At 72.6% G+C, this 229,155-nt stretch carries 192 protein-coding genes and 2 pseudogenes (2 of these 194 cut by a window edge); 99 read left to right on the top strand and 95 right to left on the bottom strand.

Features of this window, described 5'->3' with window-relative positions:
- A protein-coding gene (locus WMF33_RS28905; protein ID WP_437331650.1) for a B12-binding domain-containing radical SAM protein crosses the window boundary here: on the top strand, positions 1–1,314 show its 3' portion. 135 nt of this gene lie to the left of the window's left edge; only the last 1,314 of its 1,449 coding nucleotides appear in the window; its start codon lies beyond the left edge, outside the window; its stop codon occupies positions 1,312–1,314.
- On the opposite strand, the gene WMF33_RS28900 is transcribed toward WMF33_RS28905, so the two are convergent.
- The gene (locus WMF33_RS28900; protein ID WP_437331649.1) at positions 1,303–2,700 is read right to left on the bottom strand and encodes an amidase; all 1,398 of its coding nucleotides are present in this window, start codon (positions 2,698–2,700) and stop codon (positions 1,303–1,305) included. The genes WMF33_RS28905 and WMF33_RS28900 overlap by 12 nt on opposite strands.
- A 52-nt stretch (positions 2,701–2,752) precedes the next feature.
- Here WMF33_RS28900 and WMF33_RS28895 point away from each other — a divergent pair, with 52 nt between their 5' ends.
- The 5 genes from WMF33_RS28895 to WMF33_RS28875 all read left to right on the top strand — a co-directional run bounded on the left by WMF33_RS28895 (position 2,753) and on the right by WMF33_RS28875 (position 7,967).
- The gene (locus tag WMF33_RS28895) at positions 2,753–4,159 is read left to right on the top strand and encodes a hypothetical protein (RefSeq protein ID WP_437331648.1); all 1,407 of its coding nucleotides are present in this window, start codon (positions 2,753–2,755) and stop codon (positions 4,157–4,159) included.
- Positions 4,160–4,392: 233 nt separating this feature from the next.
- Positions 4,393–5,598: a serine hydrolase domain-containing protein gene (locus WMF33_RS28890; RefSeq protein ID WP_437331647.1), complete on the top strand. Its 1,206-nt coding sequence runs from the start codon at positions 4,393–4,395 to the stop codon at positions 5,596–5,598.
- A gap of 262 nt (positions 5,599–5,860) precedes the next feature.
- A complete protein-coding gene (locus WMF33_RS28885; RefSeq protein WP_437331646.1) occupies positions 5,861–6,331 on the top strand; it encodes a hypothetical protein in 471 nt (156 codons plus the stop codon).
- A gap of 104 nt (positions 6,332–6,435) precedes the next feature.
- Positions 6,436–6,987, top strand: coding sequence for a hypothetical protein (locus WMF33_RS28880; protein WP_437331645.1), 552 nt, complete (start codon positions 6,436–6,438; stop codon positions 6,985–6,987).
- Positions 6,984–7,967, top strand: a complete 984-nt coding sequence (locus tag WMF33_RS28875; protein ID WP_437331644.1) for an HTTM domain-containing protein — start codon at positions 6,984–6,986, stop codon at positions 7,965–7,967. Before WMF33_RS28880 ends, WMF33_RS28875 begins: the two co-directional genes overlap by 4 nt.
- A gap of 57 nt (positions 7,968–8,024) precedes the next feature.
- Here WMF33_RS28875 and WMF33_RS28870 read toward each other — a convergent pair whose 3' ends face one another.
- The 7 genes from WMF33_RS28870 to WMF33_RS28840 form a co-directional block, all read right to left on the bottom strand.
- Entirely contained in the window at positions 8,025–9,566 is a 1,542-nt protein-coding gene (locus WMF33_RS28870; RefSeq protein WP_437331643.1) for a cellulose binding domain-containing protein, read from the bottom strand.
- Positions 9,567–9,862: 296 nt separating this feature from the next.
- Positions 9,863–10,327, bottom strand: coding sequence for a cupin domain-containing protein (locus tag WMF33_RS28865; RefSeq protein ID WP_437331642.1), 465 nt, complete (start codon positions 10,325–10,327; stop codon positions 9,863–9,865).
- A gap of 79 nt (positions 10,328–10,406) precedes the next feature.
- The gene (gap, locus tag WMF33_RS28860; RefSeq protein ID WP_437331641.1) at positions 10,407–11,423 is read right to left on the bottom strand and encodes a type I glyceraldehyde-3-phosphate dehydrogenase; all 1,017 of its coding nucleotides are present in this window, start codon (positions 11,421–11,423) and stop codon (positions 10,407–10,409) included.
- On the bottom strand, positions 11,420–11,632 hold the full coding sequence (locus tag WMF33_RS28855; protein WP_437331640.1) for a hypothetical protein: 213 nt from the start codon (positions 11,630–11,632) through the stop codon (positions 11,420–11,422). Before WMF33_RS28855 ends, gap begins: the two co-directional genes overlap by 4 nt.
- A 26-nt stretch (positions 11,633–11,658) precedes the next feature.
- On the bottom strand, positions 11,659–12,516 hold the full coding sequence (locus WMF33_RS28850) for a class I SAM-dependent methyltransferase (RefSeq protein WP_437331639.1): 858 nt from the start codon (positions 12,514–12,516) through the stop codon (positions 11,659–11,661).
- A gap of 14 nt (positions 12,517–12,530) precedes the next feature.
- Positions 12,531–12,884 carry a VOC family protein gene (locus tag WMF33_RS28845; protein WP_437331638.1) on the bottom strand — a complete coding sequence of 118 codons (354 nt, stop codon included), beginning with the start codon at positions 12,882–12,884 and terminating at the stop codon, positions 12,531–12,533.
- Positions 12,874–13,068 carry a ribbon-helix-helix protein, CopG family gene (locus WMF33_RS28840; RefSeq protein ID WP_437331637.1) on the bottom strand — a complete coding sequence of 65 codons (195 nt, stop codon included), beginning with the start codon at positions 13,066–13,068 and terminating at the stop codon, positions 12,874–12,876. The genes WMF33_RS28845 and WMF33_RS28840 overlap by 11 nt, the downstream gene beginning before the upstream one ends.
- A 110-nt stretch (positions 13,069–13,178) precedes the next feature.
- Here WMF33_RS28840 and WMF33_RS28835 point away from each other — a divergent pair, with 110 nt between their 5' ends.
- From WMF33_RS28835 to WMF33_RS28815, 5 genes are all read left to right on the top strand, one after another.
- Complete coding sequence (locus tag WMF33_RS28835) at positions 13,179–13,472, top strand: hypothetical protein (RefSeq protein ID WP_437331636.1); 294 nt, start codon at positions 13,179–13,181, stop codon at positions 13,470–13,472.
- A 212-nt stretch (positions 13,473–13,684) separates the two neighbouring features.
- Positions 13,685–15,202, top strand: a complete 1,518-nt coding sequence (locus WMF33_RS28830; RefSeq protein WP_437331635.1) for a dockerin — start codon at positions 13,685–13,687, stop codon at positions 15,200–15,202.
- A 249-nt stretch (positions 15,203–15,451) separates the two neighbouring features.
- Positions 15,452–16,027, top strand: a complete 576-nt coding sequence (locus tag WMF33_RS28825) for a TetR/AcrR family transcriptional regulator (RefSeq protein WP_437331634.1) — start codon at positions 15,452–15,454, stop codon at positions 16,025–16,027.
- 23 nt (positions 16,028–16,050) lie between these two features.
- The gene (locus tag WMF33_RS28820) at positions 16,051–17,106 is read left to right on the top strand and encodes an MBL fold metallo-hydrolase (protein WP_437331633.1); all 1,056 of its coding nucleotides are present in this window, start codon (positions 16,051–16,053) and stop codon (positions 17,104–17,106) included.
- A gap of 108 nt (positions 17,107–17,214) precedes the next feature.
- Positions 17,215–18,741 (top strand): dipeptidase, encoded by a 1,527-nt coding sequence (locus tag WMF33_RS28815; protein ID WP_437331632.1) that lies wholly within the window; start codon positions 17,215–17,217, stop codon positions 18,739–18,741.
- Positions 18,742–18,925: 184 nt separating this feature from the next.
- Here the strand turns inward: WMF33_RS28815 and WMF33_RS28810 are convergent, their stop codons facing one another.
- Complete coding sequence (locus WMF33_RS28810) at positions 18,926–19,315, bottom strand: hypothetical protein (RefSeq protein WP_437331631.1); 390 nt, start codon at positions 19,313–19,315, stop codon at positions 18,926–18,928.
- 384 nt (positions 19,316–19,699) lie between these two features.
- On the opposite strand from WMF33_RS28810, the gene WMF33_RS28805 reads away from it, so the two are divergent.
- The 4 genes from WMF33_RS28805 (at position 19,700) to WMF33_RS28790 (ending at position 23,061) form a co-directional block, all read left to right on the top strand.
- Positions 19,700–20,182 carry a DUF1348 family protein gene (locus tag WMF33_RS28805; protein WP_437331630.1) on the top strand — a complete coding sequence of 161 codons (483 nt, stop codon included), beginning with the start codon at positions 19,700–19,702 and terminating at the stop codon, positions 20,180–20,182.
- Between the two features lie 12 nt (positions 20,183–20,194).
- Entirely contained in the window at positions 20,195–20,866 is a 672-nt protein-coding gene (locus WMF33_RS28800) for a class I SAM-dependent methyltransferase (protein WP_437331629.1), read from the top strand.
- Positions 20,867–21,052: 186 nt separating this feature from the next.
- Positions 21,053–21,625 (top strand): glutathione S-transferase family protein, encoded by a 573-nt coding sequence (locus tag WMF33_RS28795; protein ID WP_437331628.1) that lies wholly within the window; start codon positions 21,053–21,055, stop codon positions 21,623–21,625.
- A 440-nt stretch (positions 21,626–22,065) separates the two neighbouring features.
- Positions 22,066–23,061: an SGNH/GDSL hydrolase family protein gene (locus tag WMF33_RS28790; RefSeq protein ID WP_437331627.1), complete on the top strand. Its 996-nt coding sequence runs from the start codon at positions 22,066–22,068 to the stop codon at positions 23,059–23,061.
- A gap of 324 nt (positions 23,062–23,385) precedes the next feature.
- On the opposite strand, the pseudogene WMF33_RS28785 reads toward WMF33_RS28790, so the two are convergent.
- Together WMF33_RS28785 and WMF33_RS28780 are read right to left on the bottom strand one after the other, a co-directional pair.
- A pseudogene (locus WMF33_RS28785) lies at positions 23,386–23,559 on the bottom strand (transposase domain-containing protein); the annotation flags it as partial.
- A gap of 699 nt (positions 23,560–24,258) precedes the next feature.
- The gene (locus WMF33_RS28780; protein ID WP_437331626.1) at positions 24,259–25,479 is read right to left on the bottom strand and encodes an acyl-CoA dehydrogenase family protein; all 1,221 of its coding nucleotides are present in this window, start codon (positions 25,477–25,479) and stop codon (positions 24,259–24,261) included.
- A 290-nt stretch (positions 25,480–25,769) separates the two neighbouring features.
- Between WMF33_RS28780 and WMF33_RS28775 the strand changes: the two genes are divergently transcribed.
- From WMF33_RS28775 to WMF33_RS28765, 3 genes are all read left to right on the top strand, one after another.
- On the top strand, positions 25,770–26,348 hold the full coding sequence (locus WMF33_RS28775) for a TetR/AcrR family transcriptional regulator (protein ID WP_437331625.1): 579 nt from the start codon (positions 25,770–25,772) through the stop codon (positions 26,346–26,348).
- 27 nt (positions 26,349–26,375) lie between these two features.
- Entirely contained in the window at positions 26,376–27,233 is an 858-nt protein-coding gene (locus tag WMF33_RS28770) for a phosphatase PAP2 family protein (protein WP_437331624.1), read from the top strand.
- A 326-nt stretch (positions 27,234–27,559) separates the two neighbouring features.
- A complete protein-coding gene (locus WMF33_RS28765; protein WP_437331623.1) occupies positions 27,560–28,054 on the top strand; it encodes a hypothetical protein in 495 nt (164 codons plus the stop codon).
- Positions 28,055–28,182: 128 nt separating this feature from the next.
- Here WMF33_RS28765 and ribA read toward each other — a convergent pair whose 3' ends face one another.
- The 3 genes from ribA to WMF33_RS28750 form a co-directional block, all read right to left on the bottom strand.
- The gene (gene ribA / locus WMF33_RS28760; protein ID WP_437331622.1) at positions 28,183–28,941 is read right to left on the bottom strand and encodes a GTP cyclohydrolase II; all 759 of its coding nucleotides are present in this window, start codon (positions 28,939–28,941) and stop codon (positions 28,183–28,185) included.
- A gap of 289 nt (positions 28,942–29,230) precedes the next feature.
- Positions 29,231–30,679: an FAD-dependent oxidoreductase gene (locus tag WMF33_RS28755; RefSeq protein ID WP_437331621.1), complete on the bottom strand. Its 1,449-nt coding sequence runs from the start codon at positions 30,677–30,679 to the stop codon at positions 29,231–29,233.
- A gap of 706 nt (positions 30,680–31,385) precedes the next feature.
- A complete protein-coding gene (locus tag WMF33_RS28750) occupies positions 31,386–33,326 on the bottom strand; it encodes a type VI secretion system contractile sheath domain-containing protein (RefSeq protein WP_437331620.1) in 1,941 nt (646 codons plus the stop codon).
- A 56-nt stretch (positions 33,327–33,382) separates the two neighbouring features.
- Between WMF33_RS28750 and WMF33_RS28745 the strand changes: the two genes are divergently transcribed.
- The 5 genes from WMF33_RS28745 (at position 33,383) to WMF33_RS28725 (ending at position 39,184) form a co-directional block, all read left to right on the top strand.
- On the top strand, positions 33,383–34,780 hold the full coding sequence (locus WMF33_RS28745; protein WP_020737690.1) for a homoserine dehydrogenase: 1,398 nt from the start codon (positions 33,383–33,385) through the stop codon (positions 34,778–34,780).
- Positions 34,777–35,709 (top strand): glutamate racemase, encoded by a 933-nt coding sequence (gene murI, locus WMF33_RS28740; protein ID WP_437331619.1) that lies wholly within the window; start codon positions 34,777–34,779, stop codon positions 35,707–35,709. The genes WMF33_RS28745 and murI overlap by 4 nt, the downstream gene beginning before the upstream one ends.
- A 52-nt stretch (positions 35,710–35,761) precedes the next feature.
- Positions 35,762–36,946 (top strand): chorismate synthase, encoded by a 1,185-nt coding sequence (gene aroC / locus WMF33_RS28735; RefSeq protein WP_020737688.1) that lies wholly within the window; start codon positions 35,762–35,764, stop codon positions 36,944–36,946.
- 5 nt (positions 36,947–36,951) lie between these two features.
- Positions 36,952–38,562, top strand: coding sequence for a 3-dehydroquinate synthase (gene aroB, locus WMF33_RS28730; RefSeq protein ID WP_437331618.1), 1,611 nt, complete (start codon positions 36,952–36,954; stop codon positions 38,560–38,562).
- A gap of 268 nt (positions 38,563–38,830) precedes the next feature.
- On the top strand, positions 38,831–39,184 hold the full coding sequence (locus WMF33_RS28725) for a response regulator transcription factor (RefSeq protein WP_020737686.1): 354 nt from the start codon (positions 38,831–38,833) through the stop codon (positions 39,182–39,184).
- Between the two features lie 561 nt (positions 39,185–39,745).
- Here the strand turns inward: WMF33_RS28725 and WMF33_RS28720 are convergent.
- Together WMF33_RS28720 and WMF33_RS28715 are read right to left on the bottom strand one after the other, a co-directional pair.
- The gene (locus WMF33_RS28720; RefSeq protein WP_061621432.1) at positions 39,746–40,492 is read right to left on the bottom strand and encodes a TenA family transcriptional regulator; all 747 of its coding nucleotides are present in this window, start codon (positions 40,490–40,492) and stop codon (positions 39,746–39,748) included.
- A 304-nt stretch (positions 40,493–40,796) separates the two neighbouring features.
- Positions 40,797–41,402 carry a hypothetical protein gene (locus tag WMF33_RS28715; RefSeq protein ID WP_437331617.1) on the bottom strand — a complete coding sequence of 202 codons (606 nt, stop codon included), beginning with the start codon at positions 41,400–41,402 and terminating at the stop codon, positions 40,797–40,799.
- 549 nt (positions 41,403–41,951) lie between these two features.
- Here WMF33_RS28715 and WMF33_RS28710 point away from each other — a divergent pair.
- Entirely contained in the window at positions 41,952–42,728 is a 777-nt protein-coding gene (locus WMF33_RS28710) for a chlorite dismutase family protein (protein WP_437331616.1), read from the top strand.
- A 77-nt stretch (positions 42,729–42,805) separates the two neighbouring features.
- Here the strand turns inward: WMF33_RS28710 and WMF33_RS28705 are convergent, their stop codons facing one another.
- The 5 genes from WMF33_RS28705 to WMF33_RS28685 all read right to left on the bottom strand — a co-directional run bounded on the left by WMF33_RS28705 (position 42,806) and on the right by WMF33_RS28685 (position 50,475).
- Positions 42,806–44,581: a phospho-sugar mutase gene (locus WMF33_RS28705; protein ID WP_437331615.1), complete on the bottom strand. Its 1,776-nt coding sequence runs from the start codon at positions 44,579–44,581 to the stop codon at positions 42,806–42,808.
- 136 nt (positions 44,582–44,717) lie between these two features.
- Entirely contained in the window at positions 44,718–46,118 is a 1,401-nt protein-coding gene (locus WMF33_RS28700) for an acetyl-CoA carboxylase biotin carboxylase subunit (protein WP_437331614.1), read from the bottom strand.
- A gap of 113 nt (positions 46,119–46,231) precedes the next feature.
- On the bottom strand, positions 46,232–47,401 hold the full coding sequence (gene rlmN / locus WMF33_RS28695) for a 23S rRNA (adenine(2503)-C(2))-methyltransferase RlmN (protein ID WP_437331613.1): 1,170 nt from the start codon (positions 47,399–47,401) through the stop codon (positions 46,232–46,234).
- A gap of 94 nt (positions 47,402–47,495) precedes the next feature.
- The gene (locus tag WMF33_RS28690) at positions 47,496–48,644 is read right to left on the bottom strand and encodes a CgeB family protein (RefSeq protein ID WP_437331612.1); all 1,149 of its coding nucleotides are present in this window, start codon (positions 48,642–48,644) and stop codon (positions 47,496–47,498) included.
- Between the two features lie 940 nt (positions 48,645–49,584).
- A complete protein-coding gene (locus WMF33_RS28685) occupies positions 49,585–50,475 on the bottom strand; it encodes a serine/threonine-protein kinase (protein WP_437331611.1) in 891 nt (296 codons plus the stop codon).
- A gap of 386 nt (positions 50,476–50,861) precedes the next feature.
- On the opposite strand from WMF33_RS28685, the gene WMF33_RS28680 reads away from it, so the two are divergent.
- Both WMF33_RS28680 and WMF33_RS28675 read left to right on the top strand, forming a co-directional pair.
- A complete protein-coding gene (locus WMF33_RS28680; protein ID WP_437331610.1) occupies positions 50,862–51,005 on the top strand; it encodes a hypothetical protein in 144 nt (47 codons plus the stop codon).
- Between the two features lie 45 nt (positions 51,006–51,050).
- A complete protein-coding gene (locus WMF33_RS28675; RefSeq protein ID WP_437331609.1) occupies positions 51,051–54,914 on the top strand; it encodes a serine/threonine-protein kinase in 3,864 nt (1,287 codons plus the stop codon).
- Between the two features lie 302 nt (positions 54,915–55,216).
- Here the strand turns inward: WMF33_RS28675 and WMF33_RS28670 are convergent, their stop codons facing one another.
- Positions 55,217–55,498 carry a pyrimidine/purine nucleoside phosphorylase gene (locus WMF33_RS28670; protein WP_061625631.1) on the bottom strand — a complete coding sequence of 94 codons (282 nt, stop codon included), beginning with the start codon at positions 55,496–55,498 and terminating at the stop codon, positions 55,217–55,219.
- A 695-nt stretch (positions 55,499–56,193) separates the two neighbouring features.
- Here WMF33_RS28670 and WMF33_RS28665 point away from each other — a divergent pair.
- Complete coding sequence (locus WMF33_RS28665; protein WP_437331608.1) at positions 56,194–56,586, top strand: hypothetical protein; 393 nt, start codon at positions 56,194–56,196, stop codon at positions 56,584–56,586.
- A gap of 116 nt (positions 56,587–56,702) precedes the next feature.
- Here the strand turns inward: WMF33_RS28665 and WMF33_RS28660 are convergent, their stop codons facing one another.
- A complete protein-coding gene (locus tag WMF33_RS28660; protein WP_437331607.1) occupies positions 56,703–58,745 on the bottom strand; it encodes a membrane dipeptidase in 2,043 nt (680 codons plus the stop codon).
- A 149-nt stretch (positions 58,746–58,894) separates the two neighbouring features.
- Complete coding sequence (locus WMF33_RS28655) at positions 58,895–60,202, bottom strand: sensor histidine kinase (protein WP_437331606.1); 1,308 nt, start codon at positions 60,200–60,202, stop codon at positions 58,895–58,897.
- Positions 60,203–60,248: 46 nt separating this feature from the next.
- Between WMF33_RS28655 and WMF33_RS28650 the strand changes: the two genes are divergently transcribed.
- Positions 60,249–60,794, top strand: coding sequence for a response regulator (locus WMF33_RS28650; RefSeq protein WP_063823800.1), 546 nt, complete (start codon positions 60,249–60,251; stop codon positions 60,792–60,794).
- A 108-nt stretch (positions 60,795–60,902) separates the two neighbouring features.
- Here WMF33_RS28650 and WMF33_RS28645 read toward each other — a convergent pair whose 3' ends face one another.
- Positions 60,903–61,757 (bottom strand): hypothetical protein, encoded by an 855-nt coding sequence (locus WMF33_RS28645; RefSeq protein WP_437331605.1) that lies wholly within the window; start codon positions 61,755–61,757, stop codon positions 60,903–60,905.
- Between the two features lie 743 nt (positions 61,758–62,500).
- On the opposite strand from WMF33_RS28645, the gene eutB reads away from it, so the two are divergent.
- Positions 62,501–64,747 carry an ethanolamine ammonia-lyase subunit EutB gene (eutB, locus tag WMF33_RS28640; RefSeq protein WP_437331604.1) on the top strand — a complete coding sequence of 749 codons (2,247 nt, stop codon included), beginning with the start codon at positions 62,501–62,503 and terminating at the stop codon, positions 64,745–64,747.
- Between the two features lie 198 nt (positions 64,748–64,945).
- Positions 64,946–66,646 (top strand): tannase/feruloyl esterase family alpha/beta hydrolase, encoded by a 1,701-nt coding sequence (locus WMF33_RS28635; RefSeq protein ID WP_437331603.1) that lies wholly within the window; start codon positions 64,946–64,948, stop codon positions 66,644–66,646.
- Between the two features lie 50 nt (positions 66,647–66,696).
- Here WMF33_RS28635 and WMF33_RS28630 read toward each other — a convergent pair whose 3' ends face one another.
- The 3 genes from WMF33_RS28630 to WMF33_RS28620 all read right to left on the bottom strand — a co-directional run bounded on the left by WMF33_RS28630 (position 66,697) and on the right by WMF33_RS28620 (position 70,156).
- Positions 66,697–67,950 carry a cytochrome P450 gene (locus WMF33_RS28630; protein WP_437331602.1) on the bottom strand — a complete coding sequence of 418 codons (1,254 nt, stop codon included), beginning with the start codon at positions 67,948–67,950 and terminating at the stop codon, positions 66,697–66,699.
- Between the two features lie 87 nt (positions 67,951–68,037).
- The gene (locus tag WMF33_RS28625) at positions 68,038–69,381 is read right to left on the bottom strand and encodes a sensor histidine kinase (RefSeq protein ID WP_437331601.1); all 1,344 of its coding nucleotides are present in this window, start codon (positions 69,379–69,381) and stop codon (positions 68,038–68,040) included.
- Positions 69,382–69,433: 52 nt separating this feature from the next.
- Positions 69,434–70,156, bottom strand: coding sequence for a response regulator transcription factor (locus WMF33_RS28620; RefSeq protein WP_437331600.1), 723 nt, complete (start codon positions 70,154–70,156; stop codon positions 69,434–69,436).
- Positions 70,157–70,272: 116 nt separating this feature from the next.
- Here WMF33_RS28620 and WMF33_RS28615 point away from each other — a divergent pair, with 116 nt between their 5' ends.
- From WMF33_RS28615 to WMF33_RS28600, 4 genes are read left to right on the top strand one after another with little or no spacing between them, the layout of a single operon-like run.
- Positions 70,273–71,778, top strand: a complete 1,506-nt coding sequence (locus WMF33_RS28615; protein ID WP_437331599.1) for a TolC family protein — start codon at positions 70,273–70,275, stop codon at positions 71,776–71,778.
- On the top strand, positions 71,775–73,022 hold the full coding sequence (locus WMF33_RS28610) for an efflux RND transporter periplasmic adaptor subunit (RefSeq protein ID WP_437331598.1): 1,248 nt from the start codon (positions 71,775–71,777) through the stop codon (positions 73,020–73,022). Before WMF33_RS28615 ends, WMF33_RS28610 begins: the two co-directional genes overlap by 4 nt.
- Position 73,023: 1 nt before the next feature.
- Complete coding sequence (locus tag WMF33_RS28605; protein ID WP_437331597.1) at positions 73,024–73,755, top strand: ABC transporter ATP-binding protein; 732 nt, start codon at positions 73,024–73,026, stop codon at positions 73,753–73,755.
- Positions 73,749–74,951: an ABC transporter permease gene (locus WMF33_RS28600; protein WP_437331596.1), complete on the top strand. Its 1,203-nt coding sequence runs from the start codon at positions 73,749–73,751 to the stop codon at positions 74,949–74,951. The genes WMF33_RS28605 and WMF33_RS28600 overlap by 7 nt, the downstream gene beginning before the upstream one ends.
- 63 nt (positions 74,952–75,014) lie before the next feature.
- Here the strand turns inward: WMF33_RS28600 and WMF33_RS28595 are convergent, their stop codons facing one another.
- The 3 genes from WMF33_RS28595 to WMF33_RS28585 form a co-directional block, all read right to left on the bottom strand.
- Complete coding sequence (locus WMF33_RS28595; protein WP_437331595.1) at positions 75,015–75,569, bottom strand: dihydrofolate reductase family protein; 555 nt, start codon at positions 75,567–75,569, stop codon at positions 75,015–75,017.
- Positions 75,570–75,701: 132 nt separating this feature from the next.
- Positions 75,702–76,502 carry a helix-turn-helix domain-containing protein gene (locus tag WMF33_RS28590; RefSeq protein ID WP_437331594.1) on the bottom strand — a complete coding sequence of 267 codons (801 nt, stop codon included), beginning with the start codon at positions 76,500–76,502 and terminating at the stop codon, positions 75,702–75,704.
- 63 nt (positions 76,503–76,565) lie between these two features.
- Complete coding sequence (locus tag WMF33_RS28585; RefSeq protein ID WP_437331593.1) at positions 76,566–77,582, bottom strand: aldo/keto reductase; 1,017 nt, start codon at positions 77,580–77,582, stop codon at positions 76,566–76,568.
- 3 nt (positions 77,583–77,585) lie between these two features.
- On the opposite strand from WMF33_RS28585, the gene WMF33_RS28580 reads away from it, so the two are divergent.
- The 6 genes from WMF33_RS28580 (at position 77,586) to WMF33_RS28555 (ending at position 84,738) form a co-directional block, all read left to right on the top strand.
- Positions 77,586–79,073 carry a leucine-rich repeat domain-containing protein gene (locus WMF33_RS28580; protein ID WP_437331592.1) on the top strand — a complete coding sequence of 496 codons (1,488 nt, stop codon included), beginning with the start codon at positions 77,586–77,588 and terminating at the stop codon, positions 79,071–79,073.
- A 242-nt stretch (positions 79,074–79,315) separates the two neighbouring features.
- Positions 79,316–79,798 (top strand): hypothetical protein, encoded by a 483-nt coding sequence (locus WMF33_RS28575; RefSeq protein WP_437331591.1) that lies wholly within the window; start codon positions 79,316–79,318, stop codon positions 79,796–79,798.
- A 50-nt stretch (positions 79,799–79,848) separates the two neighbouring features.
- The gene (locus WMF33_RS28570) at positions 79,849–80,559 is read left to right on the top strand and encodes a zf-TFIIB domain-containing protein (RefSeq protein WP_437331590.1); all 711 of its coding nucleotides are present in this window, start codon (positions 79,849–79,851) and stop codon (positions 80,557–80,559) included.
- Positions 80,560–80,885: 326 nt separating this feature from the next.
- Entirely contained in the window at positions 80,886–82,457 is a 1,572-nt protein-coding gene (locus tag WMF33_RS28565) for a glycoside hydrolase family 26 protein (protein ID WP_437331589.1), read from the top strand.
- Positions 82,458–82,505: 48 nt separating this feature from the next.
- Positions 82,506–83,654, top strand: coding sequence for an STAS domain-containing protein (locus WMF33_RS28560; RefSeq protein ID WP_437331588.1), 1,149 nt, complete (start codon positions 82,506–82,508; stop codon positions 83,652–83,654).
- Between the two features lie 34 nt (positions 83,655–83,688).
- Positions 83,689–84,738, top strand: a complete 1,050-nt coding sequence (locus WMF33_RS28555) for an iron-containing alcohol dehydrogenase family protein (protein WP_437331587.1) — start codon at positions 83,689–83,691, stop codon at positions 84,736–84,738.
- A gap of 13 nt (positions 84,739–84,751) precedes the next feature.
- Here WMF33_RS28555 and WMF33_RS28550 read toward each other — a convergent pair whose 3' ends face one another.
- Genes WMF33_RS28550 through WMF33_RS28540 form a run of 3 tightly spaced genes read right to left on the bottom strand, consistent with a single transcriptional unit; the run spans position 84,752 to position 87,404 of the window.
- The gene (locus WMF33_RS28550; protein WP_437331586.1) at positions 84,752–85,570 is read right to left on the bottom strand and encodes an ABC transporter ATP-binding protein; all 819 of its coding nucleotides are present in this window, start codon (positions 85,568–85,570) and stop codon (positions 84,752–84,754) included.
- Between the two features lie 2 nt (positions 85,571–85,572).
- The gene (locus WMF33_RS28545) at positions 85,573–86,367 is read right to left on the bottom strand and encodes an ABC transporter permease subunit (protein WP_437331585.1); all 795 of its coding nucleotides are present in this window, start codon (positions 86,365–86,367) and stop codon (positions 85,573–85,575) included.
- Positions 86,364–87,404 (bottom strand): sulfonate ABC transporter substrate-binding protein, encoded by a 1,041-nt coding sequence (locus WMF33_RS28540; RefSeq protein WP_437331584.1) that lies wholly within the window; start codon positions 87,402–87,404, stop codon positions 86,364–86,366. The genes WMF33_RS28545 and WMF33_RS28540 overlap by 4 nt, the downstream gene beginning before the upstream one ends.
- Before the next feature lie 342 nt (positions 87,405–87,746).
- Here WMF33_RS28540 and WMF33_RS28535 point away from each other — a divergent pair, with 342 nt between their 5' ends.
- From WMF33_RS28535 to WMF33_RS28525, 3 genes are all read left to right on the top strand, one after another.
- Positions 87,747–88,454 carry an SDR family NAD(P)-dependent oxidoreductase gene (locus WMF33_RS28535; protein WP_437331583.1) on the top strand — a complete coding sequence of 236 codons (708 nt, stop codon included), beginning with the start codon at positions 87,747–87,749 and terminating at the stop codon, positions 88,452–88,454.
- Between the two features lie 345 nt (positions 88,455–88,799).
- Positions 88,800–89,327 (top strand): hypothetical protein, encoded by a 528-nt coding sequence (locus WMF33_RS28530; protein WP_437339529.1) that lies wholly within the window; start codon positions 88,800–88,802, stop codon positions 89,325–89,327.
- Positions 89,328–89,667: 340 nt separating this feature from the next.
- Positions 89,668–90,930 (top strand): pectate lyase family protein, encoded by a 1,263-nt coding sequence (locus WMF33_RS28525; protein WP_437331582.1) that lies wholly within the window; start codon positions 89,668–89,670, stop codon positions 90,928–90,930.
- Between the two features lie 133 nt (positions 90,931–91,063).
- Here WMF33_RS28525 and WMF33_RS28520 read toward each other — a convergent pair whose 3' ends face one another.
- The gene (locus WMF33_RS28520) at positions 91,064–92,101 is read right to left on the bottom strand and encodes an NAD-dependent epimerase/dehydratase family protein (RefSeq protein ID WP_437331581.1); all 1,038 of its coding nucleotides are present in this window, start codon (positions 92,099–92,101) and stop codon (positions 91,064–91,066) included.
- Positions 92,098–94,218 carry a glycoside hydrolase family 52 protein gene (locus WMF33_RS28515; RefSeq protein WP_437331580.1) on the bottom strand — a complete coding sequence of 707 codons (2,121 nt, stop codon included), beginning with the start codon at positions 94,216–94,218 and terminating at the stop codon, positions 92,098–92,100. The genes WMF33_RS28520 and WMF33_RS28515 overlap by 4 nt, the downstream gene beginning before the upstream one ends.
- Before the next feature lie 629 nt (positions 94,219–94,847).
- On the opposite strand from WMF33_RS28515, the gene WMF33_RS28510 reads away from it, so the two are divergent.
- Positions 94,848–95,384 carry an FHA domain-containing protein gene (locus tag WMF33_RS28510; protein WP_437331579.1) on the top strand — a complete coding sequence of 179 codons (537 nt, stop codon included), beginning with the start codon at positions 94,848–94,850 and terminating at the stop codon, positions 95,382–95,384.
- Positions 95,385–95,440: 56 nt separating this feature from the next.
- Here WMF33_RS28510 and WMF33_RS28505 read toward each other — a convergent pair whose 3' ends face one another.
- A complete protein-coding gene (locus WMF33_RS28505) occupies positions 95,441–96,481 on the bottom strand; it encodes a hypothetical protein (RefSeq protein WP_437331578.1) in 1,041 nt (346 codons plus the stop codon).
- A 306-nt stretch (positions 96,482–96,787) separates the two neighbouring features.
- On the opposite strand from WMF33_RS28505, the gene WMF33_RS28500 reads away from it, so the two are divergent.
- Together WMF33_RS28500 and WMF33_RS28495 are read left to right on the top strand one after the other, a co-directional pair.
- Entirely contained in the window at positions 96,788–97,855 is a 1,068-nt protein-coding gene (locus WMF33_RS28500; protein ID WP_437331577.1) for a hypothetical protein, read from the top strand.
- Positions 97,855–99,318 carry a hypothetical protein gene (locus tag WMF33_RS28495; protein ID WP_437331576.1) on the top strand — a complete coding sequence of 488 codons (1,464 nt, stop codon included), beginning with the start codon at positions 97,855–97,857 and terminating at the stop codon, positions 99,316–99,318. Before WMF33_RS28500 ends, WMF33_RS28495 begins: the two co-directional genes overlap by 1 nt.
- Here the strand turns inward: WMF33_RS28495 and WMF33_RS28490 are convergent.
- Positions 99,279–100,859: a ferritin-like domain-containing protein gene (locus WMF33_RS28490; protein ID WP_437331575.1), complete on the bottom strand. Its 1,581-nt coding sequence runs from the start codon at positions 100,857–100,859 to the stop codon at positions 99,279–99,281. The genes WMF33_RS28495 and WMF33_RS28490 overlap by 40 nt on opposite strands.
- A 101-nt stretch (positions 100,860–100,960) precedes the next feature.
- Here WMF33_RS28490 and WMF33_RS28485 point away from each other — a divergent pair, with 101 nt between their 5' ends.
- Positions 100,961–102,259, top strand: coding sequence for a flavin-dependent oxidoreductase (locus WMF33_RS28485; RefSeq protein ID WP_437331574.1), 1,299 nt, complete (start codon positions 100,961–100,963; stop codon positions 102,257–102,259).
- A gap of 544 nt (positions 102,260–102,803) precedes the next feature.
- A complete protein-coding gene (locus WMF33_RS28480; protein ID WP_437339528.1) occupies positions 102,804–103,721 on the top strand; it encodes a transposase in 918 nt (305 codons plus the stop codon).
- Positions 103,722–103,813: 92 nt separating this feature from the next.
- Here the strand turns inward: WMF33_RS28480 and WMF33_RS28475 are convergent, their stop codons facing one another.
- Positions 103,814–104,935 carry a hypothetical protein gene (locus WMF33_RS28475; protein ID WP_437331573.1) on the bottom strand — a complete coding sequence of 374 codons (1,122 nt, stop codon included), beginning with the start codon at positions 104,933–104,935 and terminating at the stop codon, positions 103,814–103,816.
- A 284-nt stretch (positions 104,936–105,219) separates the two neighbouring features.
- Between WMF33_RS28475 and mazG the strand changes: the two genes are divergently transcribed.
- Entirely contained in the window at positions 105,220–106,074 is an 855-nt protein-coding gene (gene mazG, locus WMF33_RS28470; RefSeq protein WP_437331572.1) for a nucleoside triphosphate pyrophosphohydrolase, read from the top strand.
- A 332-nt stretch (positions 106,075–106,406) separates the two neighbouring features.
- Here mazG and WMF33_RS28465 read toward each other — a convergent pair whose 3' ends face one another.
- Together WMF33_RS28465 and WMF33_RS28460 are read right to left on the bottom strand one after the other, a co-directional pair.
- On the bottom strand, positions 106,407–106,997 hold the full coding sequence (locus WMF33_RS28465) for a hypothetical protein (RefSeq protein WP_437331571.1): 591 nt from the start codon (positions 106,995–106,997) through the stop codon (positions 106,407–106,409).
- A 17-nt stretch (positions 106,998–107,014) separates the two neighbouring features.
- Positions 107,015–107,602: an RNA polymerase sigma factor gene (locus WMF33_RS28460; protein ID WP_061626908.1), complete on the bottom strand. Its 588-nt coding sequence runs from the start codon at positions 107,600–107,602 to the stop codon at positions 107,015–107,017.
- A 291-nt stretch (positions 107,603–107,893) separates the two neighbouring features.
- On the opposite strand from WMF33_RS28460, the gene WMF33_RS28455 reads away from it, so the two are divergent.
- From WMF33_RS28455 to WMF33_RS28440, 4 genes are all read left to right on the top strand, one after another.
- Positions 107,894–109,543, top strand: a complete 1,650-nt coding sequence (locus WMF33_RS28455) for a SulP family inorganic anion transporter (RefSeq protein ID WP_437331570.1) — start codon at positions 107,894–107,896, stop codon at positions 109,541–109,543.
- Between the two features lie 76 nt (positions 109,544–109,619).
- Positions 109,620–112,694 carry a YbcC family protein gene (locus tag WMF33_RS28450; protein ID WP_437331569.1) on the top strand — a complete coding sequence of 1,025 codons (3,075 nt, stop codon included), beginning with the start codon at positions 109,620–109,622 and terminating at the stop codon, positions 112,692–112,694.
- Positions 112,684–114,123: a proton-conducting transporter transmembrane domain-containing protein gene (locus tag WMF33_RS28445; RefSeq protein WP_437331568.1), complete on the top strand. Its 1,440-nt coding sequence runs from the start codon at positions 112,684–112,686 to the stop codon at positions 114,121–114,123. Before WMF33_RS28450 ends, WMF33_RS28445 begins: the two co-directional genes overlap by 11 nt.
- The gene (locus WMF33_RS28440) at positions 114,120–115,712 is read left to right on the top strand and encodes a complex I subunit 4 family protein (RefSeq protein ID WP_437331567.1); all 1,593 of its coding nucleotides are present in this window, start codon (positions 114,120–114,122) and stop codon (positions 115,710–115,712) included. The genes WMF33_RS28445 and WMF33_RS28440 overlap by 4 nt, the downstream gene beginning before the upstream one ends.
- Here WMF33_RS28440 and cysK read toward each other — a convergent pair.
- Both cysK and WMF33_RS28430 read right to left on the bottom strand, forming a co-directional pair.
- Positions 115,700–116,590, bottom strand: coding sequence for a cysteine synthase A (gene cysK / locus WMF33_RS28435; protein WP_437339527.1), 891 nt, complete (start codon positions 116,588–116,590; stop codon positions 115,700–115,702). The two genes, WMF33_RS28440 and cysK, sit on opposite strands and share 13 nt — an antisense overlap.
- Positions 116,591–116,795: 205 nt before the next feature.
- On the bottom strand, positions 116,796–117,656 hold the full coding sequence (locus WMF33_RS28430; protein ID WP_437331566.1) for an endonuclease/exonuclease/phosphatase family protein: 861 nt from the start codon (positions 117,654–117,656) through the stop codon (positions 116,796–116,798).
- Between the two features lie 232 nt (positions 117,657–117,888).
- Between WMF33_RS28430 and WMF33_RS28425 the strand changes: the two genes are divergently transcribed.
- The 3 genes from WMF33_RS28425 to WMF33_RS28415 all read left to right on the top strand — a co-directional run bounded on the left by WMF33_RS28425 (position 117,889) and on the right by WMF33_RS28415 (position 120,578).
- A complete protein-coding gene (locus tag WMF33_RS28425) occupies positions 117,889–118,200 on the top strand; it encodes a hypothetical protein (protein WP_061629256.1) in 312 nt (103 codons plus the stop codon).
- A 159-nt stretch (positions 118,201–118,359) separates the two neighbouring features.
- Entirely contained in the window at positions 118,360–119,358 is a 999-nt protein-coding gene (locus tag WMF33_RS28420; protein ID WP_437331565.1) for an SDR family NAD(P)-dependent oxidoreductase, read from the top strand.
- A 74-nt stretch (positions 119,359–119,432) separates the two neighbouring features.
- Entirely contained in the window at positions 119,433–120,578 is a 1,146-nt protein-coding gene (locus WMF33_RS28415; protein ID WP_437331564.1) for a DegT/DnrJ/EryC1/StrS family aminotransferase, read from the top strand.
- On the opposite strand, the gene WMF33_RS28410 is transcribed toward WMF33_RS28415, so the two are convergent.
- Positions 120,567–121,277, bottom strand: coding sequence for a nucleotidyltransferase family protein (locus WMF33_RS28410; RefSeq protein ID WP_044986240.1), 711 nt, complete (start codon positions 121,275–121,277; stop codon positions 120,567–120,569). The genes WMF33_RS28415 and WMF33_RS28410 overlap by 12 nt on opposite strands.
- Before the next feature lie 187 nt (positions 121,278–121,464).
- Here WMF33_RS28410 and WMF33_RS28405 point away from each other — a divergent pair, with 187 nt between their 5' ends.
- Positions 121,465–121,821, top strand: coding sequence for a hypothetical protein (locus WMF33_RS28405; protein WP_437331563.1), 357 nt, complete (start codon positions 121,465–121,467; stop codon positions 121,819–121,821).
- An 87-nt stretch (positions 121,822–121,908) separates the two neighbouring features.
- Complete coding sequence (locus WMF33_RS28400; protein ID WP_437331562.1) at positions 121,909–122,202, top strand: hypothetical protein; 294 nt, start codon at positions 121,909–121,911, stop codon at positions 122,200–122,202.
- Between the two features lie 28 nt (positions 122,203–122,230).
- Here the strand turns inward: WMF33_RS28400 and WMF33_RS28395 are convergent, their stop codons facing one another.
- Positions 122,231–122,965 (bottom strand): tetratricopeptide repeat protein, encoded by a 735-nt coding sequence (locus WMF33_RS28395; RefSeq protein ID WP_437331561.1) that lies wholly within the window; start codon positions 122,963–122,965, stop codon positions 122,231–122,233.
- A 136-nt stretch (positions 122,966–123,101) separates the two neighbouring features.
- Here WMF33_RS28395 and WMF33_RS28390 point away from each other — a divergent pair, with 136 nt between their 5' ends.
- From WMF33_RS28390 to WMF33_RS28380, 3 genes are all read left to right on the top strand, one after another.
- Complete coding sequence (locus WMF33_RS28390) at positions 123,102–123,518, top strand: tellurite resistance TerB family protein (protein WP_437331560.1); 417 nt, start codon at positions 123,102–123,104, stop codon at positions 123,516–123,518.
- A 120-nt stretch (positions 123,519–123,638) separates the two neighbouring features.
- Positions 123,639–124,496: a serine/threonine protein kinase gene (locus WMF33_RS28385; protein ID WP_437331559.1), complete on the top strand. Its 858-nt coding sequence runs from the start codon at positions 123,639–123,641 to the stop codon at positions 124,494–124,496.
- A 48-nt stretch (positions 124,497–124,544) separates the two neighbouring features.
- The gene (locus tag WMF33_RS28380) at positions 124,545–125,660 is read left to right on the top strand and encodes a pyridoxal-phosphate-dependent aminotransferase family protein (RefSeq protein ID WP_437331558.1); all 1,116 of its coding nucleotides are present in this window, start codon (positions 124,545–124,547) and stop codon (positions 125,658–125,660) included.
- Between the two features lie 85 nt (positions 125,661–125,745).
- On the opposite strand, the gene WMF33_RS28375 is transcribed toward WMF33_RS28380, so the two are convergent.
- The gene (locus WMF33_RS28375) at positions 125,746–126,372 is read right to left on the bottom strand and encodes an FKBP-type peptidyl-prolyl cis-trans isomerase (protein ID WP_437331557.1); all 627 of its coding nucleotides are present in this window, start codon (positions 126,370–126,372) and stop codon (positions 125,746–125,748) included.
- 121 nt (positions 126,373–126,493) lie between these two features.
- On the opposite strand from WMF33_RS28375, the gene WMF33_RS28370 reads away from it, so the two are divergent.
- From WMF33_RS28370 to WMF33_RS28330, 9 genes are all read left to right on the top strand, one after another.
- A complete protein-coding gene (locus WMF33_RS28370; RefSeq protein ID WP_437331556.1) occupies positions 126,494–128,362 on the top strand; it encodes a hypothetical protein in 1,869 nt (622 codons plus the stop codon).
- 15 nt (positions 128,363–128,377) lie between these two features.
- Positions 128,378–129,280 (top strand): matrixin family metalloprotease, encoded by a 903-nt coding sequence (locus WMF33_RS28365; RefSeq protein ID WP_437331555.1) that lies wholly within the window; start codon positions 128,378–128,380, stop codon positions 129,278–129,280.
- A gap of 156 nt (positions 129,281–129,436) precedes the next feature.
- Positions 129,437–130,759 carry a hypothetical protein gene (locus WMF33_RS28360; protein ID WP_437331554.1) on the top strand — a complete coding sequence of 441 codons (1,323 nt, stop codon included), beginning with the start codon at positions 129,437–129,439 and terminating at the stop codon, positions 130,757–130,759.
- A gap of 83 nt (positions 130,760–130,842) precedes the next feature.
- Complete coding sequence (locus WMF33_RS28355; RefSeq protein ID WP_437331553.1) at positions 130,843–131,184, top strand: YciI family protein; 342 nt, start codon at positions 130,843–130,845, stop codon at positions 131,182–131,184.
- Complete coding sequence (locus WMF33_RS28350; protein ID WP_437331552.1) at positions 131,184–132,440, top strand: RNA polymerase sigma factor; 1,257 nt, start codon at positions 131,184–131,186, stop codon at positions 132,438–132,440. The genes WMF33_RS28355 and WMF33_RS28350 overlap by 1 nt, the downstream gene beginning before the upstream one ends.
- A gap of 297 nt (positions 132,441–132,737) precedes the next feature.
- Positions 132,738–133,229, top strand: coding sequence for a hypothetical protein (locus tag WMF33_RS28345; RefSeq protein ID WP_437331551.1), 492 nt, complete (start codon positions 132,738–132,740; stop codon positions 133,227–133,229).
- A gap of 4 nt (positions 133,230–133,233) precedes the next feature.
- Positions 133,234–134,508: a radical SAM protein gene (locus tag WMF33_RS28340; RefSeq protein ID WP_437331550.1), complete on the top strand. Its 1,275-nt coding sequence runs from the start codon at positions 133,234–133,236 to the stop codon at positions 134,506–134,508.
- Between the two features lie 378 nt (positions 134,509–134,886).
- Positions 134,887–135,519 carry a TetR/AcrR family transcriptional regulator gene (locus tag WMF33_RS28335; protein WP_437331549.1) on the top strand — a complete coding sequence of 211 codons (633 nt, stop codon included), beginning with the start codon at positions 134,887–134,889 and terminating at the stop codon, positions 135,517–135,519.
- Positions 135,516–136,439 (top strand): alpha/beta fold hydrolase, encoded by a 924-nt coding sequence (locus tag WMF33_RS28330; protein ID WP_437331548.1) that lies wholly within the window; start codon positions 135,516–135,518, stop codon positions 136,437–136,439. Before WMF33_RS28335 ends, WMF33_RS28330 begins: the two co-directional genes overlap by 4 nt.
- 96 nt (positions 136,440–136,535) lie before the next feature.
- Here WMF33_RS28330 and WMF33_RS28325 read toward each other — a convergent pair whose 3' ends face one another.
- The 3 genes from WMF33_RS28325 to WMF33_RS28315 all read right to left on the bottom strand — a co-directional run bounded on the left by WMF33_RS28325 (position 136,536) and on the right by WMF33_RS28315 (position 139,223).
- Positions 136,536–137,465 carry an aldo/keto reductase gene (locus WMF33_RS28325; RefSeq protein ID WP_437331547.1) on the bottom strand — a complete coding sequence of 310 codons (930 nt, stop codon included), beginning with the start codon at positions 137,463–137,465 and terminating at the stop codon, positions 136,536–136,538.
- A gap of 65 nt (positions 137,466–137,530) precedes the next feature.
- Positions 137,531–138,364 (bottom strand): ABC transporter permease, encoded by an 834-nt coding sequence (locus WMF33_RS28320; protein ID WP_061625845.1) that lies wholly within the window; start codon positions 138,362–138,364, stop codon positions 137,531–137,533.
- Positions 138,357–139,223, bottom strand: coding sequence for an ABC transporter ATP-binding protein (locus WMF33_RS28315; RefSeq protein WP_061625846.1), 867 nt, complete (start codon positions 139,221–139,223; stop codon positions 138,357–138,359). The genes WMF33_RS28320 and WMF33_RS28315 overlap by 8 nt, the downstream gene beginning before the upstream one ends.
- Before the next feature lie 564 nt (positions 139,224–139,787).
- Here WMF33_RS28315 and WMF33_RS28310 point away from each other — a divergent pair.
- On the top strand, positions 139,788–140,996 hold the full coding sequence (locus WMF33_RS28310; protein WP_437331546.1) for a PAS domain-containing protein: 1,209 nt from the start codon (positions 139,788–139,790) through the stop codon (positions 140,994–140,996).
- A 137-nt stretch (positions 140,997–141,133) separates the two neighbouring features.
- Here the strand turns inward: WMF33_RS28310 and WMF33_RS28305 are convergent, their stop codons facing one another.
- Entirely contained in the window at positions 141,134–142,054 is a 921-nt protein-coding gene (locus WMF33_RS28305) for a LysR substrate-binding domain-containing protein (protein WP_437331545.1), read from the bottom strand.
- Positions 142,055–142,196: 142 nt separating this feature from the next.
- Between WMF33_RS28305 and WMF33_RS28300 the strand changes: the two genes are divergently transcribed.
- Positions 142,197–142,934, top strand: coding sequence for a cysteine hydrolase family protein (locus WMF33_RS28300; RefSeq protein WP_061625849.1), 738 nt, complete (start codon positions 142,197–142,199; stop codon positions 142,932–142,934).
- A 28-nt stretch (positions 142,935–142,962) separates the two neighbouring features.
- Here the strand turns inward: WMF33_RS28300 and WMF33_RS28295 are convergent, their stop codons facing one another.
- The 5 genes from WMF33_RS28295 to WMF33_RS28275 form a co-directional block, all read right to left on the bottom strand.
- Positions 142,963–143,199, bottom strand: coding sequence for a hypothetical protein (locus WMF33_RS28295; protein ID WP_437331544.1), 237 nt, complete (start codon positions 143,197–143,199; stop codon positions 142,963–142,965).
- Positions 143,200–143,246: 47 nt separating this feature from the next.
- On the bottom strand, positions 143,247–143,498 hold the full coding sequence (locus WMF33_RS28290; RefSeq protein WP_437331543.1) for a hypothetical protein: 252 nt from the start codon (positions 143,496–143,498) through the stop codon (positions 143,247–143,249).
- Positions 143,499–143,768: 270 nt separating this feature from the next.
- Positions 143,769–145,814, bottom strand: a complete 2,046-nt coding sequence (locus WMF33_RS28285; RefSeq protein WP_437331542.1) for an OPT family oligopeptide transporter — start codon at positions 145,812–145,814, stop codon at positions 143,769–143,771.
- 152 nt (positions 145,815–145,966) lie between these two features.
- Positions 145,967–146,626 carry a hypothetical protein gene (locus tag WMF33_RS28280; RefSeq protein ID WP_437331541.1) on the bottom strand — a complete coding sequence of 220 codons (660 nt, stop codon included), beginning with the start codon at positions 146,624–146,626 and terminating at the stop codon, positions 145,967–145,969.
- Between the two features lie 200 nt (positions 146,627–146,826).
- Positions 146,827–147,249 (bottom strand): hypothetical protein, encoded by a 423-nt coding sequence (locus WMF33_RS28275; RefSeq protein WP_437331540.1) that lies wholly within the window; start codon positions 147,247–147,249, stop codon positions 146,827–146,829.
- 181 nt (positions 147,250–147,430) lie between these two features.
- Between WMF33_RS28275 and WMF33_RS28270 the strand changes: the two genes are divergently transcribed.
- Positions 147,431–148,903, top strand: a complete 1,473-nt coding sequence (locus WMF33_RS28270; protein ID WP_437331539.1) for a thioredoxin family protein — start codon at positions 147,431–147,433, stop codon at positions 148,901–148,903.
- A gap of 75 nt (positions 148,904–148,978) precedes the next feature.
- Here the strand turns inward: WMF33_RS28270 and WMF33_RS28265 are convergent, their stop codons facing one another.
- From WMF33_RS28265 to WMF33_RS28235, 7 genes are all read right to left on the bottom strand, one after another.
- A complete protein-coding gene (locus WMF33_RS28265) occupies positions 148,979–149,497 on the bottom strand; it encodes a hypothetical protein (RefSeq protein ID WP_437331538.1) in 519 nt (172 codons plus the stop codon).
- Positions 149,498–149,593: 96 nt separating this feature from the next.
- Positions 149,594–150,388 (bottom strand): hypothetical protein, encoded by a 795-nt coding sequence (locus tag WMF33_RS28260; RefSeq protein WP_437331537.1) that lies wholly within the window; start codon positions 150,386–150,388, stop codon positions 149,594–149,596.
- Positions 150,389–150,406: 18 nt separating this feature from the next.
- Positions 150,407–151,438 carry an SDR family NAD(P)-dependent oxidoreductase gene (locus WMF33_RS28255; protein WP_437331536.1) on the bottom strand — a complete coding sequence of 344 codons (1,032 nt, stop codon included), beginning with the start codon at positions 151,436–151,438 and terminating at the stop codon, positions 150,407–150,409.
- Entirely contained in the window at positions 151,435–151,968 is a 534-nt protein-coding gene (locus WMF33_RS28250) for a TetR/AcrR family transcriptional regulator (RefSeq protein WP_061625054.1), read from the bottom strand. The genes WMF33_RS28255 and WMF33_RS28250 overlap by 4 nt, the downstream gene beginning before the upstream one ends.
- A gap of 223 nt (positions 151,969–152,191) precedes the next feature.
- Positions 152,192–153,343: a hypothetical protein gene (locus WMF33_RS28245; RefSeq protein ID WP_437331535.1), complete on the bottom strand. Its 1,152-nt coding sequence runs from the start codon at positions 153,341–153,343 to the stop codon at positions 152,192–152,194.
- A gap of 296 nt (positions 153,344–153,639) precedes the next feature.
- Positions 153,640–154,485, bottom strand: a complete 846-nt coding sequence (locus WMF33_RS28240; RefSeq protein WP_437331534.1) for an aldo/keto reductase — start codon at positions 154,483–154,485, stop codon at positions 153,640–153,642.
- Between the two features lie 238 nt (positions 154,486–154,723).
- Positions 154,724–155,656, bottom strand: a complete 933-nt coding sequence (locus WMF33_RS28235) for a PP2C family protein-serine/threonine phosphatase (RefSeq protein WP_437331533.1) — start codon at positions 155,654–155,656, stop codon at positions 154,724–154,726.
- A gap of 185 nt (positions 155,657–155,841) precedes the next feature.
- Between WMF33_RS28235 and WMF33_RS28230 the strand changes: the two genes are divergently transcribed.
- The 4 genes and pseudogenes from WMF33_RS28230 (at position 155,842) to WMF33_RS28215 (ending at position 160,176) form a co-directional block, all read left to right on the top strand.
- Entirely contained in the window at positions 155,842–156,735 is an 894-nt protein-coding gene (locus WMF33_RS28230; protein ID WP_437331532.1) for a phosphotransferase family protein, read from the top strand.
- A gap of 237 nt (positions 156,736–156,972) precedes the next feature.
- Positions 156,973–158,802 (top strand): protein kinase domain-containing protein, encoded by a 1,830-nt coding sequence (locus WMF33_RS28225; protein WP_437331531.1) that lies wholly within the window; start codon positions 156,973–156,975, stop codon positions 158,800–158,802.
- A 60-nt stretch (positions 158,803–158,862) separates the two neighbouring features.
- A pseudogene (locus WMF33_RS28220) lies at positions 158,863–159,717 on the top strand (sigma 54-interacting transcriptional regulator); the annotation flags it as partial.
- A 168-nt stretch (positions 159,718–159,885) separates the two neighbouring features.
- Positions 159,886–160,176, top strand: coding sequence for a helix-turn-helix domain-containing protein (locus tag WMF33_RS28215; RefSeq protein WP_437339526.1), 291 nt, complete (start codon positions 159,886–159,888; stop codon positions 160,174–160,176).
- Here WMF33_RS28215 and WMF33_RS28210 read toward each other — a convergent pair.
- The 7 genes from WMF33_RS28210 to WMF33_RS28180 form a co-directional block, all read right to left on the bottom strand.
- On the bottom strand, positions 160,133–160,543 hold the full coding sequence (locus tag WMF33_RS28210; RefSeq protein WP_437331530.1) for a hypothetical protein: 411 nt from the start codon (positions 160,541–160,543) through the stop codon (positions 160,133–160,135). The two genes, WMF33_RS28215 and WMF33_RS28210, sit on opposite strands and share 44 nt — an antisense overlap.
- A gap of 1,164 nt (positions 160,544–161,707) precedes the next feature.
- Positions 161,708–162,325: a glutathione S-transferase family protein gene (locus WMF33_RS28205; RefSeq protein WP_437331529.1), complete on the bottom strand. Its 618-nt coding sequence runs from the start codon at positions 162,323–162,325 to the stop codon at positions 161,708–161,710.
- 129 nt (positions 162,326–162,454) lie between these two features.
- Complete coding sequence (locus tag WMF33_RS28200; protein ID WP_437331528.1) at positions 162,455–163,219, bottom strand: YkgJ family cysteine cluster protein; 765 nt, start codon at positions 163,217–163,219, stop codon at positions 162,455–162,457.
- Between the two features lie 7 nt (positions 163,220–163,226).
- Positions 163,227–163,910, bottom strand: coding sequence for a uracil-DNA glycosylase (gene ung, locus WMF33_RS28195; RefSeq protein WP_437331527.1), 684 nt, complete (start codon positions 163,908–163,910; stop codon positions 163,227–163,229).
- Positions 163,911–163,917: 7 nt separating this feature from the next.
- Positions 163,918–164,550 carry an endonuclease III gene (nth, locus tag WMF33_RS28190; protein WP_061626106.1) on the bottom strand — a complete coding sequence of 211 codons (633 nt, stop codon included), beginning with the start codon at positions 164,548–164,550 and terminating at the stop codon, positions 163,918–163,920.
- A 38-nt stretch (positions 164,551–164,588) separates the two neighbouring features.
- Positions 164,589–165,725 (bottom strand): penicillin-binding transpeptidase domain-containing protein, encoded by a 1,137-nt coding sequence (locus tag WMF33_RS28185; protein WP_437331526.1) that lies wholly within the window; start codon positions 165,723–165,725, stop codon positions 164,589–164,591.
- Between the two features lie 58 nt (positions 165,726–165,783).
- Positions 165,784–166,647, bottom strand: a complete 864-nt coding sequence (locus tag WMF33_RS28180; RefSeq protein ID WP_437331525.1) for an SDR family oxidoreductase — start codon at positions 166,645–166,647, stop codon at positions 165,784–165,786.
- A gap of 144 nt (positions 166,648–166,791) precedes the next feature.
- Here WMF33_RS28180 and WMF33_RS28175 point away from each other — a divergent pair, with 144 nt between their 5' ends.
- Positions 166,792–167,628 carry a helix-turn-helix domain-containing protein gene (locus tag WMF33_RS28175; RefSeq protein ID WP_437331524.1) on the top strand — a complete coding sequence of 279 codons (837 nt, stop codon included), beginning with the start codon at positions 166,792–166,794 and terminating at the stop codon, positions 167,626–167,628.
- A gap of 182 nt (positions 167,629–167,810) precedes the next feature.
- Here the strand turns inward: WMF33_RS28175 and WMF33_RS28170 are convergent, their stop codons facing one another.
- The gene (locus WMF33_RS28170) at positions 167,811–168,107 is read right to left on the bottom strand and encodes a hypothetical protein (RefSeq protein WP_437331523.1); all 297 of its coding nucleotides are present in this window, start codon (positions 168,105–168,107) and stop codon (positions 167,811–167,813) included.
- Between the two features lie 360 nt (positions 168,108–168,467).
- Here WMF33_RS28170 and WMF33_RS28165 point away from each other — a divergent pair, with 360 nt between their 5' ends.
- Positions 168,468–170,801, top strand: coding sequence for an SdrD B-like domain-containing protein (locus WMF33_RS28165; RefSeq protein WP_437331522.1), 2,334 nt, complete (start codon positions 168,468–168,470; stop codon positions 170,799–170,801).
- 106 nt (positions 170,802–170,907) lie between these two features.
- Here WMF33_RS28165 and WMF33_RS28160 read toward each other — a convergent pair whose 3' ends face one another.
- The gene (locus WMF33_RS28160; RefSeq protein ID WP_437331521.1) at positions 170,908–171,444 is read right to left on the bottom strand and encodes an ester cyclase; all 537 of its coding nucleotides are present in this window, start codon (positions 171,442–171,444) and stop codon (positions 170,908–170,910) included.
- 542 nt (positions 171,445–171,986) lie between these two features.
- Here WMF33_RS28160 and WMF33_RS28155 point away from each other — a divergent pair.
- Entirely contained in the window at positions 171,987–172,697 is a 711-nt protein-coding gene (locus tag WMF33_RS28155) for a hypothetical protein (RefSeq protein ID WP_437331520.1), read from the top strand.
- 36 nt (positions 172,698–172,733) lie between these two features.
- Here the strand turns inward: WMF33_RS28155 and WMF33_RS28150 are convergent, their stop codons facing one another.
- Both WMF33_RS28150 and WMF33_RS28145 read right to left on the bottom strand, forming a co-directional pair.
- A complete protein-coding gene (locus WMF33_RS28150) occupies positions 172,734–173,267 on the bottom strand; it encodes an EF-hand domain-containing protein (protein ID WP_437331519.1) in 534 nt (177 codons plus the stop codon).
- Positions 173,268–173,374: 107 nt separating this feature from the next.
- On the bottom strand, positions 173,375–174,337 hold the full coding sequence (locus WMF33_RS28145) for an AraC family transcriptional regulator (protein ID WP_437331518.1): 963 nt from the start codon (positions 174,335–174,337) through the stop codon (positions 173,375–173,377).
- A gap of 240 nt (positions 174,338–174,577) precedes the next feature.
- On the opposite strand from WMF33_RS28145, the gene WMF33_RS28140 reads away from it, so the two are divergent.
- On the top strand, positions 174,578–175,312 hold the full coding sequence (locus WMF33_RS28140) for an SDR family oxidoreductase (RefSeq protein WP_061622260.1): 735 nt from the start codon (positions 174,578–174,580) through the stop codon (positions 175,310–175,312).
- A 10-nt stretch (positions 175,313–175,322) separates the two neighbouring features.
- Here the strand turns inward: WMF33_RS28140 and WMF33_RS28135 are convergent, their stop codons facing one another.
- The 3 genes from WMF33_RS28135 to WMF33_RS28125 are packed head-to-tail and all read right to left on the bottom strand — an operon-like array spanning position 175,323 to position 178,519.
- Complete coding sequence (locus WMF33_RS28135; RefSeq protein WP_437331517.1) at positions 175,323–175,916, bottom strand: hypothetical protein; 594 nt, start codon at positions 175,914–175,916, stop codon at positions 175,323–175,325.
- Between the two features lie 9 nt (positions 175,917–175,925).
- Positions 175,926–178,061 (bottom strand): molybdopterin cofactor-binding domain-containing protein, encoded by a 2,136-nt coding sequence (locus WMF33_RS28130; protein WP_437331516.1) that lies wholly within the window; start codon positions 178,059–178,061, stop codon positions 175,926–175,928.
- Entirely contained in the window at positions 178,058–178,519 is a 462-nt protein-coding gene (locus WMF33_RS28125; RefSeq protein WP_437339525.1) for a (2Fe-2S)-binding protein, read from the bottom strand. Before WMF33_RS28125 ends, WMF33_RS28130 begins: the two co-directional genes overlap by 4 nt.
- A gap of 205 nt (positions 178,520–178,724) precedes the next feature.
- On the opposite strand from WMF33_RS28125, the gene WMF33_RS28120 reads away from it, so the two are divergent.
- The 3 genes from WMF33_RS28120 to WMF33_RS28110 all read left to right on the top strand — a co-directional run bounded on the left by WMF33_RS28120 (position 178,725) and on the right by WMF33_RS28110 (position 181,996).
- A complete protein-coding gene (locus WMF33_RS28120) occupies positions 178,725–180,395 on the top strand; it encodes an NTP transferase domain-containing protein (protein WP_437331515.1) in 1,671 nt (556 codons plus the stop codon).
- Between the two features lie 111 nt (positions 180,396–180,506).
- The gene (locus tag WMF33_RS28115; protein WP_437331514.1) at positions 180,507–181,490 is read left to right on the top strand and encodes an aldo/keto reductase; all 984 of its coding nucleotides are present in this window, start codon (positions 180,507–180,509) and stop codon (positions 181,488–181,490) included.
- Positions 181,487–181,996: a MerR family transcriptional regulator gene (locus WMF33_RS28110; RefSeq protein WP_437331513.1), complete on the top strand. Its 510-nt coding sequence runs from the start codon at positions 181,487–181,489 to the stop codon at positions 181,994–181,996. The genes WMF33_RS28115 and WMF33_RS28110 overlap by 4 nt, the downstream gene beginning before the upstream one ends.
- A 65-nt stretch (positions 181,997–182,061) precedes the next feature.
- On the opposite strand, the gene WMF33_RS28105 is transcribed toward WMF33_RS28110, so the two are convergent.
- A complete protein-coding gene (locus tag WMF33_RS28105) occupies positions 182,062–182,805 on the bottom strand; it encodes a hypothetical protein (protein ID WP_437331512.1) in 744 nt (247 codons plus the stop codon).
- Between the two features lie 170 nt (positions 182,806–182,975).
- Between WMF33_RS28105 and WMF33_RS28100 the strand changes: the two genes are divergently transcribed.
- Positions 182,976–183,455, top strand: coding sequence for a hypothetical protein (locus WMF33_RS28100; RefSeq protein ID WP_061628431.1), 480 nt, complete (start codon positions 182,976–182,978; stop codon positions 183,453–183,455).
- Between the two features lie 54 nt (positions 183,456–183,509).
- Here WMF33_RS28100 and WMF33_RS28095 read toward each other — a convergent pair whose 3' ends face one another.
- The gene (locus WMF33_RS28095) at positions 183,510–184,826 is read right to left on the bottom strand and encodes a glycosyltransferase (RefSeq protein ID WP_437331511.1); all 1,317 of its coding nucleotides are present in this window, start codon (positions 184,824–184,826) and stop codon (positions 183,510–183,512) included.
- Between the two features lie 146 nt (positions 184,827–184,972).
- Positions 184,973–185,659, bottom strand: a complete 687-nt coding sequence (locus WMF33_RS28090) for a polysaccharide deacetylase family protein (protein WP_437331510.1) — start codon at positions 185,657–185,659, stop codon at positions 184,973–184,975.
- A 211-nt stretch (positions 185,660–185,870) separates the two neighbouring features.
- Between WMF33_RS28090 and WMF33_RS28085 the strand changes: the two genes are divergently transcribed.
- A complete protein-coding gene (locus tag WMF33_RS28085) occupies positions 185,871–186,755 on the top strand; it encodes a DUF2391 family protein (RefSeq protein WP_437331509.1) in 885 nt (294 codons plus the stop codon).
- Positions 186,752–187,195, top strand: a complete 444-nt coding sequence (locus WMF33_RS28080; RefSeq protein ID WP_061628427.1) for a hypothetical protein — start codon at positions 186,752–186,754, stop codon at positions 187,193–187,195. The genes WMF33_RS28085 and WMF33_RS28080 overlap by 4 nt, the downstream gene beginning before the upstream one ends.
- A gap of 54 nt (positions 187,196–187,249) precedes the next feature.
- On the opposite strand, the gene WMF33_RS28075 is transcribed toward WMF33_RS28080, so the two are convergent.
- From WMF33_RS28075 to WMF33_RS28045, 7 genes are all read right to left on the bottom strand, one after another.
- Positions 187,250–188,578, bottom strand: a complete 1,329-nt coding sequence (locus tag WMF33_RS28075) for a vWA domain-containing protein (RefSeq protein WP_437331508.1) — start codon at positions 188,576–188,578, stop codon at positions 187,250–187,252.
- Positions 188,575–189,933: an AAA family ATPase gene (locus tag WMF33_RS28070; RefSeq protein WP_061628425.1), complete on the bottom strand. Its 1,359-nt coding sequence runs from the start codon at positions 189,931–189,933 to the stop codon at positions 188,575–188,577. The genes WMF33_RS28075 and WMF33_RS28070 overlap by 4 nt, the downstream gene beginning before the upstream one ends.
- Positions 189,934–190,120: 187 nt before the next feature.
- A complete protein-coding gene (locus tag WMF33_RS28065; RefSeq protein ID WP_437331507.1) occupies positions 190,121–190,708 on the bottom strand; it encodes a hypothetical protein in 588 nt (195 codons plus the stop codon).
- A gap of 263 nt (positions 190,709–190,971) precedes the next feature.
- Positions 190,972–191,973: a hypothetical protein gene (locus WMF33_RS28060; RefSeq protein ID WP_437331506.1), complete on the bottom strand. Its 1,002-nt coding sequence runs from the start codon at positions 191,971–191,973 to the stop codon at positions 190,972–190,974.
- A gap of 154 nt (positions 191,974–192,127) precedes the next feature.
- The gene (locus WMF33_RS28055) at positions 192,128–193,174 is read right to left on the bottom strand and encodes a hypothetical protein (protein WP_061628422.1); all 1,047 of its coding nucleotides are present in this window, start codon (positions 193,172–193,174) and stop codon (positions 192,128–192,130) included.
- 475 nt (positions 193,175–193,649) lie between these two features.
- Positions 193,650–194,360, bottom strand: a complete 711-nt coding sequence (locus WMF33_RS28050) for a hypothetical protein (protein ID WP_437331505.1) — start codon at positions 194,358–194,360, stop codon at positions 193,650–193,652.
- The gene (locus WMF33_RS28045) at positions 194,357–195,571 is read right to left on the bottom strand and encodes an epoxide hydrolase family protein (protein ID WP_437331504.1); all 1,215 of its coding nucleotides are present in this window, start codon (positions 195,569–195,571) and stop codon (positions 194,357–194,359) included. The genes WMF33_RS28050 and WMF33_RS28045 overlap by 4 nt, the downstream gene beginning before the upstream one ends.
- Before the next feature lie 1,122 nt (positions 195,572–196,693).
- Here WMF33_RS28045 and WMF33_RS28040 point away from each other — a divergent pair.
- Positions 196,694–198,805, top strand: coding sequence for a TonB-dependent receptor plug domain-containing protein (locus tag WMF33_RS28040; RefSeq protein ID WP_437331503.1), 2,112 nt, complete (start codon positions 196,694–196,696; stop codon positions 198,803–198,805).
- A 97-nt stretch (positions 198,806–198,902) separates the two neighbouring features.
- Here the strand turns inward: WMF33_RS28040 and WMF33_RS28035 are convergent, their stop codons facing one another.
- The 3 genes from WMF33_RS28035 to WMF33_RS28025 all read right to left on the bottom strand — a co-directional run bounded on the left by WMF33_RS28035 (position 198,903) and on the right by WMF33_RS28025 (position 204,949).
- Entirely contained in the window at positions 198,903–199,535 is a 633-nt protein-coding gene (locus WMF33_RS28035) for an NUDIX hydrolase (protein ID WP_437331502.1), read from the bottom strand.
- Positions 199,536–199,698: 163 nt separating this feature from the next.
- Complete coding sequence (locus WMF33_RS28030; protein ID WP_437331501.1) at positions 199,699–201,390, bottom strand: carboxylesterase/lipase family protein; 1,692 nt, start codon at positions 201,388–201,390, stop codon at positions 199,699–199,701.
- A gap of 178 nt (positions 201,391–201,568) precedes the next feature.
- Entirely contained in the window at positions 201,569–204,949 is a 3,381-nt protein-coding gene (locus WMF33_RS28025) for a GAF domain-containing protein (RefSeq protein WP_437331500.1), read from the bottom strand.
- Between the two features lie 411 nt (positions 204,950–205,360).
- On the opposite strand from WMF33_RS28025, the gene WMF33_RS28020 reads away from it, so the two are divergent.
- The 6 genes from WMF33_RS28020 (at position 205,361) to WMF33_RS27995 (ending at position 212,443) form a co-directional block, all read left to right on the top strand.
- Positions 205,361–205,768 (top strand): hypothetical protein, encoded by a 408-nt coding sequence (locus WMF33_RS28020; RefSeq protein ID WP_437331499.1) that lies wholly within the window; start codon positions 205,361–205,363, stop codon positions 205,766–205,768.
- A 757-nt stretch (positions 205,769–206,525) separates the two neighbouring features.
- Positions 206,526–207,851 carry a glycosyltransferase gene (locus WMF33_RS28015; protein ID WP_437331498.1) on the top strand — a complete coding sequence of 442 codons (1,326 nt, stop codon included), beginning with the start codon at positions 206,526–206,528 and terminating at the stop codon, positions 207,849–207,851.
- Between the two features lie 65 nt (positions 207,852–207,916).
- Entirely contained in the window at positions 207,917–209,047 is a 1,131-nt protein-coding gene (locus WMF33_RS28010) for a polysaccharide deacetylase family protein (protein WP_437331497.1), read from the top strand.
- A gap of 2 nt (positions 209,048–209,049) precedes the next feature.
- Complete coding sequence (locus WMF33_RS28005) at positions 209,050–210,285, top strand: carboxylate--amine ligase (RefSeq protein WP_437331496.1); 1,236 nt, start codon at positions 209,050–209,052, stop codon at positions 210,283–210,285.
- Entirely contained in the window at positions 210,251–211,033 is a 783-nt protein-coding gene (locus WMF33_RS28000) for a metallophosphoesterase family protein (RefSeq protein ID WP_437331495.1), read from the top strand. Before WMF33_RS28005 ends, WMF33_RS28000 begins: the two co-directional genes overlap by 35 nt.
- A 96-nt stretch (positions 211,034–211,129) precedes the next feature.
- On the top strand, positions 211,130–212,443 hold the full coding sequence (locus WMF33_RS27995; RefSeq protein WP_437331494.1) for a GNAT family N-acetyltransferase: 1,314 nt from the start codon (positions 211,130–211,132) through the stop codon (positions 212,441–212,443).
- A gap of 76 nt (positions 212,444–212,519) precedes the next feature.
- On the opposite strand, the gene manA is transcribed toward WMF33_RS27995, so the two are convergent.
- Both manA and WMF33_RS27985 read right to left on the bottom strand, forming a co-directional pair.
- Positions 212,520–213,719: a mannose-6-phosphate isomerase, class I gene (manA, locus tag WMF33_RS27990; RefSeq protein WP_437331493.1), complete on the bottom strand. Its 1,200-nt coding sequence runs from the start codon at positions 213,717–213,719 to the stop codon at positions 212,520–212,522.
- A 45-nt stretch (positions 213,720–213,764) separates the two neighbouring features.
- On the bottom strand, positions 213,765–214,748 hold the full coding sequence (locus WMF33_RS27985; RefSeq protein ID WP_437331492.1) for a PAS domain-containing protein: 984 nt from the start codon (positions 214,746–214,748) through the stop codon (positions 213,765–213,767).
- A 272-nt stretch (positions 214,749–215,020) separates the two neighbouring features.
- Between WMF33_RS27985 and WMF33_RS27980 the strand changes: the two genes are divergently transcribed.
- Positions 215,021–215,863, top strand: coding sequence for an MmcQ/YjbR family DNA-binding protein (locus WMF33_RS27980; RefSeq protein ID WP_437331491.1), 843 nt, complete (start codon positions 215,021–215,023; stop codon positions 215,861–215,863).
- A gap of 111 nt (positions 215,864–215,974) precedes the next feature.
- On the opposite strand, the gene WMF33_RS27975 is transcribed toward WMF33_RS27980, so the two are convergent.
- Together WMF33_RS27975 and WMF33_RS27970 are read right to left on the bottom strand one after the other, a co-directional pair.
- Positions 215,975–216,847 (bottom strand): Stp1/IreP family PP2C-type Ser/Thr phosphatase, encoded by an 873-nt coding sequence (locus tag WMF33_RS27975; RefSeq protein WP_437331490.1) that lies wholly within the window; start codon positions 216,845–216,847, stop codon positions 215,975–215,977.
- Between the two features lie 18 nt (positions 216,848–216,865).
- Entirely contained in the window at positions 216,866–222,043 is a 5,178-nt protein-coding gene (locus WMF33_RS27970) for a pentapeptide repeat-containing protein (RefSeq protein WP_437331489.1), read from the bottom strand.
- Positions 222,044–222,528: 485 nt separating this feature from the next.
- Between WMF33_RS27970 and WMF33_RS27965 the strand changes: the two genes are divergently transcribed.
- The 4 genes from WMF33_RS27965 (at position 222,529) to WMF33_RS27950 (ending at position 226,581) form a co-directional block, all read left to right on the top strand.
- A complete protein-coding gene (locus tag WMF33_RS27965; protein ID WP_437331488.1) occupies positions 222,529–223,650 on the top strand; it encodes an endonuclease/exonuclease/phosphatase family protein in 1,122 nt (373 codons plus the stop codon).
- 73 nt (positions 223,651–223,723) lie between these two features.
- The gene (locus tag WMF33_RS27960; protein ID WP_437331487.1) at positions 223,724–224,608 is read left to right on the top strand and encodes an AraC family transcriptional regulator; all 885 of its coding nucleotides are present in this window, start codon (positions 223,724–223,726) and stop codon (positions 224,606–224,608) included.
- 54 nt (positions 224,609–224,662) lie between these two features.
- Entirely contained in the window at positions 224,663–225,529 is an 867-nt protein-coding gene (locus WMF33_RS27955) for an alpha/beta hydrolase family protein (RefSeq protein ID WP_437331486.1), read from the top strand.
- Positions 225,530–225,729: 200 nt separating this feature from the next.
- A complete protein-coding gene (locus tag WMF33_RS27950) occupies positions 225,730–226,581 on the top strand; it encodes a DUF1554 domain-containing protein (RefSeq protein ID WP_437331485.1) in 852 nt (283 codons plus the stop codon).
- Positions 226,582–226,608: 27 nt separating this feature from the next.
- Here the strand turns inward: WMF33_RS27950 and WMF33_RS27945 are convergent, their stop codons facing one another.
- Entirely contained in the window at positions 226,609–227,853 is a 1,245-nt protein-coding gene (locus tag WMF33_RS27945; RefSeq protein WP_437331484.1) for a PAS domain S-box protein, read from the bottom strand.
- 363 nt (positions 227,854–228,216) lie between these two features.
- A protein-coding gene (locus tag WMF33_RS27940) for an extracellular catalytic domain type 1 short-chain-length polyhydroxyalkanoate depolymerase (RefSeq protein ID WP_437331483.1) crosses the window boundary here: on the bottom strand, positions 228,217–229,155 show its 3' portion. Its footprint extends 411 nt past the window's final position; the window shows 939 of its 1,350 coding nt (coding positions 412–1,350); its start codon lies off the right edge, out of view — the gene reads right to left on this strand; the stop codon is at positions 228,217–228,219.

The following is a 229,155-nucleotide window of genomic DNA, read 5'->3' as shown; positions in this document are numbered from 1 at the left end:
CAGGTGCGCCCCGTCCCCGTCGACGCCGCGCCGGACGTCGTCGCGCTCTCGTTCTTCTCCGGCTTCGCGCGCCGCGCCTACGCGCTCGCCGACCGCTACCGCGCCCTCGGCGTGCGCGTCGTCGCCGGCGGGCCGCACGTCTCGTACTGGATCGAAGAGGCGCTCCAGCACGTCGACGTGGTGGTCACCGGGGAGGCCGAGACGGTCTGGCCCGCCGTCCTGCGCGACCTCGAGCGAGGCACGCAGCGCCGCGTCTATCACGGCGAACCGGCCTCGCTCGCCGGGCTGCCGACCCCTCGCTACGATCTGCTCGAAGGCCGCTTCCTCGTCCCCCGCGTGCTCCAGGCGACGCGCGGCTGCCCGTTCACCTGCAGCTTCTGCACGGTGCCCGACCTCAACCCCGGCTTCCGCGTGCGCCCCGTCGACGAGGTGATCCGCGACATCGCCACCACGCATTTCCCCCGCTTCTGGCAGGAGAAGGTCGCCTGGTTCTGGGACGACAACCTCCTCGTCCAGCGCCGCTGGGCCAAGGAGCTCCTGCGCGAGCTCGCCGGGCTCGATCGCTGGTGGCTCACGCAGGCGTCCATCGATATCGTCAAGGACCGGGGGCTCCTCGACGCGATGGAGCGGTCCGGCTGCATCGGCATCTTCCTCGGCATCGAGAGCCTCGACGAGGCCGATCTGAAGAGCGTCGACAAGCGCCAGAACCGCGCGCGCGAGTACCGCGAGGCGATCCGCAAGCTGCACGATCGCGGGATCTGCGTGATGGCGGGCTTCATCTCGGGCTTCGACGATCAGACGCCGGAGGTCATCGCCTCCACGGCCGATCGGCTGAACGAGATCGGCGTCGACGTCCCGTTCCTGAGCATCCTCACGCCGTTCCGGGGCACGCCGCTGTACGACGAGCACCGGCGAGACGGGCGGATCCTCGAAGAGCGCGACTGGCCCCATTACAGCGGCTACGGGGTCGCCTTCCGGCCGGCGCGCATGTCGCCCGAGCAGCTCCTCGCCGCCCACCGTCAGATGTGGAATCGCGCCTTCAGCCCCGCGGCGGTGGTCGAGCGGCTCGCGCGCGGCGCGCGGTCGCTGAGCCGCGGCGGGATGATGCTGTCGGCGGCGATGAACGCCTTTTACGGCCTGAAGCAGGTCACCGGCAACGAGCCGGCGGCGCCGCCGCTCGAGCCCCGAGGGACGATCCGGCACCCCGCGCCCGGGGACGCCCCGGCCCGGCTCGCGCGCCTCGGCCCGAAGCGGGCGGAGGCCGCCGTCGTTTCCCCGAGAGGGGCACGCGACGCCGCCGCCTCACCGGAGTGAGAGCAGCGGCGGCGCCCGGAGCGGGACGCTGGCGCCCTCGAAGGCGCGCGCGGCGCGCAGCACGAGCGCCTCCTCGAAGTGGCGCCCGACGATCTGGAGCCCGAGCGGCAGGCCGGCGCCGGTCACGCCCATGGGCACGCTGATGGCCGGCTGGCGCGTCAGGCTGAAGGGGCCGGCGAAGGACGCGGGGGGCGGGCCGCCGCCCTCGATGAGCGGAGCCGCCCCGGCCGAGGTGGGCGTCACGAGCAGGTCGAAGCGGCGGTGGAGCGCGGCCATGACCAGGGCCAGCTCCGCGCGGCGCCGCTCGGCCTCGAGGTACGCCACCGCGCCGAGCGCCTCCCCCTCGGCGGCCGCGCTCCGCACCGCGGGATCGAGCAGCGCGCGCTGCTCCGGTCCGAGCTCCCGCACGGTGTGCGCGGCGCGGGCGGCGAACAGCGTCCGCAGCACGCCCCCCGCGTCCGCGAGCGGCGGATCCACCTCCTCCACCTCGGCGCCGAGCTCCTCCAGGGTCGCCGCCGCCGCGGCGAAGCGGGCCCGCGTCTCGCCGGCCGGCTCGATGGCGCCGAGCGTGGCGCTCACGCCGATGCGCACGCCCCGCAGCGCCCCCGCGATGGGCGCGCCGTCGAGCGCGTCCGCCGCGTCCCCGGGCGCCGGCGGGGCCCGGAACGGGTCGCGGTCGTCGGGGCCGGAGAGGACCGCGAGGAGCAGCGCCGCGTCGCCGACCGCGCGCGCGATCGGCCCCACGTGCGGGGGCACGCCCACCACGCTCGCCGGGTGGGCCGGCACGCGGCCGAAGGTCGGCTTGAGCCCCACCACCCCGGAGAACGCGCTGGGGACGCGGATCGAGCCGCCGCCGTCGGTCCCCACCGCGATCGGGCCGAACCCCGCCGCCACCGCGGTGACGGCCCCGGCGCTGCTGCCCCCCGGCGTGTGCCGGGGATCCCACGCGTTGCGGGTGATCCCGGTCAGCGGGCTGTCGCCGGAGCCCTTCAGGCCGAACTCCGAGGTCGTCGTCTTCCCGAAGAGCACCGCGCCGTGCTCCCGCAGGCGCGCGACCGCGGGCGCGTCCTCGGTCCAGGGGCCGCTCGCGTCCACCGTGCGCGAGCCGCGCCGGGTCGGCCAGCCGGCCGTGAGCAAGAGGTCCTTCACCGAGACGGGCACCCCGTCGAGCCGCCCCGCCGGCGCGCCGCGGACCCACCGCGCTTCCGACGCGCGCGCGGCGTCGAGGGCGCGCTCCCCGTCGACCAGCACGAACGCGTTGAGCGGCGCGCCGTGGCGCTCCACATGGGCGAGGACGGCCCGCATCACCTCGACCGGCGAGGCGCTCCGGGCGCGGTAGAGGGCGAGGAGCTCGAGGGCGGTCGCTTGCACCAGCGAAGAGGTCATGGTGTTTCCACGATAGCGGACATGTCGTCCGCTGGGGTAGAAGGCGCAGGTCATGGGGACCGAGGGATCCGAGCCGGTGTGCACGGACGCGGCCGTCGCCGAGGCGCTCGCCGCGCAGCGCCTCGAGCGCGACGCCGAAGGCAGCCTCGACGCCGCGCTCGCCCTGGCGGCCACGCTGCACGCGCCGGGGCAGCGCGAGCGCTACCGACTTCTGCTGGAGCGCGCGATCGCGCAGGCGGATCGCGCGCTGGCCGCCGCCGAGCAGGAGCGCGCCGCGCTCGAGGGGCAGGAGCTCGCCGCTGGAAGAGAGCGGACCCTCGCGACGGGGATGGGCGCCCGTTCGACGCTGGCGAGGGCCCACGCGGCGCGCGCCGAAGACGCGCTCCACGGCGCGGGCCAGCTCTCGCTGAGCGCGCAGCGCGCGCCGACGCGCGAGGCGTGCGACGACGGCTGGCGGCGCGTGGAGGCGATCGTGATCGGCGCGGAGGCCGCCGCCCGCGCGGCCGCGGCCTTCGCCGCGGAGCTCGAGGCCGGCGCGCCTCGCTCGAAAGCCGCCCGCGCGGCGCGCGCGGCGCGCGCGGCCGCGCACAGGGCCGAGGTCGCCGCCCGCGCGGCGCGCACGATCGTCGAGGAGCGAAACCACGCGTACACGTTCCACACGGACAACGGCTTCTCGTTCGGCGAGGGGTGGCACGTCGCCGCGGCCGCCGTCCTCGCGGGCGCGACCGTTCAAATCGAGCCAGGCAAGGCCGGAACGCCGCAAGCCGAGGCGTTTCTCCGCGATGCGGGCCTGAGCGATCACCTGCAGGCGTACCGCTCGCGCCCGCGCGCGATGAAGCAGACGACGGAGATCGTCGCGCGCGCCTTCGACGCCGATCCGTCCTCCGCCCAGCGGAGGCTCCGCGCGGCGTTCCTCGGGGACGCGCCGATCCCGGAGGCGGTGGCTGGCTGGGTCGATCGCAGGCTCGCGGACGCGCGGGCCGGAGCGCCGTGCCGGAAGAAGGTGCTGCTCTGGATCCGCGAGTGCGTCCACCACCCGCACCGAAACACGACGCTCGCCGAGCTGCTGGAGCTGACGGACCTGGCTCGGCGCGCGGGGCTCGTGCCCGTGTTGACCGGCGACGCCCTTCGCGACGGGCGGATCCCCGAGGGCGCGGTCGACATGACCCTCTTCTGGAAGGACCCCATCTTTCGGCAGCTCGACATGCGCCGGGCGCAGCTGCAGTTCTTCGAGCACCTGAAGCGGACGCACGGCCTCGTCGGCCAGGTCGGCGTCACGACCGCGGGCATGGATGGCCCCGCGCTCATGGGGATCCCCACGATGTACCTCACCGATACGCCGAACGTGCGCATGCGGGCGTGGGTCGGCGCGGTGCCTGGATACGAGGAGGTCGTGCGCGAGAGCGGCTATCTCGAGCGCGTCCGCCGTGGGCTGTCCGAATGGGCCGCAGCGCCGTAGGCCGCCCTGATCTCGAGCCCTGAGGTGGCGCGGCCCACCGCGGCGAAGCCGCTCGCGTCTGGCTTTGCTGTGATCGTGTCGGGGGGAGCACCGCTATTGCTCGCGCGGGTTGACACGCTCGGACGACTTGCGCCTTGATGCGCGCCCTCCGCAGGCCGCCCTGAGGCGCTCTCGGCGGCGGCGCGGCGGAGCGCAGCAGTGAGCTTCTTTTAGGAATCGTGGAGATCGGATCGATGAGCCGTGTTCTTCGGCGGACCGCTTGGTTCGCCTGCGCTGGGGTCGTTCTGCTCGCCGGGTGCGGCGGCTCCTCGCCCGCGCCGCTGCCGGTAGAGGCCAGCTTGAACGGTGAGGGCGGCGGGAGCGATGGAATCGAGAGCGGCGACGCAGGGACCGGGGGCGCGGGCGGCGGGACGAGCGTCGATTGCGACGCGCTCTCGGCCGAGCTCCAGGCCGCGCTCGACGCGGCCGTGGAGGACCAGCGGCTCCCCGGCGCGGCCGCCGCCGTGAGCCTCGGGGCGTGCAGCTGGCGCGGCGCCTCCGGGGTGGCCGACGCAGAGGCGGAGATCCCCCTGCGGCCCGATGATCTCTTCCGGGTAGGAAGCATCACCAAGACCTTCATGGCGACCCTGGCGCTGATGCTGCGCGCCGAAGGCCGCCTGTCGCTCGACGATGCCGTCTCCGAGCACGTGGAGGGCGTCCCCGGCGGCGACCAGATCTCCGTCCGGCAGGTCCTGAACCACACGAGCGGGCTCTACGATTTCACGCAGAGCGACGCGTTCTGGTCCGCGGCCCTCTCCGACCCGGAGCGCGCGTGGGCGCCCCGGGAGCTCATCGAGATCGCCGCGTCGCAGCCGCCGTATTTCGAGCCTGGGGAGGGCTTCGCTTACTCCAACACGAACTACATCATCGCTGGTCTGATCCTCGAAGCCGCGTCGGGAGAGCCCGTCGGCGAGCTGCTCCGCGCCCGGATCCTGGAGCCGGCTGGGCTCGCGCGCACCTACCTCGACGGCGCCGAGGCGGCCCTGCCGGGCCTCGTGCACGGCTACGGGGTCGACCGGGGAAAGCTCGTCGACACGACCTCCGCGGCGGATCCGTCGGCGGCCGGCGCGGCGGGCGCCCTGGTCTCGACGACCGACGACCTCACGCGCTTCTACCGCAAGGTGCTCGGCGGCGAGCTGCTCGGCCCAGCCGAGCTCGCGGAGATGACCACCTGGGTGGACGCGAGGCTCGGCGAGGTCACCGGGTACGGGCTCGGGCTCTCCCGCCGTGAATCCCGGCTCGGCGCCCAGGTCGGGCATGACGGCGGTATCTGGGGCTTCACGTCCTCGTCCTATTACGCGATCGACAGCGACGCTTCGATCACCGTGCTCGTCAACCTCGAGGTCGGCGACGCGGGCAGGATCGTCGACGATCTGGCGGATGTCCTGATCATGCCCTGAGCCGGGCGGGGCGCGGTCGCCGCGCGCCCGACACCCGCGATCGTGCACGCCGGAGCCGCGAGCCCCGGGCGCCGACGGCCGTTTGCACACTCGCGCCTCCGTCGGCCGGCGCGCCCTGCGCGGAGGCGGGGCTCTCGGGAGTCGACGCCGCGGCGCGGGGCGCCAGTGATACGCCGCGAACGGGCCTCACGCTTGCATCACGACGGACGCAGCCTGGATGGGGGATGCCCATCAAGCGGCTCGCATTGCAAAGGAGTCCATGATGAAGCTGGTGAAAGCGCTTGGTGCGCTGGCCCTGTCCGGCGTCGCCCTCGGCACGACGCAGCTCGCTGCGGCGGAGACCTCGACACCGATCCAGGATCTCGTGATCGTCGAGGAGACGGCGAGCCCGGATCTCGACGCCTCCCGGATCGTGGCCCCGTATGGCTACCGTCCGTACGGCGTTTACGGTTACCGGCCGTATGGCGGTTTCGGCTACCGACCGTATGGTGTCTACGGCTACCGTCCGTATGGCGGTTTCGGCTACCGTCCGTACGGCGGTTTCGGCTACCGGCCGTATGGCGCTTACGGCTACCGTCCGTACGGCGGTTTCGGCTACCGGCCATACGGCTACCGGCCGGGTTTCCGGCCGTACGGCTGGTATCGGCCGTGGCGCTCGCTCTCCTCGGAGGCCGAGTCGGCTCCGGGAGGGGATATTCCCACGCCTGCGGTGAGCCTCCCCGACGATCGCTGATGGCGCGCTGCTCGCAGGGCCGAGGCGCCGAGGCGCTGCCTCCGCGCCTCGGTGCCGCGCGGCTGCACAGGGCCTGCGGGCGCGCGGCGTCGGGAGGGATCCTCATGGGTGGAAGAGCACGGAGTCGCGGGCGCACCGTCCTGATCGCGGCCGCCGCCGCAGTGCACCTCGGGTGCGTCGTCCTCGGGGCGCTCCACGTCGATCTGCAGAGGGCGGGGCGGCTCGGCGGGGTGATCGCCTATCATGGCGCGCTCTCCGGCGCCGACAGCGGCTACAACTTCTTCGCTCCCGCGGTCAGCGCGCTGCCCTGGGCCAGGTTCCAGGTCACCGACGCGAGCGGCGCGGCCCGCGCCGAGGTGCTGGAGTCCGGAGCCAACCACGAGGCGGATCTCCGCGTCAGGAGCATCCTCTCGCTGTTCTTGCAGGCGCAGGACGAGGCGCTGCGGCGGTCGCTCGTCGCCTCGTGGGCAGGCAAGATGTTCGCGAGGCACCCGGGCGCCACGAGCGTGGTCGTCCGGCTGGAGATCTGCGATTTGCCCCCGATGCAGGAGTACCGCGAGGGCCGCCGGCCCGCGTGGAACCTCCTCTATCGGGCGAAGCTGGTCCAGCAGTCCAGGGGGCCGGCCGCCCGGCAGAACAGCGGCGGTGAGCCGTGATCGGGCCGATCGGGATCTCCTGCAGAGCGGGGCTCTCCCGCGTCGCCTCGCGCGTCGAGCGCTTCGCGCTCGCGCCTGCGTCCGCGGAGCCCCTCGCGGCGCTCCGCATCGGTCTCGCGACCGTGCTCCTCGTCCAGGCGGCGCTCGTCGCGCCCGCGCTCTTCGAGCTCTACGGTCCAGCAGGCATCCTCCAGGGCCCGCTGCGGGAGGCCTTCGCCCAGATCGAGCTGCCGGGGATCGGCTGGCTGGCCGAGCGGCTCGGCCCGCTCGGGATCGGCGAGACATCGCTCCTCGCATGCGTCGGAGCCGTGTACGTGCTCTCCCTCGCCTCGCTGCTCTGCGGGTTCCGGACGAGGACCTCTGCCCTGCTCGCGTGGATCACCCACAGGATGCTGATGGTGACGGCGGACGCGACCGTTTACGGCGCGGATCTCTTCGCCAACATCTTTCTCTTCTATCTCGTCTGGATCCCGTCGGGCGCCGCGCTGTCCGTCGATCGGTGGCTGCGCGGGCCGAGCCGCGCGGCCGCCGAGCCGACGCCGGCCGCGCGGCTCGGGCTGCGCGTCGTCCAAGTGCACCTCTGCATCGCGTACCTGGCCAGCGGGCTGGAAAAGGCGTCGGGCCCGTCGTGGTGGAACGGCGAGGCGATCTGGCGCTCGGTCATGCTCCCGGAGTACCGCCAGCTCGATTTCTCCTGGTTGGCCTGGCACCCGTGGATCGCGCAGGCCGCGGGGTGGGCGGTGCTCGCCGTGGAGATCGGGTACGCATTCCTCATCTGGCCGCGGCTCACCCGGCGCGCCGTCATCGTGGCCACGGCTTTCCTGCACCTCGGGATCGCGGCGTTCATGGGGCTCGGCGTGTTCGGCGCCATCATGCCGGTGTTCACCCTCGCGGCCTTCGGCGTGCCGGCGGACCCCCGCGCCCCGTCGCCGTCGCGCGCGGCGCCGCTGCCGGACCTGCCGCGCGCGGCGGGCGGATGAGCGCGCTGGCCGCGCCCCGTCGCCGTCGCGCGCGGCCAGCGGTCGCTCTCCCTCCCGCTACGGCGACAGGGTGAGCGAGCCCTCGTCGAGCGCGATCTCGTAGTAGCCGTGATCGTTCCACTGGAGCGTGCGGCCCCCCTGCTTGAGCGTCCCGCCGCTCACCTTGACGCGCAGGTACTTGCCCGGCGGGAAGTGGGCCGGCAGCGTCCACCGCCACGTCCTGTCGCTGCCCGACGTGGTGGGCGTGACCGAGGAGAGCATCTTCTGGCCGCGCCAGTAGGCGCCGACGTTCACCACGCTGTCGATCCACACGTCGCCGAGCGCCTTGGTGTGCTGGACGTGATCGAGGAACGCCCGGAGCTGGACGGGCTGATAGGCGCCGTCGCTGCCGCCGGTGAAGCCGTGCACCAGGACGGTGCGCCACTTGTTGGCGGACCGCGCGCTCGTGACCTGATCGTCGAACATCTGCGTGGAGGCGCCGGTCGGGGGGATGTAGCAGGGCAGATTGAACGGATCGGTCGAGTCGTTCGGGCCGATGAGCGCGTTGGCCACGCCGCGATTGATGAGGAAGCGCGACCGAGCGATGTTCCCGTACACCGACGAGCCGTTCGGGGCCGCCATCGTCCACACCTTGACGCCGAACTTGCTCTCGATGAACTGCGTGGCCGCGTCCGTGTCGGCGCCGCTGTCGTTGCTCGAGTGGCTCTTCGTGTGGTTGCCGAGCTCGTGCCCGTCCGCCACGGCCCGCTGCCACACCGGGTTGTTCGATTCGCTCTTGCCGGTCTGGAGATAGAAGGTGAACGGCACGTCGAGCGCGTTCAGCTGGTCGTAGTTCTGGATCTGGCTCGAGTTCGAGTCGTCGAAGGTGTACGAGACGGCGCCCTGGAAGCCCGCCCAGTTGAGCACGACCAGGTTCCCGGGCGAGCCGGTCGGCTTCGGCACGCCGCCGCCCGGCGGGACCGGGAGCCCGGAGCTCCCGCCCGTGCTCCCGCCACCGCCGCCTGCGCCGCCACCGCCGCCTGCGCCGCCGCTGCCCCCCGCGCCGCCGGAGCCCCCTGCGCCGCCCGCGCCGCCGCTGCCGCCCGCGCCAGAGCTGGCCGAGGAGCTGCTGCTCGAAGCGCTGCTGCTGCTGCTGCTGGAGCTCGCCGAGGTCGAGCCGCCGGTCCCGCTGCCGGTGACGGACACGAGCGACGGCCTGCCGGTGCCGTTCGCGCAGAAGCCCCAGCTCGTCGTCGCTCCCGGGCCCAGCGTGCCGTTGTAGGTCTCGTTCGAGGCGACGAGCTGCCCGCCCGACGACGTCGTGCGCGCGCCCCACGCGTTGCTCACCGTGGAGCCGTTGAGCGCGACGGTCATGCCCCAGGCGGTGGTGGTCGTCCGGGTCGTGTTGCTGGTCGTGTTCTTGAGGGTCACGTTCGCGCAGTACCCCGTCGACCACTGCGACTGGAGCGCGAGGTCCGCCTCGAGCACTGAGTCCGCGCTGCTGAGATCGCCCTCCAGCGATTCCATCTCGTCGCCCTCGCCGTAGGGGTCCCCGACGCACGCGAAGAGGAAGCAGGCGAGCGAGACCGAACCGTAGCCCAGCAAGCTGGTAAGACGCATAAATTTCTCCTTGGAGCGGCCAGGTGAGCCGCAAGGTAATCGGCAAAGATGCTCAAGTAAGAATCTTACGTCAGCGTTTTACGCGCGGAGCGGGTAGCCCCGCGCATTGGGGAGTATGCCCGGTAAACGGGTCTTTGATCACGATCTACGATGGTTGGAGATATCCATGTATTCAGGACGCGCACCGAGGCTGCGATCGTCGCTGGGTGTGAGCGTGACGCGGTGTCGCCGGCAGCGACGACCCAGGCGCGCGGGCCCCGTCTCCACGCCGCTCATGATCCGAGCCTCGCGCTGTGTCAGCGCACCCTCTTGCCGACATGGGGCGTCCCATCCTTGCGGACGTAGCCGTCGGGCAGAGCTCGCAGGTCGATGTCGGGGTACTCGGCCACATCGCCGGGGACGCTCGAGCCGATCTCCAGCAGCACGGCCTCGCGATCCGAGCGGTTCTGGAGGTGGTGTCCGTCGGGATCTCCCGCGCGGAACCCGGCGCAGTCGCCCGCGCGCAGCACCTCTTCGCCCCCGTCCGTGACCAGCACCACCTCGCCTTCCAGCACCATGACGAACTCGTCTTCTGAATGGTGCCAGTGACGCTGGCTCGACCACTGGCCGGGAGGCAGGCGAAGCAGGTTGACGCCGAACTGCGTCAGCCCCGCCGCCTTGCCGAGCCGCCACCGCGCCCGCTCGCGGCACGGGGCGTCGTACGGCGCCGGATATGCGGTGCCAAGGCGCGTCGGGGCCTGAGAAATGTCGATCTTCTTCATCGGGAGTAGCCTCCTTGTGGACCGGATTGGCGCGAAGCTTACCGAGGAAGAGCGATCGTCGCTACCGCCGAGGCGCTCTTCAGAGCTTCGCCGCCACGAGCTGGGCGAGCTCTACCATCCGGTTGGAGAAGCCCCACTCGTTGTCGTACCAGGCGAACACCTTCGCGAAGCGATCCCCCATCACCTGCGTCAGCGTCGCGTCGAAGATCGACGAGCGAGGATCGCCCAGGTAGTCGCTGGAGACGAGCGGCTCTTCGGTGTAGCCGAGGATGCCGCGCAGCGGACCCTCGCTGGCGCGCCTCATGGCCGCATGGATCGCGTCCTTCGTGAGCGGCCGGGTGCTCTCGAACGTGAGATCCACGACGGAGACGTCCATCGTGGGCACCCGCATCGACAGCCCGTCGAACCTGCCGGCGAGCGCCGGCAGGCACTCGCTGAGCGCCTTGGCGGCGCCGGACGAGGTGGGCACGATGTTCTGCGCGGCGGCGCGGGCGCGGCGCAAGTCGCCCTTGCGGTGCGGCACGTCCAGCAGGGCCTGATCGTTGGTGTAGGAGTGCGTGGTCGTCATCAGCCCGCGCTCGAGGCCGAAGGCGTCCAGCAGCACCTTGGCCACGGGGGCGAGGCAGTTGGTGGTGCAGGAGCCGCACGACAGGATGGTGTGCGCCGAGCCGTCGTACTCCTCGGTGTTGACGCCGAGCACGATCGTCGCGTCGTGGCCCTTGGCGGGGGCGCCGATGATCACCTTGCGCGCGCCGGCCGCGAGGTGCGCGGCCGCCTTGTCGCGATCGGTGAACACGCCGGTGCACTCGAGCACGATGTCCACGCCGAGCTCGCGCCACGGGAGCTTGGCCGGATCCTTCTCGGCGAGCACGCGGACGGGGCGCTCGTCGATCAGCAATCGCCCCTCGGCGGCGACGGCGCGCCGCTCGGCGCGGCCGTGCACCGTGTCGTAGTTGTAGAGGTGAGCCAGCGTCTCGGGGCTCGCCATGTCGTTGAGCGCCACGAGCTCGATGTCTGGAGCGCCGCGCTGCGACAGGGCGCGCACGATGCAGCGCCCGATGCGCCCAAAGCCGTTGATCGCGATTGTCTTGCTCATTGGCGAGCCTTCCTTCGTGGTTGGGGGCGGGAGGGCCGCCCCGGGCGAGGCTCGTCGCCGCGCGCCGCCTCGTCGGGGGCGGGAGGGGCGCCGAACGCCGCGAACAGCTTGTAGGTAATGCGATCGAAGTCATCAAGATCGCGCTCGTCCAGCGCGGAGACCACCTGCGCCGCGAAGCGGCCGCGCGCGTCCACGACGCGCCGGCGCATGCGCTCCCCCGCGGCCGTCGGCGGCGCTACGTCGTCGCGACGAGCAGCTCTTCGCCGTTCACGGGCCGGAGGCCGTCGGCCCTCCCGGCGAAGTAGCGCTGGGCCAGGCTGGCCGCCGAGACGTGCCGCGCGTCCTTGAAGCCGGCGTCGCGCGCGAGCGCCAGGATCTCGGGCGGCGTGAAGAAGCTGAGGAAGGGCGTGCCGGCCGCTCGCGCTCCCTTGTGCGCCCACTCGGTGGCGGGGCGCACCTCGGGCTCGACGAGCTCGAGGGGCAGCATGAACGTCAGGGCCAGCGTGGAGCCCGGCGCGAGCCCGGCGACCTGGCGCAGCGAGGCGAGGTTCGCGTCCCTGGTGAGGTACATGCTGACGCCCGCGGACGCCACGACCGCCGGCTCGGTCGCGTCGAAGCCCGCGCTCGCGAGCTGCTCCCAGAGGGAGGCGCCCGCCTCGAAGTCGACCGGCACGAGCCGCAGCCAGTCCGGGACGCCGAAGCCGAGCTCGACGAGGCGCTGCCGCTTCCAGGCCTGAGGGCCGGGCCGGTCGACCTCGAAGACCCGGAGGCGAGAGGCGATGTCCGGCCGGCGCTGGGCGAACGTGTCCAGACCGGCGCCGAGGATGACGTACTGGCGGACGCCGCGGCCCGCCTGCTCCACGACGAGGTCCTCGATGAAGCGAGCGCGGGCCACGATGGAGGCCCGGAAGCGGCTCGTGGCTCCTGGGTTCATGTCCGGACGCTGGCGCCAGCCGTCGTCCGGGTCGGCCAGCTTCAGGCCAACCTCGTCGTCGAGGACGTGCGGCGGCGCGTCGATCTGGACGTGCATGGCGCGCCACAGGGCCACGCGCACCGCCGTTGCATCTGCTCCCGTCATCGGCTTTTCAGGCATGATGTTCCTCTCGTCTACTTTGCCGCCGCGAGCGGCGCTTGCACGCTGAGCGGACGACCGTCGGGGTCGGCGAGCAGCATCTCGAGCGCGCGCCAATGCTGCGGCTCGAACGGGCGAAGGACGGCGCCGGCGCTCGGCGGCGAGAACCGCGCGGGGTCGGCCACGGCGACCACCGGCAGGACCTGCAGCGCACGGTCGCGCGGCCGCTCCGCGACGAAGATGTAGGGACCGCCGCGGGGGTGGCGCAGGCGGCCCGAGTGGTGATCGGTCTCGAAATCGAGCTCGTAGCCGAGGCCCCGCCAGAACGCGACCGTCTTGCCCCAGTTGTGGGTCTCGATGAGCAGGCCCTCGATGCCCTCAGTCTCCATGCTTCCTCCGCTTGCGTCGCTGCTCGTCGAGGTAGGCGCGCAGCGCGGCGGCCACGATCGCCGAGAGCGACTGCTCGGTGTCGACCGCGTGGTGCTTGACCTCGCGAATCAGCTCGATCGGCAGATACACGTTGAACTGCTTCACGTCGTCCGCCATGTGCAGACCGTTATAGGATGCTAGCATGCTAACGTCAAGGCCATCCGGGGGCGCGACGCGAATGCGGCGACGTCTCGCGCCGTCGCGTCACGCCGAATCGGGCCGGCCCCGCGTCCCCTTGAAGGGCCGGTCCCCGCGTGCGATCCTCGCGCGGCCACGAGGGCGACGCCGGAGCGACGGCGGAGGCGATCCTGGGCTCGTACGGGCCGCCGCCTCGGTCGTTCTGGGTAACGGCGCCGTTCCTGGTGCTGCTCCAGCGGCGCGGGGCGAGCGGGCCCTGCCTGGCGGCATGGGTCGAGAGCACGGCCTGGATGGAGGTGCTCGGCCCGGTGCCGCCGCCGCCGCCGGGGTGGGGACCGCCCGCGGGGTTCGGGCCGCCCGGGTTCGGGCCGTCGCCGGGGTTCGGGCCGCCGCCGTCCGGCGCGGCGTGAGAGCGCTTGACAGACTGAACCGGTTTTGTTCTCCTGCGCTCCTACAACGCACCACGGCCCGCGCCCAACGCCGCGGCCCCGGACAGCCGTGCCCGACGCCAGCGCGGATCGCCTCCACACCACCGCTGGGCGCCTCGATCGCGGAGACCGGTGATCCACCCTCCCGGACGCGGGACCGCGCGGACCAGCTCGTGGGCGACAAGGAGCCATTTATGCGAAAACCTTTGTTCTTGGGCCTTGGCGCATCAGGTATCCTCGCCCTTCTCCTGATGGGGCTCGGGTGCGATTCATCGAGCGGGTCCTCCTCCGGCACGGGGGGCGACGGCGGCTCCGGCGGCCAGAGCGCGACGAGCAGCGGGAGCGGCGCCGGCGGCGCCAGCGCCTCGACCGGCTCCGGCGGCGCGGCGGACGGCGGGGGCGGCGCGGGCACCGGGGGCGACGCGGCGGGCACCGGCGGCTCGGGCGGCGGCGCGACGCCGGCGCCGGCCTGGGACTGGACCGGCATCGTCGGCACGGGACAGAGCCTGTCGGTCGGCGCGGAGGCGAACCCGCCCCTCGGGACGCGGCAGCGCTTCGGCAACCTCAAGCTGTCCCTCGGGAACGCGGGCGTGCCCCCGTTCGATCCGGAGAGCAGCGCCCTCTCCCTGGTGCCGCTCGTCGAGCCCATCCGCCCGTTCGCGACGACGTACCCGAGCGCCTACCCGAAGAACCTCTACGGCGAGACGCCGCACACGGCGATGGCCGATCAGATCTCGTCGCTGGCGAAGGCCGCGATGATCGGCGACCACGTCACGGTGCACACGGTCGTCGGCGAGAGCGGGCAGCCGATGAGCGTCCTCCGGAAGGGCGCCGCCGAGGTGGTCAGCGGCGACACGACCATGGGCCGCGCCTACGCGGCGACGCTGTTCGAGGCCGAGGCGATCGCGAAGCTCGCCAGCAAGGCCGGCAAGACGTTCGGCGTCGGCGCCATCATCATCACGCACGGCGAGTCCGACGCCGGCAGCCCGACCTACGAGGACGATCTGGTCAAGCTGTGGTCCGACTACAACCAGGATATCCCGCCGCTCACCGGGCAGACGCGGAGCATCCCGATGCTCGTATCCCAGCAGCACTCGGTGCACCTCGAGGTGGGCTCGCGGTCGACGTCGACCCTGGCGCAGTGGCATGTGGGCGTGAGCCACCCGGGAGACATCCTCTGCTCGGGTCCGAAGTACCAGTATCCGTACGCGAACGATCACATTCACCTCAACGCGAACGGGTACCAGCAGCTCGGCGAGAAATACGGCCAGGTCTACTTCGAGAAGGTCGTCCTCGGGAAGGACTGGCAGCCGCTCCAGCCGACGCGGGTCGAGCGCAACGGCAACGTCGTCACCGTGCACTTCCACGTCCCGGTGCCGCCCCTCGTGTGGGACACGGCGCTGCCGTCTCCCCACCAGACGGCGCTCACCGAGTGGGCGCAAGGCCGCGGCTTCGAGCTCTGGAGCGGCAACACCCGGATCGAGATCACCGGCGTCGAGATCGACGGCGATTCGGTCGAGATCACGGCGCGGAACCTCCCCGCTTCCGGCGTGATGGTCGGCTACGCGGCGACGACCGACGGCGAAGCGAACGCGATGCCGGGCGGCACGACGCGCTGGGGTCAGCTGCGCGACTCGGACCCGTTCGTCGGCTCGGTCACGGGCAAGGCCCAGCCGAACTACAGCGTCGCGTTCGAGATGAGCGTTCCCTGAAGGTCGAGATCAACGTCCCCTGAAGACGCGCGGCGCCGCGCCGAGGCGAGCCGCTCCGAAGCCGATCCTGTCCACGGCGGCCCGCGCGCTGGTCGTCGCGGCGGGCCCTGGCTTCGGCGGAGCGGCTCGCCTGGCCATCGCGGGCGCAGGCAGGGCAGGGGACGGCGCGAGCGACGCGGCCGGGCGCGGGGCGCGCGTCGGCGATCGGGCGCGCTTGACAAGACAGACCTGTCTGTCTTAATCATGGGCGTGAGCGACGCCCGGAGCCACATCCTCGAGGTCGCGGAGCGCCTCTTTTACGCGGAGGGCTACCGCGCCGTCGGCGTCGATCGCTTGATCGCCGAGGCGGGCGTCGCCAAGGCCACCTTTTATCGCCACTTCCGGACCAAGGACGAGCTGCTCGTGGCGGTGCTCGACGCCCGCGACGCGCGCTTCCGCGCGTGGCTGGCCGGGCGCGTCGAGGCCCTCGCGAGCGACCCGCTGGATCGGCCGCTCGCGGTCTTCGACGCGCTCTCCGAGCGGTTCGCCGCGAACGACTTCCGCGGGTGCGCGTTCCTCAACACGATGGTCGAGGTCGCGAGCCGGAGCCACCCCGCCCACGAGGCGTCGCAGCGCCATAAGCAGCGTCTCATCGACTATCTCGAGGGGCTCCTGCGCGAGGCCGGCGTGCCGGACGCCGCCGCGCTGGCGCCGCAGCTCCTGCTTCTGATCGACGGCGCGACGGTCACCGCCGTCCGCGAGGGGGGACCGGGCGCGGCCGCGCGCGCGCGTTCCCTCGCCGAGGTGCTCCTCGCCACCGCGCGGCCAGGGAGGCGACGACGATGAACCAGATCCCGAGTGTCCCGATCATGTCGGTTCGGCATGCCGAGCAGCCCTCGATCCCTCGCCGCGCCGGCGCGGAGCCCCGCACCGGCCAGCGGTCGGCGCGCCCCCCGCGGACGCCGCCGGCGCGCGGGGCCGCCCTCGCCGCGCCGCTGCTCGCGCTCTCGCTGACCGCGTGCGCGCCGGCGAACCGCGCCGACGCCAGCGCCCCGCCGGCCGCCGCATCGGCCGGCGCCGGGCCGGCCGACGGCCCGGCGGCCGCCGCCGATGCCTCGAGCGGGCGCCTCCAGTGGCGCGGCGGTCCGACGGCGATCCTCGAGCGCGACGGGCTCCGGCTCCTCACCGATCCCGTCCTCGGGCCGCGCGGGCCTGTCGCGTTCGTCCTCCCGAAGCACCCGTCGACCGGCGTCGAGAACGCGCCGGTCGCCCGCTACACGGATCCTCCCGCCGAGCCGCTCGGGCGACTCGACGTCATCCTCCTCAGCCACAACCACGCCGACCACTTCGACGCGGTCGCGAGAGAGACCCTCCCGAAGGACGTCACCTTCGTCCTCCCGCCCGACGCGGCCGACGCCGCGCGCGCCGCGGGGTTCACCAGGCTGACGCCGCTCGACTGGGACGGCGAGACGGTCATTCCGACCCGCGCCGGCCGCCTCCGGATCCTCGCCGTCCCGGCGAACCATTCCCACGATGCGGCGCTCGACGCGACGCTCGGAAAGGGCAATGGGTATGTGCTGCGCTGGGAGGGCGCGACGCCTTATTCGATCTACTGGACCGGCGATTCGGTCTTCACCGAGCCCATGCGCGCGGTGGCGGCCCGGTTCGCGCCCATCGACCTATGGCTGCCGCACCTCGGCGCGGTCGGCGTCGACGGCGCGCGCGGCCTCCGCACGATGGACGCCGAGGAGGCCGTCGCCGCCGCGGCGCTCCTCCGCCCGCGCCACGTGATCCCGATCCACCACACCACCTTTGCCCATTACCGCGAGCCGGTCACGGCGTTCGTTCAGCGCGCCGCGACGAAGCGCCTGCCCGCGCACATCCACGTTCCGACCGACGGCGCGTGGATGCCCCTCCCGCGCTGATCCGGCTTCGGCGCGCCCGCGGCGCCGCATCGCGGCACGCCGGGCGGCGAGCGGGCTCTGCCGCTGGCGCCGTCCGTGCGACGCGCGTGCGCATGATACGATGAGGCCGTGCGCACGTTGTCTCGCCTCGCGCTCCTCGCCGCCGCGGCGCTCGCGGCCTGTGCTCCTCCTGCGCCGCCGGCGATGCCCCTGTCCGACGCCCCCGCCGCCGAGGAGCCCGCGTCCGGGGCCGCGGCGGCGCCCGGCGCCGCGGAGAGCCCCGCGGTCCCGGAGAGCCCGGAGCAGAGGGCGGCGCGCCTGCGCGCGGCGGCGATCCTCGTCGACGGCCACAACGGGATCCCGTCTCCGTTCGTCGGCGGCGCGTTCGATGTCACCAACCTGAGCCGCGAGGCCGCGCGCGCCGATCTCGAAAGGCTCAAGGCGGCCGGCGTCGCCGGCGAGCTCTTTCCGATCCACGTCGGCGCGCTCTCGGGGCAGCAGGCCGGCCTGCGCGGCGGCGCCGCGCGCCGCGCGCTCGATCTCATCGACGGGATCCACCGGCAGATTGAGCGCCACGGCGCCGATCTGGTGCTCGCCAGGAGCGCTCGGGACGTGCGGCGCGCGAAGCGCGAGGGCCGGGTCGCCGCGCTCATGGGCATCGAGGGGGGACACGCCATCGAGAACTCCCTGTCTGCGCTGCGCTCGTTTCATCGCCTCGGCGTCCGCTACATGGCCCTCACGCACCTCAGCACGAACGACTGGGCGGACTCCGCGGGCGGCGCCATCGAGCCCGCGATCGCGCGCCACCGCGGCCTCTCGCCCTTCGGCGAGGAGGTGGTGCGCGAGATGCAGCGGATTGGCATGCTCGTCGACGTCTCGCACGCGTCCGAGGCCACGTTCCGGGCCGCCCTGCGCGTGGCGAAGGCGCCGATCATCGCTACTTCCTCGGTCCGCGCAGAGGCCCACCACCGCCGCCGCCTCGGCGACGACCTGCTGCGCGCGCTCGCGACGAACGGCGGTGTCGCCATGGTGGACTTCTGGGCTCTCTTCCTCGACGAGGCGTATGCGGAGCAGGCAGGGCGGTTTCTGCAGAAGCACGGGGCGCGCCTCAAGGAGCTGAGCGAGCGCGCCCCGGGCGACGCGGCGAGCGCCCGCGGCGAGATCGAGAAGCTCAGGGCCCAGGAAGCGCCGATCCAGCTGCCGTCGAGCGCGCGGATCGCCGACCACATCGACGATCTGGTGAAGATCGCCGGGATCGACCACGTGGCGCTCGGCTCGGATTTCGACGTCGATGGCGCGCTCCCGGGCGGGCTCGCCGGCATCGACGGGCGCTCGACGATGACGCTGGAGCTCGTCCGACGGGGCTATTCGGACGAGGACATCCTCAAGCTCCTGGGCGGCAACTTCCTGCGGATCTTCGAGCAGGCCGAGGCCTACGCGGCCTCGACCGAGACCTCGCTCTCCGGCGACGGCAGCACGCGGCAGCTCACCGCGGCGGAGCTGCCGGCGCCGGAGCCGGCGGCCGTGGTGGATCCGAGGCCGCTCTTGCCGCCTCCTGGCCCGCCGCCCCCGGCGCCCGCCGTGGGCCCGAAGGCCGCGAAGCCCCCGAGCCCGCCGGCCCCCCCAGGAGGCATGGACCTCATCATGGCGCGTTGAGCGCCTTCAGGGCCCGTGCCGCTGCCGATCGAGCCAGTTGTCGGGCCAGGGAGCCGGGATAGATTTCAACGCAAAGGCGCAAAGGCGCAAAACAACAATGTTATTTTTTTGCGTCTTTGCGGTCTTGGCGCCTTTGCGTTGAAATCTCTCTCCTCGCGCGGGGCAGGATCTCTGACCCGCGGTATCAGGAGGCGCTCTGCTTCCCTCGCGCTCCAGAGCTGCTCGGCTCGTGCCGGGCGGTGGCCTCCGTCTCGAGGCGATGCAGGCGCTGCTCCTCGGCGCGGAGATCCGCGCGCATCGCGGCGACGTTCCTCGGGAGCTGGTCGAGCGGGGCCGGGACCTGATCGTCGGGGCCGAGCCGGCGCAGCCGCTCCTCGGTCTCGTCGAGGTAGGCGCCGGCTCGCCGGTGCGCCGCGCGCGCGGCGGCGAGGAACTGAAAGCGCCACGAGGACGAGGACGCGGCGCGCTGGGCGCTGCCGAGCCACGCCTTCATCGCCGTGAGCTGGGCCGCGCCCCCGCGGATCGCCGCGAAGATCGCGTCGAGGTAGTCGGCGCCCGGCGGATCGGAGCTCACGGCCTCGCGCCCCGGGCGCGAGGGCCCGCCGCCAGTGCCGCGCCGCTCGGGCCGGCCACCTCCGGAGGAGCGGGCTCGCTGCGGCCGCGAGGCCGGCGGCCCGCGCCGAGGTCGTGTCGCCGAGGTGCATTCGGGAGGGTCATCGTTCCATCGAGCGTGCGGGCGCCTCCAGGCGCAGAGCAACTCTAACGAGTTCTCCTCGACCGCGCGAGCGTCAAGCCCCGCCGCGGCTCCCAGGGCCCGCGCCGGGCCCGCGGCGACGATTCCCCGGGGGCAGCGAGCCCGAGCGGCGGCCGCGCGTGTGGGCTGGAGGAGGAGAGCGGGAGAGCCCCCGAGCACGAAAAGGGGTTGCCCGGGACGGGAGATTCGACGAAGGTTTGCGCCGTGAGCCAGGATCCCGCCGCGTCGCGTCCACCGTTGCCGCCCTTCACCGCCGAGACCGCCGCCCGGAAAGCGCGGCTGGCCGAGGACGCCTGGAACAGCCGGGAGCCCGCGCGCGTGGCCCTGGCGTACACCGTCGATAGCCGCTGGCGGAACCGGGCCGAGTTCTTCCAGGGCAGGGAGGCGATCGAGGCGTTCCTGCACCGCAAGTGGCAGCGGGAGCTGGACTATCGCCTGATCAAGGAGGTCTGGGCGTTCACGGGCGACCGGATCGCGGTGCGCTTCGCCTACGAATGGCACGACGACAGCGGCACTTGGTACCGGTCCCATGGCAACGAGCAATGGGAGTTCGACGCACATGGGTTGATGCGGCGGCGCGAGGCGAGCATCAATGACGTGCGCATCGCGGCGGAGGACCGGAAGTTCCACTGGCCGCTCGGGCGCCGTCCGGACGATCATCCGGGGCTGACCGAGCTCGGGTTGTAAGGAGGGCCGCCGATGTCCACCTCTCCGAACAAGCCCGAGATCGCCACGGCCTACGATCGCTGGTCCGCGACGTACGACAACGACCCCAACCGGACCCGCGAGCTCTCGGCTGCCGTCCTCCGGGAGCGGGGCCTGGCGCTCGCCGGCCGCGACGTGATCGAGATCGGCTGCGGCACGGGGCTCAACACGCAGTGGCTCGCCGAGCGCGCCGGGAGCGTCCTCGCGCTGGATTTCTCCGAAGGGATGCTGCGGCAGGCGAGGGCGCGCGTGGGCTCCCCGCGCGTCCGGTTCGCGCAGCACGACATCCGCTCTCCCTGGCCGGCCGCTTCCGGCTCGTCCGACGTGGTGATTGCCATGCTCGTGCTGGAGCACATCGAGCATGTCGACGCGATCTTCGCCGAGGCCGCGCGCGCCCTGCGGCCTGGCGGCGAGCTCTTCCTGTGCGAGCTGCACCCCACGCGGCAGATGCGCGGAGGTCAGGCCAACTTCTTCAACCGGGAGACGGGCGAGCCCGAGCGCGTGCCCGCGTTCCTGCACGACGTCTCCGAGTACGTGAATGCGGGCCTGTCGTCCGGGTACGAGCTCGTCCACCTGGGCGAGTGGCGCGACGCAGAGGCCGCCAGGAACGACCCGCCTCGGCTCCTGTCCGTTCACCTCCGGCTCCGGGCAACCTCTCCGTCCTGAGCGAACTCAACCCCGCGGGCTCGCGCGCACTGCATTGCGAGCTCGCGTCGGGGTGTGCCATGCGAAGCGAGGAAGAGCGCGAACCGCTGGCGGTGTGATCTAAAACACCGTCGCTGAGCGCTGGAATGCGTCCTGAGGTTCTGGCATGCTCGGCGTGTTTCATCAGACCACTCGAGGGAGATTGCGATGAAGCTCTATTACAACCCGCGGAGCCGCGCGGCGATCACCAGGTGGATGCTGGACGAGTGCGGCGCCAGGTACGACCTCGTGCCCATCGACTTCGAGAAGCGGGAGCACAAGGCGCCGGAGTTTTTGAAGATCAACCCGGCTGGCAAGCTGCCTGCGCTGGTGGACGGCGACGCCAAGCTCTTCGAGAACGCGGCGATCTGTCTGTATCTGGCGGACAAGTTCCCGGAGGCCCGGCTGGCGCCCCCCATCGGCTCGCCGCAGCGGGGGCGTTATCTGTCGCTGATGGTCTACTCGACCTCGCAGCTCGAGCCGGCGATGGGCGATCTTCTGATGAAGGTCGAGACGACGCCGCAGCGGGGGTGGACGAATTTCGAGACGGCCATGGACGTCGTCGAGGGCGAGCTCGGGGACGGTCCGTACCTGTTCGGCGACTGGTTCACCGCGGCCGACGTGATGATCGGCTCGATGTTCATCTGGAAGCGCCTGTGGGGCGGGCCGCCGGGTCGGCCCAAGCTGGAGGCCTACGTGGACCGCTTGATGGCGCGTCCGCACATGAAGATCTTCAAGTAGACCGCTCGCCCGTCGCCGTCCTCGCGGCCGCCGCCCTCGCAGCGCGGCGCCTCACGCCCTGCCGACGGACCCGGATGCCTTCGGTATGGTGCACACGGACGCGCACTTCGGGAACGTGCTCGAGGACGGCGACGCGCTCACGCTGATCGATTTCGACGGCTGCGCGGATGAGTGGTTCGGCCCGCGCCGAGTCGTGGGCCGACGCCGCCCCGCGCCCAACATCGTGGACCCCGGCGAGAGCCGCAAGGGGCCGTGCCCATGGCGATGGTCGGGTGGTTACGGTGTAACCGCCGTTCGCGCTCGGGCGCCGCGTGGCCGCGAAGAGCGCCGCCGTCCAGACGCACTTCCCCTCGCGATGAAATCGTTCAACGATGACGGAAATTTCGATAAGCTACGCCTCACAATCGCGGTGGAGCACGCGATCGTGCTATGTGCAGCACATGCTCGTACACCGACTAAAATTCTCTTCTTCCGCCGTCCTCGCGTGTGTGGTGCTGCTCGTCGCAGCGTGCAGTGAGGGCGCCGACTCGCAGGGCACGACGACGGGCGGAACCGCGAGCACGGCCAGCTCCGGGACCATGAGCGGCAGCGGGACAGCGGCGGGTGGCGGCGGCTCGGGCGGCTCGCCCGGCAGTTCCGCCTCGAGCGCGACCAGCGGGGGCGCCGGCGGAGCGGGCTCGGGTGGCATGGGCGGCGGATCCGACGGTGGCGGAGGTACCGCGGGCGACGGAGGTGCCGCAGGGGGCAGCGCTGGCGAGGGCGGCGGCCCGGCATTCCAGCCCTGCCCGGCGAGCGGCCCCTGTAAGATCATGCCCTTCGGCGATTCAATCACGCAGGGTTTCAACGTCGCCGGCGGCTACCGCGCCCCGCTGTTCCACCTCGCGCTCGAAGCGAACCGCGACATCACCTTCGTCGGTTCCGCCAATGATTACAGCGTGCCCATGGTGGACGGAGTGACGTTCCCGAGGAACCACGAGGGGCACGGCGGCTGGACGATCGAGGGCAACAACGGCATCGCGAAGCTCGTGGGCACCAGCATTCCGAATTACCAGCCCAACATCATTACGTTGATGATCGGAACGAACGACATCAACGGTAACATCAACATTGCGGACGCACCGAATCGCCTGGGCAAGCTGCTCGACTCGATTTTCATGCATGATCCGAACATCCTCGTGGTGCTCGCGCAGATCGTGCCGTCGAGAACGGACGGCACGAACAACGCCATCAAGGCCTACAACGCGGCCATGCCCGACCTGGTTTCGACGCGCGTCAGCAAGGGGCAGCACATCGTGCTGGTGGACATGTACACAGCGTTCACCGACGACACGAACTACAAGCAGTCCCTCCTCGCCGACAATCTCCACCCGAACCAGGCAGGGTATAACCGCATGGCCGATGTTTGGTTCCAGGCGTTGAGCCCGTACCTCCGCTGAAATCGAAAGGCGAACGCCACCAACGCTCGATCAGATTCGCGGCGCACGCCGTTCGAGCCGAAATTGAGGAGCTCGCGGCGTAACCCCGGCTATTGGTTCGCCCCGGCGCAATCACCTCGCCTGGTATCGAAAACGAATGGCACCACGACGCGGCGTAAGCGCCCGGCCATCGCCATGGGCACGGCCCCTTGCGGCGCTCGCCGGGGTCGACGATGCTGGGCGCGGGGCGGCGTCGGCCCACGACCCGGCGCGGGCGCGCGTGGACTTGCAAGGGAGCCCGGCGAGGCGGCATCCGCCCGCGTCGCCGGCCGAAGCTCGCGTTGTTCAGGTCGCGTCGGCGTCGCCGGCGCTCGGAGCAGGACGCGACGATCTCGCCAATGCGTCGGGCAGCAACTCGTCCAGCCGGTCGCGCGGCCAGCCCGCCTGCAGCTTGCCGATGACGTCTGTCGCCCACGCGAGCGGGTTGCCTCCGTGCATCCGACACGGGCCGAAGATCGTAGCGCGAGAGGCGCGCGGCGGCGAGCGCCTGGCAAGTTGTGAGCGCGGACGCCGCCGGCGGAGCGCAGCCGGCGAGGAGCAGGGCAAGCAGAAGTGTGGCACCCATGGGATGAGAACGACTGGTGGCGACAGCCAACATGATGTCGAAATCTACCTGTACCGGGTAGGAAGCGAACGTCTGACCGGCTGAGCTCCCCGCCCCCGTGGCGCTCGCGCGCGAGGCCAGCCTGCGCCCGGCCGCCCCTCCGGTGCCACCGGCAGCCCGAGCAGCCGACCGATGGCCTCGTGAACGATCCGGGCCGCCACCTCATCCTCGAGGGCGACGGCGCGGCATAGGGTGCTAGCGAGCGAGGCGACCACCGCAGCCCGACGCGACGGATCGGTCACGGCGAGCTCCCCAAGCCCGGGGCTTGGCCGCTGGGCCCGGGTTGGGTCCACGCCCACCGAACGGGTGCGATCAGTCGCCACGCTCTCCCGAGATCCCCGCGGAAGCGACGGATCGCTACGGTTCGCCCCCGCGAAAGAGTCCCGCCAGGGATCTGCCTCGCGAGCGGAGAGGAATTTCAACGCAAAGACGCCAAGAGCGCAAAGATGCAAAATTAAGTAACATCTTTTTCTGCGCCTTTGCGCCTTTGCGCCTTTGCGCCTTTGCGTTGAACTCTCTCTCCGGCTCCCTGGCCGGCCTCCTGGTGGGCGGATCTAGCCGCCCTGTCGCTCCCGCTCCCCGCCCGCCGCCTCCCGCGGGGCCAGCAGCGGGTGCAGCTCGGCGATCCCGAGCCGCGCGCGCCCCGCGAACTCGTACGCGTCGTCGGTCGCGGCGATGTGCTGCGTCGCCGCGTGCATGTCGCGGAAGCAGCGCTGCAGCGGGCTCGCCGCGTACAGCGCGCTCCCGCCGCCAGCGCGGTAGGCGAAGCCCGCGACCTCCGCGGCGACCTCGGTCACGTACGTCTGGACGAGCCGGATCTCCGCCCAGTCCTCGATCGCGAGCCCCTCGCCCGCGCGCGCCCGGTCCCACATCCGCCCGAGCGCGTCGAACGCATACGCGCGCGCCGCGGCGAGCTTCGCCTCCGCGCGCCCGAGGTCCATGTGGAAGGCCGCGTGGCTGCCCAGCGCGAGCTGCGGCCACGCCTTGATGCGCCGCGGGGCCACCGCGGCGATCTCGTCGAGCGCGCGCCGCCCGACGCCGAGCGCGAAGCCGACGTGGCCGGCCGCGAGCAGGGCGAGGAGGGGGATCGCGTACAGCGCGCCGCCGCGCCGCCGCGGGGCGCCCGGGAAGGCGCACGTCAGCGCCTCGGGCACGAACGCGCCCTCGATCCGGTAATGGTCGCTCCCGGTGCCGCGCAAGCCGGCGACGTCCCACGTGTCCTCGATCGCCACCTGCTCGATCGGGACCGCGAGGCTGAGCATCTCGGGCGGCCCCGCCGGCGGCGCCCCGCCTTCCGGCGGCACGATCGCGCTGGTGAACACCCAGCGCGCGTGCCGCACGCCGCTGCCGAACGCCCAGCGCCCCTCGAGGACGTACCCCCCGGAGACCCGCCGCGCGAGCCCGCTCGGGACCTGCAGCCCCGCGAAGGTGGGGAACGGCCCCGCGAACACCTGCCGCGCCCCCTCGTCGGGCAAGCTACCCCCGGCGAGGGCGGCGAGCAGCGCGCTGATCATCAGAGACCACCCCGCCGACGTGTCCGCGCGCGCCATCGCCTCGAAGACCTCCAGCTGCGTCAGCGGATCGCTCTCCGCGCCGCCGACCGCGCGCGGCGCCGCCGCCGCGAAGAGGCCGCTCGACCGCAGCGCGTCGACGACCGCGGGCGCGAGCGTGCGCAGCCGCTCGGACGCCTCGGCGTGGGCGACGGCGACGCCGCGGACGCGCTCCACGGCAGCGAGGAGGCGTTCGCGTTCGGGGGATCGACGGGGCTCGGACATACGGGGGCTCCTTTCCTGGACGGGGTGCGATGGACGGGACGTGCCGCGCGCCGGCCCCTCCGGGCCGCCCGCGCGCCCGATGATGACAATGACAACATCCGGAAAGTTTCCGCCGTCTACATTTTCTTCGGGGCCGCCTCGCGGGCCCTCCGGGGCCGGCCTTCGTGGTATCGTGCCCCTGCGCTGTGGCTCCCCCCGCAAGGCGCCGCCGTCCGCGCGCGCGCACCCCCCCTGCACCTGCGTCGCGCTCCGTCGAGCGGCCCTACCACCACGGCGCCCTCCGGCGCGCGGTGCTGGAGGAGGCGCTCGCGCTGATCGAGGAGCAGGGGAACGCGCGCTTCACGCTGCGCGAGGTCGCGCGGCGGATCGGCGTCTCGCACGCCGCGCCGTACCGCCACTTCGCGGACAAGCGCGCCCTGATGACGGAGCTCGCCGTGCAGGCGAGCACGGAGCTCGCCGCGCAGATCTCGGCCGCCCTCGAGCAGGCCGGGGGCGCGCTCCGGGCGCGCTTCCTGGCCGCCGGCTATGCCTATGTCCGCTTCGCGCTGGAGCACCCGGCGCCCTTCCACGTGATGTACTCCAGCGAGGTGGACGCCGAGGACCCGCGGGTCGCGGCGGCCACGTCGCGGAGCCTCGGCCTGCTCCTCGGGTTCATCGAGGAGGCGCAGCGCGCCGGGGCGTTCCCGCAGGGCGATCCGATGGCGCTGGCGGTCCCGATCTGGGCGATGCACCACGGCCTCGCGACCCTCGCGGCGTCGGGGGCGCTGTCCAAGGCCGGTCCGGCGGAGCTCCGGCGCGTGGTCGACGACGCCCACGCGCGCCTGCTCGACGGGTTGCTGCTCGCCGCGCCGGGGCCGTCGCGCGCCTGACCCGGCCGGGGTACGCTCCCGCCCCTCGTGCGCACCGCCGCGATCGCTCTGCCCGCCCTCCTCGTCGCCCTGTCACCCGCCGCCGCTGCTGCCGAGCCGCCTCCCGAGCTCGCGTACCGGCCGGAGGTCGATCTGCCCATCGCCGTCGTCGGCGGCGCCGCGTGGGTCGCCTCCGAGCTCGCGAAGAAGGGCCTCGCCCCCGATCCGTGCCGCTGGTGCGCGGCGAACGCGCTCGACACGTCGGTCCGCGACGCGCTGGTGTGGAGGGGCAACCCGAACACCGCCCATGACCTCAGCAATGTGGCGGTCCTCGCCGTCGCGCCCGCCGCCGCGCTGGGCCTCACCGCGCTCGCCGCGTGGTACGACGGGCGGTCCGAGAACACCGCCGCCGACCTCGTGATCGTCACCGAAGCGACGGTGGTCGCGATGAACCTGAACCAGGTCACGAAGTACATCGTCGGCCGCGAGCGGCCCTATTCCCATTTCGACAACCCGGATGTGCTCCGCCCCGGTGAGGGCCTCTCGGGCCCCCTCCCGAACGACGACAATCTCTCGTTCTTCTCCGGCCACGCCACGGCCACGTTCGCCCTCGCCGCCGCGAGCGGCACCGTGGCGTCGATGCGCGGCTATCGCGCGGCGCCGTGGGTCTGGGCGAACGGAATGGCGATCGCCGCGCTCTCCGGCTACCTGCGCATCGCCGGCGACCGCCATTATTTCTCCGACGTGCTCACGGGCGCCGTGTTCGGCTCCGCCGCCGGCGTGCTGATTCCGGTTCTGTTTCACGGGCCGCGCCGAGGCGTTGCCGGCCCTGACACGCACGGTTTCCGCCTCTCGCTCGCACCCGCGAGAGGCGGCGTCGGCGCGGGCGTCGCTGGCACGTTTTGAGCACGTCTCGGGCACGTTTGGGTCACGTTTTGAGCCAGAGGAGCTCAATGGGCCGATCGACGCCATCGACAAGGGATCGCGCTGCTCGCCGACATCGATGTAAGCACAGTTGACAATCCCAACTTCAATTTTACACTACGCCCGTCAGCCATGGATGCTGGCGCTCGAGCCGGAGTTGCTGGAGCGCGAACCGAACACGTCGACCACGTCGTGCCGCCACCGCGGCATCGACGACGGCGAGCTGCGGCCGGGAATGGGCATGCGCGATCGAGCGCGCCCGTGTCCGCGGAGATCCGCCAGCTCGGCCCATGAAGGAGTCCGGCGACATGCACGTCGTTCACCATTCGTCACGCCATCGATGGATCGCGGGAGGCCTCGCCGCCGCGTTCCCCGTCCTCCTCGCAGGCTGCAGCGAGCAAGCGCTCGGAGCGCCCGTGCCGGGCGACGAGCCGTCGCCCCGGGCCGCCGCGCCCGGGCAGCTGGTCCCGAGGGGCGCGGGCCAGCGCGGGGCCGCGCCTCGGCCGGCAACGCCGCGAGCGGCCCTGCTGGAGCGCGACGAGCTGCTCCGGGAGGCCGGGCGGCTCGCCGAGGTCAGGGCGGCGCTCGCGCGGTCGCCGGAGGCGCCGCTCGCCCTGCTCGACGAGCACCGGGCCGAGTTCCCGGACGGCCGGCTCGCGGCGGAGCGGGAGCTCGTCGCGATCGACGCGCTGCTGCGCAGCGGGCGCTCGGGCGGCGCGCGCGCCCGCGCCGAGGCGTTCCTCGCGCAGTTCCCGTCGAGCCCCCACGCGGGGCGGGTGCGCCGCCTGATCGACGCGCCCTGACACGATCGCGGGGCGCCGCGCGGCGCCCCGCGATCCCTGGCCCCGCGGCGCCCCGCGAGGCCCGATCGACACCCACGACGGCCAGCGGTCCCAAACGAGGCTCGGCCCGGGCCCTCGCCCGCGGGCGCTCAGCTCGCGGGCGTCGGCTCGGAGTCGGGCGGCGACATCCCGTCGACCACCACCGGATCGCTCTGCTCGGTCAGGTGCGCCTTGCCCCACATGTCGATGAAATGGCCCGACCGCTTCGCCTTGGTCTCCAGATAAAAGCGGTTGTGATCGTTCGGCGGGATCACGTGCGGGATGCGCCCGGCCACGGACACCCCGTATTGCTTGAGCTGCTGGACCTTGTTCGGGTTGTTCGTGATGAGCTCGACCGATCTCACGTTCAGGCTGTGCAGCATGTGCGCCGCGACGGCGTAGTCGCGCTCGTCGTCGCGGAAGCCGAGGGCCAGGTTCGCCTCGACCGTGTCGAGCCCCTGGTCCTGCAGCGCATACGCGCGGATCTTGTTGATGAGCCCGATGCCGCGGCCCTCCTGGCGCAGATAGAGCAGGATGCCCCGATCCATGCTCTTGATCTTCTTCAGCCCTTCGAGGAGCTGATCGCGGCAGTCGCAGCGCAGCGAGCCCATGACGTCGCCGGTGAGGCACTCGGAGTGCAGCCGTGTCGGCACGTTCGAGGCGCCGACGACGTCGCCGTGCACCATCGCGATGTGCTCCTTGGCGTCGCGGTTGTTCCAGAAGGCGACGATGCGGAAATGCCCGGCGCGCGTCGGCAGCTCGGCGACGCCCACGACCCGCACGCAGACGTTCGCCTGGCCATACCCATCGCAGTCGTGCTCTCGATCGCGGGTGACGAGCTCCAGCAGCGGATTCATCGGTTCGGTCATGTCCTGCCTCCGCGAGGGGCCGCCTCGCGCGCCGAGCGGTGATGGGGTAAAGGCGCGCAACTCTTACCAGAACTCGCCGGGCAGGCAACGCCTCGCGGCCGCGCGGGGCCGTGGGGCGGCGCTCGTTCAGAGGTGCTGCGGGGGTCGGGTGTCGCGTTCCGGCGCCGCGAGAGGCTCGCTCGCGCCTGGCGGCGCCGGCCCTCACGCCGGTCGCCTGGCGGCGCCGGCCTTCACGCCGGTGGAGGCTCCCGCCGCCACGCCGCCCGGGCCGGGCGGCGGCCGGGGCCGCTCAGGCGCCGGCGGGCTGCCGGTGGGCCGGGGCGGCCGCGGCCACCGCGGGCGCGGAGGCCGACCTCCCCGCGCGCAGCACGCGCAGGAGCAGGCCCGGATCCAGGAGCGCCTCGGGCCCGTCGAGCATGTGCATCGCCCGCACGAACCGCACGTAGACCTCGCGATCGACCTGCGCCGCGCGGTGCAGCATGCCGGTGTACCAGCGCAGGATCGGCTGGAGCAGCGGCCGCCGGCCCTCGGTCTCGGGGTAGGCGAGGTCCTCGCCGGTGGACATCTGCCACGGCAGATCGACCGCCTTCGCCGCGGCCGCGTGGTAGCGGCGCGCGAGCCCCGCGATCGCGCCCGGGCCCGCGCGGCCGCGCTGCTCCGCGAGCGCGGCGTCGAGCGCGAGCGCCTGGAGGCAGGCCGACGTCATCCCCTGCCCATAAACGGGGTTGAAGCTCGCGAGCGCGTCGCCCAGCACGGCGAACCCCTCGGGCATCCGCGCCATGCGCTCGTAATGCCGCCGGAGGTGCGCCGGGAATTTGTACGTGGCGACGTCGGTCAGCGGCTCGGCCGTGAGCAGCGCCCGGTAAACCGCGTCGTTCGGCAGGCCCCGCGCGAACTCCAGGAAGCCGTCGGGATCGGCGGGCGGGTGATCGCCGAACAGGCCCGCGAGCACCACGATCCAGCGCCCGCCCTCGACCGGCGCGATGCAGCCGAAGCGCCGGCTGTCGGACGGCGAGCCGAGGACGTACAGCGACGTCCACGGGAGCTCGGCCGGATCCCGCGGCCGGTACTGCCGGCCGGCGTAGCCCACCCGGACCTGGATGGTCGACTCGTCGGGCCGCCCGTAGCCGAGCGCCTCGAGCCACGCCGGCGCGCGCGAGCCGCGGCCGCTGGCGTCCACCACGAGGTCCGCCGGCAGCTCCTCGACGCCGCCCGGCGCGCCGCGCCGCCGGACCACGACGCCGGTGATCCGGGAGCGATCGGGGGAGGCCGAGAGCTCGACCACCTCGCGCTCGTCAAGGCGCCGCACCCCGGGCAGCGCGAAGGTGCGGCGGCGCACGTGCGCCTCGAGCAGCGGCCGGGTCATGCTCACCGTCAGCACGCCGGTCTCGAAGCGCGGCTTCCACGCGCCGAGGTGGTGCCAGGCGAGGCCGACCCCGAAGTCGTACGCGACGGCCCCGTCCCGGATCAGGTCCTCGGTGAAGCCGGGGAAGAGGTCGTTCAGGATGCGCTCTCCCCGGGCGAGCAGGCCGTGGAGGTGGCGGGCCTGCGGCGCGCCCTTGCGGGCCTCGCGGAGGTCGTCGGGGATGCCGTCGCGCTCGATGACGTCCACCTCGTCGAAATGGTCGGCGAGCACGCGGGCTGCGACCAGGCCCGCGATGCTCCCACCGATCACCACGGCCCTGCGGCCGGCGAACGGGTGATTGGAGCGGGTATTCTGCTGGGTGCGAGGCTTCATGCGCCGCGGTGATTGCAATCCGCGGGCCGTTCGCGACGAAGGCAGGGCGGACGCAACCCCCGCCCGCCGGCGCGTCGATCGGCGCGCGCCGCGCGAGCTGGGCAGTTCCCGCGCAACCGCGCGCCGCCGCGTCACCGAGCGACTGAGCAGCGGAGCGACTGCGCGCCGCCGCGTCACCGAGCGGCTGAGCAACGGAGCGACCGCGCCGCCGGGCGAATGCGCAACACCGCAATCCGATGCGCTCCGTCGAGACGAGAGGGGCGAGGATTCCGTGCGCTTCGTCGTCACCGGAGGAGAAGCTCCGGCCGACCGCCTCGGAGAGATCGCGCCGAGGGAGCGCCGCCGGACGGCGGGTGGCAATCCCGCGGTGCGTGTGAGTGCGCCGCGCAGGGTTCGTTCTTTGAAGCTCCTCCGAGGCGGATTGCGCGCCCTCGGGGTCTCCCCGGGCTCATCCGCAGCACGACAGGCATGCTCCGCCCGAGGAGCTCTCGCCTCGCGGCGACAGGGGCAGATTCTCCGCCGGGAGCCGCGGAGTCGTCCTTCGACGAGTTACTTCTTGCGACAGCCGCACTCGGCCGCAGGCGCCTGCGGGGCCGGCGGCCGCTGGCACGTCATCAAGAAGGTGCTCAGGACGGAGATGAGGATCGCGACGCGGAGCCGCATGCGGCGATCCTTCACCTACCCGCCGGGCGGCGTCAATCCTGCCTCAGCCGAGCGGCATCTCGAGCGACACCTCGTCGAGCCCGACGCCGAGGAAGCGGCGCGGGCGCACCGTCACCGAGACCTCGGCCCCGCCCTGGCCGCGGCCGGCCTTCACCGCGAGCTCGATGCTCGCCGGCGGGGCGTTCTCGAACAGCGTCCACAGCGCCCCCTCGACGACCGGCTGGACCTCGGCGGGGTCGCTGTCCGCGGGCAGCTTCGCGGCGAGCGCGCGCAGGAATTGCACCACGCGCGCGACGAACAGCTGGTCGACGAGCGAGACGCGATCGAGGCGCGCCTCGGGCTCGGCCGTGGAGCCGTCGTACGTGCGCTTCTCCGGAGGGACATAGGCCGTCGGCGCGGTGAGGACGTACACCGCGTCGCTGTTCGGGGCCGACGCGAGCAGGAGCACGCCGCTCTTCGAGAGATCGCGCTGGGTGTCCGTCGACACGAACGCCTCGGTCGGGATCGCGACGCCCTCGTCGCCCTCGTACGCGCCCTTCACCTCGTGCACCGGCAGGTCCCCGAGCACCCCGCCGCCCTTCGCGCCCGCGATGCGGCACGGCCACGCCGTCTCGCGGAAGCTCGCCGCGATCAGCGCGCCGACGGCGTACGCCGGCGAGATCCAGACGCGGCCGCCCTCGTCGCCCGGCTGCTCGACGATCGCCGCCTCCCGGATGCGCGAGGTCGACTTGTCGTAGGGCATGCGGCCGAGCACGCGGTTCATGGCGATCGCGACCCACCGCATGCTCGGCCGCGCCGCGGCTGCGCGCCACGGCGCCCGGTGCGGCGCGCCGAACAGCGCGGCCTTGTTGTCGAGCCGCTCGACGCCGCCGAGGCCCTCGACCCCGAGCAGCCGCGGGTCGCCGTTCACCACGGCGGGGAGCGCGTGCGCCTCGGCGACGCGCGCGATCTCCTCGAGGCGCGCGAGCGCGGCGGCGCTGCCGTCGATCGCGACGTCCACGATCGCGACCGACGCCGGCGGCTCGGTGCTCGCCGTCTGCGCGAGCACCCGCGCGAGCGCGCTGGCCGCCTCGTCCGGCCGCGCGCTGACGACCTCGACCCGGACGCCCTCCGCCGCCTTCACGCGGTCCACGAGCAGGCTCAGCCCCCGCCACGCCTCCTCGAGGCGCCGCACCTCCGGGTGCTGCAGGATCGCGCCGAGCTGCGCGCCGATCGCGCGCTCGAGCTGCGCGATCGCCTCGGCGGGGCGCGCGGGCTGCCCCGCGCGCGGGCGGGCGCTCGCCGCCACGGTCGCGATGAGCTCCGCGAACCGCCCCCCCTCCGCGGGCCTCGGGTCGGGGCCGCCCGGCGCCGCTCCCGCGGGCGCCGCGCCGGCGTCCCCGCCGCCGCCGCCGAGGTCGACCATCGAGAGCAGCGCGTCCACGTCGGAGGCCGGCGCGGGCGCCGGCGCGGCGGGCCGCTCCGCCGCGGGCGCCGCGGGGCGGCCCGGCGGCGCGCCCGCGCCCGCGGCCGGGAGCAGGCCGAGGATGTCGCGCACGAGCGGGGAGCCGCCCCAGAGCCGATCGAGCTCGGCGCGCGCCTGCTCGAGCGTGGCCGAGCCGTCGCGCAGCCGATCGAGGACGCGCCGGCCGTCGAGGAGCGAGCGCAGGAGCGGCACCTCGGCGCAGAGCGCGTCGGGCCGGAAGCTCTTCAGGCCGGTGGGCGACAGGTCGACGCGCGCCGGCCGGCCGCCCGCGAGCACGCTCGGCACCTCGATCGCGATCCGCGGCCGGAGCGCCGCGAAGAGGTTGTCGAACTTGCCCGCGTCGACGCGGGCCGCGCCCGCGGGCGGGCTCGCCCCGGCGTTGTGCGGATCGCGCGGGGTGAGATCGGCGACCACGAGCACGCGCAGCGGGAGCAGCGGCCCCCGCTCCACGGCGCCCCCGTCCTCGCCCACGTGGAACCTGAACTCGTCGCCAAGAACGCCCTTGATCGTTTCCGCCATGGCCCTCGCAGCATAGGCGTCACCTCTCGGCGCGAGAAGCGCTAAGCTCCGCGCGCATGAAGACGGAAGGCGGCTCGCCCTTGAACTTGAACCCTGAACCCCACGCCGCCAGCGATCGCAGGCGCCTGCGCGGCGGCGCGCCGATCCAGATCGGCCTCCTCGGCTGCGGGACGGTCGGCGGCGGCGTCCTCCGCCTCCTCGCCGAGAACTCCGGCTACCTGGCGGAGCGCGCTGGCGTGCCCCTCGTGGTGAAGCGCGTGGTCGTGCGCGACCTCGAGAAGGAGCGCGTCTCGGCCCTGGATCGCGGCTTGCTCTCCACGAACCCCGCGGAGGTGGTCGACGACCCCTCGATCGACCTCGTCGTCGAGGTGATGGGCGGCGAGACGCCCGCGCGCGAGCTCATCGAGCGCGCCATCGATCGCGGCAAGGGCGTGGTCACCGCGAACAAGCTCCTGCTCGCCGCCCACGGCCCCGCGCTCCTCGCGCGGGCCGCGGCGCGCCAGGTCGACCTCGCGTTCGAGGGCGCGGTCGGCGGCGGCATCCCGATCATCCGCACGCTCCGGGACGCGTTCGCGAGCGACTGGGTCGAGCGCGTCACCGCGATCGTGAACGGCACCTGCAACTACATCCTCACGCGCATGCGCGACACCGGCGCGTCGTTCGACGCCGCGCTGCGCGAGGCGCAGGACCTCGGCTACGCCGAGAAGCCCGATCCGTCGCTCGACGTCGACGGCCACGACGCCGCGCACAAGCTGATCGTGCTGGCGATGCTCGCCTTCGGGGCGCAGGTCGACGCCGCCCAGGTGCACACGTCCGGGATCCGCACCATCGAGGAGGCCGACCACCTCTACGCCGACCGGTTCGGCTACACGATCAAGCACCTCGCGATCGGCCGCGACCTCGGCGACGCCATCGAGCTGCGCGTGCACCCGACGCTGATCCCGAAGCAGAGCGTGCTCGCCAACGTCTCCGGCGTGCTCAACGCCGTGCTCCTCGAGGGGCGCGCCGTCGGCCCGTCGCTCGTCTACGGCCGCGGCGCCGGCGATCTGCCGACCGCGGTCAGCGTCGTCTCCGACGTCCTCGACGTCGCGCGCTCGATCGCCTCGGGCGTCGCCGGCATGCAGGGCCGCGGCATGTCGATCAAGCCCCGCCGGGTCCGCCCGCTCAGCGAGATCGTCTCGCGGTACTACCTGCGCTTCGCGGTCGAGGACCGCCCGGGCGTCATGGGGCGGATCGCCGGCGCGCTCGGCGACGCCGGCGTCAGCATCGAGCAGATCGTGCAGCAGGGGCCGACCAAGCGGAGCTCGGGCGCGGCGGCGCGCGAGCCCGCGGTCGACGTGGTGCTCATCACGCACGACGCGCAGGAGGGGCTGGTGCGGAGCGCGCTCGACGCCGTCGCGCGCGAGGAGTTCCTCCGCGAGCCGGTGCACCTCTTCCGCATCGAGGAGCCGTGACGTCCCACCGCGACGCGCCGCTCGGCGTGTTCGACTCGGGCCTCGGCGGCCTCACGGTCGTGCGCGCGCTCCGCGAGCGGTGCCCCGCGGAGGACATCGTCTACCTCGGCGACACGGCGCGCGTCCCGTACGGCACCCGGTCCCCCGAGACGGTGGTCCGCTACGCGCTCGGCTGCGCGCGCGTGCTCATCGCGCGCGGCGTCAAGGCGATCGTCGTCGCGTGCAACACGGTGAGCGCCGTCGCGATCGACATGCTCCGGGTCGAGCTCGATCTGCCCGTCCTCGGGGTCATCCTGCCCGGCGCGCGCGCCGCGGTCGCCGCCTCGCGCGGCGCCACGATCGGCGTGCTCGGGACGGCCGGGACGATCGCGTCGGGCGCCTACCCCCGCGCCGTGGCGTCGCTCAGCACCCGCACCGAGGTCGCCGGCCAGGCGGCCCCGCTGCTCGTCTCGCTGGCGGAGGAGGGCTGGGTCGAGGGCGAGGTCCCGCGGCTCGTCGCGCGGCGCTACCTGGAGCCGCTCATCGGCGCGGGCGCCCGCTCGGTCGTGCTCGGGTGCACGCACTTCCCGCTCCTCCGCGCGGCGATCGAGGCCGAGGCGGCGTCGCTGGCCGGCGGCCCCCTCCCGATCGTGGACAGCGCGTCCGCGACGGCGGAGGACGTGGCGTCGTTCCTCGTCGAGCGGGGGCTCGCCACGTCCCGGACCGCGCCGGGCGGTCTCGGGCTGCTCGTCACCGATCTGCCGAAGAGCTTCGCCGCGGTGGCGAGCCGGTTCCTGGGCGAGCCGGTCGTCGCGGACGGCGCCGGCCGGTCTCCCGCCGCCCCCGCTGCCGTCCCCGCGGCCCTCTCCGCTGCTGCCCCCGGAGCAGAAAAGGGCGGCGCGGGGCGTTCCGCCACCCAGGGCGTCGACGTGGAGCAGATCGACCTGTAATACGCAGCAAGCTTGGCCCGGGGTCCCGGGCGCAGAGGAGGTTTTCCACACGATGACGCAGCTCAGGTGGCTTTCGGCCGGCGAGTCGCACGGGCCGGAGCTCGTGGCGACCGTCGAGGGTATTCCGGCGGGCATGCCGCTCCTCGCGGAGGACATCGACGAGGATCTGGCGCGGCGGCAGCGCGGCTACGGGCGCGGCGGGCGGATGAAGATCGAGACCGATCGCGTCCGCCTCGTCGCCGGCGTGCGCGGCGGCGAGACGCTCGGCGGCCCCATCGCCATGGTGATCGAGAACCGCGATCACGCGAGCTGGGCGGGGCGGATGGGCCCGGAGCCGTTCCCCGAGCCGCCCGAGGCGCTGACCCGCCCGCGGCCGGGCCACGCGGACCTCGCCGGCGGCCTGAAGTACGCCCGGAAGGATCTGCGGGACGTGCTCGAGCGGGCGAGCGCGCGCGAGACCGCGGCGCGGGTCGCGGTGGGCGGCGTCTGCCGCAAGCTCCTCCGGTCGGTCGGCGTCGAGGTGTTCGCCCACGTCCTCTCGATCGGCGCCGTGCGGTCGACGATCTCCGCGGCCTCGGGCGCCGGCGATCTCCCGCTCGCCGAGCTCCGCGAGCGCGCCCGCGCCTCGGACCTCGCGTGCGTCGACGCCGAGGCGGCGCAGGCGATGCGCGACGCCATCCGCGAGGCCGCGCACCGCGGCGACACGCTCGGCGGCGTCTTCGAGGTGATCGCCACCGGCCTGCCGCCCGGGCTCGGCAGCCACGTGCAGTGGGACCGCAAGCTCGACGGCCGGCTCGCGCAGGCGCTGATGAGCATCCAGGCGATCAAGGGCGTCGAGATCGGCATCGGCTTCGAGGCCGCGCGCATCTCGGGCTCCGAGGTGCACGACCCGATCGCGTACGACCAGGGGGCGCACGCGTTCACCCGCCCGTCGAACCGCGCGGGCGGCCTCGAGGGCGGCATCACGAACGGCATGCCGCTCATCTGCCGCGCCGCCATGAAGCCGATCGCCACGCTGAAGCGCGCGCTCCCCTCGGTCGACGTGCGCACCAAGGAGCAGTTCGACGCCGCCTTCGAGCGGAGCGACGTCTGCGCCGTCGCGGCCGCCTCGGTCGTCGGCGAGGCGATGGTGGCGATCACGCTCGCCGCCGCCCTGCTCGAGAAATTCGGCAGCGACAGCCTCACCGAGCTCTCGCGCAACGTCGACACCTACCTCCAGCAGGTCCGCTCGTACTGAACGCCATGGCACTCCCCCCCGACGCTCCTCCGCTCCTGCTCACCGGCTTCATGGGGACGGGCAAGTCCACCGTGGGCCGCATCGTCGCCGCGCGCGCGGGCCTCCCGTTCATCGACCTCGACGACGCCATCGCGGCCGAGGCCGGCGAGGGCGTCCCGTCGCTCTTCGCCACCCGCGGGGAGGCCGGCTTCCGCGCGCTCGAGGCGGCGACCCTGCGCCGGCTCCTCGCCACGCGCGGCCCGCGCGTCATCGCCCTCGGCGGCGGCGCGCTGGTCGACCCCGCGCTCCGCCTCGAGGCGCTCGAGCGCGGCTGCGTCGTCGCGCTCAGCGCGACCCCGCGCACGATCGCCGCGCGCACGCCGAGCGGCGGCCGCCCGCTGCTCGACGGCGCGCCGGATCGCGAGGCGCGCATCCGCGAGCTCCTCGCCGCGCGCGCCTCCGTCTACGCCGAGGCCCACGCGCGCGTCGTGACGGACGGCGTCTCCCCGGCGGACGTCGCCGCGCGCGTCCTCCGCGCCTACGCGGATCGCCCGCTCTTCGTGCCGCTCGGCGACAAGAGCTACGCGGTGCGCATCGCCGCCGACGGGGCGGCGTCCGCGGCCGACGCCGTCGCCGCGCTCTCGCCGTCGTCGGTCTTCGTCGTCACGGACGAGAACGTGAGCCGCCTCTGGGGCGCGCCGCTGCTCGACGCGCTCGCGGCGCACGCGAAGCCGGCCGCGGCGGTCACCGTGCTCACGCCCGGCGAGGAGCACAAGCGGCTCGCGGCCGTCGAGGCGGCGCTCACCGCGATGCTCGACGCGGGCGCCGATCGCGACGCGGTGGTGCTCGCGCACGGCGGGGGCGTGGTGACCGACATCGGCGGCTTCACCGCGTCCACGCTCCTGCGCGGCGTCCGCTGGGTCGCGGCGCCGACCACGCTCCTCTCGATGGTCGACGCCTCGGTCGGCGGCAAGACCGGGGTCGACCTCGGCCCCGCGAAGAACGCCGTCGGCACCTTCCACCAGCCGTCCGCGGTCGTCGCGAGCCCGGCGGCGCTCGCGACCGAGACCGACCGCGCCTTCCGGAGCGGGCTCGCCGAGGTGGTGAAGTCGGCCTGCATCGCCGATCCGGAGCTGCACGCGCTGCTCGAGCGCGAGGCCGACCGCGTCCTCGCGCGCGACCCCGGCCTGCTCGCCGAGCTCATCCGCCGCTCGATCGCCGTGAAGGCGGCCATCGTCGCCCGCGACGAGCGCGAGTCGGGCGACCGCGCCCTCCTGAACTTCGGCCACACGCTCGGGCACGCGCTCGAGGCGGAGGGCGGGTTCGTCCGGCTGGCGCACGGCGAGGCGGTGTCGCTTGGCATGGTGGCGATGCTCCGCGTCGGCTGCTCGCTCGGCGTGACCGACCGCGCGGCGGCCGACCGGGTGGTCCGCCTGCTCGCCCGGCTCGGGCTGCCCACGCGGCTCGAGGACGAGCCGGTCTCCGCCTCCCTGCGCTTCCTGTCGCTCGACAAGAAGCGCCGCGGCTCGTCGGTCCGGACGGTGCTGATGCGCGACATCGGCAGCACGTTCGTGGAGCCGATGCCGCTCGACCGCCTCTCGTCGCTCCTCGAGCGCGCGGCGGCCGGCGCGGCCTGACCCGGGTTGCTTCGCGGCGGGCTCGACGAGAGCGCTGCCGGCGGCGCTCGCGGCGCCGCGCGGTGCGCCCGGGACTGCCCAGCTCCGGGCCGGGCGGTGCGGCGCCGCGCGCCCGCGTCGCCGCGCGCCGCGGGGGTTGCGCTGACGATGAAGAAAATCGCTCAGCGTTGAATCTCCTCGAAAAAAATCCCGGCACACGGCCCCCGTCGTCCGCTTCGCGCTATCTTTCCCGGCGCCAATGGTGCCCTCGACGAAAAAGAGAGTCTTGGTGGTGGAGGACGAGGAGGACACGGCGACGATGATCGCCCGGTTCCTCAGCGACGAGTTCGACACCGTGATCGCGACGAACGGGGTCGACGGTCTCGCGCTGGCCCAGCAGGAGCCGCTGCCGGATCTGGTGATCGTCGACATCATGATGCCGAAGCTCGACGGGGTGAGCATGACGAAGCGGCTCCGCGAGAACGATTCGATGCGCCGGGTGCCGGTCATCTTCCTGACGGCCAAGTCGGATCCGATGGACGTCATCGCCGGCATCCAGGCCGGCGCGCGCCACTACATCACGAAGCCCTTCGTGCTCGACGACCTCAAGAAGAAGGTCCGCAAAGCCGTCTACGGCCGCTAGAGCGGGGCTCACCCGCTGCGGATACGGGCCCATCTCGACGTTTTCGGTGCTCGGCGTACAGGAGTACGCCTGTGCGCCGAAAACGCCGAGCTGGGCCCGTCTCCTGTGCGGGTGAGCCCCGCTCTGGGGGCCAAGGAGCCGGGGGGAGGGGAGGGGAGACGGCGGGGCGCGTGCGGGAGCGCGGGGGCGCGGGGGCGCGGGGGCGCGGGGGCGCGGGGGCGCGGGGGAGGGCGCTCCAGCGGCGGGCGAGTGTAAAGACGCGAGAAGAATGGTGAAGAAGATCGCTTGGGGCTTTCGGCGTCTGGGACGTTTCTCGGGGTGAGCCGAGCGGTATCTGCTGAGGCGCGGAGCGCCGTGAACCAGGGATCTCGACGGTTTCCGTGGCCGTTACACAGCTGGATGCGTCGGCGAATACCTTGTTTCCTGATGGGTTGTCAGGAGAATTCTTATCCCTGTCACCGCAGGTCGGGCGCCGGTGCAGGGCGCTGGCGAGGCGGGCGCGGTGATGGGGGCGGGCGCGGTGATGGGGCGCCTGCCGCGAGGGCGGGGGAGGGGGCGGCGTCAGCTGCCGCCGCGGAGCGGGACGCTGCAGGACTTGAGCGCGCGCTCGAACAGCTCGAGCGAGCGCGCGATGCTCGAATGCACCCGGCGGATCTCCTCGGCCGACGTCGTCGCGAGCTTCACGATCTCAAGCGCCTCGCGCGGGTGCGCGTCGTCGTAGTTCGCATGCGCAGCGAGCCACGTCAGCGACTTGCTCCCCTCGCCGTAGAGCTTCGTGAAGGCCGGCAACACCACGCGCGACCACTCGCCCGTGATCCCCTCGATCGCATAGTTGACCGCGCCGACCGCCTCCGCGAGCGAGCCGCGGTAGGACACCGACCAGAGCCACTCGAAGAGCGACGCGACCTCCGGCGTCGGACGGTGGCTCGTGATGTCCGAGGCGCTGATGCCGTGCCCCGCCGCCCAGTCGAGGTACCAGCGCACATGCAGCGCCTCGACCCGGATGTTGCCGATGAGCCAGTCGCGCACCAGGAAATCGCGCGGCGTCTGGCCGTAGGTCGTCTTCGCCAGGCTGAGCCCCATGTACTTCGGGAACGCCTCGACCACACAGAAGAACTCCCGGATCAGCACGCTCCAGGTCTCGTGGTCGACAGGCTCCGTCAACGTCCGCGCAATCGGCGGCGTGTACACCGCCGCCTTCCACTGATCGGCCAGGGATTCGAGCATGTCCTCGACCCAGACCGGATGCGGCGTCGCCTTGAGGCTGTCCTTGACTTCCTTGTGCCGCTGCGAGCGAGGTGAGAGCATGAAATTACCTGGAGGGTTGCTGGGTCAATCTCCCTCGTGACTGCCCGCCGGTCTCCACCCCACCACATCCCCGCAGGCTGACCGGCCAGCGGCCGTCAGGAGACAAGTCGCGGCGCGGGCACGATGCTGACGCCCAGGCTCACTGGACGAACGAGCCAGCACGATGACCTCACCATGAGAGGCTTCGTGTACATATGTGTCCCGCCTGCACCAGTCTGGATCGGGGCGGTGGAGGAAGTCAATAGGCAAACGAGGGCGCCGGCAGGACGAAGCTCGAAACGAGGGCCGAGCCCCCGCAGGTCGTTCACCAGATCACCTCGGAGAGGCACTCGGTCGCCCCGCGGAACCGGCACCGCTGGTGCGTCACCTTCGGGGTGGACGCGCCGCACAAGAGCAGCGCCTGCTCGACCCAGCCGCAGACACCGTCTCCGCAGTTCATCGCCGAGGGCCCCTCGTCGTCCCCGGTGGGGCCCGTGATGGTCAGCACCCACTCCCGCGGCTTCACCATCCGCGGGAAGACCTTGCCGGCGTCGAAGTAGCGCGACCAGAACATTCCAGTGCGGGCGACGATCGTGTCGGGCATCGCGATCGAGAGCGCGAACTTCAACACCGTATTGAGGTCGCGGTCCGCGACGTAGCGGGCAAACCGCTTGATCTCGGCGGCCTGGTCGTTCGCTGTCCGCACGTGCGTTCGCAGGGCCCGGTTCCAGACGCCGATCGGGTACCAGCTGCTCGCCAGCAGCGGCTGATTCAGTACGTCCCGGTCTGACTTGGGCAGCGAGGTCACCAGCCGCTCCCAGGCCCCCGCGTCGCGGTTGGTCGTGACGAACGACCGGAGGTTGACCAGCAACGTCCCTTTGCATTTGCCGGGGGGGATCGAGGATTTGCTCTTCGTATCGTACGTCTTCATCGCGGCGAACCTACGGCGGGAAGCCCCGGCGACGCCGAGCCCCATCGCGGGCGCGGCGCGTGCGGTCTCGGGCGGGAAGCTCTTCCCGGGAGCACATCGTCGGGGCAACTCCAGGAGTCGTGGTTGTTCATTGCAGGGGAGCGTGAGTCGGGCGCGATGGCAAGAGATGATTACGCGGGAGCAGGCGCGCGACACGGGCCGCCGCGGCGGAGGGCAAGATCACGCCGTTGTCCAGCTCTCCTTTTGACCCGACACGCCATACCTCAGGGAGGCCCCGTCGGGATCCGTAGGCGAATAGAGGTGTAACGCGCATTACTCGACTTCGTGCGGCGGCTGGCGCCGGCGCGCCCTCCGGCGGGCGCTGCGCGCTGCGGAGCGCGCCCGGACGAGCGGGCCGCAACCCGGGGACGAGCGACGGCGGCGCGACGGCGGCGCGACGGCGGCGCGGCCGGGCGGCGGGCGGCCCGCCGCGGAGGCCCCCGCGCGCCGCGGTCGAGGTGATGCGCCTCGCAGTTGCCGTCCTCCGCGAACCTCGGTACCCCTACGCGCATGAGCGAATCCACGACGGGCCGGCCCGCCGCCGGCCACGCGGAGCCCGAGCTGCCGCACATCGACGTCGCCGAGCGGGGGGCGCCGCGCGACGGCCGGCCCCAGGTCATCGACCGCCGCCTGTTCATGCAGCTGCTCGTGTTTCGCTGCCCCAGCGCCGCCGATCCGGCGGAGCTGACCGCCGCGGTCGGCCAGGCGCTGTCCTCCCAGCGCGTGGGCGCGGTCGTCTACGAGGACCTCGGCGATCCGCGCGGGATCGCGGTGCTCACGTGGGCCGAGGACCCGGCCGTCTTCGTCCAGACCGTCCGGCCGGCGCTCAACCGCGGCGAGCTCCGCGCGCTGGAGCTCCGCCCCGATTTCACGATGCTCGGGCGCACGTACTCGACCGGCTACGAGCAGGACCTCGACTACTGGCTGCTCCGGCGCCCGTCCGAGACCGTCCTCAACCCCGCCTGGCCGTGGGCGGTGTGGTACCCGCTGCGCCGCAGCGGCACCTTCGCCAAGCTCGACGGGCGCGAGCAGGGGAGCATCCTGCGCGAGCACGGCACCATCGGCCGCGCCTACGGCGCGCAGGACCTCGCGCACGACATCCGCCTCGCGTGCCACGGCCTCGACGCCCGCGACAACGAGTTCGTGATCGGGCTCGTCGGCAAGGAGCTCCACCCGCTCTCGCACATCGTGCAGGCGATGCGGAAGACCCGGCAGACCTCGGAGTTCATCAGCCAGATGGGCCCGTTCTTCGTCGGCCGCGCCGCCTTCCGCAGCCCCGGCGGCTGACGGGGGCCGTCCGTCCGCAAGCCCCGGCGGCTGACGGGGGCCGTCCGTCCGCAAACCCAGGCGGCTGACGGTTCCCGTCAGCCGACGCCGGCGAGGGCCGAGAACGCCCTCGCCAGCGCGTCGAGCCGCGCCGCGGCGCGGGCCTCGGCGTCCGCCAGCGGCTCGCTGGCGGCGACCTCCTCGCGCACGTCGAAGTAGAACTTGATCTTCGGCTCGGTGCCGCTCGGGCGCGCGATGATCCGGCTGCCGCCGTCGAGCTCGTACACGAGCACGTTGCTCGGCGGCAGGACGAGCGGCTCGGCCTGGCCGTCGCTCGAGGTGCGCGTGCGCGCCTCGAAATCGCGCCACGCCGCCACGGGGACGCCGCCGATCTCGGCCGGCGGGCTCTTCCGGAGCGCGGCCATGATCGCGGCGATCTTCTCGACCCCGTCGACGCCGCGCAGCGTGTAGGAGCGCTGCCCGCTCACGTAGAGGCCGTGCTTGCGGTGGATCGCCTCGAGCTCGTCGAGCAGCGTCCTGCCCTCGGCCTTGCGCGCCGCCGCGAGCTCGGCGAGCGCCACCGCGGCGCTGATGCCGTCCTTGTCGCGCACCGTCGAGCCGATCGTGTAGCCGAGCGCCTCCTCGAAGCCGAACACGAAGCGGGCGCCGGTCGAGCGCTCGATGTCCATCGCCCGGTTGGCGATCCACTTGAACCCGGTCAGCGTCTCCTCGTAGTGCACCCCGAGCGACGCGGCGATCACGCCGAGCAGCGGGGTCGAGACGCACGAGGCCAGCACGAGGCGGCGCTCGCTCGCGGCGCCGGCGCCCTCCTCGGTGAGCAGGTAATGGCCGAGCAGCACGCCGACCTGGTTGCCCGTCAGCTGCACGAGCTCGCCGTCCGGGCGCCGCACCGCCACGGCGAGCCGGTCGACGTCCGGATCGTTGGCGAGGACGAGATCGGCGCCCTCCCGCCTCGCGAGGGCGAACGCCAGGTCCATGGCGCCCTTCTCTTCGGGGTTCGGGAACGCGACCGTGGGGAACGCGCCGTCCGGCTCGGCCTGCTCGGGCACGCTCGTCACGCGCGTGAAGCCCGCCCGCCCGAGCGCCTCGCGGACGAGGCGGTCGCCCACCCCGTGCAGCGGCGTGTAGACGATGCGCAGGCCGCGATCGCCGTCGCCCCGCGCCGAGGCGCCGAGGATCGCGCGGAGGTAGCGCTCCTCGAGCTCCTCGGGGAAGTCGCGCACGAGGCCCTTCTGCCGCGCCTCGTCGAGGGGCATGCGCGGGACCTGATCCGCCGGCGGCGCGGCGTCGATCGCCGTCGCGATGCCGGTGTCGTGCGGTGGGATGATCTGTGCGGCGTTGTCCCAGTAGACCTTGTAGCCGTTGTACTCGGGCGGGTTGTGGCTCGCGGTCACCATCACGCCGGCGGCCGCGCCGAGGTGGCCGACCGCGAACGCGGCGATCGGGGTGGGGCAGGGGACGGGCGAGAGGTGGCTCGGGATGCCCGCGGCGGCGAGGGCGCAGGCGGTGTCCTCGGCGAACTCGCGGCTCCTCCGGCGGGCGTCGTAGCCGACGACCACGCCGGCGCTCCGCGCCTTGTCGCCGAGGGTGGCGAGGAGATACCGGGCGAGCCCGGCGGTCGTCCGCAGGATGACGGCGCGGTTCATCCGGCTCTCGCCGGCGCCGAGGACGCCCCGGATGCCGGCGGTGCCGAACTCCAGGGGGCCGGCGAAGCGCTCGGCGAGCTCGGCGCGGACGCCTTCCTCGCCCGCCCTGGCCGCGGCGATGAGCTGGCGCAGCTCGCTCTGGGTCTCCGGATCGGGGTCGTGGGCAAGCCAGCGCTCGGCGGGCTCGAGGACGAAGTCGTGGCTCACGACATCATCTTTAATTCAAGCCGGCCGAGGTGTGCATCAGGCGAGCGCGATTCGGCGCGCGGCGCCATGCCGGCGCGCGGGCGCGGCGCCTCGCCCGCCCCTCCCACCGCGCGCGCCTGGTCCGCCCGGGCCGGCGCTATCCGGCCTTCTTGCCGGCGGCGAGCGCCTCGGCGAAGCGCGTGTCGTACTGCCCACCGCGGAAGTCGGCGTCCGCCAGGATCTGGCGGAGGAACGCGAGGTTCGTCGCGGCGGGGCCCGACGGGCCGGCGAGCTCGATCGTCGTCTCGGCGAGCGCCCGGTCGAGGCGGGCGATCGCGTCGCCGCGCGTCGGCCCGTGGGCGACGATCTTGGCGAGCAGCGGATCGTAGAACGGCGTCACCTCGAGCCCCTCGGCGACGCCGGTCTCGATCCGCAGGTCGTCGCCCGCGGCCGGCCAGCGGAGCGCGGCGATGCGGCCGGGCTGGGGCGCGAACTTCTTCGCCGGATCCTCGGCGTAGAGCCGCGCCTCGATCGCGTGGCCGCGGTACGCGTGGTCCCGGACCTCCGGCGCGAGCGGCTCGCCCGAGGCGATGCGGATCTGGTGCTCGACGAGGTCGAGCCCGGTGCACATCTCGGTGACGCAGTGCTCGACCTGGAGCCGCGCGTTGACCTCGAGGAAGAAGAGCTCGCCGCTCTCCGCCGCGACGAACTCGACAGTGCCGGCGCCGACGTAGCCGGCGCTGGTCACGACCCGGAGGGCGCTCTCGTGGAGCGACCGCCGCCGGGCCTCGCCCGCCTCCCCCTCGAAGAAGGCGGCGGGCGACGGCGTCTCCTCGACGATCTTCTGGTGCCGGCGCTGCGCGCTGCACTCGCGCTCGCCGAGCGCGACCGCGCCGCCCTTCCCGTCGCAGAGCACCTGCACCTCGATGTGGCGCGGGCGCTCGATGTACCGCTCCATGTACACGCGCGGGTCGCCGAACGCGGAGCGGCCGCGATCCGAGCACGCGGTGAGGGCGCGGGCGAGCTTGCCGGGCTCGGCGACGATCTGCATGCCGATGCCGCCGCCGCCGCCCGCGGCCTTGACCAGCAGCGGGAAGCCGATGCTCTCGGCGGCGCGCTGGGCGGACTCGAGATCGGCCGGGTCGACCGGGCCGCCCGTGCCCGGCGGCGGGAACACGTCGGCGCCGCGCGCCTGCTCGCGCGCGAGGATCTTGTCGCCGAAGACGTGGAGCACCGCCGGCGGCGGGCCGATGAACGCGACGCCGGCGTCGAGGACCGCCGCGGCGAACGCCTCGTTCTCGCTGAGCAGCCCGTAGCCGGGGTGGATGCCGTCGGCGCCCGTCGCGCGGGCCGCCTCGACGATCGCGTGGATGACCAGGTAGCTGTCCTTGACCGGCGGCGGCCCGATGCGCACCGCCTCGTCGGCCATGGCGACGTGCGGCGCGCCCGCGTCCGCGTCCGAGTACACGGCGACCGTCGCGATCCCGAGCCGTTTGCAGGTCCGGAGGACGCGGCAGGCGATCTCTCCACGGTTGGCGACGAGGATCTTCTTCAACACGGCCGACAGCTACGCCCCCGCGCGGCGGGGCGTCAAGGCGCTCGCGGCGGGCGATGCTCCCCCGGTGCGCCGCCCGACGGCGTCGTACGGCGGCGCCTGGCGAGCGCGCGCCCTCAGCCGAGCGCGCGCCGCACCTTCGGCTTGGCCCCGAGCAGCACGAGCTGGCCGCAGGCCGCCGAGACGTCGTCGCCGCGTCGGCGGCGCACGAAGCACGAGTACCCCGCCTGGGTGAGCACCTCCTGGAACGCGGCCACGCGCTCCTGGGCCGGCGGGCCCAGCGAGGAGGCCTCGATCGGGTTCATCGGGATGAGGTTGATCTTCACCGGGAGCCCGCGCAGGAGCTTCGCCAGCCGGCGCGCCTCGGCCGGGTCGTCGTTCTGCCCGGCGACGAGCGTGTACTCGATGGTGATGCGCCGGCGCCGCGGCAGCGGGTAGGCGCGCAGCGCCGCGAGCAGCTCGTCGAGCGGGTACTTGCGGTTGATCGGCATCAGCGCCGAGCGGGTCTCGTCGTCCGCGGCGTGCAGCGAGATCGCCAGCGCGATCTGCCCGCCGAAATCCGCGCCGAGCCGCGCGATCTCCGGGACCAGGCCCGACGTGCTCACCGTCACCCGCCGCGTCGAGAGGTTGATCCCCTCCGGGTGCGTGAGCAGGCGCAGCGAGCGCGCGGTGTTCTCGTAGTTGTGGAGCGGCTCGCCCATGCCCATGTAGACGACGTTGCGGAGGTCCTCGCCCTCCTCGAGCATCGCGCGCCCGAGCAGCACCTGGCCCGCGATCTCCTCGGCGCCGAGGTGGCGCTTGAGCCCCGCCACGCCGCTCGCGCAGAACCCGCACCCCATCGCGCAGCCGACCTGCGTGGAGATGCACTGGGTGACGCGGACGCGCGGCGCCGCGCCGGCCTCCGCCTCCGCGTCGTCGTCCTCGTCGTCGTCGGCCGCCGCCGCCGCGTCGGCGTCGAGCTGCGCCTGCGAGCCGGGCCCCGACACCGACGGGAGCAGGACCGTCTCGATCGTCGCGCCGTCGCGCAGGCGCAGGAGCAGCTTGCGCGTGCCGTCCTCGGAGCGGTGGACCCGCTCGGGCGTCATCACCTCGCCGAGCCCCTCCGCGGCGAGGTGCTCGCGCAGCCGCGCCGGGAGGTTCGTCATCGCCGCCGGATCGAGGACGCCGCGGCGGTGGATCCAGTGGAAGACCTGCTTCGCCGTGAACGACCGCTCTCCGCGGGCGGCCAGCGAGGCCGACCACTCCTCGGGCAGGCGAGCGACGGGGTGAAGCGGGGTGGGGCGCACCTCCGTGGCGTACTGCGCGCCGCCCCGAGCGGCAAGGGCACGGGCGCGAGCGCGGCCGCCAGCGCCGAGCGCGGGCACCCGCGCCGGCCTCAGGTCAGCTCTGCGTCTCGGCGTGCGCCGCCGCGAGCTGCCCGTCGCGGTCGCGGCGCGCCCGCGTCCGGCTCGCCGCCTCGAGCGCCTCGCGGGTGTAGCGCTCGAGCGCCTCGGCCCGGTGCATCGCCGTGTGCTCGGCGAACACGCGCTGCCGCGCCCGCTGGCCCACGGTGAGGCGCTTGTCCTCCTTCATCTCCCGGAGCTTCCGGAGCACGTCCTCCGGCGTGCGGACGAGGAGGATCTCCTCGCCGGGCTGGAAGAACGTCTCGATCCCGGGCCAGGTGTCGCTCAGGACCGGGGTCCCGCACGCGGCCGCCTCGAACAGGCGCGCGCTCGGCGACCACCCGGACTCGACCATCGCCCGGCGGGTCAGGTTCAGCGTGAAGCGCTGGGCGTTGTAGAAGATGCGGTGCTCGTCCGGCGGCAGGTGCTCCGTCCGGGTGACGTTCTCGGGCCACGCGAGCGACGCCGGGTACTGCGCGCCCGCCACCGCGAAGCGCCCGCGGCGCATCCGCCGCGCGGGCTCCAGCAGGAGCCGCTCGACCGCCGCCTGCCGGTCGTCGCTGTACGTGCCGAGGTAGCCGAGATCCCAGCGCATCGGCGTCGGCTGCGGGTAATACACGTCGGTGTCGGCCGCGCAGTAGAGCGCCCGCGCGCGCACCGCGCCGTGGCTGCGCTCCAGCCGCTCCAGCGTCGGGCCGCCCGTCGCCGACAGGTAGAGGTCGTACCGCGGGATCAGCGCCGGCGTGAGGTACGCGTGGTCCCCGTGCGCGAGCCGGCCCAGCGTGACCGGTGTGTCGAGATCGTAGAACGCGGCCTTGCCGCGGGCCTCCTCGGTGATCCACGCCCCGACGGTCGCCCCTTCCGGGACGAAGGAGCCGACCACCACGAGATCGGCTTCGCGCACCGCGCGTGAGAATCGATCGCGGAGCTCGGTAATGCTCGAGTACTGCTCGATCGCGCCGTAAGGCGGGTTGGGCAGGTCGCGGTGCTGATCGTAGATGGAGAGGTTCCGCTCCAGAAAGAGCACGTGGTGGCCGCGCGCCGCGAGCGCCCGGAGGAGCGCTCTGTACGTCGTGGCGTGGCCGTTGCCCCACGAAGACGTGATGGAGAGTCCCAGGAAGACATAGCGGTAGGTAGGTGTCGTCATAACGTGGTGGCGGCGAGGGTTGAGAGATCCCAGACGACGTGCCGGCCCGGAGTGGCCGGTCTCGAGACACACCGCGGCGACGCCCGTGAGGCCGGAACCGGCCTCACGGGCGCAGCCAGGCAGGCGGACACGCCGGGCTGGACGAGGCTAGGCCGCGCCGCCCGGTTCGGTAACGAGAGCTGCACGTCGATCCGGTTGCCCTGGCGCCGCGCGAGCGGGCGCGGCGACGAGCGAGCGAACCCCGGATTAACATGCGTGCTCACGCTCTGCAATCCTGCGAGATGCGGTTTCTCGTCCGAAGAGGCGTATTCCCCGTCAGGACCTCAGGCGATAAGGCCCGGACTGATCTCGAGACGATGAACGGCGCAGAATCGTAACGTGCTGAGGGATAAAGCGGCTGGATCGCGCAAAGCACCCGCGGCGAGCGCGCGTCGCGTAGCCGCGGCCGCGGCCGCGGCGAGGCAACCGGCCTGTGCGGCGAAGGGCAGATTCGAAGAGATGATGAGAAAACCGGGGCCGCTATCGTAATGGTCACCCGCGGCTGCTGGTCGAACGGAGCGATGGCGGGCGCTCCCGCACGGGAACGCCGCGGCAGCGCGTGAGACGTCGCCGGAGCCGGCGCGGCCCGATGAGCGCGCCGCCGCGGGCCGCGGGGCGACGGACCTCTGCGCTGCCGGTCTCGATGAAGGCGCGGCGGAGCGCGGACGCGCAGGGGGGCGCCGTCCGATCGGCGCGCCGTCGGAGCGGCGGGCTCAGCCGGTGCCGTGAGGCGCGGAGGGGCGCGCGGAGAATTCGTCAGGGGAGCGGGAAGGCGGGAGGCGCACGGCGCCGCGGGCCGCCTTCCTGCTCGGAGAGGGCGTTGCCGCGGAGCGCGGCGCGATCGCCTGCGGGGTCGTCCAGCCTGGAGCGGCGGGGCGCGGCGCGGATGCCGCCGCGACGTTCAGCTGGCGGGGCGCAGCCCCCGCCAGCCGTCGATCACCTCGGCGATGTTGGCGAAGCGGCGGTCTGGGCTGTGGGCGAGACCCCGGTTCACGAACACCTCGACATGCTTGTCGACCGGCGGCGGCATGAGGTTGCCGAGGCGGCGCGGCGGCGTCCTCGTCTTCAGGTCGGCGAGCATCATCAGGTTGCGCGCGGCGTAGGGGAGCTCGCCCGTGAGCGCCTGAAAGACCACCGTCATGGCCGCATAGAGGTCGGCCCGGTGATCCACCGTCTTGCCCTTCGCGAGCTGCTCCGGCGGCGCGAACCTGAAATCGCCGAGACACCGGCCCGGCAAGCTCACCACCTCGTCGTCGAACGCGGGCGGGAGCTTGCACGAGCCGAGATCGAGCAGCGTCAGCCGCTCGCCGTCCGGGCCTCGGTCGAGGAGCACGTTCGTGGAGCTGATGTCGCGGTGGATGATGCCAATCTCGTGCAGCTCGGCGATCGCCAGCCAGAGCTGCTCGACCAGCGGGTGCAGGGCGGCGAACGGGATCGGCCCCAGCCGGGCGAGGCGGTCGCTGAGGAGCTCGCCCTCCCGCAGCTCGAAGACGAGGAGGGGGCCGTGCTCCGGGTCCTTGCCGCCGTCGATCGACGGCAGCGTGTGCGGGCCCCGCAGCCGCTGGCACGCCGCCGCCTCGCGCCGGAAGCGCGCCTGGGCCTCCTCCAGGGGCATGCGCTCCGGCGCGCTGAGCACGCCCCCCGGGTCCAGCCGCACCGGAGGCTCGCCGAGCACCTTCACCGCGACGCGGCGGCCAGCGCTCGCGTCCTCGGCGCTGAACACTTCACCGAGGCCTTCGCGGCGGAGATGACGCACCACGCGGTAGCGCTGGAGCAGTACGGTTCCGGGCACGATTGACAAGAGCGGCCTCCTTCGCTTGACAAAGGGGGTCCAGCGCGTTCCGGTCGCCTCCCCCCAGTCCCCAGACAAGCTCATTTATCACGCGGGCGCGACAGAGGAAGCGCCGCGCGCGTCGCGGGGTGAAAAGGAGGCCGCGCCTACACCTGCCACGCCGCATCGGGCGGCCTCGTCGCCGGGCCGCTGCGCTCGAGGTCGCCTGGACGAAAAAGTGTCGTGGTGTAAAGTGTCGTGGTGTAGGCGAGGGGGGAGGCGAGCGCCGCCGGCCGGGCGTGCCGTCGCGGCGGGGCGGGGCGCGGCCGGGCGCGGCGGGGCGGGGCGCCAGGCAGGGGGCGCGCGGGCGCGTCGCTGCGCCGTGGAGTTACGCCGTAGAGTTGCCCGTGGCCGCGCTCTCTGGCGACGATGCGCGCTGGAGCGCGGTAATCGGCGGTGATTGCATCGAGGAGCCGGGGCCTCGCGGCGCGCGGCTCCGGCGACTGGCCACCACCCCCGAACCGCTGGCCATTCTCGTGAACTTCGCGTAGCTCCCACACAGGACGGACGGTCCGCGGGGAGCGGCGGCAGGGGCAATGCGAGCGGGAAACGTCATCGACGGCCGGTTCGAGATCGTGGAGCTCGCGGGCGCCGGCGGCATGGGCCACGTCTTCCGCGCGTACGACCTCACGACCGGCGAGACGGTCGCCCTCAAGGTCCTCCAGAACGCCGCCACCCAGGACTCGAGCCGCCTCTCGCGCGAGGCGCAGGCGCTCGCCACGCTGCGCGTGCCGGGGGTGGTGCGGTACATCGCCCACGGCGTCACCGACCTCGGCCACCCCTACCTCGCCATGGAGTGGCTCACCGGCGAGACCCTCTCGCAGCGCCTCGCCCGGCAGGCGTTCACGCTGGACGAGAGCCTCAAGCTCGCCCGGCGCGTCGCGACCACCCTCGGGTCCGTGCACCGGCTCGGCGTCGTCCACCGCGATCTGAAGCCGAGCAACCTGCTCCTCGTCGGCGGCGCGATCGACCGCATCACGCTCATCGACTTCGGCGTGGTCCGGATGTCCGGCATCGATCAGCAGCTCACCATGCCCGGCGCCATCCTCGGCACCCCCGGCTACATGGCGCCGGAGCAGGCCCGCGGCGAGGCCCAGGTCGACGCGCGCGCCGACGTCTTCGCGCTCGGCTGCGTGCTCTACAAGTGCATCTCGGGGCGCGCCCCGTTCCGCGGCGCGCGCGGGCTCGCGGTGCTCGTCAAGGTGCTCCTCGAGGAGCCGCCGTCGCTCCGGTGGCTCCGCGAGGACGTGCCCGAGGCGCTCGACGAGCTCGTCACGCGCATGCTGTCGAAGTCGCCCGAGGGGCGGCCGAGCGACGGCAACGCGGTCGCCGCCGAGCTCGCCGCGCTCATGGATCCCGCGGCGATCTCGGTCCGCCCGCCGGCCAGCTCCATCCGCCCGCCGGAGCTCACGACCGGCGAGCGCAAGGTGATGTGCCTCGTGCTCGCGCGCGACGGCCGCGCCCCGGCCGCCGCCGAGGCGGCGCTCCCCGAGGTCGACGAGCAGGCGCGCGCGCAGGCGCTCTCGGCCACGGCGGCGCGCTACCGGGGCCAGCTCGAGCTCGTCGAGGCGCGGCTGCCGCTCCTCGTGCTCTCCGGCGCCGGCGCGACGACCGACCTCGCGGCCCGGGCGGCCCGCTGCGCGCTCGCCGTGCAGGCGCTGCTCGGCGGCGCGCCGGTCGCCGTCGTCACGGGCAGGGCCGAGATCGCCTCGCGCATGCCGATCGGCGACCTCATCGATCGCGTCGTCCAGCTGCTCCCCGAGCGCCGCGCCCCGTCCCGCGCGGCGGCGATCCGCATCGACGAGGTGACGGCGGGGCTGCTCGGAGCGCGCTTCGAGATCACCACGGACGAGGCCGGCCAGTGGCTCCACGGCGCGCGCGAGGGGCCGGACGAGGTGCCGCTCCTGCTCGGCAAGGCCACGTCGTGCGTCGGGCGCGAGCGCGAGCTGTCGCTCATCCGGGACGAGCTCGCCCGGTGCGTCGAGGAGTCGACCCCGAGCGTCGTGCTCGTCACCGGGCCGGCGGGCATCGGCAAATCGCGGCTCCGCCACGAGCTCGTCCGCGCGATCCGGGAGGACGGCGAGCCGGTCGAGGTGTGGCTCGGGCAGGTGGACCCGATGAGCGCCGGCTCGTCGTTCGGCCTGCTCGCGCACGCCCTCCGGCGGGCGATGGGCCTCTCCGAGACCGACGCCGTCGAGGAGCGGCGGCGCAAGGTGCGGGCGCGGGTCGAGCGGCACGCGTCGCTCGACGCGGCGCGCGTGGCGACGTTCCTCGGCGAGCTCGTCGGCGCGCCGTTCCCGGACGACGACGTCCAGCTCCGGGCGGCGCGGCGGAACCCGATGCTCATGGGCGACCAGCTGCGCCTCGCCTGGGAGGACTTCCTGCGCGCCGAGTGCGCGGTGCACCCGGTCCTGCTCGTGCTCGAGGACCTGCACTGGGGCGACCTGCCCACGATCACGATGGTCGACGCCGCGCTCCGGAACCTGAAGGACCGGCCGTTCATGGTGATGGCGCTCGGCCGCCCGGAGGTGCACGAGCTCTTCCCGAAGCTGTGGGACGAGCGGCGCGGGCACAAGCTCCGCCTCGCGGGGATCTCGCGCCGGTCGAGCGAGCGGCTCGTGCGCCAGGTGCTCGGCGAGCGCGAGAGCCCGGCGCTCGTGGCGACGCTCGTCGAGCGCGCGGACGGCAACGCCTTCTACCTCGAGGAGCAGATCCGCGCCGCGGCGGCGGGCAAGGGCGCGGACCTGCCGGAGACGGTGCTCTCGATGGTGCAGGCCGAGCTCGACGCGCTGGACGTCGGCGCGCGGCGGGCGCTGCGCGCCGGGGCGATCTTCGGCGAGAGCTTCTCGCGGAACGGGGTCGCCGCGCTGGTGGGCCGCGCGGAGGTCGACCGGCTGCTGACCGAGCTCGAGGCGCGGGAGCTCATCGTCCGGCGCTCGGTGGAGGGCGCGCCGGAGGTGATCGAGTACCGGTTCCGGCACGCGCTCGTGCGCGAGGCGGCCTACGGGATGCTGACCGATCACGATCGCCGCCTCGGCCACCGGCTCGCCGGCGAGTGGCTGGAGCGGACGGGGGCGGCGGACGCGATGGCGCTGGCCGAGCACTTCGAGCGCGGCGGCGAGCCGGCGCGGGCGGCGACGGCGACCCTGCGCGCCGCCGAGCAGGCGCTGCTCGGCAGCGATCTCGGCGCGGTGATCGAGCGGGTGGAGCGCGGCATCGCGCGCGGCGCGTCGAAGGCGACGGCGGGGGCGCTGCGGCTCTGCCAGGCCGAGGCGCACCTCTGGCGCGGCGAGTTCGCGCTGGCGGAGCGGCGGGGGATGGAGGCGCTGGAGCGGCTCTCGCCCGGGTCGGCGCCGTGGTTCTCTGCGCTCACGCAGATGATCCTCGCGGCCTCGAAGCGCGGCAACCACGACCAGGTCGAGCGCCTCTTGCGCGTCGCGCAGACCACGGAGCCGCGGCGCTCGGCGCGGACGGCGCGCAGCGTGTGCCTGTGCGCGGGCGCCGGGCGCCTCCTCTTCGGCGGGCGGTATCAGCTCGCGGACGAGCTGCTCGACGCGATCGAGCAGGACGCCGAGGAGACCGATCTGGAGGTCGAGGTGCTGGCGCGGCTCCACGAGGCGCGCGCGTACCGGGCGATGGCGGGCGGCGATCCGGGCGCCAGCTTCGCGGGCTTCGAGGGGGCGCTCGCGGCGTTCGAGCAGGCCGGCGATCGGCGCAACGCCTGCTGGGCGCGGAACAACCTCGGCTCCTGCTACGCGGAGCTCGGCGATTTCGAGGGCGCCGAGGCGGCGCTGCGCGCGTCGCTCGCGGACGCGGAGCGGATGGGGCTGTCGGACGCGCGGCTCGGGGCGCTCCTCGGCCTCGGCCCGGTGCTGGCGCGGCTCGACCTCGTCGAGGAGGCGCGGCGGACGGCGGAGGAGGCGATCGCGACGTCGCAGGGCCTCGGCGACGCGCGCCGGGAGGGCGCCGCGCGGACGTGCCTCGCGAGGATCCTGCTCCAGACGGGCGATCTCGGCGGTGCGGAGCGCGAGGCGCGCGCCGCGGTGGCGATCCTCTACGGCGCGCCGCCGCTGCGCGCGTTCGCGTACGCGGTGCTCGGGCGGGCGCTGCTCGACGCGGGGCAGGCGGTGGACGCGCTCGCGGCGACGACCGAGGCGTTCTGCCTGCTCGAGTCGGTGGGCGCCGAGGTGGGCGAGTCGCTGGTGCGGCTCGCGCACGCCGAGGCGCTCTCGGCGTGCGGTCACCGGCGGGAGGCGATGATGGCGATCGCGTCGGCGCGGGAGCGCTTGCTCGATCGGGCGAGGAAGATCGGGGATCCGGCGTGGCGGGCGAGGTTCCTGGGCAACGTGCCGGACAACGCGGCCACGCTGGAGATCGAGCGCAGGTGGCTGGGGGCGTAGGCCGGCGATAGCGCCGCGTCGCCTCGCTCCAGCGGGAGAGGCGGTGTTGCCGGGCCGCCCGGCCCCGGGGACGCACGGCCAGGGTCGCGCCTGGCTCCGTGATGGAGGAGAATTTGAACACGGAGGCACAGAGGGCACAGAGGGCAGAGAACAGAGAGAAATCTTATCTCCTCTCTTCTCTCTCCTCTGTGCCCTCTGTGCCTCTGTGGTTCCTTCTCTCTTCTCTGCTGTCGCTCGGGGTCTGCGTCCCGTCGGGTCTTGGGACAGCCGCCTTCGCTACGCGGCGCCGGCGGGCGCCCGGCTCAGAGGAACTCGCAGAGATACCCGGTGGGCTGCGCGGCCTTGACGTCGAAGCCGCTCTTGCCGGCCACCTCGAACGACGTCCCCGCCGGGTACACGCGCCATTCCTGAGAGCCGTCGAAGCGGACGGCGAGCTCGCCCGCGACGACGGTCATCCGCTCCGGCGCCTCGGTCGAGAAATGGAACTCGCCAGCGTCGATGACTCCCACCGTCTGCCGGCGTCCGTGGCGCTCGAACCCGACGCTCTGGACGCTGCCGTTGAAGTAGCTGTTGTGCTTGAGCATGGCGCCCTCCTACCGCGTCCCGCGCCGAGAGGCCAGCCTCGACGCTCCCGGTCGCCGCGCGGCCGCGGCCGCGAGCCGCCGCCGGGAGCCGGCCGTCTGGGCGCGCCGGGCGGCCCCGGCGGCGAGGCAGAGCATCGCGTCGCCTCCCGGGCGCGGCACGCCGCCACGGCGTGAATGCAAGCGCCACTTGGGCGCGCGGCGCGCGTGGGGGCAAGAAAATTTGCCAGGTGGGGCAAGAAACTTTGCCCTTATCGTGTCTCTGACCCTGCGGTACCACCGCGTTGCCAAGGCACGGTCTCGCGCGAGCTCCGCGACGCAGCGACGCCCGAAGGGCCGCTCGTCATGGACAATGCCACCTCGTGACAGGCCCTGCATTGGCTACAACCTGCATGAGAGAGACCGCTACCGGTAGCTGACCTTGGCGGCGGGACGCCTGGCTTCTGTGGTTCGGCGACACATCGGATTTCGGGGCCGCGCGCGGGCAGCGCGCGACACCGGCGAGACGCTCACCACGGCCGCTCCGCTGAAGCGACAGACACCGGAAGTATGAATGGAGGCAGCGCGTGACACACGACATCAAGGGCGAAGAAGGCACACTCCTCGAATCCCAGGACAACCTCGCCGTGGCCCGGCCCGGAGATGACAGGCGAGCCCGGTCGAGCGGAAAGGGTCGAGGCACGAGGTTTCTCACGAAGATGGCGATCGCCGTCCTCTCCTCCATGGCGCTCGCAGGCTGCGTCGCCCAGGAGGGCGATGAAGCCCTGAGCGACGAGGCCCTGAGCGATGAGGCCCTGAGCGATGAGGCCGTGGGAGAGGCGGAGCAGGCGCTCCAGATCGGCCTCTCGACGGTGAAATGCAACAGCGGTTGGCCTGGTACGCGGGGCTGCTTCACGCAGCTCGTCAGCGCGACGGACATCGTCCCCGGTTCGATCACCGTGCAGATCGATGGCCACGACGGCGCTGTGGGGTATAGCGCATCCCAGTCCGGGGCCCGGACCATCAATTTCTCGGCGAGCATCCGCGAGGGCGACGCGTTCAACCCGGGGGCGAACACGACGAAGTTCATCGTGGCGTGGCTGCGCCAGTAGCGGCGCGGCCCGGATCCGACCCGGGTTGGCGGCGAAACGGGATCCGACCCGACCCGGGGTCGCCCACAGGCCAACCCCGGTCGGGTCGCTAGAGCTCCGGGACGGGCGTGAACGGCTCAGGGGACGGAGCGGCCGACCGTCTCGGCCTTGGCCCACATCTGCGCGAAGCCTTCGGCGCCGTTGTAGAGCCGGTCGATGAGCTGCTCTCCGCCCGGGAGCGCCTCGACGTGCTTGAGGAAGTCCGGGAAGAGCCCGATGTGGACGACCCCCTCCTCGTTGTAATCCCACGAGCGGCTCCCCATCCGGGCCTTGGGGAACCTGGAGTAGTCGACGCACGCCTTGGCGGCCGGAGCGGCGCATCGGTACACGACCTCCATGGCCTGCGTACAGAACATGCGCGTCGCGGCCCGGACGCCGGCGCGGCCGTATTCGTCGGGAGACGGCGCCTTGTAAGAGCAGGACGTCCTGGCGTTGCAGGCGCGGCCGACGAGGTCCGTGAGGTTGCCGCTGGTCTGGATGTCGAGGCAGCCGATGCGCGCGGAGCGCACGTCGATCTCCTCGCCGCCCGTGCACCGGAGCTGCGCGGGCGGGCGGCTCCAGGCGTCGCCCGGCACCGTCACCACCTGGTCCCGGGGCGCCTGGCACTCGGGAGAGCGCGGCATGACGACCATCCCGTTGATGTCCGAGCCGAGGGTGATCTGGAGCGGCTTGCCGCCCGACGCGATCGCCGCCACGGCGGCTGCGCTCCGCAGGAAGCTCCGGGCGTCGGAGTCGCCGAACCCGACACCCGCGAGCCCGCCGCGCGCGGCGATCTCCAGGTACTGGGCGTCGGTCCGGCCGTTCTCGTTGCCGCTTGAGCCGCGGAGCCCGTTGTGCCCCGAGACGAGCGGATACGCGCCGCCGGGCGTCGAGCGGGTGAACTCGAGCACGTCGCCCACCGCCCTCTGGGACATGTGATCGATGTCGATGACCATCCCGAGCTTCATCATCTCGTTGATGGCGACGCGGCCCATGGGCAAGAGCCCCAGCCGGTTCTTGTGGCCTTCGCCCGGCTTGCAGCTCGGGAGCGGGATGTGACCGCCGGCGTCGCCGAGCTTCATCAGCTTGAACAGATCGTTCCCCGACTGGATGCGCTTCGTGATGCCCTCTCCGCGGGAGCACTCGAGGTCCCACCATTTCCCCGTCTGGAAGCGGTTGGCGCGCGCTACCTCGTCCTCGTAGGCGGCGGTGCCGCCGAAGAGGTTGTCGGTGAGGTGGACCGGGAACACGTAGCGCACGCCGAGGCCGTGCAGGCGCCTGATCTCCGCGCGGACCTGGGCCTCCGTCGGCGCCGTCTTGTTCCACACGAAGTTGCCGATGTCGTCCAGCTCGACGCCGACGATCACCGCGAGCTTGTTCTTCTCCACGATGCGCCGGAGATCGCTGGATGAACGCGCGATCTCCATCCACGTGTCGTGCTTGCCCACGAAGCGGACGAGCTCGGCGATCTGGAGATTGCCCGACTCCCTGTCGTCGATGGGCGGGTTTGCTTCGACGCCGTGGGCGAGCGTGCGGCTGTTGACGGCCAGCGCGACCATCACCCGGAGGCCACCCTCCTTCGCGCGCCGGATCCAGTCGACCCACATCTGCTGGTGCAGGATATCGTTATGCGCCGGGAAGTGCGCGAACGTCGGATAACCCAGGGGGCGCTCGACCTGGAACGAGCGGATGCCGTGGGATTTCGCCATCTCCCCGAGCACGATCTGGCGGACGTGATTCCCGCACTTGTTCTTCAAGAAATCGTGGCCTCGGTGCGTGCTGTAGCTGGTCCCCAGCGCCTCCGCGACGCTGGCGGCGCGCCGCATCGACCCGTTGCACGTGGCGCCCGACATGCCTTGGCCGCTGGGGTCGTAGATCGTCCCCGGCGCCATGAGCACGTCGACGTCGGGAGCGCCGTGGAGCACGTGCCCCCCGAAGCCGAGGTGCGCCATCGGGTGGGTGTGGAGATCGACGAACCCGCGCAGCGGTCGGCCGGGAGCGCTCAGCGCGGACTCGAAGATCGGCGAGCGCCGCGCCTGCGCGCTCGCCGGGCCGGGGGCCGCGAGCGTCAGCGTGACCGCGGCGAGCGCGCTCCAGGGCGTCGCCCATGCAGGGCCTGTCATCGGGCCGGTTCTCTTCATACCGAATCATCCTCCAGAGGGGTGCGAGCGGCGGAGCCCAGGCGAGGATCCACTTCGGCGCCAGCAAGTACCGGAGGGCCAGCGGCACGATAAGGGCAAATTTTCTTGCCGCCCTGGATACGCACCGTGCGCCGGAGCGGCGCTCGCGTTCACACCGGCGCTTCGAGCAGCTCGAGCGTGACCTTGGCGCCGCCTTGCGGCAGGTTGGCGCGCAGGACGAGCCCACCGCTCGACTCCACCATGCCGACCACGAAGCCGAGCCCCTGTCCTGACCCGCCCGGCTTCGGGCTCGGCGTGTCGTGGAACCCCGGGCCGTCGTCCTTCACCTCGACGGCCACCCGTCCGCCGCCGAGCGGGCGCGCGTCCAGCGTCACGCTGGACGCGCCGCGCTCGCCGGTCCCCTCGCACGCGTTGACGAGGAGGTTCAGGAGCACTCGCTCCAGCGCGTCGTGCCCCCCCGCGAACAGGACCGCGGTGCGCTCCGCGCGACCCGTGACGTCGATCTTCACCGCCTGGTAGCGCCGCTGGACGGCGCGGAGCGCGCCGTGCGCCGCCTCGCCGATCTCGGCGGGAGCCGTCGCCCGCAGCGCGTCGAGCTCGCGCGTCGTCCGCTCGCGGATGTGCCCCATGGCCGAGGCGACCTCCTCGATGCTGTCGCGGAGCTGCTCCAGCTTCCGCAGCATGCGCTCGGCGCTCGCGGATTCGCCCCGCGCGATCTCGCGCCGCAGGAGATCCGTGTCGATGAGGGCGGCGGAGAGCGAGGTCTTCACGTCGTGGTGCTCGTGCAGGACGAAGCTCAGGTTCCGCTGCGCCCGCTCCGCGCGCAGCGCGGCGCTCGCCCCCGCCTCGACGACCCTGAGCGTGCGCGTCGTGACGAGGAGCGCCGCGCACACGGCGGCGAGGAGCAGGAGCAGGAACAGCGAGGGCGTCGTCCAGTACCCGTGGTGGTCGCCGTTCAGCGCGAAATCGAGCGCGATGAGCGCGAGCGCGGAGAGCGCGTTCGCCGCCGCCGCGAGGAGCACGGCCCGGCGGACGAGCCGGAATGCGCTCGCGACCACCGTGAGCAACAGCGCGGCGATGTCGGGGGTCTGCAAGATCCCCGGGTAGCCCTCCCACGGCCAGATCACGTTCGGCAGGAGGGCCACGAAGCACAGCAGCGCGTCGAGGCCGACCGAGACGAGGAGCAGGTGGGAGGGCGCGTCGATTCGCCGGCTCGACCGCCACACGTACATCGAGGCGACCACCGCGCCGAGGAGCAGCGGCACCTCGACGACGGAGCGCGGGTAAAAGTCGGGCTGCGTCAGGCCGCCGAGGGCGACGAACCGCGCGAGGAGGGCCGCGCAGAAGACGCTCCGCGCGATCGAGGCGGTGCGCTCGCCCCGCAGCGCTTCACGCGTGATGAGGGCGTCGAGCTGGACGCCGGTCAGCGCCGCCGGGGGGCTCGCCTGCTCCGCCATTTTCGCGCTATGCGCCCCCATCGACGGGATGGCACGCTAGCACACGATGTCCCGCTGGATGGTGGTCGAGGATGACGTGAGGCTCAGGCGCGCGCTGTGCGACGCCCTCGAGGCGCGCGGCGTCGAGGTCGTCGCCTGCGCGTCGGTGGCCGAGGCCCACGCCGCGCTCGCGGGCAGGGAGTTTCAAGGGATCATCGCCGACGTGATGCTCCCCGACGGCAATGCCGTCGACGTCGTGGAGCGGGCGATGGCCTACCCGGTCGCGCCGACGATCGTGGCCATCAGCGGATCGGCGAGCCCGGCGGTGTCGTTCCGCCTCGCGCAGATGGGCGTGCGCTCGTTCCTCGCCAAGCCGCTGTGCCTGGAGGCGCTGGAGCGCTCCATCGACGACGCGCTCACCCGGCCCCCGGATCTCCGCCCCCAGGTGCGCGCGGCGGTGGGCCGGGCATCGATCCAGGAGATCGAGGGGCAGGTCCGCGAGATCATGGTCGACGAGGCGCTCGCGCGCGCTGGCGGGAGCCGGCGAAAGGCGGCGCAGCTCTTGAGCATTTCCCGCCAGCTCCTCCAGCACATCCTCCGGCGTCGGTCGTAGCCGGCCGCGCTGGGCTCAGGGCTGCGAATGCGGCTCAGGGCGGCGGGATCGGAGGGGCGATCCGCTCGTGCTGGGCGGCGCGACGGGATCCGACCCGAGGTCGATCGATCAGCGCAGCTCGCTCGCGCCGCCGATCTCGGCCCCGCCCGGCTCGGCCTCGCTCGGCCCGGCGGCGGGGCCTTGCGCCCCGTCCTCCGGCGGCGCTCCCTCGGGCGTGGCGCTCGGGTAGCGCTTGCCCGCGCGATCCGAGGCCCGGAGCACGGGCCCGCGGATGATCTCGATGTCTCGCGCCGGGGCGCGGGACACCTCGAGGTTGGAGAGCACGAGCGACACGACCTTGAACCACTGGCTACGGGCGGCCTGGATGGTGGTCTTGGTGATGGGCGTGGTGGCCTGCGTCGCGTCGAGCTCCGTGCGGGCGCGCTCGAGCGCCTGGAGCTCCCGGCCCTTGGCGAGCCAGCGCTTCACGACGTCGAGCAGCGACGCCTTGCCGCGGGCGGGGATCGACCTGAGGAAGTCGGCGATCTCGGGCTCTTCTTCGAGGAGGCGGGCGATGCGGGTGGTGTTGCCCGCCTCGGCGAGCGGCGAGGCGTTGAGGATGGCGAGGCCGTTGGGAAAGAGCTTCTTCTGGACGGCATCGCACTGCGCGGCGCGGGCGGCGTCGGCCGGCGCCTCGGCGAGGCAGAGCTCGCGGTGCGCGTCGATACCGTACGATACGGCCCGGGCGAGGTGGTCGTGGCACCGATCGACCTCGTTGCCCTCGTCCATGAGGGCGCGCAGCTGCGACGCCGCGCCGGCGCCGCTGCTCGGCTGGACCGCGACCACCGCCTCGTGGGCCTCCACGACCCGCGGGTGGAGCGCCGCGATCTCGGGGATCGACAGGAACAGCTTGCGCTGCTTGGGATCGTCGACCCAGGGGGAGAGGAGCGCGACCATCTCGTCGAGATTCAGATGCTTCAACATGAGAGACACCTCCTGATGGGGTGATGCGGGCAATGCATGAGGTGGCATTGCGGGTGAGCAGGTAAGGGAAGTCCTGTGGTCACCTGCGTCAAGACGGGGGCTGCGCTGGTTTCTTGCGTTGCTCCCGCGTGCGCTGGACTCTTTCAGGCATGGTGAAGCGCTGCCGATGAGGCGCGTGGATCGGGAGGGGAGCGTGGAGCGGTCGTCGCGTGCCGGCGTGGCCTGGGGGGCGTCGGAGGCCGGTGCGGGACCGAGGCGCGCGGCCTCGGGAGGCGCGCGGAGAGGTCGCGATGTGGCGGCGTCGCTTCGGAAGGGGGACCGGACACGTGCGGAACCGAAACATGGGGCCTCGGGAGGCGGCGCGGAGAGGTCGCGACGTGGCGGCGCGGCCTCGGAAGGGGGGGCGGGTCGATGCGGAACCGGACAATGGGGCCTCGGGAGGCGGCGCGGAGAGGTCGCGACGTGGCGGCGTTGCCTCGGGAGGGGGTGCGGGTCGGTTCGAGATCGAAACGGGGGGCCTCGGGAGGGGGTGCGGGTCGGTTCGAGATCGAAACGGGGGCCTCGGGAGGGGGTGCGGGTCGGTTCGCGATCGAAACAGGGGGCCTCGGGAGGGGGGATGTGTTCGCCCGGGGCGGACACGTGTGCAGATTGGCCGCATGCGCGATCAGGTACTGCCGGTCTCGTTCTGCGGGATGCGGCCGTGACGTCCCTCGAGCCATATCCCGTGGAGGGAGGCGCGCGCCGTGAAGGAGTTGATCCCGCTCGACCGGATCGAGGTCCCCCGCGTCCGCCCGGACGCCAGGTACGCGGCCCGCCTGCCCGGCCACGACGCCTCGTTCCGCGGCCTGAAGCGGCTCCTCGGCGCCGCCGACGCCAGCAAGGCCGGCGACCGCAAGGCCGGCCTCTCGGCGCCCAGCGAGGCGGCGCGGGAGGCCGCCCGGGAGCTGCTCGGCGAGCTGACCCTGGAGCACCTCCACGATCACCCGCTCGCCGACGAGCGGGGCGAGGTCGACGCGGTGATGCGGGTCAATTACGACATCGACCGCGGCGCCTTCGCGCGGATCGCCTCGCTGCGCCTCGGCGAGCTCAAGGACGCGCTGCTCCGCGCCCCGGGCCCGGAGGTGGCGCGCCTCGGCCGCGCGCTGACCGGGGTCATGGCCGCGGCGCTGGCCAAGCTCTGCGACGTGCACGAGCTGGTCTACATCGCCCGCAAGATCAGCCGCCCCACCCGCGCGCGCACGCTCCTCGGCGCCCCTGGCACGCTCGCCTCGCGCCTCCAGCCGAACCACCCCACCGACGATCCGCGCGGCATCGCCCTGCTGACCTACTGGGGCCTGTCCGTCGGCGCCGGCGACGCGCTGCTCGGCGTCAACCCCGCGGCCGGCACGGTGGAGGCCACCGCCGCGATCCTCCGCCACCTCGACCGCATCCGCCGCGCGACCGGCGTCCCCACGCAGATCTGCTGCCTGTCGCACCTCAAGGTGCAGCTCGCCGCGCTCGACCAGGGCGCGCCCGTGGAGATCCTCTTCCAGAGCCTCGCCGGCACCGAGGCCTGCTGCGTCACCGAGTTCGACATCACCGTCGACCTCATCGACGCGGGCTATCGCCGCATGGCCGCGCGCGGCCCGCTCGCTGGCCAGGCCGAGCAGTTCATGTACTTCGAGACCGGCCAGGGCAGCGAGCTGACCTACGGCAAGCACGACGGCATCGACATGGCCACGGCGGAGGCGCTCTGTTACGGCCTCGCCCGCCGGTGGGACCCGTTCATGGTGAACAACGTCACCGGGTTCATCGGCCCGGAGACGCACCTCGACGATCGCGAGATGATCCTCGCGAACCTCCAGGATCATTTCATGGGCAAGCTGCTCGGCGTGCCCATGGGCATGGCGCCTTGTTACACCCTCCACGCCCACGTCACGCTCGAGGGTCAGCAGATGGCGACCCAGCTCCTCGCGGCCGCGGGCGCCAGCTACTACATGGATGTCTGTCTCAACACCGATCGCATGCTCGCCTATTTCGACACGAGCGGGCACGACGTGCAGACCTTGCGCGAGCTCCACGGCCGCGCGCCCGGCGGCGAGTTCCTGGCGTGGGCGCTCGACCGGGGAATTTTGGCGCGCGCGGCGGATGGACAGCGGGATGGACAGGGGAATGGGCAAGGGGACGAGCAGGCGCCGGCGGGCGCGATCACCCGCGGGCCGCGCTTCGGCGACGTGCGGCAGTTCTGCCCGGACGAGGCCGAGCTCGCCGCGCTCGTCGCGGCCACGCCCGCGGCCCACGGCTTCGCCACGGCCGGCCCGCGCCCGGCGAGCGCGGTGAGCCGGCGGGCGCGCCTCGATCAGGCCATCGCGCGGGCGGCGCTCGAGAGCGAGCTGCGCGAGGACGAGCTGGCGCGCGTCGCCGCGTTCCGGGTCCTCACCACGATGGCCCGTAGCAAGGACGAGCACCTCGGCGCCGCCGACGCGGGCGCGCGCCTCTCCCCGGAGAGCGCCGCCCGGCTCGCGCCGGAGGGCGCCCAGGTGCAGATCGTGGTGTCGGACGGCCTGAGCGCCGAGGCCGTCCACCACAACCTCCCCGAGCTGCTCCCGGTCCTCCTGGACGGGCTCGGGGCGCGCGGCGTGACCGTCGGCCAGCCGCTGCTCGCGCGCTACGGCCGGGTGAAGCTCGCCGAGGTCGTCGCCGCGGGGCTCGGGGCGCGGCTGGTGATCATGCTGCTCGGCGAGCGCCCGGGGAGCGGGGAGCTCGCCTCGCGCAGCCTCTCGGCCTACCTCGCCTACCGCCTCGCGCCCGGCGTGGACCAGGAGGCCGCCGCCGCCTTCAGCGGCAATCCCGCGATCGGTTTCGAGTACACGGTGATCGCGAACATCCACGCGGGCGGGCTGCCCGCCGCGGAGGCGGGCGGCGCGATCGCCGAGAAGGTCGCGCAGGTGTTCGCGCGCCGCGCGGCCGGCAACCGGCTGGAGGCGCTGCTCGCGGGCGGCGCCACCTGAGCGCCGCCGGCGGCCGGCGGAGCGCGCGGAGGTCGTCGCCGAGGGGTACGCCCTGGCTTTGCATGGTTGGAGATCGGTTTACCAAGACTGCTTGTTGCCGCAGAGGGCGCGGGACCGCATCGTACGGGCATGAGTGCGCTCGGTCTCGCGGGCACGACAGCGCCGAGCACGAGAGCCTCGATGGGATCGGAGGTCACATTGATTCCCTTTGCGTCGAAGAACGGCTTTTGGACCGCCACCGCGAGCGCGCTGGCCCTCGGGTGCTTGGCTGCTTGCAGCGGAGACGACGGCGGCCCCGCGCCGGACACCGCGCCGCCGCTCGCGGTCCGCTGCGCGCAGCTCGCGAACATGCAGATTCCGAGCGCCTCCATCGGGTTGCCCACGACCGGCGCCGTCGTCACCTCGACCCAGATGAACGCGGCGCACGGCGCGGCCGGCGAATATTGTCTCGTGTCCGGGGACATCATGCCCGTCGATCCGACGGCTCCCGACATCAAGTTTCAGGTCGCGCTCCCCGCCGACTGGAACTCGAAAGCGGTCATGCTGGGCGGGGGCGGGTTCTGCGGGATCATCCCGGACGTCGCTGGCAACCCGCTGAACACCACGCCCGACGCGGTGACGCCGCTCGGGCGTGGTTATGCGGTGTTTGCAAGCGACGCTGGTCATCAATCGAATCCCCTCGACGGATCCTTCGCCGTGAACCAGGAGGCGTACGCGAACTGGGTGTCCGACGCCTTGAAGAAGACGCGCGACGCGGCCATCGCCGTGGTCGAGGCGACCTACGGCGAGGCCCCGACCAAGGCGTACTTCCTGGGCAGCTCGACGGGGGGACGGCAAGCCCTGGCGGTCGCGGGTCGCTGGCCAGCGGACTGGGATGGATGCGTCGCGCTTTACCCTGCCCGGAACGTGACGACCGCGATGATCGGCGGCCTCGCCATGGTCCAGGCGTTCGCGGCGCCCGGCGCCTACCTCGACCCCGAGGAGCGCGGTGTGCTCTACCGCGCCGCCGTGGCCGCCTGCGACGCGCTCGACGGCGCGAGCGACGGGGTGATCAGCGACGTCCAGGGTTGCAACGCGACGTTCGATCCGTCGACCGCGTCGCTGGACGGCGTGCCTGTCCGGTGCCCGGACGGCGTCGACACGGGGGACACGTGCCTGTCGGACGCCCAGCTCACGGCGCTCGGCAAGGCGAACGGAGAGGTGCCCTTCGATATCCCGCTCGCGAGCGGCGAGGCGAGCTTCCCCGGGTTCAACGCGTTCATCTCGGATCTGGGCATGGCGAGCAGCTCGCCGCTCCAGCCGCACGTCGCCGCGATCGGGCTGGGGAGCGCGCCGCCGGGGTTCCCGGTCACCGAGAGCATGTCGTACGGCGCCCATTTCGCGGACGGCTTCATCCGCTATGCCGTCGCCAGGGACGCCGCGTTCGACTACCTGACGTTCGATGTGTCGAACGCCGGCGCCTTTGCATCACGGGTGACCGAGCTCTCGGCGCTCGACGTCGCGGACGCCGATCTGACCGCCTTCGCCGCGAAGGGCGGGAAGCTCTTGATGATGCAAGGCACGGAGGACATGCTCGTCAGCCCGCGCGCCGTAGAGGCCTATTACTCGCGCTTGCGGGCGGACATGGGGGCGGACGAGGTCGACTCTTTCCTTCGATATTACGAGGTTCCCGGGTTTGGTCACTCCGTGAGCACGGTCTTCACCGCAGGGTGGGATTACTTGACCGCGCTCGAGAGCTGGGTCGAAGAGGGGGCGGATCCAGCGACGGACCAGATCGTCGTCGACACGACGGGCGTCCCGGGCCGAACCAGGCCCCTTTGTGTCTATCCGACATGGCCCCAGTACAAAGGCTCGGGCGACATGGATAGCGCCGCGTCCTTTGCGTGCACGGCGGACTAGCCTGGAGCGACCGCGTCCGCGCTCGATGCCGCGGGCGGCGCTTGGTCGTTCTAGCCGGGCGAGGGCGATCCCGGCGGCGCGTCCCACGCGACGTTCAGCGCGGCCGGGCCGCGGTGCACGAGGTTGGGCATGTACGAGAGCCGCGCGTCGCCGGCGAGGCGCGCGCCCCGCAGGCGTCGCGTCAGCTCCTCGAGCGCGATCGCGCCTTCCAGGCGCGCGAGCTGCGCGCCGACGCAGAAGTGCGGGCCGCGCCCGAACGCGAGGCTCGGCCCGGCCGCGCGCTCGATCTCGAACCGCTCGGGGTCCTTCACGCCCGGCAGGTCCCGGTTGGCGGACCCGAACAGCACGAACACCCGCGCGCCGCGCGGCACGTTCACCCCGCGGAGCTGGCAATCCTCGGTCACGGTGCGCGTCATCCCTTGCACGGGCGCATCGAAGCGCATGCCCTCCTCGAGCACGCCGGGGATCAGCGCCGGCCGGTCGCGCAGCGCCTGCCAGGCGCCGGGCGCGCGCAGGAGCGACACGAGCGTGTTGCCGATCATGTTCGTCGTGGTCAGGTGCGCCGCGAAGATCAGCACGCACAGCGTGCCCACCAGCTCCTGCGTGTCGAGCGGGCCCTCGCCCTCGGCGCGCGCCTCGATGAGCTCGGTCACCAGATCGGGGCGAGGGCTCGCCCGGTGATCCTCGACGAGCGCGCGCAGGAAATCGCGGTACGCGACGATGCTGCGCGCCAGCTCCGCGCGCTGCTCCTCGGGCAGGAAGCCCATGAGGAACATGGTCTCGTCGTCGCACCACCGCTTGACCTGATCCATCTCGGAGAGCGGAATCCCGAAGAGCTGGCTGGTCACGCGGATCGGCAGCGGCGCGGCGAAGCGCGCCATCAGGTCCGCCTGCCCGTCCTTCTCGAGCCCGCCCACGAGCTCGCTGGTGATCGCGCGGATGAACGGCTCCATCCTCGCCGCGAGGCGCGGCCCCGCGAGCGCCTTGCTCACGAGGCTGCGCACCCGCGTGTGGACCGGCGGATCGCTCGACAGGAGCGGATACACGCCGCTCCGGTCCTTGCCCAGGATCGCCAGCAGCGCGGGCGAGGGCTCCTGGAGCGGCGCGAGGACCTGCGCCGAGCTGAAGCGCACCGGATCCTTGACCACGGCCGCGACGTCCTCGTGGCGCGAGACGAACCACATCCCGAAGGTCGGGTTGAACACGACCGGCGCCTCGCGCCGGAGCTCCTCGAAGAGGGGATAAGGGTCCTCCAGGTGCGGGGAAACGAGGTGGTTGAAGGCGCGGGTGGTCTCGATCGACATGCTCGCGAGGCTCCGGGCAGAGGCGGCGGGGAGGCCGCCCTCAGGCCGTTCGATCGAATATCACCTTCCGAGATCGCGTTGATAGGCTCAGCCCACCGGCAACCGCAGCGCGACCTCGAGCCCGCCGCCCTCGGCGTTCCTCGCCTCGACCTCGCCGCCGTGCAGCAGCACCGCCCGCTGCGTGATCGCCAGCCCGATCCCCGTGCCGCCCGCGCCGCGCGCCCGGTGATCGTCGACCCGGTAGAACGGCTTGAAGATGTCCCCGAGCGCCACCTCGGGCACGCCCGGCCCGCGATCGCGGACGCGCACCTCGGCGACCCCGCCCGAACACGCGAGGTCGATGCGGACCGTGGTGCCCGCCTCGGTGAAGCGCACCGCGTTGCGCACCACGTTCTCGATCGCCCGCCGGAGCAGCTCCTCGTTCCCGTCCAGGGAGCACGCGTCGCGCGCCCCGAGCTCGACCGAGCACCCCTGCTGCTCCGCCTCGAACGCGGCGTCCTCGACCAGCTGCTCCACCAGCGCCGTCAGGTCGACCCGCTCGGTCCGCTCCATGCCCCGGGCCGACTCCAGCCGGCTCAGCGTGAGCAGCTCGCCGATCATCCCGTTGAGCCGCTCCGTCTCCCGCTCGATCCGGTCGAACGCCGGCGCCACGTCCGGCGGCGACCGGCGGCGGACGAGCTCGAGCGAGATGTTGAGCCGCGCGAGCGGCGACCGGAGCTCGTGCGAGACGTCGCGGAGCAGCCGGCGCTGCGTCTCCAAAAGCTCCTCGATGCGCTCCGCCATCCGGTCCATGTCGCGCCCGAGCGCCAGCGTCTCGCCGTCCGCGCCCGCGAGCTGCTGCGCGACGCCGACCGAGAGATCGCCCGCCGCCATCCGCTGCGTGGCGCCCCGCAGGATGTGGATCGGACGGGACAGGTAGCGCGCGAGGACCACCGCGACGAGCCCGGTCACGACCACGATCGCGAGCAGCCGGAGCGGCAGCGTCTCCGGCACGATGAAGAACATCCACGGCGACCGGACCGGACCGGTCGCGACCGCCACGAACGACGGGTCGCGGCGCAGGACGACCGCGACGAGCTCCCGCTCGCCCACCTCGACGGCGATGCCGTCCGCCGAGCGCCGCGCCCGCTCCTCGACGAGCGGCGCGCCCTCGATGGGCTCGCCGCTCACGAGCGCGCCGGACCGGTAGACCGCGACGCGCTGATCCCGCGGCTCGAGCGGCGAGAGGCGCTGCTCGCAGCCGGAGAGCCCGTCGCGCGCGCAGAAGAGCGCGCTCTCCGCCCGGAGCTCGACGCTGCGCGTGCTCAGGCGGCGGCGCAGCGAGCTCGACTCGGCGGAGAACGCCCAGCCGTGGATCACCGCGAACAGCCCGACGAGGAGCGCCATCGCGATCCACAGCGAGACCAGGAGGCGCAGGAAGAGGCTCTTCACGCGCGCCCCCCGAGGCCGCGGCGCCTCGCGAGCGCCCTCCGCGGCAGGCGCCTCACGGGCGCTCCCGGGCCAGGATGTAGCCGGCGTTGCGGACCGTCTTGATGCGCTCGCCGCCGCTCGGCCCGGGGCCGAGCTTGCGGCGGAGGTTCGAGACGTGCATGTCGATGCCGCGGTCGTACGCCGCGAGGCGGCGGCCCAGCACGCGCCGCGCGAGATCCTCGCGCGAGACCACCGTGCCCGCCTGCCGCACCAGGACCTCGAGCAGGTCGTACTCGGCCGTCGTGAGCCGGACCTCCTCGCCGCGGACCCGGACCCGCCGCGCCGCGGGGAGCACCTCGAGATCGTCGACCGTGAGGACGCTCTGCGCCTCGGCGGCGCCCGGCCCCGCCGCGGCCGCGCCCGCGTGGGCGGCGCGCCGGTGGAGCGCGCGCACCCGGGCGACGAGCTCGCGCGGGTTGAACGGCTTCGGCAGGTAGTCGTCGGCGCCCATCTCCAGGCCGACGATGCGGTCGACGTCCTCGCCCCGCGCCGTCAGCATCAGGACCGGCACCCGGGAGCTCTGCCGGAGCCGCGTGAGCACCTCGAAGCCGTTGAGGCCAGGCAGCATCACGTCGAGCACCACGAGGGTGAACGGCTTCTCCTGCGCGCGGGCGAGGCCGGAGATCGCGTCGCGCGCGCTCTCCACCGCGTAACCCTCCTGACCGAGCAGCTCGGCCAGGAGCTCGCAGAGCTCGGCGTCGTCGTCGATGACCAGGATCTGAGGCGGATCGGCCATGTCGGCGACTGTAGCGCGGCCGTCATGGCGCTGTGTAAGGCCTGGTCAAAAGGCTCTTGACGAATCTTTACACGAACTGGACACCTCTTGAGACACTGCCTCCTAGCCTGGGCCGCATGACGCTCACTCGCTCCGTTCCCTTGCCGTGGCTGGCGTCCCTCGCCGTCATCGCCACGTGCACGCTGGGGAGCGCGGCGCGCGCCGAGACGCTCACCGCCGAGCAGGCGGTCGGCCGCGCAGCCTCCCAGAACCCGGCCCTGCGCGCGGCCCTGCTCGAGGCCACCGCCGCGCGGCAGGCCGTCGCCGCCGAGCAAGGCGCCCGCAAGCCCACGCTGTCCGCCTCGGTGACCGGTCAATACGCGGAGGACCTCGGGAACGGGGGCCGCGGGATCTCGGGCACCACGACCGTCGCGTCGGACGTGGCCCTCCGGTACACGACCGACGTCGGGACCAGCCTCGAGGTGGGCGCGTCGGCGAACAAGTCGTGGGGCGGCGCGGCCCGCAGCCTGGAGGGCAACGGCGTCCTCCGGCCGACGACCACCGCGGAGGCGTACGTCTCCGCGCGGCAGCCGCTGCTCCGGGGCGCCGGGACCGACGCCGTGCTCGCGCCGATCGCGCAGGCGGAGGCGTCGGCGATCGCCGCGGAGCAGGAGCGCGACCTCGCGGCGAGCCAGACCGCGCTCGACGTGCTCGAGGCGTACTGGGAGCTCTGGTACGCGGAGCAGGCGATCGGCGTGCAGGAGCAGGCGCTCGCGGCCGCGCAGCGGCAGCTGAACGACGCCAAGGCCCGCGCCGAGACGCTCGGCACCGGCACGCGGGTGGACGTCCTGCAGTTCTCGACCTCGGCGGGGTCGATCGCGGACGCGCTGTCGCAGGCCCGCGCGACGCGCTCGGCGCGGGCGATCGCGCTCGGCCGCGCGCTCGGCATGGCCCCGCGGGAGGCCTCGTCGCTCTCGCCGACCGGCGCGCCGCCCTCGCTCGGGCCGCTCCCCCCGATCGACGCGCTGACGCGCGCGGCGGCCGAGCGGTCCCAGGAGCTCGCCGCCCTGCGCGCCGATCTCGAGGCGCAGCGCGCGCGGGTGAGCGCCGCGGAGGACGCCGACCAGGTCCGCCTCGACGTGTTCACGACCGCCTCGGTGAAGACCCCGTGGGCGGACGACGGCACGTCGGGGGTCTCGCTCCTGGGCGGGCGGCCGGCGTTCACCGTGCTCGGCGGGCTCGACCTCGAGCTGCCGTTCGGCGGGGGCCGGGCGTCGGCCGACGCGGCGCGCGCGCGCACGCAGCTCGCGGCCGCGGAGGCGCGTTACAAGGCGCGCGCCGAGGCGATCGCGGCCGAGCTCACCTCGCTGCGCGTGACCCTCGAGGCGTCCGACGAGCAGGTGGCGCTCGCCACGGAGACCGCCCGCCTGGCCGGCGAGCTCGCCGAGGCGGAGCGGCAGCGGCTGCTGCTCGGGACGTCGACGTCGGCGGACGTGGTGAAGGCGGAGCAGACGCTGCGCGAGGCGGAGCTCCGCAAGCTGCGGGCCCTGGTCACGGCGCTCACCTCGCGCTTCCAGCTGGAGCACGCCGCGGGCGCGCTCCTCGATCGCTTCGCTTCGGTGCTCCCCAGGAGGTCGTCATGAACAGGAACAAGAAACGCTACCTGATGTCCGGCGTGGCCGCGGCGGCCATCGCGACGTTCGCGATCGGCGGGTACGCCTGGTATCAGACGCCCTCGAAGGCGCCCGCCGGGCCCACGGTCGAGATCCGCCGCGGGAGCCTGACCGAGACGGCCGCGGCGTCCGGGAAGATCGAGCCCGACGTGCAGGTCGAGGTGAAGTCGCGCGCCTCGGGCCAGGTCATCGAGGTGCTCGTGAAGGAGGGCGACCAGGTCGAGGCCGGGCAGCTCCTGGTCAAGCTGGATCCGATCGACGCGGAGCGCGATCTCGCCGAGGCGCGGGTGGCGCGCGACCGGGTGAAGGCGGACCTCGCCGCGGCGCAGGCGTCGCTCGCTGTCGCCGACCTCGAGCGCAAGAACAACGAGGTGAGCCAGGGGATCGCCGAGAAGAGCGCCGAGCTCGGCCTGGGCTCGACCGACGCCGCCCGCTCGGCCGCGCACTCGACGAAGGTGGCGGGCGCGAACATGACGCTCCGGCGCGCGCAGGTGACAGCGGCCCAGGCGCAGCTCAAGACGGCCGAGCTCGCGGTGCAGGACGCGGAGACGCGCCTCAAGGAGATGCAGATCTACGCGCCGATCGCCGGCACGGTGCTCGACGTGGCGGTGGAGAAGGGGACGCTGGTATCGTCGGCGCTCACCAACGTGAGCGGCGGCAGCGCCGTGATGACGCTCGCCGATCTGTCGAACCTGCGCATCGTCGGCGCCATCGACGAGGCGCAGATCGGCCGCGTCGCCCCCGGCCAGCGGGTCGAGATCCGCGTCGACGCGTACGGGGACCGGGTGTTCCAGGGCGTGGTCGACCGGGTGAGCCCGCTCGGCAAGGAGGTGTCGAGCGTCGTGACCTTCGACGTCGAGATCGTCGTCAACGACAAGGAGGCGTCGCTGCTCCGGTCGGGGATGAGCGCGGACGTGGAGATCGTGACGGCGGAGCAGAAGGACGTGCTGCTCGTGCCGCTCCTGGCGGTGCAGTCGTCGGGCAAGCGGCGGTTCGTGCGGCTCGCGAACGGCGAGGAGCGGCCGATCAAGACCGGGGCGACCGACGGGACGAGCATGGTGGTGGTCGAGGGGCTGAGCGAGGGCGACGACGTCCTCGCGAGCGCGCCGGTCGTGAGCGCGCCGGGCCCGCAGCAGGGCGGGCAGGGGCAGCGGGGCGGGCAGAACCCGATGCGCGGGATGGGCATGGGCATGGGCGCCCGGGGGGGCCGCTGAGATGGACGTCCCGGTCTTCGTGAGCGGCCTCTCCAAGGTGTACCACGCCGATCGCGCGGACCTCGCGGTGCGGGCGGTCGACCGGATCGGGTTCGAGGTGCGGCGCGGCGAGTCGGTCGCGATCATCGGGCCGTCCGGGTGCGGGAAGTCGAGCCTGCTGAACATCCTCGGGTGCCTGGATCGGCCGACCGAGGGCACGTACCGGCTCGGGGGGCGCGACGTGGCGGAGCTCGACGACGACGAGCTCGCGGCGCTCCGGAACAAGCACATCGGGTTCGTGTTCCAGAGCTTCAACCTGCTGCCGCGGATGACGGCGGCGGAGAACGTCGAGCTGCCGCTGCTCTACGGGGCGGTGAAGAACAGCCGGGCGCTCGCGGAGAACGCGCTCGCGCGCGTCGGGCTCGCGGCGCGCGCGCGGCACCTGCCGTCCGAGCTCTCGGGCGGGCAGCGGCAGCGCGTCGCGATCGCGCGGGCGATCGTGACGCGGCCGTCGATCCTCTTGTGCGACGAGCCGACGGGCGCGCTCGACAGCCGGACGGGGCGCGACGTGCTGGAGCTCTTGATGTCGCTGAACGCGGACGGGACGACGCTGGTGATGGTGACGCACGACCTCGGCGTGGCGCGGGCGCTCGCGCGCGCCATCCACATGAAGGACGGCCACATCGTGGCCGATGGCCCGTCGAGCACCGTGGTGGCGGCGTTCCACGCGAGCGAGATGGAGGGGGCATGCTGATCAAGGAGACGGCGAAGAGCGCGTGGCGCTCGCTCGCCTCGAACCGGCTGCGGACGCTGCTGACGATGCTCGGCATGATCATCGGGACGGCGGCGGTCGTGGCGGTGCTCGGCATCGGCGAGGGCGCGCGCAGCAGCGTGGAGGGGCGGATCCGGTCGCTCGGCGCGAACCTGCTGATGGTGCGGCCGGGGTCCGCGTCGGCGAGCGGGGTGCGCTCGGGCACGGTGAAGACGCTGACGGAGGCGGACGCCGAGGCGCTGAAGGCGCTCGACGGCGTGGCCGCGGTGGCGCCGGAGCGGAGCGGCAGCGCGCAGCTCCGCTACATGGCGAGCAACCTGAACGCGTCCGTGACCGGGATCACGCCGGCGTACCTCGAGGTGCGGTCGCTGTCGGTGGCGAGCGGCGTCGGGTTCTCGGAGCTCGACGAGCAGCAGCGCGCGCGGGTGGTGGTCCTCGGCGCGAACGTGGCGCGGCAGCTCTATCCGGGGGGCTCGCCGCTCGGGACGCGGCTCCAGATCAACGGGAGCGCGTTCCGGGTGGTCGGGGTGCTGGCGGAGAAGGGCTCGGGGATGGGCTCGCCGGACGACGGGGTGTTCGTGCCGCTGTCGACGCACCGGTCGGTCCTGTTCGGGCAAGATCACCTGTCGACGATCTCGCTGCAGCTCGCGAGCGAGGACCGGTCCGAGGTGGTGATCGCGCAGCTCGAGCAGCTCTTGCGCCTGCGGCACCGGCTGCGCGCGGATCAGCCGAGCGATTTCGAGGTGCGGTCGCAGGCGGAGATGCTGGCGACGATGGGGCAGATCACGGGCACGTTCACGACGCTGCTCGGCAGCGTGGCGGCGGTGTCGCTGATCGTGGGCGGCATCGGGATCATGAACATCATGCTGGTGTCGGTGCGGGAGCGGACCCGCGAGATCGGCGTGCGGATGGCGGTCGGGGCGCGGCGGAAGGACATCCTGCGGCAGTTCCTCGTCGAGGCCGTGGTGGTGTCGCTCGCGGGCGGGGTGGCCGGCGTGGGCCTCGGGTACGGGGCGGCGGTGCTGCTGTCGCGGTTCGGGGAGTGGGCGACCATCGTGCCGCCGTACGCGGTGGGGCTGGCGCTCGGGGTGTCGATCCTGATCGGGATCACGTTCGGCGTGGGGCCGGCGCGGCGCGCGGCGCGGCTGGATCCGGTGGAGGCGCTGCGGTTCGAGTGAGGGCGGGGGGGCTGGGGGCGGCCGCGTGACGCGCGACGACGAGGACTGCCCGGCCTGATCGGGTCACCCCTCTTTGCGGCGGTAATGCAGCGCGACCTGGCCGGACTTCAGGCGGCTCGTCGAGACGAGCTCGAGGCGCCGCGAGGGCTCCAGGCCCTGAAACAAGGTTGGCCCGTGGCCGGCGAAGACGGGGTGGACGACGAGACGGTACTCATCGATCAGCCCCAGCCGTTCGAGCGCCGCCGCGAGCGTGGGACTGCCCACGAGCACGCCTTGCGGGGTCTTCTCCTTCAGCTGCGTTACGGCCTCACGCAAATCCCCCTCGACGCGGAAGGTGTTGTTCCACGGGAAGTCGCGGCGCGAGGCCGAGACCACATACTTCGGCTTGGCCTCCAGCTTGCGCGCCCACTCCCGCATCGCGCGTGGCGCGTTCTCGTCGCGCGCCACCGCCGGCCAGGCGCTCTCCATGAGCTCGTACGTGACGCGCCCCCACAGCATCGCCCCGGCTGCGTCCATCAGCTGCGTGAAGTAGTCGTGCAGCTCGTCGTCCGCGATCCCCTCGCGATGGTCGTAGCACCCGTCCAGCGTCACGTTGAGTCCGAAGGTCAAGAGGCCCATGGCGCCGATGTACCACGGCGGAGCAGGCGGCGGGAGACTTTGGTCCTCCCCCGCTTCCGTCGACACCCCCGATGGAAGCGGGGGAGGACCAAAGCCGTTGCGATGTCGATGACGGTCGCCGTGCCGAGCGAGCTACAGGGCAGGCAGAGGAAACTCCGACAGGCTCAGCTTCGGTTGGGTCATCCGGCCGCCCGCGCGTTTGAAGAGCGCGCCCGGTGTGAGCCCGACGAGCTGACGGAAGTCGGCGATGAGGTGGGCTTGGTCATAATAGCCCGCGTCCGCGGCGATGCGTGCCCAGTCGCACGAGGTCGCTGCCATTCGCACCGCGCGTTGCAGGCGGACGGCCCGCGCGAACTCCTTCGGGCCGATGCCGACGTTCTCGGCGAAGGCGCGGCGAAGATGCCGCGCCGTGACGCCGAGCCGGTCGGCAACACCCTCCACCCGGACCTCGCCCTCTTCGAGCAAGCGAACCGCACGACGAGCGAGCTTCCCCGATGCCGTCTCGAAGGGTTGGCCGGCACGAAGGGCGAGCGCCCGGGCGACGCGCTCCATCACGTCGGCGCGGCTCCTCGCGGCGAGGAGCTCACCGCCGAGCTCGCGCCCCGCGCGGCCCCACACGTCCTCCAGCGGAACCATCCGGTCCGTGAGCTCGCTCGCCGCCACGCCGAGCAGCGGAACCGACCAGCCTGGCCTGAACCGAAGCGTGACCGTCCGCGCGACCCCGGTCTTGGTCTTGAATAGCGCGCGCGTCCGGGGGCCCGCGACCCACACATCCCCCTCGCGCGCGCCCTCGAGCGCTCGAAAAACGAGGGTCGTTCTGCCGTCGGGAAGCCACTCGAGGTCGAGCGCCTGCCCGGGGGGCGGCGCGACCGCACGGACTTCCTCGACGAAGCGCGGGAGCGCGAGGGTGGGGAGTTCCATCGCTGCGGCCATGTACGTTACCTTTACGCCTCTCGTGCGGCCGTTCAAGCCGACGCGGGGGCCCGCATCGATCGGCTACCGCTCGCTGTCGAGGACCTTCATTTGCTGCGCGGCGTAGCGCGCGCCGCCGATCGCGTCCGCCGGCACGATGGTCTCGAGCGTCGCGACGTCGCTCGCCGACAGCGGCTTGTCGAGGGCCACGAGGGCATCGTCGAGCTGGGCTCGCGTGCGGGCCCCGATGACCGGCACCAGCGTGGGATGCTTCGCCAGCACCCACGCGAGCGCCACCTGAGCCGGCGTCATCCCGCGCTCGCCGGCGAAGGCGTGGAGCTTCTCGACGACGCTCGCGTTCTTTGCCCCTTGCTCGCCTGCGAAGCGCGGCATGTACTGTCGGAAGTCGCCCTTTCCCGAAGGCTTGCTGCCGGTGAGCAGCCCCCGCGCAAAGACCCCGTAGAGCGTCGCGCTCATCCCGAGCTCCGCGAGGGCCGGGAAGATCGACGCCTCGGGCCCGCGCGTCGCGATCGCGTACTCGATCTGCAGGTCCACGACCGGGTGCACCGCGCTCGCACGCCGGATGGTCTCGACCCCCACCTCGGACAGCCCGATATGCCGGACGAAGCCGGCCTTGACGAGGTCGGCGATGGCCCCGATGGTGTCCTCGATGGGCACCTGCGGGTCGAGGCGCGCGGGGCGGTACACATCGATGACCTCCACGCCCAGCCGTTGCAGGCTGTACGCCGCGAAGTTCTTCACGGCCGCCGGGCGGGTGTCGATGCCCAGCATGGCGCCGTCCGGGCCGCGCATCGCGCCGAACTTCACCGAGAGCTGGACCTTGTCGCGCACCCCCTCGATCGCGCGCCGGATGAGGAGCTCGTTGTGCCCGTTGCCGTAGAAGTCTCCGGTGTCGATCAGGGTGATCCCTCGCTCGATGGCGTGGCGGATCGTCGCCACGCTCTCGGCCTCTTCGGCCGGGCCATAGGCGCCGGACATCGCCATGCAGCCGAGGCCGACGGGAAAGACGCTGGGCCCGGTCGTGCCCAGCGGAGTCGATCGGAGGGGGGAGCGGCCCATCGTGGCGTCGAGGTCGGTCATGGGATGTTCATGGCACGCGCCCGCGGCCTCCGATTGGATAAACCGGACATCTCGACGGTCCGGGCGGGCGACAACCACGTCATGCACCGGCTCGTGCGCGGCGAGCCGCTCATGACGAGATGTCCGGTCCTTCCCATCGGAGGCCGGCGGCAAGCGTGGCACAGCGGCGTGGCGCAGGGTGGCTCATCGGGCACGGCGATGCGCGAAATCCTCGAGAGCCGGCGGTACTCCGCGGCGGCACCAGGTTTGCTGAGGAGCCTCCGTATGCTCACCAGAATGCAGGGCTGCTTCGCCTTGGCCACGTGCCTCTCCCTCTTCGGTTGCGGCACCACGGTCGACGCCAGTCCGGCCCCGGAGGGCTGCGACGGTACCGTGGAGGTGCCGGATCCAGCGCTCGCCGCCGGCTTGCGAGAGCAGCTCGGCCTCGATGCCGACGAGCCGATTCCGGGGGCGGCGCTCGCCGTGCCTGAATCACTCTCCCTCGACAACCTCGGCATCGAGAACCTGAGCGGCCTCGAGTGTGCCACGTCGGTCGAGCAGCTGTTCCTCGCGGGCAATCGGATCGAGGACATCTCGATCCTCACGCGCCTGCCGCGGCTCTACAACCTGCACCTGGACGCGAACCGGATCGTCTCGCTGGGGGCGCTCTCCGGGCATCAGGCGCTCATGACGCTGACCGCGAGAGACAACCTGGTGTCGTCGACGAGCGACCTGAACGACCTTCCGGAGCTTCAGAACCTGACCTTGTCGGGAAATCCGCTCGAGGCCCTCGAAGGGCTGGACGGCCTGGACGCCCTGTTCCATCTCTCGGTCGAACGGACCCTCGTCGCCGAGCTCTCGAGCCTCTCCAAGTTTCCGGTCCTGAACAACGCGTACTTCACTTACACCAAGGTGACGAGCCTCGCGACGCTGCCGAGCCACCACTCCCTGACGGCGCTCCACCTGGAGAGGGCCGAGGTCGAGGACGCGAGCATCGTCGCGGCTCTTCCGTTCCTCGAGGGCCTTCAGCTCAGCGGCAATCGCATCGCGTCGATCGCAGGGATAGAGCCCGCGAACGTGCCCCGCCTGAACAGCCTTGGGCTCGCCGGCAATCCGCTGACGGACCCGTCCCCGCTCGCCAACCACCCGCAGCTCATGGTGGTTCAGATCAGCGACATCGGACCGAGCGGCGCGGATCTGAGCTGGGTCACGGGGCTCACGAACCTCATGTGGATCGAGGCGAGCTCCGACTCCATCACCGACCTCTCGCCGCTCGTGGGCGTACCGCGCGTCCACACGCTGGATCTGTCGGACAACCTGATCGAGGACGCGTCCCTGCTGAACGACATCGAGTTCGACCGCTGCGCGCGGGTCTCGATCGCGGGGAACCCCGGAGAAAGCTCCTTCGGCGACGTGCTGGACGCGCTCTGCGCGAATAACATCGTGGTCACGGGCTACTGCCTGCCCGCCGCGTGCGATCCCTGCGAGCACGGGGCTCATTGCGGCGAATGAGCGCGCCCGCCCAGGAGCGCAGCGCCGGCGCGCTGAGCCCTGGTCCCCGGCGCCGTTCGGCCGAGTGAGGACGTCCCGCCGGTCGCTACAGATGAGCTCGCAAGGCTCCACGTTGCGGCAGCGGTGGATTGTGGTGCCTCAGCTTGACCACGGTGTGGCAGCCCAGTCCCCGCCGCCGCGCCTCCATCCGGGCAGAGCTTTTCAGTGCCAGCGCGCCGCCGGCCCGCTATCCTTTGCTGGGCATGACGGTGCTGCTGCAGAACGACTACCTGACGGTCACGCTCGATCAGGAGCGCTCGATCGTCCGGAGCACCCGTTCCGAGCACCCGTACGCGTCCCCCGACGAGTTCATCCGCATCCACACCGAGGCGCTCCAGGTCTACGAATCGCTCGATCGCCCGAGCCTCGGCCATCTCATCGACCTCCGCCGGCCCCCGATGAACAACGATCCGTCGTTCGAGGCCGCGACGATGCGCACCCGCAGCATGCTCGTGCAGGAGTTCGCCGCCGTCGCCATCGTGGTCCGGACGGCCGTCGGCGCCTTGCAGGTGAACCGGCTCCTGCGTGAGGAGAACAACGACAGTGTCGTCGTGCTCCACGACGAGGACGTCGCCCTGGGGTACCTCGTCGAGGAGCTCCGGAAGGTGGTGCGCCGCTCCAGCGCGCCGCCCGGCGGCCGAGACCGGAGCTCCCGCCCCTCGGCGCGCCCCCTCCGGGTGCGCTGAGCGCGCGGCGCCGCTTCTCGCGAGCGCGCCCGTCGCCTAGCATCGGGGCGATGCGCACGTGTCCGCGCTGCGGCCTCCTGATCAACGCCGAGGGGCTCTGCTACCCGGGGTGCACAGGCCCCCTCGCCACCGTGCGCTGCGGCGGCTGCTACAAGCTGAACCTGCCCGACGCCGAGCGCTGCGACGGATGCGGGCACGAGCTCGGCCTGGAGCCGATCGCGGAGCTCGACGCGCTCCTCTGCTCCGATTGCGGCGTGCCCTTCTCCGCGTTCCGCGCCGCGACTGGCCTCCTGCGCGACTGCGGCCGATGCGGCGGCCAGCTCGTCGACCACGCGCTCCTGCGCGACCTCCTGGAGCGCCGGGAGAGCTACGGCGCGGCCGCGCCGAGGCCGCCGCGGCGCCCGGAGCACGTCGACGTCCGCGTGCGCTACGTCCGCTGCCCGGCCTGCGGCCAGCCGATGAACCGCAAGAACTTCGCCGGAAAGAGCGGCATCATCGTCGACATCTGCAGGGAACACGGCACCTGGTTCGACCGGGGCGAGCTGCCGCAGCTCCTCGCCTTCGCCGAGGCCGGCGGCACCGCGAGGGCGCGCCAGCAGCAGATCGAGGACGAGGCGCGCTCGCGCCGGCAGGCGGAGATCGCCAGGGAGACGGCGAGGCGGGCGAGCGTCGCCACGATGGCCTCGTCCTGGGACGCCCGGAGAGCCCGGCTGGACGCGGTGAAGGAGCTGCTCGAGCTCCTGTCGCGGATCTCCGGCTGAGCGGGGCCCACGGCGCCCGACGACACGCCGCCGGCGAGGGGCGGCGGACAACGGACGAGAGGCCCGCACACGCCCGGAGCGCCGCCGGCGCGGCGGCTACAACTCTTCTCCTGATCATCACACTATTTAACAGTCCAGCGCGCGTGCGCGCGTGTTGAAGAGGCGCTGCGCGAAAGCCCCAGGGATCGGCGCGGCCAGGCGCGGTGAGCGCGATGTCCGACAAGGCATCCTATTGAGCCCTCTGCGTGCAGCGTGGCTGGAGAAGGTGCGAAATTCAATCAAAGTCTTGCCCGTCGATCGATATGTGCTTTCTCTATCCTCCTATGATGACTTCTCGGACCCGCTTTGCCTTGCTCGATGTGCGACTCCTCCTCTGCGCGGCGCCCTCGCTCCTCGCCGCCTGCAGCTCGGGAGAGCTCGCCGGAACGGAGCCGTCGGAGCAGCTCGCGTCGGCCGTGGCCCAGACGGCGAGCCTCGCGCCGACGAGCGACGTCGCGCTCGACAAGATCTGGGGTGGGGGCGGCACGGCGCCCATCTTCAAGCTCGTCGACGACGGCACCTCGTTCGCGGCGAGCGACGGCGGCGGCACGTTCGCGCGGAGCGCGCCAGGCGCCGCCACGGCGTCGCTCACGCTCGGCTACTCGGGCGCCCCGGCGGGCGGCGCGCGCCAGGTCGTCGTCAATTACCAGGCCTGGGCGATCAACGGCGGCGCGGGCACCGTGCGCGTCCACCTCTACGACGGCGACACCCTGCTCGGCTCCGGCCCGGCGCGCGCGCTCAGCGCGAGCCAGCAGAACCTGAGCGAGACGTTCGGCGGCCTCGCCGTCGCGAACGGCGACCGGCTGCGGACCGAGCTCGTCTTCCAGAACACCGCCGGCACAGGCTCGCTCGTCTCGTCGATCGTCTGGATCGACGTCACGACACCGGACGACGACGGCGGCGGCGGCACGCCCCCGGACGAGGAGCCCGCCGTGTCGGACAAGCTCGTGCCGAGGAACGGCGCCTGGTGGGGCGCGTACAACTCGTCGAGGAGCTATGGCTGGGACTGGGGCCTCGCGATCAAGGACTTCGAGGCGAAGGCCGGCCGCAAGCTCGACATCGTGTATCGCTACCACGACTGGGGGACCACCGATAACGGCGTCTTCCCGGACAGGTTCGAGGCGGCGCAGATGAACGAAGGGTACATCGTCCACCTGTCCTGGGAGTCGCGCCGCTACTCCGCGGGCCAGAACGTCACGTGGACCGAGATCGCGAACGGCTCGCAGGACGCCGTCATCCGGGCGGCCGCGGAGCGCGCCAAGAACGCGCCCGGGAAATTCATGATCGCGTTCGACCACGAGATGGACAACACCGACGTCCACAGCGCCGACGGCCCGGACGCCGACTACGTCGCCGCGTACCGGCGCATCGTCGACATGTTCCGCGCGGCGGGCGCGACCAACGTGGTGTGGGTCTGGACCCCGATGGGCTGGAGCGGCACCCGCGCCCGGCTCCCCGCGCTCTACCCCGGAGACACCTACGTCGACTGGATCGGATACGATCCGTACAACTTCTACGAGTGCAACGGATCGGGGTGGAAAGATCCCGCGACCACGTTCGGGAGCCACTACGACTGGATGCACGCGCCCGCGCAGATGGCCTGGCACGGCGAAAAACCGTACATCCTGAGCGAGTTCTCCAGCCACGAGGACCCGGCCGACCCGAACCGCAAGGGCCAGTGGATGCGCGGCATCGTCGACGCCCTGAAGCGGTATCCCGACATCAAGGCGGTGCAGTTCTACAACTCCAACGTGACCCACCGGAGCCCGTGCAAGCTGGCCGTCGACTCGAGCAGCCAGTCCGTGGCCGGCTATGCAGCGGCGGGGAGCGACCCGTACGTGAACCAGCCGCACCACTGATGCTGCGTGCAGGACGGTCGAGGGCGTCGTATGACGTGCCGCCACGACATGACGTCCCTCGACCAGCGCCTGTCGGCCCTCGAGCTGTCCATCCTGCCGACCTGGGTCTACGACCACGACCGGTACCGCTTCCCCTGGGCCAACGCCAAGGCCGTGCAGTTCTGGCGCGCGGCCGATCGCACCGAGCTCTACGCCCGCGATCTCTCGGACCTGTCGCCGGCCGTCCGCGCGCGGCTCGACGGCTACGTGCGCGCCGTCGCCGAGGGCGGCACCGTCGTGGAGGACTGGACGCTCTACCCGCGCGGGGCGCCCGCCACGGTGACGCTCCACGGCCAGGCGATCCGCCTCGACGACGGGCGGCTCGCCGTCCTGTTCCAGGCGCTGCCGCAGTCCTCCGACGTCGACGCCTCCATGGTGCGCGGCGTGGAGGCGGTGCGGCACTCGTCGGTGCTGGTCAGCCTCGTCGACCGCGCGGGGAAGGCGCTCTTCCACAACCCCGCGGCCCTGCGCGCCCTCGGCGACGCGCCGCAGATCGACGCGGTGTTCCCGGACGAGGGGGCGGGCGCGGCGATCCGCGGGGCGATCGACGCCGAGGCGCCCTGGTCGGGGGAGCTCAAGGTCCTCACGACCGAGGGCGAGCGGTGGCACCGGGTGGAGGCGCGCCCCACGACCGATCCCGTGACCGGCGGCCGCGCGGTGCTCGTCCAGCAGCTCGACGTCACGGCGCAGCGGCGCGCCGAGGGGCAAATCGAGCAGCAGGGCCGGCTCATCGACGAGCTGAACCGCTCCCTCGCGCTCGTGGAGGAGCAGCGGCGGCAGATCCTCACGCTCTCGGCGCCGATCCTCGACGTCGGCCGGGGCACGCTCGCCGTGCCGCTCATCGGGCGCCTCGACGCCGAGCGCGCCAGCGAGCTCGGCGAGCGGCTGCTTCCCGCGATCGTGGCGCAGCGGGCGTCGTACGTGGTCCTCGACGTCACCGGCGCCGACGCGCTGGATCCGGACGGCGCCGCCGCCCTGGAGCAGCTGGCGCGCGCGATCCAGCTGCTCGGCTCGCGGCCGATCCTGACCGGCGTCCGCCCGGAGGTCGCCCGCGCGCTCGTGGACGTCGACCTCGGCGAGGACCTGCTCGTCCTGCGCAGCCTCGGCCGCGGCCTGGAGGTCGGCCGCAAGCGCGCCGCGGCGCGGCGGCGGGCCTAGCCGCGGCGCCGCGGCGGGCCTAGGAGACCCGCGCATGCCCGCAGCCACCCAGATCGGCATCCCGACGCTGGTGCGCATCAAGCCCGGGGCGCTCCCGCGCAGCGGGCTCTACCTCGCGCGGGCGGCGCGCCGCCACGTCGTGCTGCTGGCGAGCGAGGGGACGCCGGCCGCCATCGAGGCGGCGATGCGCGAGGGCCTGGACGCGCAGGCGATCGAGGTCGTGGCCCGGCGCGAGGTCGCCTCGGCCAGCGTCGAGGAGGCCGCGGCGCTCCTGCCCGCGCTCCCTCCGCGGTGCGACGCGATCGTCGGGCTCGGCGGCGGGCGCGCCCTCGACACGGCCAAATACCTCGCGTCCCTCGCCCGGCTGCCGTTCCTCGCCGTGCCCACCTCGCTCTCGAACGACGGCTTCTGCAGCCCCTCGGCCAGCCTCACGGTGGGCGGCAGGCGCCGCTCGCTCCCGTGCGCGGTGCCGTTCGGCGTGGTGGTCGACACCGAGGTCTGCCTGCGCGCGCCGGAGGTGCTGTGGCTCTCCGGCGTGGGCGATCTCGCGGCCAAGGTGACCGCGGTCCACGACTGGAAGCTCGCGTTCCACGCGCGCGGCGAGCCGGTCAACGACTTCGCCGCCCTGCTCTCGGACGCGACCGTGTTCCAGTTCATGGCGCGCCCCCGGCGCGACCTCGAGGGCATGCGCCTGCTCGCGACGGCGCTCATGCTGAACGGCATCGCCATGGAGATCGCCGGGTCGTCCCGGCCCGCGAGCGGCAGCGAGCACCTCATCTCGCACGCGCTCGACCAGACCTCCGGCCGGCCGCGGCTCCACGGCCTCCAGGTCGGCACGGCCGCCTACGTGGTCAGCCAGCTCCAGGGGCGGGACACGGACCTCATCGCCGCCGTCCTCGACGCGACCGGCTTCTGGGACGCGATCCGGGCCGACCCGTTCTCGCTCGACGAGTGGCTCGAGGCGGTCCGCGTCGCGCCGGAGATCAAGCCCGGCTACTACACGGTCCTCTCGTCCCGCGACTGCGTGTCCGAGGTCGAGGCGATCCTCCGGACCGATCCGCGCCTGAAGGGGTGCTTCGCCTGACCCCGCGCCGCGCTCACTCCGCGCCGGCGAGGAGGGGCGCCGCCACGGGCGGCGGGAGGTCCGCGCGCGAGCGGGGCGGCGTGGGCGGGCCCTCGCCCGAAGCGAGGATCGTCCGGAGCAGCGCGCCGGTGAGGCGACCGACCTCCGGCAGCTCCCGGGCGCGGGGCCGCGGCAGGTCGACCGCGACGCTCTCGGCGACGCGGCCCTCGTCGACCACCAGCACGCGATCGCCGAGCAGGACCGCCTCCTGGACGTCGTGGGTCACCAGGATGGCCGTGAAGCCGTGCTGGGCCCACAGCGACTCGACGAGGCGCTGCGCGCCGATCCGCGTGAGGGCGTCGAGCGCCCCGAACGGCTCGTCGAGGAGCAGGACCTTGGGGTCGTGGACGAGCGCGCGCGCGAGGGCGACGCGCTGCCGCTGGCCGCCCGAGAGCACGCCGGGGTAGTCGTCCTGGCGGTCGAGCAGGCCGACCCGGGCGAGGACGTCGCGGGCGCGCTCGCGGCGCTCCTTCGGCAGGCCGATGCAGACGTTCTGGAGGACGGTGCGCCACGGCATCAGCCGGGGCTCCTGGAAGACGACGCGCACGGCCGCGGCGCCAGTGACGCCCTCCGGCGACAGGACGCGCGCCGCGCCGCCCGTGGGCTGCTCGAGGCCGCACAGGATGCGGAGCAGGGTGCTCTTGCCCGATCCGCTCCGCCCGACGATGGTCAGGAGCTCGCCAGGCTGGACGTCGAGGTCGATGCCCGAGAGGACAGCCTTGTCGCCGAACCGCTTCTCTAGCCCTTCGAGGAGGACCCGGGCGCCGCTGTGGTGTTCCTTCGACACGCTCATGTTCACCCCGCGTCCATGCGTTGCAGCCGGGGCTGCCAGGGCAAGAGCTGGCGCTCGGCCCAGCGCGCCAGGGAGTCGGCCAGCTTGCCGAGGAGCGCCCAGAGCACGATCGTGAGCACGAGCAGGTCCATCTGCATGAACTCCCGCGCGTTCATCGCGACGTAGCCGAGGCCCTGCGTGGCGCCGATCGTCTCGGCGACGATCAGCACGAGCCACGAGAGCCCGAGCGCGAAGCGGAGGCCCACCAGGATCGACGGGAGCGCGCCGGGGAGGATGACCTCGCGGTAGAGCGCGAGCCCGCGGACGTCGTAGACGCGCGCCATCTCGATGATGTGCGGGTCGACGCTGCGGACGCCGTGGAAGGTGTTCAGGTAGACGGGGAAGAGCACCGTCACCGCGACGATGAAGAGCTTGGCCGTCTCGCCCAGCCCGAACCACAGGATGACGAGCGGCACGAGCGCCAGCGCGGGGATGGCGCGGAGCATCTGGAGGGGCCCGTCGACGACGAGCTGGAGCGCGCGCGAGAGCCCCGTGGCGAGGCCCAGCACGAGCCCGATGCCGGCGCCGATGACGAGCCCGCCGAGCGCGCGCAGCGCGCTGACGCCGAGGTGCGCCGGGAGGCCGCCGCTCTTCGTGGCGTGCACCGCGGCCAGCACCACCTCCGAGGGCGAGGGCAGCAGGCTCTTCGGGATGACCTGCAGCCGGGACAGGGCCTCCCAGACGAGCACCAGCGCGAGCGGGGCGATCCAGGGGGCCAGGCTCCGGCCGAGCGCGCCCGGCGCGCGGCCGGCCGTCATCGAACGCCCCCGTACGCGGCCGCCGACAGGAACGCGTCCTCCACGCGGACGGCGCGCGGGATGACCTCGAGCTTGTGGAGCGTGTCGGCGATGCCCTGCTGCTTCTTCAGGATCTCGGGCGTGATCGGCAGGAGGCCGAACGCGCGCCGGCGCTCGGAGGTGAGGAACGCCTCGTAGGCGACGCCCGACGACTTCGCGAGGATCTGCGCGGTCTCCTCGGTGTGCTCGCGCTCCCACGCGCTCAGGGCCTGGTACTCCTCGAGCACGAGTCGCAGGAGCTCCGGCTGCTGCTCGGCGAACTCGCGCCGGGCGACGTAGAAGAGGTGGTTGTCGACGAGCCCCTCGCCGCTCTGGAGGACGCGCGCGCCGGCGAGCTCCGCCGCGGCCAGGAATGGATCCCAGATCACCCAGGCGTCGACCTTGCCGCTCTCGAACGCGCTCCGCGCGTCCGCCGGCGCGAGGAACGAGACCTGGAGATCGTCGAGCGTCAGCCCGGCGCCCTCGACGGCCCGGACCAGGAGGTAGTGCACGTTGGAGCCGCGGTTGACCGCGACGCGCTTGCCCTTGAGGCCCGCGACGCTGGTGATCGGGGAGTCCTTCGGGACGACGATCGCCTCGGCCTTCGGGGCCGGCGGGTCGGTGGCGACGTACACGAACGGCACGCCGCCCGCCTGCGCGAAGACCGGGGGCGTCTCGCCGACGTGGCCGACGTCCACGGCGCCGGCGCGCATCGCCTCGAGCAGCGGAGGCCCGGCCGGGAACTCGATCCACTCGGCGCGGGCGTTCTTCGCCTCGAGCGCCTTCTTCAGGCGGTCGGCGCGGTCCTTGAGGAGATAGGGGGTGCCGATCTTCTGGTAGCCGAGGCGGACGACGCCGGCCTCACGCCGGTCCTGCGCCGGCGCCGGAGCGGCGGCATCGGGTGCGATCGCGGCGCCCGGCTCACCGCCGCCGCGGTCGCAGCCGAACAGGGCGCACGCCAGCGCAGCGCAGCCGAGCAGCCCGGAGCGGATCCTCGTGAAGGGGGTGTGCCTGATCATGGGAGGTTCTTCCGGGCGCCTTCCGGCGCGCCTGGGACAGCGCTGGCCGATTCCAGGTGCCGAGGGCGCCGGCGAGACGAACGCACCGGGATGCAACCGCAGGCCCCTGGCAGCCGCCGTGCCACGCAGGAAACCGTTGCCTTTCGCGCGGTTACAGGCCCATCGCCCCGGCGGAGGCCGGCGGGCGCTGCTGCTCCAGCAGCATCCGATCAGCAAAGAGTGCTGCTGGAGCAGCAGCGGACCGCGCGGCTCGGGCGGACGCGGCGCGGGCGCGCCCGGCGCGGGTGGGCCGCCCCGCTTTTGAGGTGCCAGGCGAGCTCGGCTCTGCCATAAGGCGCCGCCATGACGGTGGAAATTCGTGGAAAGTGGGCGCTGGTCACCGGCGCGAGCCGCGGGATCGGGAAGCAGATCGCGCGGGGTCTGGCCGGCCTCGGCTGCAACCTCGTCCTGCACAGCCGCGACGAGGCGCACACGCGGGAGCTCCAGGGCGAGCTCGCCGGCAAGGGGATCCGGGCGAGCGCCGTCTCGGGGGAGCTGTCGGACCAGGCGTCGGTCGACCGGATCCTCGACGGGGCCATCGCCGCGTCGGGCGGGATCGACATCCTGTTCAACAACGCCGCCATCATGACGCCGTTCCGCACCTCGCCCACGGAGACGCCGGCGGAGGACTACCGGCTCAGCTTCGAGGTGAACGTCATCAGCCCGATCCGGATCACGTACCGGCTGCTGCCGACGATGCTGGAGCGCCGCTGGGGGCGCATCATCCAGGTGACCTCCGGGATCCAGGACCAGCCGGAGCTCATGGCCTATGCGGCGTCGAAGGCCGCGCTCGACAAGTTCGTGCGCGACACGGTCCCTTCGCTGCGCGGCACAGGCGTGCTGATGAACCTCCTCGACCCGGGCTGGCTGCGCACCGATCTCGGCGGGCCCAAGGCGCCGAACGACGTGGAGTCCGTCCTCCCCGGCGCGCTCGTGCCGGCGCTTGTCGACGGCGAGGTCCACGGCGTGCTGTTCCGCGCGCAGGACTACGCGCGTCCCGCCGCGCGCTGAGGCGCCCTGAGCGCCCAGGCGGCGCCTCTCCTGCTCGTTTGAGCCGCGCAGAAGGCGTGGACTCGACGCCACCCCTCACGCTCTCCGCCTCCGGCCGCGCCGGCGAGCGCCCGCGGGACCGCAGCGCGACCCGGCGCTTCGTCTCGGGTCCGGGCCGGCGCGAAAGATTGTGTCGCGCTCGCGGTATGTGTGTTGCTAAAGTCGTCGGAGGTGAAAGCGATCTCGGAGCCTCGGGCGGAGTCGAGACGTCGTGCGGCCGGTGACGTGGGGAGAGCTTCCCCGGCGCGCACGACGGTCGTCGGCGCGCGTCCATCGCGGTGGCGACGCTGGGCTGCGCTCTTGCCGGTGCTGATCTGCGGCTGCTCGCTCGAGGGGCTGTCCGTGGCGTGGGACACATCGTCGTCCTCCACCGGGGGCGGCGGGGGCGCCACCGTCAGGATCACGGTCGAGGCCGAGGACGACCCGCTCTGCGAGCTCTCCGGCCTCTTCGTGCGTGTGGAGGACCCGCTGGCGAGCGGCGGGCAGTACGTGGCCGTCCCCGAGACCGAGGAGGATTGCAAGTCCTCCCGGGTCGACTGCTCCTTCGAGATCAGCGAGGCCGGCACCTACCGGATCAGGGCCAGGGTCGCCGAGGGGCCCGCCGACGGCGTGGACAACTCGTTCTGGGTCAGCGTGGACAACGAGCCGGACCCCGCAATCAGGTACGACTTCAGCGGCGCCGATTTCCACGAAGATTACGTGCGCGACTCGCAGGACGATACAGGGGCGCTGCTCGAGTTCGCGCTCGCTCCCGGGATGCACGTCGTCACGTTCGGTTGCCGCGAGGACGCGTCCAAGCTCGACTGGATCGAGCTCGTACGAATCGGCCCCTGAGACCCGCGAGGAGCGCCGCAGCAGTGTGCCCGGGGGCGCCCGGCGTCACGGCGTCTGCGAGCGCCAGGGCCGATGACGCGGTGTCTCACGCGTCCACAGTGTCAACCTGCGGTTGACAGGCTCGTTGCGGCGTTGCGGATGCCGCCGGAGAAGCGGAAGCGCGATGCCGTCGTTCCGGCGGAAAAATGCCGTGAAGGGTCGCTAACCGGGCGGACTCGAGCCCTCGTGCGCTGATGGCACATGCGTTGCTGAGAAGCTCCCGCGAACGGCCCGTGCGCTGTCCGGCTTCTCCACCGCGTCGCGCGCGCTGCTTGGCTCATCACGGAAAGGTAACTTGCGCATGAAGTTCGATTCTCGAGTCGCTTGGGCTGCGATGATCGCGCTCGGCATCACTGGCCTCTCGACGGCAGGGTGCGGCTCCGATGCGTCGGATCCGGAAGAGAACGACGGTCAGCCGACGAGCAGCGGGAGCGTCGGCTCCACCACCAGCGCCAGCTCCGGCGGGCTCGGCGCCGGCAGCGGCACGGGCGGCTCCGGCACCGGCGAGGGCGGCTCGGGCGGCTCGGGCGGCGAGGGCGGCTCGGGCAGCGGCGAGGGGGGCTCGGGCAGCGGCGAGGGCGGCTCGGGCAGCGGCGAGGGCGGCTCCGGCAGCGGCGAGGGCGGCAGCGGCACCGGCGGCAGCAGCCCCGGCGGCGCCGACTTCAGGCTCTACGGCTACGCCACGACCGACGGCGGCACCACCGGCGGCAAGGGCGGAGCGGTCGTCTCCGTGAGCTCGCTCGACGCGCTCCGGACCGAGGTCGCGAAGGACGAGGCCCTGATCATCCAGATCACCGGCAAGATCAGCGGCAGCGGCGACGACGTGGACGTCGCCTCCAACAAGACCATCGTGGGGGTCGGGTCGAGCGGAGAGATACAGGGGATCGGGCTCAACCTGAGGAGATCGTCCAACATCATCATCCGCAACCTGAAGATCCACCACGTGCTGGCCAGCAGCGTCAACGGCGACGGCATCCACATGGACGAGAGCCACAACGTCTGGATCGACCACTGCGAGCTCTGGGCGGACTCGCCCGCCGTGAACTCCGACAAGGACAAGTACGACGGCCTCATCGACGTGACCCACGAATCCTCGAACATCACGATCTCGTGGACCTACCTGCACGATCACTGGAAGGGCATGCTCGTCGGCTCGTCGGACAACGACGACAGCGATCGCCGCATCACGTTCCATCATAACCATATCAACAACGTGAACTCCCGCCTCCCGAGCTATCGCGGCGGCAACGGGCACGTGTTCAACAACTACTTCGAGAACGTCCCCACGTCGGGGGTCAACTCGCGCGTCGGCGCCTGCCTGCGGGTCGAGGGCAACCACTTCTACAAGGTGAAGAACCCCATCACCACGCTGGACAGCGACGCCGGCGGCACCGATCGCAAGGACAACATCTTCGAGGACACCACGGGGACGCAGGCGTCCGGCGCGGACTGCACCTGGGCGGCGCCGTACGACTATCCGCTCGACAGGTCGGCCGACGTCAAGGCGATCGTCCTCGCGCACGCGGGCGTCGGCAAGATCGATCCCCTCGAGAACCTGCCCTGACGCGGGCCGTGGCGCCCGCCGGAGCGCCGCCCGGGGCCGCGCCCGCGCTACCGGAGCGCTCCCACCCGAATGCTCGCGTGGGAGGCTCCGTGAGGCGGCGAGGCGGCCTGTCGGACGACGGCGGCAGCAGGGATCAGGACTCGGGCTCGTTGCCCCACGGGTTGAAGTCGTGCACCTGCCCCGGCGCGGGCTTCTGGCCCCGGGTGAACGCGTCGAGCAGGACGTCCTGGAGCGGCTCTTCGTCCGCGCGCCGGTAGGTCCCCGCGCGCTCCGACCAGGCGATCTGGCGGCGGAAGGTCTCGACCAGCGGCACCGTGGTCCGGAAGCCGAGGTCGCGCGCCGCCTTGCCGTTGTCGAAGATCGACCCGTATTGGTAGATGAACTTGACGCCCACCATGCGGCGCGGCGCGACCTCGTAGAGCCAGTCGGTCGGGATCGAGACGACAGGGGACTTGCCGCCGGCGGCCTCCTTGAGCGCGGCGAAGACGCCGCCCCACGTGGTGTGCTCGTCGCTCGTGAGGTGGTACGCCTGCCCATAGGCCTTGTCGTTGCCGAGCGCGTTCACGAACCCGCGGGCCACGTCGGAGACGTGCGCGATGGCCCACGGCGTCGTGCCGTCGTCGTGGACGATGAGCGGGAGGCCGCGACGGGCGCGATCGGCCATCGAGTCGTCGAAATAGAGCGCGCCGAGCGCGGTGTGCCCCTCGCCGGTCGTGAACGACGGGCGCAAGATCGTGGTCTTGAGCCCGTTCTGGCCGTTCGCCGCGAGCAGCGTCGACTCGATGCGCGACTTGTTCTGGCCATACTTCGTCACCGGGCGGTGCGGCTCGTCGTCGGTCGCCGGCGAGCGCGTGAGCGGCCCGCCGTAGACGCACACGGTCGAGCAGACGACCAGGTGGCCCGCGCGGCCCGAGAACGCCCGCAGCAGCGAGTCGGCGTTCTCCGGGGCGAAGGCGACCATGTCGATCACGGCGTCGAACGTGCGCTGCTGCATCTCGCGCTCGAACTCGGCGTATTTCCAGCGATCGCCGGCGATGACCTCGACGTCCCCCTCGAACCGCCGCGCCGTCACGCCGCGGTTGTAGAGGGTGACGCGATCGCCCCGCTCGAGGAGCTGCTGCACGATGGCCGTCGAGATGAGGCCGGTCCCGCCGACGATGAGGACCCTCATGACTGCCCCTCGGCCTTCCGCCCCGCCCCCGCGGCGGGCTCGTCCAGCCAGAGGATGGCCGTCACGCCGCGCGGGTAGTAGCGGCTGCCGACGGGCACGCCGCGCTGCATCTGGTCGGAGTAGGCCCAGTAGCCGGAGCCCTCGATCTGCCAGCGGACGTGGGCCTCCTCGTGGCGCTCGGGGTCGGGGAGATCGGCCTTCAGGATCGCGCGCGCGATGTGCTGGCAGAGCGCGATCTTGCTCGCCCAGGAGTTGTCGCTGCTGCTCGAGAGCTTCCAGCCGCCCTCGGGGAACAGGCACAGCCCGGGCTTCAGGATGGCGTGGAGGTGGCGCCGGAGCACCCGGACGAGCTCGCCGTGCTCGGCCTCGTCGAGCAAGCCCATGACGTGCGGGTAGAGGAGCCCCTCGATCGCGGGGATGATCGCGCTCGTCGAGCTGCGGTCGAGCAGGGCGGGGATGTAGCCCGACGGCTCGTGGAAGGCCGACACGATCGCGCGCGCCGCCTTGCGGCCCGCCGCCTTGGCCTCGGCGGCGAGGGGGGCGTCCCCGCAGCGCTCGAGGAGGTGGGCGAGCACGACGTACGACGCCCACGTCTTGCCGGCCAGGTAGAGGTTGCCGCGCGCGCGGCCGAGCGAGTGATCGAGCGAGTCGTAGGTGGTGATCTCGGCGCCGGTGCCGCAGCGGCTGCTGTCGAGCGCCATGACGCCGGTCCGCGCGCCCGGCTCCGGCGCGTCGCGGTGGAGCAGGCTCGCGAGCAGCTCGGCGAAGAGGCCCCGGTGGCGCTCGAGGAAGCCCTTGTCGCCGGTGCGCGCGACGTACACGCCGGCGCAGCAGATCCAGTTCGTGAGCTGCTCGTGCGTCATGAAGCTGAAGCAGACGGCGTCGAGGTTCGGGCGCTCGTAGCTGGAGTCGCCGGCCGGCGAGAAGTGGTTGCTGACGCCCATGTCGTGCGTGAAGGACACCCCGCCGGGCAGGAGCTCGCCGCCCGCGCCGGGGCGCTTCACCTGGTCGCGGTAGCTGTAGCGATCGACGTAGAGGTCGAGGATGTTGCGCACGGCCCAGGGCGCGTAACGCAGCTCGAAGAAGAGGTGATCGATCGCGAGATCGAAGGTGTTCATCATCTCGTACTCGCCCTCGTTCACGACCCACAGCGGCGCGGGCGGCGAGGCGTCGTCGAGCGCCGTGTCCAGCCACTCGGTCGACCCGAAGTAGCCGTGCGTCGCCTGGGCGAGCAGCCACTTCTGGGCGGGGCTGAGCGCCGACTGCGCGAGCTCCGCGTCGCGCTGGGCCGCCTCGCGGACGAGCGCCTCGCGGCGGTCGAGCGCGGAGGAGAGGACGTCCTCGAGCCGGCGGAAGTAGCGGGTGTAGGCGTAGCGCGCCTCGACGCCGGTCGTGATGGCGCCGGCGTCGTGGAAGCCGAGCGCGATCCAGACCTCGCGCTTTTGCCCCGCCGGGACCTCGATGACCAGGCCGCCGGTCTTGCCGAGGCGGAACAGCCGGTCGGCGCTGCCGTCGAACGCGTGCTCGGGCGTGAAGGCCTGGAAGGCGCGGAGGCCCGGCTCCGGGCGGCAGGCGAAGCCCCAGCGCCGGCCGTGCGCGACGCCGACGAGGCGGCCGTCGCTCTCGGTCTCGAGGTCGCGCAGGCTCGGCGCGTCGAGCGCGAAGAGGCCCGTCAGGGGCTTGTCGCTGCCGGTGTTGTCGAGCTCGAGGCGGGCGATGAGCGCCGGGCACGAGCGCGCGGCGACCTCGGCGGGCGGCGCCGTGCGCGGGTCGGGGATGGGGCCGAACGGCGAGTAGATCGCGAGCGTCAGGCGCCCGGCGCGGATCGTGTCGCTCGCCCACCCGAGCTCGCGGCGGATGTCTTTATCGCCGAAGACGCGGCGCATCCGCGTGTCGTTGCTCAAGGTGACGCCGAACGGGACGTCCGGGCCGCGCTGGCTCTCGAAGTAGGGCAGGCAGAGGAAGTCCCCGTCGCCCTCGCGGTAGCCGATGTAGAGGTTCGACTCTCCCGGGCGGCCCACCTGGGAGGCGAACCCGCCCCGGCGGTTGAAGCTGCCGAGCGTGAAGGAGGCAAAGGCGCCGACCGGCGCGTGCTGGACATTGTAGGAGGAGGTCACGGCGGCAACATACCGTAACCGCCTCGCCGAGCGCTCCCGGGAAGCGCGCTCGCGGAGGGAGCCTGTGGAGGCGGTGTGCGGCGCCGTCGCAAAGGTCGCTCCGTACCACCCGGCGGGCGCGCCGAGGTGGGGCGGCCCTCCGGCGGCTGCCCGGGCCCGGACGGCGGCGGCGAGGCCGCGCCGCCGCCGGGGTGGCGCGCAGGACAGGGGGGAGGGGGGTCACTGCGGCGTGGAGCAGACGTCGGGCCTGGGGCGCTGGCTCGCGACGCGGTGCTCGCTGGAGCGGAACGCGGTGCGGCCGCCGGCGTCGTCTTCCTGTCCGGCACAAGATGGTTGCGCCGGAGGTCGCCTCGACCCGGATATCGGCTCTTGACGAGAGGCGTCGTGTCGCAGAAACACCGATTCGTGGTCGGCGCCGCGTCGATGCGCGTCCTGCCCACGGGTGTGGTGAGCCCCGACGGTGTAGTCCGCGCGGCGCCGGAGGTCCCAGTCAGGGGCGCGGCGTGGCGCCCGGTGATCCCGTCGTGGACTGATGTATAAAGGCCTATCGGGACCCGACGGGCGGGCGGTGCGTCGCTCGGCCGGGCGCCGCCTGCTCGAACAGCACGGAACCCGGGGAAGATCTTGTCATGTTGACCTTCGCGACGCTTTGTGCCCAGAGCCGGGCGCTCTCACGGATGGCCTTCGACCGGAGGTACCCGCACGCGTGGCTGCTCCGGGAGCTCGGCCCCGAGGACCAGCCCCCTCCGTCGTTCAAGACCGTCTTTGCCGGCACCTCGCCCGGCTCGCACAGCCAACCGGCCCTGATCCGTCACCGCATCTCGTCGGCGATGAGCGTCGCGTCCCACGGATGCGAGCTCCTGCCGGTGACGAAGCGCCCGGAGAGCCCCTGGCAGGATCGCATCACCATCGGGCGCGCCCCGAACAGCGATATCGTCCTGCGCGACCCCTCCGTGTCAAAGGCCCACGCGCACATCTCGGCCGTCGTCGCGGACACCCCGATGCTCCACGCGAGGAAGAGCACCAACGGCACGTTCCTGAACGACCGGCTCCTCACGCCGGCCGGGGACGGCGCCCCGCTCCGCAGCGGCGACATCCTCCAGTTCGGCAACGTCGTCTGCGAGTTCATCCTGAACGCCGATCTCTACCGGCTCGTCGCGCGCTGACGCCGGGCCCCTCCGGCCCCCGCTCGCGCGCGGCGCCCCGCGGCGCGGCCGCCGGCTCAGCTCCGCTCCGGGTGGGGCGCGCGGAACAGCACCTCCACCGGGCCCGCGTGCGTCTCCACCACGTAGCTCGCGTCCACCGGGGCGCCGCCGCGGAAGGCCCTCGTGATCTCCTTGCGCCGCTTCATCAGCTCGACGAGGCCGAGGGCGAGCGCCTCCGAGGCGGTGAGCTCCTTCGGCGTCGGCTTGCGGCCGATCAGGTCCTCGTCGACCATCGCGAGCGTGGGGTAGGCGTCCGGGCCGGCCAGCTCCCAGCGCTGCTCGGCGACCTCGTCGCGCAGCGCGGGGTGCAGGTCGCTCGCGCGGTCGAAGCTCAGCGAGAAGAAGCTCGCCGGCAGCGACGCGGGCGGCGCGTCCGGGAGCTTCGCGGTCTCGGCCAGGTAGAGCTCGAACCCGCGCGCGCTCTCGAACAGGAGCACGCCGTGGCTCTGGCCGGCCTGCCCGACGACGCACAGCGCGAGGTCGCGCGCGCCGAGCGACGGGATCGACAGCGCCATGATGTCCGCGTCGGTGGGCACGGCCTTCCAGGGCGTGGCGCGGTAAAGCGCGGCCGCCGCGCGGAAGAACGACGCCATCGCGGGCGCCTCGATGCCGCCGCCGAGGAAGCTCGGGGTCAGGCGGCCGTCCCGCGCGCCGAGGTGCGCCTCGAGGTCCTCGGCCACGACGTCGATCTCCGGCGTCGGCGCGACGCGGACCTCGATGGCCGGGTCGAGCCGCGCCCGCAGCGCGTCGGCGAGCGCGGGCGAGGCCACGCGCACGCGCTCGGGCAGGCGCGGCTTCCCTTCCAGCGGGCCGGTGGCGGCGGCCTCGAAGCTGTCGACCGCGCCCGCAACGACGTCGCCGGGGCGCAGGGCGGCGCAGCTCAGCACGAAGCCGCGTTCGGTCATCCAGACGACCGCCTCGGGGCGGTACGCCTCGTCGCCCTCGTGCACGAACGCGCGCAGGGAGAAGAAGCCGCCGATCCACTCCTCGTCCCGGCGGGGCAGGGAGGGCGCGCGCTTCTTGGACCGCTTCTTCTTGGGGGCGGGCACGGAGGACATCAGGGCACCTGTTCGCGGGAGCGCTCCAGCCGGTACGCTCGATGACGCGAGAGCCAGGGGCGAGACCGGAATCGAAGGCGGAAAGCTAGCGCAAAGGCCGCGGGGGTCGAAGCGGAACGCGGGCGAGCGGCTGCCTCGCCGGACCCGCGCTCGGGCCTCGGGCATCGCGCGGCGGCGCGGCGGCGCGGCGGCGCCCGAGCGCGGGGCTTTCGGCCTGGCGCTCCTCGCGGTGCCCTGTTATCGGTCGTCGCGGTCCAGCGCGCGGACCTGACGCAGGTGCTGCTCGCCGGCCGCCCAGGGGACTCGATGCCTGAAGAGATCTGCAGAGGACCCCGCCGCTGCGCCGGCGGCGCGGGGCGCGCGGCGCGGCGGGGCCTCGGCCGCGCCCCGCTCGGGCTCCTCGCGGCGCTGGCCGCGTCGGCGGCGGCGGCCCCGGCCTGGGCCGAGCCGACCATCGCGGAGCGCGCGCGGGCCGACGCGCTGCGCCGGGAGGCGCAGGAGCTTCTGGCGAGCGACCGGCCGGACGCGGCCTGTCCGAAGCTCGAGGAGAGCGAGCGGCTGCGCCCGTCGACCGAGACGAAGCTCGAGCTGGCGCGGTGCCACGAGCGCACCGGCCGCCTCGCCAGCGCGTGGGCGCTCTACGCCGACGTCGAGGCGGCGGGCGGCGACGCGAAGCAGGGCGCCGAGGCGCGCGAGCGCGCGGCGGCGATCGCGCAGAGGCTCCCGAAGCTCGCGATCCTCGTGTCCGACGAGGTGAAGGCGCTGCCGGGGATCGAGGTGGCGCTCGACGGCGCGGCGGCGCGGGGGGTCGGGGTGGCCCGCCCCGTCGAGCCGGGGAAGCACCGGGTCACCGCGACCGCGTCCGGCCGGCAGGCGTTCTCGCGCGAGGTCGAGGCGCGGCAGCCGGGCGAGATCGTCGAGGTCCGCATCACGGCGCTCGATCCGCGCGCGGCCGCGCCGGCGCCCGCTGCCGCCGACCTGGAGCGGCGCCGGCCGACGCCGTACGGCCCGAGGCCGGATCCGATCCACCGGAACCTGATGTGGGTGACCGGCGGGCTCGCGCTCGCGGGCATCGCGCTCGGGAGCACCTTCGGGGGCCTGGCGATCTCCACGTGGGACAAGGTCGAGAACAGCGCCGGGACGGCGTGCAGGAACGCGGAGCGTTACCTGGACTGCGCGCAGCCGGTGCCCGATCTGGCCAGCAGGGCGATGTCGTACGCGACGGTCTCCGATTTCTCCTTCATCGCCGCGGGCGCGGCGCTCGCCGGCACGGCCGTCCTCTGGCTGACGCTGCCCCCGGACGGCCCGCGCGCGAGCGCGGGCGTGCAGATCGCGCCGGGCGTCCTCGGCGGCGCTGTCCTCGGGGTGTTCTGATGACGCTCGAACGGCGTGCGCGGCGCTGGCTGGCGAGCGCCCTCCTCGCGGCGGGCGGCGCGGGCTGCGCGGAGATCGCCGGCATCCAGGCGATCTCCGAGCAGGGCGTCGGGGGCGGGACGTTCAGCGAGCCCGGCTACACGTGCCAGTGGGTGACGTCGTTCGGCGACGCCGACACCGCGCTCGGCGGGCTCGTGGCCGACAGCGACGGCACCTTGTGGCTGGCGGGCGGCTTCAAGGGCGACCTCACCGTCGCCGGCGGCGCGCTCACGGCGGGGGGCGCCGGCAAGGACGTCTTCGTGGCGCACCTCGCGCACGACGGCAATCACATCTGGAGCGAGCGCTTCGGGAACGCGGAGAACGACGCCGCGACGCACACCCACCAGGCGACGTCGATCGCCCTCGGCGAGGGCAGCGTCTATGTCGCGGGCGACTTCACGGGCAGCCTGTCGTTCGGCGCGGACTGCGCGGCGCCCGCGGACGGCGGGGCCGGCGACGCGTTCGTGGCGCGGCTCGACAGGCACGATCCGGGCGGGGTCGCGGCGTGCGTGGTGCACGGGTCGCGCGGCCCCGACGAGGCGAGGGCGGTGGCCGCGGAGGGCGATCGCGTCTTCGTCCTGACGTCGCTCCAGGGCGGGGCGGACATGGGGTTCTCCAGCTACGATGGACAGACCCTCGCGAACGCGTGCAGCGGTGTCTTCTCGGGTCTCCAGGGCGCGCGCTACCGGCCCCGGGCGCTCCGCGTGTCCTCCGGGGAGGCCTTCGTGGTCGCCGATTTCGAGGGCCGGGTGAACGTCGGATTCCCCGGCTCCGAGCGCGGGCTGCCGCCCGGCGACGCGGTCGCGGAGGGGACCGACGCCGTCCTCGCCTCGTTCCCGGCGTCCTGGATCTGCGATGGATCGAGCGCCGAGGGCGCCGGCCTCTGGTACCGACACTACGCTTCCCTCCCCGGGGACCAGCGCGCCGGCGCCATCGCGGTGAACGGCGCCGGCGTCATCCTGGCCGGCTCGTTCGACGGGCAGATCGATCTCGCCGGCGAGCTCGTCGCCACGGAGGAGGACGGCTTCGCCGCGCACCTCGACCGGCGGGGCGTCGCCACGTGGGCCAAGCACCTCGGCGGCAGCGGGGATCAGTCGGCGCAGGTCGTCGGGGTCGACGCGTTCGGGCGGGTGATCGTGGCCGGGCACTTCCGGCAGCAGCTGATGACCGACGACGCCGAGGTCGCCGGGGACGCCGGCGAGGGGGACATCTTCCTCGCGCGGCTCGGGGCCTCCGGCGGCGAGACCGAGTGGCTCGGCGCGCTCGGCGGCCCCGGGCTCCAGCGGGTCCAGGCGCTCGCGATCTCCGGGACGGACGTCTACCTGGCGGGCACCTCCAGCGCCGACTTCGCGCTCCTGAACTGCAAGGTCGAGGAAGAGGACGGTCAGCTGTTCGTCGCCAAGCTCTCGGTCTCGTCGCGCTGAGGGCCGGCCGCGGGGCGCGGGCCGCTGCGCTCGCCGCCGCGCGCGAGCAGCGCCCGCGCGCACGGCGCGACGACCTGGGCGAGCGCGCGCTCCCGGAGCGTCCGCCGGTGCGCCGGCGACAGCACGCCGAAGCCGAGCAGGCCGCTGCGCGCGGCGTCGTCCGGGGTTGCGGGGGCCGGCTCCGCGGCGGCGGCGGCGAGCTCGTCGGCGACCGCGCTCGCCAGGGAGGGGTCGCGCTCGATGGCCCAGGCGGCGAACCGGAAGGCGAGCTCGGCGTGCCGCGTCTCGTCCTCGGCGATCGTCTCGAGGGCGCGCCGGACCGCGGGATCGGTCGCGTGGAGGGCGGCTTCTGCCGCCTCGATCGCGGCGATGGTCTCGCCGATGCACCCCTCGCGGAGGGTGGTCACGAGGATCTCGCGGGCGCCTTCGCCGCCGAGGGCGCCGTCGATGGCGAGGGGCCCGGGGCCGACGCCGCGTCCGGCGAACGCGCTGGCGAGGGCGAAGCACAGGCGCGCGTGCTCGGCCTCGTCACCCATGGCCGCCTGGGCCGCGCCGACGAGCTCCGGTGGGGCGCCGAGCGAGAGGAGCTGGAGCGTGAAGCGGGCGAACGCGGCGATCGACGCGTGCTCGAGGAGGGCGACGCGGGTCCAGTGCTCGGCGAGCGCCGCCAGCTGCTCGGCCGAAAGCGTGTCGCGGCGAGGCGGCGCTCCCGGCGAGGCGGCCCAGTCGTCGCGCGCGGCGGGCTCGGCGGTGCGCTCGACCCCGGCCACGAGGAATGGCCGGCCGATCACGCAGAGCGGCTCCGCGCAGGCGTGGCGCAGCGCCGTGAGCGTGCACTGCTGGTCCCCCGGGCAGTCGCCGTCCCCGGCGCACTCGTCGGTGGCCGTCTGGCAGGCGAAGCCGGTCCCGCCGCAACCCGGGTTGAGGACGTAGCTCGAGCAGAGCACCCTGCCGCAGTCCTGATCGCTGGTGCACCGCGCCTGCACGCACTGCCCGACGGGATCGCCGCACAGGCAGATCTGCCCCTCGTTGCATTCGGCATCGGTCGTGCATCCGTAATGGCAGAAGCACCCTGGGGGCGCCTCGCCTCCGAGGCCGGGGCTGCAGAAGCCGTGCGGCTGCTCGGTGCAGTCGGCGTCCGAGGAGCAGCTGCTTGCGCCGCCGCCCGTGTCCTTGCACGCCTCGGGGCGCGGGAGCGGGGTCGGGCAGGTGATGACCTCGGCGCGGTGCATCCAGCCGCCGGCACAGCGCACGTACCCGGTGTTCTGGCCTGCGACGAGGATGGGCTCGGGATCGTCGCACGCGAACGGGAACCCTCCCGGCGGCGCGCTTCCCGTGCTCCCCGCGGGGCCCGCGCCAGAGCTCGCGGCCGGGCCCTCCCCCGTGCTCGCGTTCGCCGTGCTCGCGTTCGAGCCTGTTCCACCGCTGCCGCCAGAGCCCTCTTCGGCCGTGACGTCGCCGCCGCAGCTCAGGGCGGGCGCGATCGCCAGCACCGAGAGCAACCTCGCACCCCAAGCGTCGATCGAGACAAGCAATCTCATGGCTTCAACCTCGTTCGAGGATCTTACCCGCGTTCGGCCCCGCCGTCGCTGCCCCCGCGAGCGCGCTTGCCGCGTCGTTCGCGGCGTGCGACCGTGGCGCCATGCGTGTCTTGATTGCCGGCGGCGGGATCGGCGGTCTGACGGCGGCATTGAGCCTGCAATCGGCCGGCGTGGAGGCGTTCGTCGTCGAGGCAGCGCGCGAGATCAAGCCGCTGGGCGTCGGCATCAACCTGCTCCCGCATGCGGTGCGAGAGCTGGCCGAGCTGGGCCTCGCGGACGCGCTGGCGGCGACGGGGATCCCCACGGCCGAGCTGGTGCATTACGATCGGTTCGGCGGCCGGATCTGGGCCCAGCCGCGGGGCATTGCCGCCGGGTATCGCTGGCCTCAGATCTCGATCCACCGCGGCGAGCTCCAGGCGATCCTGCTCGCGGCGGCGCGGCAGCGGCTCGGGGACGCCGGCGTGCGCACCGGGCTCGCGGTCGAGCGGTTCGAGCAGACGGGGGCGGAGGTACGGGTCTCGCTGCGGGATCGGCGGAGCGGCGAGCTCGAGGTGGTCTCCGCGGACGTGCTCGTCGGGGCGGACGGCATTCACTCGGCGGTTCGCGCGCAGCTTCACCCGGCGGAGGGGCCGCCGCGGTGGAACGGCATTCACATGTGGAGGGGCGTGACCGAGGCCGAGCCGTTCCTCACGGGGCGCAGCATGATCATGGCGGGCAGCAACCGGGCCGCAAAGTTCGTCGCATATCCGATCTCGCGTGGCGCGGAGCTCCGCGGCCGGGCCGCGGTCAACTGGGTGGCGGAGGTGCGCTTGCATGAGGGGGCGACCGTCGCGCCCGCGAGTTGGGACCGGCGAGGTCGTCTGGAGGACGTGCTGCCCCATTTCGCCGCGTGGCGCTTCTCTTGGCTCGACGTCCCGGCGCTCATCGCCGCGGCGCCGGTCCTGTTCGAATATCCCATGGTCGATCGCGACCCGCTGCCGTGGTGGGGCGCTGGCCGGGTCACCCTGCTCGGCGACGCCGCTCATCCGATGTTCCCGGTCGGCTCCAACGGGGCTTCCCAGGCGATCCTCGACGCGCGCGTGCTGGCCTGGCACCTCGCCCGGGCGAGCGATCCGGAAGCGGCGCTGTCCGCGTATGAGGCCGCGCGCCGGCCACCCACGAGCGCGCTCGTCCTCGCGAACCGGGCGATGGGCGCCGAGCGGGTCATCGCGCTGGTGGAGCAGCGGGCGCCCGCGGGTTTTGCGCGGATCGAGGACGTGCTGAGCGGCGAGGAGCTGGAGGAGATGAGCCGCGGCTACACGAGGATGGTCGGAACCGACGTCGAGGAGCTCAACGGCCGGCCGTCGTGGAGCGTGGGTGAGGGGGCGGCGGCGCCGGAAGACGGGGGCGGCGCGCGGTAGGGCGACCCGACCCGGGTTGGCGCGCGGTAGGGCGACCCGACCCGGGTTGGCGGTAGGGCGACCCGACCCGGGTTGGGGCGACCCGACCCGGGTTGGGGCGACCCGACCCGGGTTGGGGCGACCCGACCCGGGTTGGCGACCCGACCCGGGTTGGCGACCCGCGGCGACCCGACCCGGGTTGGCGGCGACCCGACCCGGGTTGGGTTGGCGCGACCTGACCCGGGTTGCGGGGAGACCCGGGTTGCGGGGCCCAGTGACCCGACCCGGGTTGCGGGGACCTCGGACCCGGGTTGCGGGGACCTCGGACCGGGGTTGAGCGACCAGCGACCAGCGATCCGGCCCACGTTGAGGTTGGAGACGCGACCCAGGTTGAGGTCACCGGCGGTGACCCACGTTGAGGTTGGAGACGCGACCCAGGTTGAGGTCACCGCGCGGGACCTGGCGGCCGCCACCCGCGGAACGCAGCCGCCACCCCTGAGAGGGTGGTAACTCATCGAAATCATTCATCACGATCCTGGCACGACGTTTGTTTTGTGCGATGACCATGAGCCAGCCTCGCGAGATCGCTCCTGGCGCGACGTATCTGATCACCCGTCGCATCGTGCGTCGGCACCTGCTCCTCCGACCTGATGCGGTCATCAATCAGCTTCTGATCTATGCCCTAGCGATCTCCGCCCGCCGTTACGGCGTCCAGGTCCATGCGCTCTGCGCGATGTCGACGCATCTACACTTGATCGTGACCGACGTGACGGGCGTATTACCGCGCTTCCTGCAGTTCTATCATCGCATCGTCGCGCTCGGGACGAAGGTGATCCGCGCATGGGAAGGACCAGTGTGGGACCACGAGGCCCCGAGCGTGGTGCGGCTGCTGACGCCCGCGGCGGTGGTGGAGAAGATCGCCTACGTCCTCGCCAATCCGGTGGCTGCTGGCCTCGTACGGCATGCGCGTGAGTGGCCGGGCGCCAAGGTGGAGGTGGACGAGATCGGCCGAGGCGTGCTGAGCGCGACGCGCCCCTCCGCGTATCTCGATCCGGAAAACCCGCATTGGCCCGAGGAAGTGACGCTTCCGCTCTCGTTGCCGCCGTCGATCGAGCACGACGCGGAGGGCTTTCGTCAACAGGTCGCCGCCGAGCTCAAGCAGCAGGAGGCGCAGGCTCATGCGCAGATGCAGCAGCTTGGCCGTAAGTTTCTGGGGGCGGAGCGAGCCCGTAAGATTTCCCCTTACGTACGTGCTACAAGCTTCGAAGCGCTACGCGAACGCAATCCTACTTTTGCGGTCGGTCGTGAGCAGGGTGATGCATGGCGAATGGCAGGTGCAGCTGTGCGGGCATTTCGCGCGTCATACCGCGCGGCGCTCGAGCGATGGCGCGCCGGCGTACGCAGCGTTTTATTCCCTGCAGGAACGTGGTGGATGTATACGTTTCACGGCGCCAGCGTGACGGGCGCCGTTTCCGCGATATGACTGTGGACCCAAGCAGCTACCAACCCGGCCCAGGTTGAACTCACGAACCCAACCCAGGTTGGAAACCAATGACCCGATCAGCGGGAAGACCATTACGGCGACAACCCGGGTCGGGTTTCCTCCTGCGACAACCCGGGTCGGGTTTCCTCCTGGCCTTTTCCGGCCACGAGGCCCGCGAAGGCCGCCGCGAAGCGGCGCCGCAAATCCTCGTCCGTGAGCAGCTTGTCGCGCAACGCTCGCGACAGCTCGAGGTGGTAGAATGGCGCGCCCATCTGGCGCGACCACCGAGCCTGCACGTTGGTGGCACCGCCGAGCTTCTTGATGTCGGCGGGGTAGGCGAGGACCTTCCCGTCACTGACGACCGCCCGCAACGGGGCGAGCAGCCGCTCAAGGTTGGCGCCGTGCCCTACGGCGCTTGCGATGGCGGCGGCGTCTGGCGCCGAGCTGTCCTGAAAACCGTGCAGTTGCACCGCCGGCACGCCGGGGAAGCTCTGGAGCAGCGCCCGGTGGGCCGACAGGAAAAACGAGCGCTCGGCATGCGCCACGTCTGCGAAGGCAAGCGTCGCAGCCGGCCGCCCGCGGGCGGCAACGATGTCCCCCCGCGCGCCGCCGCCTGCGCCCTGGACGCCATCGCCGCCGCCCGCGCCTGTGACGCCGGACCCGGCCCGCCCGCTGCCCGCCGTCCGAGCGCCGTCCCCCGTTGCCTGCGTTTCGGCGGCCGCCTCATCCGCGCTGGCGCCGCCCGTTCCTTCGCCTTCGTCGTCTCCGACGGCGTTGCTTGGCTTAGGGCCGCCGCCGTACCGGTGCGACGTGTTGACGATCAGCGCCCGCGCTCGCTGCGCCTCGAAGATGGCGAGCGCGATGGGCAGCGTCCCCTGGTCGAAGAAGGTGTGCGGCGCCTCCACGATGAGCGGCGCTGCTGCTCCTGTGCGCAGCACCACCGCGGCCGCGCCCCGACGGCGCGAGTCGTCCTCGGATAGCACCCAGAGGTCGCGCCCGGGGACCGCCCGCAGCGCGAACCCGGGTGGGGCCGCCGGAGGTGGCTGCCGGCTCTGGGCGGCGACCCCCGCCGCTGCGATCCACATGATGTAAGCGGCCTCTTCCGCGTCGTTGGGGGGCTCTGCGATGAGGTGGCGCCCACCCTTGCGCAACGGGGCAATCTGCTCGTCAACCGCTTCCCTCTCCCCCCCATCGGCCGCCTGGACCTCAACCACGGTCGGCACCTCCGTCGGCACCCCCACGGTCCCCACCGCAGAGGCCGCCGGACTCGGCGCCGGGCCCAGAGCGCTCCCGACACTCCGACACACCCCCTGCGAGCACCCGGCGATCGTGAACAGCACCACATAGCCTGCGCTCTTCATGGTCGTCCTCGCCGCCGAAACCTCGACGACGTCTGTACTTTTCTCACAGCACCGCCCGCGAATCCACAATGACGCATTGCGTAGCATCGCTTCGCCTGCTCTTTCGCGGCGGGGGCGGTTTGCGCTAGTAGCATTGCATGCCTCGCCCCTTCGATCCTGTGGAGGCGCCGCCGCTTCCGGAGCAGGCCGGCCGTACGTTTCCGCGCCTCGTCGAGCTGATGCAGCGGCTCCTTGCGCCCGATGGATGCCCGTGGGACCGCGAGCAGAGCTTCGCGACGCTGCGGCGCTACGTGCTCGAGGAGGCCTGCGAGGTCATCGATGCCATCGACGGCGGCGACCGCAAGGAGCTGTGCGCCGAGCTCGGGGATCTCCTGCTCCAGGTCGTCTTCCAGGCTGAGCTCGCCCGGGCCGAGGGGGCGTTCGGCCCCGACGATGTAGTCGCCGCGATCTGCGAGAAGCTCGTGCGGCGCCACCCCCACGTGTTCGCGGACGAGAGCGCCGAGAACGCGGACGAGGTGCTTCAGAACTGGGAGCGCATCAAGGCGGCGGAGCGGGCCCGGCAGGGCAAGGATCGCGGGGTGCTCGGCGGCGTTCCCCGCAGCTTGCCGGCGCTGACCCGGGCGCAGCGGGTCGGCGAGAAGGTCGCGCGCGTCGGCTTCGACTGGCCCGACGCGCGGGGCTCGCGCGCGAAGGTCGAGGAGGAGCTCGGAGAGCTGGACCGGGCCTTCGAAAGCGGCGACCCCGCCGCCGTCGAGGAGGAGCTCGGCGACGTGCTCTTCGCGCTCGGGAACCTGGCGCGCCACGCCGGCGTCGACGCGGAGGGGGCGCTGCGCCGCACGATCGACAAGTTCACCCGGCGCTTCGAGCACGTCGAGCGGCGGGTCATCGAGCGGCACGGCGGCTGGCCCGCCAAGGCGTCGGACGACACCCTGACGCTGGAAGAGCTCGACGGCTACTGGGACGAGGCCAAGCGCGGCGAGCAGCGGACCTGAGCGCGGCGTCGAGCTCAGCGCCGTCGAGCTCAACCTCGGTCGGGCGGGGGCGAGCTCAACCCCGGTCGGGCGGCGGCCATGGGCGTCGAGCCCAACCCCGGTCGGGCGGCGGCCGGTCGGGCGGCGGCGCAACCCCGGTCGGGCGGCCATGGGCGTCGAGCCCAACCCCGGTCGGGCGGCGGCGGCCGGTCGGGCGGCGGCCGTTGGCGTCGAGCTCAACCCCGGTCGGGCGGCGGTCGCGCGGCGGCCGCACAAACACGCTCCCACAAGCCGTCGAGCTCAACCCCGACGGCGCGGAGCCTGCGCGAGCAGGCTCTCGGGCGCGCCCGGGCTCAGTCACGCACCGCGGTCAGCACGAAGCGCTCCCGCACGCGCGCCTCGTTCGACTCGTGAAGGACGTGGATCTCGTAACGGCCCGGCTGGGCGACCGCCACGCTGAGCGGCGCGTCGCCGCGGTAGCGCGTGAGCCGATGCGAGCAGCGCTCCTGCTGGCAGTGCTCCTCCAGCGCCCCGCCCTCGCCGTCGGGCAGCCGCACGCGCACGTGCTCCGGGACCTCGAGGTGAACCACCGCCGGCTCCTCGGCGTGGCGGTGCGTCCACAGATCGAGGTGCATCCACGCGTGACCGTCGTCCGGCAACGCGACGGCGCGCTCCTCGGAGCGCTCGATCGCGGGAGAGCTCACGCCGCCCCCGCCGCCCGCCAGAACGACGGCGACCGCCAGCGCGGCGAGCGCCGGCGCCGCGATGATCGCTCCCCATCGCCAGGGGCTCCGCGCCCGCTGCGATCGCTTGCCGCCCTCCGCCGCCGGGCGCTCCGGCCGCTCGGGGAGCTTGCCGAGCGCGCGCTCGACGAGCGCCTCGGAAGGGCCCATCGCGCGCAGCGCCCGCATGCTCGCCGCGAGATCCTGCGGAATCGGAGGCACATCGTGGTCCTGTCCGCTCACGTCGACCCCTCTCGCGCCGCGACGACGAGTTGGGCCGCCACGCGCTCGTATGCATCGCGCAGCCGCGCGCGCCCCCGGGCGTGGCGGCTCTTCGCCGTCCCCTTGGGGATTCCGAGGAGCTCGGCCACACTGTCATAACCGAGCTCCTCGATGTCGCATAGCACCACCACGGTGCGGAATTCCTCGGGCAGCTCCTGAAGGCACGCGAGGAGCACCTCCGTGTCCTGGCTCAGGATCGCGGCCGCCTCCGGGCTCGAAGCATCGGCGCGAGGCAGGATGCCGAGCGCGTCGGTGCATACGTCGACGAGCCGCTCGAGCAGGCCGCGGCGCCGCGCCTCGGTCCGGTAGGCCTCCAGGTACTCGTGCCGAGCGATCCCGCAGAGCCACACCCCGAGATCCGCGCGCCCCTCGAACGACGCCGCGTTCAGGTACGCCTTGAGCAACGCATTCTGGAACAGATCGTCCGCCTGATCCCGGGCGCCGCAGAGGGAAATGCAAAATCGGTAGAGGCGCGGGAGCACCGGGCGCACGGCCGACTCGAACTGCGCGCGCGATTCGCCGAGGAGGGGTCGCGATTCGGTCATGAGGGCCGTTCGAGCGCCTGGAGCGTCGAGGCCCGGAACTCTAGCGTGGAATGGACGGCGGGGAAGAGCCCGCCGCTCGCGCCACGGCGGGGCGAGCAGCGGCGCCTCGAGCAGGGGAGCGCTGTACATCGACGCCCCCTAGGACGGAACGGGCCCCCGCGCAGGTTCCTGCACATCGCATGAAATCGTCACCCCCGTCGGGAACCCGGGGGCGAGTGGTCCCGTCCTGGGGCGTGTTCTGACGAACAGCGGGCCCACAGGGTGCCCGCGTCTCCGAGGGCCGACCACCCCATGTCCAACCCGATGATTTCTTCAGGCGCGCCGGCGCAGGCGCCCGCGTCCGCCTCGTGGAAGAACGACCTCGTCTCAGGCTTCCTCGTCTTCCTGATCGCCCTGCCGCTCTGCCTCGGCATCGCCATGGCGAGCGGGTTCCCGCCCATCGCCGGCGTGCTCACCGCCGTCGTCGGCGGGATGGTCGCCACCTGGCTCGGCAGCGCGCCGCTGACCATCAAGGGACCGGCGGCGGGCCTCATCGTCATCGCCCTGGGCGCCGTGCAGGAGCTCGGCGGCGGCGACAACGCGGTCGGATACCGCCGCGCGCTCGCGTGCATCGCTGTCGCCGCGCTGACACAGATCGCCTTCGCGCTGGCGCGCGCCGGCAAGCTCGGCGACTTCTTCCCCGTCTCGGTGGTGCACGGCATGCTGGCGGCCATCGGGATCATCATCTGCTCGAAACAGATCCACACGCTCGTCGGCGTCACGCCCGCGGCGAAAGAGCCGTTCCACCTGATCCTGGAGATCCCGCGCAGCCTGTCCCGGCTGAACCCCGAGATCGCCCTGATCGGCGTCCTCTCGCTGATCATCCTCTTCGGCTATCCGGCGATCGCCAAGAGATCGCGCTTTCTGCAGAAGATCCCTGCGCCGATGCTGGTGCTGGCGCTGTCCGTGCCGCTCGCGTACCTCTTCGATCTCGAGCACGAGCACACCTACACGCTCGCGGCGACCCACACGACGTACGCGATCGGGCCGAATTTTCTGGTCAACCTGCCGGGCAACCTCCTCCAGGCGATCGTCTTCCCCGACTTCAGCCACGTCGGCACGCCCGCGTCGATCAAATACATCGTGATGTTCTCGCTGGTGGGCAGCATCGAGTCGCTGCTGTCGGCGAAGGCCGTCGATTCGCTCGATCCCGCGAAGCGCCGCTCCGATCTCGACCGGGACCTGCTCGCCACGGGCGTCGGCAACCTCATCGCGGGCCTGCTCGGCGGGCTGCCGATGATCTCCGAGATCGTCCGCAGCTCCGCCAACATCGGCTACGGCGCGAAGAGCCGCCTGTCGAACTTCTTCCACGGCACCTTCCTCCTGCTCTTCGTCGCCTTCGCGCCGGGGCTGATCCACCGGATCCCCCTCGCCGCGCTCGCCGCCATGCTCACGTTCACGGGCACCCGCCTCGCGTCCCCCAAGGAGTTCGTGAGGACGCTCCGCATCGGCAGGGAGCAGCTCATCATCTTCGGCACCACGGCCGCGTTCTGCATCGCCTCCGATCTGCTCGTCGGGGTCGCGGCCGGCGTCGTCGTGAAGATGCTCATCCACGTGATCAACGGCGCGCCGCTGCGCGTCCTCTTCCGGCCGGACGTGGAGGAGCGCGCCGAGGGAGGGCGCGTCGTGCTGCGCGTCAAGCACGCAGCGGTCTTCAGCAACTATCTCAGCATCCAGCGGAAGCTCGCGAACCACGCGAGCGCCTCCAGCATCGAGATCGACTTCGCCGAGGCCCGCCTCGTCGATCACACGGTCATGTCCAACCTGCACGAGCTGGAGGCCGTGATGAAGCGAGACGGGCGGACATTGACCCTCTCGGGGCTCGGCGATCACTTCCAGCTGTCGTCCCATCCGCTCTCGGCGAGGAAGAGGACCATCATCAGCCCCGTCGCCCAGCGCTGAGCCGAGGCGATGCACGGCCGCCGCGGCCGCGCGTCGCGGGTGACGCCCCAGGAACCACCTTATCTCCGGGATCGCCATGGACAGCGAGCTCTCTCAGGATCTCCGCGCGAGCGCCGCGCGACAGGCGCGCCTCTGCGACGTGGTCGAGCACGCCGGGCACTTCCTGCCAGCGCAGGGGCCCATCGGCGTGTTCGTCCACCACAACACGCTGCACGCCTTCCAGCACCTGCCGTTCCACGACGCGCTCGCCGCGGCGAGCGCCATCTTCGAGGCCGAGCCGTACCTCTCGGAGACGGATTATCGCGCGCACATCGCCTCGGGGCGGATCGGGGGCGCGGACCTCGAGGCGGCCCTCGCCGCGCGCTTCGCCGCGCTCCCGGACGAGCGGCGAGGCCCGCTGTCCCGGCACGAGATCGAGCGGATCGCGCTGCGCTATCCGATCGAGGCGGAGACCGCGGCGGGCCTCGCGTGGCGCATTGCCGAGGCGGGAGAGACGCGGCGGCTCCGGGCCGACGTCCCCGCCGAGCGGCGCTGGCGCATCCTGGAGAGCACGGAGCGCTGGCTCGAGGCGCGCCCCGAGACCGCGGCGCGCCTCCGCGACCAGGGCGGCCTCGATCCGGAGTCGCGCGCCGCGCTCGCGCTCTGGGACGCGTGCCGCGCCGTGCAGCTGCCGCCCGCCCCGCCCGCGGAGCCGCCGCTCGTCGACCGCGTGGGCGAAGGCCGGTCGCACCGCGATCTGCTGCTCGCGCTGGCCGGCGAGGATCCGGCCGAGCTCGTCGATCCGCTCTTGATCCGGCTCCTCGCCGCTTACCTCGACGAGGGCGTCGCGCACTGGGCGATGCCCGATCGAGCGCAGGGGCTGTGGCGCTGCTTCCGCGACATGGCGCTCGAGGGCGCGCGGCTCGCTGCCCCGGCCTTCCGGGGGCTCGACGAGGAGCTCCGCCAGCTCGACGCGGCAGGGCTCCCGCCGCCCGCGATCGCGGTCCGCGCCCTCGACGAGCTCGGGGTGCCCGAGGATCGCTGGGAGGGATACGTGACCCGCGTGCTGCTCGAGCTCCCGGGCTGGGCCGGCATGATCCACCGCCTCGAGCACACCCCGAGCGATCGTCCGCCGGGATCGCCGCCCGCGTCGCTGATCGAGTACCTCGCCGTCCGCCTGACCCTCGCCCGGTACGCGCTGCGCGACGTCGCGCGCCGGCGGCTCGGGTACGCGGGGCCCCTCGCCGGGCTCGTCGAGCACGCCCGGCGCGCCGCGCGGCCGCCGGCGCCGCCGCCCTGCTCGCCCGACCACGATCGGCCGTTCCGCCTGTTTCAGCTCGCGCAGCTCGCCGGCCTGTCGGCCGCCGAGATCGCGCCGCTGCCCGTGGACGATCGCGTCTGGGCGCTGTCGGCGCTCGAGGCGTTCGACGCGATCGCGCGGCGCCGCGTCCTGCACGAGGCCTACGAGCATCACCACCGGGTCGAGGCGCTGCACGGGATCGCCGTGAGCCTGCGCCGCCCGGAGGAGGAGCGCGCGGTGAAGGAGCCCCGCTTCCAGGTCGCCTTCTGCATCGACGATCGCTGCGAGGGGCTCCGGCGCCATTTCGAGGAGCTCTCTCCGCGGCACGAGACCCTCGGCGTGGCCGGGTTCTTCGGCGTGCCGATCCGCTACCGCGGGCTCGACGACGCCGGCCACGCGAGCCTCTGCCCGGTCGGGGTGGAGCCGGCGCACGAGATCGTCGAGCGGCCGCACGAGGAGGAGGCGGGCCGCCGACGGCAGGCCCGCCGCAGGCGCTGGGCGCGGCTCCTGCACACGCTCGGGCGCGGCTCGCGCACCCTGGCGCGCGGCGTGCTCCTCACGCCGACCCTCGGCCTGCTCTCCACGATCCCGCTCGTCGGACGCATCCTGTTCCCTCGGGCGACGGCGCGGCTGCGCCGCGCGCTCGAGCGGCGCCTGCTCCCGGCCGTGCCGACGCGGCTCCTCAGCCCGCACGACGAGGGCTCCGCCGCGGCCGGCGCCGCCGCGGCCGGCGCGGCGCGGCCGTTCACCGCCGCCGAGAAGGCGGCCCGGGTGGCCGTCACGCTGGAGAACATGGGGCTCACCCGCGGCTTCGCGCCGATCGTGGCGGTGCTCGGCCACGGATCGACCAGCGTGAACAACCCGCACCAGTCGGCGTACGACTGCGGCGCCTGCGGCGGCCGTCACGGCGGCCCGAACGCGCGGCTGTTCGCGTCCATGGCGAACGACCCGGAGGTCCGCGCCCTGCTCCGCGGCCGGGGGATCGACATCCCGGACGGGACCTTCTTCGTCGGCGGCATGAACAACACGACGACGGACGAGATCGTCCTCTACGACCAGCACCTCGCGCCGGCGTCGCACCGCGCCGAGCTCGCGGCGCTCTCCGGCGCCCTGGACGCGGCGCGCGCGCTGCACGCGCACGAGCGCTGCCGTCGCTTCGCGTCGGCGCCGGCCGAGGGCGGCCCCGCGCGGGCGCTCGCGCACGTCGAGTCGCGCGCCGCCGACCTCAGCGAGGCCCGGCCCGAGCTCGGGCACGTGACCAACGCCGTCTGCGTGGTCGGCCGCCGCGCGCTCACCCGCGGGCTGTTCCTGGATCGCAGGGCGTTCCTCGTCTCGTACGACCCGACCCAGGACCCGAGCGGCGCGATCCTCGAGCGCATCCTGCTCGCGGTCGGCCCGGTCGGGGCGGGGATCAACCTCGAGTACTACTTCTCCTGCGTCGACAACCGCCGTTATGGCGCCGGCACCAAGCTGCCGCACAACCTGGTCTCGCTGCTCGGGGTCATGGAGGGATCGCTGAGCGACCTGCGCACCGGGCTGCCGAAGCAGATGATCGAGATCCACGAGCCGGTGCGCCTGCTCGTCGTCGTGGAGGCGAGCACGGAGACGGCCGCCGCGCTCTGCGCGCGGCAGCCGGCCCTCCGCGAGCTCATCTGCAACGGCTGGATCCAGCTCGCCTGCGTCGATCCGGACACGCGCCGGATCGCCCATTTCACGGGGGACGGCTTCGCGCCGTTCTCGCCCCCGGACGACCCTTTGCCCGAGGTCCACCGCTCCGCCGACTGGTACGCCGGGCGGTCCGGCTTCGTCCCGCCTGCGCTCATCCGCGCCGCGTCCACGCGGCCACGCGAGGTCGCCCACCATGGTGTCTGATGTGCTGCTCGGCGAGCTCGCCGCGCTCGCTGTGCTCTCCCCGGCGGCGGCCTTCGCCGCGCTCGGGGCCTACCTGCTGCTCCTCCGCACGCCGAGCGAGCGCGTCGTCTCGCGCGCCGTGCTGTCCGCGCTCTCGGTCTCGCTCGCGGCGTCGCTGGCGATCTGGGGCTCGGCCGTCGCGGCGCCCTACGCGTTCGTCCCGGTGAAGCTCGGCCACTGGTTCGCGACCAGGAGCTACGCGTTCGAGCTCGTCCTGCTCGTCGATCGGCTGTCGGCGACGATGATGGTGCTCGTCTCGCTGATCGCGCTCACGGTCGGCCGGTTCTCGGTGGCGTACCTGCACCGCGAGCCGGGGTTCGCGCGGTTCTTCCTGCTCCTCGCGCTGTTCTCGACGGGCATGCTGGCGCTCGTGTCGGCGGGCACCGTCGACCTGCTCTTCGCCGGCTGGGAGCTCGTCGGCGCGACGAGCGTGCTGCTCGTGGCCTTCTTCCACGAGCGCGAGGCGCCGCCGCGGGCCGCGGTGCGCGTCTACATCACCTACCGGCTCTGCGACGTCGGGCTGCTCGGGGGCGCGGTGCTCATGCACGATCTCGCCCACTCCTCGCAGTGGGGCGAGGTGTTCGGCGGCGCCCCCTGGCCCGGGGCCGCGGCGTCGCTCGGCCCCGGCGCGGCCACGGCGCTCGCGCTGTGCCTGTTCCTCGCCGCCATGGGCAAGAGCGCGCAGTTCCCGCTGGGGAGCTGGCTGCCGCGGGCCATGGAGGGGCCGACGCCGTCGAGCGCGCTCTTCTACGGCGCGATCTCGGTGCACGCGGGGGTGTACCTGATGCTGCGCGTGGCCCCGCTGCTCCAGCGCTCGCCGGCCGCGAGCGCGGTGATCGCCTGCGTCGGGGCGGCGACGGCCGTCTACGGCACGACGGTGGGGCGCGTGCAGGCCGACGTGAAGAGCGCCCTGGCGCACGCGACGATGACGCAGGTGGGGCTCATGTTCGTGGAGATCGGGCTCGGGCTCTACTGGCTCGCGCTCGTCCACCTGTTCGCGCACGCGTGCCTGCGCTGCCTCCAGATGCTGCGCGCCCCGTCGGCGCTCCGCGACGCGCAGGAGATCCGGGCCGCGCACGCCGGCGAGCCGCTGCCGCCCCTCGGGCTCGCCGCCCGCGTGCTGCCGGCGGCGCTCGTGCGGCGCGCGTACTGGCTCGCGCTCGATCGCTTCCACCTCGAGGCGCTGCAGGAGCGGCTCGTCGCCGCGCCGCTGATGCGCCTCGGGCGCGTGCTCGACCGGCTCGAGCGGCGGTGGGTGGCGGCGCTGAGCGGCTGGCCCGAGCGCGCCGCCGTCGAGCCGGGGGAGCCGGACGCGCACGCGCCCGGCGCACCCGAGCGCGCGATGGCCTTCGAGCCCGCCGCGAGCGACCGGAAGGGGGCGCGGACGTGAGCGCCTTTCCGCTCCTCGGGGCGCTCGTCCTCACGCCGGCGGTCGCGGCGCTCTTCGCCTCCCGGGCGCGCAGCGACGAGGGCGCGCGCCGCGCGGCCGTCGTCGGCGCGGCGCTCACCCTGCTCCTCTCGCTCGCGCCGCTCGCGCTCTCGCGCGCCGGCGTCGCGCTCGCCGCCGGGGGGCCCGCCCTGCCGCTCGTCGGCGCGCGCCTCCGGCTCGGCGTCGACGGCTACACCATCGCCCTGCTCCCGCTGCTCGGCTTCGTCCTGCTCGCCCTGGTCGCCGCGGGCCCGCGCGCCGCGGTCGACCGGCCGGCCGCCACCGCGCTGCTCGCCACCGGGAGCGCCATCCTCGGCGTCTTCTGCGCGCTCGACCTCGCGGTGCTCGCGGCGGCGTGGATCGCCGCGCTCGTGCCGATCGAGCGCCTGATCGCCAGGAAGGGCGGCGCCCTGGACCCGCTCCTCCGGCGCACCTGCCGCATCTTCCTGCTGGGCGGCACGGCGCCGCTCGCCCTCGCGATCGGCGCGATGGCCGCGCTCGCCGCGCGCCGCGGCGCGGCCCTGCCGTTCGACATCGAGGAGATCGCCCGCGCCGGCGTCCCCGAGGCGTGGCAGTCGCCGCTCTTCGCGCTCGTCGGGATCGCCGTGCTGATGCGCATGGCCGCCGTGCCGTTCCACGGCTGGCTGCCCGTGCTGCTCGAGCGCGGGCCGCTCGGCGTCACCGTCCTGCTCGCCGAGATGCAGGTCGGCGTCTGCGTGCTCCTGCGCGTCGGGGCGGCGCTCCTGCCCGCGGGCTGCGCCGAGGGCATGCCCATCCTCGCCGTCCTCGGCCTGGTCAGCGCCCTGCACGGCGCCGTGCTCGCGCTCGTCCAGACCGATCTGCGCCGGATGCTCGGCTACCTCGTGGCGAGCCAGAAGGGGCTCGTGCTCCTCGGGCTCGCCTCGCTGAGCCGGGAGAGCGTGAGCGGCGCGCTCCTCCAGAGCGTCGCCTCGTCGATCGCGCTCACCGGGCTCGGGATGGTCATCGGAGCGCTGGAGGCGCGCGCCGGCACGGCCGACACGCGGGCGCTCGGCGGCCTCGTGGCCCGGACGCCGCGCATGGCCGCCTTCTTCTTCCTGCTCGCGTGCGCGGCGATCGGGATGCCGGGGGCGCTCTCGTTCGTGAGCGAGGACCTGCTCCTGCACGGCATTTTGCACGTCCACCCCGTGCTCTCGGTGCTGGCGCTGACGGCGGCGGCGCTCAACGGGATCACGCTGTTCCGGGCCTTCCAGCGCGCCTTCCTCGGCCCGCTGCGGCGCCACCTGCAGGGCGCCTCGGTGGAGGCGCTCCTGTTCCGCGAGCGGGCGTTTTTGCTGGCGACGGTGGCGCTCACCGTGGTGCTCGGCGTCGCGCCGGGGCGGCTGCTCGCGCTGCACGAGCCGATGGTCGACAAGGTCCTCCACGGCGTCGCCCACGCCGCGGCGGCGCGCGCCTCGGCGGCGGCGAGCCGCCGCGCCGTCGCCGATTCTGGCCTGGGCTCCTCGTCCGCGGGGGCGGGCCTCGCGGGCGCGCAGCGCGCGCCGGCGCCGGGCGCGGCTCAGAGCAGGTAGCGCTCCCCCGAGTCGGGCAGGACGGTCACGATCGTGCCGTGCACCTTGCGCGCGATCTCCACGGCGGCGTGGACGTTGGCGCCCGAGCTCGGCCCGACGAGGAGGCCCTCCTCGCGGGCGAGCCGCCGCCCCATGCGGGACGCGGCCGCCTCGGTCACGGTGAGGATCTCGTCGATCAGCGAGCGCTCGAGGATCGCCGGCACGAAGCCGGGGCCGAGGCCCTGGATGCCGTGGGCGCCGGGGCCGCGGCCCGAGAGCACGGCGCTCTTCGCCGGCTCGACGGCGCAGATGCGGACCGCGCTGCCGAGCCGATCCCGGAGCACGCGCCCGCAGCCGGTCAGGGTGCCGCCGGTGCCCACGCCGGCGACGAACGCCGCGATGTCGCCGCCGGTCTGCTCGAGGATCTCGAGGCCCGTGGCGCGCGCGTGCGCGCCGGGGTTCGCCGGGTTCTGGAACTGCTGGCTCATCCAGGCGCCGGGGGTCGCCTGGCAGATCTCGACCGCGCGGGCGACGGCGCCGGCCATGCCCTGGCCCTCGGGCGTGAGGACGATCTCGGCGCCGTACGCGCGGAGGATGTGCCGGCGCTCGACGCTCATGTCCTCGGGCATGACCACCACGCAGCGGTAGCCGCGCACGGCGGCGATCATCGCGAGGCTGATCCCGGTGTTGCCGCTCGTCGCCTCGACGATGGTCGACCCTCTCCCGAGGGCCCCCTCGCGCTCGGCGCAGAGCACCATGCCGAGCGCGGCCCTGTCCTTGACGCTGCCGCCCGGGTTCATCGACTCGAGCTTGCCGTAGATGACGCCGCCCCCCTCGGGCGAGATCCGGGCGAGGCGGACGAGCGGCGTGCCGCCGATGAGCGACAGCGCGTCCGGCACGACCGGGCCGACGCGCACGGGGGGAGCGGGCGAGGGCGCCGAGCGCTCGCCGGGAGCGTCGGGCGGGCTCGGCGGGCCGCCGCCCGGGCCTCGAGGGGACGACATGACGCCAGTGTACACGTGAACAGGGCATCCTCGAGGAGCCCGGGCCCTGACGCGCTCCGTGACCCGGAAATCCCGCCAGGGATCGCTGGCGCACGCGGCGCTAGATCGAGATCTCCGACAGCACCCCGTAGTGATCCGAGGCGGCGACGCCGTCCTCGAGCTCCTCGAAGACGACCCGCGACGCGAGCGGCTTGCCGCGGCCCTGCTCGTCCGGCCCGCGGACGAAGATGTAGTCGATGCGGCGCGGGTACTCGTTGGTGATGGCCGCGAACGGGTTCCGCACGGGATCGAAGGTGAAGCCGGGCCCCGTGCCCGTCTGACCGAAGGTGTCGGCGAAGTACACGCTCTTCTGGTTCAGGCTCTGCAGCCCCTTCATGAACCGGATCTCCGCGGCCTCGGGCTGCGCGTTGAAGTCGCCGACCACGATGGGCGGCAGGCCCGCCAGGGGCGCCTCGCGCATGACGATCTCGGCCACGGCCGCGACCTGCGCCTCGCGCACGACGCCGTGGTGGAACTTCCAGTTCAGGTGGGTGACGAAGAACGGGATCACGCCGCGCGGCGACGCGAGCTCGGCGAGCAGGATCGAGCGCTTCTCGTCGGTCTCGCCCGTGGGCAGGGGGAACGCCTGGCTCCGCCCGATCGGCCAGCGCGACAGCACCGCGTTGCCGAAGAGCACGCCGCCGCCGAGGTCGTGCGCCGCGCCGAACGCGATCTCGTAGCCGAGCCCCTCGGCGATGTCGTCGACCAGCGACCGGCCCTCGTACGACATCACCTCCTGGAGCCCGACCACGTCGGCATCGAGCTCGCGAAGCCCCTTCCGGATGAGGGCGAGGCGCGCCTCCCAGGGGTCGTGGCGGTTCCAGATGTTCAGGGTGAGCACCCGCAGGGAGCTCCGGCCAGCCGCGCCGGAGCCGCCGTGCGCCGCGCCGCCGGCCCCGGAGCCTTCTAGAGGACGATCCATGCCGACGGGCTACGCCAGCTGCGCGTCCGAATCCAGCCGTGATACGAAGGGGCCCGGCGCAAGCCGCTCCCCTTCCGGCGCGGAAGGGCGATCTTGACCGGGAGAACCCTGAATGATCGCGTGTGCTTCTCGAAGGGGGCGGCCTGGAACGGCCTCCTCCCGATCTCGAACCCCGCTCCGCCTGGCCGGGGGCCTGCTCCTGCTCGCGCTGCTCGCCGGTTGCGAGAGCAAGATGGACCCGAAGGAGTGCGACAAGCTCCGCGGCGACGCCTTCGAGATGGTGAACAAGGCGCAGCACTGCAACACGGACACCGACTGCCGCCAGAGCGAGTGGCCGGGCTGCGCGAAGCCCATCAGCAATGCGACCTTCGACAAGATCAAGCCCATCGCGGACAGCTACAAGACGGGCAAGTGCGAGGAGCCGAAGGTCGACTGCAAGAGCCCGCCGCAGTCCTACTGCAAGCAGGGGCTCTGCGTGCACCGCGAGCTCGGCACGACCGAGGGGGCGGGCAACACGCCCACCGACCAGATCCAGATCCAGTGATCGCGGCCGCCCCGCCGGGCGGCGAGCCCCGCGCGGCGCGCCGCGGCGGTGCTGCCCGGCGGCGGCGCGCAGGCCGCCGCGCCGCGCCGCCGGGCGCGAACCGGCGCGCCGCCTCGGTACGCGCTTGACGCGCGCACCCGCAGGGGCCACGGACGCGCCGTGAGCGAAGGCTTCTATCGCGGCAAGCGCGTCGTCGTGACCGGCGCCGGCGGGTTCATCGGCAGCCACCTCGTCGAGGCGCTGGTCCGGGAGGGCGCGCGCGTGCGGGCGCTCGTCCGGTACACGTCGAGCTCGCGGCGCGGGCACCTCGACCGGCTCCCCGAGGACGCCCTCGCGCAGGTGGAGGTCGTCCCCGGCAACGTCGAGGACGCGGGCGCGGTCCGGTCGCTCGTGCGCGGCGCCGACGTCGTGTTCCACCTCGCGGCCCTGATCGGGATCCCGTACTCGTACGTGGCTCCGCAGCAGTACGTGGCGACGAACGTGCAGGGCACGCTGAACGTCCTCGAGGCGGCGCGCGAGCACGGCGCGCGCGTGGTCCACACCTCGACGAGCGAGACCTACGGCACCGCGCGCTACACGCCCATCGACGAGGCCCACCCCCTGACCGGCCAGTCCCCGTACTCCGCCACAAAGATCGGCGCCGACAAGCTCGCCGAGAGCTACCACCTCTCCTTCGGCCTCGAGGTCGCGACCATCCGGCCGTTCAACACCTACGGCCCGCGGCAGTCGTCGCGCGCGATCATCCCGAGCGTCATGCAGCAGCTCGCCGCCGGGAGCGCCGCGATCCGCATCGGGAGCACCGCGCCCGTGCGGGACCTCAACTTCGTGACCGACACCGTCGCGGGCTTCCTCCTCGTGGGCTCGAGCGCGCGGGCCGTGGGGCAGACGCTCAACGTGGGGAGCGGGCGCGCCATCTCCATCGGCGATCTCGTCCGGCTCATCTTCGAGGTGACCGGCAAGCGCGCGGAGCTCGTGACGGACGAGGCCCGGGTGCGCCCCGACGCGAGCGAGGTCATGGTGCTGCTCGCCGACTTCCGCCGCGCCGCGGAGCTCGTCGGCTACGTGCCCCGCGTGCCGCTCGAGGAGGGGCTCGCGCGCACGTACGCCTATATCGAGCGCCACCTCGCCGATTACCGGCCCCGCGAGTACGCGATCTGACGCACGACGCCGCGCTGGCCGGGCGGGCGCCGCGCGCGCCGGCCGCGCGGCGCCGGCGGGATGGATGGAACGCCATGTGGAAGATACCTCTCAGCGATCTCTCGTTCGGGCCTGAAGAAGCGGAGGCCGCGCGGCAGGTCGTCGCGTCGGGCTGGCTGACGATGGGGGAGCGGACGGCGCAGTTCGAGCAGAAGCTCGGCGAGGCGCTCGGCACCCCGCGGGTGCTCGCCGTGACGAACTGCACCGCCGCGCTGCACCTCGCGTACACGGCGCTCTCCGTGGGCCCCGGCGACGAGGTGATCTGCCCGAGCCTCACGTTCGTGGCGACCGCCAACGCCGCGCTCCTGTGCGGCGCGAACGTCGTGCTCGCCGACATCGTCGGCGACGGCGACCTCGGGGTCGACCCCGCCGACATCGCCCGCAAGATCACCCCGAGGACCCGGGCGATCGCGGTCGTCCACTACGCCGGCTACCCCTGCGACATGGACGCGATCTCCGCGATCGCGGCCGACCGGGGGATCGCCGTGGTCGAGGACGCGGCGCACGCGCCGCTCGCGAGCTACCGCGGCAGGGCGCTCGGGACGCTGGGCGACGTCGGCTGCCTGAGCTTCTTCTCGAACAAGAACCTCGCGGTCGGCGAGGGGGGCGCCGTGATCGCGAAGGACGACGCGCTCCTCGCGCGCATGCGGCTCCTCCGCGCGCACGGGATGACGACGCTGACCCTCGACCGGCACAAGGGGCACGCCTTCACGTACGACGTCATGGCCGCGGGCATGAACTACCGCATCGACGAGATCCGCAGCGCCATCGGCGTCGTGCAGCTCGGGCGGCTCGCGGCGGGCAACGCGCGGCGGCGGGAGCTCGCGGCGCGCTACCACGAGCGCCTCGCCGGCGTGCCGGGCGTCGGGCTCCCGTACCGCGACTTCTACGCGCGCGGGCTCGGGGAGAGCGCGCACCACCTCATGCCGGTGCTCCTGCCCGAGGGCGCCTCGCGCGAGGCCGTGATGGAGGCCATGAAGGCGCGCGGCGTCCAGACGAGCGTGCACTACACGCCGATCCACCGCTTCTCGCACCACGGCGCCTCGGACCGGGTGCGCAAGGAGGGGCTCGCGCGCACGGACGCGATCGCCGGCCGCGAGCTCACGCTCCCGCTGCACCCGCGCATGCAGGACGCCGACGTCGACGCCGTGTGCGAGGCGCTCGCCGCGTCAGTCCGGTAGGTACCGCTGCCGGTGCTTCTCGAACTCCTCCTGCGCCTCGGCGAAGTCGTCGCTCCTGCCGATGTCGAGCCAGTGGCCCCGGAAGGGGAAGGTGGCCACCTGCTCGCCGGCGTCGAGCAGCGCGTGCATGAGGTTGTCGAACCCGAACGGCCGGCCCTCCGGGATGAAGCGGAGCACGTCCCGGCTCATCGCGTAGATGCCCATGCTGACCCAGAACGTGTACGTGGGCTTCTCGCGGAAGCCGACGACGCGCCCCTCCGGGCCGACGTCGAGCACGCCCAGGTCGATCTTCGAGGCGCGCTCGCAGACCGCGACGGTGAGCGGCGATCCGGCCGACTCGCCCGTGCGGTGGAGCGCCGCGAAGTCGAGATCGCTGAGGATGTCGCCGTTCATCACGAGGAAGCGCTCCGGCAGGTCCCGCTCGATGACCCGGAGCGGGCCCACGGTCCCGAGCGGCGTCTCCTCGCGCTGGTAGGCGATGCGCAGCCCGTACCGGCTCCCCTCGCCGACGACCGCCTCGATGAGGGCGGCCTGGTGGCCGACGCACATCACCACGTCGGTCACCCCGGCGCGCGCGAGCTGCCGGAGGAGGATCTCGACGATGGTGTGATCGCCGATCGGCATCAGCGGCTTCGGGATCAGGGCGGTGTAGGGGCGGAGCCGGGAGCCTTTGCCGCCGGCGAGCACGACTGCCTTCATGCGGTGACGTATACCCACGCGCTGCTCGGACGGGGGACCATTCCGCAGAATTTCGCGCTCATCCGGCCCGCCGCTCCCTCTCCGATTGACTCTCTTCCAGCTGCTCTTTAGTGATGGAGAGCGTCCCGCGGCAGGCCAGCCCCTGCGCGGCGCGGTTCAACCTTCACAGGCGGCTTGGGCAGCAATCATGACGATGATACCCCCGTCCCGTACCCCCGGAAGGAAGCGCCGGAAGCTCGGATATCGCGGCAGCGGCACCTTCGCCATGTGCAGCGCCGGCCCGCACCCGGGCGGCCCGCTGTTCCGGCAGCTCTGCACGCTCGCCGATCGCTTCTCCGCGTGCGAGGACGACCCGGCCGCGGCGCAGATCGGGAGCGTGCTCTCGCTGCTCGCCTTCTACGCGACAAAGCCGAACGACCGGGATTTCCGGCTGTCGTTCGGCTCCTTCGTCATGGATCTCGCCCTCGCCGACGAGGAGCGCGCGCGGGCTCGGGCTCAAGGGGACGGGCCCATCCCTTACCGGCGCCCGCTCCTGGCTCGTTGACCTAGGCCGCCGATGAGCGCTCGAGAGCTACCCACGCGCCCAGCGGGGCGCAGCAAGCGGACGGCATCGGCCTCGGTCGTGCTGATCGTGAGCGCGAGCGAGCAGCTCGCGGAGCGCTGCCGCCGCCTGGTCTTCGTCGAGGGCGCCGACCTGCTCGCGTGCGATCTCGTGTCGCTGCGCGGGAGCGCGGCGTGGCTGCACCCGCTGGCCATCGTGATGACCCAGGACGTGCGGGCGTTCGACCCCGAGGGATTCATGGAGCTGTCGCGGCGCATCGGCGCCGAGCTCGTGGTGCTGCCGTCCGAGACCGTCTCGGACACGCAGCTCACCGCGATGATCACCGCGGCGCTGGACATCGCTCAGCGGCGCCGGACCGACTGAAGGCCTGCCGGCGCGCCGGGCGGGCGCGTCACTCGCGCGGCGGGAGGATGTCGCCGGACTTGCTCGCCAGCAAGCACCCCTCGTCGAGGCCCAGCTTGCACGCCTTCGTGAACAGCTCGACCGCCTTCTGGGCGTCGCGCTCCACGCCCTCGCCCTGCGCGTGGAGGTGCCCGAGCTCGACGCAGGCGAGGGCGTTGCCCCGCTCGCAGACGCGCTGGAACAGCGTGGCCGCGCGCCCGGGATCGGCGCTGGCGCCCTGGCCGCGGAGGTAGGCCCTGCCGGCCGCGAGGCAGCCGAGGTTCGCGCCCGCGTGGCACGCGCGCGCGTGCCAGTAGAGCGCCGCCTCGTCCGCGCCGCTCGCCCCATCGCCGCCGTCCGCGCGCGCGAGCCGGTCGTGGTACGCGTCGCCGAGCCGCAGGCAGCCGCGCGCGCTCCCCTCCGTGCACGCCTCCCTGAACAGCCCCACGGCCCGCTCCACGTCGATCGAGACGATGTCTCCGCCCAGGTACATCGACCCGAGCGTCACGCAGTCCTCGACCTGGTGATCGGCGCAGCCGTTCGTACAGCCGACGAGATCGTCCCGCTCGCAGGGCAGCCGGAGCGGCGGTGGGGGCGCTTCGGCCGGCGCGGCGGCGGGCGGCGGCGCCGCGGGGGCAGGCCCGGCGGGCCCCGCGGCGTGGCGCGGCGTGGTCGCGGCCGCGCCGCCGCAGCCGCAGACGAGGAGCGCGCCGAGGAGCGTCTGGGCGAGTTCGCGCACGTGCATGCTCGAACTCATGACACAACGCTCGCCCTCTCCCAACGCTGCCCGCCGCCGCGTTCGTCCCGGACGCGACGACGGGAGCGGATGCTCCGGGCTGGTCCCCGGCCGGGCCTCGGTGTAGACGGAGCCGATGCCGCTCATGAGCCCTCCTCCGCTGCGAACGCTTGACGAGCCCAACCTCGAGGCGCTCGTGGAGCTGATGTTCCTTGCGGCGTTCGCCGACGGCGAGTTCAGCCAGGAGGAGAAGGTGCATTTCTCCCGGAGCGTCGAGTCGCTCACGGACCGCCGGATCCCCCAGAGCACGATGGACGAGCTCATCCGCACCGTGGTGGAGCAGCTCCAGAAGGAGGGGCGGGCCGCCCGGCTCGCGTCGCTCAAGGAGCGGCTCGCCACCCCGCAGGCGCGGAAGGTCGCCTTCTCCCTGGCCGCCCAGGTCGTGGTCGCCGACGGGATCGTCAGGAACAGCGAGCGCGAGCTCCTCCTCGACGTCGCCGCGGCGCTCGAGCTCGATCAGACCGAGGCGGCGGACGTCGTGCGGAGGCTCGCCGCCTCCTGAGCGCCCGGCCGCCCGCGGCGCTCGCCCCTGGGGTCGGCTCCGCCGGGGGCCGCTGCCGGGGAGAGGCGAGCGCCACGGGGTGAACGGGGGCCGCCGTTTTCGGTTACGATGGCGTCCGCCGTGAACTGGTCCTCCACTGGCAGTTTCCTGATCCCGTTTCCGGTGCCGGGCTCAGCGCTGACCTCCACCCGGGGCACCTACGTGATCGGAGCGCTCATCGGCGACGGTCAGTATGGCTCGGTCTACGAGTGCAGCGGGCCGTTCGACCAGGTGTACGCCCTGAAGATGCTGCGGCCGGCGAACAAGCCCTACCAGGTCGTCAAGGAGGAGTGGTCGCGCGAGATGCTCCGCCTGGAGAGCTTCCGGCACCCGAACATCGTCTACATCCACGATGCGTTCGAGGTGAACTACCTCTTTTACCTGGCGCTCGAGCGGTGCGACACGAGCCTCCGGGCGCTGCTCGGCACCCCGTTCCAGCCGCCGCTGCTCCTGGAGCTCGCGCGCCAGCTCCTCATGACGCTGCAGTACCTGCACGACAACGGCGTCGTGCACGCCGACCTGCACGCGGGCAACGTGCTCATCTCCCAGCTCGACCACAAGCCGCTCGTCAAGCTCACCGACTTCGGGGTGGCCCACCAGCTCGACGGCGTCACCCGCTGGTTCCGCCCGCAGGTCGCGAACCCGAAGATCCTCGTGCCCGAGCTCGTCACGGCGGGCTACACGACGACGCAGAGCGACCTCTACCAGCTCGGGCTGCTCATGTACCAGATGCACACCGGGCAGCCGGCCATCGACGTGAACGCCCCCTACGAGGAGATCACGCGGCAGATCGCCGAGGGCGCCCCGCGGCAGAAGGCCGAGGCGCTCGGCACGCCGCTGAGCCAGGTGATCGCCAAGCTGCTGCGCCGCCGCGACGCTTACCGCTACTACTCCGCCCGCGACGTCTGGGACGACCTGCGGCAGGTCCGCTGGGCGTAGCGCGATCTCCGCTGCGCCCGCCGCGCGTTCCGGGCTACACCTCGCCGCATGGTCGCCTCCGCCACGCCACGCGTCGTCTCGCTCACGCCCGCGGTGTTCCACCTGCCGGACGCGGTGAACCAGGTCTCGCGCACCTACGGGGAGAGCCCGATCGTCCCGCGCGGACCCCGGCTCCGGCCGCTGCTCGACCGCGCCCGGCGCGGCATCGTCGAGGCCCTCGGCGCGCCCAGCTACGAGGCGATCCTCCTCACGGGCTCGGGCTCCACGTCGATGGCCGCCGTGCTCGGCTCCTGCCTGCGGCGCGACGAGCGGCTCCTCGTCGTCCGGAACGGCGCCTACGGCGACCGGATCTTCGAGTTCGCCGGGACGCTCGGCCAGCCGGTCCTGGACATGTGCCTGCCCTACGGCGAGCGCCCGGATCTGGCGAAGATCGAGGCCGTCCTCGCGGCGGACCAGGCCGACGCGGTGGCCATGGTCTACGGCGGCACGTCGACGTGCACGCTGAACCCCGTGCCCGAGGTCGGTGAGCTCGCCCGGAAATACGGCAAGAAGCTGCTCGTCGACGGCATCAGCGCGCTCTTCGTCGAGCCCTTGGCCCTCGAGGGCTCGGGCATCGCCGCGGTGATGGGCTCCTGCAACAAGGGCCTCCACAGCCACCCGAACCTGACCATGGCGCTCGTCCGCAAGGACCTGCTCGCCGAGATGGAGCGGATCCCCGCGCGCGTCCCGAGCCTGGAGCTCCACAAGACCTGGCGCGCCCAGCAGGGCGGCGCGCACCCCTACACGATCGATCCGATGAGCCTGTGCCAGGTGATCGCGGCGCTCGATCACCTCGCCGCCACCGGCGGCGTCGCCGGGCGGCACGCCGTCTACCAGGCGCGCTGCGCGATCCTGCGGCCGGGCTACGAGCGGCTCGGGCTGACGATCGCGCGCTGGGAGAACATGCCGCTCCAGTCGATCGGGACGGCGCTGCACCTCCCGGCGCGGAGGACCTACGATGAAATGGCGGGTCGGCTCGCCAGCGAGCCGGTCGACGGCCACGTGTTCGAGATCTACGCGGCCCAGGGGAAGCTCTCGAACCAGCTGTTCAGGATCTTCCACATGGGCGAGTACCCGCTCGAGGTCTACGAGATCTTTCTCAAGGCCCTCGCCCGCGTCCTCTGAGCGCGGCGCCGGCGGCTCACGTCGCGCGGCGCCGGCGGCTCACGTCGCGCGGCGCCGGCGGCTCACGTCGCGCGGCGCCGGCGGCTCACTTCGCCTCTGTCTTCTCGGCTGGCGCGGCGGCGGGCTTGTCGCCCTTGGCCGCGTCCGGCTTGGCCGCCTTGTCGGCCGCCGGCTTGGCCGCCTTGTCGGCCGCGGGCTTCGTCTTTCCGGCCTTGTCGTCGGCGGGGGCGGCCGCGTCGTTGGCGGCGTCGCCGACGCCGAGCAGCTCGATGTCGAAGACCAGCGTCGACTTGCCCGGGATCTTCGGCGGGCTGCCCGACTCGCCGTAAGCGAGGTGCGAGGGGATCGTGAGCTTGCGCTTGCCGCCCACCTTCATCCCGACCACGCCCAGGTCCCAGCCCTTGATGACCTCGGTGTTGCCGATCGTGAACTCGAACGGCTCCCGGCCGACGGACGAGTCGAACTCGGCCTTGGTCTTCAGCAGGCGCCCCGTGTAGTGGACGCGGACCCTGTCGCCGTCCTTCGCCTCCTGGCCGGTGCCCACGACGATGTCTTCCTTGATGAGGTCGGCCGGCTCCGGCTCGGAGGGCTGCACCTTCGGCACGGCGCTGCCCGGGGGCAGCTCCGGCTCGGGGACCTTGTCCTCGCAGCCCGCGACCGGGCCGAGGAGGACAGCGCAGGAGAGGGCGAGGACGATTTGGAAAGCCTTCATGGCGCCACGTCTTACGCACCCCGCGCGGCCCGATCAACGGTCTCCCGCGGCGTCCGGGGCGCCGGGCGGGCCGGGTTTCCCGTTGCAGCGCTCGGGCCCGCGCGGTTAGGGTGCGCCCACCTTGGCTCGCGCGTTCTCCGTCGCTGCCCTGGCGATCGCCGAGGGAGGCGCCAACGCCGTCGGCGCCGTGCGCTTCACCTGCGCCGAGGCGGAGCTCGAGGTCGAGCTGGTCCGCGTCGCCGGCTACGCCGAGGGGTTCGCCCTGGGCGCCGTGGCGGCGCCGGTCCGCTTCGGGGTCCCTTACACCGCGATCCGCGGCCTCTTCCGGCGCGGCAAGGCGCTCTGCGTGGCGCTCGATCCGTCCGCGTGCTCGCCGCACAACTGCTTCGTCCTCGCGCGCTTCGAGGGCGATCTCCCCGGCGTGCCCGGGGTGATCTCGCCGACGGCGATGGAGGCCATGGAGAGCGCCTACCGCGCGCGCGTCCACGCCGGCGTCGCGAGCTGGGTCGCGCCGGCGCCGCTCGGCGTGCTCGCGGCCGCCCTGTCGCCCGACTACCTCGCGAGCGGCCCGCTCGGCACCGCGTCGCTCGCGCTCCTCGTGGCGCTCGCGACGTGGCTCGCGCTGCGCTTCGCCGCGCGGCTCGCGACCTGGGGGGGGCCGCCCTCGGACCGCCTGCGCGACGCGCTCGTGGAGGAGCTGTCGCGCCGCATGGGCTTCGCGTCGGACCGGCTCGCGGCCTCGACCCCGGGCGAGCCGGCTCCGCCGGTGTTCGCGCCCCGACCCACGCCCCTCGCCGCGCGGCCGGGGCGCGAGCGCGGCGGCGAGGACGGGCTCGACGCCCTCCCGCTCCGGGCGCGCGTGCTCGTGCCCGCGGCGCTCGCCGTGGTCGGCATCGTGGCGACGATGGCGTTCGTGCAGCGGTTCGCGGCGCCCCGGGACCTGCCGCCGGCCGAGCGGCAGGCGGCGCGCGGCGTCGGGCCGGCGGCCCGCGGCGCCGCCGCCGCGCTCCTCGCGGGCGAGGCCCGGGAGCGCGCCGAGCCGTCGTTCCCGCACTGCCTCTGCGAGCGCGCCGACTCGCCGCTCTGGCAGCAGGGCGTGCCCATCCTCAGCGTCCTCGGATCGACCGGGCCCGACGACGGCGCCGGGGTGATCGCGCCGATCCTGAAGCGCGACCGCGCGGAGGACGACGAGCCCGCCGCGGAATCCGGCGAGAGCGGCGCGGAGCCGGCCGCTGCCGCGGAGCCGGGCGCGGCCGCCGCGGACCAGGGCGACGCCGGCGCGGCGGCCAGCGACGCCGGCGGCGGGAGGGCGCGGCGGCCGGCGCGCGGCCGCTACGATTTCGAGCTCGCGGTCGTCAACAACAGCGGCGCTCCCGTGCGCGACTTCCGCGTGCTGCTCACGTTCGCGCGGCGCAACGTCCGCGGCGAGCGCGCCGGGATCACCGAGCGCGGGCTGTTCTGGGAGGGCGCGCTCGCGCCGGGGCGCGCGGTGAAGTGGCACGTCGAGGCGCCCGGGACGGAGGTCAAGATCGAGCCCGGGGTGACGGGCATGCTCGACGGCGAGACCGGGGTTGCGTCGCCGGACGCGTTCTTTCAGCTGACGCGCGCGCGCTACCGGGTGGTGCGCATCCACGCGGCGATGATGCTCGCCTGGCTCCGCGACCCGCGCGCCCGCGACGCGCTCCTGTCGCTCCTGCCCGCCGCGTCCGGGGAGGAGGAGAAGCTCGAGCGGATCCGGCGTGCGACGGCCGACGTCATCCCGTGCTCGGTCGCGGTGAAGGAGGGCCGGCTGCGCGCGTGCCTCTTCAACGGCGGCGTGGCTCCGCTGCGCGGCGTCACGCTGCGCGAGGTCGCGGCGGGCGAGGGCGGGGCGCCGCGCGCGTGGCCCATCGCGGCGACCCTGCCGGTCCACGAGGGGGTGGAGGTGACGCTGCCCCTCGAGGGGAGCGCGGCGCCCGAGGAGCTCGAGGTGGTGCCGCAGGGGCGATGAGACGATGATGGGGGGATGAAGAGAGGCTCCCGGGACGCGCTCGCCCCGGTCGCGTCGCTCGCCGCCGCGCTGGCGCTGGTCGCCGGGGGCGGCGAGGCGGCCGCGTGGTCGCCGCTCGATCTCGAGGTCGTCCCCCGCTGGAGCGAGCTGCCGGTCCGCTACCACATCAACCACAAGACGATCCCGGCGCCGCTCTCCGGCTTCGCCGCCGCCGGCATCGAGGCCGGGTTCGCGGCCTGGTCGAGCCCTGCGTGCACGGCGTGGGCGACCGAGCTGCTCGGCGACACGGACGCCGGCTACGACTTCGACGACGGCAGGAACGTGTTCCTCTGGATCAGCGACAGCTGGCCTGCCGCGCTCGGCCAGGCCGACTCGGTCATCGCCGTCACGATGCCGGTCTGGGATCCCGACAGCGTCATCGACGACGCCGACATGGTGTTCAACAACGTGGGCTTCTGCTGGGACGACGGCGGCGAGGGCGACTGCGTCGATGTTCAGTCGATCGCCACCCACGAAGAAGGGCACTTCCTCGGGCTCGGGCACTCGAACGTGCGCGGCGCGACGATGCTGGGGACGTACCGGGGCGGCACGTCGGCGCGCACCCTCGAGGGCGACGACATCGAGGGGGTCTGCGCGCTCTACCCGATCGGCGGGACGACCGTCGCGAGCTCGGGCGGCGGCGCGAGCTCGGGCGGCGGCGCGGGCTGGGGCGGCGGCGCGGGCTGGGGCGGCGCGGCGCCGGATGCCGGGGATGGGCCGAAGAGCGGCGGCGCGAACGACGCCGAGGAACGCGACGCCGGCTGCTCGTGCGCGGGTGGCGGCCGGGTGCCGGGCGCTCCGGGAGCGCTGCCGCTCGCCGCGCTCGCCGCGCTGCTGTCGCGCCGGCGCCGGTGCGCGGGGGCGACGCCGCGCCAATGACGGCCGATGCCGCGCGGACGGCAGCTGGCGCCGCGCGAACGACGGCCGGCGCCGCGCGAGCCGCGGCAGGGGCCCGGGCAAGAGAGCGAGCGCCCGGCGTGCTCGCGCGGACGGGCCCGCTTTACAACCCAGCGCAGCCGGGGCAAACGTCCCGCCATGCCCGAGCCGAGCACCGCAGCATTCGACGCGGAGGTCGCGCGTGCCCTCCGCTCCCTCGAGGCCGACAGCGCCGTTCCTGCCCTCGATCCGCTCGGCGATCCGGCCGGCGCGGCGCGCGCGCTCTCGGCGGAGGGCGACGGCGCGCCGCTGCTCCTCCGCGCGGCGCCCGAGCTCGGCGCGCCGCAGCGCGACAAGGACGCGCGCTTCGGCCCGGCGCCGCGCGATCCCGTCTGGCTCCGGATCGAGCGCGGCGCGAGCGCCCTCCGGCTCGCGCCGCTGCGGCTCGCGGGCGCCGGGCGGCCGCGGTCCGGGGCCGCCGGGGCAGGGGGGGCGGCCGGGGCAGGGGAGGGCGCGGCCGAGCCGCGCGACGCGGTGCGGGTCGAGGTGACCTCGGCGCAAGGGCCGTGCTGCACCGCCCCCTCGTGCACCCGCGAGCGGACCCACGTCGCCGCCTGGCTCGTGCTCGCCCCGCCCCCGCGCTCGCCGGCGCCCCCGCGCGCCGCGGCGGCGCAGCGCCTGCTCGTCGCCGAGGCGCAGGACCTCGATCCCGGCCGGGCGGAGGCGCTCGTCGAGTCGGTGGCGGCGCCGCTCGCGGCCGCGCTGTGCGTCCCGCTGGTCACGGCGCGCGGGACCGAGCCGCCCGGCGCGATTGAACCGCGACCCCTCCCGGAGCCGGCGCCGGCGCCCGCGCTGACGGCCGCCGCGCTGGCGCGGTTCGCGATCCGGACCGAGGGGGAGCTCCTCGTCCTGCGGGATCACGCGAGCCAGGGGCCGCGCGGGTCCGCGACCCGCAACGCGCTCATCGGCGCCGCGCTGCTCGTCGCCGCGCTCGCCCTGTGGATCCAGGTCATGCGGAGCGCCTCCGCCGGCGACAGCGGCATCGCGATCGGCGTCGGCAGCGCCGCCGCGCTGCTCTCGCTTGCGGGCTACGCCTTCCTCGGCGTCGCCCGGTTCTCGTCCCGGTATGCGGCGCGCTCCGCCCCGGTGGCGTCGTTCGGGCCGGGCCGCTTCGTCGTCGCCCCCTGGGTGAGCCGCACCGGCGCGATCGATCTGCGCCCCGAGGGCAGGCTCGGGGCCGCCATCTCCGCCGGGGAGGTCCACGCCGTCGACGTGCAGCCCCGCGGCGACCGCTTCGCGGTCGAGATCGACACCGACCACGGCCCCATCGACGCCCTCCTCACCGACCGCGAGGACGTCGCGCGCTACTGGCGCGACGCCATGGATCGCGCCGTCGCCTCGGTCCGCCACCCCGGCGGCCCTTCCGCCAAGCAGCGCCTCCGCGCGCGCTCCCAGGCCCAGCAGCCCGCCGCGGCGAGCTGAGCCCTCGCCTCCCCAAAAAAAGTTGTCCGCCGCGGCGCCCCTCGAACGTCGCAGGGGCGAAGTACCCGGGAAGGAGAACGATCATGAACGAATTTATGTACTTGTTCCGCGGTAGCGACGCCTCTGGCTCTCCGGCCGAGATGCAGCAGCACATGCAGCGGTGGACCGCGTGGGCGAAGGAGCTCACCGAGAAGGGGCACCTCAAGCGTCCCGGCAGCCCCCTCGATCCCACCGGCAAGGTCGTCCAGGGCAAGCAGAAGGCGGTCGTCGACGGGCCCTTCGCCGAGGCGAAGGATGTGGTCGGCGGTTACATGCTCATCGAGGCCGAGGATCTCGCACACGCGGTCGAGCTCTCGAAGGGTTGCCCGATCCTCGAGCGCGGTGGGAGCGTCGAGGTGCGCCCGATCTGGAAGCTGAGCCATTAGTGGATCCGGTCGACCCCGTCTTCCGGCGCGAGGCTGGGCGCATGCTCGCCACGCTGACGCGCCTCTTCGGGGTCCACAACCTCGCGCTGGCGGAGGACGTCGTGCAGGACGCCCTCTGCCGCGCGCTGGAGGTGTGGAAGTTCCAGGGGGTGCCCGAGAACCCGGCCGCCTGGCTCATGGCGGCGGCGAAGCACCGCGCGCTGGACGTCCTCCGGCGCGAGCGGACCGCGCGCACCTTCGCGCCCGAGATCGGGCGGCTGATCGAGGGGGAGCAGGCGCTCGACCCCGCGGTCGACGAGCTCTTCGGGGCGGCCGCGATCCGGGACGACCAGCTGCGCATGATGTTCTCGTGCTGCCACCCCCGGCTGCCGGAGGAGGCGCAGATCGCGCTCGTGCTCCACGTCCTCTGCGGCTTCGGCGTGAGCGAGGTCGCGGGCGCGTTCCTCGCCACCGAGGCGGCCATCGAGAAGCGCATCTCCCGGGCGAAGAAGGTGCTCGCCGGCTCGACGCGCCTGTTCGAGCTCACGGACGACGCGTTCTCTGCCCGGCTCTCGGCGGTCCGCCGCGCGCTCTACCTCCTGTTCAACGAGGGCTACCACGGCGCCTGCGCGAAGGAGGCCGTCCGCGTCGAGCTCTGCAGGGAGGCGATGCGCCTCACCGCGCTCCTCCTCGAGCACCCCCCTTCGTCGGCGCCCGCCACGCACGCGCTCGCTGCGCTGATGTGTCTCCACGCGGCGCGCCTGCCCGCGCGCGTCGACGCCTCCGGCGACCTCACCTCGCTCCTCCACCAGGATCGATCGCGGTGGGATCGGCAGCTCCTGGCCGAAGGGCAACGGCTGCTCGACCTGTCGGCCGAGGGGCCGGAGCTGACCGAGTACCACGTCGAGGCCGGGATCGCGGCGGTCCACGCGCGCGCGGCCCGGCCGGAGGACACGGACTGGGGGGCGATCGTGTCGCTCTACGACACGCTGATGGCGATCCGGCCTTCGCCGGTCGTCGCCCTCAACCGCGCCATCGCCGTCGCGCAGCACGAGGGGCCGGAGCGCGGGCTCGAGGAGATCGGCGCCATCGAGGGCCGCGATCGCCTCGCCGCATATCCGTTCTATTTCGCGGCGCTCGGCGAGCTGGAGCTCCGCCGCGGCAGGCGCGAGATCGCGAGCCAGCACCTGCGGGAAGCGCTCGCGCTCGCCCGCAACGCCATGGAGCGCCGGTTCTTCGAGCGACGCCTGGGGGCGTGCGGCGACGGGGCTCCCTGACGCATCCCTCCAGCGCGGCGTTCCGCGGCACCGGCCCGTGGCACATGCTGGCGAATGCCAAGATGTGTCAGGCGGCCCGATCGGGCGGAGGCTGAATCGGCATCTCTGAGTGAATTCGCACGGATATGTCGAGATGGCGCGGACGGCGCGCGGATTGCTCGGGGAGGGAGCAAGGCGTTGGCTTCGACATGAAAGGACTTGCCCGTGCCCATCCATTTCCCCTCTCTCGTCCCTTGTAGCTCCTGCGGCTGCCACGCGCGTGCCAACGAGAGCGAGTGTCCGCACTGCGGCGCAACCATGCGCGAGCCGGACGGCGCTGTCCCGCGCACGAAGATCGCCGTGCTCATGGGCCTGACGGCCGCGTTGTTCCAGCCGCTTGCCTGCGCCGGCGAGGTCGTCGACGAGCGAGATCAAGGCAGCTCCAGCAGCTCGGGCTTCGGCGGCGACATCGCGGTCGCGGGGGCGTACGGCGGCAGCCCCTCGGTCGGCTCCGCCGGGGGCGCGAACCCCACGGGCGGGCCAGGGGGCTTCGGCGGCGACATCGCGGTCGCGGGGGCGTACGGCGGCGGCCCCTCGGTCGGCTCCGCCGGGGGCGCGAACCCCACGGGTGGGCCAGGGGGCTTCGGCGGCGACATCGGCGTCGGGGGAGCGGACGGCGGCGGATCCTCGGTCGGCGAGGCCGGGGGCGCGGACCCGACGGGCGGGACAGGAGGCTCCGGCGGCGATGTCGGCGTCGGGGGAGCGGACGGCGGCGGATCCTCGGTCGGCGGGGGCGGGTCGGGAGGGTGAACCGATGATCGAGCCGACCGAGATCCCCGTCCGCGCGCTCATGCCTGCGGACTTGATGGAAGCGAAGCCGATCTACGCGGTCTGGGAGCTCACGATGAAGTGCGACCAGCCGTGCCAGCACTGCGGCTCGCGCGCCGGCGCCGCGCGCGACGCGGAGCTCTCGACCGAGGAGGTGCTCGAGGTCGCCGCGAGCCTGGCGCGGATGGGCTGCCGCGAGGTCGCGCTCATCGGAGGCGAGGCGTACCTGCGCGAGGATCTCGCGGAGATCATCTCGTTCCTCGCGCGCAGCGGGATGCGCGTCATCATGCAGACGGGCGGGCGAGCGTTCACGGCCGAGCGGGCGAAGGCGCTCCGCGCCGCAGGGCTCACCGGGCTCGGGGTCTCGGTCGACGGGCCGGCGCACATCCATGACGAGCTGCGCGGCAACGTGGGCAGCCACGCGGCCGCCATCCGCGCGCTCGACAACGCCCGCGCCGCCGGGCTGATCACGACCGCCAACACCCAGATCAACCGCCTCAACGCGCACCTCTTGCGCGAGACGTGCGCCGAGCTGCGCTCGCACGGGATCCAGACGTGGCAGGTGCAGATCACCGTGCCGATGGGGCGCGCGGCCGACCATCCGGAGTGGATCCTGGAGCCGTGGCGCGTCGTCGAGGTCATCGACACCCTCGCCGCCATCCAGCGGGAGGCGCTCGAGACGCACGTTTCGGGCGTGCCGTTCAACGTGTTCGCGAACAACAACATCGGTTACTTCGGCCCACACGAGCAGCTCCTGCGGTCGAGGCCCGGCGGCGGCGACACGCACTGGCGCGGCTGTCGCGGCGGCATCAACGCGATCGGCATCGAGTCCGACGGCACCGTGAAGGCGTGTCCGTCGGTCCCGACCGTGCCCTATGCCGGGGGCAACGTGCGCGAGCGCGGCCTGGAGCACATCTGGGAGGGCTCGGCGGAGGTCCGGTTCGCGCGCGATCGCGACGCGAGCGAGCTCTGGGGTCACTGCGCGACGTGCTACTACGCGGACGAGTGCCGCGCGGGGTGCTCGTGGACCGCGCACTGCACGCTCGGCAGGCGCGGCAACAATCCGTTCTGCTACCACCGCGTGACGCAGCTCAAGAGGCGGGGCATCCGCGAGCGGCTCGTCATGAAGCAGCGGGCGCCGCACGTGCCGTACGACCACGGCGTCTTCGAGCTGGTCGAGGAGGCCTGGGACGCGCCGCCCCCGCCGCCGCCCGAGCCGGTGGTGCCGAGGAACGCGCGCCGGAGGCTGGCGGTTATTTGAGGCCGTAGAGATTTGTACGGCGTCGTGGGAACGGCGCCGGGCGGGCTCAACCTGGGTGGGCGCAAGGGCGGGCTCAACCCGGGTCGGCGCCGGGCGGGCTCAACCTGGGTCGGCGCTGAGCGGGCTCAACCCCGGTCGGCGCCGAGCGCCCTCAACCCGGGTCGGCGCCGGGCGGGCTCAACCTGGGTCGGCGCTGAGCGGGCTCAACCCCGGTCGGCGCCGAGCGCCCTCAACCCGGGTCGGCGCCGGGCGGCTTCCCGATCGGCCTCAACCCGGGTCGGCCCTGGGCGGGTCGACGCCGGACGCCCTCAACCCCGGTCGACACCGGACTCATCCATCCCTTGCCAATCTCCCGCTTCCATGTAATGAACACGTTCAGTGAACGCGTTCGCTCAAAAGCCTGGTCGCCGCGAAGCCCAGAAAGACGCGACGCGCGCCCGGATCCTCGAGACCGCGCGCGACCACTTCGAGCGCCACGGCTTCGAGGCGGCGAACGTCCGCGCCATCGCCGCGGACGCGGGCGTTGCCGCGGGCACGGTCCTCCTCCACTTCGCCGACAAGCGCGACCTGCTCCACGCCGCCCTCTTCGACGACCTCGCCGCCACCGCGGCCGAGGCCGTCCGCGACGAGGCGCCCGGCACCCTCGAGCAGCGGCTCCACCGCCTCGGGGCCGCGTTCTTCGCGTACTACGCCCGCCGCCCGGCGCTGTCGAAGACCCTGCTCCGCGAGGCGCTGTTCGCCGACCCGCCGTGGCAAGCGCGCTTCACCGAGCAGATCGCCGCCGTGCACGGCCGCGTCGTCGAGCTCTTCAACGCCGCCCGCGCGCAGGGCGAGGTCGCCGACGACGCCGACCCCGCGCTCTTCGGCGTCGCCTTCTTCTCCTTCTATTACTTCGCGCTGATCGCGTGGGTCCAGGGCGCGCACCCGTCGCCCGTCGCCCTCCTCGATCGGCTCGTCGCTCAGCACCTCTGCGGCCTCCGCCCCGCAGCCAACGTCAGGAGGGCTCGATGACGTCATCCATCATCTTTCGCAGTCCAGAGGCGCGCGCGCGCATCGCCACGTGGTTCGAACGCTTCCGCGAAAAGGCCCCGGTCCCGACCCGCGCGCGCGAGGTCTCGACCCGCTTCGGCGCGACGCACGTCCTCGTCGCCGGCCCCGAGCACGCCCCGCCGCTCGTCTGCGTGCACGGCGCGATGGCGAGCTCCGCGCACCTCTTGCCCGAGCTCGGCCCGCTCCTCGCGCGCTTCCGCGTCTACGCCGTCGACGTGATCGGCCAGTCCGTCAAGAGCGCCGACGTCCGCGTGCCGGTCGAAGGCCCCGCCTACGCCGAGTGGCTCACCGACGTCCTCGACGCGCTCGGGCTCCCGCGCGCCCACCTCCTCGGCGTGAGCTGGGGAGGCTTCGTCGCCCTGCGCATGGCCGAGGTCGCGCCCGCCCGCATCGACCGGCTCGTCCTGATCGTGCCCGGCGGCGTCGTGTCCGGCCCGGTGTGGCAGGGCCTCACGCGCGTGGCCATCCCCATGGCCCTCTACCGCGCGTTCCCTTCCGAGGACCGGCTCGCGCGCCTCGTCTCCGGGCTGTTCACCACGCAGGACGCCATGTGGGGCCCCTACTTCGGCGACGCGGTGCGGAGCTACCGGCTCGACATGCGGATCCCGCCGCTCGCCACGCCGGAGGCCCTCGCCGGCTTCACGCGGCCCGCGCTCGTGTTTGGCGCCGACGACGACGTGAGCTTCCCCGGCGCGAAGCTGCTCGCGCGCGCGAAGGTGCTCCTGCCGCGCGCCGAGACCGAGCTGCTCGAGGGGTGCCGCCACTCGCCGCCCACCGACGACGCCTTCCGCGCGCGGCTCGGCGGCCGCATCGCGCGCTTCCTCGAGCCCGACGCCGCGGCGCCCCTCGCGTCGCCTGGGCTCGCCTCTCCGGTCGCGTAACCCTCCGCCGCGCGCCCCGCGCGCTCCTTCCGCCGCGCGCCCCTTCCGCCGCGCGCCCCTTCCGCCGCGCGCCCCTCGGCGCTCCTCTGCGGCGCCTCAGTGCCCCGACACGTCGTCGACCTGCGCGAAGGCCTCGACGAGGCGCTCGCGGGCCCGCGCCGACAGCGGCGGCGCCTCGATCGACCGCACGTTCTCCAGCAGGTGCTCCACGCTGCTGGTCCCCGACAGGATCACGTGCGCGCCGGGCTCGTCCCTGCAGAAGCGGTACGCCGCGTCCGGGAGCGACGCGACGCCCTCCCCAGCGAGCAGGCGATCCAGCCCTTCGTCGGCGAGCGCTCCCGCCACCTTGCCCCGCGCCGCAAGGTCGGCGAGCAGCTCCCTCAGCCGCTCGGGCCGGCTCAGCGCGCGCCGGACCGCGAACATGATCAGCGTCCCGATGTCCTTCGCCCGCGTCAGCGGGAAGACCCGCTCCCGCGCCGACTGGTTCAGGAGGTTGAACCCGACCATCACCACGTCCCAGAGGTCGTCGCGGAGCGCCTGCGCCAGCATCGCGTGCGTCGGATCGGCGGCGAACGCCTCCGTGATGCCCAGGAAACGGATCTTGCCCTGCTCGCGCAGGCGCAGCAGCACGGGGACGATCCGCTCCCGCAGGTCGGCGTACCGGTCCGGGAGCACGCCGTGCAGGTGGTAGACGTCGACGTGATCCGTGCCGAGCCGCTCGAGGCTCGCGTGCAGCGACGACACCACGTCTTCCGGCCGGAGGGGCGCGTCGAGGCGCGTCGTCTTCTTCGTCGAGAGCACCACGCGATCGCGCGGCACCTCGCGGAGCGCCTTGCCGATGAGCTCCTCGGTCCCGTACGCCTCCGCCGTGTCGATGAAGCTCACGCCGCGCTCGATGGCCGCGCGGACGAGCCGGAGCGACTCGGCCTCGGCGACGCGCCCCGACCCGAGCCGGCTGTCGCCGCCCGCGCCCAGGCCGAGCACGCTGACCTCCAGGCCGGTCCGCCCCAGGATGATGCGATTCACGTGGTCCTCTCTCTCTGTGCGATGAACGGTGATCTCCCCGGCGCGAGGCGCCCGCCGGCCGGGGCTCACTCCTTCGGGGCGACCTTCCACGACGTGAAGCGCCGCTCGACGCGCATGAGCAGGTGATTGAACGTCAGCCCGAGCGTCGTGATCGTCAGGATGCCGACATACATGCTCGGGATCTGGAAGTTGTATTGCGCGTAGATGATCAGGTATCCGAGCCCCGCCTTGGCCCCGATCATCTCCGCCGCGACGAGCACGAGCAGCGAGTAGGCGCCCGCCAGGCGGATGCCCACGAAGATGGTCGGGATCGCCGCCGGCAGGATGACCTTGCGGAACAGCTGGATCGGAGACAGCCCCATCGTCCGCGCCGATTTGACGAGCAGCGGATCGACCCCGCGCACCCCGCTGATCGTGTTGAGCAAGATCGGCCAGGTGCACGAGTAAATGACGAGCGCGATCTTCGAGGCCTCGCCGATCCCGAGCAGCAGGAGGAACACGGGCAACAGCGCGAGCGCCGCGGTGTTGCGCAGCACCTCGAGCAGCGGGTTGATCGCGTCCGCCACGGCCTTGTACCACCCGATCGCGAGCCCGAGCGGCACGCCCACCAGGATCGCCAGCGAGAAGCCGGTGAGGGAGCGCGACAGGCTCGCCTTGATGTGGCTCAGGAGCTGCCCGTTCTGGAGGAGCTGCCAGCCGGTCGCCAGCACCTCGGACAGCGGCGGCAAGAACGCCGCCTCCACGAGCCCGACCCGCGGCGCCGTCTCCCATAGCGCGGCGACGAGGAGCAGGATCCCGGAGCGCGCGACGGCGCGGCCGAGCCACCTCCCCACCTCGGTCACGAGCTGCGCCTGCTGCGGCTCCTCGGGCAGCGCGATCGATTGCGGGACGCTAGCCATTGACCGCCACCACGCCCGCCACGGCGCGCCCCTCCGCCGCGCGCTTCTGCTTCTTGAGCCGCTCCTGCTCCTCGGCCTTGAGCACCTCCTCGCGCAGGAGCGTCCAGATCTCGTGCCGCAGCCGGCCGAACTCCGGCGTCGACCGCGCGTCCTCGTAGCCGCGGACCTCCTCGGGGATCTCGATGATCCGCTTCACGCGCCCGGGCCGGGACGTCATGATCGCGACCCGCTGCCCCAGGTACACCGCCTCGTCGATGCTGTGCGTGATGAAGAGGATCGTCTTCCGCGACCTCTCCCAGATCCGGAGCAGCTCCTCCTGCAGCGACTCGCGCGTCTGCGCGTCCAGCGCCGCGAACGGCTCGTCCATCATCAGCACCTCCGGGTCGTACGCGAGGCTCCTGGCGATGGCCACGCGCTGCTTCATGCCGCCCGACAGCTCGTGCGGATACCGGTCCTCGAAGCCGGAGAGGCTGACGAGCTCCAGGTAGCGCTGGGCGATCTCCTTGCGCTGGCTCTCCGGGACGCCCTTGGCCTCGAGGCCGAACTCGACGTTCCCGCGCGCCGTCCGCCACGGGAAGAGCGCGTATTGCTGGAACACGATGCCCCGGTCGAGGGCCGGGCCCGTGATCGGCTTGCCGTCGAGCAGGAGCTTCCCGCTGGACGGCTTCGACAGCCCGCCGAGGAGATCGATGAGCGTCGATTTGCCGCACCCGCTCGGCCCGACGAGGACCAGGAGCTCGCCCGCCCTCACGTCGAGGCAGAGGTCCTCGATGGCCGTGAACCGGGCGTCCTCCTTCGAGCCGGCGGGCCCCTTGACGGCGAACGTCTTGCTCACGCTCTGGAACTGAATCTTGCTCATGGCTTCTCCTGCTGCCCATCCTCGATGAGGGCCCGACGCCTTCACGGACCGCCCTTCCAAAACGGGTTGAAATCGTTCGTGTACACGCCGCCGCCCGCCGGCGCCGAGGGCGCCCTGGAGCATCCGATCGCGACGAGCGCGAGGAGCAGCGCTGCGAGCGCACGCCAGGCGCTCTCGAAGGGGGTTCTGCGGCCGCGCGGGGTGGGACGACGGCGTCCAAACGTGATCCGAAAGTCAAGCCCAACCAGCATGGAACGACCGCAACTCCCGCGACGTGGCGCGCCGTCACCCTGGGATGTGCTCCTCCAGGCGTGCCGCTGGGCGCCCTCATCGACCGTGCCGGAGACGCAGAGCACGCGACGTACCAACCGCCCGCCGCCCCACGAGACGCAAATCCGCTATAGCAGAGAGCCGCCTGCTGCTGGCGCAGCAGGCGCTGCGCCGGGGGTGTTGCTGCAGCAGCAGTGCTGCCGCCCGGAGCGGATCGGCCGGCGCGGGGGCGTAGCCCTAGGACGGAAGCGATCTCGACGACCGGCGAGCGTTCAGGGTAATTTTTCCGTGTACATGACCGTCTCCACTGCGTTGCCAGAAGAAGTCGAGGACGAACGTCTTGCACGCGGGCGCGCGCGCCTCCTCCAGCGGGCGCCGCTTGCGATCGTCCAGTACGGCGCGGATCTCACGATCGAGGACTGGAACGGGGCGGCCGAGCGCCTGTTCGGCCCTGCGCGGCGCGACGCGCTCGGCCGGCGCGTCGACGAGCTGCTGCCGACGTCCGGCGACCCTGAGGCGTGGCGGCGGCTGCTGGCGGAGGACGGCGCGGCGCCGCGGGTCTTTCGGCACGTCACCAGGGATGGCGTCGCGGCGCACGTCGAGTGGCGGCATGAGCGCCTCCTCGATGAGCGCGGGGGGGTCGTCGGCGTCGGGGTGTTCGGGCACGACGTGACGGAGCGGGTCGAGCAGCTCCGCCGCCACGAGCAGAAGGAGGTGGTCCTGCGGACCGTCGCGCAGACGCTGCCGATCATCATCTGGGCGATCGATCGCGAGGGGATCTTCACGTTCCACGAGGGCAGCGGGATCGCGAACGCGGGGCTCCAGGAGGGCGAGCACATCGGCAAGAACGTGTTCGATCTCTACGCCGGCAGCGACGGCATCGACATGCTCCGGCGGGCGCTCGCCGGCGAGGGGAGCCATTCGCTCAACTCGTCGCACGGGGTGTTCTGGGAGAACTGGGAGATCCCGGTCCGCGACGAGCGCGGAGAGGTGTACGCGGTCGTCGGCCTCACCCTCGATATCAGCCAGGCGAAGAACACGGAGCAGGAGCTCCGGACCAAGCTGGAGCTCATCGAGCGGCAACAGCAGGTCATCCGCGACCTGTCGACGCCCATCATCCAGGTGTGGGACGGCATCCTGACGCTGCCGATGATCGGGGTGCTCGACAGCCAGCGGACCGCGGAGGTGATGGACACGCTCCTCGAGGCGATCTCGCGGATGGGCGCGCGGTACGCCATCCTCGATCTCACCGGCGTCGACATGGTGGACACGAAGACGGCGAGCTACCTCCTCGACCTGGTCGGCGCGATCCGGCTCCTCGGCGCCGAGGGCATCGTCACGGGCATCCGCTCGAACGTCGCCCAGACCATCGTGAGCCTCGGCCTCGATCTGAAGAACATCACGACCCTCGGGAACCTCCGCGCCGCGCTCCAGCACTGCATCCGCCAGATGAGCAAGGAGCGCGCGGCCGGCGCGACGCAGACCGCGCCCGAGCGCCGATAACGGCGCTCCCAATCGCGGACCGTCTCTCGTCTTTCGCCTCTCGCCTCTCGTCTTTTGTCTCTCGTCTTCCGTGCGCGTCCTTCGTGCGCGTGCGCGTGCGCGATTCCCCGGATCAGCGCGCATGTACGAAGAACCGCCTAGCGCGCCGTCTTCTCCTTCTTCGCCGCGCCTTCGCCCAGCGCCTTCGCCAGCGTCTCCACGAAGACCCGGACCGCCGCCCGCGCGGGCGCCGCGTACACCGCGAAGATGGCGCGCGTCGACGCGCCGTACTCCGGCAGCACGCGCCGCAGCGCGCCGCTCTCGAGGTGCTCCTCGACGACGTAATCAGGCAGGTTGGCCACCCCGATCCCCGCGACCGCGGCGTCGCGCAGCGTCAGCGTGTCGCTGGAGCGGAGCGTGCCGCTCACCTGGATGACGCGCTCCCCCTCGGGACCCACGAGCGTCCACCGCGGCACTGGCTCCATGTTGTGCGTGATGCAGTCGTGGTCGGCCAGGTCCTCCAGGCGCCGCGGCGTCCCGTGGCGCCGCAGGTAGCGCGGGCTCGCGCAGAGCACGCGCCGATCGTCGGCGAGCCGCCGCGCGACCAGCGACGCCGGCGAGATCTCCGCTGCCTGGCGCACCGCCACGTCGACGCGCTCGGCCACCAGATCGACGATGCGATCGGTGATGTCGAGATCGATCCGGAGCTCCGGGTACTTCGCGCGGCAGGCCAGCACGGCGGGCGCGACGCGGATCGTGCCCAGGATCGTGGGCGCCGAGATGCGCAGGGTCCCCCGCGGCGTCCCGTCGAGATCCGCGACCGCCCGCTGCGCCTCCTCGACGTCCGCGAGGATCCGGCCGGCGCGCTCGGCGTAGAGGTCCCCCGCCTCCGTGAGGCTCACGCGGCGGGTGGTCCGCCGGAGGAGCTGCACCCGCAGGCGCTCCTCCAGCCGCGCGACCTGCTTGCTGACCGACGACGACGTGAGCCCGAGCGCCCTCGCCGCCGCCGAGAAGCTCTGCAGCCGCGCGACCTCCAGGAACGCCCTCATCTCGCCCAGATCACCGGCCGCCGGCTCCATCTGATTCGTTCCTTCCGCGACGCAATCCTCGTCGACAGACCAGGATTATCACGAGCATGCGCCGGATCTAGCTTTCCTGGAGCGCGAGGCGGCTGCCTCGCCGCGAAGGCGAGGCGGCTGCCTCGCCGCCAAGGAGGATCCCATGCTTACGCAGGCTCGCGGGCACACCGGAGTCGCGCTGCTGCTCTTCATCCTGACCTCGGTCTTGGCCGCGGATCAGCTGGCCGCGCCGCCCCCGGCCCAGGGCGGGCCGACCACGCTGCGGGCGCTGTACGGCCTCGAACCGGTCGACCGGCTCCACCGGGCGCGCACGGCGCTCGTGCTCGTCGACCTCCAGGAAGAGTTCTTCTCGGGCGGCCTCACGCTGCCGGACGCCCGGGCGGCGCTCGAGAAGGCGACACGCCTGCTCGCCTGGGCCCGGGAGAACGGGATCACGGTCGCGCACGTGCGGAACGTCGCCCCGAAGGGCGCGCGGCTCTTCGCCGAAGGCAGCCCGCGCGCCGACTTCGTCCCCGCGGCGCGGCCGCGCGCCGGAGAGCTCGTGATCACGAAGTCGATGGCCGGGGGCTTCACGAAGACCGAGCTCGACGCCGAGCTCCGCCGCCGCGGTATCGACACCATCGTCGTGAGCGGCCTCATGACCCACCTCGCCGTCGACTCGACGGCGCGGGACGGGCTCGTGCTCGGCTACCGCGTCCTGCTCCCGAGCGACGCCTCGGCGAGCCGCGATCTACCCGCCGTCCAGGGCGCGCGAGGCGCTCGCCTCGTCGACCACCGCACCTTGCACGAGGTCTCGCTCGCGGCGCTGGCCGATCGCTTCGCCGACGTGCTGCCGACCGAGGCCGTCCTCGCGCTGCCGCTCCACGACGCCGCGCGGTGAGCGCGCCGGCCCGCCCCTCGGCGCCGGCTCACGCCACGCGATCGATCGCCCCCTGAATACCCTCCTGCTTGGAACAGTGCGCGCAGCAGTAGAACGCCCCGCCGGCCTCGACGCCGTGCCCCACGATCCGACAGGCGCAGTGGGCGCACACGGGCGCGAGCTTGTGAATCGCGCACTCGAAGCAATCGAAGGTGTAGGTCGTGCCGCCCACCATGATCTGGAAGGCCTTGTCGTAGCTGTTACCGCAGCAATCACACGTGTTCATGGGGACCTCTCGACGGTTACGGGATGACGTTGCGCCGCGATTCGAGCTCAGCCGGCGGCCGCGATCACGCCGGGCTCCTTCGGCGGCTGCCCCGGCGCCGGCGGGTCCTCGATCTCCGGAGAGGGCTCGCCGGGCGCGGGAGGAGGCGGCGGGGGATCCCGCCGCGCCGGCTCGCCCGGATCGGGGTCGCGCCGCGGAGCCTCGCCCGGCGCGGGATCCTGCACCGGCGGGCCCTGCTCGGGATCGCCGACCGGCGCGGGGCCGGGTGTTCCTCGAGACGGGGGGGCGTTCACCGACATGCAGGGTCCTTTCCTGGCGCGCGCTTCATAGGTCGCTGAGCTCGCATCGCCGCAGCGCGGACAAGCTGCATGAACCGCGCCACGCGCGCATCCGAGCGGAGCGCCTCGACGGGCGATGCGCTGCGCTCACCGCGCCTCGCCGTGAGGGGGGAAGGCGCGCATTCCTGTCACACTGAGGCGCGGTTGCGTGGATGAGGCGGGTTGGCGAGCGGTCGCGAGCGGCCCGAGGGCCGCCGGGCGGGCGGCCTCACGCCGGTGACCGAGGGCGCTTCACTTCGGGAGGAAATCGAGGATCTGCCCGAGCGCCTTGGTGAGGCTCGCGGCCTCCAGCACGTCGGGCAGCACGAGCACGCCGAGCACGCTGAGGCCGATGCCCATCAGCGAGCCCCCGGCGATCACGCCCGCGCAGATCGCCTCGGTGTTCTCGGCGGCGAGCGCGTACCAGGGCCGCTTGACCGGCGCGGCGGGCGCCCCGCCGGGCTCGGTCTCGCTCAGCCGCGACTCGCGCTCGCGCGCCCGGTGCCAGCCCGCGGCGCGCCGCTCGATCAGCCAGAAGAGGAACGAGCCGAGGAACATCGACCAGATGTCGGTGAAGTTGAGGATGAACGCGAGCCCGAGGGCGACCGCGGAGAGGGGGAATCGGTTCTTCGTGAGCTGCTTCGTGACCTCGACGAGGATCCCGACGATCGCCCCGACCACCACCGCGGACTTGGCCGTCGGGTGGAGGAAGTCGAGCCCCTTCATCAGCACCTCGGCGACGGCCTTCCACGTGAGCGCGCTCGGGACCGGCAGCTGCTCCGTCCCGTAACGGCCGATGTCCCCCTGGATGAGCACGAGATACCAGATGGGGACCGAGAGCACGAGCCCCGCGACCGTACCGAGCACGTGCCCCATCGCCTGGTGGCGCGGCTTGCCGCCGAGCATGTAGCCCGGCTTGATATCCATCAACAGGTTCGCGGTGTTGCTCGCGACCTCGGCCGTGACCCCGGCCGTCATCAGGTTCGTCGTGATGTTCTTCGGCGCGAGGACGCCATAGGTGAGCTGCGTCAGCTTGCCGAGCGCCCCGGTCGGGGTGATCGCCGTGATGCCCGTCGAGTTCACGGCGATGAGCGAGAAGACGAACACGAGCGGGACCGCGATGATCCCGAGCCACCAGGCGATGCCGAACCAGAGCTGCCCGAGCACGACGACGACCAGGCCGACGACGGGCACGCCGATGATCGACAGCTTCACCGGAAGCTCGATGTCCGCGAGCACGTCCCTCGCCCCGCCCTTCTTGGAGAGGCCCCGGAACGCGTCGAGGATCACCTTGGGCTTGGAGAAGAAGGCATAAAGCGAGGACGTGGTCATGCACGCGACGCCGCCCCAGAGCGCCCAGAGCGTGATCTGCCCGAACCCGTAATGGCCGTTCCGCGGCAGGATGATCCCGTGCTGAATCAAGAGAGGGGCCAGGATCCAGTAGTTGAGGATGCCGCCGAGGAGGAGCGACGCGCCGGTCCGGATCCCCATGAGGCCGCCCGTGGCGACGAAGATGATGCTCGTATCGAAGCGGATCGTGAGCTCGTTCAGGGGGATGCCCCGGATGGCCGGCGAGAGGCCCCATCGCTTGAGCAGGTCGGCGAACCAGCCGTGATAGAAGACCTCGTCGTAATGATGGGGGATGCTCTTCAAGGCGAAGAGCGCGCGCATCACCTTGTCGTCGCGGAGGAGCTCGAGCAGGGCGCTCGCGAGCCCGCCGCCGAGGAGGAGCTTCGCCTTGAAGAGGCCCTCCTTCTCGTCGCTCTCGTGCAGCGCGTCCATGACCACGCCGGCGGCCATGCCCTCGGGGAAGGGGAGCTGCTCGTCGTTGATGAAGCGCTTCTTCATCGGGAACGCGAAGAGCACGCCGAGGATGGCGAGGATGAACATCCAGACCATCGCCCGGCCCATGGGGATGATCGTGGTCGTGACCATCGAATAGGCCGCGAGGCTGGTGAAGAGCGGCGCGTTCATGTATCCGGCCGACGTCGCGATGGACTGCATCGCGTTGTTCTCGAGCACGGTCATGTCGCTCGCGAGGCCAAGCCGGGAGAGGACCTTGAAGAGCCCGAAGGCCAGGATCACGCTCGTGATGCCGACGCCGAGAGACCAGCCGGTGCGCGCGCCGATGTACAGGTTCGTGAGCGAGAGGAAGGCGCCGAGGAGCATGCCCGTGATCCCGGAGCGCCACGTGAGCTGGGGCATGTCGCCGCGGTAGACGTTCTTCAACCACCATGTGTCCTTCTCTTCGAGCGACATGGTGTGGATCTGCTCGGGCGTGAGCTGCTTGATGGCCATCCGGCGACCTCCGCGCACCTTGTACCATGGTGAGCGACGCGCCGTGCATGCCTTCGGCGAGCGCCCGCGCGCCCGCGCCCGCGCCTGGCGTCGAGTCAGGGAAACCCCGAGAGTGACGGAATTGCTGGCCTCGTGTCGCGGCCCGCGCCGCTCTAGTCGTCTCGGCCGCTGCCGGCGAATCCGTCTTCCCGGCGGGCGAAGAGCACGTTGAACGTGGTGAGCGTCCCGTAACAGCCGGTGATGTACGCCTGGAGCTGCACCTTCTCTGCGTCGCTCAGCCCCTCGTGCGCGTTGATCTTCTGCTCCAGCACGCGGAGCTTGTCGCGGAGCATGACGATCTTGTGGAAGAACACGTCGAGCGGGATGCGCTTCTCGGCCGTGCCCTCCTTCCCGGGCCGGAGGACGATCTCCCCGCCTTCCCAGCGGCCGCCCATCTCCGCGCGGCCGACGCCGAGCTCCTCGGACAGCACCTCGCGCAGCACACGACGGAACTCGTCGATATCCATATCGATGTCGATCTCCCTTGGCAGCGGCGGACGGAAGGGCTGCGGCGCGGCGCCGGCCCGGCGCTCCGGCGATGGCGCCCCGGTCGGCCGGGACCTGCCGCCCGAGCCGCGCGGCTGGCCGGCGGCCCGCGGGGGCGGCGGCGGCGGCGGCGCGCCCTTGGCGCGGTAGCGGGCGCACGTCGCCGTCGCCTTGACCGGCGGCGGGTACACCTCGAGGGCGCACTCGCCGACGCGACCGCGCGCTGGATCCTCATGCACCCGGGTGTATGCCGCGCAGCTTCCGCACCGGCCTGCGTAATCGTTCACCGCGGCGCCACTCTACCAGCTTTGCCGGAACCGGGGGGCGCATTGTCGGCGCGAGGCCGAAACGGGCGGCGCGACGACCCGGCCAGCGCGCGCGCCGTCCCGGCCGGCCCGCCGCGCTCCCGCCGCGGGCCCACCTCGCGCCGCCCGCCGGCCCGCCGCGCCGCGCAGCCTCGTCGCCCGCTCGACCGTGCCAGGCGAGCTCATCCACGCTCGCCGGCGAGCCGCTCCCGCCGCCGGGCCAGCCACGCCCGCGCCTCCGGCTCGTGCTCGACGAAGTGGACCGCGACGTCGGCCCCGGTCGCGAGCGCATAGCCGCGGATCACCAGCTCGGTCAGGACCCTGCCCGTGAAGGTCGCGCGGTAATAGACCAGCCCTCGGATGGGGGGCACCCTGCCCGATTCCCTCATGACCGTTCTCCGGGACTCGGCCGGAACCCGGCCGAGCTGGGACACGTCGCCGGTGATCAGCATGTAGCGCTGCCCGGCGAAGTGGAGTGCCATGAAGTCGAAGAACCGCGCTGCCTCGTCCGGCGAGACGTCGCCCCGCATCATCAACTCCAGGGTGTCCGCATGCTCGCCGATGCGGGCGGTATGCTCCCCTATCCTCAGCACGCGCTCGAACATGTGGACTCCCCCTGATGTGATGTTCCGGCACCCCGGGAAAGCTGCGCCGCCGCGCCGCGGGCGAGCGCGAAGCCAGCCCAGGATACGGTTCTACGCGCGGCACCGGCGGCGCGTCAACGTGGGGGACGCTTGTCGCAGGGAGGGCGAGACCGCCGCCATCGGGCTGCTACCATGGTCGCCCGTGCGTCCCCCGGCTTCGCTCCCCGCCCTCGTCGCGCTCGTCTCCCTCGCCGCCTGCGCCGCCGATCCGCCCTCCCACGCGGCGGCGCCCGCGGCGCCCGCGGCGCCCCCGCCGGCCGCCGCCGCGGCCGGCAGCCCCGCCGCGGCGCCTCCGCCCGCCGCCGCGGCGGCGCCCGAGGCGGCGCGGCCGCCGCTCGAGTTCATCCGCGACGACGTGCCGCGGGCGCACGCGAAGGCCCGGGCCGAGGGTAAGGCGCTGTTCGTCGATGCGTGGGCGCCGTGGTGCCACACCTGCCTGAGCATGAAGCATTACGTGCTGACCGATCCGTCGCTCCGCCCGTTCGCGGATCGGGTGGTGTTCGCCGACATCGACACGGATCGACCGGAGAACGCGCCGTTCCTGGAGCGGCACGAGGTGACGGTGTGGCCGACGTTCTTCGTCCTCGAGCCGGCGGACGGCCAGGTGGTCGGGCTCTGGCGGGGCGCTGCCTCGGTCGAGGAGCTGCGCGAGCTGCTCCGCGAGGCGCTGCACGCGATGGATTCCAAGGCGGCCTCGGCGCTGCCTCCGGACGACCCGAACCGCCTGCTGGTCGAGGCGAAGCGGGCCCACAGCGCCGGCGACCACGCGGCGGCGGCGGTCGCGTATGTGCGCGCCCTGGCCCGGGGCGGCGAGGCGTGGCCGCGGCGCAGCGAGGCGCTGCTCGGCCTCGTGTCGGCGCTCCGCAAGAGGGACCCCGCGGGGTGCGCGGAGGCCGGCATGCGGCACATCGCCGAGGTGAAGGGCGCGGCGCTGCCCGCCGATTTCGCGAGCGTCCTGCTCTCCTGCGCGTCCGCGCTCTCCGACGCCAAGGCCCAGCGCGCCGCGCGCGAGGCGGCGGTCGGCCGGCTCAGGTCGATCGTCGCGAGCCCGCCCGCGGACTCGAGCGCGGACGACCGGGCCGACGCGTGGGGCCTGCTCGCCGAGGGGCTCCAGGCGCTCGGCGACGCGGCCGGGGCCCGCGCGGCGAACGAGTCGAAGCTCGCCGTGCTGGAGCGGGCCGCGAAGGAGGCGAAGGCGCCCGAGGCGGCCGCCGCGTACGACTACGGCCGGGCCATGGCGTACCTCGCGCTCTCGCGCGGCGACGAGGCGGTCGCGATGCTGAAGGAGCGCGAGGCGCAGATGCCGGGGTCGTACGAGCCGCCCGCGCGGCTCGCGCAGGTGCTCCACGCGATGGGCCGCGAGGCGGAGGCGCTCGCCGCGGTCGAGCGCGCGATCGGCCGCGCCTACGGCCCGCGGCGGCTGCGTTACCTGAAGCTCCGCGCGGAGATCCACCAGAAGCTCGGTCAGGGCGCGGAGCAGGTCGCGACGCTGCGCGAGGAGGTGGCCGGCTACGAGGCGCTCCCCAAGGGCCTCGCGAGCCAGGCGGCGCTGGACGACGCGCGGCGGCGCCTCGCCGAGGCCGAGAAGGCGCAGCGCAGGGCGAAGAAGCGCTGACGGAGGGGGGCGGACAGGGCGCCGCGATCGGGCTTCGTCCCCGGGAGCTGCGGGGCTCCGCGGCGCCTGCCCCGGTCAGGGACAGTCGTCGCCGATGCTCAGCCCGGTCGCGAAGAGGTGGTGGGCCTCGGGCTCACCCCGCCCCGTCGCGGTGACGTCGACGGTGATGTTGCACAGCACGTAGTCGCTCGGCCCGGCTTCCCACGAGAGGGTCCCGGTGGCGCCGGTCACGCTCACTTTGCGGCCTCTCGAGCTCCCTGCCGGGCCCTCGCAGTCGGCCGCCCGGTCGGTGATCAGCACATAGGCGGCGCTCCAGCCCTCGGGAGCCTCGATGTCGAGGCCAGTCTGGACGAGGGGCGGCGTGATCGCGTTGAGCTGCACGCACCGGTCGAGCTCCCGATCGGCCTTGCGCACGAGCAGGTGGTCGGGCCCCGGGTAGTACTGCACGCTGTACTCGGCCGCGGGCGGCGTCTCGCCCTGGCCGTCACCGCCGCCCGTATCGCCGCTCCCGGGCGCGGGCACGACGACGTTTCCGCAGGCGGCGAGGGCGAGACCGAAGAAAAGCGCGAGGGAAAGGGAAGCAGCGCGGTGCATGAAGCCGAGGCTGTCATACGCGGTCGCCGGCGAGGAGCGCCCAGCAGCATTTTGCGCGTGAGCCGGTGTGGGCACCCGTCAGGTTCGGGCACCCGTCTACAGGCACCCGTTGTCCACGGCCACGCCAGTGGCGCGGAGGAGCGCGGTCGCGGGCTCCGTCGGGAAGGTGGCGGTGATGTCCACGTCGAGGGTGCACGGCATGGATGTTCCCCCCGAGAGGTCCATCGACAGGCTCCCGGCGGCGCCCGTCGCCCGCACGGCCTCTCCAGCGGGCTTCGACGCCCCCGGCGCACAGCCGGCCGCCCCGCTGGTCTTCTCGATGCGCGTCACGACCCAGGTGTCCGGGAGGGTGGCGACGTCGAAGCCCTCCGGCGCGCTCTCGGCCGGCGCGTCGGCGTAGAGCGTCACGCACGCGTCCGTCTCCGGCTCGGCCTTGTAGACGACGAGGTGATCGAGCCCGCCGGCCCAGTAGGTCGCGGCGTAGTCGCCGCCGACGGGCTTGAGGCAGGAGGTGGCTTCCGAGACGTCCACGCCGGCCTGCTGCGCGGAGCACGCATTGCAATAGAACTGACCGTCGCAGCCGCAGACGCCCGGGCAATCCGCGGGACATACCTCCGGGCGGGCGGAGCACTGGCCCACGGTGTCGAAGGTCCCGCACGAGTCGTCGGGGAAGTCGCAGAACTCCTCTCCGCTGCAGATCCCGCCGCTGCGCGCCCCGCAGGCGACCGGCGCGCCGCCGCCCGCCGAGGTCGCGCTCGTGGCGGCGCCGTCGCCGCCCGCGCCGTCATCGCCGCCGCCCGCGCCGCCGCTGCCGGGCGGGGTGTCGACGGAGCCGCCGCAGGCGGCGAGGAGAAGGACGGAAACGACGGAGCCCAGGAGTCGATGGTTCATGACCGGAGTATGCCACGGTCAGTCGCTCGCTCGCCCCGACGCCCCGAATGCGTGCCGCAGGTGCGGCCCGATGCGCCGGGCGATCACGAGGTCGGCGAGGGGCGGGGCGAGCGCCTGCAGCAGCAGCAGGAGCCGCGTGGAAGCGCCCATCACGGCCTTCGTCTTCCTCGCGAGCAGGGCGGCCAGCACGAAGTCGGCGACCTTCTCCGGCGGCGCGAGCGCGCTCCCCGCGCGGCGCCAGAGGTCTGCGAAGGGGCGCTCGGCCGCCGTGTCCGCCGGCGCCGGGCCGACATAGCAGAGGAGCTCGGCCCGCCCCTCGGCGGCGAGCTCGCGGTTCACCGCGCTGCAGAAGCCGGCCAGCCCGGCCCGCGCGGCCACGTCGACCGAGTAGTACGGCAGCGCGAGGGTTCCGTCGCCGAAGCCGCCGAAGAGGGCGATCACGCCCCCCGGGCGCAAGCAGGGCAGGAAGGCGCGCGCCACGTGGATCGGCCCCGCGAGATCGACGGCCAGCTCCAGCTCGACCTCCTGGTCGGTGTGCGCGTCCAGCCCCTTGCGCACGTCGACGCCGGTCGCACACACCACGTGGTCGACGGGCCCCACGCGCGCTGCCACGTCGCGCAGCTGCGGCGCCGCGAGCTCGGCCGTGTGGTGCGCCGCCCCGTGTGCCCCCGCGAGCCGAGCGAGGCGCGCGCCGTCGCGCGCGACGAGGACGACCTCCGCGCCCTCCCTCGCCAAGGCCCGCACGACGGCCTCGCCCAGCCCGCCCGTGGCCCCGACCACCACGACCCGCCTGCCGCGGAAGCTCTCGCCGGTATCGACCTTCGGAGGCCGGAAGCGCGCGAGCGCCTCGGCGCCGAGGACCAGCCCCGCCCCCCAGAACATGACCTCGCCGGCCCCGATGAGCACGGCGGCGAGGACGGCGCGCTCCCCGACCGAAAGCGGGAGGAAGGGCACGACGAGGAACGCCGAGAACCAGACCGGAAACGAGCCGATCACCGAGCCCCAGGCGAGCGCGCGCAGGATGGCCTTGCGGCGAGAGGACGGCGTCACGGGCCGCGCCCTTCGCTCAGCTGCCCCAGGCGCCGGATGACCTCGGTCCGTCGCTCGGGCGGCGGCGGGTCCAGCCCGAGCAGCTCCGCCATCCAGAGCCCGTCGACGGCGAGCCGGACGACCAGCGCGTCGACCGGACAGATGCCGTCGCGGTCGAGCCGCTCCGCCCACGCACGGTAGCGCTCGCGCAGCGGCTCGAGGAGGTGGGGCGCGAGCGCGACGGCCGCGAGCAGCGCGGCGCTGGTCCGGTCGGGCACCTCGCCCTCGACGGTGGCGTGCAGATAGGCGCGCGTGAAGGAGCCCGGCCTGCCGTCCTCGCGCTGCGCGAGCCGGCGATCGAAGTCGGCGACGAGCGCCCCCACGAGGCCCTCCACGAGCGCCTCCTTCGAGGCGAAGTGATAGAGCAGCCCGCCCTTGCTCACCCCGGCCTCGGCCGCGACGGCATCGAGGGTCAGCGCATCGCTGCCGTCGCGTCGAACGACGACGGCGGCGGCGGCGAGGATGCGGTCGCGCTGGCTTGGCCTTGGCACCTCGTTTCTGTACCGTCCAGACGGTTCAGTTTCAAGGGATAAACATGAGAGCGTTCCCTCGAGCGCAGGACCGACGGTCGTGGTCAACTTTGCCCAGAGAGAGTCCACATGAAGGCGGGAAGGCGGGAAGATTATTAAGGTTTTCTTCCCGCCTTCCCGCCTTCATGTTCAAATTTGACCGCTACTGGACCGACGGGCTCCAGCAGGCCATGCCGTTGCTTCCCTAGGGACGGTCGAAGAAGTCGAAGACGTCGGGCAGCACGAGCGGGACCATTCCTGCGTGGTCCGCATCGACTTCCTTGTACGTGATCGCGTAGCCGCCAGCCGTCATCCAGTCGCGCAGCTCGTGGCTGCCCGTCAGGGAAGGCGTGCCGCGGGTCCCTTCCGTCACGAAGATGGGCATGTCGCGCAGCCGGTCCCAAGGATAGCCCGACTCCTGGACGAAGGGTCCGGACATGGGCGCCAGAGCCGTCCAGTAGTCGGCGTATTTGCCGCCGATGTACCAGGTGCCGCCGCTCCCCATCGAGTGTCCGGTGAGGAACATCGCGCTGCGATCGATCGGATACTCGTTCAGCACCAGCTCCAGGACGTTGATGACGTCCTTCTCGCTGAGCTCCTGATCGCGCACGCGCTCGGGCGTGACCATGGCCAGGAGCTTCTCCGCCTCCTCGGGCTGCCCGAACACGGCCGGCAGCCGCAGGAAGTTACCGTACGCGCCGTTGTAACCGAGCGGCGAGACCAGCAGCACGCCATGCTGGTCGGCCAGCGTCACCATCTGCTTGTTGTTCTGATCCAGGTACGAGCTCTCGTCGTTCCCAGCGCCGTGCAAGAACATCACGAGGGGCAGCTCCGACGTGCCGTCCCAGCGATTCGGGACGCAGACGCGGTAAGGAACGTCGGCGCCGGCGGCTTGAAAGCGATAGGTCCTGCGCTGGTCGCCTTTGGCGCGCCACTGCGGCGAGCTTGGATCGGCGACGGACGTGGCGAGCGCTCGCGCCTCGAGCACCACAGCGCGCGGATCGAGCGTGGTCCCGAACGAGATGGTCACCGGCTCGAAGTCGTCGTGGCCGCCCGTCCCCGTCGCGCCTCCAGCGCCGGCCTCGCCGCCGGCCGCCGTCGTTCCGCCGCTGGGCGCCCCACCGCCCGTGGCGCCGCCTCCTTCACCTCCCGCGCTCGCCGAAGCGCTTCCCGTGGACGCGCCGGTCGTGGCGCTGCCGCCGCTGCCTGAGACGGCGGCCCCGCCCGTCCCGGCTTGAGGGGTGTTGCCCGACGCGCCCGCGCCGTGATCCCCGTCACCGCTGCAACCCGAGAAGGCGTAAGAGGCGACCAGCGCCGCGAAGAATGTGGTTCGAGCGAACGTGGGTTGGTTGGTCATGTGAATCCCTAGGCGCGATCTCGCCCTCACCGGCAGCGTTCCACGAGGCGCGCCCTCTGCGTGAGGTCGTTTCCGTTGGATGTTCACCGCGCGCGCCCGCGCACGCCCCGCCGCTGGGTGCTGGCGCGATGCCGAGCAGGCTGCTTGATGGCCGGAAAATCCAGCTCCGACATGGCCATCGCCTCGCTGGATCTCCGCTCGCCGCGGTCGCGGTGAGGCACGCATTGTGAGCGTTCACATTTTCAATGTCAACTCTCTCTTCTCTTCCGACCCGCCGCCGGCGCGGACTCGAGCCCTCAGAGCGTCGGCAGCACGCCGCGGTCGCGCCCGAGCGGGAACGCCGTCTCCAGGCGGGCGACGTCCTCGCCGGTGAGGCGCAGATCGCCCGCGGCCGCGTTGTCGAGCGCGTGCGCGGCGCTCGCCGCCTTCGGGATCACGAAGACCGGCTGGCGGCGCAGCAGGAAGCGCAGCGCGACCTGCCGCGGGGTCACGCCGTGGGCGGCGGCGATCGACGCGAGCACCCTGCCCGCCGTGCCGTCCGGCGCCGGGAACCGGCCCGAGCCAAAGGGGCTGTAGGCGACGACGGCGATGCCGTGCCGCTCGCAGAGAGGCAGCACCCGGTGCTCGACCGCCCGCTCGAGCAGGTGATAGAGCACCTGATTGCACGCGATCTCGTTCACTCCGGCGATCGCGATGGCCCTCGAGAGCTCCGCCTGGTCGAAGTTGCTGACGCCGAAATACCGGATCTTGCCCTGGGCCCTCAGGTCCTTGAAGGCGCGGAAGGTCTCCTCGAGCGGGTGCGACCCGGGCCAGTGGAGGAGATAGAGGTCGAGCCGGTCGGTGCGGAGCCGCTCCAGGCTGCGCTCGCACGCGGCGATGGTGCCGGAGTAGCTCGCGTTGCTCGGCAATACCTTGGAGACGAGGAACACCTCGTCGCGGCGCCCCTCGATCGCCTTTCCCACGAGCGTCTCGACCTCGCCCGAGCCGTACATCTCGGCCGTGTCGATGTGCGTCATGCCCGCGTCGAGCCCCCGCCGGATGGCGTCGATGCAGCCCGCCTCGTCGTCCGCCTCCATCTGCCAGGTGCCCTGTCCGACGACCGGAATCTTGACGCCCGTAGAACCGAGTGTGCGCTGCTCCATAGAACGATGATCCTCCGCTCCGTCCCGAAAGACAGCATGCGGCTCCCCCCCTCGCCGAGGCGAGCCCCGTCCGAGTGGGATCGCTGAAATCACCGCGGAAGGCAAGCCCGAGCGCGGTCCGATCGGGCCGAGGCCGGCTGTCGGCGATGTCGCCCTGTCGTGAAAAATTCCTCGCTCGAGGACGGCCCGGACAGGCGATGAGCGGCTGTGCCGATTGCCCGCCGCGCGCCCGCCGCGCTCACGTCCCGCCCGAGGTCGGCGGGCCGTCGTAGCGGCGGGTAGGCCCCTCGGAGAATCGAGAGATTTCGATGATTTCCAGGGAACCGTCGCCGTCCGGCGGGGCGAGCCACGGGCCGTCGAACCGCGCGACCAGCGCCGTCACGTTGTCGCGTCCGCCGGCGGCGAGCGCGGCGCCGATCAGGGCGCTTGCCGCCTCTGCCGGATCGGGGTGGGCGTCGAGCGCGGCGGCGATGTGCCGGTCGTCGATGAGGTCGCTCAGACCGTCGGTGCAGAGCAGCAGGGCATCCCCGCGGCGGAGCTCCACGGCGGAGAGCGCGATGCTGAGGCGCTCGCGCAGCCCGAGGGCCTGGAGCATCACGCCCCGGTGCTCGAAGGTGGCGGCCTCGTCGGGCCGGAGCTTGCCGCTCTCGAGCAGCGACTGGACCAGGGTCTGGTCGCGGGTCACCTGCGTGAGGGCGCCGCGGCGGAGGAGGTAAGCGCGGCTGTCGCCGACCTGCGCGAGCAACAGGCGCTCGTCGCAGAGCGCGGCGACCGTGGCGGTGGTGCCGCTGCTCCGGTGCTGCGGGCTCCTCCGGGCGTTGTCGCGGACGGCGCGCCCGGCCTCGCCGAGCGCCGCGAGCAGGCCGCGCTCGAGCGCGTCGCTCGAGCGGGGCGCGGATCGGGCGAGGGCGGCGTGGACCGTGCGCGCGGCGAGCCGGCTCGCCGCGTCGGGGGACGACGCGCCGCCCGAGCCGTCGTAGACGCCGAGCGCCAGGGCGAGCGGCGGCTCCGCCGACGCCTGGGCCGCCGCGGGGCCGTGGGCGAGCCCGCGCGCGAGGTCGCTGATGAGGAAGGTGTCCTCGTTGTGCTCGCGGCTGAGCCCCACGTCGGTCCGGGCCGCCGCGGCGACCGACGCGCCGTGCTCGATGGCGAACGAGCGGTACACGGGCATGCGCGTAGCGTACTCCGAGGGCGGCGTCCGAGGGAGGGCGCCGGCGCCCGTGAGGCCGCCGTGGCGGGCCGCTGCGCGGGCGTGGAGCGGCCGCCGGCGAGCGCTGCGGGCGCCACGTTCGCGCTGGGCGTCCGGATCGCCGGCGCGCGCTCGACGCGCCGCGCGCTTCGTGCATGAAGTGGCGCATGAGGCTCGTCCGCAACCCCGAGCGCGCGTGGGAGCGCGCCGCGCACGTCCAGACCCTGGATCGCGCCGAGATCGAGCGGCGCGTCGGGCCGTTCTCCGGCGAGGTGGAGGTGCTCGACGGCGGGCTCGCCAACGTGAACGTGCGCCTCGGCGCCGACCGTGTGCTGCGCGTGTACCGGCGAGATCCGGGCGCGGCGTCGAAGGAGGCCAGCCTGCTCGCGCGGGGCTGGAGGTCGTTCCGCGTCCCGGCGGTCCTGTCGGCGGGCGACGATTTTCTCCTGCTCGAGCACGTCGCCCACGGGCCCCTCCAGGACACCGCGGCGTGCGGCGCCGCGGCCGGGCGCGCGCTCGCGGAGATCCACGGCGTCGGCTTCGACAGCGCGGGCTTCCTCGGGCCGGATCTCGCCGTCGCCGCGCCGTTCGCCGACTGCGTGGGCGCGCTTCGGAGCTACGTCGCCTCGGTCCTCGACAGGCTGGCTCCAGCCCTGCGCGGCGAGCTCGGCGAGCGCGTGAGCGCCTTTCTCGACGCGCGCGAAGGGGCGCTCCGCGAGCGCGCGTCGGCCCCCGTGCTCCTGCATGGAGACTTCAAGGCCTCCAACCTCCACTGGCTCCCGTCGGGCGAGCTCCTCGTGCTCGATTGGGAGTTCGCGTACGCCGGACCGAGGCTGATGGACGTCGGGCAGCTCCTGCGCTGGGGGCCAGGGGCCGAGTTCGTGGCGGCGTTCGCGGGCGCGTATCGCGCGCATGCGCCGCTCGCCCACGACTTCGAGCGGTGGGCCGCGGCCTTCGACGTGTTCAACCTGGTGGGGCTGCTCGATGGGGTGGAGCCGAGCTCGCGCCGGGCCGTGGAAGTCCGCGGCCGGATTCTACAAACCATTCAACAGGAGCGTTGAGCCGGGCTCGACGTGGGCACAGCTGCCTGACACCCGGGCAGCTGTGCCCAAGTCAAGCCGAGGCGGATCCCACGAAGGGAGATCGTTCGATGCGCAGGCTGGGCGACCTCTCGCGTGATGTGGGCGGGGCGGAATCCTAAGAGGACCGGACCAGAGAGGATCCGCCGGCGAGGTCTCCCGCTGCCAGCTCGGGATCACCCCTTCTGTTGGCCAGACCGCTGCGGTAACTATGGACCCGTGCAGCTCCACCCCGGCGTGCGCGTCGACCGCTACACCCTGATCGAACCTCTCGGCCGAGGAGGACAGGGCGCCGTCTGGAAGGTCCACGATCCGCTCGACGGGAGCCTGCGCGCCCTCAAGCTGTTCTTTCTCGGCGGCCTTGAGGCGGGCGCCGCGGAACGGGCCCGGCGGGAGGCAAGAGCCGTCGCCGGCGCCGTGCATCCGGCGCTGATCCCCTGCCGCGCCCTCTTTGAAGCGCCTGCGGACGGCGTTGTGGGGCTGGTCTTCGACTTCGTGCAAGGCCAGTCGCTCACGGACGCGGCGGCGCGGATGTCGCTCGGTCAACGCGGTGCCGTGCTGGCCCAGATCGCGACCGCTCTGGCGCATGTGCATGGTCTCGGCCTCTTGCATCGCGATCTGAAGCCGGCCAACGTGCTCGTCACGGATGCGTTCTGGGGTACAACGGATGCGCCCGGGAGCGTGCGGCTCATCGACTTCGGGATCGCCGCGCCCGCCGGGAACCCGAGGCCGCTGACGGCCACGGGCGCGGTCATCGGCACCGTTGCGTACCTGTCGCCCGAGCTGCTCGCGCCTGGGCTCTGGCTCCCGCCGCGCGAAGGCTTCACCCGCGACGTGTTCGCGTTCGGGGTGCTCGCATGCGAGCTGCTCTGCGGAGCACATCCGACCGGGCTCTCTCCGGACGCGCCGGTCGACGCGTTTGTCGATGCCTATGTCGCGGCGGAGCAAGGACATCGCCCCTGGCCGCCCCAGGTGCCGGACGCTCTCTGGGCCGAGGTGATCCGCGCGTGCCTTGAGATCCAGCCGCGGCGGCGGCTGGCCCATGGCGCGGCGCTCCTGCAAAAGATCGAGGCGGCGGCGGCGGCGAGCCCGGGGCGGCTGCGCATTGCGCCGCCGGGCGCGAGCGCGACGGATCCGCACCTTGGCCCGACGGAGCTCCAGGTGCAGCCTGGACGAGCTTCCTGGGACGGACGGCGATCGAGCGACTCGCCCCGCACCACGCCGATGACCTCGCTGCCCTCTGCGGCGCTGCGGCCCTCCGCCCCGACGCTCTCACCGGCGCCTTCCACGGCTGGGCTGCGGCGGTCTGCCGTGACCCCCATTCCCGCACCGAGCCTGCGCCCGGTGCGCCCGGAGCCGCCCTCCGAGCCGCGGTCGCCCGGCAAGGTGGGGCAATCCACGCTCCTTCTGGCGTTGGGGCTGGCGCTCGGGGTTGCTGCCTCTGCTGGCGCTGCGATGCTCGCAAAATCTTCGGATCCAGAGGCCGACGAGGGGGTGCCCATGATCCCGCCTGCTGCGCCGGGCGTTGCCTCCGTGCAGCCCGATCCGCTCCAGGTCACGCCGCCGAAGCCGCCTGATGTGACGCCGTGCTGCAGAAAGCAGGGAGACTGTCTTTCCAAGGGGATGACCTGCCTGCCGGCGCCGTGCGAGGACGTCCCCTTGCCTGAGCGTACCTGGTCGCTGCGGCTCACGGGGGTAGCCCGGCGGCCGGAGGGCGAAAGCAGCTTCAGCGAGGACATGGCCAGGACCCACCCGGCCGCAGAGGCATGCGTGCACCGCAAGTCCACGGGGGAGGAAATCTGCGTCCCGTTCACGCAGGACCCCACAGCCCGGAGGCAGCCCGAGCGACTGCAAGTCACGACGGCCGAGCTGGTGCGCGGTGAGATCGTGGTCCGGGTCATGGAGGCGGGGGTGTCGCTTTCGGAGGGGCGCGTCGCGGCCAATCACGACTGGCTCAAGAGCGGCGTGCTGTGTCAAGGCTTGCTGCTGTACGTGGGGCAGAAGGCCAGCGCGTCTGTGCGGATCGCCGTCGCGTTGGATGCCGAATGAGCACGGGCGCACGGCGGGCTCGCTAAGGAGCTGCGACGGCGATACCATGAGGAGGGCGCGATGACCACCCGCCCGCCGCGCGATGTGCCGACCGACGAGCACCGGCCCCCGACCGGCACACGCGGGGCTCGGGGCGCGCCAGCGCTGCTCGCCGCTTTTCCTGCCAACGTCCTCGTCCCGCTGCCGTCCCCTGGAGTCTCCGCGGGGCGAGCGTGGCTCGCGGCGGCGGGGCTCAATGACACGAAGGTCTCGTCCAACCACCTTCGCCTGACGCGGGCGGGAGGGCAGCTCCAGGTCGAGGATGTGGGCTCGCGCAACGGGACATGGCTCGACGGCCACCGGCTCCCACCGCGCGAGCCGGTGCCGCTCGAGGATGGGTCCGTCCTGCGCGCGGGCGAAACCCTGCTCGTTTATCGCGCGACGTATGCCGGTCGATCCGAGCCGGAGCCCGCGCTCGGCGGCCTCGCGGGGCCGTGGGGGCTCGGCGCTGCGCGCGCCGAGCTCGACGGGCTTGCCAGGCGGCCCGTGGGCAACGTGCTCATCACGGGGGAGAGCGGTACGGGCAAGGAGATGCTCGCCGAGGCGGTCGTGCAGGCGCTCGGGCGCTCGAAGGCGCCTTTCACGCGCGTCAACGTGGCAGGCATCGTCGCGAGCGTCTTCGAGGGGCAGCTCTTCGGCTGGGAACGCGGGGCGTTCTCGGGGAGCGACGCGAGAAACCTCGGGCTGCTGCGAGCGAGCGCCGGAGGGGCGGTGTTCCTCGACGAGATCGGGGAGCTGCCGATCGAGCTGCAGCCCAAGCTGCTGCGGGTCCTCGAGAACCGGGAGGTTCTCGCGGTGGGCGCGACGGCGCCGGTGCCCGTCGATATCGCCATCATCGCGGCGACCAACCGCCTGCTTGAGGAGGCGGTCCAGCAGGGGAGGTTCCGTCTCGACCTGTTGGCGCGGTTTCCCGTGCGCATCGCGCTGCCGCCGCTCCGGGAGCGGCCGGAGGACGTATTCGCGATCTTGCGGGCGCTCTGGGAGCGCTCGCACGGGCCGTTGGAGCTGGCTCGCGTGCGGGTGGATGTCGAGGCGGTGGAGCTCATGATGCTCCACGACTGGCCCGAGAACGTGCGGGGCATGAGCCGCCTGGTCGCGGCGGCAGATCCGGCGACGGGGCTCAAGCTCTCGATCGTGGAGCAGGCACTCGGCGTGCGCGCGGCGGCGGCCGCAGCGCCGCCGCCGACGCGGGAGGCGATCCTGGAGGCGCTCGGCGCTTGCGGCGGCAACCAGGTTCAAGCCGCGAAGCGCCTTGGACTCTCCCGAGGTCAGCTGCTCCGGCGGCTCAAGGTCATCCAGCAGGAGGCCGGCGAGCGGCGCTCGCGGAAGCGATGAGCGGCGCGGCCGTAGAGCAGGTGAAGACCGATGGTACTCCGCCACGCGCGGCCGCCGTGGGAGGCGGCATGCACGCCCGGCGCGTGACCTGGGCAGCGAGGTCGAGAAGACGCCGCTCGACGTCCGGATACTCCGGGTGAGCAAGGATCATGTCCGCGCTCAGCGTCCAGAGGTGCGCGTGTCGCGCAAAGTAGAGCTCCAGAGATGTGATCTGGGGCAGATGCTGCCCTTCGCGCCGCGCCCGCTCGGCCAGGATCAGATAGGCAACGAGCTGGCGCACCATGGGCCGCTCAACGTCATCACGGACTGACACCTTGAGATCGATCAGGCGTCCGCCCACGAGGAGGTCCGCATCGGCCCCGCCCACGAGGCTGGAGTAGCAGCCGAATGTCGGGTTCAATAACACGTCGCCGCCGTCGAGGCTCCTGTCGCGTGCCGTGCTGGAGCACCCGGCATGCCAACCGCGCGCTGTGCGTTTCGGGCCTCGCGGCCTGCACCCGAGATGCCGACACGCCGCGCCTCGAGTTGACTCGAGCTGATCGCGATCACCGGCAAGACCACATGCTCTGAACGCGATCACCTCGCGGTCGAGGAGCCTGGCTGGGGTCCTGCGTCGATCGAACGCTGCGCGTGCCGGTGCCTTCCGCGAGACACTGGCCGGCGAGTTGCATTCGGTCGACACGATGGCCCCCACCTCACCTGGTTCAGTGTCGCCTTCTTGCGTACCGGGTTCCGTCTCGAGCCATGGGCAGGCTGTGCTCGCGACGGTGGCCCTTGCGGTCCTGTCGTTCCTGATCGCGGCGCCGGTCATGCTGCTCGTCCTGGTCGCCTGGGCTGCTGTCTTGGCCGTCGCTGCCGCAGGCCTTCTCGGCGCGACGGGAGGCATCGAGCCGCGCGTCGTCGATGCCGGCATCGATTTCACGCGCGTCGCGCTCGCCTTCACCTCTGGGATGGCCCTGGCAGGCAAGCTCGTCGAGGTCTGGCAACGCCGTTCGAGTGCCGTCGCGAGAGCGTGGATCCCGCGCGCCCCGTGGCTCTTCCGGCATCCCTTCGTCGGCGTGGGGTGCGTGCTACTGAGCGTCGATCTCGTCCTTCTGCCGCTCGCGTACGCGGGCGTTATCACGGTGCCGAGCCCGATTCGCGGCGCGGGCGTCATCGGAGGGGCAGCGCTGCTCGTGATCGTCGTGGCTGGCGCGGTCCTCGGAGCGTGGTGGAGGGCGACGCGCGCGCTCTGGGCCGGCGCACGTCGGTCCTCGTTCGCCGCGGGCGTCGTGACGACGTGCGGCCTCGTCGCCGCGCTGGGCGCTTGCGCTGTGGCGAGCGCGGTTGCCGGCTGCTGCTCGCTCTCCTGCGCGAAGGAAGACGCCGACGATGGGCTGAAGGAAGGTGAGGGCGGCCGGCCGCCGCAGCAGCTTCGGGCCCGCTCCGGCGAGCCGCCCGCGCGGGCATCCCCGGCGCGGGCCACCACGGCGGGCCGCTCGGCGCGCCGGCGCGGAGGGCGGCCCGCCCGTTCAGGGCAGGGCCGCGGCGATCAGGACGAGACCTTCACCCAGGCGGGACGCGTGCTGACGCGCTTCCACCAGGCCGCGACGTTCGGCCGGTCGTTGATGAGGTCGTCGACCTTCGTGAACGCGAGACATTGCATGTACGGCATCCACGAGATGTCGGCCAGCGAGTAGGTCGAGCCCGCGAGGTACTCCTGGCCGGCCAGCGCCTTGTCGACGATGTCGAGCGCCTTCGCGAGCTCGGCCTTGGCCGACGCGACGAGGGACTCGTCGCCCTGCTGGCCGCGCATCGGGAGCAGGACGCGCTGGTAGAGGATCTTGATGGCGGGCCCGGAGACATAGGACTGCTCCACGCTGAGCCACTGATCCATGAGCGCCTTCGCCCTGAGCTCGGTCGGCGTGAGCGAGGGGCCCGGGAGCTTCTGGTCGAGGTACCGGATGATCGCCCGCGACTCGTAGAGCTTAAAGTCCTCGTCCTCGAGCACCGGGATCACGCCGAAGGGGTGGCGCGCGAGGTGCTCGGGCTGCTTCTGCTCGCCCTTCCCCAGGTCGATGACCACGACCTGCGCCTCGTGACCCTTCTCGGCGAGCACCGTCAGCACCTTGCGCGTACACGTGCTCATGGGATGTCCGTAGACCTTCATGGATCCTCCTTGTCCTGTGTCCTGTCGAGAGGCGCCGGCGGACGGCGGCCTCCGCGGCGCGTCAGCGTAGACGGATTCCGTGGATTGCCAACCGTCCTGGTGGGGTCCGGGACGCGGCGGGGCGCGCGATCACGCCTCGCGCCGGCGGTCCGCCTGCCACTCGGCGTCGCGGGCCGCGGCGAAGACGGGCAGGCGCGCGAGCCACCGCTCGCCGGCGTTCGGGCGCTCGATCGCGATGCGCAGCGCGGCGATGAGCTCCAGCGGCGCGGCGTCGAGGCCCTGCTCCCGCGCGGCCCAGCCCAGGCCGGCGAGCACGGCGTTCGCGACCTCGTAGCTCGGGCGGTGCATCGGGGCCGTGGGGACGGCCGCGGGCGCGGCGAAGTGGCGCTCGCACGCCGCGGCGTCGAGGGAGCTCCAGCCGGCGCACACGATCGGGCGGACGGCGTGGACCGAGCAGGCGCCGCGCTCGTCGAGGAGCGGGCAGGGGACCCGGGCCTCGGCGCGCTCGAGCCGGGAGAGGCCGCGCGTCGCGGCGTCGGCGGCGCGCACGCGCTCGGCGAGCGCGGCGAGCTCCGCCTCGGTCCGGGTGGCGCGCAGGTGGGCCGCGATGCGCAGCACCTCCGGCGCCAGCGCGAGCACCTTGCTGACGCAGCAGGTCGAGCAGCCGGCCCGGCAGGCGATGGGCCGCGCGGGCGGCTCGGCGGCCACCGCGGCCTCCTCCAGCGCCTCGGCGCGCGCGAGCGCCGCGGCCGCGGCCGCCACGGCGCCGGCCTCGGTGCGCTCGCCGAGCGAGAGCGCGAGCGCGGCGCGCTCGCCGTCGGCGATGCCCTCGAGGACGGCGGGGGTGTACCGCGTGCCGGGGGCGAGCGGCAGGGGGCGCTTCTGCCGGGGCATCGCGGCGCTACTCGAGCTCCGGGAGGCGCCAGTCGATCTCCCCGGCGCCGCGGGCGCGCAGGGCGGCGTTGATGGTCGAGAACGGCTTGCTGCCGAAGAAGCCGCTCCTCGCCGACAGCGGCGAGGGGTGGGCCGCCTTGATGACGGTGTGGCGGCGCGCGTCGATGAGCTTCGCCTTCTTCTGCGCGTGGCCGCCCCAGAGGACGAACACGACGCCATCGGGCCGGTCGTTGACCTTCCGGATCACGGCGTCGGTGAACGTCTCCCAGCCCTGGTTCTTGTGCGAGTTCGGCGTGTGCGCGCGGACGGTGAGCACGGTGTTCAGCAGCAGCACGCCCTGGCTCGCCCAGGCGGTGAGGCAGCCGTGGCTCGGGACCTTGAAGTCCGGCAGATCGGCGAGCGCCTCCTTGTACATGTTGGCGAGCGACGGCGGCGGCGGGACGCCCGGGCGCACGGAGAAGCAGAGCCCGTGGGCCTGCCCCTCGTCGTGGTACGGGTCCTGGCCGAGGAGCAGCACGCGCACGCGCTCGTACGGCGTGAGCTCGAACGCGGCGAAGACGTCCTCCTCGGCCGGGAAGACCCGGTGGGCCTCGCGCTCGGCCGAAAGGAAGCGCGTCAGCTGCTGGAAATAGGGCTTATCGAGCTCCTCCGCGAGCACGTTTTGCCACGAGCCGGGCAGATCGATCTTCATCTCTCGCTCAGACCCCTTCCTTCGGGCAGAGATCGCTCATGCGGCACTCCGCGCACTTGGGCTTCCTGGCGACGCAGGTGTACCGGCCGTGCAGGACCATGGCAGGGCCGAAGAAGGTCCATTGATCCTTCGGCACGAGCCGCATGAGGTCCTCCTCGATCTGCTCGGGCTTCTCGCGTTTCGAGAGGCCGATGCGGCCGCTGAGGCGGGCGACGTGGGTGTCGACGATGATCCCGGAGGGGAGGCCGAACGCCGTGTTGAGCACGACGTTCGCCGTCTTCCTGGCCACGCCCGGCAGTGACGTGAGATCGGCCATGTTCCCGGGCACCTCGCCGCCGAAGCGCGCGACGAGCGCCTGGCACGCGGCCTTCACCGTCTTCGTCTTCTGCCGGTAGAAGCCGGTCGGCTTGAGCTCCTCCTCGAGCACCTCGGTGGGGGCGTCGGCGTACGCCTGCGCCGTCGTGTACTTCTTGAAGAGGGTGGCGGTCACCCGGTTGACGCGCTCGTCCGTGCATTGCGCGGCCAGGATGGTCGCGACGAGCAGGTCGAGCGGCGTCTCCCAGTCGAGCTCGTAGCGCGCGTCGGGGTAGGCCTCGCGCAGGTGTTGGAGGAGGGGGGGGATGCGGTCTCGGGCGTTCATGCGGCTCGCCGCAGGGTAGCCCAGCCCGGCGCCGTCCGTCAGCGCCGCCGGGCGACGGGGCCGGGGCGCTTCCGGCCGAAGTAGATCTCGAGCAGCTCGCGGCCGACGAGGTTCGCCTTGGTGCGCCACGCGATGTCGTTGGCCAGCATCACGGAGACGGCGATCTCCGGGCGGTCGGACGGCGCGAACGACGCGAACCACGAGAACATCCGCGAGGGGCTGCCGCCGACCAGCGTGCCGGTCTTGGCGGCGACGGGCATGGCGCCGAGGGCGCGCGTGCCGTCCGGCTTGCGGAACGCCTTGGCGCAGGTGCCCCGCCGGGTGGTGACCTCGAGCATCGAGCGGAGGGTGCGCGCGACCTCGGGCCGGAGGCCGCGGCCGTCGGTGCTCCGCGGCGCGGCCGCGTCGCCGCCGGCCTGCGCGCCCGGCGGCGCGAGCAGCGAGAGCCGGACGCGCTCGCCGTCGTTGGCGATGGTCTGCATCGCGAACAGGGCGCCGAGCGGGCTGAGGCGGCCGCTCCAGAAGCCCGCGCCGGCGCGGGCCAGGCCGAGCGCGTCGTCCGGGATCTGGGCGGTGCTCGGCGCGACCGGGACGTCGATGGGGACCTCGCCGTCGAAGCCGAGATCGCGGGCCTTGCGGCGCAGGTCGGCGGCCGTGAGGTGCTGGCCGGCGAGGCGGGCGAAGACGCCGTTGATGCTGCGGCCGAGCGCCTCGCCGAAGACGGTGCAGGTGGCGCCGCGGCCCTGGAGGTCGCGCGCGGTGATCGCGCTCATGCCGCCCGTGTAGCAGACGGGCGTCGCGACGTTCACCTTGCCGGCTTCGAGGAGCGCCGAGGCGGTGACGATCTTGAAGAGGCTCGCGCTCGGGGCGAGCGGGGTCGCGACGTAGTCGCGCTTGCCGCGGCTGGCCCAGACGAGGATGCGGCCGGTGCGGACGTCGGAGGCGACGATGGCGCCCTCGGGCGCGCCGGAGCGGGCGAGGAGGCGCTCGGCGGCGCGCTGGAGATCGGGGTCGAGCGTGAGGCGCACCTGCTTGCTCGACGCGCCGACCGCCGCGTGGACCGCGCCGCCCTCGACGTGGAGCTTGCGAACGCCGGGCGGCGCCGGGGATGCCGTCGCCGGCGCGATCCACAGGGCGGCCGCGGCGGCGAGCGCGAGGTAGAGACGCGATCGCACGCGGTGCAGATGCCAGAGGGGGCGCGCGCGGGCCAAGTTCCGCGCGGCGCCGTCCCCGTCAGGCCGCGCCCGAGGCGCCGCCGAACGCCGCGAGGTTCTCGCGTACCCACGCCTCGAAGCGCCGCGGCTCGCGGCCGAGCACCGCCTCGACGTCGTCGCTCAGCGTCGCGGCCCGGCCTTCGCGCAGGAAGCTGACGCCCTCGAAGACGGCGTCCGCGAGCTCGCGCGCGGCGCCCGCGGCCAGCATCTGATCGCGCACCCTGTCCGGCGGAACATCGGTCGTCTCGATGGAGCGCCCGAGCGCCCCCTCCAGGATCGCCACCTGATCGTGCGCGCTCAGCAGCTCGGGGCCGGTGAGCGTGTAAATCCTGCCGTCGTGCCGATCCGATGTCAGCGCCGCGACGGCGACGGCCGCCACGTCGCCTGGGTCGATGATCCCTTGCCGGCCGTCTCCGGTCCAGATGGGCACCGCGCCGCCCGCGCGGATGGCCGCCGCCCACTGCAGCACGTTCGACGCGAACCCCACGGGCCGGAGCAAGGTCCACGCGAGCCCCGACGTCCGCACGGCGTGCTCGCCGGCCCGGTGCCAGTCTCCGACCCGCGATCGGAGGTCGGCGCCGAAGGCCGAGAGCTTCACCAGCTTCTTCACGCCGCTCTTCTGCGCCGCATCGACCGTGGCCACGTCATGCGCCGAGATCGACGGCCCGGGCGCGCTGAGCAAGAACAGCGCCTCGACCCCTCGGAGCGCGGCCCGCAGCGAGCCGGGATCGTCGAAGTCGCCGCGGACCAGCTCCACCTCGCGACCGAGCGCCGCGGCGCGCGCTGGATCGCGCGTCATGGCGCGGATCGGCGCGCCCCTCTCGACCAGTTGCCTCACGACCTCTCTGCCGATGGTGCCGGTGGCACCGGTTATCAGGATCATCTGTGCTTCCCTCGTCGTACGGTCCACGCGTCTCGCGTGCCTTCGAGAGGTCAGCTTGCGGCGCGCGCGCGCCGGCATCTTGAAGAAATCGGACAGCGCGGTGGCGTTGCGGCACCCGATCCCGGCGTGTAGGATCTCGCCTCGATGGATGTGCCCTTCGAGCGCGTCTTGCTGCCTTCGGCGCGGCTGCGACCTTATGTGTCGAGCATCGTGGTGGCGGCTCGGCCGGGTGACACCTCGCTGTGGGCGCGCCTTCCGGACACGGGGGCGTCGCTCGTCTTCTGCAGACCGTCCGCCGGTGCGAGCGAGCTGATGGCCGTCGGTCCGAGCACCCGGGCCACGTACAAGGCAGGCTCGTCGAAGCCGCTGTTCGTGCGCGTGGGGCTCCGCGCGGGCTGCGCCCGCCCGCTCCTGGGCGCCGCGCTCCACGAGCTCGCCGACCGCGCCGTCGCCCTGGAGGACCTGTGGGGCGCGCGCGGCGCGCGGGCTCGCGGCGCGCTGGCCGCGGCGGAAGGCGACATCGACCGGGTGCTCCGCGCGCTCGAAGAGCTCGTCCTCGAGGGCGCGCGCGGCGAGCGCGCCGTGGACGACGCCTCGCGCGTGAGGCTCCTGGACCGCGCCACCCGGCTGCTCGATGGCGGGGCTGACCTCCCGCCCGAGCGGGTGCACGCGCTGGCGCGAGGGCTCGGCCTGAGCGAGCGACAGCTGCGGCGGATCTTCCAGGACGAGATCGGCGTCTCTCCCAAGCGCTATGCCCGCATCGCGCGCCTCCGGCGCGTGCTTTCGAGGATCGGCACCTCGAGCTGGGCGCAGCTCGCCGTCGAGCTGGGCTTCTCCGACCAGCCGCATCTGAATGCCGAGTTCCGCGAGCTGCTCGGGGTGACGCCGCGGGGCTTCGTGGAGCGCCGTTTCCCTCGGGCGGGGCAGTGCGGCTCCATCGCGTTGCCCGCGGGCCGTGCGGGCGAGCACCCGCTGCCGTAGCGCCGGGATTGCCCCGTTCACTCGGGACCACGAGCGCGATCTTCCCGGTGCCCGTCCCTGCACGCATTGGCGTCATGGCGGCTCCTTTGCCCGGTGCAGTTTCCGTTCAGAGCGATAAAGCGCCGTGACAGTCGACGGACGTCCGGGGACTCCCCGCGTGCGCGTCCTGAACCAGCACGTGTTCACCGCGCGGCGGACGAACCGAGCCCGCCGCCGTCGTCACCGCGAGCGTCGAACGAGGCGAGCGAGGCGAGCGAGACGAGCGAGACGAAGAACACGCTCGCCCACAAAAAAGATCTGGACAATCGAAGTGAGCATTTACTAATTTGAAAAATGGTCCTGTGCGCATTCAGCATCAAATCGGGACCAACCTCGCTGTATTCGATCCGGTTCTGGTGAGCTCCGAGCGACGCAGGGCGCTGCCGCACGGAGCGTTTGGTGCTGAGTGCGCCGAGATCCTCCTCGGGCGCAGCGCTCACTTTTGTGGAGCGCGAAGGCCTGGGGCGAGGTGCCCAAAAACGTCACCGCGTGGCCGCGAATCGTGCGAACCGCGCGAACCGTCAGCAGCGGCGATGTTCTTTTTGGGGGGTTGTCCCTCGCAAATGTCTGGACAGTTCGACGATCGTATTGCTAACTTGAACACTGGACCTGTGCGCATCCGCTCTCCGATTTCGCGCTGACGCCTCGCGCGCCTGATCTGATCCTTATCAGCCCGCGGGGCGCGGTCTGACCGGAGCCCACGAAACCGACTTTCGCCTGACCCGTGTGTCATGGCGCATGCGGCTCGGATGACGCTCCATCGTGGTTCGATCCTCGCAAGGACCTCACAGGAGCTACCCATGAAGCAGATATCCATCGCGTCCTCCGCAGCGCTCGCCACGCTGCTCATCACCGCCTCGAGCCTCGCCACCACCGCCGCGCCGACGCCCACGTGCACCGTGATCCAGCGGGGCGCCCTGGGAGACATCTACAACGCCGAGATCTGGAGCCTCGCCCCGAGCTATCACGTCCCGACCCCGTTCGAGGTGAACACGGGGTACTCCAGCACCGTCGGCGAGAAACGAGCCCTGTTCGGCTTCGAGCTCGGCGCCATCCCCGCGAGCTCGCTCGTCACGTCGGCCAAGTTCTACGTCCTGACCTACAGCAGCACGGCCCAGACCGTCCGCGCTCACCGGGTGCTCGCCCCCTGGAGCGAGGCGGACGTCACCTGGAACAACCTCGGCGGCATCGATCCGACGTTCTTCACGTCGTTCGAGTCCGGCGGCTCGGCGTGGCGCGAGCTCGATCTCACGGAGCTCGTCCAGGAGTGGGTGAGCGGCGTCTCGCCCAACCACGGGATCCTCCTCGAGGAGGACGAGAACGGCAAGACCTCGTACCGGGGCAGCGCGCACACGGACCCGTCCCAGCGCCCATTCCTCGAGATCTGCTACACGACGCCGAAGGGCTCGATCGGCGATAAGGTGTGGTTCGACGCGAACGCCGACGGCCTCGAGGACGCCTCCGAGCTCGGCATCTCCGGCGTCGTCGTCGACCTCTTCGCCGACGCGAGCTGCGACGGATCCGCCGACGGCGCCGCCCTCCAGACGACCGCGACCGACGCGGCGGGCGCCTACCGCTTCGGCGAGCTCGACGCAGGCTGTTATGTCGTCAGCGTCGACGACGCGACGCTCCCGCTCGGGCACCAGCTGACCACCGACGACGAGCCGCTCGCCGTGTCGCTCGGCGCGGGCGAGAACGTGTCCGACGCCGACTTCGGCTACGTGACGTACTCATCGATCGGCGACACGGTCTGGCTCGACAGCGACGCCGACGGGCTCTACGAGCCGGAGACGGGCGAGCTCGGCGTCAACGGCGTCCGCGTCGAGCTGTTCCAGGGCGACCAGCTGATCGACTTCACCATCACCGGCGACAGCCCCTACACCGGCCAGCCCGGTTTCTACCTCTTCGACACGCTCTCGGCGGGCACCTACTCGGTGGTCGTCACCGCCGACAACTTCATGACGAGCGGCCCGCTCGCCGGGCAGGAGCCGACGGCCGATCCGGACGGCGGGCTCGACAACGTGGGCACGGTCTCGCTCGGCTGGGCGCAGGACCTGCTCGACGCGGACTTCGGCTACCAGCTCTCCTGCGGCAACGGCGTCTGCGGCGGCGACGAGAGCTGCTCTACCTGCGCCGTCGACTGCGGCATCTGCCCGCCCACGTGCGGCAACGGCGCCTGCGAGGCCGGCGAGGACTGCGGCAGCTGCAGCGCCGACTGCGACGTCTGCCCGCCCACCTGCGGCGACGGCGCCTGCGACGCCAGCGAGACCTGTAGCAGCTGCAGCGCCGACTGCGGCGCCTGCCCGCCCGTCTGCGGCAACGGCACGTGCGAGGCCGGCGAGGACTGCGGCACCTGCTCGGACGACTGCGGCGCCTGCCCCGCGGTCTGCGGCAACAACGTCTGCGAGACCGGCGAGGACTGCGCGAACTGCGCCGGCGACTGCGGCGCTTGCCCCGCGGTCTGCGGCAACGACCGCTGCGAGGCGGGCGAGAACTGCCTCGAGTGCCCGAGCGACTGCGGCATCTGCCCGCCGGTGTGCGGCAGCGGCGTCTGCGAGTTCGGCGAGACCTGCTCGAGCTGCGCGGCCGACTGCGGGGCATGCGCGCCGGTCTGCGGCGATGGGGTCTGCAAGGCGGGCGTCGAGGACTGCTCGAGCTGCGCGGCCGACTGCGGCGCCTGCCAGTGCGCGTCGCCCGGCACCGGCACCCCCGGCTACTGGAAGAACCACCCGAACGCCTGGAAGGTCTCGAAGCTGACCATCGGCGGCAAGACGTACACGAAGGCCCAGCTCCTCGACATCATCAGCCGTCCGACCAAGGGCGACGTCACGTACATCCTCGCGAAGCACCTCATCGTCGCCAAGCTCAACGTCGGCATCGGCAATCAGTCGAGCTGCATCGAGCGCACCATCGCCGCGGCCGACGCCTGGCTCAAGAAGTACCGTCTCGGCAGCAACGTCAAGGACCGGGGCTGCAACTCGCCGTGGGAGAGCGGCGAGCCGCTCGCCGACAAGCTCGACGCGTACAACAACGGTCGCCTCTGCGCGCCCCACCGCGATGACGTCGATTGTGACGGCAACGGCCACGACCGCGACCACGACCATCACCACGGCCACGGCTGCCGCGGTCGGTAAGAGGCGCGACAGGCGAGCTGGCCTCGGGACGGGCGCGTCCCGCGCGCCCGGACATCGAGGTCACGCCGCCCTCGGCGCCCGGTGAGCCTCATTCTCCAGGGATCGCTCATCGGACGACGCCGAGCTGCCGCATCAGCCCGAGCTCGTCGGTGACGCGCCAGTGCTCGGCGATCTTCCCTCCCCGGAACAGCTCGATATTGATCTGTTCCACGCTCACACGGCGATGGGTCGCGGCGATCCCGAAGAGCGGTCCTTCATGTACGCCCTCCATCCTGACGCGCACCGCCACGCGGTCGTCTCTCACGACGAGGTCCTCGATGGTGAAGTGGAGGTCCGGGAACGCGACACGAAACGCGGCCACGATGGGCTTGAGGCCACCGGGGCCCGGCGGCGGATCGGGCGTGCTCGGCGTGTGGTTGATGTAACCAGCGGCGAGCAGCTCATCGAGGACCTCGAGGCGACCCTGACTCCAGACCTCGTCGAAGTAGCGGCGCACGACCGTCTCTTGATGCGCCTCGTCAGGCGTCAGACCGCTTGATGACGGGCTGCGCGCCTCCATGGGCGCACAGCCGGCGACCCCCGTGAGGGCCAAGAAGAGGAGCCGCCGCGAGAGCGCGGCTTGTTTCAGCGTCGATCGGGCCATGCCCGGCACTCTGGCCTTCGGCGGAACGGTCAACAAGCCTGTCGGCGCGAACGAATCGTTCGCGCTGGAGGACAATCGCCGCGTGGTTCGCGCGTCTGAGCTGAGGGATTGACGACGGTCGACCCGCCGTGTCGGGCACCGATCGACAGCGCGTGTCCGGTCTGGCGTGCTTCGGTGGCTCGCGGCGCATGGGATCGTGCCCATCGACCTGGAGGCAGGGGCGCCGGGTCGCCGTCGACGAGCGCTCGGGGGGCCCGGCGGCGACGGCGTGGTCATCGCCGGCGGCGGGCGTGGCACCGCAGCGCCGACGCCAGGGGCGCCGCACCGCTCACGGGATGGGGCGCCGCTCGGAGGGCCGGGTGAGGGCAGGGGCCTCGGCCCAGCGGCGCCGCGGGCCCCCTGCCGCCGACCCCACCGCGGTCCTGCCGCCGGCCCCGCCGCGGCCTACCGCCCTCGCCGGGCGGACGCGTTCGAGGTCCGCTCTGCTCCGGCGCGCGCTATGGTGTCGGCTCCCGGCCGGGGCCGGGGGTTCCTCGCCGACCATGCCGCCGACCCGCCTGCTCCGCAGCACCGAGATCCCCCAGGCCGACAACCTCGCCAACGTGCGGCGCGTGCTCGAGGCGCTCGCAGGAGGGGCGACCGCGAAGGAAGCGATCGCGCAGCAGACGGGCATCTCCCTGCGCCACGTCGGCTATGCGCTCGCCGCCGCCCGCGTCCTCGGCTGGCTCGGCGACGACGACGCCTCGATCACGCCCACTGGACGCGAGCTGCTCGCCGCCCCGCCGAGCACCGCCGACGAGCGGGCACTCCTGCGGCGCGCGATCTTCGCGTGCGACGTCGTGAAGGAGGTCGCGCCCGATCTCTTCGAGCCGGCGGCGCCGACCGCGGTCGCGCTGGCGCGGCGCCTGTACCGCTCCACCGCCGGCATCGCGAAGGAGACGGCGCGCCGGCGCGCGCAGACGCTGCTCGCCTGGCGGAGCCAGGTGCTCGAGCAGCAGCTTCCGCTCTTCCCCAAACGTCCGCGGAAGCGCCGCGCCGCCGCCCCGGCGGGCGCTTCCGCGGAGGCGGCGCCCGGCGCCGGCGACGCGGCAGCGCCTGCCGCCGCCGCGGACGCGGCGCCTTTCGCTGGCGACGAGGGAGCTCCTGCCCCCGGCGAGGCGACCTCGTTGCCCATCGCGCCCGGGGAGAGCGACGCGCCTGCCGCCGACCGCCCCGCGCAAGCGAGGCGGGCGCCGCGGCGCTCTCGGCGATGAGCGGCGAGGTCCGGGGGCGGGGATCGCGGGGAAGCGCTACCGCGCCGCCGGCTGCTTGCGCGCGAGGCGCGCCGCGCGCAGCTCGTCGGCGGTCAGCCTGTTGTCGCGGTTCGCGTCCGCCGCCTTCACCCGCTCCCAGCGCTTGTCGCCCACCTCGTCCCTGGTGAGGAAGCCATCGCCGTTCTTGTCGCTCCGGGCGAAGCGCGCCTGCTGCTTCGCCGCGCGCGCCTTCTTGTGCTGCTCGGCGTGCGCCTTGAGCTCCTCGGCGGAGAGCGTCCCGTCCTTGTTCGTGTCCGCCTTGCCCAGCCGCTTCTGCGCCTTCTCCGGGAGCTCGGCGACGGTCAGCTTGCCGTCGCCATTCTTGTCCAGGCGCTTGATGAGCCGGGCCGGATCCTTCGGGCGGTGCTCGCGCCGGGCGTCCTTGTCCTGCCGCGGCGCCTGCGTCTCCGCGGCGCCGCTCGCCGCGTACGCCGCTCCGCCGCCGGCGAGCACGGCCGTCGCGAGGAAGCTGCCGAGGACGAAGCGATGGATCGCGCTGCGGGCCGTGTTCGAGAGCTTGGAGAGGGTCATGGTGGTCGTGCTCCTTGGTGCAAGGGCCAGCCTGTTCTTGCCGGCTTCTGCTCCTGGGACGCTGCCCGGCCGACCCTCCCTACGCGCGCTCCGAATTTTTTTGGGGGCTACCCCATCGCCGGTTTCGAGCCCATCATGCTCCGGAGCCGCGCGACGTCGCGCGACGGCGGCGCGCCGAACAGCCGGCTGTACTCGCGGCTGAACTGCGACGGGCTCTCGTAGCCGACGCGGTAGCCGGCGGTCGCCGCGTCCACGACCTCGCCGAGCATCAGGCGGCGCGCCTCCTGGAGCCGGAGCTGCTTCTGGTACTGGAGCGGGCTCATGGCCGTGACGGCCTTGAACTGATGGTGCAGCGCCGAGGGGCTCATGTGCACCTCGCGCGCGATGGCCTCGATGCGCAGCGGCCGGGTGTAGTTGCTCTTCACGATGCTGATCGCCTTGGCGATCCGCTGCGCCTGGCTGCCGGCCAGGGCGATCCGCTGGACCCGCGCTCCCTGCTCGCCCTTCAGCAGGCGATAGTGGATCTCGCGCACGGCGAGCGGCGCGAGGATGGGAATGTCCTGAGGCGTCTCGAGCAGGCGGATGAGCCGCAGCGCCGCGTCGATCAACGGGAGGTCCGTCCGGCTGACGAACAGGCCGCGCTCCTCGCGCTCGCCGCCGGACACCGCGCTCGGCCTGGGGAGACCGGGCTCGGTGAGGAGCGCGCCGACGTCGCTGGGCTCCAGCTCGAGGGCGAGGCACAGGTAGGGGCGCTCCCGCGACGCCACGAGCACCTGGCCGACGAGCGGCAGGTCGACCGTGACGACCAGGTAGCGCGCGGGGTCGTAGACGACCACCTCGTCCGCGAGCATCACCTGCTTGCGGCCCTGGGCGATGAGGCACACCATCGGCTTGTAGACGGTGTGCAGCGGCTCGGAGGGGCGCGAGGCGCGGATCAGGCTCATGCCCTTCACGGCCGTCGCGCGCATGCCGTCCTCGGCGGTGAACCGCTCGATCAGGGCTGCCAGCTCCGCGAGCCGCCGCTCGATCTCGCGATCCAGCTCCTCTGCCGCCGGGGCGCTTGCCTGCATGGGCCCAGGCTACCTCATCGAGCCGGCTCCGCCCAACCGGCGGGCTCGCGAGGGCGCTCCGGCCTCGGCTGACTGCCCTGCCGCGCGCGGGGGGCCGCCGGTCGCGCTGGATGCACGCCGTGCAGGATCGGGCAAGACCCGTCCAGGAACCGACTACCGCGCCCTCGCGGTCGAGGCCTAGGTTCTCCTCGTGACCGGCGCAATCCCGCGCTGGAGAGCGAGCGAATCGAGGAGTCTCTCATGCCTGGTATCGAGGGTAAGGTCGTTGTGATCACCGGCGCGAGCAGCGGTATCGGCGAGGCCGCCGCGCGCCTCCTGGCCCGGCGCGGCGCCCGGGTCGTGGTGGGCGCCCGGCGCACGGACCGGCTGGAGAAGCTCGCGTCCGCCATCCGCGCGGAGGGCGGCACCGTGGAGCATCGAGCCGTGGACGTCACCAAGCGGCAGGACGTGGCCGATTTCGTCGACTTCGCGCGGGCGACGTTCGGCCGCGTCGACGTGATCGTCAACAACGCCGGCGTCATGCCGCTCTCGCCCCTGTCATCGCTGAAGATCGAGGAGTGGGATCGCATGATCGACGTGAACATCCGCGGCGTCCTGCACGGGATCGCCGCCGGGCTGCCGATCATGAAGGCGCAGGGCCACGGGCACTTCGTCAACGTCTCGTCGATCGGCGGACACATGGTGGTCCCGACGGCCGCCGTGTACTGCGCGACGAAATTCGCGGTCTGGGCCATCTCCGACGGCCTCCGGCAGGAGTCCACCGACCTGCGGGTGACCGTGATCTCCCCCGGCGTCACGGAGTCCGAGCTGGCCGAGACCATCACGGACGACAGCGCGCGGCAGGCCATGAAAGAGTTCCGGAAGACCGCGATCTCCGCGGACGCCGTGGCCCGCGCGATCGCGTTCGCGATCGAGCAGCCGGACGACGTCGACGTGAGCGAGATCGTCGTCCGTCCGACGGCGAGCCCGCACTGATAGGAAGAGATCACCCACCCGGGCAGGGCGCGCCCGCGCGGGCCCACGTCTCCCACGCGGCCACGAACTCGGCATAAGGCGTCGGGATGGGCGTGCGGCCAGCGCCCGGGTTCCAGCCCCAGGTCACGAGCGGATCCTCCAGGTGGACGCGCAGCGCCGCCATGTCCTTGCCGCCGTTGCGCGCCGGATCCTTGATCTGCGCGCACAGCGCCCCCGGGGCGACGCCGACGAACACCATCGGCATGTCGGGCGGCGGCATGTGCCAGCCTTTCGCCACGCCGGGCGGCACGTGCGCGCCGTAGCTGCTCGGCGGGTTCGCCGGCCCGTGACACGTCGTGCACTCGGCCCCGGCCATGCCGTGGCCCGTGGGACCGCGGAGCACGAACTGGTTGTGAAGACGGCCCTCGTCGCCCTGCAGCGGCACGTCGCCCGCGGGGTGACAGTTCTGGCAACGAGGATGCTGGAGCACGCTGCGCACCGTCTCGAACGCGGCGAGGCCGGCCGCGCGGTCGACCGGCGCCGGCGCCGGGGCCTGCGAGGCCCCGGACGTCTGCCCCCCGCACCCGGCGAGGAGAAAGGCGAGAACAAGAGAGGAACGGATCATCATTGGCACCTAGGCGAGGCGGAACGGGAGGGAGCGCAGCCGCTGCTTCGTCAACGCGAACACCGCGTTCGCCACGGCAGGCGCGATCGGCGCGGTCGCCGGCTCCCCGATGCCGCCCATCGTGGCCTTGCTCGGGATGATGTGGACGGCGATGCGCGGCATATCGGCCATCCGGAGCATGGGATAGTCGTGGAAGTTGCTCTCCTGGACCTGCCCCTCGACGATGTGGAGCTTGCCAAAGAGCGCCGCCGTGAGGCCGAACGCGACGCTGCCCTGGACCTGCGCCTCGATGCCGAGCGGGTTCACCGCGGTGCCGCAATCCACGCTGCAGGTGACCGAGTGAACGCGGATGCGCCCCTTCTCGATCGAGATCTCGGCGACCTCGGCGACGATGGAGCCGAACGACTCGTGCATCGCCAGCCCGCGCGCCCGCCCCGGCGGCAGCGCCGTGCCCCAGCCGGCCTTCTCGGCGGCGACCTTCAGCGCGTTGGCGTGCCGCGGCTTGTCCTTCAGCAGCTCGAGGCGGTACGCGAGCGGATCCTGCCCGGCGGCGTGCGCCAGCTCGTCGACCATGCTCTCCATCGCGAAGGCGGTGTGCGTGTTGCCGACCGAGCGCCACCACAGCACGGTCACCGGCGTCCTCGGCGAGTGCAGCGACACGCGGAGCGCGGGCATCCCTGCGAGGTACGGCGAGTCGCCGACCCCCTCCACCGAGGTGTGGTCGATGCCGTTCTTGACGACGAGCGACTCGAGCGGCGTACCGGCGACGATCGACTGGCCCACGATCATGTGATCCCACGCCGTCGGCATGCCCCGGCCGTCGACGCCGACCTGCACCCGATGGACGTACGCGGGGCGGTAATAGCCGCCGCGCATGTCGTCCTCGCGCGTCCACACGACCTTGACCGGCACGCCGGCGGCCTTCGCGACCATCACGGCCTCCCCCACGAAATCCGCCACGGGGCTGGCGCGCCGGCCGAAGCCGCCGCCGAGGAACGTCGTGTGGATCTGGACCTTCTCGGGAGCCGTCCCGAGGATCTTCGCCGCGGCCATCTGGTCGCCGGTCTGGAACTGCGTGCCGGTCCAGATCTCGCAGCGATCGCCCTCGATCTTGACCGTGCAGTTGAGCGGCTCCATCGGCGCGTGCGCGAGGTAGGGCACGTCGTACTCCGCCTCGATCCGCGACTTGGCCGCGGCCAGGGCGTCCTCGACCTTGCCGACCTGGTGGGCGACCGGGCCCGGCTTGCGCGCCTGCGCGCGGAACTCGTCGATCAGCCTGGCGCTGTCGGCGCCGCCCCCCTCGGGCTTCGTCCACTCGGCGCGGAGCGCGTCGCGCCCGAGCTTGGCCGCCCAGAAATGTGCGGCGACGACGGCGACGCCGTTCGCGGTGGGGACGACCTTCTCGACGCCGGGCACCTTGAGGGCGTCGGCCGCGTCGTACTTCGCGAGCTTCGCGCCGAACGCCGGCGGGCGGAGCACCACGGCGGTGCGCAGCCCGGGGAACTGCACGTCGATCCCGAACTGCGCCTTGCCCGTGATCTTCTCCGGCGTATCGATGCGGCGCACCAGGGTGCCGATCAGCTTCCAGTCCTTGGGATCCTTCAGCTTCACCTTCGCCGGCGGGGTCAGCTTCATCGCCTCCTCGGCGAGCTGGCCGTAGGTCAGCTGATCCTTGCCGTGGGTGACGACCCCCTTCGCGACGACGCACGCCGCGGGCGCGACCTTCCACCGGGCGGCCGCCGCGCGCACCAGCATGTCCTTCGCCATCGCGCCGACGGTGCGATACCGATCGAACTCGCCGTTCGTGCTCGTCGACCCGCCGGTCATCTGGAAGTGCATCACCGGGTGGCCGTACACCGGCGCGGCCGGCGCGTGCTCCGACCGCACCTTCGACCAGTCGCACTCGAGCTCCTCGGCGATCAGCATCGCGAGCCCGGTCCAGATGCCCTGGCCCATCTCGGAGTGCGCGAGCACCACGGTCACGGACTCATCCGTTCCGATGCGCACGAACGCGTTCGGCGACAGGGGCTGCGGCTGCGCCGCCTTCGGCGCGGCGCGGACCCCCTGCGGCACGTAGAAGCTGAGCAGGAGCCCCGCCGCAGAGCCCGCGGCCACCTGCAAGAAGTCGCGCCGGGAGACGCTCACTTACCACCTCGCTTGAGGCGCGACGCGAGGATCACCGCCTCGCGCACGCGCACATAGGTCCCGCACCGACACACGTTTCCGGACAGCGCCGCATCGATATCGGCGTCGGTCGGTTCTGGTTTCTGCTCGAGCAACGCGGCCGCGGTCATGATTTGCCCGGACTGACAGTACCCGCACTGGACGACATCGGCCTGCGCCCACGCCTGTTGCACGACGTGCGACCCGTCGGCCGACAGGCCCTCGATCGTCGTCACCTTGCGCGCTCCGACGCTCGACACCGGCAGGACGCAGGAGCGCGCGGGCTTGCCGTCGATGTGGACCGTGCACGCGCCGCACTGGGCCATGCCACAGCCATACTTGGTGCCGGTCAATCCCAGCAGATCCCGGAGCACCCAGAGCAGAGGCATCTCCGGAGCGGCCTCGACCTCGCGAACAACGCCGTTGATATGGAGTTTCATGGCCGCTTTCGCCTTACTTTTGCGTTCGTGCGGCGTCAAGCGAGCGACCTTGGTTTCATCAGTTCTTCACCGTGGCCGGCGGCGCGCCGTCGCCCTGCGGCGCCCCAGGGGGCGGCGGTCGCGCGCGAAGTTGCGTACCGCGTTGCGTCCGGCGGCGAGGAACGCCCTGGCGGGAGCATCGCGAAAGGATGATGATGCCAGGCGCATGAACGAGCTTGAGCGGATCGTGCGGGAAGCGACGAAGTTGGTGGCGGACCGGTCCCCGTTTCTGCTCGCGACCGTCGTGCGGGTGTCGGGGTCGTCGTACCGGCGCCCCGGCGCGCGGATGCTGGTCGCCGGCGATCGCTGGCTGTCGGGGTGCGTGAGCGGCGGTTGCCTGGAGGGCGACGTCATGCTCCGCGGAGAGCACCGGTGCCGCGATGGAGCCGTGGTGGTCACGTACGACTCGACCACCGAAGACGGAGAGCCGTGGGGCGTCGGGCTCGGCTGCAACGGCGTCGTCGACGTGCTGCTCGAGCGCGTCGAGGCCGGGGCGACCCACGACGCGCTCGCCTTCGCCGGCGCGTGCTTCGCCGAGGAGACCACCGGCACGCTGGTCACGGTGATCCGCTCGACGGCCTCCACGGTCCAGGTCGGCGCGCGCCTCGCCTTCGGCCCGCCGTGCGCGCTCGCGCACCCGGTGACCGATCCCGCCGCGCGCGCCGCGATCGAGCGCGCCGCGCGGGGGCCGGCCGGCGTCGTCGAGCTGGACGGGCTGGGGATCACCGCGCTCGTCGAGAAGATCGCGCCGTCGCCGCAGCTCTTCGTGCTCGGGGGCGGCCATGACGCGGCGCCCATCGTCTCGCTCGCGACGTCGGTCGGGTTCCGGGTCACGGTCGCGGTGCCCGTCCTTCGCCAGGGCACCCGGTTCGCCGCGGCGGACCGCGTCATCGCCACCGGCGGCGCGATGGATCGCCTGCGCGCGCTCATCGGCGCGGCCGCCGAGGCGTATGTCGTCATCATGCACCACCAGCGCACGCCGGATCGCGACGCGCTCGCGGCCGCCCTCGCGTCGCGCGCCCGCTACATCGGCGTGCTCGGGCCCGCGCGCCGCACGCGCGAGCTCCTCGCGGAGATCGGCCAGGGCCCCGGCGACGATCCGCGGATCCACGCGCCCATCGGGCTCGATCTCGGCGCCGAGACGCCCGAGCAGATCGCGCTCTCGGTCGTGGGCGAGCTCCAGGCCGTCGCGCGGAGGGCGCAGGGGGGGAAGCTCCGCGACCGCGTCCGCCCGCTGCACGCCGGCCTGGCGCTGGCCGTGCTCGCCGCGGGCGGCTCACGTCGCCTCGGGCGCCCCAAGCAGCTCGTCGAGCTCGACGGGGCGCCGCTCGTCCGGCGCGTGGCGGCGGCGTGCGTCGAGGCGCGATCCGGGCCGGTCGGCGTCGTGCTCGGCGCCCACGCCGGCGCGGTCGCGCGCGCGCTCGGCGATCTCGACGTCGCGCGCATCGCGAACGACGGCTGGGAAGAGGGCATCGCCTCCTCGATCCGCGCCGCGGTCCGGTGGGCGGAGGCCTCGAAGGCCGACGCGCTCCTGATCGCGCTCGTGGATCAGCCGCTGATCACGGTCGAGCACCTCACCGCCCTGCGGAACGCGTGGCTGGCGGGCGCTCCGGTCGCCGCGTCGCGCTTCAGCGGCGTCGTGGGCGCGCCGGCGGTGTTCGACCGATCTCGCTGGGACGCCCTCGCGCGCCTCGAGGGCGACCAGGGCGCCGGCCGGCTGCTGCGCGCCGAGGGCATCGTCGCGATCGACTGGGCGGGCGGGGCGATCGACGTCGACACGGCCGACGACGTGCGCGCGCTCGGCGGCCACGCGCCGGCGAACCCGCCGGGCTGCTGATCACCGGGGAGGTCGCTCCGGCCGCCCTTGACTTCGAGCGCACTCTAACTCTTACGGTGGCCTGCGTCGAAGCGCCGCGGCCCACCCCCGCGGCCTACAAGGAGCCCAACCATGCACACACGCAAGCTCGGTCCTCTCAAGGTCTCCGCCCTCGGTCTCGGCTGCATGGGCATGAGCGATTTCTACAGCAACCGCGACGACGCCGAGTCGATCGCCACGATCCATCGCGCCGTCGAGCTCGGCGTCACGCTGCTCGACACCGCGGACATGTACGGGCCGTTCACGAACGAGGAGCTCGTCGGCCGGGCGATCGAGGGCCGGCGCGATCGGATCGTCCTCGCGACCAAGTGCGGCATCGTCCGCGATCCCAACGATGTCACGGTCCGGGGCGTCAACGGCTCGCCGGAGTACATCCGGGCGGCCTGCGACGCGAGCCTGCGGCGCCTCCGCGTCGACGTCATCGATCTCTACCAGCTGCACCGCGTCGATCCGAAGACGCCCATCGAGGACAGCGTGGGCGCGATGGCGGACCTCGTGAAGGCCGGCAAGGTGCGCGCGATCGGCCTCTCGGAGGCGGGCTCGGCGACGCTCCGGCGCGCCCACGCGGTGCACCCGCTCGCGTCGGTGCAGAGCGAGTACTCGCTCTGGACGCGGGATCCCGAGGACGACGTGCTCGCCACGTGCCGCGAGCTCGGCATCGGCTTCCTCGCGTACAGCCCCCTCGGCCGCGGCTTCCTCACGGGGCAGATCAAGCGCTTCGAGGACCTCGCGTCGGACGACTACCGCCGCATGGCGCCGCGCTTCCAGGGGGAGAACTTCCAGCGGAACCTCGATCTCGTCGCGAAGGTCGAGGACATCGCGCGGGAGAAGGGCGTGAAGGCGTCGCAGCTCGCGCTCGCCTGGGTCCTCGCGCAGGGGGATTTCATCGTCCCGATCCCCGGCACGAAGCGCCGCAGCTACCTCGAGGAGAACGTCGCCGCGGCGGGGATCAAGCTCACCGAGGGCGATCTGCGCCGCCTCGACGCCGTGGCGCCGAAGGGCGCGGCGGCCGGTCCGCGCTATCCGGAGGTCGGCATGAGGCTCGTGAACCAGTGAGCGGCGCGGCCGGCAGACCGCGCCTCGGCGCGGCGCGCTCCGGGAAGGCTGGCGCGCCGCGCTCCGGCGCGGACGGCGCGGCGCGCTTCGGGAAGGCCGGCGCGCCGCGCTCCGGCGCGGACGGCGCGCTCACGATCGCCGAGGTCGCCGCGGCGACCGGGACGAGCGCGCACACGCTCCGCTATTACGAGCGGATCGGGCTCATCCGGCCCGTGGCGCGGGCGCGGAGCGGCCACCGCCGCTACGGCCCGGACGACGTGCGGTGGGTCGAGTTCCTCCGCAAGCTGCACGCGACGGGCATGCCGATTCGCCGCATGCTCGCCTACGCGGCGCTCGTGCGTCGCGGCGAGGACACGATCTCCGAGCGGCGCGCGCTGCTCGAGGCGCACCGGGACGACGTGGCCGCGAAGCTCGCCGAGCAGCAGGCGCACCTCGCGATCATCGAGAAGAAGGTGCTCCTGTACCTGGATCTCGAGAAGCAGAGCGCGCGCCGCCGCGCGTCGTGACCAGCGCCGCGGCGCCCGCGTCGAGCGGGCGTCCCGCGGCGCGCGGGCGTCCCGCGGCGCGGCGATCACGCCCCTTCCGGCACCCCGGGCTGCCGGAGCACGCGCAAGGGGCCCTCGGACGACACGAGGCCGGCGAGCGCCGGGTCGGTCATCACCTCGAGGAGATCGCGCTCCGCGCCGTCGACCGTGCACCGCCGCCGCACGAGCCGGACGACCTGCGAGTAGTCCACGTGATCCAGGTCGTGCGCGAGCCCGAGCGGCTGCCATAGGGTGTGCCGGCCGTGCCGGTGGGCGGCGCCCGGGTCGTACCAGCCGTAGTTGGCGGCGCGATCGCGGCTCCCGGCGAGGCGGTTGGTGAGCACCCAGTGCTTGCCGACGTTCTCGATGAGCCCGCTCCGCCCCGCCACCCGCTCCTCGACGCGGCGGTGGTGCTCCAGCATGCGCGAGGTGTTCGCCATCGTGGGATCCGGCGCGCCGATGCACGGCTGGATCCGCACCGTGGCCTGCTCCCAGACGAGGTCGCAGAGGCGGGTCGTCAGCATCGCGCACTCGAGCAGGTCCGCGATGCGCTGCGTCGTCCTGGCGGACGCGTTGATCCGCACGGAGTCCTGCGCGTCGCCGACGCGGAGCGCGTCGGCGCTCACGAGGAAGGTCGCGCGGTGCTCGCCGTGCTCGCTGTGCACCGGGACCCAGTCGATGGGCGCCAGGTGGCCGGCGTGCACGGCCTCCAGGAGGGCGTCCTCGCGCGCGGCGCAGGCGCGCTCGGGCAGGCGTGCGACGAAATCGGTGCCTCGCAGGACGTCGGTCATGGCTCCCCCGGAGCGAGCGCGGGCCCCACCCCGGCCGCGGCGCCGTCCGGCCGGGCCGTCGGGCGCTGGCCGGCTCGCTCGCTTGATTGTGCGGAGCGCGCGAGATCCGCGCAAGCGCGTGCGGGTCCTGTGCTTTGCGCTGCTCGCCCGCTCGCCCTAAGCTCCGCCCCATGTCGCCCCCGGTGAGCCGTCCCTCCGGAGCGTTCCGCGCTTCCCGCCTCCTCCTCCTCGCCTGCGCCGCCGTGCTCGCCGCGCAGTCCGCCGGCTGCGGCTCCAGCGCGTCCCAGGGCCCCGACGCGGCCGCCGCCATCGCGTCGATCGACGCGCGCCTGCGGGGCAGCTTCCGGCTCGTCCGGTTCGAGCCCGAGGTCCCGCTCGAGCCGATGCTCGCGTCGATGCTCGAGTTCCAGTACGCGCACTTGATCGTCCGCTTCGACGGGAAGCGCATCCTCGCGGATTCGCCGGGTCTCCACGTCGACCGCGCTTACGAGATCCGCGATCCCGCGTGGGATCGGTTCAAGCTGATCTCCTACGACGAGGCGGGGATCGGCTACGAGGCGCTGTGCGAGTTCTCGGAGCAGGGAGAGCTCATCGTGTACGCCCAGACGCCGCCCTGGAAGGGCGTGGCCACGCTACGCCGCGCGCAGTAGCGAGCAGGAGCGGCGCGACGTGGACGGGCGGGGAGCGCGGCGGCGCGCCGCGCCTCAGGCCGGCGCCATGGGGAGCTGATCCAGGAGGCGCGCGAGCTGCTCGCAGAGCCGCTCCCTGCTGAACTGCGCGATCTCGACGGCGTTGTCGTTCGGGAGCGCGCGCCGCCCGCCCTGCACGCGCTCGCGCAGCCAGCCCGCGATCCCGAGCACGTCGCCCGGATGGATGTGGCTCCCCGCGTGGTGCGCTTTGATGATGTCGGCCGCCTCGCCGTCGGGGGCGATCGCGAGGATCTCCTTTCCGATCGAGAGATACTCGAACATCTTCGCGGGCACGACGCGGCATGCGCTCTCGACGTCGCTCAGGAGCACGCAGAGCGCGTCGGCGGACTTCATCCAGGCGATCGAGCGCGAGTGATCGCAGTACGGATCGAGGCGCAGGCGACATCGCGTCTTCTTGATGCGGTCGAGCAGCTTCTCCTGCTGCTCGGTCCTCCGGCCCACGACGACGAGCTCGAGCTGCGCGAGCCTTTCCGGCGCGGACGCGTCCAGCACCTCAATCGCCGCGACCAGCGGCTCGACGTTGGTCAGGTTCCAGAGCGTGCCCGTATAGACGAGCCGGAAGACGTCGCGATCTGGCCTGGCGATGTCGGTCGCGGCCGGCCCGGGGGCGATGTCGTCCTCGTCGAAGCCGTTGTAGATGCAGGTGGACGCGGCGTGGCTGCCTGCCTCGCGAGCGCGGTCCTGAAGCCGCTGGGCGCTCGACTTCGTCGTGCAGACGATGGCGTCGGCCTGCCGCAGGATGTAACGCTGCATCCGCTGCTGGACGGCACAGGAGAAAGCGTCCTGGCGCGCGTTCTCCAGGAAACGCTGGCTGATGTCCCATTCATCTCGGAAATCGAGGACGAGCGGCAGCCCGAAGCGCCTCTTCAACAGGGCTCCGAGGAGGAGGTTCGAGTACGACGGGGCGGTCGCGAGGATGGCGTCGTGATGGATCGTGCGCAGGAGGTGGCTGCCGGCGCGCAGCGCCGAGGGGAGCCAGAGCACCTGCGGATCGGGCTGCAGCGCGAGCGTGGTCGCTCCGCGCAGCGCCCCGACGAGGCGCCGGCGCGGTCCTGGCGCGGTCGCCTTGCTGCCCGCGTCGCGCGCGAGCTTGGCTTTCATGCTGTAGCTCGGCTCCCACGTCCTCGCGCGCGCGATGTGCGTCTCCGCCGGGATGTCGCGCAGCAGGCTCTCGTCCGAGAGCGGCGCGGATGGGTTGGCCGCGACGAGCACGCTGGCCTCCCAGCCGAAGCGACGCAGGTACTTCACGAACTTGACGGGGCGCTGCACCCCAGCCCCGCCGACAGGCGGGAAGTGATAGCTGATGAGCAACAGCCGCCGGGTCCTGGCTGCTCGATGGACAGCGGGCTCGTCCTTGGCATCCGCGCCGCTCGCCGCCCTGTGCTGTCCTATGGCACGAAAATGAACGCTATCGTCGAAGAGCATGAATTTCCCCCCCCCACACTCACACAAGTCGTTTACGCCATGTACTGGGATATTCGTGAGAAACGAACGGCTTGCCGGCTCGTGCGCTCCACGAGCTCGCGAACGAGCGCGCTCGCGACCGTCGACGTGTCGTGAAGGAGGATGATGTCCCCGCTCCGAGGTCTGTATCGTGCACACCACGCGACCGCTGCCTCGGACGACCTCATCGCGTAATCGCGCGGATCGGCGTTCCAGAGGACCACGGTGTGCTCATCGCTCCAGAGCTGAAGGAGCGCGCGGGCCGAGACCTTCCCCCAAGGCGGACGGAACAGCGGACATGGGTTCCCCGTGAGATCTTCGAGGAGCGCGCGCGTCGTCCCCACCTCCGCGCGCAGCAGCTGAGGAGACGCATGCTCCAGCGAGACATGCGTGTAGGTGTGGTTGCCTATTTCATGTCCGTCCGCGACGATGCGGCGCACGAGATCGGGGTGGCTCCGGGCCATTGTGCCGAGGACGAAGAACGTCGCGAGCACTTTGTGCTCGGCGAGCCAGTCGAGGAGTCGAGGCGTGTGCTCGGGGTGGGGGCCATCATCGAACGTCAGCGCTATCTCGGCGACGCTCCGGCCGGAATGACCGGCGATGAGCGCGCGCGTCCTGGACGACGGTCCGCGATCCATGAGCATGCGACGGGAAACCGCCATCGTCGCGACCTGCTTGGCTGCCTGCCGTAAAAAGCTCATGCGTCCCCCCTCTTCGCGCCGCGAGCGAGCTTCGGTCCGCCGGCTCCGCATCTCGGGCGCGGAGCACATCGGCATTACCGCGATTGTCGACTTTGCATATTTAGCAAGATGAGGTGTCTTCGCAACGTCACGGTTGTTGCGGCGCGCTTGCGTCTACGTGCGTCGCGGACGTTGACGCTGGCCAGACGTGGTGTACAAGCGACGGCGTCCTATGGTCGAAGCGAGCGCGCAGCAGAGCAACGATCCGCACGGGTGGCGAAAGGAGGCGCGGGATCTGTCAGCGGCGGTCGCCGGCGGAGCGATCGTGGGGATGCCCCTTCTGTACACGATGGAGATGTGGTTCCGCGGGACCATGCTCTCGGCGTGGCACCTCGGGGCGATCCTGGCGCTGACGCTGATCGTGAGCTTCCTGTCCTCGCTGGAGTCCGGGTTCCGGAGCGACGACACCCTCGTGGGCACCGCGATGGAAGCGGTGACGTCGGTCGGGATCGGGATCGTCCTCTCGGCGGCCATCCTGGCGCTGGTCGGCGAGATCTCCCTCGACAGCGCGCCCAGCGAGGTCGTCGGCGAGATCCTCCTCCAGGCGGCCGCCGTGAGCATCGGGGCGGCGTTCGCGAACGCGCAGGTCCGGGGCAAATCGCGCACGGGGGATGAGCCGCAGGACGGCGAGAAGGCGCCGGAGGGAGAGCCGGAGGCGCTGCAGCTCAGGGCGGACCTGCGGGACTTCTCCGCCGCGATGGCCGGCTCGCTGCTCTTCACGATGAACATCGCCTCGACGGAGGAGATCGTGATGATCGCGTCGCGGCTCTCGCCGTGGCGGCAGCTCGCGATGGTCGGGGTGAGCGTCGCGCTGTGCTACGTCATCCTGTTCGCGTCCGGGTTCGAGCGGCACGACGTGTACGTCAAGAGCTTGTTCCAGAGCCGGGCCTTCGAGACCTCGATGACGTGCGCCGTGTCGCTCCTGATGGCGCTGGTGCTGCTTTGCCTGATCGGAGAGCGCGAGGCGACGAGCGATCCGTCGACGCTGGTGGCCAGCGTGGTAACCCTCGGCCTGCCGGCCATCGTCGGCGGCGCGGCGGGGAGGTTGGTGGTGTGAGCGACGACGGGCGGGAGCGAGAGGAGCGCCCTCGCGGGCGCGGGAAGGGCAGGCGGGTACGCCGTCAGCTGGCCGAGTGGGTCTCGCTCGGGGTCAGCACGGCGTTGATCCTCGCCCTGATCGTGTTCCTGGTGCACGCGGGCTTGACGAGCGCCCGCGGTTCGGTCGTGCCGGAGGTGAAGGCGCTGCCCGATCGGGCCGAGCAGCACGGCGGCGCGTGGCTCTTGCCGGTCCGGGTGAAGAACGGAGGCAGGCAGATGCTCGGCGATCTCGGGGTCGAGCTCCGGTACACGCCGCCGGGAGCGCCGGGGCCGGAGCGGGTCGAGGCGACGATCGACTACCTCGGCAAGCACTCCGAGCAAGAGCTGTACTTCTATGTGCCGAGCGACCCGAGGGGCATGGCGATCGAGGCGAGGCCGCTGCATTACCAGGTGAAGTGAAGGCGCGCGCCGCCCAGGCGTCGCGCTGCGGACACCGCACCTTGCCCGCCGCCGTCACCCCCGCCGCGGCTTCCGATCCAGCCACGCCCGCTGCCCCCACGGGCACGCGAACTCGAGCGGCTTCGTCAGGATCCACAGCACCGGCAGCGGCGGCGGCGCCGGCGGCGTGGGGCCGGCGCCGTCCGTGAAGTAAATGACGCCGGAGACCCGCCGGGCCGCCAGGAACTCCGGCGCGAACACCGGCCGCAGATCGGTCCCGCCGCGGCCGCCCACGTCGCCGAGCCGCCCGTCGAAGGCGTACACGCGCCCGATCTCCGTGTCGCACTCGGCCACGGTGATGCGCGCGACCTCGCTCATCGCCTGCAGCTGCCGCGCGATCTCCTCGAGCTCGTCGCGCCGCATGCTCATCGACGTGTCGATCGCCACGAGCACCGACGGCTTCGCGATGGCCCGGGGCGCGTACGTCCTGCCGGGCACCTCGCCGACGCGGCCCGGGAAGCGCCGGTTCGGCCGCGCGTACGTGTGCACCGGGGCGCGCTCCCGGGCCACGAACATCCGCAGCGCGGTCTTCCAGTCGAGCGGGGTCGCGCGCGGGCCGAGCACGTCGGTGAGCTCCTCGATGAGCCGGCCGGGCGTCTTGCCCGCGAGCGTCAGGCCGGGCAGGTCCGCCGGGTCGCCGTCGCCCGCGAGCGCGCCCGCCTCCTCGGCGGCGCGCAGCAGGAGCTGCCGCGTCTGCTCCACCGCGCCCGGCTCCCGCGAGGGGCGGCGCAGCACGCGGTGGTCGTCGATGGCCTCGCCGCCGCGCTGCGGGAGCTTGCCCTCGCGCGCCGCCCGCACGAGCAGCTCGTAGCGCTCGAGCGTGCTCTGGCCGCCGCGCAGCCCGAGCGGGGCGTAGGGCTGCCAGCGGATCGGATCGGGCAGCGGCTCCTCGATGTACTCGTTGGCCGACATCTCCAGGGCGAGATCCATGAGCTCGGGCTCGTCCGCGCCCGCGAACTTGGGGTGGCAGAGGTGCCCGAGCGCCACGTGGTGCACCTCGTGCAGGAGCACGCCGCGCAGGAACAGGGGCTCGTTCATGAACGACTCCACGTTGACGTGGAGGAAGAAGCGGCCCTCGAACATCGAGACCGCCATGCGCCTGACCGAGGGGTCCGCGACCGGCGCGAGCCGCCCGAGGATCGCCGCGTAGCAGGGGTATCGCTCCAGGAACCCCGGATCGCGCACGAAGGCGTCGAGCCACGCCGCGAGCTCGTCCTCGGGCACCTCGCGGCGCTCCGTGCCCTCGGGCGCCGGCTTGGCCGCCGCGAGCGCCGGCTTGGCGGCCTCGGGCGTCGGCTTGGCCGCGGCGAGCGCCGGCTTGGCGGCCTCGTTGCCCCGCCTCATTGCGGCCGGATGGGCGTGACGCCGTGCTTCTTCAGCGCCCCCGCCAGCCGGAGGGCCCAGCGCTCCGGCAGCTGCGCGAGCAGCTGGCCCAGGCACGCCCGCGCGACGTTGCTCCGCCGCACCTCCACGAGCTTCGCCTGCTGCGCCAGGTGCGCCGACAGCGCGGTCACGACGAGCCCCACCCGGTGCTGCCGCAGCGCATCGGCGCGCCACGCCAGCACCTTCTGCTCGGCGGCGCTGCCCGCGTAGTTCTGGAGCAGCTCCTCGGGGCGGACGTCGATGAGCTGCGTCGCGGTCGCGTTGCCGCCGAGCGCGTCCTGGAGGCGCTCGCGGTGGTCGCCGGGCAGGTCGGCGAGCAGCGCCTCGAACGCCGCGAGCGACAGCTTCCGCTGCGCCGCGAGCACGCCGACCTCCGGCCCCTCGAGCAGCGGCGCGAGCCGCGTCGTCACCTCGTCGAAGCGGTCGGTCTCCCCGCGCTCGCGCGCGGCGCGCAGCGCCTTGCCCGCGGGCGAGGTCGGCCCGTAGTCGGCGAGCAGCGCGCGCAGGTCGAACGGCAGCCGCGTCGACCAGGTGTCCTTCGACGCGAGCAGGAGCTCCACCCAGCTCGGCGGCAGGTACCCGCCGAGCGCGTCGCGCAGCAGCACGCCGTCCGCGAGCTCCTCGGGGCGGAGCGCGCTCAGCACCTGCGACGCGTACGTCCAGGTGCGCGGCGGGACGTCGTCCAGGATGCGCTCGTGCGCCTGCGCCAGCGCGATCACGCCCGGGTGGATCCCGTTCACCTGCGCCCAGGCGAGCCAGGACGCCCGGTCCGCGCGGACGTTGAGGTTGAGGAACCGCGCCCGGAGCGCGCGATCGAGCGGGGTCACCTGGTAGTCGGCCGACTCGGGGTTCACGGCGGCGAAGCACACCCAGCCCGCGGGCAGCTCGTACTCGTGCAGCCGCCGGGCGCTGAGCAGCTGGAGCGCCGGCTGCTGGATGTACCGCTCCGCCCGGTTGAGCTCCTCGAGCATCAGGATGCCGGCGCCGTCCTGGGGCAACACCGATGGCGCCGCGTAGGCGGTCCGGTTGTCCCGGATGACCGGCAGGCCCACGAGGTCGGGCGGCTCGAGGAGGCTCAGGTCGAGCACGACGGTGGCGATGCCGAGCCGCTCGGCGAGCTGCCGGACGAGCTCGCTCTTGCCGATCCCCGTCGGGCCCTCGAGCAGCACCGCGCGCCGCGCGCGGTACGCGAGCTCGAGCACGGCCTCGAGCCGCGGTCCGATCGGGATGGGCGCGGAGCGCCCCTCGAGGAGGGTGGGTGGCGTCGCCGCGGCCGGCCTGCCCGGCGCGTTTCCATCGGTTCTGGGCTTCGTCACGGAGATAAAGGAGGGTACGGCGCGCGCGGAGCGAAGAAAGAACCTCCGAGGCCTGGGGCCCAGGATGCTCGGCCTTTCCGTGCCCGGCGGGCGCTCGGCTCTCGTCCTGCCAGGTGGACCCGAGCTCTAGCAGCCGCTGCGCGGCCTGTCATTCGCCACGCGCGCCACGCGACGGCTGGCGGCGCGCTCAGGCGCCGAGGAGCAGCCCTAGCGTGGTCGCGAGCGCGGCGTCGTTCCACGAGGACAGCCCGCGTGGCAGGAGGACGGTCACGCGGTGAGGCTGGCCTCCGCAGCTGCGCGCACCCTCGTAGGTGCGCCCCGTCCGGGTGAGCTCGTAGCTGCATCGCCCGATGCGACCGGTGAGCTGCCGGTCGTCCAGCCGGTAGTCGGAGAGGGCGCCGGCCACGAGGCCGCGCGCGCGGAGCCCTGCCTCCGCCCGGGTCACCGAGAGCTGAAGCGGCATGGCGCCGACGATGCCGGTCGCGGCCTGCCCGGTCGCGGTGACGCTCACGGGCCGGTTGAAGGCGACGCCCCGGACCGCCTGCCCGTCGCGCCCGCCGTCCGCCGCGTACACGCCCAGGCTCACGTCCGGCCCGACGACGCGGCCCGGCTCGACGTCGGCGCTCACGAGCTCGCCCCGGGCGGTGAGCAGGATGAACTCGCTCGGCCCCGCAGCATCGAAGATGTCCTCGCGCGCCGGGTGATCGGCGCCCGGCGCCGCCCCGCACGCTGCGGTGAGCGGCAGGGCGAGCGCGAGCACAGGGAGCAGCCTCATCCGCATCGCAGCACCTCCACGCCTGGTCGGGCACACCGAACGTGAGGCCGGGGGCGCCGGAGCGGTAGACGTCTCTACCGCGAGGCTCGGATTCGCCAGGGCCGCATCCGTTCCCGATGGTCTCGGTCCCATGGCCTAGGGTACGTCGGGGAGCGCCCGAGGGGCGACCCTTGCACGTGCGGCCCGACGCGGGCTGTGATGCGCTCTGTCGTCCACCGATGCGCAAAGGCGTGCCAGCGCGCCGTGGCGCGCGTGGCAGGCCCTCAGCGCGGCACCTCGAGCGGGGCGCAGGTCGAGACGCCGGCGCCGACGATGCGGAAGCCGATGTTCGTCATGTAGTCGGGGTCGATCGAGCCGTCCGAGGGCCGATAGCGGCTCACGTTGGTGGTCCGCGACGGGGACTGGAAGTCGTCCGGCGCGGTGTAGAAATAGAAGTCGCCGCCCCAGAAGGAGAACGCCCACGCGCTGGGGGTCTCGATGCCCGGCAGATCCGTGGCCTCGAGGATCTCGCCGGTCTCCTTGTCGATCTCGGCGAGCTGGACCGGCGTGGTGGTGAAGAAGCCGAAGAGGCGTCCGTCGCCCGTGCCGGTGAGCTCCGCCGAGGCGCCGCGCAGCGAGCCGCTGAACTCCCCGACCGGCGTCACCGACGCGCCGTCGATCCTCCCGAGCCCGACGCCCGGCGTGCCGGTCGCGCCCGCCACGAACAGCTGCTCCGCGTCCGGTCGGGAGAGATCGCTCGAGAAGCCCATCCCCAGCCGGGACCACCCCTCCGAGAGCGACATGTCCGTGGGCTCGCAGCTCGCGTCCTCGGTGCTGACCTTGAACAGCGTGCCTTCGCTGTCGTCGCCATAGACGTAGTTGACCCAGGCCACCGCGTCGCGATCGACCGCCATCGAGTTGGGATGCATGCTGGTTTGGCAACCCAGGACACCAATCTTCGTGAACTCCTTGCGATCGGGCCTGAAGCTGTAGAGCTCGTTGTCCTGCGTGAGCACATACACGAGGGCCGCCCGCTCGATGCACCGGCTGTCGGCGTCCTCACTTTCGCTGCCCCCATGGCTCCCGCCGGTCCCGGCGCCGGCGCCGAACGTCTCGTCCTGGCCGCCCGCGCCGCTGCCGTTGCCTTCGCCGCTGCCGGCGCCGTTGTCACTGCTATCGCCGGCCCCTGTGGTCTGGCTGGTGTCTGCCGGGGACGTACCGTCGCCGGACGCGCTGCAGCCGCTCGCCGCGAGCGCCATCCAGAAGCACCATCGTGCGATTCGCATATCCGCTCTCCCTTCCGCGTGATTCGCTTCTATAGCCGCGAAGCGCGCGCCCGGGTACACGAAGTGGCGTCCCCGGTGAAAAGGGTACCTGCGCTCTGCGAAGGACAGAGCGCGCGCGTCCGGGTCGAGCAGGCGTGAGCGGCGAGCGAGGTCATCAGGGGATGGCGACGACCTCCTCGGACTGGCAGCAAAAATACGTGGCTCCCTTGGGTGTCACTTCCCCCGCGGCGACTCCGCCGGTCGGGGCGCAGGTGCCGGGCTCGTTCGTGACCCACTCCGCGGTCATGCTCCCGAGCTGCAAGTCCGGCCCTGCGACGCACTTTGGCCCGGTCAGCGTCACGGTCTCGGCGCCGAGCAGCCGGCCGCAGCTGCCGTCCCCGTAGATCGATACGAACGCGGAGCAAGCGCTGCCCTCGGGCGGGTCGCATTCGCACGGCGAGCAGCTGCGCGTGTCGTCGAAGCCCGTGTAGAGCGCTTGCAGCTCGGGGTAATGCTCCGGGCATTTCGGCTCGCCCTGGCGGAGGTAGCGGATGCATATCGCGAAGCCCTCCGGCCGCTGCGCGGGCGAGGCGACGCACATCTTCGAGGGATCGGCGCATGCGCGCTCGTCGGCCGAGCCCGAGCAGCCGCGCGCCCGCACGCTGAACGGGGCAGGCAGCTCGGGCGGCGGCCCACCCGGATCGATCGTCGGCGCGCAGGGGCTCACCGTCGGCGCCGGGATGACCAGCGAGCCGAGCTCGCCCGAGGCGATCGTGGCGCACGCGCCGTTCCACCCGTCGGGGGCGTCGAACGACATGGGCGTCGTCCCGTCGCACGTGGCGGAGGCGCGCCCCCGGAGGGCCGGCGGCAGCTCGCAGGCGGGCTGCATGCAGCGGCATGTCGGGCAGCTGTGCGCGTCGGCGAAGCCGCCGTAGCCGTCGAACACGAGCTCTGGCGTCTCCGCGGGGCACTCCGGCGCAGATCCCCCGTCGGCGGGGTCGCCCCTCCAGAGCAGGATGGGATCGTCGAACCCGAGGTAGGGCAGCTCCACGCACGCGCCCTTGCACACGGCGCACGGCTTGTCGCATTCGTAAGCGTCCAGGCCGTAGCACGGGTGGTCGCACGAAAACATCTGGACAGGGCCGCTGTTCCAGCAGCCTGCGAAGCTCCCGGCAGCAGCGAGCGCGAGCGCAAGCGAGATCGGGTACTTCCTTGTCGTCATCGTCGTGGCCCTTTTCTAGCGTGTTTCGGTCTGGCCGTCGGACAGGGATCAATGCGCCGCGCTGACCGCTCGGCGCTGCCTCTCCAACCGCTCCTCGCGCTCACGCCGGTTCACGCCGGCGGGCCCGCGCGGCCGGGGCGCGTGGCGCACGCGTCGATCGAGAGAACGGAGATCGCGCACGCCGAATCCATACTTGGGTCGGTGAGCACAGGAAAGCCCAATCTGCTGTGATCCCTCAATGCATCGATGCCATTCCGGTTTGGCTCACGAAATTATCAATGTTCGTGCGTCGTGCGTCTCGTGCGAGAATCTCGCCCCGGATGGCGGAACGCGTGTCGCAGGGGAGCGGTCTACGACCGCGTCGGAACGTGCTGGACGTGAGGGGCAAAGGCGGGAAGGAACGTGGGACCCCGAGGAGGCCGGGCGGCTTGGCAGCCCCCCCGCACGACCAGCGACGAGCCGCGGCGCCGCGCTCCTATCGCTGCGATCGCTCGAGCGCGTCTATGGCATCGAGCAGGGGCCTTATCTGCGCGCGCTCCTCCTCGGAGAGCGGCGCCTCGTCGAGCTCGGCGCGCAGCGCGCGCGCCCGCGCCTCCTCGCCCAGGGCGACGGCGAGCTCGAGCCGCGCCGCGAGGGCGCGCGCTCGCTCGAGCGGGGCGTCCGCGTCTTCCTTCCGGGCGAGCGCCACGTCGAGCACCTTGGCGGCGGCGGCGTCGTCGTTCTTGAAATCGCGCAGCCGCGCCGCCGCGCCCAGCGCCCGGCCCAGCCTCGAGCTCGAGCGCGACCCCCCCTCGTCGTCGTCGTCCGGCGCGTCCCGCCGGATGAAGATGACCGAGTTGCCCGCGACATCGACCACCGTGAAGCGACTCTGCCCCTTCTTCATGCGCGAGATCCGCGGAAAGCCGGCGACCGGCACCTTGCCATACGCCCGCCGCAGGCCCTCCGAGAAGGTCTCGTGGAGGCGCTCGACCTCGGGGACGAGCACGAGGCACGTGCTGTAGGACTCCCTGGGATCCAGCCTCTTGAGGCCCATGAAGTGCAGGTGGATGTCGCCCCGGCGCGTCGCCGCGTACACGTTCGGCGTCGTTTGCTGGTGGGTGACCTCGAAGCCCAGGGCGCCGTAAAACGCCAGGGTCTCGGGCATCGACGTGCACGGAAGCACGGGAATCGTCGTCACCTCGCTCATGAGATCACCCCCTTCGCGCCGGTCGCGCCCCCGCGGAAGCGGCGGAAGAAGGCGCGCACGTCGCCGATGAACAGGTCGGGCTCTTCCAGGGCCGCGAAGGTGCCGCCGCGGTCGAACTCGGACCAATGCACGATGTTCGTGTTGTCGCGGGCGGCGAACCTGCGGATCGGAGCGATGATGTCGCGCGGGAACACCGCGACGCCGGTGGGCAGGGTCGAGGGCTTCACCTCGGAGAGATCCGCGTCGTCCGGCGTGTCCGGGGTCTCCACGAACGAGCGGGCCGACGAGGCCGCCGTGTTGGTGAGCCAGTACAGCATCGCGTTCGTGAGGATGCGATCGCGGCTGATGGCGTCCTCGGGGTTGTCCTTGCAGTCGGTCCATTCCTTGAGCACGCCGACGATCCAGGCGAGCTGGCCGACCGGCGAATCCGAGAGGGCGTAGGCCAGCGTCTGGGGCCGGGTCGACTGGATCTTCTTGTAGCCGTACAGCTCCCGCAGGTAGTAGTCCGCCGCCTTCAGCCGGGATTGCTCGGCGTCCGTCAGGCCAATGAGCTCCTCGGGATCTCCGGACGGCCATGAGACGAGGCCGTTCGTGTGCACGCCGATCACGTGCTCGGGATCGACGAGGCCGACCTCGCGGGAGATCCACGTGCCCCAGTCGCCGCCCTGGGCGCCGTAACGCGGGTAATCGAGCCTTCGCATGAGCTCGGCCCAGGCGCAGGCGATCCGGCGCGCGCCCCACCCGGCCTCGCGGGTCGGCCCGGAGAGCCCGTATCCCGGGAGCGAGGGGATGATCAGGTGGAACGCGTCCGCCGGATCGCCGCCGTGGGCGCGGGGATCGGTCAGCGGACCGATGACGTCGAGGTACTCCACGACCGAGCTCGGCCAGCCGTGCGTCACGATCAGCGGCAGCGCGCCGGGCTCGCGCGAGCGCACGTGGAGGAAGTGGATCCGCTGGCCGCCGATCGTCGTCGTGAACTGCGGGTGCTCGTTCAGCCCCGCCTCGTGCCTGCGCCAGTCGTAGGTGGTGCGCCAGTACGCGGCGAGCTCCTTCAAGTAACCGAGCGGGACGCCGTACGACCAGCCCCCGGAGGGCAGCTCGTCGGGCCAGCGCGTGCGGGCGAGGCGATCGCGCAGATCGTCGAGCGCGGCCTGCGGGATGTCGATGCGGAAAGGTCGGATGTCGCTGTCCACGGGCAAGGGAGAGCTCATGCGTACGATGTAACGTACGATGTACGGTTCGTCAACCCGGGTGCGGTCGCTCGGTCGTGCGCGGTCGTGGCGGAGCTGCCGAGGCGATGCGGGCACAGCTGCCGGCATGCCAGGAGTGAAAGCAGGGTTCGCAGGATCGAAAGGTGTCGGGGGTGTCCTTAGGGGTAACCCCATGAAGTCGTCGGGGACCAACCCTGGCCCGCATCCTGCTAACTACGGAGGCCAGAGCGCCCGTGACGGCTTCCCCCCCCGCCGTCGAATGGGCGCTCTGTTTTTTTGTGCTTCCGGTCCGGCCGGCGCAGCGCTCACCGGGGTGCGGACGGGCGCAGACCCGGCCCCGGTGAGCGCCCCTGCGGAGCAGGCCCCGCAGACCCAACCCGGGTGAGCGCTCGCGGCAGCGCAGACCCAACCCGGGTTCGCGGCAGCGCAGACCCAACCCGGGTGAGCGCTCGCGGCAGCGCAGACCCAACCCGGGTGAGCGCTCGCGCCTCCGGGTGGTGGCCCAATTCGCCCCTGAGTGATTCCCATGAAGGCGGGAAGGCAGGAAGATCATTGATCTTTTCTTCCCGCCTTCCCGCCTTCATGTTCAAATCCGGCCACCACCCGCCTCCGGGGGCCGGTCGCCGCAACCGAGCACTCCCCCGTCCCGGCGGCGAGCTGCCAGATCTGCAAGCAACGATCTCAGGATCGAAAAGATGTCGGGCAACCCCTTAGGATAACTACCGGGAACATATCGGGACGAGCCCTGGCCCGCATCCTGCTAAGTATGCAGGGCAGAGCGCCTGTGACGGCTTCCCCCCCCCCGCCGTCGAATAGGCGCTCTGTTTTTTTGTGCTTTGCTCACGGGGCGTGCCGAGGGGCTCCGCCCAGCGTCGACGCGAGCAGGCGGACCGCGCCGGGCAGCTCTTCGAAAAGCTTCCCGTGTCTATATCGGCGTACCGCGCGGCGACGTCCGGGCAACCAGGGCGCCCAAGGCGGCCGGGCCGCCCGGAGCGGGGATGTCCCCGGCGGCAGGATCGCGCCGCGCCTCGCTGGCTTCCGCCGCGCGGCCGGAGCTGCTAACTCCCCGGGCGCCAGGAGGCGGCTCTCCCATCTCCCCGGCGGCGCATCGACGACATCCGCGTGAGATCCTCCAGCGCACTCCTCGCCTTCGCGATCGCCGCCGCCGTCAGCGCTCACGCGGGCGAGGCGCACCCCCAGCCCGCCCCGGCGACGGCCGCCGCGCCGCCAGACGATCCGCGGGCGCCCGCCGCGCCGGCCGAGGCGGCCGGCACGCCCGCCGCGTCGGCCGGCAGGCCCGCCGTGCCGGTCGAGGCGGCCTCCTCGCCCGCCACGCCTGCCTCCGCGCCCGCCTCCGCGCCCGCCGGGATCGAGGTCACCGTCGAGGGCAACCGCGCCCCGCCGGGCTCCGTCTCGCTCTCGCGGCGCGACATCCGCGAGCTGCCCGGCGCGCTCGGAGACCCCTACCGCGCCATCGAGATCCAGCCCGGCGTGACCTCCATCGCGAGCGGCATGCCGTACTACTACATCCGCGGCGCGCCGCCCGGGAACATCGGCTACTTCTTCAACGGCATCCAGGTCCCGCTCCTCTTTCACGTGGGCGCCGGCCCCAGCGTCATCCCGGCCTCGATGGTCCAGCGCGTCGAGATGCACCTCGGCCCCTATCCCGCGGACATCGGGCGGCTCGCCGGGGCGGCGATCGAGGCCGAGAGCGCGCCGCCGTCCGACGTCTGGCGCGGGGAGGGGAGCCTCCGGTTCATCGACCTCGGCGGCGTCGTCGAGGGCCCGGTGGACCGGGACACGCACGTCCTCGTGGGAGGCCACTACGCCGCCGGCGCGGCGCTCACCTCGGCGCTCGTGCCGAGCGTCGACGTGGGCTACGCCGACTACCAGGGACGGGTGACCTACCGGCTCGGCCCCGAGGAGCGCTTCACCGTCTTCGCCTTCGGCGCGTACGACTACCTCGCCAGCATCGACGAGGACGGCGGCGCCGAGGCGACCAACGTCCTGCTCGACAGCGACTTCCACCGGCTGGACCTGCGCTACGACCGCGACGACGCCTCGGGCGCGCGCGTCCGGGCGGCGCTCACCCTCGGGCTCGACCAGTCGCGCGGCGTCGGCGTGGAGAGCGCACAGGCCTGGAAGCTCAACGCGCGGATGAGCCTGGCGCGGCCCATCCTCGGCGGGCGCGCGCTCCTGCGGGTCGGGGCCGACGCGGCGGTCGACCGCTACCACGTCACCCCGCGCCCGAGCCCGCCGACGGACGGCGAGCCCGCCGAGGGCGCGGACGACGAGCCCGCCGAGGGCACGGAGCAGCTCGACGAGAGCTTCCCCGAGCTCTTCCGCAGCCGGCTCGATCTCGCGCTGGGCGCGTGGGCCGACGCGCTGCTCGTGCTCGACGAGCGCTCCACCCTCACGCCCGGCGTGCGCGTGGACCACTACACGTCGCTCGGCCGCACCGCCGTCGCCGTGGACCCGAGGATCGTCGGCCGCTTCGGCGTCGGCGAGCACGTGCGGCTCATCCCGGCCTTCGGCGTCGCCTCGCAGCTGCCCGGCCTCGCCCCGCTGCCGGCGCTCCAGATCGGCGGCATCCCGGGGGGCCTGCAGCGCAGCCTGCAGTCGAGCTTCGGCGTCGAGGCCAATGTGGGTCCGGTCAATTTCAGCGCCACGGCGTTCCGGCAGGTGACCTTCGGCCTGAGCGACCCGATCGGCACCGGGCGCGGCACGAACCTCAGCACGGAGCGCTTCCTGACGCGGAGCCGCGGCGACACCTACGGCCTGGAGCTCGGCGCGCGCGGGGCGCTGCGGCGCGACATGTTCTTCCTGGCGTCGTACACGCTGTCGCGCTCCACGCGCACGCGCGGCAAGGCGACGATCCCCTCGGCCTACGACCGGACGCACGTCGCGCACGTCGCCCTGCTCTACGACCTCGGCGAGGGGTGGCGCGCCGGGATCCGCCACGTCTTCTACACCGGCTTTCCCGCCGACGAGGCCGCCCCGGGCCGCCCCCCGCGCGAGCACCCGGATCGGATCCAGCCGTTCTACCGGCTCGACATGCGCCTGTCGAAGCGCTGGGCGCTGGGCGCGCGGAGCTACCTCGGCCTCGTGCTCGACGTGCAGAACGCGACGCTCGCCAAGGAGGTGTTCGACGTGAGCTGCGACGACAGCGGGTGCACGCCGCAGACGATCGGGCCGGTCACGATGCCGGGGATCGCGATCGAGGGCGGGTTCTGAGGAGAAGGCGCCTCGGGGGGCGCGAGGGCGCGGCGACGCCACGCCGGCTCCGGACCGCGCCGGCGGTCGTCCGGGCCGCGAGCGCCCGGCCGGCGGCTCAGCGGTGGAGCAGCTCGAAGAGCTGCTCCAGCATGAGGTAGGTCAGGCCCCAGACGACCCGCTCGTCCACGCGCAGGCACGGGAGCTGGAGGACGTTCCCCTCGTGCGTGTACGCGTAGCTCGAGGTGCGCTCGCCGCGCGCGAGCGGCCCGAGCGGCGTCCAGAGCGCCTCGGCCACCTCGTCGCTCAGGGTGAGATCCGGCGTGGAGCGCAGCGCGAACACGAACGGGGCGATGATCATCCCGACGCGCCGCCCGCGGACGACCGCCGGGATGTCGGGCAGGCGCGCGAGCAGCGTGCCATGCGCAGCGAGGTCGATCCCCACCTCCTCGCGCGTCTCGCGGATCGCGGTGGCGAGCAGGCTCTCGTCCTGCACCTCGCGCCGCCCGCCCGGGAGCGCCATGTGCCCCGACCAGGGATCGCCCGGGTGCTCGGCGCGGCGGATCAGGAGGAGCTCGGCCTCGCCGGGCTCCGGGCTCCCCACGGGCTCGAGCGCCGTGCCCAGAGGCCCCGCCGGCGCCCGCAGGATCGCGGCGACCGCGGCCTGACGCTCCTGCGTGAGCGCGTCGAGCGCGGCCTCGCGCCCTTCGAGGCGGGCCATGATGGCGGCGAGGTCGTAGGAGGGGAGCACGGCGGCGAGGATAGCATAATGTCTACCGGTACTTAGAGATCGCGCGGCGGCGATCGCCCCGGCAGCGCGCGGCGGCGGCCCTCGACGCGAGGCGCGCAGGCCCCGCGCCGGCGCCGGGCCGCGACCACGGCGCCCGCGCCCTGCCGCCGGCGTGCGACCGCCGTCAGGGAGCCGCCGTGGCGAAGCTGTCCCACATGTCGCAGAGGTCCTTCTTCAGCCCGGCCTCCTGAGAGATGGTCATATCGAGGACGATGTTCTCGTCGGTCTCCGCGTCGTACCTCGGCCATTCGGCCGCATCTTCGCCGTTCGGGTCTCCGGTCTCCGCGTGGCGCGACCAGTACCCCATGATCGCCTGCGAGAGCTCGAGCTCGTCCTCGGTCAGCGGCTCCGACACGAGCAGCCCCGGGTTGCCGAACACGTACCGGATCTCGGCCGAATGGAAGGCGCCGAGGTCGCCGAGCAGCGAGCTCTCGGGCGCGTGGGTGAAGTGATAAAGATACGTCGCCGCGCCGCCGCTCGCGATCGCGCGCGCCGCGCGCCGCGTCGGGCACACGAACATCGAATCGCCCAGCGCCGCGGTCGCCGCCGCCTGCGCCGAGCCGTACGTGTCGCTCGGGTAGTTCGCCACCACCTCTTCGCCGTGGCCGGGGGCGAGGCTGTCCGCGAACGTCACGAAATCGGCCTCGTCGGCGATCGTCGCGGTCTCGCCCCAGAGCGTGACGAAGAGCGAGCCCTCGTCGCCGTTGCTGCCGATGATCGTCGGCATCTTCTCGAAGCTCCCGGCCTCGAGGAGCTTGCCTGGCAGGTCGGGGAGGTTCCAGCCGTCGATGACCGGGAACCAGGTCGGGCCGGCGCCCACGAGGAAGGCTTCGCCCGGCGGGAGCGCGCTCATGACCTCCTCGGCCGGCTTGCCGCGCAGGCACTCGAGGACCGAAGGCGCGTCGGCGCAACCCAGCGCCTCGACGAGCTCCTGCCCCTGCGCCGTGGCCGTGGCCTCGTCCGCGGCGGAGTCGCACGGCCCGCTCTCGATGATGGCGCGCTGAAACAGGCCTTTGCTCGGCGGCGACACCAGGTGCATGCAGACGCTGATGCCGCCCGCGGACTCGCCGAACAGGGTGACCTTGCCCGGATCCCCGCCGAAGGCGCCGATGTTGGCCTTGACCCACTCGAGCGCGGCGCGCTGGTCCTCGAGGCCGTACGCGCCCGTCGAGGGGTGATCGGGATCCTCCGACTTGAGCTCCGGGAGGGCGAGGAACCCGAGCGGGCCGAGGCGGTAATTGAGGGTGACCACCACCGAGCCGGTCGTCTCGGAGAGGAGACGGCCGTCGTAATCGGCCTCCGCGCTGCTCCCCATCTCGAAGCCGCCGCCGTGAATCCAGACGAGGACGGGCAAGGACGAGGACGCCGGGCGCTCGGGCGTCCAGACGTTCAAGGTGAGGCAGTCCTCTCCCGAGCTCTCGTTGTAGCCGGGCGTGAGCAGGTTGAGCTGCGAGCAGGGGATGCCCACCTCCAGCGCCTTGCGCGGCTCGGTCCACGGCTCGTGCGGCGCGGGCGACTTCCAGCGCAGCTCGCCGACCGGCGGCGCTGCGTACGGAATGCCGAGGAAGGTGCGCGTCGCGCCGACGACCGCGCCCTCCACCGGACCCGCCTCCGTCTGGATGAGCAGGGAACCCGGCTCGCCGCCAGCGCCGCCGGAGCCGCCAGCGCCGCCGGAGCCGCCAGCGCCGCCGGCGCCGCCAGCGCCGCCAGCGCCGCCAGCGCCGCCGAGGCCACCCGGGGCGGGCTCACTCGAGCTGCAGGCAACAGCGAGCAGGCCTAGGAGAATGGTGTACGACAATGAAAGTCGGAAGGGCATGGTCGTCTCCGTCGAGAGCAAGTCGAGAGTGCGGGACCGTGGGTAAAGCGGAGAGCACAGCGCCGAGGAGAGCGGCGGACACGGCGACCGCGCTGGAGATGATGGAGCTCTTCGCCCGATTCCGCGAGCTCTACAAGTCGCGATCGTCGTCGGGCGAGCGCCGGGCGGGCGCCCGGCTTCAGCCGCCCTGCCGGCGGGCCGCGGCGACGCGCGCGACGAGCCGCTTCACCTCGGCCGCGTCCACCGGCTTGGTCAGGTGGTGGTCGAACCCCGCCTCGCGGGCCTGCCGCCGGTCGTCCTCCGTGCCCCAGCCGGTGAGCGCCACGAGGAAGAGGCCGCTCCGATCGGGCTCCGCCCGAAGGCGCCGGGCCACCTCGTAGCCGTTCATGCCCGGCAAGCCGATGTCCAGGAACACGATGTCGGCGCCGAGCTCGCGGGTCGCGGTCAGCGCGTCAGGGCCGGTGTGGACCGCCCGTGTCTCGTGGCCCGATATCCGGAGGAGCAGGGCCAGGCTCTCCGCCCCGTCGACGCTGTCGTCCACGACGAGGATGCGGAGGGCGGCCGGGGGGGCGAAGCTCGCAGGGCCGGCGAACGGTAGCCTCGGGGCGGCCTCCTCGGCGGCGGCGAGGGGGAGGCGGATCGTGAACGTGGAGCCGCGGCCGGCGCCGTCGCTCTCGGCGTGGATCGAGCCGCCGTGCAGCTCGACCAGGCGCTTCACGAGGGTGAGCCCGATCCCGAGGCCCCCCTGGGCCCGGTCGATCGAGCGGCCAACCTGGGTGAACATGTCGAACACGTTCGACAGCATGTCGGCCGGGATCCCAACCCCGTTGTCGGCGACCCGGACGACCACCGCGGCCCCGTCCCGCTGGGCGGCGAGCCGGATGCTGCCGCCGGCCGGGGTGTACTTGGCCGCGTTGTTGAGGAGGTTCGCGAACACCTGGGCGAGCCGGGTCGGGTCGGCGTCGAGCAGGAGAGGGGCCGGCGGGAGCCGGACCGCGAGCTCGTGCGCCGCCGCCTCGAGCAGCGGGCGGCTCGTCTCCAGGGCGCTGTTCAGGACGGCCCGGAGATCGATGCGCTCCTTCCGCAGCTCCACCTTGCCGCGGGTGATCCGGGAGACGTCGAGCAGGTCGTCCACCATGCGGACCATGTGCCCGACCTGCCGGTCCATCATGTCCAGGATTTTGCGGGCCTGGTCCACGCTGCCGGCGACCTTGAGGATCTCGAGGCCGGTCCGGATGGGGGCGAGCGGGTTCCGCAGCTCGTGGGCGAGCGTGGCGAGGAACTCGTCCTTCCGCCGGTCCTGGTCGCGGAGCTGGTCGTAGAGCTGAGCGTTTTCGATGGCGACGGACGCGATGTGCGCGAGCTGGACGAGGATCGCCTCGTCGCTCTCGGTGAACTCCCCGTTGCGCTTGTCGCAGAGGTGGATGAGGCCGAGGTTCTCGCCGCTCCGGCCGATGAACGGCGCGACAAGCCAGCCCCGCGTCGGCGGGCGCCTGCCGGCATCGCCGCTGACGAGCCCCCGGGGCAGGAGCGGCGGGGGGTCAACCTGGGTGGGGAGCGCCGCTGCCGCAACCTGGGTGGGGGGTGCTGCCGCAACCTGGGTGGGGGACGCCGCCGCAACCTGGGTGGGGGGCGCAACCTGGGTGGGGGGTGCTGCCGCGGGCTCAACCTGGTTGAGGTACGGCTGCCCCCCCAGCTCAACCTGGGTGAGCCACGCCGGGGGGGCCTCCAGCTCAACCTGGGTGAGCCGCACGGGACGGTTGGTACGGCAGACCACGGCATAGACGCCGTTTTCCTCGGACGGAACCGCCGGGCCACGCCGGCCGTCGTACCTCCCGGACATCGACACCGTGTTGACCGCCTGCGACCCGTCGATCCCAGCGTTCAGCCGCGTCACCGCCTGGTGCGCCCCGATGATCCGCCGGGCCTCCTCGGTGATCCCCTGGAGCACGCTGCCCAGGGACCCGGACGCATGGATGGTCAGCGCTGCGTCCGCCACCTGCTTGAGGAGCCGGCCCTGCTCCCGCTCCAGCTCGAGCAGCCGCGCCACCCGCTCCTCGTCGAGCTTGCGGGCGGTGACGTCGACCGTCACCCCGTCGAACCGCCGAGGGGTGCCGTCCGGCGCATAGGCCGTCCCGCCCAGCGCCCGGACCCACTTGAACGCCCCCGTGACAGGATCGACCGTCCGATAATCCATGTCATAGGGGATCCGCTCGCGGATCGACGCCTCGATGGCCCGTCGCGTCGGCTCCCGGTCGTCCGGGTGCAGCCGCTCGTAGAACGTGCCGATGGTCACCCGCGCGTCCGGCGGCAGCCAGAAGTGCTCCTTCACCCGGTCGTCCCAGATCAGCTCGTCGAACGGCAGATCGCAGTACCAGAACCCGAGACCCGACAGCCGGACCGCATAGTCGAGCCGCTCGTCCCGCTCTCGCACGCTCCGGGCCGCCCGCGCCCGCTCGATGGCCTCCCAGCAGCGGCCGACCACCAGCCGCACGAGCCCGACCTCATCGGGCGTCCAGCGCCGCGGCGCCTTCTGGTGGACCGCCATCGCCGCCGTGAACCGGCCGGACTTGTGCAACGGAACACAGATGACCGCCTGGATCTCCGTCGCCAGATACGCCGCGAGGTCGCCCCCGGCCCTCGGGTCCGCGTCGACGTCGTCGATGACGTACGGCTCGTTCGCGAGCATGAGCCGCACCAGCTCGGGGCCGAAATCGGCGACCGGCCACCGGCCCACGATGCTCCGGACACCCCGCGTGTGATCGCCCGTGATGACGAACACGCGCTCGTCCTCGACCTCCGCGTAGGCGCACCGGTCCACGCCGAGGTGCTCCGCGAGCAGGCGCGCCGTCACGGCCATGACCTCGCCGGGATCGACGAGCGGCTGGGTGGCCGCGGCCAGCTCGGCCAGGAACCGATGCCGGCCCTCGCTCTCCCGCAGCGCCTCGCTGGCCCGCCTCGCATCCCGCGCCTGGGCCAGGGCATGCACGGCCGTGGCGGCGAACCGCGACAGGCTGGAGACGAGCCGCGCGTCCTCGGCGTCGAACTTCCGCTCCTCGGAGTGCGCCATGACCCAGACCGTGCCGATCGGCGCGCCGCCGGCGTGGAACGGGACGGTCAGCGCCTCGACGATCGCAGGCTCCACGGCGGCGCCGGCCGCGAAGTGGCGGGCAGGGTGCGGGAAGAGGAGCGCCGCGTCGCAGTCGACGACGGCGCCGCAGGGGCTCCCGCGCCGGGGCATCGTCCCACCGGCGTTGTGCGCGAACGCCCCGGCGACGGCGACCCACCGGAACACCTCGCGGCCGTCCTCCACCTCGAGCACGCTGACGCCCGCCGAGTCGGCCCGGCAGAGCTCGAGGAGCAGCGACGCGAGCCTCGGGAGGACGTCCTCCAGCGACCCGGCCATCGCCGCGGCGAGGGCGATCAGAGCCCGGTTCTCGGCCGCGTGATCGGGCAGCCGGGACGGGCGGAGGGCGAGCGCCTCGGCGGCCAGCATCTCCTCGATGCGGACCCCCGGAGGCGAGAGCGCGGCGGCGCCGTCGCAGCGCGGAAGGCTCATCGGCAGGGACGCTCCGCCCGATCCGAGCCGTGCATGGACAGGGCGGGGACGCCGAGCACCTCGGGCGCCGGACCGGCCGCGATGACGTCCCGAAAATAGAGCAAGCTCGGCTTTGAATGCTGCATGCGTTTGGCGGACCTTGGTAAGGCGAAGGGCAGGCCACCGCAAGCCGTCGGCCGCGCGCGTCAACGAGATGACGCCGGAGGACGGCGCGCCGCGCCGGTGTCCGGAGCATATCCGGAGGTCCGTTTGCCGGAAGCGCCGGAGAAACCATCCGGACCCGATCGGAACACGTCGGGGCCAGCTCGGGGCCGAGCGGCCCATAGCGACGAACTCAGCAGCTCTCGGCGCTTGGCTCGCTCGGCCTGGCATTCTGATTCGGCGCTCACTCTGATAAGATGATCGTGGACCATGCTCGAGATCCTGCGCAATGCGCACTACACCGTGACGATCGATCCGGCGGCGCAGCTCGCGCGGGTGACGCGGAGCGCGGCGCCGTCCGAGTCTGCCGTCCTGTTCGAGGAGCGGTGGATGGAGGTGAGCCGCGCGCTGGACCGCGCCGGCCGCAGCGGGCTGTGCCTGCTCGTCGACCTGCGCGAGGCGGTGGGCCGGAACGACCCGCAGTTCGAGGCGGCGATGCAGCGGGTGCGGCCAGCCGTGATGAGCGGCTTCCGCCGCGTCGCCGTCCTCGTGCGGACGACCGCGGGGGCGCTGCAGATTCAACGCCATGTCCGGGAAGACGGCATCGACCGGATGATCGGCAGCGACGAGGCCCAGCTGCTCGAGTACCTCCGCGAGCGACGGCCGCGCTGCCGCTGACGCGGATCGCGGCCGACGCGGCCCCATGGGCGTGCGCCGCAGCGCCGCTCGTCATCATCATCGTCGTCTCCTCCGTTCGGTCGTTTGCATCGCGATGTCCCCCGTCCGGCGAAGCGGTCGCGATCCGAAGCCGCCGCCCGGCGCCGCCGCAGGGCGAACGGCGGCCACCCACGCTCCCTCGCAGCCCGGCCCCCCGACCGTGCCGCAGCACGCCCTCTGCAGTGCCCGCGCGTCGCGAGGGCGGCTCACCTTTTTTGACCGGCCGGAGACGATCCTCGTAACCGGTTGAAAGCCAACCGCTTTCCCGGGCCAGCCGCCGCGCTGCCGGGGCGCGCCCTCGGCGGGCGCCCCGCCCGGCGAGGCGCGGCGCTCCGGGGAGGTGGCCAGTCGAAGACTGGGACGGAACTCCTCCGTTCGGCGCTGAGGACCATGTCCTTACGAGGGTTGTACAACCCTCGTACTTCGGTTTTCCCGTTTGTTGCGCGACTCGCTTGTCAGCTTGCCAATCCGTCGTATAGTCAATTCGAGTCGCGTCCCCGCGGTCTGCCATCGAGTCACGCGGGGTGTTGCAGCGCTCGTGTCGATCCGCCGGCTCGGGGCACTGACCAGCTCAGCTCCGGCGATGCCCTGGACGGCGTTTATCGCCCAGGAGGGGCCGGGTGCGAGGGGATGGGATGGCAGCCGGGTACGGCCGGCGCCGTACGAGCCGTCAACTCGACCGGATCGGCGTTCCACGTGTTTGGAGGGGGAGAGTGGTATGGAGACACAGATCGCTTACGGTATCGAGGATCGCGCTCGCAAGGACGCGCGGGCTCTTCAGCGGCTCGCCATCGCGCACGTGGTGAGCAGCTTCCAGACCGGCGGCGCCGAGCAGGTGGTCGTCGATCTCGCGGCGTCCCAGCGCGCCGCGGGCCATGACGTGCTGGCGGTCGCGGTCGCCGAGGACCCGGACGGGCCGCGCGCGGAGCAGCTCCGGCGGCGCGGGGTCGAGGTGTGCCTCGTGCCGAAGGGCCCCGGGTTCGACAGGACGCTGACCGCCCGCCTCGCCGCGCTGTTCGCGACGAAGGGCGTCATGCTCGTCCACGCGCACAACCAGCTGTCGCTCATCTACGCGGCGCCCGCCGGGTGGCTGCACCGGGTCCCGGTCATCCACACGAAGCACGGCGTGTCCCAGGACATGGAAGGAGGAAGGTGGCTGCGCACCGCCGCGTCCGCGTTCGTCGACGCCCACGTCGCGGTGTCGCAGCCGACCGCCGCGGCCGTCCTCGGCCGGCGCGAGGTCGACCCGCCGAAGCTGCATGTCGTGCCGAACGGCATCGATCTGTCGCGGTTCGCGCCGGATCCGGCGGCGAGGGCCCGGGTGAGGGCCGAGCTCGCGATCCCGCAGGACGCCTTCGTCGTCGGGAGCGTGGGGCGCCTCTCTCCCGTGAAGAACCACGCGCTCCTCGTGCGCGCCGCCGCGCGGGCGCTGCCCCGGAGCGGGCGGCTCCTCCTCGTCGGCGACGGCTCGGAGCGCGGGCGGCTCGTCGCCCTCGCGCGCGAGCTCGGCGTGTCCGATCGCGCGCTGTTCGCCGGGGAGCGCCACGACGTGCCGGCGCTCCTCGCCGCGCTCGACGTGTTCGCGCTGCCGTCCCTGTCCGAGGGCCTGCCGCTCGCGCTCCTCGAGGCCATGGCCGCGGGGCTGCCGGCCGTCGCCACCGACGTGGGCGGCGTGTCCACCGCGCTCGTCGACGGTGAGACGGGCTTCCTCGTGCCCTCCGACGAGGCCGCGCCCCTCGCCGCGCGGCTCGCGGAGCTCGCGGCCGATCCCGCGCTCGTCGCGCAGATGGGCCGGCGCGGCCGCGCGATCGCCCTCCGGCGCTACTCCGCCGCCCGGATGGCCGAGCGCTACATGGCGCTCTACGAGCTGCTGCTCGCGCGGCACACGCAGCGCCCCGCCGCCGTCCGCCCGAGCTCCCTGCTCGCCTGGGTCTGGGGCGCGAGCCAGAGGCCGCGCCAGATCTCCGCCGCTCCGGGCCGCGGCGACGGCCGCCCTTCCGGCGATCCGCCGCCGCCGCCGTCGCCGGCCGCGCTGGCGAGCTGAGCGGCCGCCGGCGCGCCGCCGTCATCGATCGATCTTTTCGTAAGGCTCTCGTGGGGGGAGGACTCATGTCGAACGTGGTGAAATGGCTCTCGGATCTCCTGGCCGCGCCGTGGGCGGCGCGGCCGTTCACGCGGATGATGCGCGGGCGCGTGACCATCATCGTCATGCACCGGCTCGCGGACCCGGCGCGCGGCATCGCGGGCGTCGATCCGCGCGATCTCCGGCGCGCGCTCGAGTTCCTGAGGAAGGAGCGGTATCCGATCGTGTCGCTCGAGCGGGTCTTCCGGAGCCTCGCGGGCGAGGCGGCGCCCGTCGACCGGGCCGTCGCCTTCACGATGGATGACGGCACGAACGACCAGGCGACGGTCGCCGCGCCGATCTTCGCGGAGTTCGATTGTCCGGCGACCATCTTCGTCGTGACCGGCTATCTGGACGGCGAGCTGTGGTGCTGGTGGCACCGCGTGGAGCACGTGTTCGAGTCGACGCGGCGCCGCGAGCTCAGCGTCATGATCGCCGGCCTCCGCCACGTCATCCGCCTGGACGAGGGCGTGCCGCGGGCGCTCCTCGCGCGGCGCTTCATGGAGCAGTGCAAGCGCGTCCCCGAGATCGAGAAGCTCCGCGCCATCGAGCGGCTCGCCGCCGCCGCCGAGGTCGAGCTCCCGGCGCGCCCGCCCGCGCGTTACGCGCCGATGTCGTGGGACGACGTCCGCGCGTGCGAGGCGCGCGGCATCACGTTCGGCCCGCACACGGTCACCCATCCGGTGCTCTCCAGGACGAGCGACGCGCAGTCGAAGCGCGAGATCGTCGTGTCCTGGGCGCGCCTGTGCGCCGAGGCCAGGCGCCCGGTCCCCATCTTCTGTTATCCGAACGGGCATGTGGGGACGGACTTCGGTCCTCGCGAGTGCGCCACGCTGCGCCGCCTCGGCTTCCTGGGGGCCGTGACCAACTCGCCTTGCGACCACGCGACCGTCGCGGGATTCCAGAGCTCGCCGGACGCGCAGTACTCGGTGCCCCGGGTCGACTTCGGCGCGGATCACCGGAGCTTCATCCACTCGGTGTCGGGCGTCCTGCGGACGAAGCAGCTGCTCAAGCGGCACGTCGCCTGGCGGGGCGCGGCCGCGCCGGCCGATCCGGGCTTGTCGCTCGAAGGCCCTCAGGGCGACAACCGCGGCCCGTCGACCTCGCTGTTCGAGTGATCATGGACCGACAGGACATCGACGCCATCCGCTTCTCCCCCGAGCGCCCCCCGGCGCTCGTGCTGGGGGACATCACCCTGGTCCGGCCGCTCGGGATGGCCGGAATCCCGGTCATCGCGGCGACGAAGGATCGGTCCGACGCGGTCCTCTGCTCGCGCCACGTGAGCGCCGCCTGCGCCGTGCCCGGCTTCGACGAGGCGAGCCGGGACGCGTCCGCGGCCGTCTTGCTGGGCCTCGGGGAGCGGCTCCACCGGGCGCTCGGGCGCAAGATCCCGCTCTTCTACGGCACGGACCCGCAGCTCGAGCTCGTCTACCGCCACCGGGCGGCGCTCGCGCGGCACTTCCTCTTTCTCCTCAACGAGGAGGACGTGTGCTGGTCGCTGCTCGACAAGGAGGGGTTTTACGGCCTCTGCGAGGCGAAGGGCGTCCTCGCGCCGCGCACGCTGCGGCCCGGCGGCGATCTGGCGCGGCTGCGCGAGCCGCTGCTCGTGAAGCCGCGCCGCAAGTCCGCCTGGGCCGAGATCCAGCGCGACCTCCTCGGCGGCGCGGGGAAGGCGCGCTGCTTCGGCACGCGCGCCGAGCTGCTCGCGCACCCGCACTTCGAGCGCTTCAAGCGCGACCTCATCGTCCAGGAGCACATCCCGGGCGGCGTCGTCGATCTCGTGTCGTTCCACGGGTTCGCCGACGAGCGGCGGGAGCTGCTCGCGTGGTTCTGCGGGCGCAAGCTCCGCACCTACCCGGCCTTCGCCGGCGAGAGCGCCCTCGTCGAGGTCACGGACGACGGCGGCGTCGCCGCGGCCGGGCGCGAGGTCGCCGGGAAGCTCGGGCTCAAGGGGCCGTTCAAGATCGACCTCGTGCGCGACGCGAGGAGCGGCGCGCTCTACACGCTCGAGGTCAACGCCCGGTACACCCTCTGGAACCACGTGGGCGCCGCGGCGGGCGTCAACCTGCCGCGCGTCGCGTACGATTACCTGGTCGAGGGCCGCCGCCCGGCCGAGGCGCCGCGCGCCGCCGCGGGCTACCGCTGGCTCGACGTCTACCGCGTCTACCGCGCGTTCCGGGAGCAGCGCGGCGGCGCATCCGTCGCGACCTGGCTCGGCGCGGTCGCGGGGGCGCCCACGGTCTACGACGCCTTCGCCTGGGACGACCCGAGGCCCTTCGCGCGATGGGCCAGCACATTCCTCACACGAAAGGTGGCGCGCCATGCTTTACGGGATCATCGCGGACGTTCACGGTAACCTCGAGGCCCTCTCGGCCGTGCAGGCGTTCCTCGCGGAGCGGGGCGTGGAGCACCTGCTCTGCCTCGGGGACATCGTCGGATACAACGCCGACTCGGACGCGTGCGTGCGCCTGCTCGGGCGGCCGCCGGTCGTCGCGATCGCGGGCAACCACGACCTCGTCGCGATCGGGCGGATCGACGTCGAGCGCTGCGGCGCGAAGGCCGCCTTCGCGCTCCGGCGCACGCGCGCCGCGCTCTCCGTGGACAGCAAGCGGGCGCTCGCCCTCTTGCCCAGGCGGCGCCTCATCGAGGGAGAGATCGTCCTCATTCACGGCGGCGTCGACGATACGTGCGAATACATGACGAGCCCCGCGCACATCGAGGAGAACGCGCGGCTCCTCGGCGAGCGCGAGCCCAGCGGGCGCATCTGCTTCTTCGGGCACACCCACGTCCAGGCGCTCTACGAGGTCGAGGCGGGCGTCGCGACGCTGCGGTCGGCCTGCGAGCGCGTCTCGCTCGACCGCGCGCGGGGCAGGCGCTTCTTCATCAACCCCGGCTCGGTCGACGCGGCCCGGAGGCGCGACAAGCTCGCCGAGTTCGCCATCTTCGACTCGTCGCGACAGGACATCTGGTTTCACCGGGTCCGTTACGATCACGAGCGCGCCGAGCGACGCGCCGCCGAGGAGGGATATCGAATGACGTGGCTGGACAAGCATTTCGGCGCGGCGCGCGGGGCGATCGCCCAGCTGCGGCCGCGATGGCGCTGAGGGGCGGCGATGCCGTCGCGCCGCGCCGCGCGAGGGGGCGGCGCGGCGCGGCGGGCACGGGGAGGGGAGCTCGATGGGGACGAGGCGGAGGGGGAGATGCTGCGATTTCACCTGGTGACCGAGGTCGCCGAGCTCGCCGCGATGCGGGCGGCGTGGGAAGATCTGATGGGGCGGAGCGAGATGGACGAGCCGATGCTCGCGCCGGACTGGATGCTCGCCTGGTGGCGGGTGTTCGGGGCGCAGGGCCGCGCGCTGCGCGCCGCGCTGTTCTTCGACGGGCCCCGCCTGGTCGGCCTCGCGCCGCTGCTCGAGCGCCGCTGCCGGCACAGCAGCGGCATCCCGTTCCGCCGGCTGGAGCTCCTCGCTTCGGGCGAGGACCCGGCCGACGAGATCTGCTCCTGCAACCTCGGGGTCATCGCCGAGCGGGGCGCCGAGGCCGACGTCGCGCACGCGCTCGCCGGCGCGCTCGCGGGCGCGGCGCTGGGCGCGTGGGACGAGCTCGTCCTGCCGGCCATGCGCACCGACGGCGCGCTCCCCGTGATGCTCGCGGGTGCGCTCCGGCAGCACGGCATCGACGCGCGGATCGAGGTCACGGACGCCTCTCCCTACATCCCGCTGCCGTCCAGCTGGGAGGTGTACCTGCGCGCGCTCTCCGCGTCGCGCCGTTACCTCGTGCGCCGCTCGATGCGCGACCTCGAGGCGTGGGCGGGCGGCGCGCTGACGTTCGAGCGGGCGACGACGCGGGCGGAGCTCGCCCGGGCGCGGGAGATCCTGCTCCGCCTGCACGCCGAGCGCTGGTCGGCCGACGGGCGCGCGGGCGTCTTCGCCTCGCCGCGGTTCCGCGCGTTCCACGACGAGGTGATGCCCGCGATGCTCGAGCGCGGCGCCCTCGAGCTCGCGTGGCTCTCGGCGCGCGGCGAGCCCGTCGCGGCGCTCTACAACCTCGTCTGGAGCAACAAGATCTACTTCTACCAGTGCGGGCGCAGGGTCGACCTGCCGAAGGGGCTCCGGCCCGGGATCGTGGTGCACGCGTACGCCATCCGCGCCGCGATCGAGGCGGGGCGGCGCGAGTACGATTTTCTGGACAGCCCCTGCCAGTACAAGCTGGCCCTGTCGCTTTCGGCGCGGCCGCTCGTCGAGCTCCGGGCGGCGCGGCCCTCGGTGAACGACAGCGCCCGCCGCGCCGCGGAGCTCGCCGCGCACGAGCTCCGCGTGATGAAGCGGCGCGTGCTCGCCACGTGGCGCGCCGCCGCCCGGTCGCTCCGCCGCGACCCGGCGGACCCGCCGGCGCCCCCGCGCGAAGCGCCGGCGACCGCCGCGGCCGACGGCGCCGCCGCGGCCGGTGGCGCCGCCGCGGCCGACGGCGCGAGCCCCCGGCCGGCGGCGCGGGAGCGCGCCGCGTCGTCATGAGCCGCTTGTCCGGGCGCGGGGATGCTCAGGCTTCTCTGCGGTGCTCCGCGTGGCGCGTGGCGCCCCCCGGCGCGGCTCAGAGGCCGACGGTGGCGCGGAAGAACTGGCCCTCTCCCTCGATGGCGTAGCCCCCCGAGGCGAACGGGACGAAGAGCGAGCCGCCCTGGCGGAGCCCCTGGGCGGCGCCGCGCGCGTCGACCAGCGACGCCTGTCCCCGGGTGCACAGCACGATCTCGGGGCCGCGCCGGTCGTCGGTCCGCCACGATGACGCGGCGTCGAGCTCGATGCGCGAGAGCCGGAACTCCGGCGCCGGGGTGTCGTAGATGGACTCGGCGCCGGCCCGGCGCGGCGCGACGGGCTCGACGCGCCACGGGGAGAAGTCGAGGACGCGCAGGAGCTCGCCGACGTTGACGTGCTTCGGCGTGAGCCCGCCGCGCAGCACGTTGTCGGAGCTCGCCATGATCTCGATCCCGACCCCCTGCACGTAGGCGTGCAGCCGGCGCGGCGGCAGGTACAGCGCCTCGCCCGGCTCGAGGTGCACGTCGTTCAGCAGGAGCGCGATCACGACGCCGACGTCGCCCGGGTAGAGCTCGTGCAGGCGCAGCGCCCAGCCCGCGGCGCGCGCGAGCGGCCCGCCCGCCTCGGCGCGGGCCCGGCACGCCTCGACCACGGCGGACACGAGCTCCCGCCGCGCCGCCGGCCCGAGCGCGAGCAGGCCCTCGACGAGCCGCGCGACCGCGGCCGCGTCGATGGGCCCGCTGCCGCGCGGGACGAGCGCGTCGCCCGGGCCGCCGGCGAGGAGCGCGAACGCGTCCGCCAGGGCCTCGGCCGGCCGGAAGCCGCAGAGCGCGTCGAACGGGGTGAGCGCGCAGATGAGCTCGGGCTTGTGGTGCGGGTCGCGGTAGGTGCGCTCGGGCGCGTCGACGGGGATGCCGGCCGCGTTCTCCGCGTCGAACCCGCGCCGCGCCTGCGCCTCGTCCGGGTGCGCCTGCAGCGACAGCGGCTGGTCGGCCGCGAGCACCTTGAGCAGAAACGGGAGCCGCGCGCCGAAGCGATCGCGCGTCGGCGCGCCCAGGAAGGCGTCCGCGCGCCTGGGGATGGCGTCGATCAGGCGCTCGCGGCCTCCGTCGAGCTCGACGATCGAGGAGGCCGCCGGGTGGGCGCCCATCCAGAGCTCGGCCTGCGGCTTGTCGGAGGGTCCCTGTCCGAGCAGCGCCGCGATGGCCTCCCGCGAGCCCCAGGCATACTCCTGAACACGGTTCTCGAGCGCAAACATGGATAGCTCCTGCGGGCGGCACCGTACCGGATGGCCCCGGGGAAGTCAGCCCTTGAGCGCGTGGGCGATGCCGCTCTCCAGCGTCGACCGCGTGACAAGGCCGCTGAGATCGGCGCCGAGCTCGACCAGGGTCTCTGCGATCTTCGGCTGGATGCCTGTCAGGATCACGGTCGCGCCGAGCATCCCGACGGCCTGGGCCGTCTTGACCAGCGCGTTCGCGACGTCGGCGTCGACGGCCGGCACGCCGGTGATGTCGAGGATCACCCGCCTGGCCCCGTGGGCGACGATGCCGCCGAGCAGCACCTCGAGGGCGCTCTGCGCGCGGCGCTGGTCGATGTCGCCGATGAGCGGCATGACGAGGACGCCCTTGGCGATCGGCAAGAGCGGCGTGGAGAGGGCGCGCAGGCTCCTCTCCTGAGCGCGGATGATCTCGGCCTGGAGCTCCTGGTTCTTGGCCTCTGCGCGCTTGTAGCTGGTGATATCGGTCGAGACGCCGCAGACGCCGCGGACCGCCCCGGCCGCGTCCCTGAGCGGGAACTTGAGCACGGCGAAGTGGTGGAGCTGCCCGTCGGGGCTCACGTCGCCCTCGTCCCACGAGAGCGTCCGGCCCGTGGTGAGGACCTCGAGATCGGAGGTACGGAACGTGTCGGCGCGCTCCTTCGGGAAGATCTCGTGATCGGTCTTCCCGGCCACATCGCCCCACGCGAGGCGCGCCCAGCTCAGGAAGTACCCGTTCGCCAGGATGTAGCGACCGCCGGCGTCCTTGGCGAAGAGCAGCATGGGCGCGGCCTCGAGGACCGCGCGGAGCACGTCGACGTCGTCGGACGGCGCGCCGCCGCGCGGTGTTCGCTTCTCGGCGCCGGGGCCGGGGTCAGGGGGCAGCGCTCCAGGCGACGGCTCGTCTCTGGGCTCGGGTTGGGCGAGCGCCCGTCGCAGCTCGGCGAGCTCGCGGCGGAGCTCTTCGTTCTGCGCTCGCAGGGCCTCGTTGTCGCGCTGTAGATCGTCTCGGTGGGATCGGTCCTCCGCCATGCTCCGGTCGCCTCGCATCGTCTGCTCCGCTGGCCGCTTCGGCCCCCTTCCGGAACGGGCGGGTGAATCGCTCGCCACGTAAGCGCGCCAGGGCGACACTGTCAAGGTGGTCCCTTCGAGGCTGTCGGGGGCGTCACGCGCGGGAAGCAAGGGGTGCGCGGGGGCGCAAGACGCGCTTCGGGCTGGCGCTGCTCGGCGGCTGTCGGCTCAGCGGTTGACGCGGCGAGCGGCTCCGGCTTTACGTGGTCCGGCGTGCGCCCTAGGCTCGGCGAATGACCACGACCAAGGACGACGCGCGGCTCTCACCCATCCTTGCGAGGCTGCGCGACGCAGCGCTGGCCTATCCCGAGGCGGTTGAGGAGTTCCCCTGGGGGGATCGCGTGGCCAAGGTGCGCGGGAAGATCTTCGTCTTCCTCAACCTCCACGAAGGGAAGCTCGTCGTGACCGCGAAGCTGCCGCAGTCGGGCGACGCCGCGCTCCTGCTGCCGTTCGCGGCGCCGACCGGGTACAACCTCGGCAAGAGCGGGTGGGTGACAGCGCGCTTCGGTCCGAAGGACCGCGTGCCCGAGGCGATGCTGCTCGAGTGGATCGAGGAGAGCTACCGCGCGGTGGCGCCGCAGCGGGCGTTGCGGGCGAAGGAGGAGGGGGCGACGGGGAAGGGGGCGGGGGCGAGTAAGCGAGCGGGGGAGAGGAAGAAGGCTGCTGCGGCCGGGGAGAACGCGGCGGTGAAGAAGGGGGCTGCGGCGAGCGAGCGAGAGGGGAAGAAGGCTGCTGCAGCCGGGGGGAAGGCGGCGGCGAAGAAGGGGGCTGCGGCGAGCGAGCGAGAGGGGAAGAAGGCTGCTGCAGCCGGGGAGAAGGCTGCGGCGAAGAAGGGGGCTGCGGCGAAGAAGGGGGCTGCGGCGAAGAAGGGGGCTGCGGCGAAGAAGGGGGCTGGGGTGAACAAACGGGCACCGGGAAAGCCTATGGCCCCGGCGAAGCCTGCAGATCCGGCCAAGAGAGCGGCGCCGGTGAAGACAGGGGCAGCGGAGACGAAAGCACCGCAGTCGAGATCCAGAGCTCCCAAGACGAAGACGGTACGGGCGCAGAGCGTGCAGCCTACCCGGTCGCGTCGCTAGCGTCAGCGCCTCGTCGCGCGTGAGCCCTCGCCTTGCGCGGCGTAGCTGTCACGCTTCGCTGATCCACCCATTAACCTCTATTCACGCGCCACGTTGGCACCTGGGAACGCGTCAGTTTTCCTCGGATACCGCGGTGGCGCGGTCGCTGGGGTCGTCGAGCTCGATCGCCGCTTCCGGGGGCGACCCAGGATCATCGTCTGGCGCATCCGATTCTGTGCCGTCTTCCGTCATGCGGATGAGGATCAACGTGATGTTGTCCTCGCCGCCTTGCTCGTTCGCCGCGGCAACGAGCTGTCGACACGCCTCGTGGGCCTCTTCCGTCGAGGTGATGATATCGCGGATCTGATCGTCGGTCACCATATTACTCAGCCCATCGGAGCACAGCAAATAGGCGTCGCCCGCCTGTGGCTCATCATTCACGAGGTCAACCGCCACGGTGTCACTCATCCCCAGGGCGCGGGTGATGACGTTCACCGGAAGCTCTGCCCGCTGCTCCTCCGTGAGCTCGGGCATCGCCATGATGTAATCGTTGTAGAGCGAGTGATCGCGCGTGAGCTGGGTGATCTCCCCGCCTCGCACCCTGTAGGCGCGGCTGTCGCCGACATGCCCAATGTGCATGCGGTTCTTCTTTGAAGAGTGAAGTGCGCACACCACGGTCGTGCCCATTCCAGCACAGTCCCGCGAACGGATGCTGCGCTCGAAGATCTGTCGATTGGCGACGCGGATGCCACTCACCAGACGGTTTCCTTCCTCGGAGAGGCTGGTATCGAAGTGGTGCGGCCAGGTCGCGTCCTCCCGGCTGGTCGAGCGAAAGAAATCCGCGATCGACTCGGTCGCGAGGCGGCTCGCCACGTCGCCTGCCCGGTGACCGCCCATGCCATCGGCGACGATGAAGAGGGCGTACTCCGAGAGGATCGCGTAGCTGTCCTCGTTATGATCTCGCTGAAGACCGAAGTCTGTCATTCCTGCTGCGATTGCTTTCATGTCGTGGGTCCAAGGTGGTCAGGGCAAGATCGGCTCGTCGTTCGCGATACGGAGCGGCGCGGCCAGGTGAGCATCCAGCTCGCCGGGCTCGAACCGGCAGAGGCCTACCGCGTGCCAGAACGAGGCGGCAGTGTCGCCGCGAAGTCGATACCGACCCCTGGGCGTGAAGGCGACCCAGCCCTCCGGAAGCCGGAGGAGAGACGCGACGCACGCTCCCGCCGACGCGTCCCAGAGCCGAATCGAACCGTCCTCAGAGCTCGTCGCGAGCACGCGCCCGTCGGATCGCCACGCGACGCTCCACACGCGATCGGTGTGCCCTTCGAGCCGATGGATCACGCTGCCTGTGTCGGCCTGCCACAGCTTCACCGTCCCGTCCGCCGAGCCGGACGCGAGGCGCGACCCATCCGGGCTCCATGCGACGCTCCAGACGGAATCTGCGCGACGATCGAGCACGCGCACCGCGGTCCCCGTCTCGACCTGCCACAGCGTCACGGCGCCGCAAGCCGACCCTGACGCCAGGGCTCGACCATCCGAGGAGAAAGCCACGCTGAGGACCCGATCTGTGCGCGCGAGGAGCACGCGAGGCGCGACGCGGCTCTTGAGATCCCAGAGCGCGATGGTGCGGTCCGCTGAGCCGGACGCGAGGGTCAGCCCGTCAGGGCTGAAGGCCACGCTCAATACGCTGCCGGAATGCCTCTTCAGGGACCGCAGGACCATGCCCGTCTGGACGTGCCATAGCAGGATGGAGCGATCGTTGGAGCCGGACGCGAGCGTGGCCCCGTCCGCGCTGAATGCGAGGCTCAAGATCCCGCCCGCGTGTCGCCTCAGCACGCGCAGCATCGTCCCCGTCCCAGGTTGCCAGAGCGTGACGGTGCGGTCGCTCGATCCGGAGGCGAGCGTGAGCCCGTCAGGACTGAAGGCCACGCTCTGGATCGGCTCCGCGTGCCCCTTGAGCACGCGCAGCATCGTCCCCGTCCCAGGTTGCCAGAGCGTGACGGTGCGGTCGCTCGATCCGGAGGCGAGCGTGAGCCCGTCAGGACTGAAGGCCACGCTCTGGATCGGCTCCGCGTGCCCCTTGAGCACGCGCAGGGTGACGCCTGTCTCCGCTTGCCACAGCGCGACGCTCCGATCCGCCGAGCCCGACGCGAGCGTGCGGCCGTCCGGGCTCCAGGCGACGCTCCCGATCTTCTCCCAATGCTCTCGGAGCTTGCGGAGGACAGCGCCGGTCGCGACTTCCCAAAGGATGACGAGGGGCTCCGATGAGCTCGACGCGAGGGTGCGTCCGTCAGGCGAGAATGACACGCACTCCACCGAGCCTGCGTGCCCCTCGAGCGCGCGGCGGACGGAGCCGGTGGCCACGTCCCAGAGCAGCGCGGTGCCGTCGGCCGAACCAGACGCGAGGGTGAGGCCATCAGGGCTCCATGCGACACTTTGGACCCAGTCCGTGTGCGCCCGGAGCACGCGCCGCACGGAGCCGGTATCAACCTCCCACAAGGTCACCGTGCCGTCGGCCGAGCCGGAGGCGACAGTGAGGCCGTCGGGGCTCCACGCGACGCAGAGGACGCGATCCGAGTGCCCCTTGAAGACGCGCTTGACGGAGCCGGCGGCGACGTCCCACAGCATCACCGTGCCGTCGACCGACCCCGAGGCGAGGGCGAGTCCGTCGGGGCTCCACGCGACGCTCTGCACGGGACCCCCGTGCCCGGCGCAGATACGCTGGCTCGCTCCCGTCACGGCGTCCCAGAGCATCACCGTGCGATCGGCGGCCCCGCTCGCGAGCTGGCGCCCGTCAGGGCCGAAGGCGACGCACTGGACCGGGCCCCGCTGCCCCCTCAGCACGCGTAAGGCGGCGCCCGTGGCAGCCTCCCAGAGGCGGATCACGCCGCCGTCGTGCGCGGTCGCCAGGAGCACGCCATCCGAGCTGAATGCGACGGCATGACACGCTGAGATCGTTCCGATCGAAACGGCCTCGATGGCCGCGGGGCGCGGTGGCGCGGCCCCCCAACCCCGTAGGTCATGGATCCATCGTGGCGAGGGCTCGTCCACCGCAGCGCCGACGAACTCTGCGGCGAGCAAGATGGCTCCTTCGAGGTTCGCGCCACGCAGCTCGGCGCCGAGGAGGCGGGCGAAGGAGAGATCGGCGCCGCGCAGATCCGCCCCCGTGAGGTTCGCGCCGCGCAGATCGGCGCGGACCAGGCGCGCGCCAGCGAGGCACGAGCCCCCGAGATCGGTCCCCACCAGGGTCGCACCCGTGAGATCGGCGCGCGCGAGGTTCGCTCCTCGCAGATGACCCACGTGCGAGAAATCGTACCCGCGCAGATCCTGCCCCTCCAGCTTCTGCGCCTCGATCATGGCCCCCGGCGCCTCACCGTCGTTCACCACGCCGAGGCGCAGCAGGACGCGCCAGGCGTTGCCTGTCGCGACGTCCTTGCCGGGAGAAGCGAGCTTCGCGCGCGCCCATGTCACGGCGATGTCGCGGCCCGCGAGATCGGTGAAGAAGTCTATCATGAGATCGCTCATCGTCTGCACTCCGAGAGCTTCCGCGTCGCCGCGCTGCGCGACCTCCGCGGCGGCCGCGTGGGCGACCAGCCACTCGAGCACCGACTGGTGGATGAACGAGAAGTTGCCGTCATCGTCGCGGACGAGCAGTGAGCGCGAGCCGATCTGTTGCTTTGCAACCTCGGCGTCGAGCGGCCGATCAAGATCGAGCACCTGGACGGCCGAGAGCAGCGTCGAGGGGATCCTCTGCATGCTGACGCCGCGCTCCGATCGGGACCAGAGCAGGATCGCGAGCTCCATCGCTGCCTTCCAGATCTGCTCGAGGTTGAGGGGAGGCTCGGCGCCGCGCGGCTTCGCGCGCTCGATCTCGCTCGAGAGCCATCGCTGAATGAGGAGCTCGTACAACCTCGCAGCGGTGATTCGGCCCGAGCGCGTCCTGGCCTCCTCGAGGTCGCGCGGGTCGAGCTCCAGTATGAAGCTCAACATCCGCGGGTTCTCGGCGAGGCCGAGCAGATCCCTGACCCCGTCGAGGAGGCGGAGGCGCACGTCGGCGTCGGCCTCGCTCGGGAGCCGCTTGACCAGGAGCCGCCGGATCCGACCCCGATCGAAGGGCTGGAGCTTGAGCAGCCTGAACCCGGCGACACGCTCGGCCTCACGAGCGAGCGCCCGCTTGATGTCATGATCCGTGAGGAAATGCGCGGTGCGGCTTGATACTACGACCTTTGCGTTCCCCTCCGCAGCCTCAAGGATGGTGTCGAAGTGCTCGACCGCCCGCTCGTACGTGACCCGGAACGCGAGCTCATCGAAGCCATCGAAGAAGAGCGCCACCTGGCCGTCGGAGAGCATGTAACGGAAGGCGTCGAGGGGCATTCTTCCAAACTCAGCCGCCGCGAAGTGCTGGGCCAGGAGCTGGTTCAGGAGCCGACCCTTCTCCAGCGCTCGCATCTCGACCAGAATGGGGGAGCTCGTCGCGTTCTCTGCCGTCATCCGCCGCACGAGCTCGCGGAGCAGGAACGTTTTTCCAGTGCCGAAATCGCCCAGCAGCAGGACGAAGCGCGGGTGCGGCGAGGTCAGGAGCTCGCTGAGCGTTGAGAGCGCGTCCTCTGTCATGGTCCGGTCCGCGCCGACCCAGAGCTCAGCGCGCTGCTCGACATAGTGTCCGGATGGATAGACGGGATCGCGGGCGAGGCGCTCGCCCTGCCATGCCAGGTACTTCGTGAGGTCGAGCAAGCCCTGGTACTCGCCGAAGCTCTTCAGGTACACGCCGGCCCTCGCGGCTCTCCGGAGGAGCTGGTCCGGGGCGGCAGGGCCGGTATGGACGATCGTCGAGTGGAGCATGGGGTTCTCACGCCGGTAGGGCGCCTCGATCGCCGTGATGAAGAGATCGATGAGCTCTTCGGAGATCGGGTGATCGAGCACCGCGACCGGAGCCATCCGGACGAGACGCCCGTCTCGCCCCGAGACGAGGAGTACACCAGAAAACGGCGGCGGCGCCGCTCGGCGGACGATCTCGGCCTCGGGGTCCCGCAGTCGGCATACGCGCTCGACCCGCTGGGTGAAATCGTTGTGGGTCCTCCCCGCGAGAGTCCCGTGCGGCTGGGGGAGCGCCGCTCGGACCACCCCGACAGCCGCCTCGTCCCGCGTTCGGGGTCGGAGCGGCGGCTCGAAGTTCCGGCAGAGGAACGCGAGGAGGAACTCCGCCGACGCGCGGCAGGCGAAGCTGCGGAAGCGCTCGTCTTTCGCATGATCCGCGTAGTCGGATACGGCCTTTGCGACGATGGATCGCCGGCCGAGACGCGCGGACACATAGCCGATTGCAGCGCCCTCCATCTCGACCCCCAGCGTCTTGCGGGAGTGTCGCCGCAAAGCGTCGAAGAGCCTTGGGTCTTCGCGAACGGTTTTCCCGGTCGCGATAGGACCGACATGAACGCGAAAGGGCGGATCCGTCGGGAACCCGTCTGGATCGAGCAACCGCTCCTCGAGCACCAGGTCCCGGCCCGCATCCGTGAGCCGCAGGACAGCGGGCTTGTCTTCGAGCAGGCCCTCGGCACGGAGCTCTTTGACCACCGCGGTCCAGTCAGGGCAACGCACCTTGCGCTCGGGTGAGGTGAGCGGCGAGGCCCCCCCTTCGACCTGGTGAGCGAACAGCGCGTGGAGCAGCCATCGCCGCTGGACGTCCTTCGACAGGGGCCGCTCTTTGACGAGCTCGGCGCTCCACCCCAGATCACGAGAGAAGAAGGCCGCGTCCATCTTCCACGTCGCTTCCAGGTTGTAGGTCTCGATGTCGCGGAAGAGCAGCTCCTCTTGGTGCTCGGATCCACGGTGCGCGACGATCTTGCCGTGGTCATAGCTGTAGACACGGTCGGCGACGATCACGTCTCCGAGCGATACTTCTCCGCGCCTGCCAGCGCAGATGCCGCACATCGCGAGGCACGCGGGCTCCAGCTCATCGATGAGCTGCGTCGCCCGGGTGGCGGCAGCCGTCTCACCCATCTCACCCGACCACGCCGCCGCTATCCAGAAGAGAGCGCCGTGCTGGTTCGTGAAGCTGCGGTAATGGTAACGGAGGCCGCTGCGGTCTCGCGCCATCGTCCAGCCAGAGGCGCCGCCATTCCCCAGCCGAAGCACGGCCTCAAGCTCATCCTGGAGGGCCGTGATGATGAGGACGTCGACATGAGGCGCGTCGGACCGGCTCATGTCCCCGAGCTCCTCGGAATGCACGGAGCGATGCTATCACGCGGGTACGCTGCTGGTGACGGAAAATCGCTGCGCGTGGAAGGGCGCGCCGGGCGGAATCCCGGACCCTGCGGCTCATGAAAGGGCTCGCGTAGTAAACGTGAAGATCGAGCTCGACGTGCAGGCGCGACGCGGTGAACGAGGTGAGAGTGCGGGTCAACTCGGCTTCCTCGTCGTAGCCGAGGACGAGCGAGGTGCAGCCCACGCGCTGTCGTGTAGGCGCGACGGCGCCGCTTGGGCTATCCTGGCGCCATGGCCGCGGCCGCTTCGACCCTCGCCGATGCGCTGCTCTTCGACGCCTCCGCCCGTTGACGGCAGGGTCCACCCACACCCACGGAACCACCTCGATGCCCCAGCGCGCGCCATCCACGGAATCCCCCTCCGCCCCGCCGGGCCCAGCCTCTCTGCGTCCGTCCCCGCGGCGCTGGCGCCGTCTCCGGGCCGTCGTGCTCGCCGCCGCCGTGCTCTACCTCCTCGGGGTCGCCGCGGTCTGGCTCGCCCTGCCCATCCTGGGCGACCGCTTTTGGCCCGCGACGCTCTTCCTCTTCGGCCCGCGCCAGGTCATCGCCCTCCCGCTGCTCATCATCGTCCCCGCCGCGCTCTTGCTCCAGCGCCGCGCCCTCATCCCCGCGGCGCTGGCGGCGGCGATCGTGGTCGGGCCCATCCTCGGGTATTGCCTCTCCCTCCGGGCGCTCACCGGCGGATCGGGCCGCGGGGACTTGCGCGTCGCGTCCTTCAACACGGGGAGCCGCGCCATGAGCATGGATCGACTCAAGGCCTTCGTGGCCGAGTCCCGGCCCGACGTGCTCGCCCTGCAGGAGTGCTCGATCCCCGAGCCCGATCTGACAGCCGCCTTCCCGGGGTGGTCCGTCCACGTCGACCGCGGCATGTGCCTCGTGAGCCGGTATCCGGTCCTCAAGGCCGAGTCGAGAGATCGCAACGACGTCTGGCGCGCCGGCGGCCACGGCGCCATCCTCCGCTACGCGATCGCCCTGCCGGATCGCGCGACTCCCGGCGCTCCGCACCACGCTCCCGTTCCGGCCGCCGCTACCGCTGCCGCTGCCGCGGGCGCGCCCGACGCGCCCGGCGCGCCCGACGCGCCGCGGCCGAGCGCGCAGGCGGCGCCCGGGGCGCGCACCTTCAGCCTCCTCAACCTGCACCTGGAGACGCCGCGCGAGGCGATCGAGGCGCTGATGCACGGCCTCTGGAAGCAGGCCGCGGAGCACGACCGCGTCATCGCGCTGCGCGCGTGGGAGTCCGAGCTCGCGCGACAATGGGTCGACGAGGCGCCCTATCCGGCCGTCATCGTCGGCGACCTCAACATGCCGGTCGACAGCGCCATCTACCGGCGCTTCTGGTCGGGCTTCGAGAACGCGTTCTCCCGCGCCGGGCTGGGGTTCGGCGCGACGAAGCGGACGCGCTGGTTCGGCATCCGCATCGACCACGTGCTCGCCGGGCCGGGCTGGACCACCGAGCGCGCCTGGATCGGCCCGGACCTCGGCTCGGACCACCTCCCCATCCTCGCCGACCTGCGCTGGACCGGCAGCCCGCACGAGGGGTCGCCCTGAAGTTCAGCAACTTCGGTCAGGCACGGCCGGCACCCCCTCGTTATCCTGTCGCTCGCCGAGGAGGACACCGCCCTTGACCGAAGCCACCGAGAACGCCTGCTTCGTCAGGTTCCGCAGGGTGCTCGAGCACATCGACGCGCACCTGGACGAGGACCTGACGCTCGATCGGCTGAGCGGCGTCGCCGCGTTCTCGAAATACCACTTTCACCGCCAGTTCTCCGAGCTCTTCGGCATCGGCGTCCACGAGTACGTGAAGCTCCTCCGCCTGCGGCGCGCGTCGCAGCGGCTCGCCCTCCGGGATCAGGCCCGCGTCACCGACATCGCGCTGGCGAGCGGGTACGAGAGCCTCGAAGCGTTCTGCCGCGCCTTCAAGAAGGCGTTCGGCCAGACCCCGTCCGAGTTCCGGGAACAGCCCCGGTGGGACCCGTGGCACGCGATGCACGAGCGCCTGAGCGAGGCGAGGACCCTGCCCCTCCGCCCGCAGGATCGCGCCGGAGACGTGACGATCGCGCGGTTCGAGGAGACCCGCGTCGCCGCCCTCGAGCACCGGGGCGACCCGAAGCGGGTCCTCGAATCGGTGCGGCGCTTCATCGGGTGGCGCAAGGAGAACCGGCTGCCGCCGCGGAGCAGCGCGACCTTCAACGTCCTCTACGACGACCCGGCCGAGACCCCGTCGGAGGCCTTCCGCATCGACCTCTGCGCGGCGACCGGCCGCCCCGTGCCAGAGAACCCGCTCGGCGTCGTCGCGAAGACGATCCCCGGCGGCCGGTGCGCCGTCCTGCGGCACATCGGGGGCGATGACACGCTCTTCCACGCCGTGAGGCACCTCTACGCGGCCTGGCTCCCCGCGAGCGGCGAGGAGCCGCGGGATTACCCGCTCTTCCTGCAGCGCGTGCGCTTCTTCCCGGAGGTGCCCGATCACGAGGGCGTCACCGACATCTTCCTCCCTCTCCAGTAGACGATCACCTCCAGACCCTCTCCCGTCCTCCAGTGCTCCGCAGGAGAACCCCGCATGAATCGATTCGTGGGCAGCCGAAGCCTCGTCGTGCGCGACGAGGCAAAGGACCTCTCGTTCCCGGTCCTGCTGATGTACCCGACGCGCGTCCCCGCCGAGATCGTGGCGATGGGGCCTTATTCGCTCGAGGTCGCGCCGAACGCGCCCGTCGACGGCGGCCCGCTGCCGCTCGTGGTCCTCTCGCACGGCGGCGGCAGCTCGCCGCTCGTGTATCGCACGCTCGCGTCCCACCTCGCGCAGAGCGGATACGTCGTCGCGATGCCGGAGCACCCCGGGGACAACCGCAACGATCGGTCCAGGTCCGAGACGCTCGAGAACCTCCGCGATCGACCTCGGCACGTTCGCCTCGCGATCGATGCCGTCGCCTCCGATGCGGAGCTCGGACCGCGCCTGGGGGAAGACGGCGTGGCGATCATCGGGCACTCGATGGGGGGCTATACCGCGCTCGCCGTCGCGGGCGGGCAGCCCTTCGCGGGATACGGGCAGAAGATCGAGGTCACGAAGGACCCGCGCGTGAAGGCGCTGGTCCTGATGGCCCCCGCGACCGGCTGGTTCGGCCTCAACGACGCCTTGCAGGACGTCACGGCGCCCATCCTCTTGCTCGTCGCGGAGCACGACCGCATGACGCCGAGATGGCAAGGGCAGCTCGTGCTCGACCTCGTCCCCGACCGGGCTCAGGTCACCTTCGAGGTCGTCGAGAACGCAGGCCATCATTCCTTCTTGAGCCCGTTCCCTCCCCAGATGAGGACCCCGGGCTTCCTGCCCGCCAGCGATCCCGCCGGGTTCGATCGCGAGGCGTTTCACCGCAAGCTCCCGCACGACGTGCGCGCGTTCCTCGACCGGATCTGGTCCCGACGAGGGTAGGCCGCCTCTTCGTCGCCGCTCTGTCGCCTCTTCGTCGCCTCTTCGTCGATCGCTTCGAGCAGCCCCGGTCCCCCGGAGGGGCCGAGCCGCTCGCTGGTCCCGTCGCGAAAGGCATCCAGGACAGCAGTCTCCCGACCTCGATCCGCCCCATGTAGGCTATCCTGCGCGCCCACGCGCGGCATCTTGTTCGGGAGTCTTCCATGAAGCGATCACGTTCCGAGAATCTTTGCAAGGTCGGCATATTCCTCGGCCTCGGCGTCTCGCTCGCCATCGCCGGCTGCGGCGACGAGGACAACGGCGGTTCCAGCAGCACCAGCAGCAGCGCGAGCGCCGCCGCCAGCAGCAGCAGCGGCGCCAGCAGCAGCAGCAGCGGCGGTACGGGCGGCAGCGGCGGCGGCACGGGCGGCGGCGGCGAGGGCGGCAGCGGCGGCGCGGGCGAAGGCGGCGGGACGGGCGGCAGCGGCGGCAGCGGCGGGCCGTCGCTCAGCTTCTTCGTGTCGAGCACCGGGAGCCCGACCGCGAACCTGGGCGGGCTCGCCGGCGCCGACAAGCGGTGCCAGGACCTGGCCGCCGCGGTCGGCGCCGGAGCGAAGACCTGGCGCGCCTACCTCAGCGTCGAGAAGGGCCCGGACGATCAGCCGGTGCACGCCAAGGACCGGATCGGCGCCGGCCCCTGGTACAACGCAGAGCTCGTGATGGTGGCCGCGGACATCGAGGAATTGCACGCGAGGTTCGGCGATCACACCGTGTTCCTCGACGAGAAGGGCGAGATGGTGCCAGGCCAGTGGGAGGGCTCCCCGACGCCGAACCAGCACGACATCCTCACCGGCACGAACCGGGACGGCACCCTGAAGGCCGGCCAGACCTGCGAGGACTGGACCTCCGAGGACGCGAGCCAGACCGCCACGGTCGGGCACTCCGACGGGCTCGGCCCCAGTGGAAGCAACGCCGACATGTACCGGCCGTGGAACTCGGTCCACGCGAGCGGCAGCTGCGCCGACACCGCTCCGGGCGGCGGGAACGGCCGCGTCTACTGCTTTGCCGTGGACTGAGCTGCAGAGCGCTGGCGCGGGGCGCCGTCAGGACGACGCCCGGCGCTGCGCGCGCGCAGCGCGGCGGGCCGGACGCGGGGCGAGGGCGTGGGCGATGCCGCTCTGCAGGGTGCTGTGGGTGGTGATGCTCTCGAGGTCGACGTCGAGATCCACGAGCGTCTGGGCCGTGTCCGGGCCGATGCCGGTGAGCACGAGCTTGGCGCCGAGCAGGCGCGCGGCGCGCGCGATGCGCAGCAGGGCGTCGGCGGACTCCGCGTCGACGTCCTTGACGCCGGTGACGTCGAGGATGGCCGTGTGGAACTGGTGCTGGACGATGCCGTCCAGGAGCTTCTCCATGGCCTGCTGGGCGCGGGCGCTGTCGAGGGCGCCGATGAGGGGCATGGCGACGACGCCCTCGGCCAGCGGGACGAGGGGCGTCGACAGCTCGCGCAGCGTGGCCTGCTGCGCCTGGATGACCTGCTCCTGGAGGGCGAGCCGCTCGAGCTCGGCCTCGCGCAGCGGGGTCAGGTCGCGCGCGATGGTGGCGAGCGCCGGGGGCCGCCCGGCCTCGCCGGCGAGCGCGACCATCGAGACCTGGCAGGGCAGGGTGCCCCCGTCGCGCTGGTCGAGGCCGAGGGTGCCTTGCCACGACCCGCGCTCGAAGCACCGCTGTACGATCCCGGAGAGCGCGTCCTGCTCCTCCACGTACAGGTCGGAGAGGCGCATGCCGAGCGTGCCGTCGCCGTGGCCCGTCATGGCCCGGAAGGCCTGGTTGGCATAGAAGATCGCGCCCTCCTCCGAGGCCATGCACACGCCGTCCGGCGCGCTGTCGACGAGCGCCTGGAAGTCGCGCAGCTCCGCCTGGGCGGACGCGAGGTGTCGTTGCGCCGTGACGTCGCGCCCGACCCAGAGGACGCTGTCCTCGGTGAACGGCTTGCAGGCGGCCTGGATCCACAGCTGGCGATCGCGAAGCGTGATGGGGTACTCGATGCTCAGGACCGTTTGCTTCGCGAGCGACTCCCGGATGACCTCGGCGCAGCGCTCGATGTAGTCGTCTCGCACCACGCTGGTGAGGTGTCTGCCCCGCGCGTGCCTGGCCATCTCGGCAGGGATGACGAGCGTCGGAAACATCTCCAGAACCACGCCGTTCCGATCGAAGAAGGCGATGAACGCCGTGCTCACCGAGCAGAGCGCTTCCAGCTTCGCCTGAGCTCCCTCCAGCTCGGCCACACGCCGGCGCAGCGCCGCGTTCTCGCGTTCGATCTCCGTGAGGTTCTGATTGTTATCTATCATACAAAAATCCCGCCCCCATCGTATTCGCGCAGCTCGGGACGGGCGAGCGAAATCCAGCGAGGGATCGTGCTCGTTCATGCATTGCGCGAGCCGTGCGCGGCGCGAGAGCGATCTCGCGCCAGGCGAGGCTGTCACGGCGCTGCTCGCGCGCCCGGGAGCGCGCGCATGTCGCGGACTGCGGTGAGATGAGATTTGTTTGATGTCGCGGTAGGAAGGGGCGGCGCAACCCGGCGGACGGTCCGGTGCCGAGTCGCGCGCGTCAGAAATCCCGTCTCGGTTTCCGGGATGATGCGGCAGGGCCGGGAGAAACCCAGATCGCCTCTACATCACAGCGGCTCTCCCGCACCCTTGCTGAACGAGGGCTCAGCGCGGGCGGCGCTTCGCGCGACCGAGCAGCAATCCCAGCGCGGCGAGGAGGAGCCCCGCCTGGGTGCCAGAGCCTCGCGCGTCGTCGCCCACGGCGCAGCTGCAGCCGGAGCTCGAGCTCTCTTCTCCCGTCGAGTCGCCCGATCCAGCGCTGGCGTCTTGTCCGCCTGCTCCCCCGGACCCGGTGCCGATCGCGCCGCCGCTGCTCACGCTGCCAGCGCCACTTTCCATGGCCCCGCCCGCGCCTCCGGCGCCGGCCGCGCCTCCGGTGCCGGCCGCGCCGCCCGCACCCCCGGCGCCGGCCGCGCCCGCACCTCCGGTGCCGCCCGCGCCGCCCGCACCGCCGGTGTCGTCACCACCGGGAACAGCACCCGGACAGGCTGCCGTCTCTGGATCCTGACCACCGGCCCTGTCGAGGCCGAAATAGGCGGCGACGGCGTGTCCGTCGAACGGCACGGAGTGCCCGACGCCGGCCATCGAAAAGGCCTCGTAGACCGTGTAGCCGCAATCGCTCTTCCAGAACTGGCGCGTGGTTCCAGTCCTCGGCGTGTCGGTCCCATCCGGGGTCTCGCTCAGACCCAAGACGTTCGTCCACTCTTTGACGTCTTCAGCCATGTTCTTGTAGCTGAGGATCGTGTCGTCGGTGCCATGCCAGTGCTGCAGGCGCGGGCGATGGCCGGTGTAGCCGGGATAGTACGAACGAACGAGGTCTCCCCACGCCTGCCCGGTCTTCGTGACGCTGCCGCTCCCGCAGGGCCCGCTCCACTGGGCAGTGCTCCCGGTTCCGGTGACGTCGTTGTAGCCCTCGGCCCAGCAGCCGCACGGGACGCCCATGAGCGACACGCCGGCCATGAACACGTCGGGGTACACGCCGAGCAGCGCCTCGGTCATGATGCCGCCCGACGACCCGCCGACCGCGTACACGCGGCCCGGGTC

Origin of the sequence: Sorangium sp. So ce394, from assembly GCF_051474665.1 — a bacterium.
In the GTDB taxonomy this organism is placed as follows: Bacteria; Myxococcota_A; Polyangia; order Polyangiales; family Polyangiaceae; genus Sorangium; species Sorangium cellulosum_D.
This window is presented reverse-complemented; position numbering and strand designations above follow the sequence as displayed.

Bases quoted from the DNA above. Each gene is read 5' to 3' on its own strand.
- WMF33_RS28900 (WP_437331649.1), bottom strand. From the start codon at position 2,700: ATGACCTCTTCGCTGGTGCAAGCGACCGCCCTCGAGCTCCTCGCCCTC.
- WMF33_RS28895 (WP_437331648.1), top strand. From the start codon at position 2,753: ATGGGGACCGAGGGATCCGAGCCGGTGTGCACGGACGCGGCCGTCGCC.
- WMF33_RS28890 (WP_437331647.1), top strand. From the start codon at position 4,393: ATGAGCCGTGTTCTTCGGCGGACCGCTTGGTTCGCCTGCGCTGGGGTC.
- WMF33_RS28885 (WP_437331646.1), top strand. From the start codon at position 5,861: ATGAAGCTGGTGAAAGCGCTTGGTGCGCTGGCCCTGTCCGGCGTCGCC.
- WMF33_RS28880 (WP_437331645.1), top strand. From the start codon at position 6,436: ATGGGTGGAAGAGCACGGAGTCGCGGGCGCACCGTCCTGATCGCGGCC.
- WMF33_RS28870 (WP_437331643.1), bottom strand. From the start codon at position 9,566: ATGCGTCTTACCAGCTTGCTGGGCTACGGTTCGGTCTCGCTCGCCTGC.
- WMF33_RS28865 (WP_437331642.1), bottom strand. From the start codon at position 10,327: ATGAAGAAGATCGACATTTCTCAGGCCCCGACGCGCCTTGGCACCGCA.
- gap (WP_437331641.1), bottom strand. From the start codon at position 11,423: ATGAGCAAGACAATCGCGATCAACGGCTTTGGGCGCATCGGGCGCTGC.
- WMF33_RS28855 (WP_437331640.1), bottom strand. From the start codon at position 11,632: ATGCGCCGGCGCGTCGTGGACGCGCGCGGCCGCTTCGCGGCGCAGGTG.
- WMF33_RS28850 (WP_437331639.1), bottom strand. From the start codon at position 12,516: ATGCCTGAAAAGCCGATGACGGGAGCAGATGCAACGGCGGTGCGCGTG.
- WMF33_RS28845 (WP_437331638.1), bottom strand. From the start codon at position 12,884: ATGGAGACTGAGGGCATCGAGGGCCTGCTCATCGAGACCCACAACTGG.
- WMF33_RS28840 (WP_437331637.1), bottom strand. From the start codon at position 13,068: ATGCTAGCATCCTATAACGGTCTGCACATGGCGGACGACGTGAAGCAG.
- WMF33_RS28830 (WP_437331635.1), top strand. From the start codon at position 13,685: ATGCGAAAACCTTTGTTCTTGGGCCTTGGCGCATCAGGTATCCTCGCC.
- WMF33_RS28820 (WP_437331633.1), top strand. From the start codon at position 16,051: ATGTCGGTTCGGCATGCCGAGCAGCCCTCGATCCCTCGCCGCGCCGGC.
- WMF33_RS28800 (WP_437331629.1), top strand. From the start codon at position 20,195: ATGTCCACCTCTCCGAACAAGCCCGAGATCGCCACGGCCTACGATCGC.
- WMF33_RS28795 (WP_437331628.1), top strand. From the start codon at position 21,053: ATGAAGCTCTATTACAACCCGCGGAGCCGCGCGGCGATCACCAGGTGG.
- WMF33_RS28790 (WP_437331627.1), top strand. From the start codon at position 22,066: ATGCTCGTACACCGACTAAAATTCTCTTCTTCCGCCGTCCTCGCGTGT.
- WMF33_RS28780 (WP_437331626.1), bottom strand. From the start codon at position 25,479: ATGTCCGAGCCCCGTCGATCCCCCGAACGCGAACGCCTCCTCGCTGCC.
- WMF33_RS28765 (WP_437331623.1), top strand. From the start codon at position 27,560: ATGCACGTCGTTCACCATTCGTCACGCCATCGATGGATCGCGGGAGGC.
- ribA (WP_437331622.1), bottom strand. From the start codon at position 28,941: ATGACCGAACCGATGAATCCGCTGCTGGAGCTCGTCACCCGCGATCGA.
- WMF33_RS28755 (WP_437331621.1), bottom strand. From the start codon at position 30,679: ATGAAGCCTCGCACCCAGCAGAATACCCGCTCCAATCACCCGTTCGCC.
- WMF33_RS28750 (WP_437331620.1), bottom strand. From the start codon at position 33,326: ATGGCGGAAACGATCAAGGGCGTTCTTGGCGACGAGTTCAGGTTCCAC.
- WMF33_RS28745 (WP_020737690.1), top strand. From the start codon at position 33,383: ATGAAGACGGAAGGCGGCTCGCCCTTGAACTTGAACCCTGAACCCCAC.
- aroC (WP_020737688.1), top strand. From the start codon at position 35,762: ATGACGCAGCTCAGGTGGCTTTCGGCCGGCGAGTCGCACGGGCCGGAG.
- aroB (WP_437331618.1), top strand. From the start codon at position 36,952: ATGGCACTCCCCCCCGACGCTCCTCCGCTCCTGCTCACCGGCTTCATG.
- WMF33_RS28720 (WP_061621432.1), bottom strand. From the start codon at position 40,492: ATGCTCTCACCTCGCTCGCAGCGGCACAAGGAAGTCAAGGACAGCCTC.
- WMF33_RS28715 (WP_437331617.1), bottom strand. From the start codon at position 41,402: ATGAAGACGTACGATACGAAGAGCAAATCCTCGATCCCCCCCGGCAAA.
- WMF33_RS28710 (WP_437331616.1), top strand. From the start codon at position 41,952: ATGAGCGAATCCACGACGGGCCGGCCCGCCGCCGGCCACGCGGAGCCC.
- WMF33_RS28690 (WP_437331612.1), bottom strand. From the start codon at position 48,644: ATGACGACACCTACCTACCGCTATGTCTTCCTGGGACTCTCCATCACG.
- WMF33_RS28675 (WP_437331609.1), top strand. From the start codon at position 51,051: ATGCGAGCGGGAAACGTCATCGACGGCCGGTTCGAGATCGTGGAGCTC.
- WMF33_RS28670 (WP_061625631.1), bottom strand. From the start codon at position 55,498: ATGCTCAAGCACAACAGCTACTTCAACGGCAGCGTCCAGAGCGTCGGG.
- WMF33_RS28665 (WP_437331608.1), top strand. From the start codon at position 56,194: ATGGCGATCGCCGTCCTCTCCTCCATGGCGCTCGCAGGCTGCGTCGCC.
- WMF33_RS28660 (WP_437331607.1), bottom strand. From the start codon at position 58,745: ATGAAGAGAACCGGCCCGATGACAGGCCCTGCATGGGCGACGCCCTGG.
- WMF33_RS28655 (WP_437331606.1), bottom strand. From the start codon at position 60,202: ATGGCGGAGCAGGCGAGCCCCCCGGCGGCGCTGACCGGCGTCCAGCTC.
- WMF33_RS28650 (WP_063823800.1), top strand. From the start codon at position 60,249: ATGTCCCGCTGGATGGTGGTCGAGGATGACGTGAGGCTCAGGCGCGCG.
- WMF33_RS28645 (WP_437331605.1), bottom strand. From the start codon at position 61,757: ATGTTGAAGCATCTGAATCTCGACGAGATGGTCGCGCTCCTCTCCCCC.
- WMF33_RS28630 (WP_437331602.1), bottom strand. From the start codon at position 67,950: ATGTCGATCGAGACCACCCGCGCCTTCAACCACCTCGTTTCCCCGCAC.
- WMF33_RS28620 (WP_437331600.1), bottom strand. From the start codon at position 70,156: ATGGCCGATCCGCCTCAGATCCTGGTCATCGACGACGACGCCGAGCTC.
- WMF33_RS28615 (WP_437331599.1), top strand. From the start codon at position 70,273: ATGACGCTCACTCGCTCCGTTCCCTTGCCGTGGCTGGCGTCCCTCGCC.
- WMF33_RS28610 (WP_437331598.1), top strand. From the start codon at position 71,775: ATGAACAGGAACAAGAAACGCTACCTGATGTCCGGCGTGGCCGCGGCG.
- WMF33_RS28605 (WP_437331597.1), top strand. From the start codon at position 73,024: ATGGACGTCCCGGTCTTCGTGAGCGGCCTCTCCAAGGTGTACCACGCC.
- WMF33_RS28600 (WP_437331596.1), top strand. From the start codon at position 73,749: ATGCTGATCAAGGAGACGGCGAAGAGCGCGTGGCGCTCGCTCGCCTCG.
- WMF33_RS28595 (WP_437331595.1), bottom strand. From the start codon at position 75,569: ATGGGCCTCTTGACCTTCGGACTCAACGTGACGCTGGACGGGTGCTAC.
- WMF33_RS28590 (WP_437331594.1), bottom strand. From the start codon at position 76,502: ATGGCCGCAGCGATGGAACTCCCCACCCTCGCGCTCCCGCGCTTCGTC.
- WMF33_RS28585 (WP_437331593.1), bottom strand. From the start codon at position 77,582: ATGACCGACCTCGACGCCACGATGGGCCGCTCCCCCCTCCGATCGACT.
- WMF33_RS28580 (WP_437331592.1), top strand. From the start codon at position 77,586: ATGTTCATGGCACGCGCCCGCGGCCTCCGATTGGATAAACCGGACATC.
- WMF33_RS28575 (WP_437331591.1), top strand. From the start codon at position 79,316: ATGACGGTGCTGCTGCAGAACGACTACCTGACGGTCACGCTCGATCAG.
- WMF33_RS28570 (WP_437331590.1), top strand. From the start codon at position 79,849: ATGCGCACGTGTCCGCGCTGCGGCCTCCTGATCAACGCCGAGGGGCTC.
- WMF33_RS28565 (WP_437331589.1), top strand. From the start codon at position 80,886: ATGACTTCTCGGACCCGCTTTGCCTTGCTCGATGTGCGACTCCTCCTC.
- WMF33_RS28560 (WP_437331588.1), top strand. From the start codon at position 82,506: ATGACGTCCCTCGACCAGCGCCTGTCGGCCCTCGAGCTGTCCATCCTG.
- WMF33_RS28555 (WP_437331587.1), top strand. From the start codon at position 83,689: ATGCCCGCAGCCACCCAGATCGGCATCCCGACGCTGGTGCGCATCAAG.
- WMF33_RS28550 (WP_437331586.1), bottom strand. From the start codon at position 85,570: ATGAGCGTGTCGAAGGAACACCACAGCGGCGCCCGGGTCCTCCTCGAA.
- WMF33_RS28545 (WP_437331585.1), bottom strand. From the start codon at position 86,367: ATGACGGCCGGCCGCGCGCCGGGCGCGCTCGGCCGGAGCCTGGCCCCC.
- WMF33_RS28540 (WP_437331584.1), bottom strand. From the start codon at position 87,404: ATGATCAGGCACACCCCCTTCACGAGGATCCGCTCCGGGCTGCTCGGC.
- WMF33_RS28535 (WP_437331583.1), top strand. From the start codon at position 87,747: ATGACGGTGGAAATTCGTGGAAAGTGGGCGCTGGTCACCGGCGCGAGC.
- WMF33_RS28525 (WP_437331582.1), top strand. From the start codon at position 89,668: ATGAAGTTCGATTCTCGAGTCGCTTGGGCTGCGATGATCGCGCTCGGC.
- WMF33_RS28520 (WP_437331581.1), bottom strand. From the start codon at position 92,101: ATGAGGGTCCTCATCGTCGGCGGGACCGGCCTCATCTCGACGGCCATC.
- WMF33_RS28510 (WP_437331579.1), top strand. From the start codon at position 94,848: ATGTTGACCTTCGCGACGCTTTGTGCCCAGAGCCGGGCGCTCTCACGG.
- WMF33_RS28505 (WP_437331578.1), bottom strand. From the start codon at position 96,481: ATGTCCTCCGTGCCCGCCCCCAAGAAGAAGCGGTCCAAGAAGCGCGCG.
- WMF33_RS28500 (WP_437331577.1), top strand. From the start codon at position 96,788: ATGCCTGAAGAGATCTGCAGAGGACCCCGCCGCTGCGCCGGCGGCGCG.
- WMF33_RS28495 (WP_437331576.1), top strand. From the start codon at position 97,855: ATGACGCTCGAACGGCGTGCGCGGCGCTGGCTGGCGAGCGCCCTCCTC.
- WMF33_RS28490 (WP_437331575.1), bottom strand. From the start codon at position 100,859: ATGAGATTGCTTGTCTCGATCGACGCTTGGGGTGCGAGGTTGCTCTCG.
- WMF33_RS28485 (WP_437331574.1), top strand. From the start codon at position 100,961: ATGCGTGTCTTGATTGCCGGCGGCGGGATCGGCGGTCTGACGGCGGCA.
- WMF33_RS28480 (WP_437339528.1), top strand. From the start codon at position 102,804: ATGAGCCAGCCTCGCGAGATCGCTCCTGGCGCGACGTATCTGATCACC.
- mazG (WP_437331572.1), top strand. From the start codon at position 105,220: ATGCCTCGCCCCTTCGATCCTGTGGAGGCGCCGCCGCTTCCGGAGCAG.
- WMF33_RS28460 (WP_061626908.1), bottom strand. From the start codon at position 107,602: ATGACCGAATCGCGACCCCTCCTCGGCGAATCGCGCGCGCAGTTCGAG.
- WMF33_RS28455 (WP_437331570.1), top strand. From the start codon at position 107,894: ATGTCCAACCCGATGATTTCTTCAGGCGCGCCGGCGCAGGCGCCCGCG.
- WMF33_RS28450 (WP_437331569.1), top strand. From the start codon at position 109,620: ATGGACAGCGAGCTCTCTCAGGATCTCCGCGCGAGCGCCGCGCGACAG.
- WMF33_RS28445 (WP_437331568.1), top strand. From the start codon at position 112,684: ATGGTGTCTGATGTGCTGCTCGGCGAGCTCGCCGCGCTCGCTGTGCTC.
- WMF33_RS28430 (WP_437331566.1), bottom strand. From the start codon at position 117,656: ATGGATCGTCCTCTAGAAGGCTCCGGGGCCGGCGGCGCGGCGCACGGC.
- WMF33_RS28425 (WP_061629256.1), top strand. From the start codon at position 117,889: ATGGACCCGAAGGAGTGCGACAAGCTCCGCGGCGACGCCTTCGAGATG.
- WMF33_RS28415 (WP_437331564.1), top strand. From the start codon at position 119,433: ATGTGGAAGATACCTCTCAGCGATCTCTCGTTCGGGCCTGAAGAAGCG.
- WMF33_RS28410 (WP_044986240.1), bottom strand. From the start codon at position 121,277: ATGAAGGCAGTCGTGCTCGCCGGCGGCAAAGGCTCCCGGCTCCGCCCC.
- WMF33_RS28405 (WP_437331563.1), top strand. From the start codon at position 121,465: ATGACGATGATACCCCCGTCCCGTACCCCCGGAAGGAAGCGCCGGAAG.
- WMF33_RS28395 (WP_437331561.1), bottom strand. From the start codon at position 122,965: ATGCACGTGCGCGAACTCGCCCAGACGCTCCTCGGCGCGCTCCTCGTC.
- WMF33_RS28390 (WP_437331560.1), top strand. From the start codon at position 123,102: ATGAGCCCTCCTCCGCTGCGAACGCTTGACGAGCCCAACCTCGAGGCG.
- WMF33_RS28380 (WP_437331558.1), top strand. From the start codon at position 124,545: ATGGTCGCCTCCGCCACGCCACGCGTCGTCTCGCTCACGCCCGCGGTG.
- WMF33_RS28375 (WP_437331557.1), bottom strand. From the start codon at position 126,372: ATGAAGGCTTTCCAAATCGTCCTCGCCCTCTCCTGCGCTGTCCTCCTC.
- WMF33_RS28365 (WP_437331555.1), top strand. From the start codon at position 128,378: ATGAAGAGAGGCTCCCGGGACGCGCTCGCCCCGGTCGCGTCGCTCGCC.
- WMF33_RS28360 (WP_437331554.1), top strand. From the start codon at position 129,437: ATGCCCGAGCCGAGCACCGCAGCATTCGACGCGGAGGTCGCGCGTGCC.
- WMF33_RS28355 (WP_437331553.1), top strand. From the start codon at position 130,843: ATGAACGAATTTATGTACTTGTTCCGCGGTAGCGACGCCTCTGGCTCT.
- WMF33_RS28345 (WP_437331551.1), top strand. From the start codon at position 132,738: ATGCGCGAGCCGGACGGCGCTGTCCCGCGCACGAAGATCGCCGTGCTC.
- WMF33_RS28340 (WP_437331550.1), top strand. From the start codon at position 133,234: ATGATCGAGCCGACCGAGATCCCCGTCCGCGCGCTCATGCCTGCGGAC.
- WMF33_RS28330 (WP_437331548.1), top strand. From the start codon at position 135,516: ATGACGTCATCCATCATCTTTCGCAGTCCAGAGGCGCGCGCGCGCATC.
- WMF33_RS28320 (WP_061625845.1), bottom strand. From the start codon at position 138,364: ATGGCTAGCGTCCCGCAATCGATCGCGCTGCCCGAGGAGCCGCAGCAG.
- WMF33_RS28315 (WP_061625846.1), bottom strand. From the start codon at position 139,223: ATGAGCAAGATTCAGTTCCAGAGCGTGAGCAAGACGTTCGCCGTCAAG.
- WMF33_RS28310 (WP_437331546.1), top strand. From the start codon at position 139,788: ATGACCGTCTCCACTGCGTTGCCAGAAGAAGTCGAGGACGAACGTCTT.
- WMF33_RS28305 (WP_437331545.1), bottom strand. From the start codon at position 142,054: ATGGAGCCGGCGGCCGGTGATCTGGGCGAGATGAGGGCGTTCCTGGAG.
- WMF33_RS28300 (WP_061625849.1), top strand. From the start codon at position 142,197: ATGCTTACGCAGGCTCGCGGGCACACCGGAGTCGCGCTGCTGCTCTTC.
- WMF33_RS28295 (WP_437331544.1), bottom strand. From the start codon at position 143,199: ATGAACACGTGTGATTGCTGCGGTAACAGCTACGACAAGGCCTTCCAG.
- WMF33_RS28290 (WP_437331543.1), bottom strand. From the start codon at position 143,498: ATGTCGGTGAACGCCCCCCCGTCTCGAGGAACACCCGGCCCCGCGCCG.
- WMF33_RS28285 (WP_437331542.1), bottom strand. From the start codon at position 145,814: ATGGCCATCAAGCAGCTCACGCCCGAGCAGATCCACACCATGTCGCTC.
- WMF33_RS28275 (WP_437331540.1), bottom strand. From the start codon at position 147,249: ATGTTCGAGCGCGTGCTGAGGATAGGGGAGCATACCGCCCGCATCGGC.
- WMF33_RS28265 (WP_437331538.1), bottom strand. From the start codon at position 149,497: ATGCACCGCGCTGCTTCCCTTTCCCTCGCGCTTTTCTTCGGTCTCGCC.
- WMF33_RS28260 (WP_437331537.1), bottom strand. From the start codon at position 150,388: ATGAACCATCGACTCCTGGGCTCCGTCGTTTCCGTCCTTCTCCTCGCC.
- WMF33_RS28245 (WP_437331535.1), bottom strand. From the start codon at position 153,343: ATGACCAACCAACCCACGTTCGCTCGAACCACATTCTTCGCGGCGCTG.
- WMF33_RS28240 (WP_437331534.1), bottom strand. From the start codon at position 154,485: ATGGAGCAGCGCACACTCGGTTCTACGGGCGTCAAGATTCCGGTCGTC.
- WMF33_RS28235 (WP_437331533.1), bottom strand. From the start codon at position 155,656: ATGCCCGTGTACCGCTCGTTCGCCATCGAGCACGGCGCGTCGGTCGCC.
- WMF33_RS28230 (WP_437331532.1), top strand. From the start codon at position 155,842: ATGAGGCTCGTCCGCAACCCCGAGCGCGCGTGGGAGCGCGCCGCGCAC.
- WMF33_RS28215 (WP_437339526.1), top strand. From the start codon at position 159,886: ATGATGCTCCACGACTGGCCCGAGAACGTGCGGGGCATGAGCCGCCTG.
- WMF33_RS28205 (WP_437331529.1), bottom strand. From the start codon at position 162,325: ATGAAGGTCTACGGACATCCCATGAGCACGTGTACGCGCAAGGTGCTG.
- WMF33_RS28200 (WP_437331528.1), bottom strand. From the start codon at position 163,219: ATGCCCCGGCAGAAGCGCCCCCTGCCGCTCGCCCCCGGCACGCGGTAC.
- ung (WP_437331527.1), bottom strand. From the start codon at position 163,910: ATGAAGATCGATCTGCCCGGCTCGTGGCAAAACGTGCTCGCGGAGGAG.
- nth (WP_061626106.1), bottom strand. From the start codon at position 164,550: ATGAACGCCCGAGACCGCATCCCCCCCCTCCTCCAACACCTGCGCGAG.
- WMF33_RS28180 (WP_437331525.1), bottom strand. From the start codon at position 166,647: ATGATCCTGATAACCGGTGCCACCGGCACCATCGGCAGAGAGGTCGTG.
- WMF33_RS28175 (WP_437331524.1), top strand. From the start codon at position 166,792: ATGGATGTGCCCTTCGAGCGCGTCTTGCTGCCTTCGGCGCGGCTGCGA.
- WMF33_RS28165 (WP_437331522.1), top strand. From the start codon at position 168,468: ATGAAGCAGATATCCATCGCGTCCTCCGCAGCGCTCGCCACGCTGCTC.
- WMF33_RS28160 (WP_437331521.1), bottom strand. From the start codon at position 171,444: ATGGCCCGATCGACGCTGAAACAAGCCGCGCTCTCGCGGCGGCTCCTC.
- WMF33_RS28155 (WP_437331520.1), top strand. From the start codon at position 171,987: ATGCCGCCGACCCGCCTGCTCCGCAGCACCGAGATCCCCCAGGCCGAC.
- WMF33_RS28150 (WP_437331519.1), bottom strand. From the start codon at position 173,267: ATGACCCTCTCCAAGCTCTCGAACACGGCCCGCAGCGCGATCCATCGC.
- WMF33_RS28145 (WP_437331518.1), bottom strand. From the start codon at position 174,337: ATGCAGGCAAGCGCCCCGGCGGCAGAGGAGCTGGATCGCGAGATCGAG.
- WMF33_RS28140 (WP_061622260.1), top strand. From the start codon at position 174,578: ATGCCTGGTATCGAGGGTAAGGTCGTTGTGATCACCGGCGCGAGCAGC.
- WMF33_RS28135 (WP_437331517.1), bottom strand. From the start codon at position 175,916: ATGATCCGTTCCTCTCTTGTTCTCGCCTTTCTCCTCGCCGGGTGCGGG.
- WMF33_RS28125 (WP_437339525.1), bottom strand. From the start codon at position 178,519: ATGAAACTCCATATCAACGGCGTTGTTCGCGAGGTCGAGGCCGCTCCG.
- WMF33_RS28120 (WP_437331515.1), top strand. From the start codon at position 178,725: ATGAACGAGCTTGAGCGGATCGTGCGGGAAGCGACGAAGTTGGTGGCG.
- WMF33_RS28115 (WP_437331514.1), top strand. From the start codon at position 180,507: ATGCACACACGCAAGCTCGGTCCTCTCAAGGTCTCCGCCCTCGGTCTC.
- WMF33_RS28105 (WP_437331512.1), bottom strand. From the start codon at position 182,805: ATGACCGACGTCCTGCGAGGCACCGATTTCGTCGCACGCCTGCCCGAG.
- WMF33_RS28100 (WP_061628431.1), top strand. From the start codon at position 182,976: ATGTCGCCCCCGGTGAGCCGTCCCTCCGGAGCGTTCCGCGCTTCCCGC.
- WMF33_RS28090 (WP_437331510.1), bottom strand. From the start codon at position 185,659: ATGAGCTTTTTACGGCAGGCAGCCAAGCAGGTCGCGACGATGGCGGTT.
- WMF33_RS28085 (WP_437331509.1), top strand. From the start codon at position 185,871: ATGGTCGAAGCGAGCGCGCAGCAGAGCAACGATCCGCACGGGTGGCGA.
- WMF33_RS28075 (WP_437331508.1), bottom strand. From the start codon at position 188,578: ATGAGGCGGGGCAACGAGGCCGCCAAGCCGGCGCTCGCCGCGGCCAAG.
- WMF33_RS28065 (WP_437331507.1), bottom strand. From the start codon at position 190,708: ATGAGGCTGCTCCCTGTGCTCGCGCTCGCCCTGCCGCTCACCGCAGCG.
- WMF33_RS28060 (WP_437331506.1), bottom strand. From the start codon at position 191,973: ATGCGAATCGCACGATGGTGCTTCTGGATGGCGCTCGCGGCGAGCGGC.
- WMF33_RS28055 (WP_061628422.1), bottom strand. From the start codon at position 193,174: ATGACGACAAGGAAGTACCCGATCTCGCTTGCGCTCGCGCTCGCTGCT.
- WMF33_RS28050 (WP_437331505.1), bottom strand. From the start codon at position 194,360: ATGAGCGAGGTGACGACGATTCCCGTGCTTCCGTGCACGTCGATGCCC.
- WMF33_RS28045 (WP_437331504.1), bottom strand. From the start codon at position 195,571: ATGAGCTCTCCCTTGCCCGTGGACAGCGACATCCGACCTTTCCGCATC.
- WMF33_RS28030 (WP_437331501.1), bottom strand. From the start codon at position 201,390: ATGCCCTTCCGACTTTCATTGTCGTACACCATTCTCCTAGGCCTGCTC.
- WMF33_RS28025 (WP_437331500.1), bottom strand. From the start codon at position 204,949: ATGAGCCTTCCGCGCTGCGACGGCGCCGCCGCGCTCTCGCCTCCGGGG.
- WMF33_RS28020 (WP_437331499.1), top strand. From the start codon at position 205,361: ATGCTCGAGATCCTGCGCAATGCGCACTACACCGTGACGATCGATCCG.
- WMF33_RS28015 (WP_437331498.1), top strand. From the start codon at position 206,526: ATGGAGACACAGATCGCTTACGGTATCGAGGATCGCGCTCGCAAGGAC.
- WMF33_RS28010 (WP_437331497.1), top strand. From the start codon at position 207,917: ATGTCGAACGTGGTGAAATGGCTCTCGGATCTCCTGGCCGCGCCGTGG.
- WMF33_RS28005 (WP_437331496.1), top strand. From the start codon at position 209,050: ATGGACCGACAGGACATCGACGCCATCCGCTTCTCCCCCGAGCGCCCC.
- WMF33_RS28000 (WP_437331495.1), top strand. From the start codon at position 210,251: ATGCTTTACGGGATCATCGCGGACGTTCACGGTAACCTCGAGGCCCTC.
- WMF33_RS27995 (WP_437331494.1), top strand. From the start codon at position 211,130: ATGCTGCGATTTCACCTGGTGACCGAGGTCGCCGAGCTCGCCGCGATG.
- manA (WP_437331493.1), bottom strand. From the start codon at position 213,719: ATGTTTGCGCTCGAGAACCGTGTTCAGGAGTATGCCTGGGGCTCGCGG.
- WMF33_RS27985 (WP_437331492.1), bottom strand. From the start codon at position 214,748: ATGGCGGAGGACCGATCCCACCGAGACGATCTACAGCGCGACAACGAG.
- WMF33_RS27980 (WP_437331491.1), top strand. From the start codon at position 215,021: ATGACCACGACCAAGGACGACGCGCGGCTCTCACCCATCCTTGCGAGG.
- WMF33_RS27975 (WP_437331490.1), bottom strand. From the start codon at position 216,847: ATGAAAGCAATCGCAGCAGGAATGACAGACTTCGGTCTTCAGCGAGAT.
- WMF33_RS27970 (WP_437331489.1), bottom strand. From the start codon at position 222,043: ATGAGCCGGTCCGACGCGCCTCATGTCGACGTCCTCATCATCACGGCC.
- WMF33_RS27955 (WP_437331486.1), top strand. From the start codon at position 224,663: ATGAATCGATTCGTGGGCAGCCGAAGCCTCGTCGTGCGCGACGAGGCA.
- WMF33_RS27950 (WP_437331485.1), top strand. From the start codon at position 225,730: ATGAAGCGATCACGTTCCGAGAATCTTTGCAAGGTCGGCATATTCCTC.
- WMF33_RS27945 (WP_437331484.1), bottom strand. From the start codon at position 227,853: ATGATAGATAACAATCAGAACCTCACGGAGATCGAACGCGAGAACGCG.